General features: G+C 71.6%; 205 protein-coding genes, 2 tRNA genes and 1 pseudogene (2 of these 208 only partly in view). 127 read left to right on the forward strand and 81 right to left on the reverse strand.

Features of this window, described 5'->3' with window-relative positions; genetic code table 11:
• On the reverse strand, positions 1-379 hold the 5' portion of the coding sequence (locus HNR57_RS12345; protein WP_184559736.1) for an SCO4983 family protein. It extends 38 nt beyond the left edge of the window; only the first 379 of its 417 coding nucleotides appear in the window; it begins with the start codon at positions 377-379; its stop codon lies beyond the left edge, outside the window.
• Between the two features lie 132 nt (positions 380-511).
• Complete coding sequence (locus HNR57_RS12350; RefSeq protein ID WP_184559738.1) at positions 512-1,723, reverse strand: pyridoxal phosphate-dependent aminotransferase; 1,212 nt, start codon at positions 1,721-1,723, stop codon at positions 512-514.
• Between the two features lie 126 nt (positions 1,724-1,849).
• On the opposite strand from HNR57_RS12350, the gene HNR57_RS12355 reads away from it, so the two are divergent.
• Entirely contained in the window at positions 1,850-2,821 is a 972-nt protein-coding gene (locus HNR57_RS12355; protein WP_184559740.1) for a hypothetical protein, read from the forward strand.
• Positions 2,822-2,982: 161 nt separating this feature from the next.
• The gene (locus HNR57_RS12360; protein WP_184559742.1) at positions 2,983-3,909 is read left to right on the forward strand and encodes a S1 family peptidase; all 927 of its coding nucleotides are present in this window, start codon (positions 2,983-2,985) and stop codon (positions 3,907-3,909) included.
• Between the two features lie 207 nt (positions 3,910-4,116).
• On the opposite strand, the gene HNR57_RS12365 is transcribed toward HNR57_RS12360, so the two are convergent.
• Positions 4,117-5,730, reverse strand: coding sequence for an N-acyl-D-amino-acid deacylase family protein (locus tag HNR57_RS12365; RefSeq protein WP_184559744.1), 1,614 nt, complete (start codon positions 5,728-5,730; stop codon positions 4,117-4,119).
• A gap of 14 nt (positions 5,731-5,744) precedes the next feature.
• Positions 5,745-7,022 carry an amino acid deaminase gene (locus HNR57_RS12370; RefSeq protein ID WP_184559746.1) on the reverse strand — a complete coding sequence of 426 codons (1,278 nt, stop codon included), beginning with the start codon at positions 7,020-7,022 and terminating at the stop codon, positions 5,745-5,747.
• A gap of 135 nt (positions 7,023-7,157) precedes the next feature.
• Here HNR57_RS12370 and HNR57_RS12375 point away from each other — a divergent pair, with 135 nt between their 5' ends.
• The 5 genes from HNR57_RS12375 to HNR57_RS12395 all read left to right on the forward strand — a co-directional run bounded on the left by HNR57_RS12375 (position 7,158) and on the right by HNR57_RS12395 (position 11,573).
• Positions 7,158-8,192, forward strand: a complete 1,035-nt coding sequence (locus tag HNR57_RS12375) for a sugar kinase (protein WP_184559748.1) — start codon at positions 7,158-7,160, stop codon at positions 8,190-8,192.
• The gene (locus HNR57_RS12380) at positions 8,189-8,950 is read left to right on the forward strand and encodes an IclR family transcriptional regulator (RefSeq protein ID WP_184559750.1); all 762 of its coding nucleotides are present in this window, start codon (positions 8,189-8,191) and stop codon (positions 8,948-8,950) included. The genes HNR57_RS12375 and HNR57_RS12380 overlap by 4 nt, the downstream gene beginning before the upstream one ends.
• Entirely contained in the window at positions 8,947-9,357 is a 411-nt protein-coding gene (locus HNR57_RS12385; RefSeq protein WP_184559752.1) for a RidA family protein, read from the forward strand. Before HNR57_RS12380 ends, HNR57_RS12385 begins: the two co-directional genes overlap by 4 nt.
• Before the next feature lie 102 nt (positions 9,358-9,459).
• Positions 9,460-10,980, forward strand: a complete 1,521-nt coding sequence (locus HNR57_RS12390) for a GntP family permease (protein WP_184559754.1) — start codon at positions 9,460-9,462, stop codon at positions 10,978-10,980.
• A gap of 65 nt (positions 10,981-11,045) precedes the next feature.
• On the forward strand, positions 11,046-11,573 hold the full coding sequence (locus HNR57_RS12395; RefSeq protein WP_184559756.1) for a hypothetical protein: 528 nt from the start codon (positions 11,046-11,048) through the stop codon (positions 11,571-11,573).
• Here HNR57_RS12395 and HNR57_RS12400 read toward each other — a convergent pair.
• A complete protein-coding gene (locus tag HNR57_RS12400; protein ID WP_184559758.1) occupies positions 11,570-12,922 on the reverse strand; it encodes a M14 family metallopeptidase in 1,353 nt (450 codons plus the stop codon). The two genes, HNR57_RS12395 and HNR57_RS12400, sit on opposite strands and share 4 nt — an antisense overlap.
• 267 nt (positions 12,923-13,189) lie before the next feature.
• Between HNR57_RS12400 and HNR57_RS12405 the strand changes: the two genes are divergently transcribed.
• The 4 genes from HNR57_RS12405 (at position 13,190) to HNR57_RS12420 (ending at position 18,599) form a co-directional block, all read left to right on the forward strand.
• Positions 13,190-15,682, forward strand: coding sequence for an ATP-binding protein (locus HNR57_RS12405; RefSeq protein ID WP_184559760.1), 2,493 nt, complete (start codon positions 13,190-13,192; stop codon positions 15,680-15,682).
• Positions 15,683-15,718: 36 nt separating this feature from the next.
• Entirely contained in the window at positions 15,719-16,618 is a 900-nt protein-coding gene (locus HNR57_RS12410; protein WP_184559762.1) for an anti-sigma factor RsbA family regulatory protein, read from the forward strand.
• A gap of 82 nt (positions 16,619-16,700) precedes the next feature.
• Positions 16,701-17,183, forward strand: coding sequence for an ATP-binding protein (locus HNR57_RS12415; protein WP_246554474.1), 483 nt, complete (start codon positions 16,701-16,703; stop codon positions 17,181-17,183).
• Between the two features lie 102 nt (positions 17,184-17,285).
• Complete coding sequence (locus tag HNR57_RS12420; protein WP_184559764.1) at positions 17,286-18,599, forward strand: Nramp family divalent metal transporter; 1,314 nt, start codon at positions 17,286-17,288, stop codon at positions 18,597-18,599.
• 18 nt (positions 18,600-18,617) lie between these two features.
• Here HNR57_RS12420 and HNR57_RS12425 read toward each other — a convergent pair whose 3' ends face one another.
• From HNR57_RS12425 to HNR57_RS12445, 5 genes are read right to left on the reverse strand one after another with little or no spacing between them, the layout of a single operon-like run.
• A complete protein-coding gene (locus tag HNR57_RS12425) occupies positions 18,618-20,306 on the reverse strand; it encodes a chitinase (protein ID WP_184559766.1) in 1,689 nt (562 codons plus the stop codon).
• Positions 20,307-20,337: 31 nt separating this feature from the next.
• A complete protein-coding gene (locus tag HNR57_RS12430; RefSeq protein ID WP_184559768.1) occupies positions 20,338-20,727 on the reverse strand; it encodes a hypothetical protein in 390 nt (129 codons plus the stop codon).
• Positions 20,724-21,158 (reverse strand): DUF3592 domain-containing protein, encoded by a 435-nt coding sequence (locus HNR57_RS12435; RefSeq protein ID WP_184559770.1) that lies wholly within the window; start codon positions 21,156-21,158, stop codon positions 20,724-20,726. The genes HNR57_RS12430 and HNR57_RS12435 overlap by 4 nt, the downstream gene beginning before the upstream one ends.
• Before the next feature lie 2 nt (positions 21,159-21,160).
• Complete coding sequence (locus HNR57_RS12440) at positions 21,161-21,721, reverse strand: hypothetical protein (RefSeq protein ID WP_184559772.1); 561 nt, start codon at positions 21,719-21,721, stop codon at positions 21,161-21,163.
• Positions 21,722-21,741: 20 nt separating this feature from the next.
• On the reverse strand, positions 21,742-23,301 hold the full coding sequence (locus tag HNR57_RS12445) for a hypothetical protein (RefSeq protein ID WP_184559774.1): 1,560 nt from the start codon (positions 23,299-23,301) through the stop codon (positions 21,742-21,744).
• A 384-nt stretch (positions 23,302-23,685) separates the two neighbouring features.
• Here HNR57_RS12445 and HNR57_RS12450 point away from each other — a divergent pair, with 384 nt between their 5' ends.
• The 15 genes from HNR57_RS12450 (at position 23,686) to HNR57_RS12525 (ending at position 38,151) form a co-directional block, all read left to right on the forward strand.
• On the forward strand, positions 23,686-24,519 hold the full coding sequence (locus HNR57_RS12450) for a hypothetical protein (RefSeq protein ID WP_184560395.1): 834 nt from the start codon (positions 23,686-23,688) through the stop codon (positions 24,517-24,519).
• Between the two features lie 70 nt (positions 24,520-24,589).
• Positions 24,590-25,297: a Flp pilus assembly protein CpaB gene (gene cpaB, locus HNR57_RS12455; protein WP_184559776.1), complete on the forward strand. Its 708-nt coding sequence runs from the start codon at positions 24,590-24,592 to the stop codon at positions 25,295-25,297.
• A 9-nt stretch (positions 25,298-25,306) separates the two neighbouring features.
• A complete protein-coding gene (locus HNR57_RS12460) occupies positions 25,307-26,539 on the forward strand; it encodes a CpaE/TadZ family protein (protein ID WP_184559779.1) in 1,233 nt (410 codons plus the stop codon).
• Positions 26,536-26,937, forward strand: coding sequence for a pilus assembly protein (locus HNR57_RS12465; RefSeq protein WP_184559781.1), 402 nt, complete (start codon positions 26,536-26,538; stop codon positions 26,935-26,937). Before HNR57_RS12460 ends, HNR57_RS12465 begins: the two co-directional genes overlap by 4 nt.
• Position 26,938: 1 nt before the next feature.
• Positions 26,939-27,295: a TadE/TadG family type IV pilus assembly protein gene (locus HNR57_RS12470; RefSeq protein WP_184559783.1), complete on the forward strand. Its 357-nt coding sequence runs from the start codon at positions 26,939-26,941 to the stop codon at positions 27,293-27,295.
• 25 nt (positions 27,296-27,320) lie between these two features.
• Positions 27,321-28,658, forward strand: a complete 1,338-nt coding sequence (locus HNR57_RS12475) for a TadA family conjugal transfer-associated ATPase (protein WP_031106653.1) — start codon at positions 27,321-27,323, stop codon at positions 28,656-28,658.
• A 9-nt stretch (positions 28,659-28,667) separates the two neighbouring features.
• Complete coding sequence (locus HNR57_RS12480; RefSeq protein WP_184559785.1) at positions 28,668-29,612, forward strand: type II secretion system F family protein; 945 nt, start codon at positions 28,668-28,670, stop codon at positions 29,610-29,612.
• A gap of 16 nt (positions 29,613-29,628) precedes the next feature.
• Positions 29,629-30,516 carry a DUF5936 domain-containing protein gene (locus tag HNR57_RS12485; RefSeq protein ID WP_184559787.1) on the forward strand — a complete coding sequence of 296 codons (888 nt, stop codon included), beginning with the start codon at positions 29,629-29,631 and terminating at the stop codon, positions 30,514-30,516.
• A gap of 16 nt (positions 30,517-30,532) precedes the next feature.
• A complete protein-coding gene (locus tag HNR57_RS12495; RefSeq protein WP_246554475.1) occupies positions 30,533-32,233 on the forward strand; it encodes a sensor histidine kinase in 1,701 nt (566 codons plus the stop codon).
• A 26-nt stretch (positions 32,234-32,259) separates the two neighbouring features.
• Positions 32,260-33,210 carry a response regulator transcription factor gene (locus HNR57_RS12500; RefSeq protein WP_184559790.1) on the forward strand — a complete coding sequence of 317 codons (951 nt, stop codon included), beginning with the start codon at positions 32,260-32,262 and terminating at the stop codon, positions 33,208-33,210.
• Between the two features lie 145 nt (positions 33,211-33,355).
• Entirely contained in the window at positions 33,356-33,589 is a 234-nt protein-coding gene (locus tag HNR57_RS12505; RefSeq protein WP_184559792.1) for a hypothetical protein, read from the forward strand.
• Positions 33,586-34,209, forward strand: coding sequence for a pilus assembly protein TadG-related protein (locus HNR57_RS12510; protein WP_184559794.1), 624 nt, complete (start codon positions 33,586-33,588; stop codon positions 34,207-34,209). Before HNR57_RS12505 ends, HNR57_RS12510 begins: the two co-directional genes overlap by 4 nt.
• Before the next feature lie 16 nt (positions 34,210-34,225).
• Complete coding sequence (locus tag HNR57_RS12515; protein WP_184559796.1) at positions 34,226-34,807, forward strand: hypothetical protein; 582 nt, start codon at positions 34,226-34,228, stop codon at positions 34,805-34,807.
• 8 nt (positions 34,808-34,815) lie between these two features.
• Entirely contained in the window at positions 34,816-35,472 is a 657-nt protein-coding gene (locus HNR57_RS12520; protein ID WP_184559798.1) for an OmpA family protein, read from the forward strand.
• Positions 35,473-35,817: 345 nt separating this feature from the next.
• The gene (locus HNR57_RS12525) at positions 35,818-38,151 is read left to right on the forward strand and encodes a hypothetical protein (RefSeq protein ID WP_184559800.1); all 2,334 of its coding nucleotides are present in this window, start codon (positions 35,818-35,820) and stop codon (positions 38,149-38,151) included.
• Between the two features lie 87 nt (positions 38,152-38,238).
• Here the strand turns inward: HNR57_RS12525 and HNR57_RS12530 are convergent, their stop codons facing one another.
• Positions 38,239-38,664, reverse strand: coding sequence for a hypothetical protein (locus HNR57_RS12530; protein WP_184559802.1), 426 nt, complete (start codon positions 38,662-38,664; stop codon positions 38,239-38,241).
• Between the two features lie 307 nt (positions 38,665-38,971).
• Between HNR57_RS12530 and HNR57_RS12535 the strand changes: the two genes are divergently transcribed.
• Entirely contained in the window at positions 38,972-39,307 is a 336-nt protein-coding gene (locus HNR57_RS12535) for a hypothetical protein (protein WP_184559804.1), read from the forward strand.
• Positions 39,308-39,340: 33 nt separating this feature from the next.
• Here the strand turns inward: HNR57_RS12535 and HNR57_RS12540 are convergent, their stop codons facing one another.
• Positions 39,341-39,724 carry a DUF192 domain-containing protein gene (locus tag HNR57_RS12540; RefSeq protein ID WP_184559806.1) on the reverse strand — a complete coding sequence of 128 codons (384 nt, stop codon included), beginning with the start codon at positions 39,722-39,724 and terminating at the stop codon, positions 39,341-39,343.
• A gap of 285 nt (positions 39,725-40,009) precedes the next feature.
• Between HNR57_RS12540 and HNR57_RS12545 the strand changes: the two genes are divergently transcribed.
• From HNR57_RS12545 to HNR57_RS12565, 5 genes are all read left to right on the forward strand, one after another.
• On the forward strand, positions 40,010-40,669 hold the full coding sequence (locus HNR57_RS12545) for a hypothetical protein (protein WP_184559807.1): 660 nt from the start codon (positions 40,010-40,012) through the stop codon (positions 40,667-40,669).
• Between the two features lie 53 nt (positions 40,670-40,722).
• Positions 40,723-41,682: a hypothetical protein gene (locus tag HNR57_RS12550; RefSeq protein ID WP_184560399.1), complete on the forward strand. Its 960-nt coding sequence runs from the start codon at positions 40,723-40,725 to the stop codon at positions 41,680-41,682.
• Between the two features lie 109 nt (positions 41,683-41,791).
• Complete coding sequence (locus HNR57_RS12555; RefSeq protein ID WP_184559809.1) at positions 41,792-42,670, forward strand: LLM class flavin-dependent oxidoreductase; 879 nt, start codon at positions 41,792-41,794, stop codon at positions 42,668-42,670.
• A gap of 36 nt (positions 42,671-42,706) precedes the next feature.
• On the forward strand, positions 42,707-43,183 hold the full coding sequence (locus tag HNR57_RS12560; RefSeq protein WP_184559811.1) for a GNAT family N-acetyltransferase: 477 nt from the start codon (positions 42,707-42,709) through the stop codon (positions 43,181-43,183).
• 32 nt (positions 43,184-43,215) lie between these two features.
• Positions 43,216-44,016, forward strand: coding sequence for a class I SAM-dependent methyltransferase (locus HNR57_RS12565; RefSeq protein WP_184559813.1), 801 nt, complete (start codon positions 43,216-43,218; stop codon positions 44,014-44,016).
• 18 nt (positions 44,017-44,034) lie between these two features.
• Here the strand turns inward: HNR57_RS12565 and HNR57_RS12570 are convergent, their stop codons facing one another.
• Positions 44,035-45,201 (reverse strand): winged helix DNA-binding domain-containing protein, encoded by a 1,167-nt coding sequence (locus tag HNR57_RS12570; protein WP_184559815.1) that lies wholly within the window; start codon positions 45,199-45,201, stop codon positions 44,035-44,037.
• A gap of 808 nt (positions 45,202-46,009) precedes the next feature.
• Between HNR57_RS12570 and HNR57_RS12575 the strand changes: the two genes are divergently transcribed.
• The 4 genes from HNR57_RS12575 to HNR57_RS12590 all read left to right on the forward strand — a co-directional run bounded on the left by HNR57_RS12575 (position 46,010) and on the right by HNR57_RS12590 (position 51,026).
• On the forward strand, positions 46,010-46,783 hold the full coding sequence (locus tag HNR57_RS12575; RefSeq protein ID WP_184559817.1) for an isoprenyl transferase: 774 nt from the start codon (positions 46,010-46,012) through the stop codon (positions 46,781-46,783).
• 354 nt (positions 46,784-47,137) lie between these two features.
• The gene (phoH2, locus tag HNR57_RS12580; RefSeq protein WP_062928844.1) at positions 47,138-48,463 is read left to right on the forward strand and encodes an RNA 5'-3' helicase PhoH2; all 1,326 of its coding nucleotides are present in this window, start codon (positions 47,138-47,140) and stop codon (positions 48,461-48,463) included.
• A gap of 420 nt (positions 48,464-48,883) precedes the next feature.
• Positions 48,884-49,576: an aggregation-promoting factor C-terminal-like domain-containing protein gene (locus HNR57_RS12585; protein WP_446696900.1), complete on the forward strand. Its 693-nt coding sequence runs from the start codon at positions 48,884-48,886 to the stop codon at positions 49,574-49,576.
• A 136-nt stretch (positions 49,577-49,712) separates the two neighbouring features.
• Positions 49,713-51,026 carry an AI-2E family transporter gene (locus tag HNR57_RS12590; protein WP_184559821.1) on the forward strand — a complete coding sequence of 438 codons (1,314 nt, stop codon included), beginning with the start codon at positions 49,713-49,715 and terminating at the stop codon, positions 51,024-51,026.
• 82 nt (positions 51,027-51,108) lie between these two features.
• Here the strand turns inward: HNR57_RS12590 and HNR57_RS12595 are convergent, their stop codons facing one another.
• On the reverse strand, positions 51,109-51,642 hold the full coding sequence (locus HNR57_RS12595; RefSeq protein ID WP_184559823.1) for an alkyl hydroperoxide reductase: 534 nt from the start codon (positions 51,640-51,642) through the stop codon (positions 51,109-51,111).
• Between the two features lie 6 nt (positions 51,643-51,648).
• A complete protein-coding gene (locus tag HNR57_RS12600) occupies positions 51,649-52,203 on the reverse strand; it encodes a peroxiredoxin (RefSeq protein ID WP_031132607.1) in 555 nt (184 codons plus the stop codon).
• 133 nt (positions 52,204-52,336) lie between these two features.
• Between HNR57_RS12600 and HNR57_RS12605 the strand changes: the two genes are divergently transcribed.
• Positions 52,337-53,287, forward strand: coding sequence for a LysR substrate-binding domain-containing protein (locus tag HNR57_RS12605; protein ID WP_184559826.1), 951 nt, complete (start codon positions 52,337-52,339; stop codon positions 53,285-53,287).
• A 16-nt stretch (positions 53,288-53,303) separates the two neighbouring features.
• Here HNR57_RS12605 and HNR57_RS12610 read toward each other — a convergent pair whose 3' ends face one another.
• From HNR57_RS12610 to HNR57_RS12630, 5 genes are all read right to left on the reverse strand, one after another.
• A complete protein-coding gene (locus tag HNR57_RS12610) occupies positions 53,304-55,634 on the reverse strand; it encodes an ABC transporter permease (RefSeq protein WP_184559828.1) in 2,331 nt (776 codons plus the stop codon).
• A complete protein-coding gene (locus HNR57_RS12615) occupies positions 55,631-56,320 on the reverse strand; it encodes an ABC transporter ATP-binding protein (RefSeq protein WP_107455658.1) in 690 nt (229 codons plus the stop codon). Before HNR57_RS12615 ends, HNR57_RS12610 begins: the two co-directional genes overlap by 4 nt.
• On the reverse strand, positions 56,317-56,841 hold the full coding sequence (locus HNR57_RS12620; protein ID WP_184559830.1) for a PadR family transcriptional regulator: 525 nt from the start codon (positions 56,839-56,841) through the stop codon (positions 56,317-56,319). Before HNR57_RS12620 ends, HNR57_RS12615 begins: the two co-directional genes overlap by 4 nt.
• A 130-nt stretch (positions 56,842-56,971) precedes the next feature.
• Complete coding sequence (locus HNR57_RS12625) at positions 56,972-57,232, reverse strand: type II toxin-antitoxin system antitoxin (RefSeq protein WP_184559832.1); 261 nt, start codon at positions 57,230-57,232, stop codon at positions 56,972-56,974.
• A complete protein-coding gene (locus HNR57_RS12630; RefSeq protein WP_184559834.1) occupies positions 57,229-58,164 on the reverse strand; it encodes an SPFH domain-containing protein in 936 nt (311 codons plus the stop codon). The genes HNR57_RS12625 and HNR57_RS12630 overlap by 4 nt, the downstream gene beginning before the upstream one ends.
• 261 nt (positions 58,165-58,425) lie before the next feature.
• Between HNR57_RS12630 and HNR57_RS12635 the strand changes: the two genes are divergently transcribed.
• Complete coding sequence (locus HNR57_RS12635; RefSeq protein ID WP_184559835.1) at positions 58,426-60,711, forward strand: transglycosylase domain-containing protein; 2,286 nt, start codon at positions 58,426-58,428, stop codon at positions 60,709-60,711.
• A gap of 56 nt (positions 60,712-60,767) precedes the next feature.
• Here the strand turns inward: HNR57_RS12635 and HNR57_RS12640 are convergent, their stop codons facing one another.
• The 4 genes from HNR57_RS12640 to HNR57_RS12655 form a co-directional block, all read right to left on the reverse strand.
• The gene (locus HNR57_RS12640) at positions 60,768-62,897 is read right to left on the reverse strand and encodes a SpoIIE family protein phosphatase (RefSeq protein WP_184559838.1); all 2,130 of its coding nucleotides are present in this window, start codon (positions 62,895-62,897) and stop codon (positions 60,768-60,770) included.
• A gap of 322 nt (positions 62,898-63,219) precedes the next feature.
• Positions 63,220-63,912: a cytidylyl-2-hydroxypropylphosphonate hydrolase gene (gene fomD, locus HNR57_RS12645; RefSeq protein ID WP_184559840.1), complete on the reverse strand. Its 693-nt coding sequence runs from the start codon at positions 63,910-63,912 to the stop codon at positions 63,220-63,222.
• A gap of 83 nt (positions 63,913-63,995) precedes the next feature.
• Entirely contained in the window at positions 63,996-65,399 is a 1,404-nt protein-coding gene (locus HNR57_RS12650; protein WP_184559842.1) for a class II fumarate hydratase, read from the reverse strand.
• A gap of 77 nt (positions 65,400-65,476) precedes the next feature.
• Complete coding sequence (locus tag HNR57_RS12655; RefSeq protein WP_281403880.1) at positions 65,477-67,153, reverse strand: fumarate hydratase; 1,677 nt, start codon at positions 67,151-67,153, stop codon at positions 65,477-65,479.
• Between the two features lie 169 nt (positions 67,154-67,322).
• On the opposite strand from HNR57_RS12655, the gene HNR57_RS12660 reads away from it, so the two are divergent.
• Positions 67,323-68,024 (forward strand): DUF1707 SHOCT-like domain-containing protein, encoded by a 702-nt coding sequence (locus HNR57_RS12660; protein ID WP_184559846.1) that lies wholly within the window; start codon positions 67,323-67,325, stop codon positions 68,022-68,024.
• A 114-nt stretch (positions 68,025-68,138) separates the two neighbouring features.
• On the forward strand, positions 68,139-68,516 hold the full coding sequence (locus HNR57_RS12665; protein WP_031132581.1) for a WhiB family transcriptional regulator: 378 nt from the start codon (positions 68,139-68,141) through the stop codon (positions 68,514-68,516).
• 100 nt (positions 68,517-68,616) lie between these two features.
• Here the strand turns inward: HNR57_RS12665 and glpX are convergent, their stop codons facing one another.
• Complete coding sequence (gene glpX, locus HNR57_RS12670) at positions 68,617-69,651, reverse strand: class II fructose-bisphosphatase (protein ID WP_033311180.1); 1,035 nt, start codon at positions 69,649-69,651, stop codon at positions 68,617-68,619.
• Between the two features lie 127 nt (positions 69,652-69,778).
• Between glpX and HNR57_RS12675 the strand changes: the two genes are divergently transcribed.
• Positions 69,779-70,303: a DUF4245 domain-containing protein gene (locus tag HNR57_RS12675; RefSeq protein ID WP_184559848.1), complete on the forward strand. Its 525-nt coding sequence runs from the start codon at positions 69,779-69,781 to the stop codon at positions 70,301-70,303.
• Between the two features lie 55 nt (positions 70,304-70,358).
• On the opposite strand, the gene HNR57_RS12680 is transcribed toward HNR57_RS12675, so the two are convergent.
• From HNR57_RS12680 to xseA, 3 genes are all read right to left on the reverse strand, one after another.
• On the reverse strand, positions 70,359-70,949 hold the full coding sequence (locus tag HNR57_RS12680) for a malonic semialdehyde reductase (protein WP_184559850.1): 591 nt from the start codon (positions 70,947-70,949) through the stop codon (positions 70,359-70,361).
• Between the two features lie 120 nt (positions 70,950-71,069).
• A complete protein-coding gene (locus tag HNR57_RS12685) occupies positions 71,070-71,315 on the reverse strand; it encodes an exodeoxyribonuclease VII small subunit (RefSeq protein WP_184559852.1) in 246 nt (81 codons plus the stop codon).
• Positions 71,316-71,324: 9 nt separating this feature from the next.
• Positions 71,325-72,533, reverse strand: coding sequence for an exodeoxyribonuclease VII large subunit (xseA, locus tag HNR57_RS12690; RefSeq protein WP_184559854.1), 1,209 nt, complete (start codon positions 72,531-72,533; stop codon positions 71,325-71,327).
• Positions 72,534-72,670: 137 nt separating this feature from the next.
• Here xseA and HNR57_RS12695 point away from each other — a divergent pair, with 137 nt between their 5' ends.
• Positions 72,671-73,708, forward strand: coding sequence for a 4-hydroxy-3-methylbut-2-enyl diphosphate reductase (locus HNR57_RS12695; protein WP_184559856.1), 1,038 nt, complete (start codon positions 72,671-72,673; stop codon positions 73,706-73,708).
• A 68-nt stretch (positions 73,709-73,776) separates the two neighbouring features.
• On the forward strand, positions 73,777-74,523 hold the full coding sequence (gene ppgK, locus HNR57_RS12700; protein WP_184559857.1) for a polyphosphate--glucose phosphotransferase: 747 nt from the start codon (positions 73,777-73,779) through the stop codon (positions 74,521-74,523).
• Positions 74,524-74,541: 18 nt separating this feature from the next.
• Here the strand turns inward: ppgK and HNR57_RS12705 are convergent, their stop codons facing one another.
• The gene (locus HNR57_RS12705) at positions 74,542-75,159 is read right to left on the reverse strand and encodes a DUF6542 domain-containing protein (RefSeq protein ID WP_184559859.1); all 618 of its coding nucleotides are present in this window, start codon (positions 75,157-75,159) and stop codon (positions 74,542-74,544) included.
• 168 nt (positions 75,160-75,327) lie between these two features.
• Between HNR57_RS12705 and ychF the strand changes: the two genes are divergently transcribed.
• The gene (gene ychF, locus HNR57_RS12710; RefSeq protein WP_030842729.1) at positions 75,328-76,416 is read left to right on the forward strand and encodes a redox-regulated ATPase YchF; all 1,089 of its coding nucleotides are present in this window, start codon (positions 75,328-75,330) and stop codon (positions 76,414-76,416) included.
• A gap of 85 nt (positions 76,417-76,501) precedes the next feature.
• On the opposite strand, the gene HNR57_RS12715 is transcribed toward ychF, so the two are convergent.
• From HNR57_RS12715 to HNR57_RS12740, 6 genes are all read right to left on the reverse strand, one after another.
• Entirely contained in the window at positions 76,502-76,765 is a 264-nt protein-coding gene (locus HNR57_RS12715) for a type II toxin-antitoxin system RelE family toxin (protein ID WP_184559861.1), read from the reverse strand.
• A complete protein-coding gene (locus HNR57_RS12720; RefSeq protein ID WP_184559863.1) occupies positions 76,758-77,027 on the reverse strand; it encodes a type II toxin-antitoxin system Phd/YefM family antitoxin in 270 nt (89 codons plus the stop codon). Before HNR57_RS12720 ends, HNR57_RS12715 begins: the two co-directional genes overlap by 8 nt.
• 110 nt (positions 77,028-77,137) lie before the next feature.
• The gene (locus HNR57_RS12725) at positions 77,138-77,521 is read right to left on the reverse strand and encodes a hypothetical protein (RefSeq protein WP_184559865.1); all 384 of its coding nucleotides are present in this window, start codon (positions 77,519-77,521) and stop codon (positions 77,138-77,140) included.
• Positions 77,509-77,976, reverse strand: coding sequence for a class F sortase (locus HNR57_RS12730; RefSeq protein WP_313673504.1), 468 nt, complete (start codon positions 77,974-77,976; stop codon positions 77,509-77,511). The genes HNR57_RS12725 and HNR57_RS12730 overlap by 13 nt, the downstream gene beginning before the upstream one ends.
• A gap of 187 nt (positions 77,977-78,163) precedes the next feature.
• The gene (locus tag HNR57_RS12735; protein ID WP_184559867.1) at positions 78,164-78,994 is read right to left on the reverse strand and encodes a DUF4397 domain-containing protein; all 831 of its coding nucleotides are present in this window, start codon (positions 78,992-78,994) and stop codon (positions 78,164-78,166) included.
• Positions 78,995-79,088: 94 nt separating this feature from the next.
• Positions 79,089-79,694, reverse strand: coding sequence for a sigma-70 family RNA polymerase sigma factor (locus HNR57_RS12740; protein ID WP_184559869.1), 606 nt, complete (start codon positions 79,692-79,694; stop codon positions 79,089-79,091).
• A gap of 161 nt (positions 79,695-79,855) precedes the next feature.
• Here HNR57_RS12740 and HNR57_RS12745 point away from each other — a divergent pair, with 161 nt between their 5' ends.
• From HNR57_RS12745 to HNR57_RS12760, 4 genes are all read left to right on the forward strand, one after another.
• Positions 79,856-80,938 carry a MerR family transcriptional regulator gene (locus HNR57_RS12745; protein ID WP_184559870.1) on the forward strand — a complete coding sequence of 361 codons (1,083 nt, stop codon included), beginning with the start codon at positions 79,856-79,858 and terminating at the stop codon, positions 80,936-80,938.
• Between the two features lie 142 nt (positions 80,939-81,080).
• Positions 81,081-82,295 (forward strand): FAD-dependent oxidoreductase, encoded by a 1,215-nt coding sequence (locus HNR57_RS12750; protein ID WP_313673507.1) that lies wholly within the window; start codon positions 81,081-81,083, stop codon positions 82,293-82,295.
• Positions 82,292-83,008, forward strand: coding sequence for a class I SAM-dependent methyltransferase (locus HNR57_RS12755; RefSeq protein ID WP_184559872.1), 717 nt, complete (start codon positions 82,292-82,294; stop codon positions 83,006-83,008). The genes HNR57_RS12750 and HNR57_RS12755 overlap by 4 nt, the downstream gene beginning before the upstream one ends.
• Positions 83,005-84,579, forward strand: coding sequence for an FAD-dependent oxidoreductase (locus tag HNR57_RS12760; RefSeq protein ID WP_184559874.1), 1,575 nt, complete (start codon positions 83,005-83,007; stop codon positions 84,577-84,579). The genes HNR57_RS12755 and HNR57_RS12760 overlap by 4 nt, the downstream gene beginning before the upstream one ends.
• Positions 84,580-84,637: 58 nt before the next feature.
• Here the strand turns inward: HNR57_RS12760 and HNR57_RS12765 are convergent, their stop codons facing one another.
• The 7 genes from HNR57_RS12765 to HNR57_RS12795 all read right to left on the reverse strand — a co-directional run bounded on the left by HNR57_RS12765 (position 84,638) and on the right by HNR57_RS12795 (position 94,591).
• The gene (locus HNR57_RS12765) at positions 84,638-85,654 is read right to left on the reverse strand and encodes a Rieske (2Fe-2S) protein (protein WP_313673509.1); all 1,017 of its coding nucleotides are present in this window, start codon (positions 85,652-85,654) and stop codon (positions 84,638-84,640) included.
• Complete coding sequence (locus HNR57_RS12770) at positions 85,651-86,628, reverse strand: phytoene/squalene synthase family protein (RefSeq protein ID WP_184559876.1); 978 nt, start codon at positions 86,626-86,628, stop codon at positions 85,651-85,653. The genes HNR57_RS12765 and HNR57_RS12770 overlap by 4 nt, the downstream gene beginning before the upstream one ends.
• Positions 86,615-88,177 carry a phytoene desaturase gene (locus HNR57_RS12775; RefSeq protein ID WP_184559877.1) on the reverse strand — a complete coding sequence of 521 codons (1,563 nt, stop codon included), beginning with the start codon at positions 88,175-88,177 and terminating at the stop codon, positions 86,615-86,617. The genes HNR57_RS12770 and HNR57_RS12775 overlap by 14 nt, the downstream gene beginning before the upstream one ends.
• Positions 88,174-89,316, reverse strand: coding sequence for a polyprenyl synthetase family protein (locus HNR57_RS12780; RefSeq protein ID WP_184559878.1), 1,143 nt, complete (start codon positions 89,314-89,316; stop codon positions 88,174-88,176). Before HNR57_RS12780 ends, HNR57_RS12775 begins: the two co-directional genes overlap by 4 nt.
• Positions 89,317-89,400: 84 nt before the next feature.
• Positions 89,401-90,774, reverse strand: a complete 1,374-nt coding sequence (locus HNR57_RS12785; RefSeq protein WP_184559880.1) for a cryptochrome/photolyase family protein — start codon at positions 90,772-90,774, stop codon at positions 89,401-89,403.
• Between the two features lie 4 nt (positions 90,775-90,778).
• Positions 90,779-92,362, reverse strand: coding sequence for an SDR family oxidoreductase (locus HNR57_RS12790; RefSeq protein ID WP_184559882.1), 1,584 nt, complete (start codon positions 92,360-92,362; stop codon positions 90,779-90,781).
• Between the two features lie 117 nt (positions 92,363-92,479).
• The gene (locus tag HNR57_RS12795) at positions 92,480-94,591 is read right to left on the reverse strand and encodes an MMPL family transporter (protein WP_184559883.1); all 2,112 of its coding nucleotides are present in this window, start codon (positions 94,589-94,591) and stop codon (positions 92,480-92,482) included.
• 89 nt (positions 94,592-94,680) lie between these two features.
• On the opposite strand from HNR57_RS12795, the gene HNR57_RS12800 reads away from it, so the two are divergent.
• A complete protein-coding gene (locus HNR57_RS12800) occupies positions 94,681-95,190 on the forward strand; it encodes a MarR family winged helix-turn-helix transcriptional regulator (protein ID WP_246554476.1) in 510 nt (169 codons plus the stop codon).
• Between the two features lie 67 nt (positions 95,191-95,257).
• On the opposite strand, the gene HNR57_RS12805 is transcribed toward HNR57_RS12800, so the two are convergent.
• The 3 genes from HNR57_RS12805 to HNR57_RS12815 form a co-directional block, all read right to left on the reverse strand.
• Positions 95,258-96,838, reverse strand: coding sequence for a S8 family peptidase (locus HNR57_RS12805; RefSeq protein WP_184559885.1), 1,581 nt, complete (start codon positions 96,836-96,838; stop codon positions 95,258-95,260).
• Positions 96,839-97,128: 290 nt separating this feature from the next.
• Complete coding sequence (locus HNR57_RS12810) at positions 97,129-97,350, reverse strand: DUF2283 domain-containing protein (RefSeq protein WP_184559886.1); 222 nt, start codon at positions 97,348-97,350, stop codon at positions 97,129-97,131.
• Between the two features lie 22 nt (positions 97,351-97,372).
• Positions 97,373-98,329, reverse strand: a complete 957-nt coding sequence (locus HNR57_RS12815; protein ID WP_184559887.1) for a DUF4258 domain-containing protein — start codon at positions 98,327-98,329, stop codon at positions 97,373-97,375.
• A 234-nt stretch (positions 98,330-98,563) separates the two neighbouring features.
• On the opposite strand from HNR57_RS12815, the gene HNR57_RS12820 reads away from it, so the two are divergent.
• From HNR57_RS12820 to HNR57_RS12865, 10 genes are all read left to right on the forward strand, one after another.
• Positions 98,564-99,223 carry a response regulator gene (locus HNR57_RS12820; protein ID WP_184559888.1) on the forward strand — a complete coding sequence of 220 codons (660 nt, stop codon included), beginning with the start codon at positions 98,564-98,566 and terminating at the stop codon, positions 99,221-99,223.
• Positions 99,220-100,353, forward strand: a complete 1,134-nt coding sequence (locus HNR57_RS12825) for a sensor histidine kinase (RefSeq protein ID WP_184559889.1) — start codon at positions 99,220-99,222, stop codon at positions 100,351-100,353. Before HNR57_RS12820 ends, HNR57_RS12825 begins: the two co-directional genes overlap by 4 nt.
• 211 nt (positions 100,354-100,564) lie before the next feature.
• On the forward strand, positions 100,565-101,689 hold the full coding sequence (locus HNR57_RS12830; protein WP_184559890.1) for a DUF4190 domain-containing protein: 1,125 nt from the start codon (positions 100,565-100,567) through the stop codon (positions 101,687-101,689).
• A gap of 147 nt (positions 101,690-101,836) precedes the next feature.
• Positions 101,837-102,589 carry a GntR family transcriptional regulator gene (locus HNR57_RS12835; RefSeq protein ID WP_184559892.1) on the forward strand — a complete coding sequence of 251 codons (753 nt, stop codon included), beginning with the start codon at positions 101,837-101,839 and terminating at the stop codon, positions 102,587-102,589.
• Positions 102,590-102,929: 340 nt separating this feature from the next.
• Positions 102,930-103,124, forward strand: a complete 195-nt coding sequence (locus HNR57_RS12840) for an SPOR domain-containing protein (RefSeq protein WP_031132511.1) — start codon at positions 102,930-102,932, stop codon at positions 103,122-103,124.
• A 61-nt stretch (positions 103,125-103,185) separates the two neighbouring features.
• Positions 103,186-103,641 carry a (deoxy)nucleoside triphosphate pyrophosphohydrolase gene (locus HNR57_RS12845; protein WP_184559894.1) on the forward strand — a complete coding sequence of 152 codons (456 nt, stop codon included), beginning with the start codon at positions 103,186-103,188 and terminating at the stop codon, positions 103,639-103,641.
• Between the two features lie 135 nt (positions 103,642-103,776).
• Complete coding sequence (locus HNR57_RS12850; protein WP_184559896.1) at positions 103,777-104,208, forward strand: ATP-binding protein; 432 nt, start codon at positions 103,777-103,779, stop codon at positions 104,206-104,208.
• A 252-nt stretch (positions 104,209-104,460) separates the two neighbouring features.
• Positions 104,461-107,151 (forward strand): SpoIIE family protein phosphatase, encoded by a 2,691-nt coding sequence (locus tag HNR57_RS12855; RefSeq protein ID WP_184559898.1) that lies wholly within the window; start codon positions 104,461-104,463, stop codon positions 107,149-107,151.
• A gap of 66 nt (positions 107,152-107,217) precedes the next feature.
• The gene (locus HNR57_RS12860; protein ID WP_184559900.1) at positions 107,218-108,309 is read left to right on the forward strand and encodes a glycoside hydrolase family 18 protein; all 1,092 of its coding nucleotides are present in this window, start codon (positions 107,218-107,220) and stop codon (positions 108,307-108,309) included.
• Entirely contained in the window at positions 108,306-109,301 is a 996-nt protein-coding gene (locus HNR57_RS12865) for a phosphotransferase family protein (RefSeq protein ID WP_184559901.1), read from the forward strand. The genes HNR57_RS12860 and HNR57_RS12865 overlap by 4 nt, the downstream gene beginning before the upstream one ends.
• Here HNR57_RS12865 and HNR57_RS12870 read toward each other — a convergent pair.
• Genes HNR57_RS12870 through HNR57_RS12885 form a run of 4 tightly spaced genes read right to left on the reverse strand, consistent with a single transcriptional unit; the run spans position 109,276 to position 113,192 of the window.
• Positions 109,276-110,052 (reverse strand): succinate dehydrogenase/fumarate reductase iron-sulfur subunit, encoded by a 777-nt coding sequence (locus tag HNR57_RS12870; protein ID WP_184559903.1) that lies wholly within the window; start codon positions 110,050-110,052, stop codon positions 109,276-109,278. The two genes, HNR57_RS12865 and HNR57_RS12870, sit on opposite strands and share 26 nt — an antisense overlap.
• Complete coding sequence (locus HNR57_RS12875; protein ID WP_184559904.1) at positions 110,049-111,989, reverse strand: fumarate reductase/succinate dehydrogenase flavoprotein subunit; 1,941 nt, start codon at positions 111,987-111,989, stop codon at positions 110,049-110,051. The genes HNR57_RS12870 and HNR57_RS12875 overlap by 4 nt, the downstream gene beginning before the upstream one ends.
• Before the next feature lie 18 nt (positions 111,990-112,007).
• On the reverse strand, positions 112,008-112,844 hold the full coding sequence (gene sdhC, locus HNR57_RS12880; RefSeq protein WP_184559906.1) for a succinate dehydrogenase subunit SdhC: 837 nt from the start codon (positions 112,842-112,844) through the stop codon (positions 112,008-112,010).
• Positions 112,845-112,901: 57 nt separating this feature from the next.
• Entirely contained in the window at positions 112,902-113,192 is a 291-nt protein-coding gene (locus HNR57_RS12885) for an Rv0250c family protein (RefSeq protein WP_031103292.1), read from the reverse strand.
• Positions 113,193-113,480: 288 nt separating this feature from the next.
• Between HNR57_RS12885 and HNR57_RS12890 the strand changes: the two genes are divergently transcribed.
• From HNR57_RS12890 to HNR57_RS12925, 8 genes are all read left to right on the forward strand, one after another.
• Positions 113,481-115,625 carry an ABC transporter family substrate-binding protein gene (locus HNR57_RS12890; RefSeq protein WP_184559907.1) on the forward strand — a complete coding sequence of 715 codons (2,145 nt, stop codon included), beginning with the start codon at positions 113,481-113,483 and terminating at the stop codon, positions 115,623-115,625.
• A gap of 112 nt (positions 115,626-115,737) precedes the next feature.
• Positions 115,738-116,361: a hypothetical protein gene (locus HNR57_RS12895; protein WP_184559908.1), complete on the forward strand. Its 624-nt coding sequence runs from the start codon at positions 115,738-115,740 to the stop codon at positions 116,359-116,361.
• A gap of 143 nt (positions 116,362-116,504) precedes the next feature.
• Entirely contained in the window at positions 116,505-118,412 is a 1,908-nt protein-coding gene (typA, locus tag HNR57_RS12900; RefSeq protein WP_031103289.1) for a translational GTPase TypA, read from the forward strand.
• Positions 118,413-119,022: 610 nt separating this feature from the next.
• Entirely contained in the window at positions 119,023-120,636 is a 1,614-nt protein-coding gene (locus HNR57_RS12905; protein ID WP_184559910.1) for a peptide ABC transporter substrate-binding protein, read from the forward strand.
• A gap of 132 nt (positions 120,637-120,768) precedes the next feature.
• The gene (locus HNR57_RS12910; RefSeq protein ID WP_184559912.1) at positions 120,769-121,698 is read left to right on the forward strand and encodes an ABC transporter permease; all 930 of its coding nucleotides are present in this window, start codon (positions 120,769-120,771) and stop codon (positions 121,696-121,698) included.
• On the forward strand, positions 121,691-122,650 hold the full coding sequence (locus HNR57_RS12915) for an ABC transporter permease (RefSeq protein ID WP_184559913.1): 960 nt from the start codon (positions 121,691-121,693) through the stop codon (positions 122,648-122,650). Before HNR57_RS12910 ends, HNR57_RS12915 begins: the two co-directional genes overlap by 8 nt.
• An 11-nt stretch (positions 122,651-122,661) precedes the next feature.
• Positions 122,662-123,720 (forward strand): ABC transporter ATP-binding protein, encoded by a 1,059-nt coding sequence (locus HNR57_RS12920; RefSeq protein ID WP_107455615.1) that lies wholly within the window; start codon positions 122,662-122,664, stop codon positions 123,718-123,720.
• Entirely contained in the window at positions 123,713-124,861 is a 1,149-nt protein-coding gene (locus HNR57_RS12925; protein WP_184559915.1) for an ABC transporter ATP-binding protein, read from the forward strand. The genes HNR57_RS12920 and HNR57_RS12925 overlap by 8 nt, the downstream gene beginning before the upstream one ends.
• 226 nt (positions 124,862-125,087) lie before the next feature.
• Here the strand turns inward: HNR57_RS12925 and HNR57_RS12930 are convergent, their stop codons facing one another.
• On the reverse strand, positions 125,088-127,214 hold the full coding sequence (locus HNR57_RS12930) for a S9 family peptidase (RefSeq protein ID WP_184559917.1): 2,127 nt from the start codon (positions 127,212-127,214) through the stop codon (positions 125,088-125,090).
• A 177-nt stretch (positions 127,215-127,391) separates the two neighbouring features.
• Here HNR57_RS12930 and HNR57_RS12935 point away from each other — a divergent pair, with 177 nt between their 5' ends.
• The 5 genes and pseudogenes from HNR57_RS12935 to HNR57_RS12955 form a co-directional block, all read left to right on the forward strand.
• Positions 127,392-127,586, forward strand: a complete 195-nt coding sequence (locus HNR57_RS12935) for a hypothetical protein (protein WP_031103282.1) — start codon at positions 127,392-127,394, stop codon at positions 127,584-127,586.
• 28 nt (positions 127,587-127,614) lie between these two features.
• Positions 127,615-128,517: an N-acetyl-1-D-myo-inositol-2-amino-2-deoxy-alpha-D-glucopyranoside deacetylase gene (gene mshB, locus HNR57_RS12940; RefSeq protein ID WP_184559918.1), complete on the forward strand. Its 903-nt coding sequence runs from the start codon at positions 127,615-127,617 to the stop codon at positions 128,515-128,517.
• Complete coding sequence (locus tag HNR57_RS12945; protein WP_184559919.1) at positions 128,514-128,924, forward strand: DUF6113 family protein; 411 nt, start codon at positions 128,514-128,516, stop codon at positions 128,922-128,924. Before mshB ends, HNR57_RS12945 begins: the two co-directional genes overlap by 4 nt.
• Before the next feature lie 156 nt (positions 128,925-129,080).
• A complete protein-coding gene (locus tag HNR57_RS12950; RefSeq protein WP_184559920.1) occupies positions 129,081-131,627 on the forward strand; it encodes a hypothetical protein in 2,547 nt (848 codons plus the stop codon).
• A 143-nt stretch (positions 131,628-131,770) separates the two neighbouring features.
• Positions 131,771-132,286 (forward strand): annotated as a pseudogene (locus tag HNR57_RS12955) (ATP-binding cassette domain-containing protein); the annotation flags it as partial.
• Positions 132,287-132,338: 52 nt separating this feature from the next.
• On the opposite strand, the gene HNR57_RS12960 reads toward HNR57_RS12955, so the two are convergent.
• On the reverse strand, positions 132,339-133,190 hold the full coding sequence (locus HNR57_RS12960; protein WP_184559921.1) for a transglutaminase family protein: 852 nt from the start codon (positions 133,188-133,190) through the stop codon (positions 132,339-132,341).
• Positions 133,191-133,207: 17 nt separating this feature from the next.
• A complete protein-coding gene (locus tag HNR57_RS12965; protein ID WP_184559922.1) occupies positions 133,208-134,236 on the reverse strand; it encodes a GNAT family N-acetyltransferase in 1,029 nt (342 codons plus the stop codon).
• 140 nt (positions 134,237-134,376) lie between these two features.
• On the opposite strand from HNR57_RS12965, the gene fdxA reads away from it, so the two are divergent.
• Both fdxA and HNR57_RS12975 read left to right on the forward strand, forming a co-directional pair.
• Positions 134,377-134,697, forward strand: a complete 321-nt coding sequence (fdxA, locus tag HNR57_RS12970; RefSeq protein ID WP_003973842.1) for a ferredoxin — start codon at positions 134,377-134,379, stop codon at positions 134,695-134,697.
• A gap of 121 nt (positions 134,698-134,818) precedes the next feature.
• Positions 134,819-135,910, forward strand: coding sequence for a bifunctional succinyldiaminopimelate transaminase/glutamate-prephenate aminotransferase (locus HNR57_RS12975; RefSeq protein ID WP_184559923.1), 1,092 nt, complete (start codon positions 134,819-134,821; stop codon positions 135,908-135,910).
• A gap of 72 nt (positions 135,911-135,982) precedes the next feature.
• Here HNR57_RS12975 and HNR57_RS12980 read toward each other — a convergent pair whose 3' ends face one another.
• A complete protein-coding gene (locus tag HNR57_RS12980) occupies positions 135,983-136,429 on the reverse strand; it encodes an ATP-binding protein (protein WP_184559924.1) in 447 nt (148 codons plus the stop codon).
• 346 nt (positions 136,430-136,775) lie between these two features.
• Entirely contained in the window at positions 136,776-137,756 is a 981-nt protein-coding gene (locus HNR57_RS12985; protein ID WP_184559925.1) for a VldE C-terminal domain-containing protein, read from the reverse strand.
• Between the two features lie 85 nt (positions 137,757-137,841).
• On the opposite strand from HNR57_RS12985, the gene dapE reads away from it, so the two are divergent.
• Positions 137,842-138,921, forward strand: a complete 1,080-nt coding sequence (dapE, locus tag HNR57_RS12990; protein ID WP_184559926.1) for a succinyl-diaminopimelate desuccinylase — start codon at positions 137,842-137,844, stop codon at positions 138,919-138,921.
• A 119-nt stretch (positions 138,922-139,040) separates the two neighbouring features.
• Positions 139,041-139,799: an LOG family protein gene (locus HNR57_RS12995; RefSeq protein WP_184559927.1), complete on the forward strand. Its 759-nt coding sequence runs from the start codon at positions 139,041-139,043 to the stop codon at positions 139,797-139,799.
• A 95-nt stretch (positions 139,800-139,894) separates the two neighbouring features.
• On the opposite strand, the gene folP is transcribed toward HNR57_RS12995, so the two are convergent.
• Positions 139,895-140,755 (reverse strand): dihydropteroate synthase, encoded by an 861-nt coding sequence (folP, locus tag HNR57_RS13000; protein WP_184559928.1) that lies wholly within the window; start codon positions 140,753-140,755, stop codon positions 139,895-139,897.
• A 144-nt stretch (positions 140,756-140,899) separates the two neighbouring features.
• Between folP and HNR57_RS13005 the strand changes: the two genes are divergently transcribed.
• Entirely contained in the window at positions 140,900-141,289 is a 390-nt protein-coding gene (locus HNR57_RS13005) for a DivIVA domain-containing protein (RefSeq protein WP_184559929.1), read from the forward strand.
• Complete coding sequence (locus HNR57_RS13010; RefSeq protein WP_184559930.1) at positions 141,286-141,873, forward strand: DNA-3-methyladenine glycosylase I; 588 nt, start codon at positions 141,286-141,288, stop codon at positions 141,871-141,873. The genes HNR57_RS13005 and HNR57_RS13010 overlap by 4 nt, the downstream gene beginning before the upstream one ends.
• A 69-nt stretch (positions 141,874-141,942) precedes the next feature.
• Here the strand turns inward: HNR57_RS13010 and chcB are convergent, their stop codons facing one another.
• Complete coding sequence (gene chcB, locus HNR57_RS13015) at positions 141,943-142,752, reverse strand: 2-cyclohexenylcarbonyl CoA isomerase (protein ID WP_446696902.1); 810 nt, start codon at positions 142,750-142,752, stop codon at positions 141,943-141,945.
• A 379-nt stretch (positions 142,753-143,131) separates the two neighbouring features.
• Between chcB and HNR57_RS13020 the strand changes: the two genes are divergently transcribed.
• A complete protein-coding gene (locus HNR57_RS13020) occupies positions 143,132-143,299 on the forward strand; it encodes a DUF3117 domain-containing protein (protein WP_003966491.1) in 168 nt (55 codons plus the stop codon).
• Positions 143,300-143,418: 119 nt separating this feature from the next.
• On the opposite strand, the gene HNR57_RS13025 is transcribed toward HNR57_RS13020, so the two are convergent.
• A complete protein-coding gene (locus HNR57_RS13025; RefSeq protein WP_313673688.1) occupies positions 143,419-144,117 on the reverse strand; it encodes an O-methyltransferase in 699 nt (232 codons plus the stop codon).
• Positions 144,118-144,351: 234 nt separating this feature from the next.
• Here HNR57_RS13025 and sigE point away from each other — a divergent pair, with 234 nt between their 5' ends.
• The 5 genes from sigE to HNR57_RS13050 all read left to right on the forward strand — a co-directional run bounded on the left by sigE (position 144,352) and on the right by HNR57_RS13050 (position 149,778).
• Positions 144,352-145,053, forward strand: coding sequence for an RNA polymerase sigma factor SigE (gene sigE, locus HNR57_RS13030; RefSeq protein ID WP_033311073.1), 702 nt, complete (start codon positions 144,352-144,354; stop codon positions 145,051-145,053).
• Positions 145,050-146,090: an anti-sigma factor family protein gene (locus tag HNR57_RS13035; protein ID WP_184559933.1), complete on the forward strand. Its 1,041-nt coding sequence runs from the start codon at positions 145,050-145,052 to the stop codon at positions 146,088-146,090. The genes sigE and HNR57_RS13035 overlap by 4 nt, the downstream gene beginning before the upstream one ends.
• Before the next feature lie 131 nt (positions 146,091-146,221).
• Entirely contained in the window at positions 146,222-148,219 is a 1,998-nt protein-coding gene (locus HNR57_RS13040; RefSeq protein WP_184559934.1) for a trypsin-like peptidase domain-containing protein, read from the forward strand.
• Between the two features lie 217 nt (positions 148,220-148,436).
• The gene (locus HNR57_RS13045) at positions 148,437-148,886 is read left to right on the forward strand and encodes a sec-independent translocase (protein ID WP_184559936.1); all 450 of its coding nucleotides are present in this window, start codon (positions 148,437-148,439) and stop codon (positions 148,884-148,886) included.
• A 220-nt stretch (positions 148,887-149,106) separates the two neighbouring features.
• A complete protein-coding gene (locus tag HNR57_RS13050) occupies positions 149,107-149,778 on the forward strand; it encodes a hypothetical protein (protein WP_184559938.1) in 672 nt (223 codons plus the stop codon).
• Positions 149,779-149,912: 134 nt separating this feature from the next.
• On the opposite strand, the gene HNR57_RS13055 is transcribed toward HNR57_RS13050, so the two are convergent.
• The 3 genes from HNR57_RS13055 to HNR57_RS13065 are packed head-to-tail and all read right to left on the reverse strand — an operon-like array spanning position 149,913 to position 152,961.
• Positions 149,913-151,046, reverse strand: coding sequence for an Mrp/NBP35 family ATP-binding protein (locus HNR57_RS13055; protein ID WP_184559939.1), 1,134 nt, complete (start codon positions 151,044-151,046; stop codon positions 149,913-149,915).
• A 42-nt stretch (positions 151,047-151,088) separates the two neighbouring features.
• Positions 151,089-151,688 (reverse strand): DUF1003 domain-containing protein, encoded by a 600-nt coding sequence (locus HNR57_RS13060; protein WP_184559941.1) that lies wholly within the window; start codon positions 151,686-151,688, stop codon positions 151,089-151,091.
• On the reverse strand, positions 151,678-152,961 hold the full coding sequence (locus HNR57_RS13065; RefSeq protein ID WP_184559943.1) for a magnesium transporter MgtE N-terminal domain-containing protein: 1,284 nt from the start codon (positions 152,959-152,961) through the stop codon (positions 151,678-151,680). Before HNR57_RS13065 ends, HNR57_RS13060 begins: the two co-directional genes overlap by 11 nt.
• 225 nt (positions 152,962-153,186) lie before the next feature.
• Between HNR57_RS13065 and HNR57_RS13070 the strand changes: the two genes are divergently transcribed.
• Positions 153,187-153,942 (forward strand): hypothetical protein, encoded by a 756-nt coding sequence (locus HNR57_RS13070; RefSeq protein ID WP_184559945.1) that lies wholly within the window; start codon positions 153,187-153,189, stop codon positions 153,940-153,942.
• A 1-nt stretch (position 153,943) separates the two neighbouring features.
• Here the strand turns inward: HNR57_RS13070 and HNR57_RS13075 are convergent, their stop codons facing one another.
• Both HNR57_RS13075 and HNR57_RS13080 read right to left on the reverse strand, forming a co-directional pair.
• Positions 153,944-154,456, reverse strand: coding sequence for a hypothetical protein (locus HNR57_RS13075; RefSeq protein ID WP_184559947.1), 513 nt, complete (start codon positions 154,454-154,456; stop codon positions 153,944-153,946).
• Between the two features lie 23 nt (positions 154,457-154,479).
• The gene (locus tag HNR57_RS13080; RefSeq protein WP_184559948.1) at positions 154,480-155,598 is read right to left on the reverse strand and encodes a magnesium and cobalt transport protein CorA; all 1,119 of its coding nucleotides are present in this window, start codon (positions 155,596-155,598) and stop codon (positions 154,480-154,482) included.
• A gap of 457 nt (positions 155,599-156,055) precedes the next feature.
• On the opposite strand from HNR57_RS13080, the gene HNR57_RS13085 reads away from it, so the two are divergent.
• On the forward strand, positions 156,056-156,640 hold the full coding sequence (locus HNR57_RS13085; RefSeq protein ID WP_033311061.1) for a suppressor of fused domain protein: 585 nt from the start codon (positions 156,056-156,058) through the stop codon (positions 156,638-156,640).
• Between the two features lie 30 nt (positions 156,641-156,670).
• On the opposite strand, the gene HNR57_RS13090 is transcribed toward HNR57_RS13085, so the two are convergent.
• On the reverse strand, positions 156,671-157,894 hold the full coding sequence (locus HNR57_RS13090) for an MFS transporter (RefSeq protein ID WP_184559949.1): 1,224 nt from the start codon (positions 157,892-157,894) through the stop codon (positions 156,671-156,673).
• Between the two features lie 160 nt (positions 157,895-158,054).
• Here HNR57_RS13090 and HNR57_RS13095 point away from each other — a divergent pair, with 160 nt between their 5' ends.
• The 3 genes from HNR57_RS13095 to HNR57_RS13105 all read left to right on the forward strand — a co-directional run bounded on the left by HNR57_RS13095 (position 158,055) and on the right by HNR57_RS13105 (position 160,411).
• Positions 158,055-158,696: a DUF6758 family protein gene (locus HNR57_RS13095; RefSeq protein ID WP_184559950.1), complete on the forward strand. Its 642-nt coding sequence runs from the start codon at positions 158,055-158,057 to the stop codon at positions 158,694-158,696.
• 116 nt (positions 158,697-158,812) lie between these two features.
• Positions 158,813-159,673, forward strand: a complete 861-nt coding sequence (locus HNR57_RS13100; RefSeq protein WP_184559951.1) for a PHP domain-containing protein — start codon at positions 158,813-158,815, stop codon at positions 159,671-159,673.
• Positions 159,674-159,805: 132 nt separating this feature from the next.
• Entirely contained in the window at positions 159,806-160,411 is a 606-nt protein-coding gene (locus HNR57_RS13105; protein ID WP_033311053.1) for a MarC family protein, read from the forward strand.
• Positions 160,412-160,420: 9 nt separating this feature from the next.
• On the opposite strand, the gene HNR57_RS13110 is transcribed toward HNR57_RS13105, so the two are convergent.
• Positions 160,421-162,511 carry a trypsin-like serine peptidase gene (locus tag HNR57_RS13110; RefSeq protein ID WP_184559952.1) on the reverse strand — a complete coding sequence of 697 codons (2,091 nt, stop codon included), beginning with the start codon at positions 162,509-162,511 and terminating at the stop codon, positions 160,421-160,423.
• 134 nt (positions 162,512-162,645) lie between these two features.
• Complete coding sequence (locus HNR57_RS13115) at positions 162,646-162,798, reverse strand: DUF8834 family protein (protein WP_097223186.1); 153 nt, start codon at positions 162,796-162,798, stop codon at positions 162,646-162,648.
• Between the two features lie 228 nt (positions 162,799-163,026).
• On the opposite strand from HNR57_RS13115, the gene HNR57_RS13120 reads away from it, so the two are divergent.
• Positions 163,027-163,920, forward strand: a complete 894-nt coding sequence (locus HNR57_RS13120) for an NYN domain-containing protein (RefSeq protein WP_184559953.1) — start codon at positions 163,027-163,029, stop codon at positions 163,918-163,920.
• Here the strand turns inward: HNR57_RS13120 and HNR57_RS13125 are convergent.
• A complete protein-coding gene (locus HNR57_RS13125) occupies positions 163,917-164,816 on the reverse strand; it encodes an alpha/beta fold hydrolase (RefSeq protein WP_184559954.1) in 900 nt (299 codons plus the stop codon). The genes HNR57_RS13120 and HNR57_RS13125 overlap by 4 nt on opposite strands.
• A gap of 97 nt (positions 164,817-164,913) precedes the next feature.
• On the reverse strand, positions 164,914-167,511 hold the full coding sequence (locus HNR57_RS13130; RefSeq protein WP_184559956.1) for a DEAD/DEAH box helicase: 2,598 nt from the start codon (positions 167,509-167,511) through the stop codon (positions 164,914-164,916).
• A gap of 475 nt (positions 167,512-167,986) precedes the next feature.
• On the opposite strand from HNR57_RS13130, the gene HNR57_RS13135 reads away from it, so the two are divergent.
• The gene (locus HNR57_RS13135) at positions 167,987-168,736 is read left to right on the forward strand and encodes a ferritin-like fold-containing protein (RefSeq protein ID WP_184559957.1); all 750 of its coding nucleotides are present in this window, start codon (positions 167,987-167,989) and stop codon (positions 168,734-168,736) included.
• 54 nt (positions 168,737-168,790) lie between these two features.
• Here HNR57_RS13135 and HNR57_RS13140 read toward each other — a convergent pair whose 3' ends face one another.
• The 4 genes from HNR57_RS13140 to HNR57_RS13155 all read right to left on the reverse strand — a co-directional run bounded on the left by HNR57_RS13140 (position 168,791) and on the right by HNR57_RS13155 (position 170,784).
• Complete coding sequence (locus HNR57_RS13140; RefSeq protein WP_184559958.1) at positions 168,791-169,060, reverse strand: hypothetical protein; 270 nt, start codon at positions 169,058-169,060, stop codon at positions 168,791-168,793.
• A gap of 281 nt (positions 169,061-169,341) precedes the next feature.
• Positions 169,342-169,569: a DUF3107 domain-containing protein gene (locus tag HNR57_RS39500; protein WP_030854792.1), complete on the reverse strand. Its 228-nt coding sequence runs from the start codon at positions 169,567-169,569 to the stop codon at positions 169,342-169,344.
• 135 nt (positions 169,570-169,704) lie between these two features.
• On the reverse strand, positions 169,705-170,352 hold the full coding sequence (locus HNR57_RS13150; protein ID WP_184559960.1) for a TetR/AcrR family transcriptional regulator: 648 nt from the start codon (positions 170,350-170,352) through the stop codon (positions 169,705-169,707).
• 207 nt (positions 170,353-170,559) lie between these two features.
• Complete coding sequence (locus tag HNR57_RS13155) at positions 170,560-170,784, reverse strand: Rv3202a family protein (protein WP_184559962.1); 225 nt, start codon at positions 170,782-170,784, stop codon at positions 170,560-170,562.
• Between the two features lie 255 nt (positions 170,785-171,039).
• Between HNR57_RS13155 and HNR57_RS13160 the strand changes: the two genes are divergently transcribed.
• From HNR57_RS13160 to moeZ, 12 genes are all read left to right on the forward strand, one after another.
• Entirely contained in the window at positions 171,040-172,086 is a 1,047-nt protein-coding gene (locus HNR57_RS13160) for an alpha/beta fold hydrolase (protein ID WP_184559963.1), read from the forward strand.
• Positions 172,087-172,475: 389 nt separating this feature from the next.
• Positions 172,476-173,867, forward strand: a complete 1,392-nt coding sequence (locus HNR57_RS13165) for a DUF3152 domain-containing protein (protein WP_246554575.1) — start codon at positions 172,476-172,478, stop codon at positions 173,865-173,867.
• Positions 173,868-173,935: 68 nt separating this feature from the next.
• On the forward strand, positions 173,936-174,028 hold the full coding sequence (locus HNR57_RS40575) for an Ms4533A family Cys-rich leader peptide (RefSeq protein WP_313673544.1): 93 nt from the start codon (positions 173,936-173,938) through the stop codon (positions 174,026-174,028).
• A gap of 168 nt (positions 174,029-174,196) precedes the next feature.
• Positions 174,197-175,915 (forward strand): ABC transporter substrate-binding protein, encoded by a 1,719-nt coding sequence (locus tag HNR57_RS13170; RefSeq protein WP_184559966.1) that lies wholly within the window; start codon positions 174,197-174,199, stop codon positions 175,913-175,915.
• A 4-nt stretch (positions 175,916-175,919) separates the two neighbouring features.
• Positions 175,920-176,930 (forward strand): ABC transporter permease, encoded by a 1,011-nt coding sequence (locus HNR57_RS13175; protein WP_184559968.1) that lies wholly within the window; start codon positions 175,920-175,922, stop codon positions 176,928-176,930.
• The gene (locus tag HNR57_RS13180; protein ID WP_184559970.1) at positions 176,927-177,925 is read left to right on the forward strand and encodes an ABC transporter permease; all 999 of its coding nucleotides are present in this window, start codon (positions 176,927-176,929) and stop codon (positions 177,923-177,925) included. The genes HNR57_RS13175 and HNR57_RS13180 overlap by 4 nt, the downstream gene beginning before the upstream one ends.
• Positions 177,922-179,514 carry a dipeptide ABC transporter ATP-binding protein gene (locus HNR57_RS13185; protein ID WP_184559972.1) on the forward strand — a complete coding sequence of 531 codons (1,593 nt, stop codon included), beginning with the start codon at positions 177,922-177,924 and terminating at the stop codon, positions 179,512-179,514. The genes HNR57_RS13180 and HNR57_RS13185 overlap by 4 nt, the downstream gene beginning before the upstream one ends.
• A 258-nt stretch (positions 179,515-179,772) precedes the next feature.
• Positions 179,773-181,464 (forward strand): DUF3492 domain-containing protein, encoded by a 1,692-nt coding sequence (locus tag HNR57_RS13190; protein WP_184559974.1) that lies wholly within the window; start codon positions 179,773-179,775, stop codon positions 181,462-181,464.
• Positions 181,461-182,930, forward strand: coding sequence for a flagellar motor protein MotB (locus HNR57_RS13195; RefSeq protein ID WP_184559976.1), 1,470 nt, complete (start codon positions 181,461-181,463; stop codon positions 182,928-182,930). The genes HNR57_RS13190 and HNR57_RS13195 overlap by 4 nt, the downstream gene beginning before the upstream one ends.
• Before the next feature lie 135 nt (positions 182,931-183,065).
• Positions 183,066-184,025: an NAD-dependent epimerase/dehydratase family protein gene (locus tag HNR57_RS13200; protein ID WP_010047687.1), complete on the forward strand. Its 960-nt coding sequence runs from the start codon at positions 183,066-183,068 to the stop codon at positions 184,023-184,025.
• Positions 184,013-184,762 carry a spherulation-specific family 4 protein gene (locus HNR57_RS13205; RefSeq protein ID WP_184559977.1) on the forward strand — a complete coding sequence of 250 codons (750 nt, stop codon included), beginning with the start codon at positions 184,013-184,015 and terminating at the stop codon, positions 184,760-184,762. The genes HNR57_RS13200 and HNR57_RS13205 overlap by 13 nt, the downstream gene beginning before the upstream one ends.
• Positions 184,763-184,825: 63 nt before the next feature.
• Positions 184,826-186,004, forward strand: a complete 1,179-nt coding sequence (gene moeZ / locus HNR57_RS13210) for an adenylyltransferase/sulfurtransferase MoeZ (RefSeq protein WP_107455569.1) — start codon at positions 184,826-184,828, stop codon at positions 186,002-186,004.
• Positions 186,005-186,075: 71 nt separating this feature from the next.
• On the opposite strand, the gene HNR57_RS13215 is transcribed toward moeZ, so the two are convergent.
• The 3 genes from HNR57_RS13215 to HNR57_RS13225 all read right to left on the reverse strand — a co-directional run bounded on the left by HNR57_RS13215 (position 186,076) and on the right by HNR57_RS13225 (position 192,082).
• Positions 186,076-187,545, reverse strand: coding sequence for an alpha/beta hydrolase (locus HNR57_RS13215; protein WP_184559979.1), 1,470 nt, complete (start codon positions 187,543-187,545; stop codon positions 186,076-186,078).
• A gap of 132 nt (positions 187,546-187,677) precedes the next feature.
• Positions 187,678-189,225 (reverse strand): alpha/beta hydrolase, encoded by a 1,548-nt coding sequence (locus HNR57_RS13220; RefSeq protein WP_184559980.1) that lies wholly within the window; start codon positions 189,223-189,225, stop codon positions 187,678-187,680.
• Between the two features lie 127 nt (positions 189,226-189,352).
• A complete protein-coding gene (locus tag HNR57_RS13225) occupies positions 189,353-192,082 on the reverse strand; it encodes a lysylphosphatidylglycerol synthase domain-containing protein (protein WP_184559982.1) in 2,730 nt (909 codons plus the stop codon).
• A gap of 186 nt (positions 192,083-192,268) precedes the next feature.
• On the opposite strand from HNR57_RS13225, the gene HNR57_RS13230 reads away from it, so the two are divergent.
• The 6 genes from HNR57_RS13230 to HNR57_RS39505 all read left to right on the forward strand — a co-directional run bounded on the left by HNR57_RS13230 (position 192,269) and on the right by HNR57_RS39505 (position 202,726).
• A complete protein-coding gene (locus HNR57_RS13230) occupies positions 192,269-192,658 on the forward strand; it encodes an MGMT family protein (protein WP_246554478.1) in 390 nt (129 codons plus the stop codon).
• 266 nt (positions 192,659-192,924) lie between these two features.
• Positions 192,925-196,254 (forward strand): ATP-dependent helicase, encoded by a 3,330-nt coding sequence (locus tag HNR57_RS13235; protein ID WP_184559986.1) that lies wholly within the window; start codon positions 192,925-192,927, stop codon positions 196,252-196,254.
• A 90-nt stretch (positions 196,255-196,344) separates the two neighbouring features.
• Positions 196,345-199,923, forward strand: coding sequence for an ATP-dependent DNA helicase (locus tag HNR57_RS13240; protein ID WP_184559988.1), 3,579 nt, complete (start codon positions 196,345-196,347; stop codon positions 199,921-199,923).
• A gap of 10 nt (positions 199,924-199,933) precedes the next feature.
• Positions 199,934-201,337, forward strand: a complete 1,404-nt coding sequence (locus tag HNR57_RS13245) for a dipeptidase (RefSeq protein ID WP_184559990.1) — start codon at positions 199,934-199,936, stop codon at positions 201,335-201,337.
• Positions 201,338-201,492: 155 nt separating this feature from the next.
• Entirely contained in the window at positions 201,493-202,437 is a 945-nt protein-coding gene (nudC, locus tag HNR57_RS13250) for an NAD(+) diphosphatase (RefSeq protein ID WP_184559992.1), read from the forward strand.
• Positions 202,438-202,450: 13 nt separating this feature from the next.
• Positions 202,451-202,726 (forward strand): class I SAM-dependent methyltransferase, encoded by a 276-nt coding sequence (locus HNR57_RS39505; RefSeq protein ID WP_246554482.1) that lies wholly within the window; start codon positions 202,451-202,453, stop codon positions 202,724-202,726.
• Between the two features lie 260 nt (positions 202,727-202,986).
• On the opposite strand, the gene HNR57_RS13260 is transcribed toward HNR57_RS39505, so the two are convergent.
• Entirely contained in the window at positions 202,987-203,229 is a 243-nt protein-coding gene (locus HNR57_RS13260) for a mycoredoxin (protein WP_003992805.1), read from the reverse strand.
• Between the two features lie 125 nt (positions 203,230-203,354).
• On the opposite strand from HNR57_RS13260, the gene HNR57_RS13265 reads away from it, so the two are divergent.
• The 5 genes from HNR57_RS13265 to HNR57_RS13285 all read left to right on the forward strand — a co-directional run bounded on the left by HNR57_RS13265 (position 203,355) and on the right by HNR57_RS13285 (position 207,451).
• Positions 203,355-205,607 (forward strand): ATP-dependent DNA helicase UvrD2, encoded by a 2,253-nt coding sequence (locus tag HNR57_RS13265; RefSeq protein ID WP_313673552.1) that lies wholly within the window; start codon positions 203,355-203,357, stop codon positions 205,605-205,607.
• Positions 205,608-205,771: 164 nt separating this feature from the next.
• On the forward strand, positions 205,772-206,098 hold the full coding sequence (locus HNR57_RS13270) for a hypothetical protein (RefSeq protein WP_184559996.1): 327 nt from the start codon (positions 205,772-205,774) through the stop codon (positions 206,096-206,098).
• A 173-nt stretch (positions 206,099-206,271) separates the two neighbouring features.
• Complete coding sequence (locus HNR57_RS13275; protein WP_033313877.1) at positions 206,272-206,640, forward strand: WhiB family transcriptional regulator; 369 nt, start codon at positions 206,272-206,274, stop codon at positions 206,638-206,640.
• Positions 206,637-206,960: a putative WhiB-interacting protein gene (locus HNR57_RS13280; RefSeq protein WP_184559998.1), complete on the forward strand. Its 324-nt coding sequence runs from the start codon at positions 206,637-206,639 to the stop codon at positions 206,958-206,960. Before HNR57_RS13275 ends, HNR57_RS13280 begins: the two co-directional genes overlap by 4 nt.
• Positions 206,961-207,232: 272 nt before the next feature.
• Positions 207,233-207,451, forward strand: coding sequence for a hypothetical protein (locus HNR57_RS13285; RefSeq protein ID WP_184560000.1), 219 nt, complete (start codon positions 207,233-207,235; stop codon positions 207,449-207,451).
• Between the two features lie 16 nt (positions 207,452-207,467).
• Here the strand turns inward: HNR57_RS13285 and HNR57_RS13290 are convergent, their stop codons facing one another.
• Complete coding sequence (locus tag HNR57_RS13290; protein WP_184560002.1) at positions 207,468-208,838, reverse strand: ABC1 kinase family protein; 1,371 nt, start codon at positions 208,836-208,838, stop codon at positions 207,468-207,470.
• On the reverse strand, positions 208,831-210,045 hold the full coding sequence (locus tag HNR57_RS13295; protein WP_184560004.1) for a ThiF family adenylyltransferase: 1,215 nt from the start codon (positions 210,043-210,045) through the stop codon (positions 208,831-208,833). The genes HNR57_RS13290 and HNR57_RS13295 overlap by 8 nt, the downstream gene beginning before the upstream one ends.
• A gap of 325 nt (positions 210,046-210,370) precedes the next feature.
• Here HNR57_RS13295 and HNR57_RS13300 point away from each other — a divergent pair, with 325 nt between their 5' ends.
• The 4 genes from HNR57_RS13300 (at position 210,371) to HNR57_RS13315 (ending at position 214,304) form a co-directional block, all read left to right on the forward strand.
• Positions 210,371-210,979, forward strand: coding sequence for a M48 metallopeptidase family protein (locus HNR57_RS13300; protein WP_184560006.1), 609 nt, complete (start codon positions 210,371-210,373; stop codon positions 210,977-210,979).
• 142 nt (positions 210,980-211,121) lie between these two features.
• Entirely contained in the window at positions 211,122-212,840 is a 1,719-nt protein-coding gene (locus HNR57_RS13305) for a TerD family protein (protein WP_184560008.1), read from the forward strand.
• Positions 212,841-212,851: 11 nt separating this feature from the next.
• The gene (locus HNR57_RS13310) at positions 212,852-213,532 is read left to right on the forward strand and encodes an AIM24 family protein (RefSeq protein ID WP_030854889.1); all 681 of its coding nucleotides are present in this window, start codon (positions 212,852-212,854) and stop codon (positions 213,530-213,532) included.
• A 16-nt stretch (positions 213,533-213,548) separates the two neighbouring features.
• On the forward strand, positions 213,549-214,304 hold the full coding sequence (locus HNR57_RS13315) for an AIM24 family protein (RefSeq protein ID WP_184560010.1): 756 nt from the start codon (positions 213,549-213,551) through the stop codon (positions 214,302-214,304).
• Between the two features lie 157 nt (positions 214,305-214,461).
• On the opposite strand, the gene HNR57_RS13320 is transcribed toward HNR57_RS13315, so the two are convergent.
• Positions 214,462-214,989, reverse strand: a complete 528-nt coding sequence (locus HNR57_RS13320) for an NUDIX hydrolase (RefSeq protein WP_184560012.1) — start codon at positions 214,987-214,989, stop codon at positions 214,462-214,464.
• Positions 214,986-216,446 (reverse strand): zinc-dependent metalloprotease, encoded by a 1,461-nt coding sequence (locus HNR57_RS13325; RefSeq protein ID WP_184560014.1) that lies wholly within the window; start codon positions 216,444-216,446, stop codon positions 214,986-214,988. The genes HNR57_RS13320 and HNR57_RS13325 overlap by 4 nt, the downstream gene beginning before the upstream one ends.
• Before the next feature lie 192 nt (positions 216,447-216,638).
• On the opposite strand from HNR57_RS13325, the gene HNR57_RS13330 reads away from it, so the two are divergent.
• The 4 genes from HNR57_RS13330 (at position 216,639) to HNR57_RS13345 (ending at position 219,821) form a co-directional block, all read left to right on the forward strand.
• Positions 216,639-217,763 (forward strand): SDR family oxidoreductase, encoded by a 1,125-nt coding sequence (locus HNR57_RS13330; RefSeq protein ID WP_184560016.1) that lies wholly within the window; start codon positions 216,639-216,641, stop codon positions 217,761-217,763.
• A 121-nt stretch (positions 217,764-217,884) separates the two neighbouring features.
• Positions 217,885-218,346, forward strand: coding sequence for a molybdenum cofactor biosynthesis protein MoaE (locus HNR57_RS13335; RefSeq protein WP_184560018.1), 462 nt, complete (start codon positions 217,885-217,887; stop codon positions 218,344-218,346).
• A gap of 116 nt (positions 218,347-218,462) precedes the next feature.
• Complete coding sequence (locus HNR57_RS13340; protein WP_184560020.1) at positions 218,463-218,627, forward strand: hypothetical protein; 165 nt, start codon at positions 218,463-218,465, stop codon at positions 218,625-218,627.
• Positions 218,628-218,729: 102 nt separating this feature from the next.
• On the forward strand, positions 218,730-219,821 hold the full coding sequence (locus HNR57_RS13345; RefSeq protein ID WP_184560022.1) for a YlbL family protein: 1,092 nt from the start codon (positions 218,730-218,732) through the stop codon (positions 219,819-219,821).
• Positions 219,822-219,866: 45 nt separating this feature from the next.
• On the opposite strand, the gene HNR57_RS13350 is transcribed toward HNR57_RS13345, so the two are convergent.
• Positions 219,867-220,409, reverse strand: coding sequence for a PPA1309 family protein (locus HNR57_RS13350; protein WP_184560023.1), 543 nt, complete (start codon positions 220,407-220,409; stop codon positions 219,867-219,869).
• A 163-nt stretch (positions 220,410-220,572) separates the two neighbouring features.
• On the opposite strand from HNR57_RS13350, the gene HNR57_RS13355 reads away from it, so the two are divergent.
• From HNR57_RS13355 to HNR57_RS13370, 4 genes are all read left to right on the forward strand, one after another.
• Positions 220,573-223,512: a UPF0182 family membrane protein gene (locus HNR57_RS13355; RefSeq protein WP_184560408.1), complete on the forward strand. Its 2,940-nt coding sequence runs from the start codon at positions 220,573-220,575 to the stop codon at positions 223,510-223,512.
• 57 nt (positions 223,513-223,569) lie between these two features.
• A tRNA-Met gene (locus tag HNR57_RS13360) sits at positions 223,570-223,643 on the forward strand.
• A gap of 234 nt (positions 223,644-223,877) precedes the next feature.
• Positions 223,878-225,701, forward strand: coding sequence for a tetratricopeptide repeat protein (locus HNR57_RS13365; RefSeq protein WP_184560025.1), 1,824 nt, complete (start codon positions 223,878-223,880; stop codon positions 225,699-225,701).
• Positions 225,702-225,820: 119 nt separating this feature from the next.
• Positions 225,821-225,894: transfer RNA gene (locus tag HNR57_RS13370), tRNA-Met, on the forward strand.
• 127 nt (positions 225,895-226,021) lie between these two features.
• On the opposite strand, the gene HNR57_RS13375 is transcribed toward HNR57_RS13370, so the two are convergent.
• Positions 226,022-226,438 (reverse strand): Fur family transcriptional regulator, encoded by a 417-nt coding sequence (locus HNR57_RS13375; protein ID WP_184560027.1) that lies wholly within the window; start codon positions 226,436-226,438, stop codon positions 226,022-226,024.
• A gap of 144 nt (positions 226,439-226,582) precedes the next feature.
• Between HNR57_RS13375 and HNR57_RS13380 the strand changes: the two genes are divergently transcribed.
• On the forward strand, positions 226,583-227,530 hold the 5' portion of the coding sequence (locus HNR57_RS13380; RefSeq protein ID WP_313673563.1) for a catalase. It continues 504 nt past the right edge of the window; only the first 948 of its 1,452 coding nucleotides appear in the window; it begins with the start codon at positions 226,583-226,585; its stop codon lies beyond the right edge, outside the window.

Below are 227,530 nucleotides of genomic sequence, written 5' to 3' on the forward strand. Positions count from 1 at the left end.
TGTGGGCGTCCATCCGCTCGGCGGCCAGGATCGCGGCCGCCGTGTCGGCGCGGGAGGCGGCGACGACCAGCGCGCGTCCGGCCAGGGCGTGCGCCCGCCGGTGCAGGGCCGCGGCGCTCCGCTCGCGCCGGGTGCCCGCCACCCGGGCCGGGGCGTGGCCACCCCTCAGCCGGCCCACCTGCTCGGCGAGCCGCTCCGCCGCCGTGTCCAGGTCGGCCGAGGTCTGCGTCGCGCGCAGCTCGTCCGTGACGGCGAGCAGGGCGGCGAGGTGGCCCGCGAGCTGGATGTCCAGCTCTTCCTCGCGGGAACGGTGGGGGAAGTCGGGGTTGGGGCCGTCCACCGTGCTGTGGACCGACTTGGTGCGGATCGGTTCGTACATGGGAGGGCCTCCTGAGTGCTTACAGGAAACCATCCTAGCTTAGATTTCGTCTAAAGTTGAGTTGTTCACAAAACAGGACTGCCCGCGCACATAGCGTGAGCGGGCAGTCGGGTCAGGCGGGGCCGGGCGGGATCAGGCCTGGCTGTAGCCGTCCAGGAAGTGACCGATCCGCCCTATGGCATCGGTCAGGTCCCCGACCGTCGGCAGGGTCACCACCCGGAAGTGGTCCGGCTCCGGCCAGTTGAAGCCCGTGCCCTGGACGACCATGATCTTCTCGCGCCGGAGCAGGTCCAGGACCATGCGGCGGTCGTCCTTGATCTTGAAGACCTTGGGGTCGAGGCGAGGGAAGAGGTAGAGCGCGCCCTTGGGCTTCACGCAGCTCACGCCGGGGATCTGGGTCAGCAGCTCGTACGCCGTGTCCCGCTGCTCGCGCAGCCGCCCGCCCGGAAGTACCAGGTCGTTGATCGTCTGGCGCCCGCTGAGCGCCGCGACGACTCCGTGCTGCCCGGGCATGTTCGCGCACAGGCGCATGTTCGCCAGGATCGTCAGGCCCTCGATGTAGGAGTCGGCGTGGGCGCGCGGGCCGGAGATCGACATCCAGCCGACCCGGTAGCCGGCCACCCGGTAGGCCTTCGACATGCCGTTGAAGGTGAGGGTGAGCAGGTCCGGGGCGACGGAGGCGGTCGGGGTGTGCGTGACCCCGTCGTAGAGGATCTTGTCGTATATCTCGTCGGAGCAGACGAGCAGGTTGTGCCGGCGGGCGATGTCGGTCAGGCCCTTGATCATCGCCTCGTCGTAGACGGCCCCGGTCGGGTTGTTGGGGTTGATGATCACGAGCGCCTTGGTGCGGTCGGTGACCTTGCGCTCGATGTCGGCGAGGTCCGGCATCCAGTCGGCCTGCTCGTCGCAGCGGTAGTGCACGGCGGTGCCGCCGGACAGGGAGACGGCGGCGGTCCACAGCGGGTAGTCGGGCGCGGGCACGAGGACCTCGTCGCCGTCGTCCAGCAGGCCCTGCATCGCCATCACGATCAGCTCGGAGACCCCGTTGCCGATGAAGACGTGCTCGACGTCCGTCTCGATGCCGAGGGTCTGGTTGTGCATGACGACCGCCCGGCGCGCGGCCAGCAGGCCCTTGGCGTCGCCGTAGCCGTGTGCCGACGACACGTTCCGGAGGATGTCCTCCAGGATCTCCGGCGGGCACTCGAAGCCGAACGCGGCCGGATTGCCGGTGTTCAGCTTGAGGATCCGATGCCCGGCAGCTTCCAGTCGCATCGCCTCCTCGAGCACCGGGCCCCGGATCTCGTAACAGACGTTGGCGAGCTTGGTCGACTGGATCACCTGCATGTGTGGGAGCTTACGGCCCGGTAATGGCTCCCGGGTCGTGTTTTCCGCCACGTGAGACGCGGCGATTTGGGTCGATATCGCCGTCCGCTGTCCCACCAGCACCTTCGGTCCCTAGAATTCGCCGCCATGTCCAAGCCATTCGATTACGCCGATGGAGCGACGGGCGGCGAGCCGCAGAGGCCGCCGAACGTGTACCTGCCGCAGGGTGCCTCCCCTCCGGCGTACGACGCGTACGCGGATCCGGCGGCGGCGCACGGCTGGCAGGACGTGTACGACCGGATGGACCCGGCGGCCGCGCCGCGTCCGGGCGCCGGCGCGACGGGCGCGGACGGCGCGGACCACACCGGCGCCCACGCGTACCCCGGCGATGCCGCGGACGGCTCCCGGGCCGGGCAGGTGTACCCCGGCGGCGGTGGGGAGGGTTCCGGCAGGGGTCACGCGTACCCCGGCGATGCGGTGGACGGTTCCGGAACCGGCCATGCGTACCCCGGCGACGGTATGGACGGCTCCCACAGCGCGTCCGCGCACCCCGGCGACGCACTCGCCCGCCCGTACCCCGGTGGCTCGGACGGCGTCGGTGAGACCCGTGAGCTGCCCGTGGTGCCGGGGCCGGGAGGGCGGGTCGGTGCCGGGCATCGTGCCCGGCGCAAGCCCCCCGCTTGGTGGTCGCGCCGCGTGGCGGTCGCCGCCGGCGCCGTGGGTGTCGTGTCGGCGGCCGTCCTCGTCGCCGGGTTCTCCTTCTCCGGTGCGTCTTCCGGCGGGACGCGCGGCGGCGAGGGCGGCCGCTCGGATCCGGCGGGGGAGCAACCGGCGGTGTCGCCCACGGACACCGGTCCGGCGGCGAGCCCCGACGCCCCGCTCGCGGGGCGGCCGGAGCGGTCTGACGGGTCGTCGGGCGCCACCTCCGCGAGCCCGTCGCCCTCGGTCAGCCTGACCCCGTCCGCGTCCGGTACGGACGGTGCCCGGCCCCCGGCCGGCGACGCCACCACCACCGCCCCGGCGGAATCCGCCCCCAGCCCGACCGCCACGGCCTCGGCCCCCGGCAGGCCCGACGGGAAACCCGGGCGCGGCCCCGGCGGCACCAAGGGACCCAAGTGACCGACCCGTAAGGGCGGTTGAGTAGGGTCGGGCAGGACGCCGGGATTCCGGTTGTGGAACAGGTTCTTGTGCCACCCCCTCGCGACGATCACAATGCACATGACAACAGTGCAGGCGGCCGGAGGATTTCCGGTCGCCTCCGTCGCAAGAGGGGACCCCCCATGAGAAAACCTCTCGCCGCCGCGTTCTGCGCCCTGGCGATAGCCGGGGCCGGCGCGGCCCCCGCGACCGCTGCCGATGCCGCCCCCACGGGCGTCGGCAAGGCCGCGGACACGGGCTCGGCCACGTCCGCCGTCTCCGGCGTGGTCACGTCCGTGGAGCAGACGCTGTCCGGCCTCCGCGGTCCGCAGACCAAGGCCGTGAACTTCGCCGGCACCGTCGCGCTCAGCAACTGCTCCGGCTCCGTCGTCCGCATGCCGGACGCCGAGGACAACGACCCGGCGCTCGTGATGACCAACGGCCACTGTCTGGAGTCCGGATTCCCCGGCCCCGGGCAGGTCCTCGTCGACAAGGCCTCCAGCCGTACCTTCAGTCTGCTCAACGCCTCCGGCTCGCGCGTCGCAACCCTGCGCGCCGCCAAGCTCTCCTACGGCACGATGACCGACACGGACGTCGCGCTGTACCAGCTCACCACCACCTACGGGCAGATCAAGAGCTCGTACAACATCAACGCGCTGACGCTGAGCGACAGTCACCCGGTCGCCGGCACCGCCATCGGCATCCCCTCCGGCTACTGGAAGCGGATCTACAGCTGCAACATCGACGGGTTCGTGCCCACCCTGAAGGAGGGCGACTGGACCTGGAAGGACTCGGTCCGCTACACCTCCGCCTGCAACACCATCGGCGGCACGTCCGGCTCGCCCGTCGTCGACCAGGCCACCAACAAGGTCGTCGCCGTCAACAACACCGGCAACGAGGACGGTGAGCGCTGCACGGTGAACAACCCCTGCGAGGTCGACGCCAACGGCACCGTGACCGTGCGCAAGGGCATCAACTACGCCCAGCAGACCTACGGGATCCCGGCCTGCTTCGGGATCGACAGCAAGCTCGACCTGAGCGCGAGCGGCTGCACGCTGCCCAAGCCGTAGGGCCTGTCGTTTGGATCAGGTCGGCCGAGAGGGACAGCGCCTCTCGGCCGACCTGAGCGAGGCGTGGTGCGTGCAGATGCAAGGCGGAGGAGGGCGTCAACGCGGAGCGTTGACAACCGACGACAACGCGGCAGATGTGCGTGCCACGCCCCGCGACGCCGGCATGATCCAAACGACAGGCCCTGGGGCAGGGTGCCGGCCGGGCGGTCACGCGGGAGGAGTCCTGCGGACCGCCCGGCCCGCCAGCACGTCCGTGCGCCGGCCGTCCTCGATCACGAACCGGCCGTCGACCAGGACATGGGGGATGCCCGTCGGGAGCGTGCGCGGCTGCGCGAAGGTGGAGCCCGCCGCGACCGTCGCCGGGTCGAACAGCACCAGGTCGGCCTTGTAGCCCTCGCGGACCAGGCCCCGGTCGGGCAGCCGGAGCCGCGCCGCCGGGCGGGACGTGAGGTGCGCGACGCACTCCTCCAGCGACAGCACCCCCAACTCCCTGACGTAGTGCCCGAGGTAGTGCGGGAAGGTGCCATAGGCGCGCGGGTGCGGCTTCGCGCCCTGGAGGATGCCGTCCGAGCCGCCGGTGTGCACCCGGTGGCGCATGATCTCCCGGACGTTCTCCTCGTGGCCCACGTGCTGGAGGATCGTCGGGGCCAGCCGGTCGGCCAGCAGCAGCCCGCGCGCGGTCTCCCAGGGAGCCTCGCCCCGCCGGTCCGCCGACTCCTGGACCGTCCGGCCGACGAAATCGGCCAGGGCCGGGTCGTTCACACCCGAGATCTCGATCGTGTCCCACTCGACGGGCACACCGTGGCAGCCGTCCGAGCCGGTGACCTCCAGGTCGTGGCGGATGCGCTCCGCCGTGCCGTTCTCCGCCAGCCGCCGCAGGATCTCCTCCGGGCCGCCCTCGCTCGCCCAGCTCGGCAGCACGGCCGCCAGCGTCGTACAGCCCGGTGTGTACGGGTACGTGTCGAGGCTGATGTCGGACCCGGCCGCGAGCGCCTCGTCCAGCAGGGCCAGCAGTTCGGGCGCCCGGCCCTTGTTCACGCCGAAGTTCATGGTGGCGTGCGCGAGATGGAGGGAGCAGCCGGCCTCCCGGGTCAGCGCGACCATCTCCTCGTACGCCTCAAGGGCTCCGGCCCCGTAGGAGCGGTGGTGCGGGCAGTAGTAGCCGCCGTACGACGCCACCACCCGGCACAGCTCCGTCAGTTCGGCGTCCTGCGCGTACATGCCGGGCGTGTACGTCAGTCCCGACGACATGCCGACGGCGCCCTGCTCCATGCCTTCCGCGACCAGCTGCCGCATCCGGTCGAGCTCCTGGTCGGTGGCCTCGCGGTCCTCCCAGCCGACGGCGAGCGCCCGGACGGTGCCCTGCGGGATGAGGTAGGCCGCGTTCACGGCGATCCCCCGGTCCAGCCGGTCCAGGTACTCGCCGACCGACCGCCAGTCGAAGTCGATGTCGTCACCCGGGCCGTTCCACCCGGCGATCGCCCGCCGTACCTCGCCGAGCGTGCGGTCGTCGACCGGCGCGTACGACAGGCCGTCCTGGCCGATGACCTCCAGGGTGACGCCCTGCGCGGCCTTGGCGCTGTGGTCGGCATCGCGCAGCAGCGCCAGGTCGCTGTGGGCGTGCATGTCCACGAAGCCGGGGGAGAGGACCAGCCCTTCGGCGTCCAGCTCCCGGCGCGCCTTCGGCCGCTGGCAGCCGGCCGCGGCGGCCTCCTTGACGATCGACACGATCCGGCCGCCGTCGACGACGACATCGGCCCGGTAGGAGTCCGAGCCGGAGCCGTCGACGACGTCGGCGTCCCGGATGACGAGCTCTTCCATCGCTGACGGCCCTTCTAGAAGAACGTGCGGACGTAGTCGACGACCGTGCCGTCCGCCTCGGCGACGGGGATCAGCTGCCACTTGTCGAACGAGGTGCACGGGTGGGACAGCCCGAGCCCGACCCAGTCGCCGACCTCCAGATCCGCCTCCGGCGTGGTGGCGAGCCAGGCGTGCTGGTCGGACAGGGCCGTCACGGACACCCCGGTGGCCGGGCGCTCGACGCCGTCCCGGCGGATCACCTGGGCGAAGGGCAGGTCGAGGTCGTAGGCCGCGTCCCGCTTGCCCGCGTTGACGAAGGCCTGCTCGGCCGATGGCCGCGACACGACCTGGGTCCACAGCCGGAACGCCGGCTCCAGCGCGCCCTCCTCGGGCACCCGGTTGAACGGGGTCAGCTTGCGGTAGTGGCCGTCGTCGTGCGAGACGTACGCGCCCGAACGCAGCAACTTCAGTACGGGAAGCGACAATTCGGGGATCTCCGCGAAGACCTCGGCGACCGCGTCGAACCAGGCGCTGCCGCCCGCGCTGATCACGATCCCGTCCAGCCCGGTGAAGCGCCCGGCCTTGTCGAAGTCGGCCGCGAGGGCGACCAGCCGCCGCAGCCACGCCGTCACCCGCTCGGTGTCGGCCGTCGGCACCTCACCCTCGTAACCCGCGACACCGACGAGCCGCAGGGTGCGGGTGCCCGCCACCGCGTCCGCGACCGCCGCGCACTCCGCCTCCGTACGCACACCGGTCCGGGCGCCCTCCCCGGCGGCGAGCTCGACCACCACGTCCACGGGGCGGGTGGCGTCCCGGAGCGCGGCGTCCATCAGCTCGACGCCCCGCACGGAGTCGACGTAGCAGATCAGCTCGAAGTCCGGGTCGGCGTCCAGCTCGGCCGCGATCCAGCGCAGGGCCGCCGCGTCGACCAGCTCGTTGGCCAGGAACACACGCCGTGTCCCGAACGCGCGCGCCACCCGCACCTGGTGCGGCACGGCCAGCGTGATGCCCCACGCCCCGTGCTCGATCTGCCGCTGGAACAGCTGCGGGGCCATCGATGTCTTGCCGTGGGGCGCGAAGGCCAGCTCGTGCCGGGCGGCGTACGTCTCCATGAGCTTCAGGTTGTGCTCCAGGCGCTCGGCGGACAGCGCGAGCACGGGGGTGGCGAAGCCGCCGGTGAACAGGTTGCGGCGTTGCGCGGCCAGCTCGCCGACCGTCAGTGCGTCGGCGTCCGGCGGGAGGCCCTTGAAGCGGTGGTCGACGCGCTCTGCGGCGAGCCGGGCGAGGGACTCGGCTGCGGTGTCGCCTGTCATGGAGAACTCCTGATCAGCGGTGTTGCATTTCTTGCAACATTCATTGCGTATATCGCTCAACGCTGTCTAACATCTCGGCCACCCCCGGTCAATGGAACCGGCACCCACCGAAGCCGCCGAGGAGCTACGAGCATCGTGACCCCCACCGGACCCTGCAACGCCCCCGACGTCGTGGACGTCGTCGCGCTCGGCGAGTCCATGGTCACGTTCCTGCCTTCCCGGCCGGGGCGCCTCGCCGATGTGCCGTCGTTCGAGCGGGGGATCGGCGGGGCGGAGTCGAACGTGGCGTGCGCACTGGCGGCGGCGGGGCACTCCGTGCGGTGGATCAGCGCCGTGGGCGCGGACGGCTTCGGCGACCATCTCCTGGAGGAGATCGGGTCCTACGGCGTCGACGTCGCGTCCGTACGGCGCGATCCGGCGCGTCCGACCGGGATCTACTTCCGCACGGCGGGGGACCGGGCCGGTGACGCGCACGAGGTGGCCTACTACCGGGCCGGATCGGCGGCCTCGGCGATGTCCGCCGACACGGTGGACCTGGCCGCGGTGCGCGCCGGGCGCGTGCTGCACCTCTCGGGGATCACCGCCGCGCTCTCCCCCGCCTGCCTCGGCCTGATGCGCGAGCTGACCGCCCGCCGCCCCGGCCGGCCCCTGGTCTCCTTCGACGTCAACCACCGTCCCGGGCTGTGGAGCGCCCCGGACGCCCCGATGGTGCTGCGCGACCTCGCCCGGGGCGCGGACCTCGTGTTCGTCGGCCAGGACGAGGCCTGGGGGCTGCACAGCGCCGAGGCCGTCCGCGCCGCCCTCCCCGAACCCGGCGTGCTGGTCGTCAAGCAGGGCGCCGCGGGAGCCACCGTCTTCGAGGAGCGGGACGTCACCTTCGTGCCCGCCCCACGGGTCGACGTCGTCGCCGCCGTCGGTGCCGGCGACGCCTTCGCCGCCGGTTTCCTCTCCGCCACCCTGCGCGGTCTGCCCGTCCGGGACCGGCTGCGGCACGGGCACCTCACGGCCGCCGCCGCGCTCACCGCGCCGGGCGACCTCGCCGTCCCGCCCGCCCGGGAGCACGCCGACCGGCTCGCCGCCCTGGACGACGCGGCATGGGGGAGACTGCGACTCGGCCCGGGCTGGACCGAGGACACCCAGCGGGCCGACGAGGAGGTACGTACGCCATGAGCCAGACCGTCGACCGCGCGCTCAGCATCCTGCCGCTGCTCGCCGAGGGCCCCGCCGACCTGGGGCAGGTCGCCGACCGCCTCGGCGTCCACAAGTCCACCGCCCTGCGCCTGCTGCGCACCCTGCACGAGCACGGGCTCGTCTACCGCCAGTCCGACCAGCGCTACCGCCTCGGCGCCCGGCTCTTCGCGCTCGCCCAGGAGGCGATGGAGAACCTCGACGTCCGCGAGATCGCCCATCCCCACCTGGTCCGCCTCAACGAGAGCTGCGGGCACACCGTGCACCTCGCCGTGTACGAGGAGAACGAGGTCCTCTACATCGACAAGGTCGAGAGCCGCTACCCCGTGCGGATGTACTCCCGCATCGGCAAGCCCGTCGCCATCACCGTCGCCGCGGTCGCCAAGCTGCTCCTGGCCGACCTGCCCGAGCACGAGCGGCGGGCCATCGCGGAGAAGCTCGACTACCCCACGTACACGTCCCGTTCGACACCCAACGCCGGCGCGTTCCTGCGCGAGCTGGAGAAGGTGCGCGAGCAGGGCTGGGCCACCGACCTCGGCGGCCACGAGGAGTCCATCAACTGCGTCGCGGCGCCCGTCCGCGGCGCCGACGGCCGGGTCGTCGCCGCGATGTCGGTCTCCGCGCCGAACGTCGTCGTCACCGCCGACGAACTCCTCACCCTCCTGCCGCTGGTGCGCCGTACGGCGGACGCCATCAGCGGCGAGTACTCCGGCAGGACACCAGTGAAGGGCACCGAATGACGGACAAGACGGCACTCACCCCGAAGACCCACACCACCCCGCCGGCGAAGTTCTCGCACGGTGTGAAGAAGGGCAACATCCTCCAGGTCGCCGGCCAGGTCGGCTTCCTGCCCGCCGAGGAGGGCAAGGCGCCCACGCCCGCCGGGCCGACCCTGCGCGAGCAGACCCTCCAGACCCTGGCCAACGTCAAGGCCATCCTGGAGGAGGGCGGCGCCTCCTGGGACGACGTGATGATGATCCGCGTCTACCTCACGGACGTCGACCACTTCGCCGAGATGAACGCCCTCTACAACGCGTACTTCGAGGAGCAGGGCCTGACCCAGCCGCCCGCCGCGCGCACGACGGTCTACGTCGGCCTTCCCGCGGATCTCCTCATCGAGATCGACGCGCTGGCCGTCCTCGGCTGACCCACCTCCACCCCGCCTTTCCCGGGCGCGGCGCCGTTCGATGCGCCGCGCCGCGCTCCCCCCTACCCCGAAACCGCATGCATTTACCCAGAGGACCCCCGAATGTCCCCTTCGCTCGCCGCGTCCGCCCCCGTCGAGACCCCACCCCACACGGGAGGGCTGCTCCTCCTCGTCGACGGCACGGCCGGACTCCTGCTCACCGCGGCGCTCGGCATCGTGCTGTTGCTCTTCCTCATCATCAGGACGAGACTCCAGCCGTTCGTCGCCCTGCTCGCGGTCTCCATAGCCGTCGGCCTCGCCGCCGGACTGTCGGTCACCGAACTCTTCGGCACGGTCCAGAAGTCGGACGCCGTCTCCACCATCGAGTCCGGCATGGGCGGCATCCTCGGCCACGTCGCGATCATCATCGGCCTGGGCACCATGCTCGGCGCGATCCTCGAAGTCAGCGGCGGCGCCGAGGTGCTGGCGAGGCGTCTGCTCGGCCTGTTCGGCGAGAAGCGCGCCCCGCTCGCCATGGGCCTCACCGGCCTGATCTTCGGCATCCCCGTCTTCTTCGACGTCGGCATCTTCGTCCTGGCCCCGATCGTCTACGCCGCCGCCAAACGCCCCCAAGGGCCTCCGACAAGCTCCGGTCCAGGGGGGACCCCCACCGGCAAGTCGATCCTGCTCTACTGCCTGCCGCTGCTCGCTGGCCTGTCCGTGACGCACGCCTTCCTGCCGCCGCACCCGGGCCCGGTCGCCGCGGCCGGTCTCCTCCACGTCGACCTCGGCTGGGTCATCCTCATGGGCATCGTCTGCGGTCTGCCGGCCGTGGTGGCCGCGTGGGCCTACTCGGCGTGGATCGGCCGCCGCATCTTCGTCCCCGTGCCGCAGGACATGGTCGAGGCGGCCGAGGAGGCCAGGCAGGCCGTCGTCGACGAGCAGCGGGCCGCCGGGGTCGCGCCCAGCGAGCAGCCGGTGTCCCTCGGCACGGTCCTCGCCATCATCGGCACGCCCCTGGTGCTCATCCTCGCCGCCACCTTCTCCTCGATCGCCCTCGACCCCTCCACGCTGCGCTCGGTGATCGAGTTCTTCGGCAACCCCTTCGTGGCGCTGACGATCGCCCTGTTCCTCGCGTACTACCTGCTGGGCATCCGCCGCGGCTGGTCCCGCAAGTCCCTGGAGACGGTGTCCACGGCGTCCCTCAAGCCGGTCGGCAACATCCTGCTCGTGGTCGGCGCGGGCGGCGTCTTCGGCGCCGTCCTCAAGGCCAGCGGCGTCGCCCAGGCCCTCTCGGACACCTTCCACGACGTCGGCCTGCCGGTGCTCGTGCTCTCCTACCTGATCTCGGTGGTCCTGCGCGTGGCCCAGGGCTCGGCGACGGTCGCCATCGTCACGACGGCCGGCATCGTCGCCCCCCTGCTCGCCGAGGGCGACCACTCCCAGGCCTTCGTCGCCCTGGTCATCATGGCCATCTCCGCGGGCTCCATCTTCGCCTCGCACGTCAACGACGGAGGCTTCTGGATGGTCGCCAAGTACTTCGGCATCAGCGAGCGGGACACCCTCAAGACCTGGACGGTGCTGGAAAGCGTGCTGTCGGTGGCGGGGTTCGCGGTGGCGGCCGTGCTGAGCCTGTTCGTGTAGGCGTCTGATAACGAAGTCGGGGTCGACTGTGTGCCGCACAGGTTTCTCGACCATACTTCTGCGCTGTGGAGCAGCGCATAGGTTCGAGCAGCCAGCCCCTGGAAGGCGCCGGATTCGACCCGGCCTTCATCCCCGGGCTCACGTCACCCGCGTCCGGACGGACGGAGGGGGACGGGCCGGAGAAGGAGCCTGAGGCCGCGGACGCCGAGGAGGCCGAAGAGGCCCCCGCCGAGTCGGAGGAGACGGCAAAGGCGTCCCCCTCCGAACCGGAGGAGGACACCGAAGCCGACCCCGACGGACCCGTCTTCGAGGCGTCCGACCGCCGCGCCAGGATGGTCGCCGACCGCAGAGGCGTCCGCATGTCCCTGGACGACCAGGAGTGCGAGTTCCGCTGGGACGAGATCGGCGCGGTCGAGACGGAGACGGCCCGCTTCGGCAAGCGGTACACCGTCACCGTCCACACCCCTGACCGGCGCTGGTACCCGATCGAGATCGAGGCACCGGCCAGGAGCCACTTCAAGGAGTGGGACGCGCGGTTGGACGCGGTGCTGGACGCCTACTTCGAGGAAGAGGAAGAGGAAGTCGCGGGCTAACCGCAGTACTGCGCTTCCTTTCCGATCGACCGGTACATGCAGTCCGCGTTCTCCAGCAGTTGCAGCACCGCGTCGCGGTTACGGGAGGTCTCCCGCTCGATCACCTCGTCGGGCGGGTAGAACCCACCCCCGCCGGAGCGCGGGTACATCTCGAAGGTGTAGCCGAAGATCTTGTGCGCACCCCAGAGGTAGTCGTCGATCGACCCGTCCGTGATGTACAGGTCGCTGGACTGCTCCGCCGTGTACCCGTTGCTCGCGGCCATCTTCTGGCCCACGGTCTTGAACGCCGCGTGGTCGTCCGCGGTCATCCCGGTCGTCGTGTCGGAGTACGTGTAGCCGAACGGCCACAGCACCAGCTCGCTGTAAGTGTGGAAGTCCACGCCGGCCCTGATCTGCTGCTTGCCGCCCACGACCCGGCTGCGCACGAAGTCGGCCACGACCTTCACCTCGGGCGCGGACTCCGCCGAGGTCCCCCGGTAGGTGTCCGAGGACGTCGACCCGGAGGAGCCGCCGCAGCAGCCCCAGCGGTAGTTCCAGTTGCGGTTCAGGTCCGTACCGACGTACGACGAACCGGAGTTGGGCTGCCGGTTCTTGCGCCAGGAGCGGTACGAGCCGGTGGCGATGTCGTACTCGCCGCCGTCCGGGTTGATGTCCGGGACGATCCAGATCTCGCGGTTGTTCACCATGTTCGTGACGCGTGAGTCGGAGCCGTAGTCGGAGGTCAGCTCGCGCAGCAGGTAGAGCGCCATCTCGACGGTCAGATGCTCGCGGGCGTGCTGGTGGTGCGTGAACAGCACCTCCGGCTCGGACTCGTCGGCGCCGACGTTGTCGCTGATCTTGATGGCGACGATGTTCCGGCCCTGGTACGACTTGCCGATCACGCGCTGGCTCGCGATGGACGGGTTGGCCGAGACGATCGAGTTGATCTCGCTCGTCATCTCCGCGTAGTTGTGGTACTTCGAGTCGGCCGACGGGAAGTCGAGGAGCCGGACGTCGTCCTCGCCGGCGGACCGGTCGGGCACCGCGCCGAGCGGTGCTACCTCGTAGCCCAGCGTGCGCAGCTTCTTGATCTGGTCCGCGCGGCCGGAGACCACGACGCCGTGTCCGTGGACCTCGTCCACGGTCACGCCCGCGCGCTGAAGTGCCGTACGGTCCTTTGCCGTCGAATGCAGATGGATCTCGTACTGCCGGACGTCGTCGGCCGAAGCGGCCGGCTTGCGGGCGCTGTCGGCGGTGGCGTCGCCCGTCGTCGCGGACAGGGGCGCCGCGAGGGCGAGGGCGAGGAGGCCGGCGAGGGCGGCGGTGCGTCTGCCGGTGCGGGCACCGGAGCCTCGTATGCGAAGTCGCATGAAATCTCCTTGTGGGAGGTGGGGTTGTTCAGTGCGACGTACGTGGTGCGGGTGGCGCATATCGTTCTGCCAATGGCATGAGCAGGTCAAGACCGAAAGTGGCCGCGCAGTGTACGCGTGCGGCACCACGGCCGAGGTGTCCCGGCGGAAGTACACCCACAGGTGTGGCCCCGGCGTGCCTGGATGTACGCACCGGGGGAGAGTGAGGGTCCGCGCAACGGGAGCCGGAGTGCCGGATCCCCGGACCCCCCGAAGGACTGGCTGATCATGGGCGGATCAGCGCCACGACGGGACCACCACCTGCCGGCCGAGACGACCAGCTTCGTCGACCGGCGTGGCGAACTGACCCAGGGCCGCGAACTGCTGGCCCGCGCACGGCTGGTGACGCTGACCGGACCGGGCGGCGTGGGCAAGACCCGGCTCGCCGCACGCATCGCGGCCCGGGTGCGGCGTGCCTTCCCGGACGGCGTGCGGTTCGTGCACCTGTCCGGACTGCACGACCCGGCACTCGTCCCGCTCGCCGCCGCCGACGCCCTGGGCCTCCACGACCGCTCCGCCCAACCGCCCCTGGACGCCCTCGTCGAACAGGTGCGGGACCGGCGGCTGCTCCTCGTCGTCGACAACTGCGAGCACCTGGCCGGTGCCTGCGTCCGGCTCGCCGCGGCCCTGCTGCACGGCACCGAGGGCGTCCGGATCCTCGCCACCAGCCGGCACCGGCTCGGCCTCACCGAGGAACACCTCCTGGAGGTACGGCCGCTGCCGGTGCCCGACCCGGACGGCGACCTGTCCGCCGCCGAGGGCTACCCGGCCCTCACCCTCTTCGCCGACCGGGCCGCCGCCGTCGTCCCCGGCTTCCGCCTCACCCCCGCCAACCGTGCCTCCGTCGCCCGGCTGTGCCACCGCCTGGACGGTCTGCCCCTCGCCATCGAACTCGCCGCCGTCCGCATGCGCGTTCTCGACGTCGACCAGCTCCTGGACCGCCTCGACGACCGCTACCGCTTCCTCACCACCGGCAGTCCCGCCGCCCTGCCCCGCCACCAGACCCTGCGGGCGGCGGTCGCCTGGAGCCACGACCTGTGCACCCTCCCCGAGCAGACGGTGTGGGCCCGGCTGTCGGTCCTGGCGGGCAGCTTCGACCTGGAGACGGCGGAAGCGGTCTGCGCGGACACCGGCCCGGGCGGCGACGCCCGGATCCCGGAGGGCGCGGCGCGACTCCTAGCGCTCCCGCACGCCGCCCCGCCCGCGCTGCCGGCCCGGCCCACGGCCGGGTCCGGTGCACACGCCCCGCCCGCGGCGGCCCCCACCGGCACCCTCACCCTGCTCCCGCCCGCCGGCCTGCGCAGGGACGACGTCCTGGAAGCCGTCGCCGGACTCGTGGACAAGTCCGTGCTCTGCCGTGAGACCGGGCCCGGCGGCGTGCGGTACCGGCTGCTCGACACCCTGCGGCAGTACGGTCTCGAACAGTTACGCCGGGGCACCGGGCAGGAGGAGGCCGCACGGCGGCGGCAGCGGGACTGGATGGCGCTGCGGGCCGAGGAGTGCGAGCGCGGCTGGTTCGGCCCCGGGCAGCCGGAGACCGCCGCCCTGCTGCGCGCCGACCAGGACAATCTGCGCGCCGCCCTCGACTTCAGCCTCACCGCCCCCGGAGAGGCCCTCGCCGGGCTGCGCCTCGCCGGCACGCTCTGGTTCCACTGGCACGCCTGCGGCGCCTCCCGCGAGGGCCTGTACTGGCTCGACCGGGCCCTGGCCGCCGCCCCCGAACCGACCCGGGAGCGGGCCCGCGGCCTCTGGGTCGCCGGCCTGCTGGCCGCCGCCACCCGGGACTTCCCCCGGGGCCGCCGCCACGCCACCGACGCCCTCGCCCTCGCCCGCGCCCTCGGCGACACCGCCGAGGCCGCGCACGCCGAGTACGTCATCGGCGTCATCCGGCTGTTCGGCGACGACCTGCCCGGAGCGCTGCGGCACTTCGAGGCCACCGTCGCCCGCGGCCCCGTGCCCGGCCAGCACCTCAGTCTCGTCGGCCTCGACCAGGTCGAACTCGCCTGCGCGCTCGGCTTCCTGGGAGAGGCCGAGCGGGCCGTCGAGGTCTGCGAGCAGGCCCTGCGGCTGTGCGAGCGGCACGGCGAGCAGTGGGTCCGCTCCTACGTGCTGCGCATGCTCGCCCTCGCCCACACCGTGCGCGGCGACCTGCCCCGGGCGCAGCGGCACGCCCGTGAGGCGCTGCGGCTGAAACTCGCCGTCCACGACGTCATCGGCATCGCCCTCACCCTCGACCTGCTCGCGTCGATCGCGGCCCAGCGCGGCGCCGCCGAGCACGCCGCGGTGCTGCTGGGCGGCGCCGACCGCGTCTGGGCCGACATCGACACCGGCCGCTGGGGCTCCCACACCCTCAACTCCGTACGCCGGGACAGCGAGGAGCTGGCGGGCCGGGTCCTCGGCCGCGAGGCGTTCGAACGGGCCCACCGGCGGGGCGGGGCACTCGGACTGCGGGAGCTGGCCGGCCACGCGCTCCAGGAGCCGGGCCGCCCGCCCGGCGCGGAGGCCGCCGACCCGCCGCCGTACGGGGACACCACGGCCCGGCTGACCCGCCGCGAGACCGAAGTGGCCCGGCTCGTCGCCGAAGGGCTCGCCAACCAGCAGATCGCCGACCGCCTGGTGATCTCCCGCCGCACCGCCGAAGGCCATGTGGAACGCATCCTCGGCAAGCTCGGCTTCAGCAACCGCAGCCAGATCGCGGCCTGGATGACGGCACAGCGCTGACCGCCCCACCCGCACCCACCCACCCGAGGGGATCACGTGACCACCGGACAACTCACCCCGTTCGACCACCGCATGGCCGTCTTCGACTCCGACGACGGCTTCGTGGCCGCCGCCCTGCCCTTCCTCGGCGAAGGCCTCGGCGCCTCCGGCGAACCGCCACCGGTGGCCATCGCCGCCCCGCGCAACCTGGACCTCCTGCGGGACGCCCTCGGCTCCGGCGCGAAGGACGTCACCTGCATCCCGCACACCGACTGGTACACCGGCTCCGCCGCCAACGCCGTCGCCCAGGCCGCCGCGTACCTGGGGGCGCACGCCGGACCCGGCGGCCGCATGCACCTCGTCATGGAGCCCGTCTGGAGCGGCCGGGCCGGCCGCTCGGCCCGCGAGACCACCGAGTGGATCCGCTACGAGGCCCTCGCCAACGTCCTCTTCGCTCCCATGGCCACGACCGCTCTGTGCGCGTACGACACCCGCACCGCCGGGCCCGCCGTCATCGCCGCGGCCCGCCGTACCCACCCCGACACCGAGGTCTACCAGGATCCGCTGCGGCTCGCGGCCGAACTCGACGCCGTGCCGCTGCCGTTGCCCCCGGCCGGGGCGCGGCCCCTCGCCGAGCCGCACGCCGCGGCCGTGCAGAGCTGGGCGGTGGGCCGGGGACTGCCCGCCGCCGACGCCGAGCTGTTCGCCGCCGCCGTGGCGGAGACCGCGGCGGCCCTCGCACCCCTCGGCGGTGCGGCCCTGCTGTGGGGCGAGGCCCCGGCCTGCGTCTGCGAACTGCGCTCGGCCCGGCGCCTCGACGACCCGCTCGCCGGCTTCGTCCCACCGGCCGCCGGCCCGGAACCGGGCCCGGGGCTGTGGTACGCGCGTCAGGTCTGCGCCTACGTGGACATCCGCGACGACGCCGACGGAGCGACGGTCCGACTCCAGTACGCATAGCCCTCCCACCTGCACAAGCAGGTAGGGGATCAGGTAGTCCTCCCCCTGCGCCGGGCCGCTCCCGGGGACCACCCTGGACCCCATGCTGCAACTCTCCGGGCGGCACCTCCCCGATCCCGACGCCCGCTACGGCCCGTTCCCGCAACCGCCCCTGGGAGCAGGCCATCTGCGTGTCGAGTACGCACCCCGGCCCTCCGCCGTGCGCGAGGCACGCGCGGAGGTCCGCAGGCAGCTGGAGGGATGGGGGCTCGCCGAGCGCGGTGAGGTCGCGGACGTGGCCGAACTGCTCGTCGGTGAACTGGCCACCAACGCCCTGGTGCACGCCGGGAGCCGCTTCCGGCTCACGCTCTTCGCCGCACACGGCGTACTGCGCTGCGAGGTCGCCGACGGCGAGCGTCGCGTGCCACGGGTCCTGGACGCGGGCGCCGGGGAGAGCGGCCGTGGAATGTTCCTGGTGGACGCGCTCGCCCAGCGCTGGGGCTGCCACCGGGACGGGCCGGGCAAGACCGTGTGGTTCGAGCTCGGCACGTGCGGGGCGGACGGCTGTGGTCGGCGACGGCCGTAGTGCTCCGCCGGGCCTGACCGGGCAGGGTGCCCTACGGGCATCGCGTGAAGATCCGGTCAGGCCCTCTTGTCCCGCGGGCGCCTTTGGGCTTTCTTGACCTGCATGGCGGACACCACGGGAAACACCACGGACCAGGCTCCCCAACAACCCCCGATGCGCAAGGCGAGCTGGAAGTACATCGGCCCGGGCATCGTCGTCGCGGCGACCGGTGTCGGCGCCGGTGACCTGGTCGCCACGCTCATCGCGGGCAGCAACTTCGGCTACACGCTGCTGTGGGCCGCGATCATCGGCTGCCTGGTGAAGATCTCCCTGGCCGAGGCGGCCGGCCGCTGGCACCTGTCCACGGGCCGCACCCTGTTCGACGGCTGGGCCAGCCTCGGCCGCTGGACGACGTGGTTCTTCGCGGTCTACGTCGTGGTCTGGGGCTTCGTCTACGGCGCCGCGGCGATGTCGTCGAGCGCGCTGCCGCTGCAGGCGCTGTTCCCCGACGTGATGGACCTCAAGTGGTGGGGCATCGCCTGCGGTCTGGTCGGTCTGGTCTTCGTCTGGTTCAACAAGTACGCGGTGTTCGAGAAGGTCATGACGGTCCTGGTGGGCGTCATGTTCGTGGTGACGGTGTACCTGGCGATCCGGGTCACGCCGAACATCCCCGACGCCTTCGCCGGGCTGCTGCCGGTCCTCCCGGACGAGAAGGACTCGATCCTCAACACGCTGGGTCTCATCGGCGGCGTGGGCGGCACGATCACGCTCGCGGCGTACGGCTACTGGGTCAACGCCAAGGGCTGGACCGACACCGGCTGGATGAAGGTCATGCGGCTGGACAACCGCGTCGCCTACGCCACGACCGGCATCTTCGTCATCGCCATGCTGTTCGTCGGCGCGGAGCTGCTCCACTCGGCGAACGTCGCCATCGCGAGCGGCGACAAGGGCCTGATCCAGCTGGGCGACATCCTGGAGGAGGAGTACGGCTCGGCCACGGCGAAGTTCTTCCTGATCGGCTTCTTCGCCACGTCCTTCACCTCGCTGATCGGGGTCTGGCACGGCGTGAGCCTGATGTTCGCCGACTTCGTGGCCCGTTTGTCGGGCCGGGGCCAGGCCAAGGGCGAGGAGGTCGCCTCGGGCACACGCGAGCGTTCCTGGCCGTTCCGCGCCTACCTGCTCTGGCTGACCTTCCCGCCGATGATCCTGCTCTTCGAGGGCCAGCCCTTCCGCCTGATCATCATCTACGGCGTCCTCGGCGCGGCCTTCCTGCCCTTCCTCGCCGGCACGCTCATCTGGCTCCTGAACTCCCCCCGCACGCCCCGCGAGTGGCGCAACGGCCCGGTGAGCAACGTGATGCTCGCCGTTGCGGGGCTGCTCTTCCTGATCCTGTGTGTGAAGCAGATCTGGGACCAGCCGTGGGGGGAGTTCTTCTAGGAGGCGCCGGGACACCGGTTACGGCAGCGCGTCCACGTGCGGTCCCACGGCGTTGGACCACGCGTTGCCGGACGTGGCGTCCCAGTTGGTCGACCAGGTCATCGCGCCCCGCAGGGCCGGGTAGGTCCGCGGCGGCTTGAAGCTGCCGCAGTTGGTGGCCTTGGTGAGGCAGTCCAGGGCGTTGTTGACCACGGTCGGCGACACGTAGCCGCCCCCTGCCGCGCGGGTGGAGGCGGGCAGGCCGAGCCCGACCTGGGACGGGGCGAGGCCGTTCTCCAGCTGGATGCAGGCCAGGGCCGTCAGGAAGTCGACCGTGCCCTGGCTGTAGACCTTGCCGTCGCAGCCGAGCATGGAACCGCTGTTGTAGTACTGCATGTTGACGACGGTGAGGATGTCCTTGATGTTCAGCGCGGTCTGGAAGTAGGAGTTCGACGTCGACTGCATGTCGATGGTCTGCGGCGCCATCGTGATGATCAGGGACGGGCCCGCCTTCGCGGACAGGGCGCGCAGCGCCTGCGTCATGTAGGTGGCGTTGAGGCCGTTCTCCAGGTCGATGTCGACGCCGTCGAAGCCGTACTCCTGCATCACGGACCAGAGGCTGTTGGCGAAGTTCGTCGCCGATGCCGCATCGTTGACGGTGACCGTGCCGCGCTCGCCGCCGACCGAGATGACGACCTTCTTGCCGGCCGCCTGCTTGGCCTTCACGTCGGCCTTGAACTGGTCGACGGTGTAACCGTTCAGCCCGGCCGAGTCGAGGGTGAACGACACCGCGCCCGGCGTGCCCGTGGCGTCCGCGAAGGCCACCGCGATGATGTCGTAGTGGGCCGGCACCTCCGAGATCTTCTGGACGGCCGCGCCGTTGTCGAAGTTCTGCCAGTAGCCGGTCACCGCGTGCTTGGGGAGGGCGGGGCCGGGGCCGGACGTGTTGTTCGTGGTCCCCGTGACCGCCGCCGACTTCGGCGACTCACCGGCCGCGTTCGTCGCCGTGACCTGGAAGGAGTACGACGTCGAGGCGGCGAGTCCCGTCACTGTCGCCGAGGTGCCGGAGACCGCCGTGACCTTCGTGCCGTCGCGATGGACGGTGTAACCCGTGGCGCCGGAGACGGTGTTCCAGGCGAGCGACACCGACGAGGACGTCGTGCCGGAGACGCGCAGGCCGCTCGGCGCGGCCGGAACCGTGGGGCCCGGGTCGGTGCCGCCGCCCCCGTCGGGGCCGAACACCGACACGTCGTCGGCGTAGTAGGCGGCCTGGCCGTACCAGCCGTGCGTGTACACCGTCACCGAGGTCGTCGACGCGCCCGTGGTGAAGGTCGTCGACAGCTGCTTCCAGGAGGCGGAGTCCGGGGTCCAGGTGGACACGTCGGTCGTGCCGGTGCCCGTCACGCCCAGGTAGGCGTAACCGCCCCGCACCCAGGCGCCCAGGCTGTACGTCGCGTTGGGCTTCACCCGCACGGTCTGGGTACACCGGGCGTTGTCCTGACCGGCGGGGGTCGCCCGCAGCGCGGACGTGCCGCTGCGCACCGGGGAGGAGACCGTCGCACCGCTGCCCGCCGAGCAGGTCCAGTCGCTCAGGCCCGACTCGAAGCCGGCGTTCCTGGCGTTGTTGACGTCGGCGGCGTTCGCCTGGCCGACGGTCGTGACAGTGAGGGCCAGGGCAGCCGTGACGGCGCCCGACCACAGCCGCAGGGATCGTCTGTGTCTGGACATGACAAGAAAATGGTCCAGACCAGAGGCGGTGTCAAGAGGTCCAGACCAACCTGTCGAGCAGCAGCCCCACGGCGCATCCCGCCAGCAGCACGCCCGTGGACATCCAGAACGCCGCACCCGCCAGGTCCAGCACGTCCGGCCGCAAGGCCAGCAGCAGCACCTGCGCCGCCGCCGGAACCGCGCACGCCGCCGCCAGGTGCCGCACCGGCATCTCCCGCCACGGCTCCGGATGCACCCGCGCCGCCGCCCAGGTCGCCAGCACGACACACACCAGGTTCGGCAGGTGCACCAGCGCCAGCGCGGCACCGAAGGAGCCGACCCCGTCCGGGCCGGCCAACGGGTCGTGGATCAACGTCATCTGGACGTACTCGGTGAGGACCAGCACCACGATGCCGACGGCCCAGCAGCGGACGAGAGTCATCGATTGCCCCCGGTGATCTCGAAGAAGAGCAGGATCGCGAAACCGGCCGTGGCCATGCCGCAGCCCGCGGCCAGGGCCAGCGACTGGAGCACCGGGGACCAGCTGCCCCGGCCCGCAACCGTCGCCGTGCCCTCGGGATCGCGAGGGTCGTAGGTGACGGTGACCGCGCTGCCCTCCGTCGTCGGCCGGCCGGCCAGGTCCTCGAACTCGACCCGGGCGCCGTCGGCCGTGCGGAAGGCGAAGAAGTGCCGCCGGGCGTCGGAGCGGTCGTACGGCTCGGTCTCCACCCGGACGCACTCGCCCTCCGCCCGGACACCGCGCCGCAGCACCCGCGCCACCGTCACCAGCCGCCGGGCGTACGTCCACGACAGCGCGCCGAACAGCGCGACGAGCAGCGCGAGGACGACGTATCCGGCGCCCGGCACCTCCACGGCTAGTGCACCTCGACCGAGTCGATGATCCGGTCCAGGTCCCCGTCCGGCAGGGCCCCCCGCTGTGCGTCGATCCGGATCGCGAAGGCCGTGTCGGCGGAGTCCAGGCCCGCCAGGATCACACCCTCGACCGGGGTGCCCTTGGCCGGTCCGCCGTCCTCGCCGGTCGCCTCGAAGGAGAAGTCGATCCGCTTCGCCTCGTCGGTGCCGGTCAGTTCCACGTCCTTCTGGCCCTCGACCTTCGCGCCCATCTGGATGCCCGCCTCCGCCGCGATCGCGGCCTGCTCGGCCGAATTCGCCTCGGTGAACCCGAGTTGCACCGTGATGACCGAGACCTTCTTCCCGCCCTCCGTGCGCACCGCCGCCGCGGCGTTGTGCTTGCCGCGTTCGGCGGCGCTCTGCTCCTCGTAGCCCTTGGGGTACGAGACGTCGACGCCCTTGGTCTTCAGCGTCCCCCAGCCGTCCGGCACGGAGCCCCCGCCGGAGTCTGTGCCCCCACAGCCGGTCAGGGCCACGGCGGTCGTCAGCAGGGCGGCGGCCAGGCAGGCACGGCGGGTCTTCATCGGCAGGGGCTCCCGTCTCGTCAGTTCGCACAGTAGCTGTAGGGAAGATAGGAGCGACCGTCCCCGCGGGGCGCCCCCAGGAACCGGGCGTCGGTCAGGGTCTCCGACTTCTTCTCCGTGGTGATCGTCATGCCCAGACTGAGCCCCAGATTCAACTCGAAGCCGTACTCGGCCGCGTTCACATCGCCCGTGTATGTCATCCGGCTCGACTTGCCCTGGTCGAACATCAGCTGCCCGAAGGGGTCGTCGGCGCCCGGCCGGGAGGTCGGCGCGTGGTCGGAGAACATGTACTGGAAGGGCGTGGCGACCTGCTCGTTGCTGCTGTCCAGCCACCGCTCGGCGACCGCCCGGTCCCGGTCACCGGCCGGGCCGGGGTCGAAGGTGAGCGTGTTCGTGACGATCTCGATGCCGGTCTGCGAGTCGGTGCCCTTCACCCCGGCGTTCCCGCCCCGCTTCTCGTCGTCCTTCTTGCCGTTGTCGCCGCCCGCCTTGGCGCCGTCCTTCTGGCCGCCCTCCTCGACGGTGCGGGTCATGTCGACGCGGACCAGCTTGCCGGTCTTCTTGTCGTAGGTGACCGTGATGGTGCCGGTCTGCGTCGTGTTCGCCGCGTACTCGCCGCTGAGCGGGCCCGCCTCGTAGCCCACCTTGGAGCCGTACTCGATCGACGAGGAGTACGTGTACGACTTGGTGTTCTTGTAGGAGTTGTCGGTCCAGGTGACCTCGGGGGAGTACTTGAAGGTGCCGCCGAGGGCGGCGCTCAGCTTCTTCTCGTCGCCCGCCGAGATCTTCAGGCCCGCCGACGCCGAGGCCTCAAGGCCCACCTTGCCGTAGGTGATCTTCCGGTTGTCGCCGAGGTTCGCCTTGATCCGGTTCTGGGTGTCCTCCTCGTCCTTGAGGGGGCCCGTGCCGAAGAGGTAGAGGATGCTGTCGCCGACGCTCGCCTCCGCGCCGCCCGGCATGGTACGCCGCATCTCGTACATCTGGAGCTTCTCCACGTCGTCCCGGAACCGCTGGGCCTCCTCCGGGCTCTGGAACACCCAGGTGTCGCCGTTGGTGACCTTGATGCCGAGTCCGAGCTCCACCTTGTCGGCGCCGAACCGGCCCACCTTCATGCCCGGTTTGAAGTCCTTCTTCGCTGCGACGGACGCGGCGTCCGTGAAGGTCAGATAGACCAGCTGGTCGCTGTCGTCGACCTTGCCGTCCCCGTTGACGTCCGTCTTCGCCTTCAGGTGCTGCTCCTGGAAGCCGTACTCCTTGCCGATCTCCCAGAAGAAGACCTTCGCCTTGGAACCCGCCTTGTCGGTGACGGACGAGACCTGGCACAGCGCCGGCTCGAAGTCCGCGTCGGTGAGCGGCTCGCCCTGACCGGTGCCGCCCGTCCCGCAGTCGCCGCCGCCGGCGACCCGGCAGACCTGCGCGGCGATCTTGTCGTAGACCAGCTGCCCGACTCCGGTCGCCGAGACGGCCAGGACGATCGCCGCGCTGACGACGACCATCCCCAGGTATTCGGTGCCGGTCGCACCCCGGTCGTCGAAGACCCGTCTGTGCCCGTACGCCCGTATGCCGCCCCCGACCGCCATACGGCATCCCTCCTCGCCCGGTCCACGTGCCTGTGGGACGGCGAGCGTAGGAAGGCGACGCCGCGTCAGGCGTGGGCCTCAGGGCCCAAACGAAGGCCCACCGTCAACACTGGGCCCGCTGGGCCCACCGCCCAGGACCTCCCCAGGCCGCCCCCGCGACCGGCAAGATGCTCAACCTGCCCCGTTTTGACGCATCTTGTGCAACGGCAGTTGCTCCCCAGGTACACAAACGCTGTTCTCCGGTCACAGAGCCGTGGTTACAGTGCTGAGGTAGTCACGCAGTGAAGTCGACACGGTGCGCCGGAGTGACACCCGGCGTTCCGACGGGCATGGGGAAACGGGGAGCTGCGCGTGCCAACTGCCATTGCCGTGACCAGCGCCGACATGGCGCTGCCACCGAACGACGACCGCACCCTGCCCGCCGTCGTGCTGCGGGACGTCGAACGACGCCCGCTGGAGCAGGTCCTGGCCGAGATGCAGGCCCTGGTCGAGCACCACGGCCATGTGATCGTGGTCTGCTCACAGGCCGCGCCCACCGCGGTGCAGCGACGGCTGCACACCCTGCGCTCCCTCATGGAGAGCGACCGGATCGCCCTGTTCCGGCCGGATCTCCCGCCCCTCGGACTGGCCGTCCTGGCCCGCCAGTTACGGCAGCTCGCCTCCTGCGACATCAGCCCCGGCGTGCTCGCCTCGGCCGGCCGGCTGCTCGTCCACTACATTCACGCCGGCGCGCTGCTCGGCTCCGTCGCCCGCCTCGACCGCGTCCCCGTCGGCCTGAAGTCACACGCCAAGTCCTGGGTGCCCGGCAGCCAGTTCGGCGTCCTGGCCCACCCCGAACCGCACCTCGTCCGGATCACTCCCGAAGCCGGGCTCCCCGGCCCCGAGTTCGGCACCTGGATGCTTCTCGCCAAGGGCCAGCTCCAGTCCGACTGGGTCACCGCCACCCTCGCCCCCTCCTGGAAGGTGCAGGGGCTGCGCGAGACCCAGCTGCCGGCCGAGTCGCCCGGCTGGTGGGGCACCGGCAAGCTCGTCGAGTTCTGCAGCTACCTGCCCGACCTGTCCGTCCTCTACCAGCTGGTCACCTCCGTGCGGCGCAGCCGGTGCCACTGGTGCGGCATCGACGTCATCGGCGACCGCTGCGTGTTCTGCTCGGCCACGCCACCCGACCACGACAGCCCGCCCCGCAAGCAGCTGGAGAACCGAACGGCCGTCGGGTGAGGCCTGACACCGCTCATCAGCACTGTCCCGATCCCGCCCGACCGATATCCCCAACGAGGTTGTCCGGTTCATGAACTCCCGTCAGCGCCGCGGCGTGATTCTCCTGCTCCTGTCGATCGTCTGCGCCCTCGGCGCCTTCGCCGGCGTGCTCTCCGTCATCAGTGACGTGAAGTCGAAGGTCGGCCCCGAGGTCACCGCCTACCGGCTCACCTCCGACGTGCCGCCCTACACCACCCTCAGCACGGGCCAGTTCGAGAAGATCAAGATGCCCGAACGGTGGCTGTCCGACAACGCGGTCACCGATCTGCGGGAGATCCAGGGCAAGATCGCCGTGACCACGCTGCGCGCGGGCTCCCTGCTCCAGTCCGACATGATCGTCCGCCAGCCGGCCCTCCAGCCCGGCCAGCAGGAGGTCGCCATCATGATCGACTCGGCGACCGGCGTGGCCGGCAAGATCACGCCCGGCGCCTCGGTCAACGTCTACGCCACCTTCGAGGGCGCGCGGGAGGGCGACCCCGACCAGTCGAAGATCATCGTCACCAACGCCAAGGTCCTCGACGTCGGCGAACTGACCGCGCTCAAGCCCGACGAGGGCAACCGCACCCAGCAGCCCACCGACGCCGTCCCCATCACGTTCGCGCTGTCCGCCCTCGACGCCCAGCGCATCACCTACGCCGAGTCGTTCGCCAAGCGGGTCCGGCTCGCCCTCGTCGCGCCCGGCAGCGACACCACCGTTCCCGAGCGGGACCGGACGTACGAACTCGCGAAGGACAAGTGAGAGGCTGCCATGCCCACGAGGATCCTCCCGGCAGTCGGTGACACGGACGCGGTCCGGTCCGTCACGACCCTGCTCAGCCAGCTCCCGGACGCCGAGCCCGTCGCGCCCGTGGTCGACTCCACCCAGCTCATCGACACCCTCGCGCGGCTGGCCACCGAGTCGGTCGACGAGCTGCCGGAGGTCGTGATCGTCCACGAGCGGATCGGCCCCGTCCCCGCGCTGGAACTGATCCGCGAAGTCGCCCTGCGCTTCCCGGCCGTCGGCGTCATCCTCGTCACCTCCGACGCGAGCCCCGGCCTCTTTCAGGCCGCCATGGACTACGGCGCCCGCGGCCTGGTCGCCCTCCCGCTCAGCTACGAGGAACTCGCCAGCCGCGTCCAGGCGGTCGCCCAGTGGTCCGTCGGCGTACGACGCCATCTGGGCGCCGGCGGTGACGTGTTCACCGGCGTCGGCGGCACCGTCGTCACGGTCAGCGGCGCGAAGGGCGGCGCGGGCACCACCCTGACCGCCATCCAGCTGGCCCTGGCCGCCCAGGCCTCCGGCCGCAGCACCGCCTTGGTCGACATGGACCTCCAGACCGGCGACATCGCCTCCTACCTGGACGTCCAGTTCCGCCGCTCGGTCGTCGACCTGGCCGCCATCACCGACATCTCCCCGCGCGTCCTGGCCGACGCGGTCTTCCGGCACGACACCGGCCTCGCCCTGCTGCTCGCCCCCGCCGAAGGGGAACGCGGCGAGGACGTCACCGACCGCGCCGCCCGGCAGATCGTCAGCGCCCTGCGCTCCCGCTACGAGGTCGTCGTCATCGACTGCGGCGCCCAGCTCGGCGGCGCCGGCGCGGCGGCCGTGGAGATGGCCGACCGGGCCCTGCTGGTCACCACCCCGGACGTGGTCGCCGTACGGGGCGCCAAACGGGCCGTGCGGATGTGGGACCGGCTGCAGATCCGCAAGGCCGAGGAGACGACCGTCGTCGTCAACCGGCACAGCCGCGCCACGGAGATCCAGCCGCCCCTGATCCAGAAGATCACCGGCACGGCGGTCGCGGCCACCGTCGTCCCCGCCAACTTCAAGGAGCTCCAGAGCGTCGTGGACGCGGGCCGGATTCACGAACTGGAGAACAAGAGCTCGGTGAAACAGGCGCTGTGGGGACTGGCGGGGGAGCTGGGACTGGTCAAGGCGGCGGACGGCGGCCACAAGGCGGGCCGCGGGCCGGTGAGCTTCCGGCGCAGGAGGGAGTCATGAGCATGCGCTCCGCTCTCGCGCCGTCGGCCTTACGGGACCGGGGCCAGGTCACCATCGAGTTCCTCGGCATGACCCCGACGATCATCGTGACGCTGATCGCGCTGTGGCAGATCGTCCTCGTCGGCTACACCTTCACGCTCGCCGGCAACGCCGCGGACGAGGCCGTACGGCAGGCGACGGCGGCGGAGCCCGGGGCGCGGCAGGGCGCGTGCGAGGCGGCCGGGCTCAAGCACCTGTCGGAGGCGTGGCGGTCCGGCGCAAGTGTGACCTGCGGGGGCTCGGGCTCCGGCTTCATCACGGCCGATGTCCGCCTGGAGGTCCCGATCCTCTTCCCGGGCACGCTGTCCTTCCCGTTCCCGGTCCGGGGCCACGCCGGGGCCGTCGAGGAGGCGGACTGAGATGACCCGTATCCGCAGGGGCCGTGACCGCGGCCAGGTCGCCATCGAGTACATCGGCTTCCTGCCGATCCTGCTGATCGTCGCCCTGGGGGCGGTGCAGCTCGGCCTGATCGCCTACACGGCCCAGCAGGCGGGCACGGCGGCCCGGGCGGGGGCACGCAGTGCGTCGCTGGAGAGGCCGCACGAGGCGGACTGCCGGGCCGCGGTCAGCAGTTGGCTGGCCGACGGCACCAGCTGCCCGGCGTCGACCGGCGCGGACGAGGTCACGGTCACGGCCACCGTGCAGATCCCGTCCCTCGTGCCGGGCTGGAAGTTCGACCCGGCCGTCAAGACCGCGACGATGCCGCTCGACCACTGAGCGACGAGCTAGGAGCCCCCCACTCATGAGCCTGCGAGCACGTATCAACACCCCCGAGGAGAACGGCAACCGGGGCGAGGACGGCCACATGGTCGCCTCCTACCGGGCCAAGCTCCTGGAGGAGATCGACCTCGCGGAGATGAGTTCGCTGGCCGCCGCCGAGCGCCGGGCACGGCTAGAGCGCGTGCTCGGGCACATCATCAGCCGTGAGGGCCCGGTCCTGTCGACGGTGGAGCGCGCGCAGCTGATCCGCAGGGTGGTCGACGAGGCGCTGGGCCTCGGCATCCTGGAGCCGCTGCTGGAGGACGCGTCCATCACCGAGATCATGGTCAACGGCCCGGACGCGATCTTCGTGGAGCGCGGGGGACGGGTCGAGCAGCTGCCGTTGCGCTTCGCCTCCAACGACCAGCTGATGCAGACCATCGAGCGGATCGTCTCGACGGTCAACCGCCGCGTCGACGAGTCGAACCCGATGGTGGACGCCCGCCTCCCCTCCGGGGAGCGCGTCAACGTCATCATCCCGCCGCTGTCCCTGACCGGCGCCACCCTCACCATCCGCCGCTTCCCGCGCTCCTTCACGCTCCAGGAGCTGATCGGACTCGGCTCGCTCGACGAGCACATGCTGTACCTGCTGGCGGGCCTGGTGCAGGCGAAGTTCAACGTCATCGTCTCGGGCGCGACGGGCACGGGAAAGACGACCCTGCTCAACGCGCTCTCCGGGCTCATCCCCGACGGCGAACGCATCATCACCATCGAGGACTCCGCCGAACTCCAGCTCCAACAGGCCCACGTCATCCGCCTGGAGTCGCGCCCGGCGAACGTCGAAGGCAAGGGCCAGATCAGCATCCGCGACCTCGTCCGCAACTCCCTGCGCATGCGCCCCGACCGGATCGTCGTCGGTGAGGTCCGTGGCGGCGAGTCCCTCGACATGCTCCAGGCGATGTCGACGGGCCACGACGGCTCGCTGGCCACCGTCCACGCCAACAGCGCCGAGGACGCGCTGATGCGGCTGCAGACCCTGGCCTCCATGTCGGACGTGGAGATCCCCTTCGTGGCGCTGCACGACCAGATCAACAGCGCGGTCGACGTCATCGTGCAGCTGACCCGGTTCGCGGACGGCGCCCGCCGCATCACCGAGATCGCGCTGATGGACAGCCACGGCAGCGACCCCTACCGGCTGGTCACGGTCGCCCGCTTCAACGCACAGCCGATGAGCTCCGACGGCCGTATCCACGGCGCCTTCGAGTACTACCCCCTCCCACGCCGTACCGCCGACCGCCTCTACATGGCGAACCAACCCCTCCCGCAGGCGTTCGGCATCGCCCGGTCCGCGGACCAGCTAGCCACCCGAGAAGCCAGGTAGGACCGACCGATGGAACTGCAATCGCTCATCACGCTCACCACCGGCGTCACGCTGCTGACCTGCGTCCTGGTGGTCGTCGGCCTGCACTCCTACGCCACGGGCAAGGCACAGCGGCAGGCCCTGGTCGACCGCCTGTCCGCCACCGGCCAGGTCCCGGAGGGCGGCCGGCGCCGCAACTTCCGCGGGATCGACCGCCGTCTGCGGCGCACCAGGCTCGGCAAGAAGCTGGAACTGCGGCTCGCGGCGACCGGCCTGGACATCACCCCGGGTGAGTTCTTCGTCTACATGCTCGCCACGGTCGCGAGCCTGTGGCTGATCGGCCAGGCGGCCCTGGCCCCGTTCTTCGGGCCGTTGGCGGGCCTCCTGGGCATCGGGGTGGCGGTCCAGTTCCTCAACTGGCAACGCCAGAAGCGCATCGAGAAGTTCATCAACCAGCTCCCCGAGATGGCCCGGATCCTGGCCAACGCGACCCAGGCGGGTCTGGCCCTGCGTACGGCGATCGGGATGGCGGCGGAGGAGATGGAGGCCCCGGCGGGCGAGGAGCTCGGCAAGGTCTCCGCCCAGCTGGCCGTCGGCGCCTCGATGGACGACGCGCTGGGCGAGATGGCCGACCGCCTCCCCTCCCGCGAACTGGTCGTCCTCGTCACCACCCTGGTCCTGTCGAACCGGGCCGGCGGCCAGGTCGTCAGCGCGCTGCGCAACCTGACGGAGACGCTGGAGGAACGCAAGGAGACCCGGCGCGAGGTCCGCACCCAGCTCTCCCAGGTCACCATGACGTCGTACGCCGTCCCGGTCCTGGGCGTCGGTTCCCTGTTCCTGATGAACGGGGTGAAGGACGGCGCCCTGGACCGCATGACCGGCTCCCCCTTCGGCCAGGCGGCGGTCATCATCGCCTTCGCTCTCTACGCCGTCGGCTTCGTCCTCATCCGCCGCCTGTCCCGCATCGACGTCTGAGAGCCAGGAGGCAACCATGGGACTGCTTCTCGCCCTGCTGATGGGCCTAAGCGTCTGGGGCGTCTTCGCCGGCATCCGCATGTACCGCGCGGAGGCCAAACTGCCCGGCGACCTCGCACTGGCCCTGGAGGTCGGCTCCACCCGCACCGGCGCGGTCGACTCGCTCATCGACCGCATGGGCATGCGCTACGCGCCCGCCGTGCTGCGCCTGATGGGCCCGAAACAGGTGGCGAAATACCGCCGCAAGATCGACCTCGCGGGCAACCCCGGCGGCCTGACGATCGACAGGTACGCCGCGCGCCGGGCGGTCTACGGCTTCCTGGGAGCCGTGGGCTTCCTGGTCTTCCTCATGCGGGGCCAGCTGCTGGTCGCCCTGCTCCTGCTGGCCTTCGGCGCGTTCTGGACGGAGGTCGGCATCTGGTCGGCGATCCGCATCCGCAAGGACGTCATCGAACGGACCCTCCCGGACTTCCTCGACGTCCTCGCGGTCGTGGTGAGCGCGGGCCTCGGATTCCGCCAGGCGCTGGACCGGGTCTCGTCCCGGTACGAGGGCCCCTGGGCGGACGAACTGCGCATCACCCTGCGCCAGATGGACCTCGGCATGAGCCGCCGCCAGGCCTTCGCGGAACTGCGCCGCCGCAACGACTCCGAGCAGGTGGCGATGTTCGTGACGGCGCTGCAGCAGGGTGAGGAACTGGGCGCGCCGATCGTCGACACGCTGGTGTCCCTCGCCAAGGACATGCGCCGTACGGACGCGCAGAACGCCCGCCGCAAGGCGGCCCGGGCCGTCCCCAAGGCCACGATGATGATCACGACCTTCATGGTCCCCGCCACGATGCTCCTGCTCGGCGCGGGCCTGATCCTCGGCTCGGGCACGGACTTCGGCTCGGTGACGGGCAAGTAGGGGAGGGGGCGACGTCATGTCGATGACAGGGGAACGGACCGGGGAGCGGACCGGGCTGCGGACCGGGCTGCTGGGGCGTCGCCGTCGCCGCGCCGAGCGGACACCGGAGATCACGACACCTCCCGCGGGGACGGTGCTGCCGGCACACGTCCGCACGGGCGCGCCGGACGTACCGGTGACGTCCGTGACGCCCGCGCTGCCACCCGGGTGGGAGGCCGCGATCGGCGGTGAGCCGACGCTGCGGATCAAGGGGGGCGGACGTCGGGAAGGGGCGTTGCCCCGGGTGGCGGCGGTGGATGCCCCTGCCCAGGGGGCGATGCCGACGGCACACGGTCCACAGGGACATGCACAGGCACATGCGCACGGTCGCTCTGCCTCCCCCGACGCCGCGCTCCCACAGGAGCCGGCCGCGCCCGAAGACGACGGCCGCACGAGCGGTCCGTTCGAAGCCCCGATCCCCGCCGCAGGCCCGGCCGTCGCCGCGAACCCCGCGATCGACATCCAGGTCAACGCCCTGCAGGCCATGTGCCGACAGGTCTTCGGCTTTCGCCTGGCCATGATCGCCCTCGCCACCCCCACCGCCCTCGTCAACGCCAACGACGGCCTCCCCACCCGGCTCGTCGGCGCGGCCGTGGTCGTCACGTTCATGACCTCCTACGTCCTCTTCAGGGACTGGGAGCGCTTCGGTCCCCTCCTCCTGCGCCACCCCTCCCTCCTCGCTGCGGACACCCTCTTCGGCGCCCTGCTCCTCATCGCGGCCGGCCCCGACAGCACCCTCGCCTACGTCAGCGTCTGCACCCCCCTCCTGGCAGGCCTGGTCTACGGCTGGCGCGGGGCAGCGGTCTTCGCATCGCTCCAGGCGCTCCTCCTGCTCCTCATCCACGCGGCACAGGAGGACCCGGCCCCCGGCATCACCGAGTCCGCCATCCTGCCCGGCCTGTGCGTCATCGCCGGTGCCGTCGGCTCCAGCCTCCGCAGCCTCATGCTCCGCTTCGGCGCGGCCACCCAGGCCCTCACCACCGTCCAGGCCCGTCTCGCCGTGACGGAGGCGGTCAGCGCCGAACGCGCCCGGCTGGCCCGCGAGATGCACGATTCCGTCGCCAAGACCCTGCACGGCGTGGCCCTGGCCGCGGACGGCCTGACCACCTCGGCGAACGCCGACCGGATGGACCCGGCCCTGGTGCGACAGCAGGCGGCACTGGTCGCCCGCTCGGCCCGCCGCGCCGCCGCCGAATCCCGCGAGCTCCTGGCCGACCTGCGCCGCGAATCGGACCCCGACCAGGCCACGGACGTCCTGGTGGAACTCGCCGCCCGCACCCGCGACTTCAGCTCCCGCACCGGCCTGACGGCGGTCTACCGCCCCACCGGCGCCCACGCCGTGCCCCCCGTCCCACCGGCGGTGGCGCGCCAGCTTCTCACGATCGCCTCGGAAGCCATGGAGAACGCCCACCGCCACGCCCACCCCACCCGCGTCGATGTCAGCGCGGGGGTCCACGGCGACCTGCTCCGCATCAGCGTCCACGACGACGGCCGCGGCCTCCCGCCCGGCACCACCCTCGAACAACTGCGCCGCGCGGGCCACTTCGGCCTGGTCGGCATGGTCGAACGCGCCGCCTCGGTGGGCGCCCGCATCCGCATCGGCCGCGGCGGCCACCCCCAGGGCACGGAGGTCCGCCTGGAACTCCCCCTGGCCGCCCTGACGACACCCACCGCCTGACCCCCACGACCCGAGAGGAGGCCCCCATGCCGGACCCCACCACTCCACACCCCGGCGCAACCCAGCCGCCGCCCCCACAGAACCCCTTCGCCGCACCACCGACCCACCGCCTCCGGGTCGTCGTGGCGGACGACAACCCGGTGGTCCGCGCCGGCCTCACCGCACTGCTCTCAGGCCGCCCGGACATCGAGGTCGTGGCGGAGGCCGCCGACGGCCGCCAGGCCTACGAGGCCGCCCACCAGCACCGCCCGGACGTCGTCCTCCTCGACGTCCGCATGCCCGGAGTGGACGGCATCTCGGCGCTCCCGTACCTGGTGCAGATCGCTCCCGTGGTGATGCTGACCTACAGCAGGGAGTCGGAGATCGTCCAGGAGGCCCTGCGCCGGGGAGCGGGCGGTTACCTGGTCCACGGCGAGTTCACGGCCGACCAGTTGGTCGACGCCGTACGGGACATCAAGGAGGGCAGGGCCCACTTCACCCCCACGGCGGCGGGTGCCCTGCTGGCCCAACTCCGCCAGGACCGGGCATCGACGCCGCCCCTGCCGGAGGGTCTGGGCCGGACGTCAAGTGCGACTGCATACGGAATTCCCACTTCCGTCCAGTCGTATACACAAAGTCAACCTGCCGTGCCATCAGCGCCGTTCAGTCCATCGACTGCTTCACCCGCACCCACTTCTCCGGAAAACCTTTCGCAAGTGCAACCGCATGTGGGACAGTCTTCGTCTGGGTGGACGAGTGGCCGTCCGGCCGCTCCCGACAGGTCGCGGTTCCAACTGAGCACGAGGGAGGCGGAGATCATGGACCTCATCGCGTCCGGCATGAACAACCAGCAGATCGCCGCCACGTGCTTCATCAGCGAGAAGACCGTCAAGAACCACATCAACCGCATCTTCGCCAAGCTCCACAGCACGAGCCGCTCCGAGGCCGCCGCGAAATGGATCGGCACGGCACCGGACACACACCGAGGGCTGGGGTGACGTCCGGTGACGGTATGGGGGGAGAACCGGTTGGGCCCGTGCGATTGGGTCCGGGATTGGGCCCACGGGCCCTCTGACGGACAGCCCGTCGCGCCGTACGTTCCTCGTGTCGAAGGCGACACAGCCGCAATCGGAGGGGAACACCATGAGCGACCTGATGCTGAAGACCGCCGTCGCGACCAAGGTCCGCGTGAACGGCTGGAAGAACACGACGGCCGAGGCGATGCGCCGCCGCGCCGGCGACAAGGGGCAGACGGCGGTCGAGTACCTGGGCATCATCGCGGTGGTGGTGGCGATTGTGCTGGCGATCACCGGGACGAACATCGGTCAGACGATCCTCACCAAGATTCAGGCGCAGATCGCCAAGGTCGCTCCTTGACGCGACCCAGCCGGTACGGCGACGCAGGGCAGGCTTTCCCCATCTACATCACCGTGGTGGGGGGCCTGCTCTTTCTCGCGTTCGCGTACTTCGCGGTCGGCCAGGCCGCGGCGAACAGGAACGGCGCCCAGACGGCTGCCGACGCGGCGGCTCTCGCGGCCGCGCAGGACAGGCGGGACCAACTCGCCGACGCTTGGGTGAAAGACGTGTTGAACCCTGCCAAATGGCGGGCCATCTTCGAAGGCGTCGCCGAGGGCGTTACCCCTTCGTGCTGGCGCGCATATGAACTCGCCGCGCAGAACGACGCCCAGGTGAAAGAGTGCGGATCGCCCGGGGGTCCCCTGAGCTTCGAAGTCGTCGTCGAGACGAACAAGTCCGTCGGCGAGTCCATCGTGCCCGGCAGTGAGAAGCACAAGTCCGACGCGTCCGCCACGGCCGTTATCGAGCCGCGCTGCGACTTCGATCCGCCGGCCGAGGATGCCGGTCCCGACATACTGCCCAAGCTCGTCTGCGACGACGGCGTCAACTGGGAGCTGGACCCGGACGATCTCGATGTGCTGCCGGAACCCGAGGACCTCTTCGACGTCCACCTGGCCGACCCACTAGCGAACGACGAGTGATGAAGGAAGCAGAGAGATGAGCATCAGGTTCACTGCGAAGGCTGGCAGGGGAATGGTCGCGCTGACCGTTGCGGCCGGACTGGCCCTCGGTGTGGCCGGCTGTGGCGGCGGTAGCGGTGGCGATGACAAGTCGTCCCCGTCGGCATCCGCGCCCAAGGACAGTGGATCCCAACCGAGTGCTCAGGAAGGTCAGGCGGATACGCCGCTGGCCGAGCTCAAGGGGACTGATGGACTTCTCCTGCGAGTCACTTCCGCCCAGCGCGACGCCGGAGGCTTCGTCACGGTGAGCGGCAGCCTGAAGAACGACGGAGCGGAGTCGGTGGCCATCCCAGCTCAGACGAGCGGCGACGAGACCGAGGTCATCAAGCACGGTCAGTCGCTGGGCGGTGCCACTCTCGTGGACTCCAAGGGGAAGAAGCGCTACTACGTACTGCGCGACACCGACGGGCGTCCTCTGACCACTACGGGTCTCACCACCCTTGAGGGCGGGCAGGAGCTCCCCGTGTTCATGCAGTTCCCCGCTCCGCCGGCCGGCACCGCTGACGTCGCCCTGCAACTCCCGACGTTCTCCAGCGGCACCATCAAGATCTCCGGGTGAGGCAGGCCATGACGACCCGCACACGCACCCGAACCCGACCGGCGACTCCACGCCTCGCCCTCGTCCTCACCGCCGCAGGCCTCATGGTCGCCACGAACATCTACGGCGCCGTCTCGGCCCACGCCGACGAAACCCCCGGCGTCCCGCCCGGTACCGAGGCCTCCGCCTCCGCCCCCGTCGAAGTCGATGCCAACGACCCCGACCTGAAGCTCCCCGAAGGCGGCACCCTCGCCGAACCCAAGGTCCTCGACATCAAACAGGTCGTCGAAGACCAGAGCGGCGACGAACGACGCGAAGACACCAACGCCGACGTCAAGTTCGCCCTCCAGGCCGAGGTCCTCTTCGGCAAGGACAGCGCGAAACTCGGCGCCGAGGCGAAGGCCCGGATCTCCGCCATCGCCGAGGAGATCAAGACGCAGAACGCGACGAAGATCCGCGTCTTCGGCTTCACGGACAACCTCGGCTCCTCCGCCCACGGAGATGTCCTGTCCAGGAAACGGGCAGACGCCGTCCAGAACGTCCTGGACCAGGAACTGACCGACTCCAACGTCACCTACGAGGTCCGCGGCTACGGCGAGCAGTACCCGATCGCCGACAACTCCTCGGAAACGGGCCGCAAGAAGAACCGCCGGGTCGAGGTTTCCTTCCCGCGCACAGAAAGTTGAGCCACCGAAGGTGGGCCCAGGTTTGGGGCCACGGGCCCATGCCTGAGTGATCGACGTTCCTTAGCCTCGGCTCGGTATCCGTTTTGAACGGCCGCATATCGAGCTGAGCTGAGGTCGCGCATGCCCCCTGCCGGTGACCGGATACCCCCGCTCGGGATGGGGGGTGCACAGAACAGTCCGTCCTGGGACCGGCATTCACCGTTGCCGAGAGAACTGGGCTGGGCGCAGGTACTGCTGTGGGTGCAGTTCGCGCTGACAGTGCTCTACGTGGTCACCGTGCTGTCGGTGGCGACGTACCACTCCGGGGAGATCTTCGGGATCCTGGCGTACGACTCGCTGCCCAGCGTGGCCGGGATCTACCTGGCCCGGCGCCTGTGGCGGGGCGGGGTGTGGACGAGCCGCGCACTGATCGCCGTACAGGCGTGGATCGTGTGGCTGTCGTTCGGCACGCTGTTGCACGGTGACCTGCGGGGCATCACGCAGGCGGCGATGCCGGTGGCGGTCATCGTGCTGTTGCGCCGGGCCCGGTCGCGTGAGTGGTTCGAGAGCGCTCCCCAGGACAGGGAGGAGCGGCGGGCATTCAGCCTGGGGAGAATGATCCGCTGGCGACGCGACGAGGGCCAGACCGCGGTGGAGTACGCGGGGCTCATCGCGGTGGTCGCGGCGATCATCGTCGCGCTGTCGTTGGGCGGCCTCGGCGGGCGTATCGCCGACGGCATCCAGTCGGCGGTCTGCTCGGTGACGGGCACGGCCTGCCCCCCTCCGCAGGGCGATGGTACGGAGACGGGTGCGGCCGGGGACAACGACGGTGCGCGGCATGATGATTCATCCGCCGGCACCGACGGCGGCAATGGCGCGGACCCGGACGGCGGCGCAAGGGCAGACGGTGGTCCGGGCGCGGATGGCGAGGCGGGTGCCGAAGGTGACTCGGGCACTCAGAGTGGTGCAGGTGGCCAGGGGGACACCGGTGCCGGCGACGGTACGGGCGGCAGCGGCGGTGGTCCCGCGTGGTCGACTCGGATCATCACCTATGAGGGCGCCGGGACGAACGACACGGTTCCCCTCGCTCCGGGGCCCTTCGACGAAAGGTCGCTCTGGGACGACGTACATGACCAGGAGCGCCACGACAGGACGTTCATGGACCATGTCCGGGGCTTCTTCGTGGCCCCGGCCAAGAGCTTCCTGGCCGACACCATGGACGTCGTCAGCGACCCGGTCGGCTCGATCAAGGACACCTGGAACGGCCTGAAGGGCTACACCACGAACTGGTGGGGTGAAAAGGCCGACGAGCTGGGCGAGGAGTGGGACAAGGGAAACTACGTCTCCTCCGTATGGGGCTGGGTCAACTCGCCCGAGGACTTCGTGTCCGACCTGGCGATCGACACGTTCGTCGACAAGGAGAACTGGGAGAAGGGCAACTACGGCGCCTCCATCGGCAACACCGTGGTCAACGTCGTCGGCATCTTCAGCCCGAAGACCATCACGAAATTCACCAAGTTCAACGAGCTGGCCGAGGTCGGTGAATCCCTCGACAAGGCGGCGGACGCGGCGGGGAAGGCCCGCAAGGCCGCCGAGGCGGGCGATGCCGAGGGCGCTCGGAAGGCGGCGAAGGATGCCGACGAGGCGGCGGACGCGGCAGAGAAGCAGGCCCGCGAGTCGGGCTGCACCATCGCCGCGCCGGCTCGCCGGATCCCGTACGGCGACAGCCCAGCCGAAACCGCCCCTGGTCTCCTCACCGGATCCTCCGGCACAGGCACCACGATCCTCGCCGCCGGCCCGTCCGGCTCCCCGTACGTCATCCTCGCCGAGGGCGGCTGCGACGAGGAGGCCAAGGAGGGGGCCCAGGATGCCCGGGAGAAGGCGGACGAGGCACAGCAACTGGCGCTGGAAGCCCAGGCGGAGGCGGCGAAGGCAGCCATCAGGCTGGGCAAGCTCAGTATTGACGAGCGCAACATTGACGACTTCGTCAGGAACGCCAAGAAGAACCCTGGCAAGAAGGAGATCGGCAAGGACCAGGCGGCGGCCGCGCTCGACGAGCTCACTGATCTCGCACGACGCACAAACGTCGACCGGGCGGGCGCGAGCAAGCTCGGCTCCGAAGTGACCAACGCGCGTACCGCCAGCAGGCTCGAGGAGATGCTTGCCGAGGTGCGGGGTGTGCGGCGCGCCTCGGAGGACGCGGCACCCGACAGCACCGTGCACACCGCGGTCGGCTCGGAACACAACCGACGCCAGGTCGAGGTCGCGCCCGGAGAATCCGTGGATGTGTCGAACGTGCCGGACGCCGATGTGCTGTACAAGGGGCGGGACGGCAGGGTGCACCTCGTCGAAGTGAAGAACACGGTGAACCCGACGCGTCAGCCGGAATTCGTCGGGAAGATCAACACACTCTCCGAGTGGAAGAAGGCGAACCCTGGCAGGACGACTCGAGTTGAGATCGAGAAGCCCGACAAGTGGACTGAGGTTTTCCGGCCCATCAAGGGTCAGAAGATCTCTCCTGCCCAGCTCATGAACGAGAAGGGAGTCGACGCTCGTATCGGTGATGCGAGCTTCACGGCCGAGCAGCTGGGAGACATGCAGCGGGCCCTGGAGGCGAAGTACAGCCGCGGTGAGGAAATCGACTGGAATCGGTTGAACGACAACCCCAAGGGGGCGTTGGAGTACCTGGGTCTGGAATGACAGCAGGCCGGGGGGAAGACGAGAAGGAGGGTGACGGCTCAGAATCCGTCACCCCGTGATGCACGACTGATGCCCCCAGGTTTCCGTTCAGCCGCCGAACCAGACGACGAGGCGGACGTTGTCCTCACCATGGAGTTCGGCCAGCGTGCCCATCACGTTCCACACGGGTTGCCATGGTCCGTCGGCCGGTACCAGGTCGCGATAGGCAGGGACGACAGGCCGGTACACCTCGTTGCCGAGTTGGAGCTCTCCGTCGGCGGGCCACCGGGAGGGAGCGATGTTGCCTTCTCCGAACTTGGCGGCGGCCGAGTCGTACAGCTCATCCGGGAGTGCGGCCAATCCGTCGGGCGCGAGGGATCCTTCATGGGCACGGGACCAGCGGCGGACCCAGTGCCGAGACGGGCCGTCGGTGCAGGATGCGTTCCAGTCGACAGCCGACAGTTCACGCCACGAGAACCACGAATGACTGTGGCCCTCGAATTCGTCCGCATCCCTTCGTGCGGCGTCCGACATGTCTACGGGGGCTCCGCGGTCAGGGAAGAGCGCTCTGACAGGCTCCACACTCCGGACGTCAAAGAGCGCTGACCACGACATGTAATCACGGGCCCAATGAAGGTGCCGGAGTTCGGAGAAGGGCTCCCACAGAGCGTGTTCAGTGCCAAAGCGCCCAGGCCTGGGCCTGCATTCCAGCCATCCAGACAAGTCGGTACTCATATATGTGACTCTATCCAATGCGGCACAAGCACGCTCTTCACCCTTTGAAGCGAAGGAACGAGCCACTGACAGCACCACTCGGGCCCGAGAACGGCGGAACTGACCGATGAACTACGACCTGCTGCTGGTCGGGCCGCCGGTTCCGCCCGCATCACTCGCCGAGGCTCTGCTGAAGGCGGTGCGGACAGAAGGCGCCGACGTGGACGTGGCCGACCAGGACGACGACCAGAGCCGTCGCGACTGGAGCGCACCCGTGCTGTGCGGCTACATCAGGCTGCGCGGCGACCTGTCGATGTCCCTGGAGATCTACGTGGCGGACGCCCTGGTCAACGAGGCGCCCACGGAACCGGAACTCGCGCGCCGCCTGGCCAGGTCACTGGGCATTCCCGTCCTGTTCCCTGCCGAGGCGGAACTGCCTCCCTCGGACCGTACGTGCGGGTGAGCGACCTGCCGTGAAGCTCCCTGAAGTGAGGCCCTAACCTCCCTCCGTGGGCACGACCACCTCCACTCGAACCCCTACCCGCACCCCCCACCCACCCATGACCCCGGCCTCCGCCTCCACCACATGCCGGGCCCGCAGCCGGGGCATTCCCAGCCGCCCCGGTCGCATGGTCCGCACGGCGATGACCCGCAGGTGCCGGTCCAGATAGGCGACGTCGATCGGAATGCGCATCCGGAAGGTGTGCACGCTGTTGGCGGGGGAGAGCAGGATCGCCCCGTCGACGGAGTCCCGCCCCAACAGCCCCTTCGTACGGGCCCGATAGGAGGTTGCGATCTCCAGCGGCACCGAGACGGACGGCCCCCCGCCACCCCCGAGCACGACCAGATCCCCACGCCCGTCCCGCCAACGCCGCCCCATCCGGACCACCTCCGACCCCGAACGTATCCGCAGAGAACAGCCCTCCACATGGGCCCACGGACCCAAGCTCTTTGCTCGTTCCTGACTGAAACGCCCCCGAACGCACCGGCGTTGGCCCCCGGCATTGGCGCGTTACGCAACCGTTACGGCCCGAAGGTGACGGCGAATCACCGATTTCTCCCCATACGCCGCGCGAGTTGACAACCTTCACCCTGGTGCCGCCGCACCCCGCTGTATAGCTTTGGTTCGCTCAAGAGAAGCCTCGCCACCTCCCAGGAGCCGACCGTGAACCGCCGCCCCACCCTCCTCGCAGCGCTCACGCTGACCGCCGCTGCGGCCTTGACGCTGTCCGCGTGCGGGAGCGACGACAGCTCCGCGGGCAAGGGCAACGACAAGATCGCGGGCGCGGACACCGGTGACAAGGCGTCGCCCTCGGCCGGCCCGAGCGAGCCAGGTGCGAGCGGACGGCCGAAGATCGAGCTGCCGTCGGACGTGACCTACGAGTTCGAATGGAAGAAGACCGGCGACGCCCAGAAGGACGCCGTGTTCCACGATGCCGAGCAGCGCATCAGGGCCGTCGACATGGCGATCGCCAAGCAGGACCCTCTCGACAAGGCCTACCGCTTCTACTCGGAGGGCACGGCCGCCGCCGAAAGCCAGAAGTACATCCAGGAGTTCGTCGACCACAAAGCACGTACGACTGGTCTGACCCGGTACTACAACGAGAGCCTGACCATCAAGGACGACGGCACGGCCGCACTCGTGTACTGCGAGGACCAGAGCAAGGCGTTCAACAAGTTCCTGAAGACCGGAAAGACCGATGTCACGCCGGTGACGAAGGACAGTTACGTCGTCTACGCCGGCACCCTGCGCAAGAACGACAAGGGCGTATGGGTGACCGAGCGACTGATCTCGCAGCGGGGGAGCGCGAAGTGTCAGCCTTGATCCGTACCGGACGCCTGCTCTTCACGTCGGGCCTCGTAGTGGTAGCCCTGGCCATGTCGGGCCCTGCCTATGCCGAGAAGGGGTTCGGCGGCACGGACGGCGAGACACAGAAAGCCGATGCAGGCAAAGACGGCACCGTCTCCGTAACCGTAGGCGGCGTCGTCTTCGACCGCTCCAAGAACGGCAGCGGCAACTCCGCCGGCGCGCTCACCTCCGCCACGTCCTGGACCCCGCCCCCCTGCTGGTACGCCCCGAAGTACACCCCGGAGCAGCTCCAGAAGACCATGGAGCCGGTCTGGGAGGCCGGTTCGACGGGCTACGAGTGGGACGCGAAGCAGCGCGACCGCTACGTCAACGGGAAGCCGTACAAGGACTTCAACAAGGACAAGACCGGCAAGGGCTACTTCTGGGACTCGTTCGTCGACGAGGACTTCCCCCCGGGCTGGGACGCCTGCACGGAAGAGCCCTTCTGGGTGGACCAGGGCGACCCGCCGCCCGCCGACATCCAGAACGCCGTCACGCCCGAGATCCTCGCCGAACTCGCCTACGCCGAGATCCGCGTCCCCAGCACCAAGGTCACCCTGGCACCCGCCGCGGCGACCAAGGTCAACCTCCCGACCTGGGCCTGGCTGGACGTCGCAGACTTCAAGCCGGTGTCCGTCACCGCGTCCGTACCCGTCATCGGCATCACGGCGACCGCGACCGCGAGACCGAAGTCGCTCAGGATCGAACCCGGCACCAAGGACGCCGTGACCTACCCGGCCTCCGGCGTCTGCCAAGCAGAGGGCGACCGCATCGGCGAGCCCTACGCCAAGGGCAAGGCCGACCGGACGCCGCCCTGCGGAGTGAGGTACCTGCGCTCCTCGGGCGACGGCACCTACCCCCTCCAGGCCACCGTCACCTGGGAGATCGACTGGACCGGCTCCGGCGGCGCGGGCGGCGACCTCCCCGACGGCACGTTCGGCGCCACCCAGGACGTGGTCGTGCAGGAGATCCAGGCCGTCAACCGCTGAGCGGGCACCGGTTCCGGCCGGGCGGGACGACCACCGTGAGGGGGATGGCCCGCCCGGCCGACGCGAATTGCGTTGTCCGTCGCGCCTCGGCCCGGGTAAGAACGGCAGCATGACCCCACTAGGCGCCGTATTCCGCCCCCAACTCGCCCCCGAGCGGCTCCGGGCCGTCGCCCGGCTGGCCGATGACGCCGGCCTCGAAGAACTCTGGCTCTGGGAGGACTGTTTCAGAGAAGGCGGAATCTCCACCGCCGCAGCCGCCCTCGCGTGGACCGAGCGTGTGCGGGTCGGGGTCGGGCTGTTGCCCGTGCCGTTGCGGAATGTCGCCATCACGGCCATGGAGGCCGCCTCGCTGCACCGGATGTTCCCGGGGCGGGCGATCCTCGGTGTGGGGCACGGCGTGCAGGACTGGATGGGGCAGGTCGGTGCTCGCGTGGAGTCACCGGTCACCCTGCTGCGCGAGCACCTCCTCGCGCTCAGGGCCTTGCTGCGCGGCGAGCGGGTCACCGTCGACGGGCGGTACGTCACGCTCGACGACGTCGCCCTGGACTGGCCGCCCGAGGGCCCCTACGGCGGGGTGCTCGCCGGGGCCACCGGGCCGCGGTCCCTGCGGCTCACCGGAGAGGCCGCCGACGGGACCATCCTCACCGCCTCCACGAACGCCGACGGCGTGCGCAAGGCCCGGCAGCTCGTCGAGGAGGGGCGCGCCGCGGCCGGCCGGGGGACAGGGCCCCACCCCCTCGTCGTCTATCTCCTCACCGCCACCGGGCCCGACGCCGCCGCCAGGCTGCGTGCGGAGCTCACGGCCGAGGGGGACGAAGCCGTTCCGGACCTCGGGGTCGCCGGGGACGCCCGGGCCGTCGCCGAAGCCGTCGCGCGACTGGTCGAGGCCGGGGCCGACAGCGTCGTCCTGCAGCCGACGGCGGACGAGCCCGACCCGGAGGGGTTCGTGCGCTTCGCCGCCGAGGAAGTGCGGCCCCTGGTTCCCTGAGGGCCCGATGTCAGTGGCGGCTGCCACACTCCGGGCATGAGCGATGACAGCGAGGACGTGCGTCTGCGGGATGTCGTGGAGGACGACCTGGAGTTCCTCCTGGCGTACGAGCACGACCCGGAAGCCGTTCGCCGGTCGAGGTTCACGCCTCGGCCGCGCGAGGCGTTCCTGCGGCACTGGACGACCAAGGTCCTCGGTGACGGCACCGTCTTCGTGCAGGCCGTGACCGTCGACGGTGAGGTCGCCGGCAGCGTCGTCGCCTGGTGGGAGGGGGACCGCCGCTTCCTCGGCTACTGGCTCGGACGCCCGTACTGGGGCCGCGGCATCGGCAGCCGGGCCCTCGCCCTCTTCCTGGAGCGGGAGCGGAACCGGCCCCTGCACGCGGACCCCGTCATCGACAACACCGGCTCCGTACGCCTCCTCGAGAAGCACGGCTTCCAGCGGACCGGCACCGTCCGGCACGGCGACAACGAGCACGTCATGCTCGTCCTCGCGGGAGCAGAAAGCGCGTGACGTCCCCGTCCTCCCCCTGCCACCATCCCTCCATGGCAGAGCACCCGAACCCGCACCCCGCCACCTTCGAAGACCTCCTCGCCGAAGCGGCCTCCGTCCCCACCGAGGGATGGGATTTCTCCTGGTTCGAAGGGCGGGCGACGGAAGCCCGTCCCTCCTGGGGATACGCCGTGTCGATGTCCGAGCGTCTCGGCCGGGCGAGTGCGGTGCTCGACGTGCAGACCGGGGGAGGAGAGGTGCTGGACTTCGCCCTCGCCAGGGTCGCCGCCCCGAACCCGCCCCTCCTCACCATCGCCACCGAAGGCTGGCCGCCCAACGTCGCCAAGGCCACCGCCCTGCTCCGTCCGCGCGGCGTCGCGGTCGTCGCCGCTGCCGAGGACGACCCGCTGCCCTTCGCCGACGGTGCCTTCGACCTGGTCGTCAGCCGTCATCCCGTCCGCCCGCACTGGGAGGAGATCGCCCGCGTCCTCCAGCCCGGCGGGACGTACTTCGCCCAGCACGTCGGCCCGAGCAGCGTCTTCGAACTCGTCGAGTACTTCCTCGGGCCCCAGCCGGACGCCGTGCGCGGTGCCCGTCATCCCGACCGTGAGCGTGCGGACGCCGAGGCCGCCGGGCTCGACGTCGTCGATCTGCGGGCGGAGCGGCTGCGCATGGAGTTCCATGACATCGGCGCGGTCGTGCACTTCCTGCGCAAGGTGGTCTGGATGGTCCCCGGCTTCACCGTCGAGGCGTACGAGCCGAAGCTGCGGGAGCTGCACGAGCGCATCCGCGCCGAGGGCCCCTTCGTCGCCCACAGCACCCGTCACCTCTTCGACGCGCGCAAGCCGGGCTGACCCGCCCCGGGCCCGTGCTCACGCGTGCGGGCCCACCGTCACCTCTCCCACCACCAGCTCGGGTGCCGCCTCCAGCACCTCGCCCACCCGCTCCACCTGCTCGCCCAGCTCCCGTTCCTGCCGTGCCGTCAGCGGGACGAGCGGCTCGACCGTGACGGTCGTACGACGGCCCCGGCGCCGCTGGTGCCACACCCCCGCCACGACACCGTCGACGAGCAGCACCGGGTAGTTGCCCGCCTGGCCGCCCCCGAGGGCGCGCTGGTAGGCCGTCCCGGGGAACAGCCGCTCGCGGGGCTGTCCGGCGACGACGTACGCGTCGAAGTAGGGGAGCAGGCGGACACCCCGCGCGGGGCCGTCCGGGAAGTCGGTGTCGCCCGCCACCACCCACGCCGGTGCTCCCTCGAAGCGGACCTCCTCGATACGACCCGCGGCGGCCAGTTCGCCGAACAGGGCCGTGGCCCAGCCGGGCGGCGCCGCCAGCCACCGCGCGAACTGCGCCGGGGTCGCCGGGCCGTACGCGCGCAGATAGCGGTCGACGAACGCGGGCACCGCGCCGCCCTCCCCGTGGCCCGCCTCCTGGCCCCTCCAGGCGGGGCGCGTGTACGTCGCCTTGCGGCCGCGGTCGGGGCCGAAGCACAGCGTGCCCGCCCAGCCGGCCCGGTGCATCACCTGGCGCCAGCGCGGCCACAGGTCCTGGAACGCCGGCATCACACGGTCACCGGCCCAGGGCCCCGTGCGGGCGACGACCTCCTCGGACAGCTCGTCGAGGGTCAGGAACCTGCCGTCGAGCGCTTCGCCGATCGCCGTCACGACCTGGGCGGCCTGCTCCTCGGTAAGGCGCACATCGGGAGGGAACGGACTCGGCCCGGTCGGCACCGCCGTCAATGCTGCGCAGAAGAGGGGGAGTTCACGGGCCGGGAGGAGATGGGCCGTGCCGCGCGGACCGTACGTCTTGACGAGGGACCGGTCTTCCCGGAGCGCGGACCGGACGTCCGCCCGGGTCGCGCCGTCCATCCGCATCCCCACCGACAGCTCGGCCGCGGAGAGCACCTGCGCGTGCACGCCCCGCATCGCGCCGGCCACCTCGGCGACCGGCGTGCCGGTCCCGGCCGGCCTGGCCAGGAACTGCCGCTCCGCCCGGCGCGCGCTCGCCGCGTCCCACGTGATGCTCACCATCGTCGTCATGATGCGACGCTAGACGGCAATGAGGTCAGTTCCTGTCCTCTACGCCGCCCGAGGCGTGCCGGACGTGGGTCACCCCTTTCGCTCACTGCACTTGCGCATCATCCGCCGAGGGTTTTCACATCGTTATCGCCCGCAGCTCGCCTCCGCGACGCCACTCGCGTAGATTCGACCCAGGCAATTCGCGTGAGCAAAGCTGCGCGGGCGGTACCGCGCAGTGGAGGGGGCTGCGCGGTGCCAGGCCTCTCGCCGGCCCTCGCGCGGTGGCGATGTCGAGGCGGCAAAGCGGCGAATCGGCGACGGTCCGTGGATGCCTCCGGGTCAAGCGGACGTTCGCCGCCGGGTCACCCGTCGGGGGGATGCCGGGACATGTCACCCATGCGGGCCCCAAGGTGCGGCAAATCCTCCGGATCCTGCCCCAGGGCGCCCGATTCCCCTGCGTATGCGCCATGTTTCGGCCAGAAGCGAGCCCTGAACGAGAGGCTCCGCGGTCATCGCCGCGTCGCCGGGCGGCTCCGGAGAGTAGTTGTGGCACGCCGATGCGCGCAGCATCACTTACGAAGGGTTATGGTGGAAACCCCCCCTCGGGCCGGTCCGTCTCCCCCCCACGGACCGGCCCGTTTTTCGTGGGTCCGCCGGGCGGCTCGAACCACCGGCCGGAACCATTCGTTCCGCCCCGGTTGGCGGCCCACCGGCGCAGCGGGGGTAGGCTTCGCCTCCGGGGACTGCCACACGGGCAGGGACCGCCCGCGGCCACGACCGGGCCGCACATCGCGGCCTGTCCGATCCTTACGGAGGGGCTGACGATCACGTGAACCTGCGCGACAAGCTGCGCGGCCTGCTGGTCAGGCTGTACGCACGCCGGGTGGAAGGTCACCTGGACCACGCTCAGGTGCCCAAGCACATCGGCGTCATCATGGACGGCAACCGGCGCTGGGCGAAGGCCGCCGGTTCCAGCACCGTCGACGGCCACCGGGCCGGTGCCGGGAAGATCGAGGAGTTCCTCGGCTGGTGCACCGAGACCGATGTCGAGGTCGTCACGCTCTGGCTGCTCTCCACGGACAACTTCGACCGGCCGCAGGAGGAGCTCGTCCCCCTGCTCGGCATCATCGAGGACGTCGTGCGCACCCTGGCCGCCGACGGCCGCTGGCGCGTGCACCACGTGGGCACGCCCGACCTGCTGCCCGCGGGGATGCAGACGGTCCTCAAGGAGGCCGAGGAGACCACCGCGCACGTCGACGGCATAGTGGTCAACGTCGCCATCGGGTACGGCGGCCGGCAGGAGATCGCCGACGCCGTGCGTTCGATGCTGCTCGACGCCAAGGACCGGGGCACCTCGATGGAGGAGCTCGCCGAGGCCGTCGACACCGACATGATCGGGCGTCACCTCTACACCAGCGACCAGCCCGACCCCGACCTGGTGATCCGCACCAGCGGCGAGCAGCGGCTGTCCGGATTCATGCTCTGGCAGACCGCTCACTCCGAGTACTACTTCTGTGACGTGTTCTGGCCGGCGTTCCGCAAGGTCGACTTCCTGCGCGCCATGCGCGACTACGCCATCCGGCACCGGCGCTACGGCGGCTGACGTACCGCCGCCGGGCACCGCGGACGCAGGACGTCCCACGTCACGGCACCTCCCGGTACCCCCTTGAGGACGCGCGTAACACGGAGTTCACCGGCTCGCCGTCATATGCCGTGGCATGGCGACGCTCGTTCGAGGGCATAACCCAGACAGGTCGACGCCCGAACCACGGGTGTCGTATCTCAGCGGGCGGCACGGGGCCGTCCGCCCGGGAGGCCCTTTGCACCAGCCCGATCGTGCGGTCACAGCACGGACGAAGAGGCGGAGGGCCGGTTTTCGGCCCGCGCAGGGCGGCCGACGACCGGTCCAGCTCCATACCGTCGCTCCCCGACCTCATCCGAGGGGGTACGTCCTTCCGTGGTGACCAGCACAAAGCGCCACAAGCCCGACCGGCGCACCTATGTTCTCGACACCAGCGTCCTGCTGGCCGACCCGAACGCCCTGAACCGCTTCGACGAGCACGAGGTCGTGCTCCCCATCGTCGTGGTCACGGAGCTGGAGGCCAAGCGGCACCATCCCGAACTCGGCTACTTCGCCCGGCAGGCCCTGCGCCTGCTCGACGAGTTCCGGGTCCGGCACGGTCGCCTCGACGCCCCCATCCCGATCGGGGATCTGGGCGGGACCGTCCGTGTCGAGCTCAACCACTCGGACCCCAGCGTGCTGCCCAGCGGCTACCGCCTGGGGGACAACGACTCCCGCATCCTCGCGGTCGCCCGCAACCTGCAGGCCGAGGGGTTCGACGTCACCGTCGTGTCCAAGGACCTCCCGCTCAGGATCAAGGCGTCCTCCGTCGGACTCCTCGCCGAGGAGTACCGCGCGGAGCTCGCCATCACGGACTCCTCCGGCTGGACCGGAATGTCCGAACTGACCCTGCCCGGCGAGCAGGTGGACATCCTCTTCGAGGAGGGGCACGTCTACGTCCCCGAGGCCGCCGAACTGCCGGTGCACACGGGCCTGATGATCCAGTCGGAGCGCGGCAAGGCACTCGGGCGGGTCACGCCCGAGGGCAACATCCGTGTCGTGCGCGGGGATCGTGAGGCGTTCGGCATCAAGGGCCGCAGTGCCGAGCAGCGGATCGCGCTCGACCTGCTGCTCGACCCGGACGTGGGAATCGTGTCGATGGGCGGCCGGGCCGGCACCGGCAAGTCGGCGCTGGCGCTGTGCGCGGGGTTGGAGGCGGTCCTGGAGCGCCGTCAGCACCAGAAGGTGATGGTCTTCCGTCCGCTGTACGCGGTGGGCGGGCAGGAGCTGGGCTATCTGCCGGGTTCCGAGGCCGAGAAGATGAGCCCCTGGGCGCAGGCGGTGTTCGACACGCTGTCGGCGGTCACGTCCCGCGAGGTCATCGAGGAGGTCACCGCGCGCGGGATGCTGGAGGTCCTGCCGCTCACCCACATCCGCGGCCGCTCGCTGCACGACGCGTTCGTGATCGTGGACGAGGCCCAGTCGCTGGAACGGAACGTACTTCTTACCGTTCTGTCCCGGATCGGGGCCAATTCACGGGTGGTTCTCACCCATGACGTGGCCCAGCGGGACAACCTCAGGGTCGGCCGCTACGACGGTGTCGTCGCCGTCGTGGAGAAGCTGAAGGGGCATCCGCTCTTCGCGCACGTGACCCTGACGCGGTCCGAGAGGTCCCAGATCGCGGCCCTTGTGACCGAAATGCTCGAAGACGGGCACATCTGACCGCACCGAGCCAAATAGTGGCGCTTATGCGATAGTTGGCGCCGTCCGGAAAAGGTCAAGAGCCTAGCCGGGCGGCGCCTTCGCGTGTGGCCGTTCCGTGGAATTTCCTACGTCAAACGGGATGTGAGCTTTCACACGCAACTCGGAATTGCCTTGCCCCGTCGGGTTACGGCAGAGTCTCACTCCTGTCAGGCCCCGCATACGACACACCTGTACCCCCAGCGGTACGGCACCACAAAAGCATCAGCATCAACTGCATAGCGATGTCGTATGCCGCCCGAGCAACACGCGGCGCTCCCCTCCGGGGAGTTGCCCACCGGGCCCGCGCCTCCCGTGACCCCGCAGTTGGGGAGGCCAGTGCCAGGGGCACGATTGCGTCCGCGAGGGTCACCGAAGCGGGCGATGCTGGAAGGAAACCGTGTGAGCCGGATCTCGGTCCGGGGATTCGCAGTGGCTTCGGCCACGGCGGTCACCGCTGTCGGAAGCGTCGTCGGCGTTGCCTCGGGCAGCACCGCGCAGAACAACGACGCGGAGGCGACGGCAACCGGCGCCACGCTGCTCGCGGACATCCCCGCGGGCCAGCAGGCCCAGGTACAGACCGCGTCGCTGACGCAGCAGGCCGACGCACAGGCCATTCAGGCGGACGCGAGCGCGAAGAAGGACGCCGAGGAGGCCGCCCGCAAGGCCGCCGCCGAGACGGCCATCGCGAAGAAGGAAGCCGCCGAGAAGGCGGCCAAGGAGGCCAAGGAGCGCGCGGAGGCCAAGGAAGCCGCCGCCAGCCGCTCCAAGGACATCTCCGACTTCCCCGTCGCGACTTCCTACAGCATCGCGCAGCTCCAGGCGATGGCACGGCAGATCGTGCCGGCTGGTCAGTTCCAGTGCTTCAGCAACATCGTGGACCACGAGTCCGACTGGAACTACAAGGCGGTCAACCCCTCCTCGGGGGCCTACGGCATGTTCCAGGCGCTGCCCGGTTCCAAGATGTCGTCCGTGGGCGCCGACTGGCGGACCAACCCGGCCACGCAGATCAAGTGGGGCCTGAACTACATGAACGACCGCTACGGCAGCCCCTGTGAGGCCTGGTCGTTCTGGCAGGCCAACAACTGGTACTGAGCCGGCCGGCCCACGGCCGAACCCGTCCTTCGCGCGAGCCCCGCACCGTCGTCCGGTGCGGGGCTCGCGCCATGTACGGTCGGACGGACGGCTCCCCGGGGGAGTGGTGCGCCAAGACGGGGGAAAAGGACGGATCATGTCGCGAGTGCCAGGGTGGCTCGGCCGGCTCGGTGCCGGGCTGACCGAGATCAGCGAGCGGTACAACGAACGCCGCGCCGAGGCCGAACGGGAGCAGGACGACCCCGAGCCCGGGACGCTCGCCGGTGACCAGGTGCCGCCGCCCCCGGACTACGCCCCCGATGTCGCCGCCCGCCCCGACCCCGCGCTGGCCGTGCCGTGGGGGGTGAGGGTCGCGGCCGAGGCCGGCTGGCGGCTCCTCGTCCTCGCGGGCACCCTCTGGGTGCTGATGCGGGTCATCAGCGCCGTCCAGCTCGTGGTGCTCTCGTTCGTCATCGCGCTGCTCATCACGGCGATGCTGCAGCCGACGGTGGCGCGGCTGCGGCGCCACGGTGTGCCGCGCGGGCCGGCGACCGCGCTGACGGCGATGTTCGGCTTCGTCGTCATCGGCCTCATCGGCTGGTTCGTGACCTGGCAGGTCATGGAGAACATCGACGACCTCTCGGGCCAGATCCAGGACGGCATCGACGAGTTGCGGAACTGGCTGCTGAACAGCCCCTTCCACGTCACGGACAAGCAGATCAACGAGATCGCCACGAACCTGCGCGAGGCGGTCGGGGCGAACACCGACCAGATCACCTCCGCGGGTCTGGAGGGCGTGACGGTCGTCGTCGAGGCGCTCACCGGGATCCTGCTGTCGGTCTTCTCGACGCTGTTCCTGCTCTACGACGGCAAGCGCATCTGGGAGTGGACGCTGAAGCTGGTGCCGGCGGCGGCGCGGCCCGGGGTGGCCGGGGCCGGGCCGGCGGCGTGGCGGACGCTGACGGCGTATGTGCGGGGCACGGTGATCGTGGCGCTGATCGACGCCATCTTCATCGGGCTGGGCATCTACTTCCTCGATGTGCCGATGGCCGTGCCGCTGGCGGTGTTCATCTTCCTGTTCGCGTTCATCCCGCTGGTGGGTGCGGTGGTGTCCGGGGCGCTGGCGGTGGTCGTCGCGCTGGTCACCCAGGGGGTGTTCACGGCCGTCATGACGCTGGTGGTGGTGCTGGCGGTGCAGCAGATCGAGGGCCACATCCTGCAGCCGTTCATCCTGGGGCGTGCCGTGCGGGTGCACCCGCTGGCGGTGGTGCTGTCGGTGGCGTGCGGGGGAATGGTGGCCGGGATCGGCGGTGCGGTGGTCGCCGTGCCGCTGGTGGCGGTGACGAACACGGTCGCCGGGTATCTGCGGTCGTACTCGCAGAAGTCGGCGCTCCGGCACTCGGTGCGGCCGCGCGGGGCCACGGCGGTGAGCGCGGAGCCGGCCCCGCAGACGCCCCCCGCCGCGGAGTAGGCGAGGAGCCCGGCACACCGGAAGGGCCCCGTCCACCGGTCAGGTGGACGGGGCCCTGCGCTGTGAGGCGTGCGGCCGGGGGTTACCCGGCCAGGACCGCCTCGGCGTCGAGCGTGACGCCGACCGCCTGGATCACGGAGGCGATCTTGAACGCCTCCTGGACGACCTCGCGGTCGAGACCGGCCTTGCGCAGCACCTGCTCGTGGGAGTCCAGGCACATGCCGCAGCCGTTGATGGCCGAGACGGCGAAGGACCACAGCTCGAAGTCGACCTTGTCGACGCCCGGGTTGCCGATGACGTTCATCCGCAGGCCCGCGCGCAGGGTGCCGTACTCGTGGTCCGACAGGAGGTGACGGGTGCGGTAGAAGACGTTGTTCATCGCCATCACCGCGGCGGCGGCCTTGGCGGCCGTGTACGCCTCCGGCGACAGGTTCGCCTTCGCCTCCGGCTCCAGCTCGCGCAGCACGATCGGGGAGCGCGAGGCGATCGCCGTCGCGAGGACCGTGCCCCACAGCTGCTGGGCCGGCAGGTCGGAGTTGCCGATGACCGAGCCCAGGTTGAGCTTCAGGTCCTTGGCGTAGTCCGGTATGGCGGACTTCAGGGCATCCAGCGACATGTCAGATCACTCCCCGGAGAGCAGCGCGACCGGGTCGAGGGTCTCGTCGCCCTTCGACCAGTTGCAGGGGCACAGCTCGTCCGTCTGGAGCGCGTCCAGGACCCGGAGGACCTCCTTCGGGTTACGGCCGACCGAGCCCGCGGTCACCATCGAGAACTGGATCTCGTTGTTCTGGTCCACGATGAACACGGCGCGCTTGGCGAAGCCGTCCTCGCCCTCGATGCCGAGGTCGCGCATCAGCTCGTGCTTGGAGTCGGCCATCATCGGGAACGGCAGGTCGCGCAGGTCGTCGTGGTCCTTGCGCCAGGCGTGGTGGACGAACTCGGAGTCACCGGAGAAGCCGAGGACCTGAGCGTCGCGGTCGGCGAACTCCTCGTTCAGCTTGCCGAAGGCGGCGATCTCGGTCGGGCACACGAAGGTGAAGTCCTTGGGCCACGCGAAGATGACCTTCCACTGACCCTCGTAGGTCTTGTGGTTGATCTGCTGGAACTCCTTGCCCTTCTCCAGCGAGACGCAGGCGGTCAGGTCGAACTCGGGGAACTTGTCACCGACGGTGAGCACACACTCTCCTTGCAGCGAAGAAACTCCCGGATCGCGGGGGTTTCCCATGGGTTGGACTGTGTTGATGTTGGCACAGGCTCGATTGATTACGGAAATAGCTACACTCGGTCGAGTTGATCGGAGGTAGTTATCAGTGACTGTCGGTAATAAGCGCAGGCAGCCCAGTCTCGCCCAGCTCCGTGCCTTCGCGGCGGTCGCCGAGCACCTTCATTTCCGGGACGCGGCCGCGGCGATCGGCATGAGCCAGCCCGCCCTCTCGGGCGCCGTGTCGGCCCTGGAGGAAACACTCGGAGTGACGCTCCTCGAGCGTACGACGCGCAAGGTGCTGCTCTCACCGGAGGGCGAGCGGATCGCCGTACGGGCCAAGGCGGTTCTGGGGGAGGTGGGCGCGCTCATGGAGGAGGCCGAGGCGGCCCGGGCGCCCTTCACCGGGGTGCTGCGGCTCGGGGTGATCCCGACGGTCGCGCCCTATCTGCTGCCGACGGTCCTGCGGCTCGTCCACGAGCGGTACCCGCACCTCGACCTCCAGGTGCACGAGGAGCAGACCGCCACCCTCCTCGACGGCCTGGCCGGCGGCCGGCTCGACCTCCTGCTGCTCGCCGTGCCCCTGGGCGTACCGGGCGTCACCGAACTGCCGCTGTTCGACGAGGACTTCGTACTCGTCACCCCGCTCGACCACTGGCTCGGCGGCCGGGAGGGCATCCCGCGTCAGGCGCTGCGCGAGCTGAACCTGCTCCTGCTGGACGAGGGCCACTGCCTGCGCGACCAGGCCCTCGACATCTGCCGGGAGGCCGGCCGCGACGACGTGCCGGTCACCACGACCGCCGCCGGGCTGTCCACGCTGGTCCAGCTCGTCGCGGGCGGGCTCGGCGTCACCCTGCTGCCGCGCACCGCCCTCAAGGTCGAGACCTCCCGCAGCAACCAGCTCCTCACCGGGTACTTCGCCGACCCGGCCCCCACCCGCCGGATCGCGCTGGCGATGCGTGCGGGGGCCGCGCGCGGCGGGGAGTACGAGGAGCTGGCGGCCGCCCTGCGCCAGGCGCTGCGGCCGCTGCCCGTACGGGTCGTCGACCGCGACGCCTGACGCCCCGTACGAGCACCTACTCGGTCCGCAGTCCGTCCGGCCGCATCAGTTTCAGCAGCGGCGGCAGGCTCAGCAGCGTCACCACGAGGACGATGCCCGCGCCGATGCCGGTCATCGACAGCACGCTCGGCCAGTCCACCCGGACCGACGTGTTGGTCATCCGCAGCAGGACCGCGCCCAGGGCCATGCCCACCGTCGCGGCGAGCAGCAGGCCGAGACCGATCGGGATCGCCGTCTGCCACAGCACCGACAGGCCCAGGGTGCGGCGCCTGGTGCCGAAGGCGACCAGGGACGACAGCAGCTTGCGGCGTTCGCGCAACTGCTCCAGCTGCGAGACCAGCAGGCTCGCCCCGATCAGGGCCAGCACACACGCGGCTCCGACGGACAGGCCGGTGCGGATGGCGGCGTAGCGGTCGTTGCTCTCGATGCTGTGCCAGGTCATCGGCTGGGACGTCGGGTCGAGCCGCGCGGCCGTGTTGCGCACGTGGTCGTAGGCGTCCGGCACCGAGGGGTCCACGCTCAGGAAGAGCCGCGTGGAGATGAGCGCTGCGAGCTTCTCGGGCAGCGCGCCGGGGGTGATCAGGATGCCGCCGCGCATGTACCCGGTGGGGTCCTCGCGGGACTCGGCCTCCCGGATGTCCCGCGGTACCGTCCAGGAGACCGCGCGGTCGCCGGAGTCGTCCGACGCGGCCCACAGGGTGGTGCCGGGCTTGGCCAGGCGCTCGCTGTCGCTGTCGTACTCCGAGCCCTTCGCCACGAAGATGTCACCGTCGCGGCAGGAGGGGAACGTGGCCACCTCGCGCAGCGAAGCGCAGTCGGCCACGGTGATCTGGATGATGGACCCCGCCTCGCCGCGCCGGTCGCCCAGATGCATGTCCGACAGGACGGTCACCTTGCGCATGCCCTCGGTGTCGCGGTACTTCGCGACGGTGGCCGCGGTGTCGCTGCCGTCCGGCACGTCCACGCTCATCTGGGCCCGGGAGATGTCGTACTGCGACGCCCTGGTGTAGTTGCCCTCCACTCCGGCGAACAGCATCTGCAGCGCGATCGCCCCGGCCACCGCCACGGCGATGCCGTTGACCATGCGAGCTGCCACACCGCTGCTCAACTGGAGCCTGCGCACGGCCAGTTGCCAGGCGACCCCGCCCGAGCCGAGCCGGGCGACGACCGTCTCCACGACCCAGGGCAGCAACGCCGTGACACCGATCAGGAGCAGCATCACGCCGCCGACGACCAGGTACTGGTTGAAGTTCCCGCCGTCGTCGCCCTGCCCGATCATCGGGTAGAGCAGCGCCAGTCCGCCCAGCGGCAGCAGCAGCCGCCACCACAGCCTGCGCCGCGTGGGCCTGGCCGTGCGCACCACGCCGAGGGGCTCGATGACCACGCCCCGCAGGGCGAGGATGGTCACCAGGACCGCGGCCGCCGGCACCGCCAGTGCGACCAGCACGGCCAGCAGGGGGGAGGGGTTCAGGTAGCTCGGGAACACGCTGACGCGGAACACCTCGACGGACGCCGCCAGTTGCCGGCCGAGCAGGAAGAACACGGTGCCGAGGACGAGTCCGAGCACGGAACCGGCGAGTGCCTCCCCGGCGGCGATCCGCCGGGTCATCCGGCTGTCGGAGCCGACCAGCCGCAGCGCCGCGAGCCTGCGGTCGCGCCGCTCGCCGCCGAATCGCACGGCCGCGGCGATGAACACGGCGACCGGCATCAGCAGCACCACGAAGACGACCAGGACCAGCAGGAGCAGCACCGGGTCCCACGGGTCGGACGACCCCAGGTCCGGGTTGCCGAAGCTGTCGATCCGGGCTCCGCTGGCGGAGCCCTTCAGCCGTTCCGCGAGCCCTGTGCCGCCCGCGAAGTAGGCGAGTTCCTGCGAGCCGACCAGCCCCTGCTCGCCGATCGTTCCCGTGATCCGGTAGTCCAAGCGCTCCCGCAGCAGCTTGCCGTCGCCGGAGGCGAGCAGCTCCTTCAGCGCGGGGGAGACGACCATCTCGCCGTCCGCGGGGAACGCCGACACCCCCGGGGGCAGCGGAGCCTTCGGACCTTCGGCCTCCAGCATGCGCCCGCGCACGTCCTGGTCCCGGAAAATGGTGTCCGAGTCCACGACGATCAGGGTGTTGTCGGCCTTCGGTATCTCCTGCTGGCCGAAGGTGTGGTCGCTGCGTGCCTCCTCGCGCCGGTCCCGTTCCGCCAGCGCGCCCGGGATGGCGGTGGTGAGCAGCAGCAGCGCCACTCCGAGCCCGACGCCGACGGCCGTGAGCAGCGCCCGGGTCCACCCCTCGCGTCCGCCGGCGAGGGCGAACCGGGCCCCCATGCCCAGGTCCCGGCTCCACTGCCTGACGCTCATACGACGCGCTCCATGTCACGGGACTTGCCGTCCCGGACGACGATCTCGCGGTCGGAGTACGCGGCCACCCGTGCCTCGTGGGTGACGAGCACCACGGCCGTGTTGGCCGACCGGGCGGCGTCCGTGAGCAGCTCCATCACGCGCTCGCCGTTGAACGAGTCGAGCGCGCCGGTCGGCTCGTCGGCGAAGACCACCCGCGGGTTCGTCACCAGCGAGCGGGCGACGGCGACCCGCTGCCCCTGACCGCCGGAGACCTCGCCCGGCCGCTTCTTGCGGAGGTCGTCGACCTCCAGCCGTTCCATCCACGCCAGCGCGGTCCGCTCGGCCTCCTTGCGGGAGGAGCCGTTCAGCCGCAGCGGCAGCGCGACGTTCTCCACGCAGGTGAGTTCCGGTACGAGCTGCCCGAACTGGAACACGAACCCGAACTCCGAGCGCCGCAGCGCACTGCGCTCGGCGTCGCTCATCGCGGTCACCTCGCGCCCGTTGTACGTGATCGAGCCCGAGTCGGGCATGACGATCCCGGCCAGGCAGTGCAGCAGGGTCGACTTGCCCGACCCGGACGGGCCCATCACGGCGACGACCTCGCCCGGGTGGATGGAGAACCCGGCGCCGTCGAGCGCGGTCGTCGGCCCGTACACCTTGCGCAGGTCCTGGGCGGTGAGGAGCGAACCAGCGGGAATCGTCACCGGGTCACCGCCTCACGGAGCTTGTCCAGACGGGCCGCGGCCAGCTCCAGCCAGCGCAGGTCCGCCTCCAGGTGGAACAGCGCGTGGTCGCAGATGAGCTGGTCGGCCAGATCGCCCTTGCGCTTGCGGTCGGTCAGGATCCGCATGCTGCGCAGGTGCTCCGAGCGCTGGGTGTCGAGGATGTCACCGGCGTCGCGGTGGGTGAGCAGCGCGAGGACGACCTTCGTGTAGAGGGTCGACTGGAGGTACGGCTCCGGCTTCTCGGGCGTGGCGAGCCAGCGCGCGACGTCCGTGACCCCGGCCTCGGTGATCGCGTACCGCTTGCGCTCGGGCCCGCCGCCCGCCTCGATGCCGTCGACCTCGACGAGCCCGTTCTTCAGCAGGCGGGACATCGTCGAGTAGACCTGGCCGTAGTGGAGCGGCCGGTCGTGACCGAACTTCTCGTCGAAGGCCCGTTTCAGGTCGTAACCGTGACGCGGGCCGGACTCCAGGAGTCCCAGGAGAGTGTGACCGATGGACATGGTCAGGACTGTACACGGGGTGTATACGCGGCATGTATACGCCGAGTGTGCAGTTCCTGGCGTGGGGTGCGGCCGTGCAGGTCGGAGTGTGTTGTCACGCTTTCGTAACAGCCGCGGGCGGTCCGGGTGTTCAGGCCGGCGGGGGGCCGGAAGGGGACCCCCCTGGCGGACGCCCCCGGCGGGGCAGCGGCCCGGTCTCCCGCGGCAGCCGCCCCGCCTCGGCCAGCGCCTTCCGCAGCAGGAACTCGATCTGCGCGTTGGCCGACCGCAGCTCGTCCCCGGCCCACCGCGCGAGCGCCTCGTACACCGCCGGGTCCAGCCGCAGCAGCACCTGCTTGCGCTGCTGCTGCGGCCGGCGCTGCGGGCCCTGGCCTTCGGGAGGGACCGTCACTGGTAGAGGGACCCGGTGTTGAGGACCGGCTGCGCGGCCCGGTCGCCGCACAGCACCACCATCAGGTTGGAGACCATCGCCGCCTTCCGTTCGGAGTCCAGCTCCACGATGTCGCGCTCGGTGATCCGGGCGATCGCAGCCTCCACCATGCCCACCGCGCCGTCCACGATCTGCCGCCGCGCCGCGACCACCGCCCCGGCCTGCTGCCGCTGGAGCATCGCCGAGGCGATCTCGGGGGCGTACGCGAGGTGCGTGAAGCGGGACTCGATGATCTGCACGCCGGCCGCCTCCACGCGCGCGTGCAGCTCGACCGCGAGCTTCTCGGTGATCTCCTCGGCGTTGCCGCGCAGTGAGAGGCCGTCCTCCTCGTGGGCGTCGTAGGGGTACTCGATGGCGATGTGCCGGACGGCCGCCTCGGTCTGGGTGGAGACGAACTCGATGTAGTCGTCGACCTCGAAGGTGGCCTGGGCGGTGTCCTCGACGCGCCACACCACGACCGCGGCGAGTTCGATGGGGTTGCCGTAGGCGTCGTTGACCTTGAGGACGGCGGTCTCGTGGTTGCGCACACGCGTCGAGATCTTCGTGCGGGAGGTGAAGGGGTTCACCCAGCGCAGGCCGTCCTGCCGGATCGTGCCGCGGTAGCGGCCGAAGAGCTGGACGACCCGGGCCTCGCCCGGCGCCACCATGTTCAGCCCGCACATCGCGAGGAACGCCGCGAGCGCGACCAGGATGCCGCCGATGATCAGCCCGGCCTTGGCGCCGCTCGAGTCCACCGAGGGGGCGAGCGCGATCAGCCCCGCGCCGGCCAGCAGCCCGAGCAGACCGAGCAGCAGGGCCAGCCCGCCGCCGATGCTGTGCGCGGTGAACTCCCGCACCCGTGGCGCCGGCATCTCGGGCACGTCTGCGGTGACCTGCGTGTCGTGTGTGGACATGGGTGGTCCCCCGTTCTTCTGTCGAAGCCACTCCTGCATAGCTTCTGTCTAGCTAAGTGATATCACTTTATCGCGTCCTGGCAACCCTTCGCGTGTCTCGTACGTCGGTTCCGTTGGGATGGGTGCTGATTGTCACGTCCGCAAAGGGCCGGATCGGCAGCCCTATCTCTTATCTCCCGGTGTTAGCTTTCTGAGCTGACCTGAGCGGCGAACCTGTGTGACGCGTGAGCACACATGAACGAAGCGGAGCGGATCGGACCCATGGGACGAGCGGAAGAGAGACGCGCCAGACAGCGCGGTGGGCGCCGGGCGGCACCCAAGCGCCGTTCGTCGGGGGCGGCCGGGAAGAGCGGCATACGCAGGCTCTTCACCTGGAAGAAGATCCTCGGAACCTTCCTCGGCCTGTGCCTGCTGGGTATGGGCGCCTTCATCGTGCTGTACATGGTGATCGACATCCCCGAGGGGAACGCCGACGCCAAGCGCCAGAGCAACATCTACAAGTACAGCGACGGCTCGGTCATGGCCCGCGACGGCAAGGTCAACCGCGAGGTCGTCGACCTGTCCAGGGTCCCCAAGGGCGTGCGGCTCACCTTCGTCGCGGCGGAGAACAAGACCTTCTACAAGGACGCCGGCGTCGACCTCAAGGGCACCGCCCGCGGCCTGCTCAACACGCTGTCCGGCCGGGGCGCGCAGGGCGGTTCGACGATCACCCAGCAGTACGTCAAGAACTACTACCTGACGCAGGAACAGACCGTCTCGCGCAAGCTGAAGGAAATGGTCATCTCGCTGAAGCTGGACCGGGAGAAGTCCAAGGACTACATCCTCGCCGGCTACATCAACACCAGCTACTACGGCCGCAACGCCTACGGCATCCAGGCCGCCGCCCAGGCCTACTACCGCGAGGACGCCGAGGACCTCGACGTCGCGCAGGGCGCCTACCTCGCCGCGCTCCTCCAGGCCCCGAGCCAGTACGACTGGGCCGTCGCCTCGGAGGACGGTAAGAAGCTGGTGAAGGCGCGCTGGAACTACGTCCTGGACAACATGGTCGACGAGGGCTGGCTGAGCGCGTCCGAGCGGGCCGGCATGAAGTTCCCGGTGCCGAAGGAGCCCAAGCCCGCCCCCGGCATGGAGGGCCAGAAGGGCTATCTGGTCAACGCGGCCAACGCGGCTCTGGAGAAGCGGCTCGTCGCCGAGGGCACCGCCGACAGCGCCAAGGAAGCCGAGGCGCTGGTCAACGCCGGCGGCTGGACCCTCACGCTCAACATCGACAAGAAGAAGCAGGCCGCGCTGGAGAAGTCCGTCCGGCAGCAGCTGACCAGCAAGCTCGACCCCGACAAGCGCAAGGTCGACGCGGACGTCCAGGCCGGAGCCGCGTCCGTGAACCCCAAGACCGGCGCGGTGGTCGCGATGTACGGCGGCGAGGACTACTTCAAGCACTACACGAACAACGCCACCCGCTCCGACTACCAGCCGGCCTCCACCTTCAAGCCCGTCATCCTGGCCGCGGCCCTGGAGGAGCAGGCGAAGACGCAGAGCGGCAAGCCGATCACGGCCGACACGATCTACGACGGCACCAGCAAGCGCCAGGTCGTGGAGGACGGCACCAAGGTCGGTTTCGCCCCCGAGAACGAGGACGACCGGAGCTACGGGCCGATCTCCGTCCAGACGGCGATGAACAAGTCCGTCAACTCCGTCTTCGCGCAGATGGGCGTCGACGTGGGCATGTCCGAGGTGGTGAAGGTCGCCGGCGAACTCGGCATGGACACCGAGAACATGGAGGCCGTCCCCGCGCAGACCCTGGGCAGCATGGGCGCCAGCCCCCTGCAGATGGCCGGTGTCTACGCGACCCTCGACAACCACGGCAGGAAGGTCACCCCGGCCCTCCTGAAGTCGGCGGAGCACCTCAACCAGAACGTCACCATGCCCGACCCGGTCGGCGCCCAGGTCATCAGCCGCGAGGCCGCCGACTCGGTCACCTCGGTGCTGACCGGCGTGGTGGACGACGGAACCGCCCAGGAAGCCGTGGCCAACAACCCCCGCCGCGACGGCCAGCCGGTCGCGGGCAAGACGGGTACCTCCGACAACAACAAGTCGGCCTGGTTCACCGGCTACACGCCGAACCTGGTCACCTCGGTGGGCCTGTTCGGCGAGGACGCCAAGACCCACGCCCAGGTCCCGATGTACAAGGCGGGCGGCGAACCCCGGGTCAACGGCGGTGGCTTCCCGGCGCAGATCTGGGCGGCGTACACCTTCGGTGTGACGGGCGACGTCAGCAAGTTCGACCTGGAGACCCAGCAGGGCGCGGCCGTCCAGCCGACCTGGACGCCGACACCCACGCAGGAGCCGACCAAGGAGCCCACGCAGGAGCCGACGACCGAGGCGCCGTCGTCGTCCCCGCCGCCGACGACGGAGCAGCCCTCGTCGTCCCCGCCGCCGAGTCCGTCGACGGCACCGCCCACCCTCACCCCGCCCACGTCCCCGCAGACGACACCGCCGGGCGACGGCCGTGACCCGTTCGACCCGGTCAAGCCGGGCGAAGACGAGTAGGAGACGCCGAAGGGCGCCCGGTGAACACCGGGCGCCCTTCGCTCGTCCCCGCGGGCTCAGCCGCGGTTGAGCTCGAACCAGACCACCTTGCCGGTGCTGAGCCGGGTCGCGCCCCAGCGCCGGGCCATCCGGTTCACCAGGTACAGCCCGCGGCCGCCCTCGTCGGTGGCCCGGGCCTGGCGCAGCCGCGGCAGTTGCGGCACGTCGTCGCCGACCTCGCAGCGCAGCACGTCCGTACGCAGCAGGCGCAGCGTCACCGGCCGCGTGGCGTACCGCACGGCGTTGGTGACGACCTCGCTGACGAGCAGCTCCACGGAGTCGCTGAGCTCCTCCAGGCCCCAGCGCGACAGTGCGCGCCGGGCCAGCCGGCGGGCCCGCCCGGGGGCGGCGTCCTCCGGCTCCAGGAACCAGTAGGCCACGTCGCTGGGGGCGATCCCGTCGAAGCGGGCGGCGAGCAGCGCGATGTCGTCGTCCCGGTCGCCCGGGCCGAGCATGTCGAGCACCTCGTCGCACAGCGCTTCCAGGGGCGGCGGGTGATCCGGCCCGGTGAGCTGCGCGACCGCGGCGAGCTTCTCCCGCAGCTGCTCGATGCCCGTCCACACATCGCGCAGGCGCGACTCGACCAAGCCGTCGGTGTAGAGCAGCAGGGTCGCCCCGGCGGGCGCGTCCAGCTCCACGGCCTCGAAGTCCACGCCGCCGACGCCGATCGGGGCACCGGCCGGCACCCGCAGCACCTCGGCGCGGCCGCCCAGGTGGAGCAGGACGGGCGGCGGATGGCCGGCGTTGGCGATGGTGATGCGGTGCGATACCGGGTCGTACACGGCGTAGAGGCAGGTCGCCATGCGGTCCACGCCGAGGCGCTGGGCCTGTTCGTCGAGATGGTGCAGGACCTCCTGCGGCGGCAGGTCCAGTCCGGCGAGGGTCTGCGCCGTGGTGCGCAGCTGGCCCATGATGGCCGCCGAGGTCATGGAGTGGCCCATGACATCACCGACGACCAGGGCGACCCGGCTGCCGGGCAGCGGGATCGCGTCGTACCAGTCGCCGCCCACCCGGGCCGTCTCCGCCGCCGGCAGGTAGCGGGAGGCCAGCCGCACACCCGTCGGACGGGGCAGCGTCTCGGGCAGCATGGTGCGCTGCAGCTCGTCCGCGATGTACGCCTCGCGGCCGTACAGCACCGCCTTGTCGATGCCGAGGGCGCTGTGCGTGGCGAGCTGGGCGGCCACCAGGAGGTCGTCCGGCTCGAACGCCATGCGCTCGGGCCGGCGCAGGAACAGCGCCGCACCGATGACCCGGCGCCGGCCGCGCAGCGGGGCGAGGATCGCGCGCTGCCCGTCCGGCACACCGAACTCGCCGCCTTCACCGAGCAGTTCGGGCAGGGCGGCCTGGGCCGCCGGGGCGTCCGTGAACACCGGGCGCACACCCCGCAGGACCTCGGCGAGCGCGCTGCCGGGCCGCACCTCGCACAGCTCGGCGCCGACCGTGTCCAGCTCGTTCGGCTCGGGCTGCGCGGCCGGCAGGAAGCCGTTCTCCGTGTCGCGCTCCGCCGGTATCCGGTCGGTGCGGCGCAGCCGCAGCACCAGCGGGCCGGTGGGCCGCTCGTCGCCGACCGGCAGCGGATCACGCAGATAGACCAGGATCGCGTCGGAGAAGGTGGGCACGGTCGCCCGGCACAGCCCCATCACGATCTCGTCCAGGTCGATGCCGCGGGCGATCCGCCGGGTGGCGGCCCCCACGAACCTGAGCCGGTCGCCGTCCCGCCGCATGGGCGTGGGGCGGCCCGGCGGCAGGCTCTGGCCGCTGCGCCGGTCCTGCCCGTCGGTGGTCACCGGCGGCCGGTCCTGTTCGTCGGCCGGCTGGACCGGAATGCCCTCGGGGGCGGGACGCGGCCGGGGCGTCTCGCGCTCGGCGGTCTGCTCGGCACCCGGCTGGGAGTGCTCGGAGGCGGGGTCGCTCACAGTGTCCTTGCCCTTGCCGAACGGCGTGGAAGTGCCCGGCGTGCTGTGTGCCGTCGTGACCGGAACGGCGACGTCGCCGCCGGGGCGGCCCTGTACCGGTAAGGCGCCCGCGGCGGGCGCACGCGCCGGTGTCGGGGTATGCACGAACGCCCCGCGGGGATCCGCGGGGTCGACGCCCGTCTGGGGGCGTTCGAACGAGGTCGGCTGCTCCGTCACGCGTGTCGAATCCATCCGTCCGGGGCTGCGCACCGCGCGCGCAGATGGTCCCGCCGAAACTCCGATACCCGGAATACGTGCCCCAGGAACGGAATTCCCGCGTGGTCAGAGGTTGTTTCTGTGCCACCGGCGGACCGTCTGCGGCCCGCAGGGGCCGTCCGACGGCCCCTGGGGCCCGTGGCGCAGGCCCTTCCGGTGTTGCCCTCGTACCCCTCGCTCACGTCCTGCCGCCCCTCGGTGACGATCGGTCAAGCCCAGCGCGTGCTCCGGTAGTTGCCGCCGCGCGCCCTTGCGGAGGACGATCCTACGTTTCTTGCCCGGGGGCGCATCAAGGGTCTCATGTGGACACATGCGCGGGCGTACGATCCCAGTCCTCCGGCAGTGACGGTACCGTCCAGGACGGATCCGGGCGCCAGTGCTGCCAGCCTTCCGAGAACGGCGGCCCCCAGGCGCGGATCACCTCCACCGCGTCCCGCCCCGCCTCGCGTACCTTTTCCGCCTGTTGGTCGTCCATCAGCCCGTCTCGCAGGGCCTGGGCGAACTCGTCCTCGTCCCGCCAGTGCCAACTGCGGTCGGGATGGACGGAGATGTCCAGGAAATGGTCGACGGAGTCGACGCCGCCCGCCCAACGGGCCAGCGGCTCCTCCAGGTTCACGTACCAGTTCTTGAACTGCCAGCCCGGCTCCCAGAACAGCCACACCGACCAGGGTTCGCCGGGCCGGGCCAGCTTCAGCACACCCGTGCCGAACCACCGGTCGCGCTGCACGGTGCGCGGCTTGGTGTAGCGCGACTCCAGCGGTTCCAGGTGCACGGGCGTGCCGTCGGCGAGCACGGGCTTCACACATTCGGTGCCGGGCGCCAGCCACACGGCGAGCAGGTCCGCGTCGTCCCGGACGACGGTGACGGGACGCGCGATGTGCACGTGCGTGCCGCCGTTCTCCCGGTACCGCCACAGGATCCGGCTCCCGGGCGCCCAGAAGCCTGCCGCACCACCCGTTTCCACGCGTCTCATCGCTCCACCGTCCGCCATGAACAGATATTAGGTGCCGTAGGCATACGACGCTGCGGCGCGTGTCACGGTTCACGCGCCGGGCACACGTCTGCGTCCCGTCGTCACGGGCGGGTCATCCGCAGGACATCCAGTGCCTCGTCGAGCTGCTCCGCGGTCAGGTCACCGCGCTCCACGTACCCGCCGTCCAGCACGACCTGACGGATCGTCTTCCGTTCGGCCAGCGCCTTCTTGGCGACCTTGGCGGCCTCCTCGTAGCCGATGTACTTGTTGAGCGGTGTGACGACCGAGGGGGAGGACTCGGCGTACTCCCGCGCCCGCTCGCGGTTCGCGGTGATCCCGTCCACGGTGCGGTCGGCCAGCAGCCGCGTCACGTTGGCGAGCAGCCGGACCGACTCCAGCACGTTCTTCGCGATGACCGGCAGCATCACGTTCAGCTCGAAGTTGCCGGCGGCGCCGGCCGTCGCGACGGTGGCGTCGTTGCCGGCGACCTGCGCGGCGACCATCAGCACGGCCTCGGGAATGACCGGATTCACCTTGCCCGGCATGATCGAGGAGCCGGGCTGGAGGTCGGGCAGGGCGATCTCGGCGAGGCCGGTGCGCGGCCCGGAGGACATCCAGCGCAGATCGTTGGCGATCTTCGTCAGCCCGACCGCGATGGTCCGCAGCTGCCCGCTGGTCTCGACGATGCCGTCCCGGGCGCCCTGCGCCTCGAAGTGGTTCCGGGCCTCGGTGAGGGGCAGCCCGGTGGCGCGGGCGACCTCCTCGATGACGGCCGCGGAGAAGCCGGGCGGGGTATTGATGCCGGTGCCGACGGCCGTGCCGCCGAGGGGCAGCTCGGCGAGCCGGGGCAGGGAGGCCTGAAGCCGCTCGACGCCGTACCGCACCTGGGCCGCGTACCCGCCGAATTCCTGGCCCAGCGTCACGGGCGTGGCGTCCATCAGGTGCGTACGACCGGACTTCACGACGTCGGCGAACTCCTCGGCCTTGCGCTCAAGGGAGGCCGCCAGGTGCTCCAGGGCGGGGACCAGATCGCGCGTCACCGCGGCGGTGGCGGCGATGTGGATCGAGGAGGGGAAGACGTCGTTGGACGACTGGGAGGCGTTGACGTGGTCGTTCGGGTGCACGGCGCTGCCCAGCCGCTCGCTCGCGAGGGTGGCGATGACCTCGTTGGTGTTCATGTTGGACGAGGTCCCGGACCCGGTCTGGAACACGTCGACCGGGAAGTGCGCGTCCCACTTCCCCTCGGCGACCTCATCGGCCGCCTCCTGGATCGCCCCGGCGATGTCCTTGTCCAGGACCCCCAGCTCGGCGTTGACCTTGGCCGCCGCCCCCTTGATGCGGGCCAGCGCCTCGATGTGCGCGCGCTCGATGCGCTGCCCGGAAACCGGGAAGTTCTCGACCGCCCGCTGGGTCTGCGCCCGCCACTTTGCGTGGGCGGGCACCCGCACCTCGCCCATGGAGTCGTGCTCGGTGCGGTACTCGGTCCTGTCCTGCTCGTCGGTCATCGACGATCACCTCCACGTGTCACAGCGTCAGCGCCGCGACCACTGTTCCCCGTGGAGGCGAATCGTCACCGCCCTTCTCAGGCGAGTCCGGGACCGCGTACCGGAATGGAGGTGAACGTCGGCGCCGGTGCCGGGTCCTGGAAGAAGTCGTTGCCCTTGTCGTCGACGACGATGAACGCCGGGAAGTCCTCGACCTCGATCTTCCAGACGGCCTCCATGCCGAGCTCCTCGTACTCGACGACCTCGACCTTCTTGATGCAGTCCTGGGCCAGGCGCGCGGCCGGGCCGCCGATGGAGCCGAGGTAGAAGCCGCCGTGCGTGCCGCACGCGTCCGTGACCTGCTTGCTGCGGTTGCCCTTGGCCAGCATCACCTTGGAGCCGCCCGCCGCCTGGAACTGCTCCACGTAGGAGTCCATCCGGCCGGCCGTCGTCGGGCCGAAGGAGCCGGACGCGTAGCCCTCGGGGGTCTTGGCCGGACCGGCGTAGTACACCGGGTGGTCCTTGAGGTACTGCGGCATCTCCTCGCCCGCGTCCAGCCGCTCCTTGATCTTGGCGTGCGCGATGTCGCGGGCCACGACCAGCGGGCCGGTCAGGGACAGGCGGGTCTTCACCGGGTACTTGGTGAGCTCCGCGAGGATCGTCTCCATCGGCTGGTTCAGGTCGATCCTGACGACGTCGCTCTCGTCGAGGTGCTCGTCCGTCGTCTCCGGCAGGAACCGGGCCGGGTCCGTCTCCAGCTGCTCCAGGAAGACGCCCTCGGCGGTGATCTTCGCGACGGCCTGGCGGTCGGCGGAGCAGGACACCGCGATGGCGACCGGGCAGGAGGCGCCGTGCCGCGGCAGGCGCACCACGCGCACGTCGTGGCAGAAGTACTTGCCGCCGAACTGCGCGCCGATGCCGATCTTCTGCGTCAGCTCGAAGACCTTCTGCTCCAGCTCCTTGTCCCGGAAGCCGTGCCCGAGCTCCGAGCCCTCCGCCGGGATCTCGTCCAGGTAGTGCGCGGAGGCGTACTTCGCCGTCTTCAGCGCGTACTCGGCGGACGTGCCGCCGACCACGATCGCCAGGTGGTACGGCGGGCAGGCAGCGGTGCCCAGCGAGCGGATCTTCTCCTCCAGGAACTTCATCATGGAGGACTCGTTCAGGACGGCCTTCGTCTCCTGGTACAGGAACGACTTGTTGGCCGAGCCGCCGCCCTTCGCCATGAAGAGGAACTTGTAGGCGCCGCCGTCGGCCGCGTACAGCTCGATCTGCGCGGGCAGGTTGGAGCCGGTGTTCTTCTCCTCCCACATGGTGAGCGGAGCCATCTGCGAGTAGCGCAGGTTCAGGTTCTTGTACGCGTCGTAGATGCCGCGGCTCAGGGCCTCCTCGTCGCGGCCGGCCGTCAGCACGTTCTGCCCGCGCTTGCCCATCACGATCGCCGTGCCCGTGTCCTGGCACATCGGCAGCACACCGGCCGCCGCGATGTTCGCGTTCTTCAGCAGGTCCAGCGCGACGAACTTGTCGTTGCCGGAGGCCTCGGGGTCGTCGATGATGCGGCGCAACTGCGCGAGGTGGGCCGGGCGCAGGTAGTGCTGGATGTCGTGGATGGCCTCCTCGGCGAGCTTGCGCAGCGCCTCCGGCTCCACCTGGAGGAAGGTCCGCCCGTCCGGCCCCTCGACCGTGGAGACACCCTCGGAGGTCACCAGCCGGTACGGGGTGGTGTCCTCTCCCTGGGGGAGCAGATCGGTGTACGCGAACTCAGGCATCTCGCCCATTCCTCACTCGACAGACGCGGCCCGCCTCCTTTGGCGGGCGCCAACCAGCGTAGAACCTGCCGCTGACGGCGAGCTTGTGAGGTAAGGCTCAGTTCGTCACATCCGGCCGCGACCCAAGGGGCGCCGCCGAGGGGTGTCGCGATCTATCGTGTTTCGGTACGCTGCTGCCGTGGACCTTCAGAAGCAGGACCTCCAGCAGCAGAGCGCGCCCGCCGTCTCCGAGCTCCGCGCCTCCGACGCCGAGCGCGACCGCATCGCCGACATCCTGCACGACGCCCTGGCCGAAGGCCGTCTCACCGCGGACGAGCATGCCGAGCGCGTCGAGGGGGTGCTGCGCGCCAAGACCGTCGGCGAGCTGGAGGTCTTCATACAGGACCTGCCCGCCGCCCACCGCCAGGGCCCCGGCTCCTCCCCGGCTCCCGCCCCGCACCGCCCCACCGCCGGCGCCCTCCCGATCGACCCGGACGACAACGTCGTCGCGGTCTTCAGCGGCGCCGTCCGCAAGGGCCGCTGGCGCGCGGGCCGCCGTATCCACGCGTACGCGGTCTTCGGCAGTGTCGAGATAGACCTCAGCGAGGCCCTCTTCGACCATCAGCAGGTCGTCGTCAAGTCGTTCGCGATCTTCGGCAGCGTCGACATCCGCGTCCCGGAGAACGTGTCGCTGCGCGGCACGGGCAGCGGCGTCCTCGGCAGCTTCGAGGTGGACACCCTCGACTCGGGTGACCCGCAGGCCCCCATCGTGTACGTCGACGGCTGGGCCGTCCTGGGCAGCGTCGAGGCGCGGCCCAAGCGGGGCAAGATCGTCGCGGACATCCTGGACCGGGTGCAGCGCAAGGTCGACCGGAGTTTGCGCAAACACCTGGGGCATTGACAGGCGCGAATCCCCCGAATCCGGCGGTTCGGAACTCAGTGCATAGGCGCGCGTACAGCGGGTAGGCCTTGCTGCATCGTCTCTCGCTCGCGAAGCCGTCGTCAGGAGTAGACCGTGCTGCAACCGCCGCATTCGTCTCTGCAGGTAGCTGCCGTTCCGGCCCCGCGGGTGCCAGCGCGAGACAGGGACCAGGACGCCCCGTGGCACACCGAGGCGGTGTGCCGGCGTGACGAAGCGGGGCTGTTCTTCGCCCCCTCCAAGGAGCCGACCGCCGCGAGACTGTCCCGGGAGGAAGCGGCGAAGCGGGTCTGCGCCCGGTGTCCGGTGATGGTCGAGTGCCGCGAACACGCCCTGCTCCAGCCCGAGCCGTACGGCGTGTGGGGCGGCCTCACCGCCGCGGAGCGCCGCGTGGTCCTGGCCCGGCGCCGCCGCCGTGACATGGAGCTGAAGAAGGCGGCCCGCCCGGCGAACCAGATAGCGGCGGCGGGCTGACGGCCGAGGGCGCGAACAGCGTGCACTAACAGGGCGTACGAAACGGGCGTCCCCACCGCACCGGGGACGCCCTTTCGCTGCGCCGGTCTTCTTCTCGGGGCTACTTCCCCTTGTCGAAGTCGATCGCGCTGTAGGCCCGCAGCTTGCTCAGCCGGTGCTCGGAGGAGATCCGGCGGACCGTGCCCGACCGCGACCGCATCACGATCGAGTCGGTCGTGGCGTTCTCCGCCCGGTAGCGAACCCCCCGCAGCAGCTCCCCGTCGGTGATGCCCGTGGCCACGAAGAACACGTTCTCGCCGGTGACGAGGTCCTCGGTCGTCAGTACCCGGTCGAGGTCGTGCCCCGCGTCGATCGCCCGCTGCCGCTCCTCGTCGTCCTTGGGCCACAGCTTGCCCTGGATCGTGCCGCCGAGGCACTTCACCGCGCAGGCCGAGATGATCCCCTCCGGCGTACCGCCGATGCCGAGCAGCAGATCGACGCCCGTGCCCTCGCGCAGCGCCAGGATCGAGCCGGCCACGTCGCCGTCGGAGATCAGCTTGATGCGGGCCCCGGTCTCCCGGATCTCCTTGATGATGCCCTCGTGCCGCGGGCGGTCCAGGATCACCACGGTCACGTCCTCCGGCGCGGACCGCTTCGCCTTGGCGACGCGCCGGATGTTCACCGACACCGGGGCGTTGATGTCGACGAAGTCGGCCGCCTCCGGCCCGGTGACGAGCTTGTCCATGTAGAAGACGGCGGACGGGTCGAACATGGACCCGCGCTCGGCGGCGGCAAGCACCGCGATCGCGTTGGTCATGCCCTTCGCGGTCAGCGTGGTGCCGTCGATCGGGTCGACGGCGATGTCGCACTCGGGTCCGGTCCCGTCGCCCACGCGCTCCCCGTTGAACAGCATGGGGGCTTCGTCCTTCTCGCCCTCGCCGATGACGACGACGCCGTTCATCGACACGGTGGAGACGAGGGTGCGCATGGCGCGCACCGCAGCGCCGTCGGCGCCGTTCTTGTCACCGCGGCCGACCCAGCGGCCCGCGGCCATCGCCGCTGCCTCGGTGACCCGGACCAGTTCCAGGGCGAGGTTGCGGTCGGGGGCCTCGGAGGGCACATCAAGTTCGGACGGCAAGTGATGATGCTCGGTCATCGGAGCGCACCTTTCTGTACGACGACGGCCGGATGAGGGCTTTGTCGCCCGACTCTATCGCCGAGGCCCCAAAATGAGCAGGGGCCCCCACGGATGAGCGCGGCAGGGACCTGCGACGATAGGGGGCGTGGCAGGCAAGAACGGCAAGCAGAAGACGGCACGGGACATGATCCTCTCCATGGGAGTCATCGTCCTCGTGGCGGGCTTCGTGTACCTCTTCATCCCGCACGACGACAGCGCGCCCGACGTCAAGGCCGTCGACTACCGGGTCGAACTGCTCACGGCACGCCGTGCCGCCTCCTACCCGGTGGCCGCGCCCCAGGGCCTGCCCGACACATGGAAGGCCACCTCCGTCCGCTTCCAGGGCGACGAGTTCGACGCCTGGCACCTCGGCTTCCACGATCCCGAGGGGGAGTACGTGGCGGTCGAGCAGTCCACTCAGCGGCGCCCCGTCTTCCTCGACGAGGCGACCCAGGGCGCCCGGGAGACCGGGAAGACCGAGAAGATCGCCGGCGAGACCTGGACCCGGTACGAGGGCGGCCGGTACGACGCGCTGGTCCTGGAAGGCACCAAGGGTTCGACGACGGTCGTGACCGGCACCGCCTCGTTCGCGCAGCTGACGAAGATGGCCGAGGCGCTGCATACGAAGTGAACGCGCACGAGGAAGGCCCCCGGCGGATGCCGGGGGCCTTCCTCGTGCGCGTCGCTCAGACGGTCGTGACGACCTGGTCGAAGTCCAGGCGCGGGGAGCGCGGGTGCCAGGCGTCCGGCCCCGGGCGGCCGATGTTGACGACCATCAGCGGGGTGTGGTCGTCGTCCAGGAACTCCTTGCGCACACCCTCGAAGTCGAAGCCGGTCATCGGTCCGGCGGCAAGGCCGGCGGCGCGGACGCCGACGATGAAGTACGCGGCCTGGAGGGCGGCGTTCAGCGCGGCGGCGTTCTCGCGGACCGGGCGCTCGGTGAAGAAGACGTCCTTGATCTGAGGGGCGGCCGGGAACAGGTGCGGCAGCTCCTCGTGGAACTCGTTGTCCGCGGAGAGGATCGCCACCAGCGGTGCGCTCGCGGTCTTGGGCCGGTTGCCCTCGGCCATGTGCGCCACCAGACGCTCGCGGGCCTCGGGGGAGCGGACCAGGGTGATGCGCAGCGGGGTCTGGTTGAAGGCGGTCGGACCGTACTTGACCAGGTCGTAGATCGCCTGCACCTGCTCATCGGTCACCGGTTCGTCGGTGAAGGTGTTGGCGCTGCGGGCCTCACGGAACAGAAGGTCCTGGGCTGCGGGGTCAAGAACGAGGGACATGGATGCACTTTCTCGCGACTGTCGATCCGGATGACCGGCTGACGTCTCGACCGTACGCGAATGAAGTTCAACGTTCAATCAATGTGGGGGTGTCGCGTATCACGAACCGAACGCCCCAGGTCACTCCGCGTCCTCGTCCTCCGCGGTCTCCTCCGCCAGCGCCGCGTCCAGCCGCGCCCGGGCCCCCTCCAGCCACTGCCGGCACACCTTGGCCAGCTCCTCGCCCCGCTCCCAGAGCGCGAGGGACTCCTCCAGCGTCGTACCGCCCGCCTCCAGGCGCCGGACGACCTCGATCAGCTCGTCCCGCGCCTGCTCGTACCCGAGCGCCTCGCCGGTGCCCGGTGTCTCGTCAACCTCGCTGGTCATCCACCCACCCTATGTGTCCACTCGTACGGAGAACTCACCCTCGGAGACCCGCGCGCGCAGGGTCTCCCCGGCCGTCACCTCGCCCGGGTCGCGGACCGCGTGCCCGTCCGCCTTCTGCAGCACCGCGTACCCGCGCTTCAGGGTCGCGGCGGGGGAGAGGGCCACCACGCGCGCGTGCGTGTGCGACAGCTCCGACTCGGCGCGGTCGAGCTGGTGCCGCAGACAGCGCCGGGCCCGGTCCAGCAGGTCCGCCACCTGGTCGGCGCGCACCTCGATCATCCGGTGCGGGTCCTGTATCGACGGCCGCGCCAGCGCGTGCGCCAGCCCCCGCTCCTCCCGGTCCACCAGCGCCGCCACGCACCGCCGCGCCCGGTCCCGCAGCAGCCGCACCCGCTCGTACTCCTCGCCGACGTCCGGCACGACCTTCTTGGCCGCGTCGGTCGGGGTCGAGGCGCGCAGATCGGCGACGTGGTCCAGCAGCGGGTTGTCCGGCTCGTGCCCGATGGCGGACACCACGGGCGTACGGCACTGCGCGACCGTGCGGATCAGCTGCTCGTCGGAGAACGGCAGCAGGTCCTCCACGCTGCCGCCGCCCCGGGCGACGATGATCACGTCCACATCGTCGATCGCGTCGAGCTCCTTCACGGCCTGCACGACCTGCGGCACGGCGTGCACGCCCTGCACGGCGACGTTGCGCACCTCGAAGCGGACGGCGGGCCAGCGGTGCCGGGCGTTCTCCAGGACGTCCCGCTCGGCGGCCGAGGCCCGCCCGCAGACCAGCCCGACCAGCTGCGGCAGGAACGGCAGCGGCTTCTTGCGCTCCGGCGCGAACAGCCCCTCCCGGGCCAGGGCCTTCTTCAGCTGCTCCAGGCGCGCGAGCAGCTCACCGACCCCGACGGGCCGTATCTCGGCGGCCCGCAGCGACAGCTGCCCCCGCGGGGCGTACCACTCGGGCTTGGCGAGGACGACGACCCGGGCGCCCTCGCTCACCACGTCCGCGACGGCGTCGAACACCTGCCGGTAGCAGGTGACGCTCACCGAGATGTCGTACGACGGGTCCCGCAGCGTCAGGAACACCACACCCGCGCCCGGCCGCCGCGACAGCTGGGTGATCTGCCCCTCTACCCACACCGCCCCGAGCCGGTCGATCCAGCCCCCGATGAGCCGCGACACCTCGCCGACGGGCAGCGGGGCTTCCGGAGTCGTGTTCACAGCCATGTCCGCGAGGGTAGTGGTCACCGCCGACAACACCGCCCACCCGCGGGCGCGGCCGGACGTGCGCCACGTCAGTCTCCCCAGTCTTCGCGGGGACTCCACCAGCGTGCGATCTTCGACCCGCCGAACGCGGCCTTACGATGGGACGCATGTCTGCTTCGCCTGGCCGCCGTGTCCTGCTCGCCGCCCCCCGTGGCTACTGCGCGGGTGTGGACCGCGCCGTGATCGCCGTCGAGAAAGCCCTGGAGCAGTACGGCGCTCCGGTGTACGTCCGGCACGAGATCGTCCACAACAAGTACGTCGTGCAGACCCTGGAGAAGAAGGGCGCGATCTTCGTCGAGCAGACGGAGGAAGTGCCCCCGGGGAACATCGTCATGTTCTCCGCGCACGGCGTGGCCCCCGTCGTCCACGAGGAGGCCGAGCGCGGCAAGCTCGCCACCATCGACGCCACCTGCCCCCTGGTCACCAAGGTCCACAAGGAAGCCGTCCGCTTCGCGAACGAGGACTACGACATCCTCCTGATCGGCCACGAGGGCCACGAAGAGGTCATCGGCACCTCCGGCGAGGCCCCCGACCACATCCAGCTCGTCGACGGGCCGGGCGACGTGGCGAAGGTCGAGGTCCGTGACCCGTCCAAAGTCGTCTGGCTCTCCCAGACCACGCTGTCCGTCGACGAGACCATGGAGACCGTCGACGCCCTGAAGGACAAGTTCCCGCAGCTCATCTCCCCGCCCAGCGACGACATCTGCTACGCCACGCAGAACCGCCAGCTGGCCGTGAAGCAGATGGGCGCCGAGTCGGACCTGGTCATCGTGGTCGGCTCGCGCAACTCCTCCAACTCCAAGCGGCTCGTCGAGGTCGCCAAGATCGCGGGCGCCCGTGAGGCGTACCTGGTGGACTTCGCCGACGAGATCGACGAGGCCTGGCTGGAGGGCGTGACCACGGTCGGCGTCACCTCGGGCGCCTCCGTCCCGGAGATCCTGGTCGAGCAGGTCCTGGAGTACCTCTCCCAGCGCGGCTTCGAGGACGTGGAGATCGTCAAGGCGGCCGAGGAGTCCATCACGTTCTCCCTGCCCAAGGAGCTGCGGCGCAACCTGCGCGAGGAGGCCGCGACCCTGGTCGCCGAGCGCGGTGGCGCCGGCACCTCGACGACAGCCGGTGAAAATTCCGGGGAGTGATCGGGGACAGGCCGGGCAGCCCCGCTGCCCGGCCTGTGACCGTCAGTCGTTCGTCGTAACGTAGGGCCATGCAGATCTTCGGAGTGGACATCGGCGGATCCGGGATCAAGGGCGCGCCGGTGGACCTGGACCAGGGCGACCTGGCGCAGGAGCGCCACAAGGTCCTCACCCCCCACCCGGCCACGCCCGAGGCGGTGGCCGACGGCGTCAGGCAGGTGGTCGGCCACTTCGGCTGGACGGGCCCCGTCGGGGTCACGTTCCCGGGCGTGGTCACCGACGGAGCCACGATCCGCACGGCGGCGAACGTCGACGACAGCTGGATCGACACCGACGCCCGCGCGTTGCTCGGCGAGCGGCTGGGCGGACTGCCGGTGACGGTGGTCAACGACGCGGACGCGGCGGGTGTCGCCGAGATGCACTTCGGCGCCGGCCGCGACCGCCGGGGCACGGTGATCCTTCTGACCCTCGGCACGGGCATCGGCAGCGCGGTCTTCGTCGACGGCGTCCTTGTCCCGAACACCGAGCTGGGCCACCTGGAGCTCGACGGGCACGACGCGGAGAAGCGGGCCTCCAGCAAGGCCCGTGAGGACCACGACATGACGTGGGAGCACTGGGCGGTGCACCGCGTGAGCAAGTACCTCGCCCACGTCGAGATGCTGTTCTCGCCGGAGCTGTTCATCATCGGCGGCGGTGTCAGCCGCAAATCCCACAAGTTCCTGCCCCACATCGAGGGCATCAAGGCCGAGATCGTGCCGGCGCAGCTGCAGAACAACGCGGGGATCGTGGGCGCGGCGATGCGGGCGGCCGGTCGCTGAGGCCTGATCCGCCGCGTGTCACACCGGCGGCCGGGCCCCGGCCGTCCGCCGCCGGTGCACCAGCCTGATCCGCCGGACGATCACGATCAGCCCGGCGATCAGCGTCCCTCCGTACAGCCAGCCGGCCTGCGTGGCGAGCGCCGTCAGCAGGCCCATCAGCATGCTGCCGGTCCCTTCCTCGCCGTCGGCCAGCGGCAGCAGTCCCACGGCGAACGCGATCGGCACGACGACGGGCGGGGTCATCAGGTCCACCCGGCGCACCCAGAGGGCGGTCAGCGCGCACACGGGCAGGAACAGCACGCCGTACGCCGTCAGGGACGCCCCGAAAAGCGCCGAGCAGAGCGCGCCCAGCAGGAACATCACCACCGCGCAGAACAGCCCGCTGCCCAGGCCGGTCAGCCGGGGGTTCGGCAGGCCGCCCGCGGTGGGGACCGGTGCGGGCGCGGGCCGTCGTACCGGCGCGGGGCGGCGCTGCGGCCCGGGCGGCCGGGCCGCGCGCACCGGCTCGCCCCCCGCTCCCCGTCCCGCCTGGGACGGCACGGGCTGCCGGGGCGGCCTGGGAGGCCTGGGCCGGTCCCGTCGCGGTCCGTGCTGTCGCGTTCCGTACTGAGGAGATCGCGTCCTGTATTGCTCCACAACACCAACTTAGGTCGTTCTATATGCCGAATAGCCCCTCAGACACGCCGTCAGCCGCGGCTTGGCCAAGCGTTCGACTGTCCGCCCGGGCGGTTCCGGACACGCCGTAGACTGGTGGATCGGCCGGTCCCCTGGCCTCCTGGCCCTCCACTCACGGGAAGTCGCAACGTGTCGCTCACGATCGGAATCGTCGGTCTGCCGAATGTCGGCAAATCGACCCTGTTCAACGCCCTGACCAAGAACGACGTGCTGGCGGCCAACTACCCGTTCGCCACGATCGAGCCCAACGTCGGCGTCGTCGGCGTGCCCGACCCCCGCCTGACGAAGCTGGCGGAGATCTTCTCCTCGCAGCGGGTCCTTCCGGCCACCGTCGACTTCGTCGACATCGCCGGCATCGTCCGCGGCGCCTCCGAGGGGGAGGGCCTGGGCAACAAGTTCCTCGCGAACATCCGAGAGTCGGACGCGATCTGCCAGGTCATCCGTGCCTTCAAGGACGAGAACGTCGTGCACGTGGACGGCAAGGTCTCGCCGAAGGACGACATCGAGACGATCAACACCGAGCTGATCCTCGCGGACCTGCAGACCATCGAGAAGGTCCTGCCGCGCCTCCAGAAGGAGTCGCGCATCAAGAAGGACATCGCGCCGAAGGTCAAGGCCGTCGAGGAGGCCAAGGAGATCCTGGAGAAGGGCGACACGCTGTTCTCCGCGGGCATCGTCCAGGGCTCCGGGAACGAGGAGCTCCTGCACGACCTGCATTTGCTCACCACCAAGCCGTTCCTCTACGTCTTCAACGTCGACGAGGACGAGCTGACCGACGAGGACTTCAAGAACGAGCAGCGGGCCCTGGTCGCCCCCGCCGAGGCGATCTTCCTCAACGCCAAGCTGGAGGCGGACCTCGCCGAGCTCGACGAGGACGAGGCGCTGGAACTCCTCCAGTCCGTCGGCCAGGAGGAGCCGGGCCTGGCGACCCTGGCCCACGTCGGCTTCCGCACGCTGGGTCTCCAGACGTACCTGACCGCCGGCCCCAAGGAATCCCGCGCCTGGACCATCAAGAAGGGCGCGACGGCCCCCGAGGCGGCCGGCGTCATCCACACCGACTTCCAGAAGGGCTTCATCAAGGCGGAGGTCATCTCCTTCGACGACCTGGTGGAGACGGGCTCGGTGGCGGAGGCCCGTGCGAAGGGGAAGGCGCGGATGGAGGGCAAGGAGTATGTGATGCAGGACGGGGATGTGGTGGAGTTTCGGTTCAACGTCTGATCTCGACGTCGACAAACGGCCTGACCTGCGAGAAAGCAGGTCAGGCCGTTGTGCTGTCCGCAACGGTTCGCAGAACCTGGAGCAGCTACGTGTCGTAGACCGCGGAGCGATGCCCGACGTGCACGACCCACACCACCAGCTCACCGTTGTCGAGCGTGTAGATCACGCGGTAGTCGCCTACCCGTAGGCGGCGCCGGTCGGGCTGGGAGACCAGGGCCGTGGTGTTGAACCCCAGCGGGTCGCTCTCCAGCTCGGTCAGCTTGGCCAGAATGCGGAGGGCCATGTCCCGTGGGACCTTGCGGAGCTCAGCCTGAGCCTCCGGTCGGAAGACGGTGCGGTACTCACTCACTGCGCGCCAGCGTCTCCCGCATGATGTCCTCGATCGGGATGCCGTGTGCCGGGTTGGCCATGCGCTCGTCGATGATGCGGTTGATCTCGCGCTCTTCCCACTCCTGGTACTTCCGGAGCACTTCGATGGACACCACGGCGGCCACCTGCTTGCCTCGGCGCGTGATCACCGTGGGCACGTCGTCGCGGTCAGCCCGCTCCACGACCTCGGCCAGGTGTGCCCGGACATCGCGGATGGACTCAATGGGCAGCGGCTGTGTCATGCGCTCAAGCGTACCGAGTGTCGCAGGTGTACACAACGACGAAAGGCTCGTAGGGTTCGAAGTCGACACATGCAGGCCTGGTTGCACACGGAGTCTGTGGCGCGGTCCGATCAGAGGTCGGGCGGATCCGGCTGTCCAGCGGCTCCTTGCCGCAGGTACCGGTGGGCGAAGGCGATGCCGGCGGCGGCTGCGAGGGCCAGTAGGGCCAGGAGTACTCGTTTTCCGGGGTCCGGGGCGGGGGCGGGCGGCCGGGGTGGGGCCGGGGGGCCGGAGACGTCTCGGCTGATCCGTTGCCAGACGCGTTCCGGGGGCGCCGTCGGCAGGTCCACGAGTTGCGCGGTGCGGGCCGCCGCGACCACGCGGGTCAGCATGCGGAACTCGTCACGGCAGCGGGCGCACTGTTCGACGTGACGCAGTGCCTCGGCGTCGGCGTCGGTCGGGGTGGCGTTGCGCAGCGCCAGTTCCACCAGGTGCGCGGGCTCTACGTGGGCCACTTCGCCCTCCCGTTCCCCGCTGGGCGGGACTCGACGGGCTCCGCCGTGACGACGAGGTTGGACACGTAGCCCCCTCGCTCGGGGTCGTACGGAGGCGCACAGGTGATGAGGGTGAGGACGGGGGCGCCGCTGCGCCGGAACGCCGAGGGCGGCAGGTCGTCCTTCGGCACGGTGACCCGTGAGACGACCCGATAGCGCACCGGCTCGGCGCCCGCCCGCCGCACCTCGACACGGTCTCCGCGCCGCACGTCGTACAGCGCCAGGAACTCGCCGAGGTCACCGGTTTCGGTGTCGACGTGCCCGACGAGCACGGCCGAGCCCCGGGCACTGCCCGGCGCGGGGCCGTAGCGGTACCAGCCCGCCCCGGAAGGGTCGTCGGGGACGGCCATGTCCCCCCGGTCCGTCACGCCCACCGGACCGACCCGGGCGTCGAGACCGGCGCTGGGTACGAGCACCCGCCGGGGCGGTGGATCCTGCGCCGTGCCGGGCGCCGCCTCGGGCGCCGCCGCGCTCCTGGGTTCCGACGGTGCTGCCGCCACGCCGGGCGGCGGCGCGGCCGGCTGCGACGGCGTGGCCGGAAAACCGAGGACGGCTGCCAGAGCGGCAGCCGTCGCAATCGGTCCCGTCAGCCGCCGCGTGCCGTCAGCCACGCCGGCGGGCGACCCGGCGGGCCACCAGCAGGCCCGCCACCGCGACCGCTCCGGCCCCGGCGGCCCAGGCCGGCCCCAGGTCGGAGGAGTTCGGCGTGACGGCGGCACCGCTGCCGCCCGCGGGGACGCCCTTGGGCGAGGACTCCATGCCGCTGAACGTCTGGGTCGCCAGGGCCAGGTTCTTGTCCTCGGCGCTGCCCCAGGCGTAGACGACGTTGCTGGTGCCCTCGCCGAGCTTCAGGTCGGCCGGGCCTATGGCCACGGTGTCCGTACCGGCGAGCACCACGTCCGCGTTGACCGTGCCGGCGTCGACCTCGGCGGTGTCCTCCTTCGGGTTGGTCAGGTTGCTGAAGACCGGCTGTCCGCCGGCCCGGACGTCGACGGCGGGCGCGGCCGCGACATGGCGGACCGTCAGACGCGACTTGCCGGCGTCGACCTGGGAGACGTCGTTGGTGAAGGCCGTCAGCTCGGGATCGCCGTCGGCGGTGAGGTGGGCGGCGACCGTGGCGTTCGCGCCCTCCGGCACCTCGATCTTCTTCTCCAGGGCCGGAGTTCCGCCGGGATCCTTGCCCGCTTCGAAGATCTGGATGTCGTAACTCCCGGCGTCGAGGGACAGGGGGTCCGTCACGGTGCCGGGCTTGAAGTCGCCGATCAGTTCATCGCCGTTGGCGTACACGTCCACGGTCATACCGGGGATGCCGTGGAAGACGGACACCATGGCCTTGTCCTGCTGCTCGGCGGCCAGGGCCGGCGCGGAGACGCCGAGGGCCAGGGCGCAGGCACCGGTCGAGGCGGCGATGGCGAGGCGGGTGCGTGAAATCATGGGAATCATCCCTTCGAACGGAGGCTCCGTACGGTGCGGAGTCTCGGTCCTGTTTCGGGTGTGGGGGCCGCCGCGGATGCGCGTACGACAGGCCCTAGAGGTCCGTGCCGGGGGCCGGGGGCTGTTCGATCGCCTGGCGGAGCCGGTGCAGGCCGCGGCGGGCATGGCTCTTGACGGTTCCCAGCGGCATGCCGGTCCGTTCCGCGATCTGCGCCTGGGTCAGGTCCTCGTAGAAGGCCATGCACAGCACTTCCCTTTGCGGGCGCGGCAGTTGGGCCAGGGCGTCGATGAGCAGCACCCGGTCCAGGACCCGGTCCGGTGCCGCCTGGGCGGGCCCGGTGGTGTCTGCGTCGCGGCCGGCCGAGTCGATGAGCGTCAGGCGCCTCGTCCTGGCCGCCAGCGCGTCGACGATCTTGCGGCGTGTGATGCCGACCAGCCATGCGCCGAGCGGACCCCGTTCGGGGCGGAACCCCGCCCGGCCGTGCCAGGCGCCGAGGAAGACCTGCTGGGTCACGTCCTCCGCCTCGTAGGTGTCGCCGAGCAGTCGGGTGGCCATGGTGTGGACGAGCGAGCCCCATCGCCGGTAGATCGCGGCGAACGCCTCCTCGTCGGCGGCGACGAGGCCACGGGCCAGTTCCTCCTCGTACCGCGTTTCCTCCGCGGGTGCGGTGGGGGCGGTGAGTCGCGTGTTCGTGATCATGGCCTGGTTCCTCCTGCAGTGCGTCGTGCGGGGACGGAAGGCCGTCTGCCGACCGCACCGGTCGCGCTGTGCCGAGCCGCGACCATGCGCTGGAAGCCAGTGTTCGGCGCACAAACGACGCATCTCAACGTGCGTCGTTTGTGCGTCGTACAGTCGGGGGTATGGGTGTACACGAACGGGACAGCCGCGACCGCGGACCCGGGAGCGCGCCGGCCGGTGTCGGACTGACCACCGGGGAGGTGGCCAGGCGGCTGGGGGTCGCTCCCACCACGGTCCGCACGTGGGACCGGCGCTACGGCCTCGGGCCCGACGCGCACACGGGGGGCCGGCACCGGCGGTGGACCCCGGTGGACGTGGCCCGGCTGGAGCGGATGTGCGCCCTGACGGCGACCGGGATACCGCCCGCCGAGGCCGCGCGCACGGTCCTCGGCGAAGCGACGCAGGAACCGGCCCCGGCCCCGCAGGCCGCCCCGGCACCCCCGGGGGCGGCCGGGGAAGCGACGCAGGAACCGGCGGGGGAGGCGGCCCCGGGCCGCGGGCACGCCGACGTGCCACCGCGGCCGTCCGTCCGCACCCGCAGCCGGGCGGGCAGCGGGCTGCGCCTCGGTGACGTGCGTCAGGAGTGCAAGGGCATCGCCCGCGCCGCGCTGCGCCTCGACGCCTCCGCACTCGACGAGCTCCTGGAGACCGCGATCGCCGAGCACGGGCTGGTCGCCGCCTGGACCGAGGTGATCATGCCGACCCTCCAGGCCGTCGGCCGCAAGTGGGAGAGCTCCGGCGAGAAGTACGTCGAGGTCGAGCACTTCCTGTCCTGGCACGTCTCCGGCGCGCTGCGGCGCGGCGCCCCGCCCACGGCCGCCGACCGCCCGGGCGCGACCGTCGTGCTCGCCTGCGTACCGGGGGAGAACCACACGCTGCCCCTGGAGGTGCTGGCCGCCGCGCTGGCCGAACGGGGCCTGCCGGTGCGCATGTTCGGCGGCGCCCTGCCCGTGGAGTCCCTCGTGACGGCCGTCCGCCGAACCGGGCCGGCGGCGGTGGCACTGTGGGCGCAGTCCCGGACGACCGCCAGCCGCCCGCTGGCCCAGCACGTGGCCGCGATGGAGTGGGGCGTGCGGGGCGCCCGCCGCAAGCCGGTCGTCCTGACGATCGGGCCCGGCTGGTCCGGCCGGACCGTCCCGGGCCTGCCGCGTCCCACGGGGCTGGCCGAGGCCGTCGCGGTTCTGGAGACGGTCGTGTCGCGATAGCCCCGGCTGACTGCATCCGAACAGGGGCACCCGCCCGAAGCGGTGAACGGACAGAACACGACGGACACACCACGGCGGACGGGCACAGCCGACCGGGTGGCCGGGAGCGGAGTGCGGACATGAGCGGCGCGTGGTGGGCCCGGTGAGCCAGGGACCCGTCGGCACGTCGGACGTGGTGGTCGTCGGGGGCGGAGCCGCCGGCCTCAGCCTCGCGTACCGGCTGGTCGAGACCGGCGTAGCGACCGTGACCGTGGTGGAACCGCCGGACGGTCCCGCACGTCCGGCGGAGCGGACCTGGTGCTACTGGGACCAGGGCGACGACGACTTCGGCGAAGCGGTCACCGCCACCTGGCCCCTGCTGCGGGTGCACGGCCCCGACGGCAGCCCGCTCACCGTCGATCCGGCCCCCTCGCGCTACCGCATGGTGCGCTCCTCGGCCTTCGAACGACTCGTGCACGCACGGCTTGCGCGTGCGCCCGGCGGGCGGCTGCTGCGCGCCACGGCCGACACCGTGCGCGACGTACCCGGCGGCGCGGAGGTCCGCTGCACGGCACCCGACGGCCGGACCCTGACGCTGCGCTCCCGCCACGTGTTCGACTCGCGGCCCCTGCGCGCCCTGCCCCCCGCCCGGACGCAGCTGCTGCAGCACTTCCGCGGCTGGTTCGTGCGCACCCGCGGCGACCGCTTCGACCCGGCGGTCGCCGACCTCATGGACTTCCGGGTGCCCCAGCCGCGGCACGGACTCGCCTTCGGGTACGTCCTGCCGCTGGCCCCGGACCGTGCGCTCGTCGAGTACACCGAGTTCTCGCGGGCCTCGCTGACCACCGAGGCCTACGAGGCGGCGCTCGGCCACTACGCCCGCGAGGTGCTGCGCCTGGGCGAGTTCGGCGTGGAGACGGCCGAGCAGGGCGTCATCCCCATGACCGACGCCCGCTTCCCCCGGCGGGCCGGGGCGGCCGTCTTCCGCATCGGGACGGCGGGCGGCGCGACCCGCCCCGCCACCGGCTACACCTTCGCGGCGGTACAGCGGCACAGCCGGGCCATCGCCGCCGCTCTGCAACGCGGCCGCGTCACCGTGCCCGCACCGCACGGGAGGCGGGCGCTCGCCATGGACGCGGTGCTGCTGCGGGCCCTGGACACCGGGCGGATCGACGGCCCCGAGTTCTTCACCGGCCTGTTCCGCCGGACGCCGGCACAGCGCCTGCTGCGCTTCCTCGACGGCGCCACCTCGCTCCGGGAGGAGTGGGGCATCGGACTGCGCACCCCGGTGGGCCCGATGCTCCGCACCGCGCTCGAAGTGCCCTTCCTTCCCCGCCGCACCCACCCCGCCCCAGGAACCGGAGAGAGCCACCCATGACCCTGCTGCGCGACCACGACCTGGCACGCGCCTTCGACCACGCGTCCCGCACCTACGACCGCCTCACCGGCCTCAACCCGGGATACCGCGCCGATCTGCTGCGCTCGGCCCGCCGGCTGAAGCTCCCCGGGGACGGGGCCGGCCTGCACCTGCTCGATCTCGGCTGCGGCACCGGCGCCTCCACCCGGGCCCTGCTGCGGGCCGCGCCCCGGGCGCGGATCACCGCGGTGGACGCCTCCGCGGGCATGCTGCGCCGGGCGCTGGCCAAGCCGTGGCCCGACGGCGTGCGCTTCCTGCACCTGAGCGCCGAGGAACTCGACGCGGCCGGTGAAGGGCCCTTCGACGCGGTCTTCGCCGCCTACCTGTTCCGCAACGTCTCCGACCCGGACGCCGTCCTCGGCACGGTGCGCCGACTGCTGCGGCCGGGCGGGAGGCTCGCCGTCCACGAGTACAGCCTCGGCGGCTCGCCCGCGCACCGGGCGCTGTGGACGGCCGTGTGCCAGGGGGTGATCATCCCGGCGGGCACGCTCACCGGTGACCGGGCCCTGTACCGGCACCTGTGGCACAGCGTCCTCGACTTCGACACCGCCTCCGGCTTCACCGGGCGGCTGACGCGCGCCGGATTCACGGGCGCCCGGGCCCTGCCCCTCGCCGGATGGCAGACCGGCATCACGCACACCTTCGTCGCCGCGGCGGGGCAGGCCAACCGATGAGCCGCCCGACGAGCACCCGTCCGGCCGCCCGCCGCGGCCGGGACCGCAAGGCCGAGGTCCTCATGCCGGTGCCCGGCCGGGACCGGTTCGCGCGCGAGGACGCGCCGTCCGTCGCCGTCGTGGGCGGCGGGATCGCCGGTCTCGCCGCCGCCACCGGACTGGCCGAACGCGGCGCCCGCGTGACCCTCTACGAACGCGAGGACTCGCTGGGCGGCCGCCTGGCCGGCCACCGCACCCGGCTGGCCGACGGCTCCGAGGTGACCATGAGCCGCGGCTTCCACGCCTTCTTCCGCCAGTACTACAACCTGCGCGGCCTGCTGCGGCGCACCGACCCGGCCCTCGCCCGCCTCACCCCGCTGCCCGACTACCCCCTGCGGCACAGCGGCGGGCTGACCGACAGCTTCGCCCGCGTCCCGCGCACCCCGCCCCTCAGCGCCCTCGGGTTCGTCGCCCTCAGCCCCACCTTCGGCCTGCGCGACCTCGCCGCCCTGGACGCCCGGGCGGCGCTGCCGCTGATGGACGTGCGGGTGCCCGACGTGTACGCACGCTTCGACCGGGTCGGCGCGACCGCCTTCCTGGAACGCGTCCGCTTCCCGGAGGCCGCGCACCACCTGGCGTTCGAGGTGTTCTCCCGCAGCTTCTTCGCCGACCCGCGCGAACTCTCCGCCGCCGAGCTGATGCTGATGTTCCACATCTACTTCCTCGGCTCCTCGGAGGGGCTGCTCTTCGACGTGCCCGACGAGCCCTTCCCGCAGGCCCTGTGGGAGCCGCTCGCCGACTACCTCCAGCGCCTCGGCACGACCGTCCGCACCGGCACCCCCGTGCACCGCGTGGAGCCCGCCGGCAGCGGGGGAGCCGAGCTGCGCACCGGCACCGGCACCGAGCGGCACGACGCGGTGGTGCTCGCCCTCGACACCGCGGGGCTGCGCCAGGTCGTCGCCGACTCGCCCCGCCTCGGCACCGCCCCCTGGCGCGAGGACATCGCCGCCCTGCGCACCGCCCCGCCGTTCCTCGTCTCGCGGCTCTGGCTCGACCGCCCGGTCCGCGCCGACCGCCCCGGCTTCCTCGGCACCAGCGGCTACGACGGCCTCGACAACATCAGCGTCCTGGAACGCTACGAGGGCGAGGCCGCCCGCCGGGCCGCGAAACACGGGGGTTCCGTGGTCGAACTGCACGCCTACGCCGTCGACCCCGGCGCGGACCGGGAGACCGTGCAGGACGCGCTGCTCGGGCAGCTGCGGCGGGTGTACCCGGAGACCCGTCAGGCGCGTGTCGTGGACGTCCGGCACGAGTGGCGTTCGGACTGCCCGCTCTTCCCGGCCGGCACCCACCACCGGCGCCCCACCGTACGGACCCCGCACCCGTGGCTGACGCTGGCCGGCGACGGGCTGCGCTGCGACCTGCCCGTGGCCCTGATGGAACGCGCCGCCACCACCGGCTTCCTGGCGTCCAACGCCCTGCTCGCCGGGTGGGGCGTCCGCGGCCAGGTGCTGTGGACCGTGCCACGGGCGGGCCGCTCGCCGGTGCTGCGGGCGCTCGGCGCGCTCGCGGAACGTCCGGCGCGCCGGTGACGCCCGGCCGCCGGACGGGCCCGGGACGACCCGCACAGGCCCGTCCGGCGGGGTCACCTCACCCGGGGAACCGCCCGGTGCTGCGCAGCTCCCAGCGCCTCTCGGCGTAGGCGAGGTCATCGCGCCACAGGCGCCCGGCCGTACTGCGCATCAGGGGGCGCAGCACGGGGGCGGCGGCCCGGGCCAGGGCGAAGCCGCGCCGGTCCGAGGCTGCGACGACCGCCTCGATCACGGCCGTCCGCGGCCGGTCCGCGTCCGCGGCGGTCAGCGGCGTGGCATGGGTCTCCACCACGGACGTGGCGCCCTCGCCCTCGGTGATGCGCATGACGACGGTGCGCGGCTCCGGCGCGGTGAACTCGGCCCGCACGGGCACCACCAGACGGCCCGCCACCCGGAAGGCGACGTCGACCACGAAGGCGTCGTCCTCGTCGGCCCCCTCGTCGCCGGGCGGTTCCCTCACGACCGTCAGGTCGACGAAGGAGTACGGGTGGAACCAGGACCCGTGCCACGGGTCGAGCCGGTTGGCCACCACGTCCTGCGGCTCGCAGCGCCCGACCCCGGTGAACACCGCGTCCACCCCGGCGCCCGGTGCGGGACGGGCCGGAACCACGGGCCGCTCCGACGGCTCCTCGCCCCCGACCGCGTCCAGCCGCACCCACACCAGCACCCCGTCGTCGTGGACGGGGTACGGCTGCCAGCCGGCGAACGCGGCACCGTCCAGGGCCAGCCCGTGCCAGTGGCACACCAGCGTGCCGCACACCACCCGGCTGTCCCGCAGCGGAGCACCGAGGTGCGGGCAGGCGCCGTGGCCCGCCCGCAGGTCGCCCGACTCCGACCGCCACAGCACCACCTCGACGCCGCCGACGGTCCTGCCGTAGGGGCGGCCGGGGCGCACGTCACGGGAGGCACCGGCCACGAACCAGTTGCCGGAGGGCCGGGCGGACGCGCGTTTGAGAGTGTCCGCGATCAGGGCGGGGCGGGCCGCGCGCCAGGTCGGCGTCTGCTCCGCCCAGCCGGGACCGCGGCGCCGCCGCAGCGGTGAGGTCCAGCGTGCCTTGTCCGCTCGGTCGGTCACGACCCGGTCCTTTCCGTTCCAGCGCGGCGCTCCGCCGCGGGCGCCGCGTGCCACCGCGCGCCGGCCACCTTCAGGACACCGGCCGCGGCGGTGGCCGCCCGCCGGCGGCGGGACACCACCGCCCGGCGGTGCAGCACGGTGTAGTCGTGGCGCGCGATCGCGTCGAGGATGCCGCCGTACAGCGTGAAAGCGGTGCGGATGCACGGGCGTACCCGCGGGTCGAGCATCGCGATGCCCGGTTCCGCCGTCCGGTACACGTCCCTGGTCAGGGCCTCGGCCGCGACGAGCGCCGCCCGGATGCGCGGGTCGCGGCGGCCGCTGCGCCGGCTCCACTCCAGCAGCGGCCGGTCCACGCCGTGGGCGGCGAGCAGGTCCGCCGGCAGGTAGACGCGACCGCGGTCCAGGTCCTCGCCCACGTCCCGCAGGAAGTTGGTCAGCTGGAACGCCACCCCGAGGGCCGCCGCGTGCGGTGCCGCCTCCTCGCGCGGGACGACCGTGCCGAGCACGGGCAGCATCTGCAGGCCGATCACCGCGGCCGAGCCGTGCATGTAGGCCCGCAGATCGGCGTAGGTCGGGTAGTCGGTGACCTTCAGGTCGGCGCGCATCGAGACGAGGAAGTCGGCGAACAGCGTCACGTCGATGCCGTACCGGTCGGCGGTGTCGGCCACGGCCCGGACCACCGGTTCGGTCCCGCCGCCGGTACGCAGCGCGTGGGCGAGCTCGCCCTCCAGCCGCGTCAGCAGCAGGCCGGGCTCGTCGGGGGTCCGGTGCCGGTCCAGGTCGTCGACGATGTCGTCGGCCCAGCGGGCGAAGCCGTACAGCGCGTGCACCGCGGACCGGCGTTCCAGCGGCAGCAGGCGGGTGGCCAGGAAGTAGGTCCGGCCGTGGCGCGCGTTGAGCTGCCGGCATCGGGTGTATGCGGCACGCAGGCCGGGGTCGGTGATCCCGGCGGCGTCCAGTTCACGACGGGTCATGGGCACCTGCTCCGGTCGGGGCGGACGGGCGGCGGTCGGGCAACCGGCCCGCCCGGGTCGCCCGGGTGCGGCCCCCGGTGACGCGGGCGGCGGCGAGTTTGCCGCTGATGAGCACGGTCGGTACGCCGACCCCGGGCGTGGTCCCGCAACCGGCGAGCACCACGTTGTCCAGCCCGCGGACGAGGTTGCGCGGCCGGAAGGGCCCGGTCTGGGCGAAGGTGTGGGAGACGGAGAAGGGACTGCCCGCCGCGTGGCCCTGGGCCGCCCAGTCGAGCGGCGTCACCAGCAGTTCCTCCTCCACGCTGTCCGCGAACCCGTCCAGGCCGCGGCGTTCCAGCTCGGCGACCAGGCTGTCGCGGTACCGCGGGCCCAGGTCCCGCCAGGCGGCGGCGGAGGGGCCGACGGCGGTGTTGGGGCAGGGCGCCAGGACGTAGTGCAGGTGGTGGCCCGGCGGTGCCAGGGAGGCGTCGTGCGTGGTCGGACGGGTGATCAGCAGCGACGGGTCGCTCATCAGCGTGCCCGAGCGGGTCAGTTCGTCGAAGGTGCGCTCCCAGGCGGCGCCGAAGGACAGCGTGTGGTGGGCGAGATGGGACCAGGTGCGGTCGGTCCCCGCGTGCAGGACCACCGCGGACGGCGAGTGCCGCAGCGGCACCGGGCGCCGGGGCGTCCGGCCCAGCAGCCGGTGCGCGGCGGGAAGTTCGCAGGTCAGCACCACCGCGTCGCACGGGATGCGCTCACCCGAGGCGAGCCGGACCGCCCGCACCCGGCCGGCGGAGCGTTCCAGCGCGCTCACCTCGGCCGACCACCGCAGTTCGGCACCGGCACCGGCCGCCACGTCCGCCATCGCGCGGGGCAGCGCGTGCATGCCGCCCTTGGGGAACCAGACACCGGCCACCGTGTCCATGTAGGCGATCACCGCGTAGGCCGCGAGTGCCCGGGCCGGTGCCACCCCGGCGTACAGGGCCTGGAAGGAGAAGACCCGGCGCAGGCGGGCGTCGGAGAGGAAGCGGCCGATCCGGCCGTCGAGACGCCCGAAGCCGCCGAGCGCCGCCAGCCGGGCCAGATCCGGGTGCGCGAGCTGGAACGGCGAGTCGAAGTTGGTGTCGATGAAACGGCGCATCTGCGCCCGGTACAGCCGCTCCAGCCACGCCCGCAGCCTGCGGTAGCCGGCCGCCTCCGCCGGTCCGGCGAAGCGCCGCACCTCCGCCTCCATGGCCTCGGCGTCGGTGTGCACGTCGAGCGAGGTCCCGTCCGCGAATCCGGCCCGGTAGGCGGGGTGCAGGGGCATCAGCTCGACGTGCCGGGCGAGGCTCTCGCCGACCGCCGCGAACGCCTCGTCGGCCAGGTGCGGCATCGTCAGCACCGTCGGCCCTGTGTCCACCAGGTAGTCGCCGAGCCGGGCCCGCCCGGCCCTCCCGCCCGGGCCGGCGTCCCGTTCGACGAGCGTCACGCGGCGGCCGGCGCCCAGCAGATGCAGCGCGCACGCCAGCCCGGACAGGCCGGCGCCCACCACGACGACATGGTCCGTCGGTCCCGTCACCGTTCTCATACGAGTTCCTCCGCGGGGCGCGGGGCGAGGCCGGAGGCCCGCTCGACCAGGGCGGCGAACTCCCGCCGCACTCCGGGGGCGGCGCCGGTCGCTTCGAAGTGCCGCAGACCCGTGGCCGCCAGGTCCGCGATCCTCGCCTCCACCTCGGCCCGGGCGCCCGTCCGCTCCAGTGCCGCCCGCATCCGGTCGACGGTGTGCCCCGGCCGGGCGTCCGCGCCCGGCGCGAGCACGGCGGCGGCGTCCCGGTCGCCGGTGGCCTCCGCGAGCCGGACGGCGGCGGCGAGGAGAGGCGTGAGCTTGCGGGAGCGCAGATCCTCGTCGGCCGGTTTGCCGGTCAGCGCCGGATCGCCGAACGCCCCGAGGAGGTCGTCGCGCAGCTGGAAGGCCAGCCCCGCGCACCGGCCCGCGGCCCGCAGGGCGCCCACGGTGCGGGCGTCCGCGCCGGCCAGGGCCGCGCCCAGCGCCAGGGGCCGCGCGACCGTGTACCGGGCGCTCTTCAGGACCGCGATGGTCAGGGCCTCCTCCGCGCCGGACGAGCCGCTCGCCTGCGCGCGCAGGTCGCGGTACTGCCCGGCGACCATCTCGGTGCGCATGGCCCGCCACTCCTCGTGCAGCCGCGCGCCGTACGGCGAGGTGAGGGCCGTCTCCGTCAGCAGGTCGTCCGCCCACGCCAGCGCCAGGTCGCCCGCGAGCACGGCGGCCGACGTCCCGAACGACTCGGTGGACCCGCCGGTCCGGCCGGCCGGGTGGTCCCGGGCGAAGTCCACGTGCAGGGCGGGGGCGCCCCGGCGCAGCGGTGACCCGTCCATCACGTCGTCGTGGATGAGGGCGCATGCCTGGAGCAGTTCGAGGGCCGCACCCGTGCGCAGGACCGCGCCGGTGTCTCCCGAGCCGCCCGCGGCCCGCCAGCCGCACCACACGAACGCCGTCCGCAGCCGCTTGCCGCCCCGCCGGACGAACGCGGCGAGGCGATCGGCCGTCTCGCGGGCGAACACCGCGTCGGTCTCGCGGGCCTGCCGCAGCCGGTCCTCCAGCACCCGCTCCAGAACCGCCTCCATGGCGCGCGTGGCCCCCGGAGCGGTGAGCGGGGAGTGATTCGTCTCCGCCGGTCCGGCCACCGTCGGCCGCGGTCCAAGCATGCCCAACCCCTTCTCGCTTCCGGTCGTTCGCACTTCTGTGCTTCCGCCGGGAGTGGTGTTCCGGATGCGTCGGGTGCCCGATTCTCAGCCGCGCCCACGGGCCTGCCGGAAGCGGGCCAGGCCCTCGCCGAGATCGAGGAGCGGCGCCGGATAGCGCAGCCGGGCCCGTTCGTCCGCCGGCAGCCGCCAGGGCTCGTGCACCGCGGCGCCGCCGACGTCCGCCAGTTCGGGCACCCAACGGCGTACGTACGTGCCGTCCGGGTCGTAGCGCCTGCCCTGGAGGACGGGGTTGAGGACGCGGTGGGGGCGGGTGTCGGTGCCGGTGCCGGCGACCCACTGCCAGTTCAGCTGGTTGTTGACGAGATCGCCGTCCACCAGGAACCGGAGGAAGTGCCGGGCGCCGATCCGCCAGTCCACGTACAGCGTCTTGGTCAGGAAGCTCGCCACCAGCAGCCGGGCCCGATTGTGCATCCAGCCCTCGTGACGCAGCTGGCGCATGCCCGCGTCGACCACCGGGTAGCCGGTGCGGCCCTCCCGCCAGGCGGCGATGTCCTCGGCGGCCTCCTCCTCGCCGCGCCACCGGTCGCCCCGGGTGCGGTAGTCCCGGACGGACGCCTCGGGCCGGGCGGCGAGGACCTGGTGGTGGAAGTCGCGCCAGCACAGCTGACGGACGAAAGCGTCCGCCCCGGCGCCGCCCTTCTCGCGGGCCCGCCGGACGACCTCCACCGGCGAGAGCGCCCCGAAGTGGAGGTACGGCGACAGGCGTGAGGTCGCGTCACCGGCCAGGTCGTCGTGCCGGTCCTCGTAGCGGGACAGGCCGGCATCGGCCCACCTGGCGAACCGGTCGCGCCCCGCGCTCTCCCCGCCGGCCGGAAGATCCGGCGACAGCTCCGCCACCTTCGCGCGGGTGGGCGGCTCCTCGCCGCGCACCGCGTCGGGGACCCGCACCGCGCGCGGCGCGGGCAGCAGGTCGCGCAGCGGCTCCTTGGACCAGCGGCGCAGGTACGGGGTGAACACGGCGAAGTGGTCCGAGCCGGCCGGTGTCACCGCCCCTGGCGCGAGGGCGGTGACCACGCTGTCGTGCACCCGCAGCGCGACCCCGCCGGCGCCGAGTTCCGCGCGCAGCCGCTCCTCGCGGCGGTGGGCGTAGCCGGTGACCCCCGCGGCCATGTGCACCTCCGTGGCGCCGCACTCGGCGGCGACCGCCCGGACCTCCCGGGTGACCGGGCCGGAGCGCACCACCAGCCGTCCGCCGCGCCGCCGCAGCGAGGAGTCGAGGTCGCCCAGGCAGTCGGCGAGGAAGGCGGCGCGGTTGGGCACGTCGAATCCGGCGGCGCGGACGGCCGGGTCGCGGACGAACAGGGGCACGACCTCGTCCGCCGAGTTCAGCGCCGCGCGCAGGGGCGGATGGTCGTGCAGGCGCAGGTCCGAGGTGAACAGGACGACCGCCACGGTCATGGTGTCACTCCTGGTGCGGTGGTGCGGGTTCCGGGCGTTGCTCCCGAACACTTCGCCGCTCGCGGGCCCGCCGGATGCGCGCGGCGCTCCGGCGCCCGCCGGTGCCCTCGGACGCGGCCCGCGCGATGTTGCGCGCCATGCCGCCGAACACGACGGAGTGGAACGGGGCGACGCTCCACCAGTAGGCGTGGCCCAGCAGGCCACGGGGATGGAACAGGGCCCGCTGCCGGTAGCGGGTGCGGCCCTGATCGTCGGTCTCGGCGTACATCTCCAGCCAGGCGAGCCCGGGCAGCCGCATCTCGGCCCGCAGCCGCAGCAGATGACCGGGTTCGATCTCCTCGACCCGCCAGAAGTCCAGCGAGTCGCCGACCCTCAGCCGCTCGGTGTCCCGCCGTCCGCGGCGCAGCCCGACCCCGCCCGCGAACCGGTCCAGCCAGCCCCGCACCGCCCAGGCCAGCGGCGAGGAGTACCAGCCGTTGTCGCCGCCGATGCCCTCGATCACCCGCCACAGCGCCGCCCGGGACGCCTCGACGGGCCGCTGCCGTTCGTCCTGGTAGAGGCTGCCGCCCGCCCAGTCCGGGTCGGTGGGCAGCGGGTCGCTGGGCGCCCCGGGCACCGACGCCGAGGACCAGCGCGTGGAGACCTGCGCCTCTCGCACCCTGCGCAGCGCCAGGGTCAGTGCCTCGTCGAACGGCAGCGGCCGGCCCGGGGCGTCCGGCACGTACCGGGCGATGTCGTGTTCGCCGCAGACGACCTCGTGCCGCAGCGACTCGGTCAGCGGCCGGGCGAGGGAGGCGGGCACGGGGGTGACGAGGCCCACCCAGTGGCTGGACAGCCGCGGGGTGAGGACCGGGACCGGCACGATGAACCGCCGCGGCAGGCCGGCGACGGCGGCGTAGCGCAGCATCATGTCCCGGTAGGTGAGGACGTCCGGCCCGCCGATGTCGAAGGCCCGGTCGACGTCGTCAGGCATGGTGGCCGACCCGACGAGGTAGCGCAGCACGTCCCGCACCCCGATGGGCTGGGTGCGGGTGTGCACCCAGCTTGGGGTGACCATGACGGGCAGGCGTTCGGTGAGGTAGCGCAGCATCTCGAACGACGCGGAGCCCGAGCCGATGACGATGGCGGCCCGCAGCACCGTCGCGGGCACGGGCGAGTCGAGGAAGATCTCCCCCACCTCGGCCCGGGACCGCAGATGCGGGGAGAGCGACCTTTGGGGGACGCCGCGTGGCGTGAGCCCGCCGAGGTAGACGATCCGCCGCACACCGGCGGCCCGGGCCTGCTCGGCGAAGATCCGGGCGGCGGCGCGGTCGGTGTCCTCGAACCGGGAGCCGGAGGCGAGGGCGTGCACCAGGTAGTAGGCGACGTCGATGCCGCGCATCGCGGACGCCAGCGAATCCGGGTCGGTGACGTCCCCCCGGACGGTCTCGGCGTGCGCCGCCCAGGGGTGGTCGCGGAGCTTGCCGGGGGAGCGGGCGAGGCACCGGACGCGGTGGCCTTCCTGCAGCAGTTCCGGCACCAGGCGCCCGCCGATGTAGCCGGACGCCCCGGTGACCAGGCAGTGCAGCCGCCGCCCGTCCGTCGTCATGGTGTGCCTCCGTCCTCTGGAACCCGTAGCCGCGCTGCCGGAGCGCGCCCGGCCCCGACGCGAACCTTTCCCGCTCGGGGCGCCCGGCGGATGCACGACACGGGTGACGCGGACGGTTCAGCCGGAGGGAGTACCGTCGCCGGCCTCCACCGGCTTCCGGCGGGCGAGGGCGCTCGGCCACCACGCCCGGGGCCCGATGTCGATCACCAGCGCGGTGACCAGCAGCGAGCGCACCACGAGCGTGTCGAGCAGCACCCCGAAGGCGACGATGAACGCGATCTGCACCAGGAACGCCAGGGGGATCACCATCAGCGCCGCGAACGTCGCCGCCAGCACCACACCCGCCGAGGTGATCACCCCGCCGGTGGTGGTCAGGCCGCGCAGCACCCCCTGCCGGTTGCCGTGTTCGAGCGCCTCCTCCCGGACCCGGGACATCAGGAAGATGTTGTAGTCGACGCCGAGCGCCACCAGGAACACGAAGCCGTACAGCGGCACCGAGGCGTCCGTGCCGCTGAACCCGAGGAGGTGCTGGAAGACCAGCGCCGAAACGCCCAGCGTCGCCAGGAAGTTGAGCCCCACGGTCGCGACCAGCAGCACCGGCACGAGCAGCGAGCGCAGCAGCAGCATCAGGATCAGCAGGATGACGGCGAGCACGATCGGCACGATGACCGTCCGGTCCCGGGCGGCGGTCCGCTGGGTGTCGTACTGCTGCGCCGTGTACCCGCCGACCAGTGCGTCGGCCCCCGGGACCGCGTGCACCCGCGCGCGCAGCCGCTCGACGGTCTCCTTGGCCGCGTCGCTGTCCGCGGCGGCCTCCAGGGTGGCGTCGATGCGCACCCGCCCGTCGACGGCGAGCGGCTCGCCCGCCCCGGGCCGTCCGGAGGCGGAGACGGCGCCGGCGGAGGCCACGCCCTCGGTGCTCCGCGCGGCGGCCGTCACCTCTGCGGCCCGGCCGGCGTCGGCGATGATGACGGCCGGGTTGCCGGACCCGCCGGGGAAATGCTCGCCGAGCGTCTCCTGCGCGGCCACCGAGGGCGCGTCGTTCACGAAGATCTCGTCGAGCGGCACGCCCTTGGAGGACAGGGACGGCGAGAAGGCCGCGAAGACGGCGAGGACGAGCGCCGTCACCACCCAGGTCCGCCGCGGCCGGGCGTCCACCGCCGTGGCGACCCGGCGCCACACGCCGCTGCCCTGCGCGGACTGCTGCGGTGGCTTGGGCCGGGACGGCCAGTAGGCGGCGCGGCCCAGCAGCGCCAGCGCGGCCGGCAGGAAGGTGAGCGTGGCCAGCACGGCGCAGCCGATGCCGATGGCGCCGACCGGCCCGAGGGCGCGGTTGTTGGTGAGGTCGCTCGCGAGCAGGGCCAGCAGCCCGAGGGCCACGGTGGCGGCGCTGGCGGTGATGGCGCCGAAGGAACGGCGTACGGCTGCCGTCGCGGCCCCGAAGCGGTCGGCGCGCAGGGCGAGTTCCTCCCGGAACCGTGCGGCGAGCAGCAGGGCGTAGTCGGTGGCGGCGCCGATCACCAGGATCGACAGGATGCCCTGCACCTGCCCGTCGACCCGGACGCCGTCCCGCTCCGCCAGCACGTAGACCACCGCGCAGGCCAGGCCCAGGGCGAAGACCGACCCCAGGATGATCAGGAACGGCAGCAGGACGCTCCGGTAGACCAGCAGCAGGATCAGCAGTACGGCGCCCAGGGCCACGGCGAGCAGCAGCCCGTCGATGCCGGCGAACGCGTCCGACAGATCGGCCTGGCCGGCCGCAGGCCCGGCGATCCGGGCCGTGGTGCCCGGCACGGACCCGGCCGCCTCACGCACCGCGTCGAGGACCGTCGGCAGTTCATCGCCCAGGTCGGGCTTGAGCGGGACGACGGCCTGTATCGCCTCCCGGTCGCCGGAGAGCAGGGCGGGCGACGGGCGGCCGGCGACGCCGGGCTTCCCGGCGAGCGCGGCGACGGCGCGGCCCGCCTCGGCCTGCCGCTCCTTGGTGAACCGCTCCCCGTCCGCCGTCCAGACCACGATGGCCGGCACGGTCTCGGACCGGTCGAAGGCCGCGCGGGCTTCGAGCACCCGGGTGGACTCGGCGCTTCGCGGCAGGAAGGCGGCCTGGTCGTTGGTGGCCACCTCGCCGAGCTTGCCCGCGTAGGGACCGAGCGTGCCGCCCACCCCCAGCCAGACGAGCAGCAGAACGAGCGGTACGAGCCGCCGGGCCCGACGCTGTGCGGTACTCATGCGCATCCCAAGCCGTAGGAAGTGAGTCGTGGAAAGAAGTAACTCACTCATAAAGTATCTCAATCATTGAGAGATACTAGGCTGGGGGGATGAGCGGCTCCGGTGTACCCACGGCATCTCTTCCGGCGGACGACCCCACGGGGTTGCAGGCCTTCGCCGTTTTGCTGCGCCGGATGAACAGCGAGTTCAACCGCATCGCCCAGGAGTTCGCCCAGGCGCAGGGGCTGCACCTCACCGACATGCAGGCCCTGATCGCGATCCTGGACGCCGACTCCGACCCGGAGGAGGGGGGCGAGCCCATGACGCCGGGCCGTCTGCGGGGGCAGCTCAACCTCACGTCCGGCGCGGTGACCGCGTGCCTCGACCGGCTGGAGCGGGCCGGACACATCCGCCGCGTCCGGGACGCCGGCGACCGCCGCGTGGTGCACCTGCACTACGCCGACGCGGCCAGGGGCCTGGCCCGGGACTACTTCCGCCCCCTGGCGCGGAGCACCGACGCGGCCCGGGGGCGTTTCAGCCCCGAGGAGCTGGAGGTGGTCGTGCGGTTCCTCGCCGAGATGAACGCGGAACTGGTCTCGCTGCGCCGGGACCACGGCTGAGGGCTCGTCACGTACCGGTCGGGGCCGGGCTCGCGAGAGCCCGGCCCCTGTGCTCAGGTCATTCGGGTCAGAACTGGAGCGCCCAGGCGTCGATCCGCCCGGTGTCGTAGCGGGCGTTGTCGCTCACCCGCAGCTTCCACGTGCCGTTCGCGGCCTCCGAGGAGGCGTTCACGGTGTACGTGGTGTCGATGTTGTCCGCACTGCCGCCGGTGCCGTACGACTTCAGCGTGTACGCCGTGCCGTCGGGGGCGACCAGCTGGACCTGGAGGTCACCGATGTAGGTGTGGACGATGTGCACCTCGACGGCCAGGGCCGAGGGGGCGTTGCCGGAGACGCCGGAGACCGTCACCGGGGACTCGGCGGTGGCGTTGTCGGCGATGGCCTGGTCGGCGGTGTTCTCGAAGCGCGGGCCGGGCGGGGTGGTCGTACCGCCGCCGACGTACAGGAGCCGGTTGGGTGATCCGGTGCCGGGGCTGGTGACGACGCCGGTGGTCGCGGCGGACGTCAGCGCGGCGGAGACCTGCGCGGGCGTGGCCGTGGGGTTGGCGGCCAGGTGCAGGGCGGCGGCGCCGGCGACGTGCGGGCTCGCCATCGACGTGCCGGAGATGGTGTTGGTCGCCGAGTCGCTCGTGCTCCAGGCCGAGGTGATGGACGAGCCCGGTGCGAACAGGTCGAGGACGGTGCCGTAGTTGGAGTAGCTCGCCTTGGCGTCGCTCGATGTCGTCGCGCCGACCGTGACGGCCTCGGTGACGCGCGCGGGGGACCGGGTGGAGGCGTTGGTGGACTCGTTGCCGGCCGCGACCACGAAGGTGACGCCGGAGGTGATGGCGTTGCGGACGGCCGTGTCGATGGCCGTGTCGCCGGGGCCGCCGAGGGACATGTTGGCGACGGCGGGCTTGACCGCGTTGCGGGCGACCCAGTCGATGCCGGCGACGACCTGGGCGGTGGTGCCCTGGCCGGAGTTGTTCAGCACCCGGACGCCGACGACCTTGGCCTTCTTGGCGACGCCGTAGGCGTTTCCGGCGACCGTGCCGGCGACATGCGTGCCGTGGCCGTGGCCGTCCTGGGCGGTGTTGTCGTTGTCGACGGCGTCGTAGCCGTAGGAGGCGCGGCCGCCGAAGTCGCCGTGCGTGATGCGGACGCCGGTGTCGATGACGTACGCGGTGACGCCCTCGCCCGCCGAATCCGGGTAGCTGTACGAGCTGTTCAGCGGCAGGCTCTTCTGGTCGATGCGGTCCAGGCCCCAGGAGGGCGGGCTGGGCTGTGTCCCGGTGATGGAGAACGTCCGGTTCTGCACGACGGAGGCGACGGCCGGGTCGGCGGCGAGACGTTTCGCCTCGGACTCGGACGCCTCGACCTCGTAGCCGTTCAGGGCCTTGGTGTACGTCCGCTCGATGTCGGCGCCGTACTTGCGGGCGAGCGCGCGGCCCTCGGCGGACGCGGCCTTCCCGGTCTTCAGGGTGACGACGTAGCTGCCGGCGACGGCGTTCGCGGCGCCCTCGTACTGGATGCGCCCTTCGGCCGCGGCCGGGGCCGCGCCGGCGGGGAGGGTGGAGACGAGGCTCGCGACGAGCGCCGCGGTGGCCGTCGCGCCGAGCGCGGCCAGTCTTCGCCGGGAGGATCTGCGGGGAGTACGCATCACTGCCATCTGAGGGGTCCTCCTCAATCGGTGGTGCGCGGTGGGGTGTTGGTGCACGCCCGTCGGTCGCCGCCGATGAGGCCAGTGGGTCATGACCATGTCAAGCCAGCGGCTACTCCTGTGCGTCAGCGAAAGATTGAGGCCTCCACAGGAATTGCACAAGGGCCCTGCACGGACCGGCAGGACCCTCGTGACACCCCATCAGCCACCGGGACCGCTCCGCGAGAGGCGGTCCGAGGCGTCGCCCCGGACCGCCGGTGGCATCTCGGGCCGGGCTACCGGCCCGGCGCCCCCGCGCCTCAGCCCGTGGCGGACTGCTCCAGTACCTCCGCCGGCAGCGCGCCGCCCGCACCGATCACCTCGATGCCGAGCAGCCGCCCCGACGCGTCCACGTCGAGGAACACCTCGGCGTCCGCCCCCACCCCGTCGACGGGGATCTGCCGGACGGCCGCGCCGTCCGCGATGTGCTCGACGAGAGAGACATACGCGGTGTCGTTCTCGCGGTCGTACTCGATGTGCATGCTTCGCCTCTCGGGAACGGGCTCAGTTGCGGCCGACGGACACGACGTTGCCGGCCTTGTTGATCACGACCCAGACCTTGCCGGTGGTGTACTTCCACGTGCCCGGCGACTTGCCCTTGGTCTTCTTGCCGGTCTTCACCGTACGCGCGACCATCTCCTGGCTGATGCCGCGCTGGGCCATGCGCTGGGCCGCGTGCTTGGAGATGCTCTTGACGCCCTGGGAGAGCAACAGCCGCCCGGCGACGATCGCGAGCGGGATGAACCACGCCGGGTCCGCCACCACCGGGAAGGCCGTGCCCGGCCCCGGCCGCACGGTCTGCACGAGGGCGCCGCCCTCGACGCGGTACTCGGTGGGCACGGCCTCGCCGCGGGCGTCCTTCGCCCAGGGCGCGTCGAACGTACCGAGGTACTCCTCACCGCGGGTGACCAGGACGGAACCGTCCTCCAGGGTCTCGGTGGCCGCGTCCGCCGGCAGGCCGAGCGGGAAGCGGAACTCGGTCGGGGCGTCCGCGTCCTTGAGCGTGATCAGGGCGCGTACACCGTCCCGGTTGGGCTGCACCGCCAGGTCGACGTCCTCGCCCGCGCCCGGGTAGACGACCGTGCCGTTGGCACTGGTCGTGGCCTGCGCGTCGGCGCTGCCCGGCAGGGTCAGGCGCAGCACGTCGGAGCCGTAGGCGAACTCCACGGCGCCGTCGGCGGTGGCCGGGGCGGTGATGCGGGCGGCGGACGTCTCGTCGCCGACCTCCGCGTGGGTGGCCCCGCCGGCGACGGGCGTGCCGGGGACGAGGTCGGACGTCCCGGTCACGCGCTCGACCGTCTCGGCCGCCTGGACCGCCAGGGACGAGCGGGAGCCGGCGTCGCCGGTCCCGGCGTGCGCGCCCGCGGCGGTCAGCAGCACCGCTCCTGCGGTGCAGCACGCCACCAGGATGCGGGCGTGGGTGCGTCGGCGGCGGGCGGGGCGGTCCTGGGTGTGGTGCATGTGCGTCCTCGCGTTGTGCTGACGGCCCGTTCGACGGGCCGGTCGTGATCGGCGTCCCGACGGATCGTGGCAGCGCGGAAGGGGCCGGCGGCATCCGCCCGGGGGCGGGAACCGACCCCGCCGACCGGCGGGGTCCGGGCCGCCGTGTGGCAGGTGGCACACGGCTGCGGTGCAACGCCGTACGGGGGAGGACCGTCGTAACGAACGGTGATCGCGCTGCGTGGGGGGACGGAAGTGATACGAGTCGCGGTGGTGGACGACGAGCCACTGGTGCGCACCGGACTGCGCGTGATCCTCGGTTCGGCACCGGACATCACCGTCGTCGCCGACTGCGCCGGCGTGGGCGCGGCGGAGGCCGTGCGGGACGGGCGGGTGGACGTCCTGCTGCTCGACATCCGGATGCCGGTCGTAGACGGTCCGACCGTGCTGCGGCAGGTCGCCGCCCTCCCGCGCCCCCCGGCGGTGGCGATGCTGACCACCTTCGACGCCCGTGAGCATCTGGACGAGGCGCTGCGCCTGGGCGCGGCCGGGTTCCTGATGAAGAACACCGCACCGGAGCAACTGATCGACGCCGTACGGGCACTGGCCGCCGGACGCCGGGTGCTGGCGCCCGAGGCGGTGGGGCAGGTGATCGACGGCTACCTGCTCTCCGGCCGCGACGAGGACGCCGTACGGCGGGTGCGGGCGCTCACCGACCGCGAGCGGCAGGTGCTCGCCCTGGTGGGGGCCGGGCTCAGCAACCGGGCCATCGCGAGCCGGCTGCACCTGGCGCACGGCACGGTCAAGGACCACGTGAGCGCCGTGCTGGCGAAGCTGGGCGGGCTCAACCGGGTGCAGGCGGCGGTCGTGGCGGACCGGGCGAACCTGGTCGGCACGGGTCCGGGGCGGCGATGAGCGGGACGCCGGCACCCGGTGCCGTACGGCGGATCGCCTCCGGCGCGCTTCCGGTGCTGGTCGCGCTGGTCGACGGACTGGTGGTCAACGGCCTCACCTCCGGGCACGGGACGTGGCTCGCGCTGGTCGCCGCCGGCGCGCTGCTGCTGCGGCGCCGGGCCCCCGAGGCGGCCGTGCTCGCCGGCCTGCCGGGGCTGTACCTCGGGCACATCGCCTTCGCCCCGCTGATCGCGCTCTACTGCGTCGCCGTCCGGCGCGGGCCTGTCCTCGTCGGCGTGGCGGGCGCGGCGGCGGTCGCGGTGGCGTGGTTCCTGCCCCACCCGGCGGCCGGTACCTCCTCCCTCGCCCTCGACCGGGAGACGGCGCTGCTGGCCCTGGACTGCTGTGGGGTGGCGGCGGGCGTCGTCGTCCTCGGCCGGTCCGTCCGCTCACGCCAGGAGCGCCTGCGGGCGGCCACGGCCCGGCGGGCCTGGGAGAACCAGGTCCTGACCGAGCGGGTCCTGGCCACCGAACGCAACCGGCTGGCCCGCGAGATGCACGACGTCGTCGCCCACAAGGTGAGCCTCATCAGCCTCCAGGCCGGGGCGCTGCAGGTGGGCAGGCCCGGGGACACGGACGTGCGGGCGACGGCCCGCACGATCCACGAAATGTCGGCCCAGACCCTCACCGAACTGCGCCACCTCGTGGGGGTGTTGCGCACGGCGGGAGACCCCGACGCGCAGGACACCCCGGGAGCCGGACTGGCCGACCTCACGGCCCTGGTCCGCGACAGCGGCCTCACGGTGGACCTCGACGTGTCGGTCCCCCCGGTCCCGGTGCCCGAGCCGGTCGAACGCGCCGCGTACCGCACGGTGCAGGAGGCGCTGACCAACATCAGCAAGCACGCCCCGGGTGCGCGGGCGCGGGTACGGGTGCGCTGCGCGGCCGGCCTGCACGTCGAGGTGCACAACACCGCCCCCGGCCGCGCCGCCGCCCGGCCGCCGATCCCCGGCGGCGGCCACGGCCTGGTCGGCCTGCGCGAACGGGCCCACCTGCTGGGCGGCGACTTCCACGCGGCCCCGGCGCCCGACGGCGGCTTCACGGTGAGGGCGGTCTTCCCGGTGGGGTGGACGGGCACGCGTCAGCCCTAGGGGGCTTCGTCCTCCGCCGGCAGCGGCCAGACCCCCGCCGCCGAGAACACCGTCCCCGCACTGACTCCCGACGCCCAGCGGGCCGTCAACCGGTTCGCCGTCCGTACCGCCGTGTCCGTCGACCGCGTTCCGCCCCCGTCACCCCGCCGCCTACGATGCGCCCAGCCGTACGACGGACCCGCCCACCGCCTCAGCCAGGAGCACCGTACCCGTGTCGACACCCCCGCCCCCCGGGAGCCCGTACGGCCCGCCCTCCGCCAACCGGCCGCAGGCATACGGCCCGTACGGCCCCGCCGGGCGTCCGTACGGCACCCCGGTCTCCGTCAACGCCCTCGCCGTCGCCGCCCTCGTGCTCGGCGTGCTCTGCTTCCTGCCCGCCGCCGGTCTCGTGCTGGGGCTGATCGCGCTGTGGCAGATCCGGCGGTCCGGGCAGAGCGGACGGGGCCTGGCCATCGCCGGGTCGGTGCTGTCGTCCGCCGGGATCGTGCTGTGGGCGCTCGTGCTGTCCACGGGAGCCGCGTCCGAGGTCTGGGAGGGCGTCAAGGACGGCGCGCCGGGCAACGAGATCCTCTCGCTTGCCAAGGGCGACTGCTTCGACGCGCCCGGCGGGCTGGACGGCGACACCTTCGACGTCGACCGCGTGCCGTGCGAGGGCCGGCACGACGGCGAGGTGTTCGCGGTCGTCACGCTGCCGGGCGGCGCCTTCCCGGGCGACACGAAGATCACCGGCATCGCCGACGAGAAGTGCTACGCCCTCCAGGACCAGTACGCGATGGACACCTGGGCCGTGCCGGCCGATGTCGACGTGTACTACCTGCTGCCGTCCCGGGTGAGCTGGCGCCTCGGCGACCGCGCCATCACCTGCCTCTTCGGCAACACCGAGGCCGGGATCAAGCTGACCGGCTCCCTGCGCGGCGACCCCACCACCCTCGGCACCGACCAGGTCGTCTTCCTGTCGACGGCCAACGCCCTCGACACGGCGCTCTACGAGGAGCCCGAGAAGACCCCCGACGACGACCTCACCGCCCACCGGGCCTGGGCGGCCCGGGTCCACGACGTGCTCGGCGAGCAGATCGAGGCCCTGCGCGGGCACCCCTGGCCGGCCGGTGCCCGCAAGCCCGTCGCCGGCCTGGTCGAGGACCTGGAGGACGCCCGGGAGGAGTGGCGGAAGGCGAGCACCGCCGGTGACGCCGGCACGTACTACACGCACTACGACAAGGCGTACGGGTTCGTGGACGGCCCGGCGACCGTCACGGCGCGCAAGGCCCTCGGGCTGGCGGCGACCCCGCCGGGTCCCGGGGAGGACGAGAGCCGGGACTCCGAAGCGGAGGTGTGACGGCTGCCATAGCGGGGAGAAACCGCCTGCGTAAAGCCCTCAGGGCCACCATGTCATCACATCGAGTGATTCTCTGGCCTTTGCTTGCACCGCGGAACCTACGGTTGCCACGCTGTTGCTGTCTGTACAACCTGATGGGAGCGGCCAGTGACATTCGGTGAGCAGCCGGCGTACCTGCGCGTCGCGGGTGATCTCCGCCAGAAGATCGTCGACGGTCAGCTGCCACCGCACACCCGCCTGCCCTCCCAGGCCAGAATCCGCCAGGAGTACGGGGTCTCGGACACCGTCGCGCTGGAGGCCCGCAAGGTGCTCATGGCGGAAGGCCTGGTCGAGGGCCGCTCCGGCTCGGGGACGTATGTGCGCGAGCGGCCCGTGCCCCGGCGCATCTCTCGCTCCGGCTACCGCCCGACGGGCGGGGCCACCCCGTTCCGTCAGGAGCAGGCCGACGGTGAGGGCCGCGGCACCTGGGAGTCCAGCAGCGAGCAGTCCGAGGCGAGTGTCGCGGTCGCCGAGCGGCTGGACATCGAGCCGGGTGAGCGGGTCATGTGCACGCGGTACCTCTACCGCGAGGGCGGTGAGGCGATGATGCTCTCCACGTCCTGGGAGCCCCTCGCCGTGACGGGCAGGACACCCGTGATGCTGCCGGAGGAGGGGCCGGTCGGCGGCATGGGCGTCGTCGAGCGCATGCGCGCCATCGACGTGATCGTGGACAACGTCACGGAGGAGGTCGGCGCCCGGCCCGGCCTGGCCGAGGAACTGCTCGTCCTGGGCGGCGTCCCGGGGCATGTGGTCCTGGTCGTCCAGCGCACGTTCTACGCCTCCGGCCGCCCGGTCGAGACGGCCGACGTGGTCATCCCGGCCGATCGGTACCGGGTCGCCTATCACCTTCCGGTCAAGTAGCCGGCGCCCACATCCGCCCCGCGGTGCGCTCCCCGCGCGCCCCGCTCACACCGTCGCCGTGCGGACCGTCGCAGGGCGGGGTGGTGCCTGTCCCGGGGCGGTTCGTCATGTACGCAGGTCGACGGGCGTGGATGCGGTATGCCTCCGGCTGGATGCGCCGAGGTGCGCGGACGGCGCGTTCGTCGCTGTGCGCCCCTGGGTTCTGGCTGGTTGCGTACCTCTTTGTGAAAAGCCGTATTCGCTCCGTGAAGGTTAGGCGTAGGGTCGGGCATATGCGCATTGCGGTTTCCTTAGCGGGTGGGGTACGGCACAGGCCGCGGGTGGGAAGTGGAGGGGAGCGATGAACGACAGCACGGTCACTCTTCCCTGGCTCGTGATACGAGAGGACGACAACGGCAACCGCTACCGGGTGGGCCGGTACGCGACCCGGGCCGAGGCCCAGAAGATCGCGGACAGCCTCGACGGTCGCGGCCACAAGCAGCTGTACTGGGTCGAGCGGCTCGGCCAGAACGGATCGGCCGTGGCGCACGACTGACCACCGGGGGAGCGCCCGGGGAGTGCCCCGGAGACCGGCGGGGCTCCCGTAGGCTCCCCGCATGAGTGAGCGGATCGTCGTAGGGGCCGCACTGGTCGAGGACGGGCGGCTGCTGGCCGCCCGGCGCAGCGCGCCCGCCGAGCTGGCCGGACGCTGGGAGCTGCCCGGCGGCAAGGTCGAGCCCGGGGAGACGGCCGACGCGGCGCTCGCGCGGGAGCTGCGCGAGGAACTCGGCGTCGACGCCGAGGTGGACGGCCGCGTCCCGGGGGAGTGGCCCCTCAGGGCGCCGTACGTCCTTCAGGTGTGGACCGCCCGGCTGCGACCCGGCTCCGCATCCCCCGAGCCCCTCCAGGACCACGACGAACTGCGCTGGCTCGGCCCCGGCGAGATCTGGGACGTGCCCTGGCTCGACCAGGACGTCCCGGCCGTCCGGCAGACGCTCGCCCACCTGGGAACCGTCGAAGGCCTCGTCTCCCGCGGCCCTGGCCCGGGTGGGCCGGAAGGGGCCGGCACCTGAAGCCCGCCGGGGGCGTACGGACCCATCGCACGGTCAAGGGGGCGCCCCCATGCCTTTCGTGTCACTGTGCGCCGCCCCGCGCGGTACTCCGCCCCGGATATCGGGTATGTGCCCATTAACCCCATGAATTCGGACATGGGCGGGGTTCCTGCCTGGGAAGTGATCGGCGTGATCGACACCGAAGGTGACTGCGCCGAGTGGGCTTTTCCCGCCGAACCGGGCGCGGTGCGCACTGCCCGTCAGGCCGTGCGCGGCCAGCTCCGCCGCTGGGGACTCGACAACCTCGCGGACCTCGCGGCACTGCTGGTCAGCGAGTTGGTCACCAACGCCCTGCGGCACGCCACGGGCCCCATCGGGGTCCGCCTGGTCCGGCCCTCCGGTCTGGGCGCCGTCCTCCTGGTCGAGGTCTCCGACCCGCTGCCGGACCCACCCCGTGAGCGGGCCGCCCGGCTTGAGGACGAGAGCGGCCGCGGACTGCATCTGGTGGCCTCCTCCTCCCGTCGGTGGGGAACCCGGCCCGGCGTCTCGGGCAAGACGGTGTGGTTCGAACTCGCGGTGCCGGAGTGAAAATCCGGTGTACGTGCGTCTTACCGCTGTAGAGCGATTGGTTCAGGCCAGTGGCGGTTGCCGGCGGACGGGGTTCGACGGCGTGTCCCCTGGTTAGAAGACTGGAAGTGTTGTCACGGTCCGGACCGAAAACCATCGGGACCGTGCTGTGATCGTGAACACCGTGTTGTGCGGCACCGTAGTGCTGGATACTGCGGGCAGCCGCCCCCGGTGACCGGTGCCGGACGCGGTGAGCTGGAGGGGACGGTTCGCGTGAGCGAGATACCAGCGAAGGCCACGGAGTCCGAGGACCCGTCGGAGGGCGCGAGGGCGAGGGCTGCCGACGGCCTGGCCTCCGCGGTGGGAGGTGCGCTCGCGGCCGACGGGGTCCCGCAGGGGGACGCCATGTGGCAGAGCAGTCCCCCGGGATCCATCTACGACTACATCAAGGTCGCGTCCTTCTCCATCGGCCCCGACGGGCTGGTCGAGCAGTGGAGCCTGCGCGCCGAGCACCTCTTCGGCATCCCCGCCGACCGCGCCGTCGGCATGGACCCCATCGAGGCGTTCATCGATCCGCGCCACCGCGAGCGCGGCATGCGCAAGATGGCCGAGATCCTCGACGGCCGCGAGTGGACCGGCGTGGTGCCCTTCCGGATGCCGAGGGGCGTCGAGGGGGAGTGCGGCAACGAGGGGCTGGCCGAGGTGTACGTCATGCCGACGCGCACCGAGGAGGGCGACAAGGCGGCCGTCTGCATCGTCGTCGACGTGCGCACGCTGCGCAGCATCGAGACCGACCTCGCCGCCTCGCAGGCCATTTTCAGTCAATCCCCGTTCGGTTTCCTGCTGATCGACCCCGATCTGCGGGTCCGCCGCGTCAACCAGCGGTTCGCGTCCATCTTCGGCGGCGCGCCCGACGACCACCGCGGCAAGGGCGTCCACGACTACCTCCAGCGCGGCGAGGCCGACCGGGTCGCCGCCACGCTGCGCCGGGTGTTGGAGACCGGCAGCTCCATCACCGACATGCACGTCACGGGCTTCGTACCGGGTTCCGACGAGCGCCGTCACTGGTCCGTCAACCTCTACCGGGTGCACAGCGGTTCGGGCCGTCCCATCGGGATCGCCTGGCTCGGCATCGACATCACCGCCCGTCGCGCCGCCGCCCGCGAGGCCGCCGCCGCCCGGCGCAACCTCGCCCTGCTGAACGAGGCGGGCGCCCGCATCGGCAACTCCCTCGACCTGGAGACCACGGCCCGGGAACTCCTCGACGTCGTCGTCCCCGGCTTCTGCGACCTGGCCACGGTCGACCTCTACCAGGGCCTGCTGGCCGGCGACGAGACCCCGCCCGGGCTCGCCGACGGCAGCGCCGAACTGCGCCGGGTCGCCTTCGCCAGCGCCGTCTCCGACGCGCCCTTCGCCGGCACCGGCGTGCCCGTCGCCGTGGGCGCCGTCCACCACTACCCGTTCAACTCGCCCTGCGCGGACGCCCTGCGCACGGCCCGCCCGCAGACCGTCCCGGGCGAGGACGGCGGGCTGGTGCAGTCCACGCTCGCGGTGCCGATGGTCGCCCACGACACCGTCGTCGGGCTCGTGCAGTTCGCCCGGACGAAGGGCAGCGAACCGTTCGGTGACCGGGACCGCGACCTCGCCGTGGAACTGGCCGCGAGGGCCGCCGTCTGCATCGACAACGCCCGCCTCTACCGCCGCGAGCACGAACGCGCGTTGATACTCCAGCGGTCCCTGCTCCCGCCCGGCGACCCGGAGGCCTCCGGCCTCGACATCGCCTGCCGCTATCTGCCCGGCAACGTCAACACCGGCCGGCCCAGCGAGGTCGGCGGCGACTGGTTCGACGTCATCGAACTGCCCGGGCACCGCACCGCGCTGGTCGTGGGCGACGTCATGGGCCGCGGCCTGCGCGCCGCCGTCGCCATGGGCGAACTCCGTACGGCGGTCCGGACCCTGGCCCAGCTCGACCTCGAACCGGCCGAGGTGCTCTCCCAGTTGGACGAGATCGCCCGCGGCCTCGGCGCCCCCGGGGGTGTCACGCAGGCGACCCGGGCGGCCCGCCGCCCCCGCGAGGCGGACCTGTCCGAGGTGTACCTCGCCACCTGCGTCTACGCCGTCTACGACTCCGTCACCCGGCGCTGCACGTTCGCCAACGCGGGCCATCTGCCGCCGGTGCTGGTCGAGCCGGGCGAGGCGGCGCTGATGCTGGACGTGCCGCCGGGCATGCCGCTCGGTGTCGGCGGGGAGCCCTTCGAGGAGGTCGAGGTCGAACTGCCCGAAGGCGCCCTGCTCGCGCTCTACACGGATGGACTGGTCGAAAGCCGCGACCATCCCCTGGACGAGGGCCTCCAGGCCTTCGTCAGCGCCCTCTCCGACCCCGCCCACCCGTCGCCCGGCCGCCACCCCTCGACGACGGCGCTGCGCGCCGACTCCTCTCAGTACCTGGAGGACGTCTGCGACCACGTCCTCAACACCCTCGACACCCATCACGGCGAGGACGACATCGCCCTGCTGATGGCACGTGTACAGGGACTGCCCACGGAATCCGTCGGCGACTGGACCCTGCCGCGGGAGCCGCGCAGCGTGGGCCGGGCCCGCGAGTACGCCCGGGCCCAGCTGCTCGCCTGGGACATGGAACCCCTCGTCGACACCACGGAGCTGCTGGTCAGCGAACTGGTCACCAACGCCCTGCGCTACGGCGAGGGCGAGATCCGCCTGCGCCTGCTGCTCGACCGCACCCTGGTCTGCGAGGTCTGGGACTCCGGTCTGGTCCAGCCCCGCCGGCGCCGCGCCCGTGACACCGACGAGGGCGGCCGTGGCCTCCAGCTCGTCGGCCTCCTCAGCGCCGCGTGGGGCTCACGGCGCACACCCCGGGGCAAGACGGTGTGGTTCGAACTGCCCCTGCCCGGAGGCGATACCAGCCTGACGGATCCGGCGGAGGCCCTGCTGAGCCTGTTCTGACGGCAACCGAACGTCCGTACTGATCGTCATCCCCGGCAACACCATCCGCATCACCGGGGAGACGGCATGGACCGCACGGAAGGCACCACCCGGACCGAGGCGGCCGCCGATGACGCCGCGCAGGACGCTCCCGCACCCAGGGGAGAGGGCAAGCGGCGCCGACGCTGGATCAGACGCACGGCGCTCGCCGTGGTCCTGCTCCTGCTGGTGCCCCTCCTCTCCGTTCTCACAGCCCTCCGCATCAACTACACGGGCGACCCGGCGGACGGCACCCAGACCCGCGACCGCGACGCCCTCTGGCTCGGCCACGCCTGGGTCGACGGCCGTAAGAAGGACGCCGACGTCGATGCCCTGGCCCGGCGACTGAAGGACACCGGCATCCGGGACCTGTACGTCCACTCGGGCCCGCTGGAGCACGACGGGTCACTCCCGAAGTCGGTGTATCCGAAGGCCCGTTGGTTCATCGAGGCCGTCCACGACAAGATCCCCGGCGTCCGCGTCCAGGCCTTCCTGGGCGACGTCCTGGCCGATGAGAACTCCGAGGGCATGCTCCTGGCGGACCCGGGCACCCGCTCCGCCGTCGTCCGCTCCGCCCGTCAGGTCCTGGACACCGGCTACGAGGGCATCCACCTCGACCTGGAGCCGATGCCGTCCGGTGACCGCGACTTCCTCGCCCTCCTCGACGCCCTGCGCCGCGAGACCCGCTCCCGGGACGCGCAACTCTCCGTCGCCGCCCACCAGATCGACCCGCTCCCGGCCCTGCACACCGTGTTCGGCCTGTTCACCGAACACCCCAAGTGGTGGTCGCAGGAGTTCTTCGGCCAGGTCGCCCGCCGCGTCGACCAGATCGCCGTGATGTCGTACGACACCGCGCAGCCGCTGGAGAGCACCTACGGCGGCTACGTCGCCCAGCAGACCTCCCTCGCCCTGGAGGTCACCCCGCCCTCCACCGACCTGCTGATGGGCCTGCCCTTCTACTACGAGAGCAACTTCGACCACTGGGGCCACGCCGAAACCGTGCCGGCAGCCGTCCGGGGCGTCCGGCTCGGGCTGTCCCGCACCGACGCCGACCGGGCCAACTTCGGCGTCGCGCTGTACATCGACTTCGCCGCGACCGAGGCGGACTGGCGTGCGTACAAGGAAGACTGGGTGCGGTGACCACGACCCGACGCCCCCTCACCACGACCGACCTGGCCCCCCTGGCCCGCGCCGCCCTCGGCCCGAGCCGCACCCTCACCGGCGTGGAACGCCTGCGCGGCGGCACCAAGAAGGGCGTCTACCGGCTGATCCTCGACGACGACTCCACCGCCGTCGCCTACGTCTGGTCCGCCGACGAGGACTACTGGGACCAGCCCGACGCCGACCCCCGGGACGTCTTCTCCCACGGCACCGGCCTCGGCCTCTTCACGGCGGCACACGACCGGCTGGCCGCCGCCGGAGTCCGCACGCCCCGGCTCCGGTACGCCGACGCCACGCACACCCACCTCCCGGCGGACGCGGCCGTCGTCGAGGACCTGACCGGCGGCAGCCTGGAAGACGCCCTGGCCCGCGACCCGGAGCAGGCCCCGCAGGCCATGGAGCGGATGGCCGAGCTGCTCGCCACCCTGCACAGCCACACCGGCCCCCGGTTCGGGAAGGTCGCCGTCGTCGACAAGGGCGGTTCCCCGTACGGCGTATCCTCCGAGCAGCGCGTCACCGAGGGCGCCCTGCGGTGCCTCGCGGAAGCGACCCGGCGCGATCCCCGGGCCGCCGCCGTACGCCGCGAGCTGGAGGAGGAGATCCACGCTCTGGCCGCAGGCATCCGGCTCCGCGACCGCCACACCCTCATCCACGGCGAACTCGGTGCGGACCACGTCCTGCTCACGCCCGGCGGGCAGCCCGCGCTCATCGACATCGAAGGCCTGATGTACTTCGACGTGGAGCACGAGCACGTCTTCCTCCGGCTCCGCTTCGGCCCCCACTACGGCGCCCTGCGCGCCCCGGGCCTGGACGAGGCACGCCTGCGCCTGTACCGGATGGCGATGCACATCGGCCTGGTCTCGGGTCCGCTGACCCTCATCGAGGGCGACTTCCCGGACCCGGGACGCATGCGGGAGATAGCGGAGCACAACCTCCACGAGGCGCTCAGTCTGCTGAAGAGCGCCTCCTGATCTTCGAGCCGAGCCACACCAGCGGGTCGTACTTGCGGTCCACCGCCCGCTCCTTCAGCGGGATCAGCGCATTGTCCGTGATCTTGATGCCCTCGGGGCAGACCTCCGTGCAGCACTTGGTGATGTTGCAGTAGCCCAGGCCGTGTTCGTCCTGGGCGGTGGTCTTGCGGTCCAGGCCCGACTCCGCCGCAGCGTCCAGCGGGTGCATGTCCAGCTCCGCCACCCGCATCAGGAAACGGGGACCCGCGAACGCCTGCTTGTTCTCCTCGTGGTCACGGACCACATGGCAGGTGTCCTGGCACAGGAAGCACTCGATGCACTTGCGGAACTCCTGGGAGCGGTCCACGTCCTCCTGCATCATCCGGTACTCGCCCGGGGCGACACCGGCCGGCGGCACGAAGGCCGGGACCTCCCTGGCCTTGGTGTAGTTGAATCCGACGTCGGTGACCAGGTCACGGACGACCGGGAACGCCCGCAGCGGCGTCACCGTGATCGTCTCCTCCCGGTCGAACACCGACATACGCGTCATGCACATCAGCCGCGGCCGGCCGTTGATCTCCGCCGAGCAGGAACCGCACTTGCCCGCCTTGCAGTTCCAGCGCACGGCGAGGTCGGGCGTCTGGGTGGCCTGGAGGCGGTGGATGATGTCGAGCACCACCTCGCCCTCGTTGACCTCGACCTTGAAGTCCTCCAGGCCGCCGCCGCTCACGTCCCCGCGCCACACCTTGAAGTGGGCCGTATAGCCGCTCATTCGTAGAGCTCCTCTTCGGCGAGGTACTTGACCAGCTCCTCCTTGTCGAACAGGGCGAGCAGGTCGGCACGGACGGGTTCGGTGGTCTCCCGGGTGAGCTCGATCTGGCCGCGGACCGGATCCGTGGCCGCCAGACCGCCCGTCGGGTCGGTGAGCGCGCACAGCAGGTTGATTCGCCGCCACGCCCGGTCCATCCCCGGATGGTCCTCGCGCGTGTGTCCGCCGCGCGACTCGGTACGCTCCAGCGCGGCCCGCGCCACGCACTCGCTGACCAGCAGCATGTTCCTGAGGTCCAGGGCGAGGTGCCAGCCCGGGTTGAACTGGCGGTGTCCCTCGACCCCGGCCCGGCGCGCCCGGACCCGCAGTTCGACGAGCTTCTCCAGGGCCTGCTCCATCTCCGGCTCCCGGCGGATGATGCCCACCAGGTCGTTCATCGTCTGCTGGAGTTCCTGGTGCAGGGTGTACGGGTTCTCCGGCGGGCCCCCGGCCGGCTCCTCGGTCTCCGCCTCGGCCGAGAAGGGCCGCAGGGCCTCGGCGGCGGCCGCGTCGATCTGGACGTCGTCCACGACGGGCCGCGCCCCGGACAGCCCCGCCGCGTACTCGGCCGCGTGCCGGCCCGCCCGGCGGCCGAACACGAGCAGGTCGGACAGCGAGTTGCCGCCGAGCCGGTTGGAGCCGTGCATGCCGCCGGCCACCTCACCGGCCGCGTACAGCCCGGGCACCCCGCGCGCCGCCGCCGTGTCGGACTCGACCGCGACCCCGCCCATCACGTAGTGGCAGGTGGGCCCGACCTCCATCGCCTCCGCGGTGATGTCGACGTCCGCCAGCTCCTTGAACTGGTGGTACATCGACGGCAGCCGGCGCCTGATGACCTCGGCGGGCATCCGCGTCGACACGTCGAGGAACACGCCCCCGTGCGGCGAGCCGCGCCCCTCCTTCACCTCGGCGTTGATCGCCCGCGCCACCTCGTCGCGGGGGAGCAGCTCGGGCGGGCGCCGGTTGTGGTCCGGGTCGTCGTACCAGCGGTCGCCCTCCTCCTCCGTCTCGGCGTACTTGTCCTTGAAGACATCGGGGATGTAGTCGAACATGAACCGCTTGCCGTCGGAGTTGCGCAGCACACCGCCGTCGCCGCGCACCGACTCGGTGACGAGGATGCCCTTCACCGACGGCGGCCAGACCATGCCGGTCGGGTGGAACTGCACGAACTCCATGTTCAGCAGGGGAGCGCCCGCGAGGAGGGCCAGCGCGTGGCCGTCGCCGGTGTACTCCCACGAGTTCGACGTCACCTTGAAGGACTTGCCGATGCCGCCGGTGGCGATCACCACGGCCGGTGCCTCCAGCACGAAGAAGCGGCCCGACTCGCGCTCGTAGGCGAACACCCCGCAGACCCGGCCGTCCTCTTTCAGCACGCGCGTGACGGTGCACTCCTGGAAGACCTTCAGCCGCGACTCGTAGTCGCCGGTCTCCTTGAAGTCCTCCTGCTGCAGGGAGACGATCTTCTGCTGGAGGGTGCGGATCAGCTCCAGGCCCGTGCGGTCACCGACGTGGGCCAGGCGCGGGTACTCGTGGCCGCCGAAGTTGCGCTGGGAGATCCGGCCGTCCTTGGTGCGGTCGAACAGCGCCCCCCAGGTCTCCAGCTCCCACACCCGCTGCGGCGCCTCCTGGGCGTGCAGCTCGGCCATCCGCCACTGGTTGAGGAACTTGCCGCCGCGCATGGTGTCGCGGAAGTGCACCTGCCAGGTGTCGTTCTCGTTGGCGTTGGCCATCGCCGCGGCGATGCCGCCCTCGGCCATCACCGTGTGCGCCTTGCCGAACAGCGACTTGCAGATCACGGCCGTACGGGCGCCCCGCTCACGGGCCTCGATGGCGGCGCGCAGGCCCGCGCCGCCCGCGCCCACCACGACGACGTCCCACTCCTGCCGGTCGACCACGGACATCAGTAAGGCCTCATCCCTCTAGAAGAAAGGCGGATCGTCGAAGGCACCCGAGGCGACCAGGTAGACGTAGAAGTCGGCGAGTGCCACGCTCACCAGCGACGCCCAGGCGAGCTGCATGTGCCGGGCGTTGAGCTTTCCGGCCCACTGCCACATCCGGTAGCGCACGGGATGCTTGGAGAAATGCTTGAGCTTGCCGCCGACGATGTGCCGGCAGGAGTGGCAGGAGATCGTGTACGCCCAGATCAGCACGATGTTGACCAGGAACACGAGGGTCCCGAGACCCATGTGGCCCCAGGCGTAGGTCTCGTCGCGGAAGGCGAGCACGGTGTCGTAGGTCAGGATTCCGGCGACCACGATCGCGGCGTAGAAGAAGTACCGGTGGATGTTCTGCAGGACCAGTGGGAAGCGGGTCTCACCGCTGTACTTCTTGTGCGGCTCGGCCACCGCGCAGGCCGGCGGGGACGCCCAGAAGCCGCGGTAGTAGGCCTTGCGGTAGTAGTAGCAGGTCAGGCGGAAGCCCAGCGGGAAGATCAGGATGATGATCGCGGGCGAGATGCCCCACCAGCTCCCGAAGATCTCCCAGTTCGGGCCGGCCTTCATCGGCTCGCAGTTCTCCGCCAGGCACGGGGAGTAGAAGGGCGAGACGTACGGCGCCGCGTAGTAGTCGGCGTTCGCGAAGGCCCGCCAGGTCGAGTACACGATGAACGCGAGCAGACCGGCCGCGGTGCCGGCCGGGGCCAGCCACCAGCGGTCGGTCCGAAGATGCGGGGCGGCGATCGCGGCGCGCGTACCGCCCCGCACACCGCCGCTCTCAGGTCTGGGTTCGGTGGCGGGGGGTTCCGTACCAGTGGCCACGTGACGACTCCGGTCGGGTTCGGGGGAGGTGCCGGTCGCGCTCGACTCCGCCCCGGGTCAGGGAGCGCGCCGGTCCCGGGCGCCGAGCCCCTCGTCGTCCGAGTCGCTCCACAGGGCGGAGTCGTACGGCGTGTCCGAGATGGTGACCAGCTCGGGGCGCTTCGGTGCGGCCGGTGACGCGGCGGCGTCGCGCAGCAGGGCGACGCTCTCGCGCAGGTGGTTGGCGTCGGCACGGACGCGGCGCATCTCCAGGCCGCCGGTGCCGAGCTGCTTCTCCAGGCGTCCCAGCGAACGGAACACTTCGTCGAGACTGCGCTGGACTGACGTCAGTTCGTCGTGAACGGACATGACTTGCCCTCACTTCCACGGGTCCTTCGCGGCCCAAGGCGGCAACGTTCATGCGCCTGCGAGTGTTGCGCGTCACACCTTGTGCTGTGAAGGGATGTGCATCGATTGGCCGAGGCGCGTGGGTGCACTGTGCGGCGCGTTGCGCCGCACGGGTGGCTTCCCGCCCGTGACCGCCGTGTCGCCCTGTGTTGCCGAACCCTTTCCTCTTCAGTGGCCGCATACATCAGATGAACTCCAAATACCGCCAAAAGTGATCATAACGCCCGCGGCTTCCCGGAGGTAGCACAGATGTCCCAGCACGGCGTCGGCCCGCGCGCGGTCACGCGTTCGGTCGCCTTCCTCACCGCGGGAGTGCTCGCGGTGCCCGCGCTCGCCGGATGCGGCTCCGAGGACCCGTCCGGCAAGCCGCTCGCCGGGCAGGACATCCGGCCCGCCCCACGCGACCGGATCGCCGACGGCGGCACCCTGCGCTGGGCCGTCGACTCCGTGCCCGACACGCTGAACACCTTCCAGTCGGACGCCGACGCCACCACCACCCGCGTCGCCCAGGCCGTCCTGCCGTCGATGTTCCGCATGGACGCCTCCGGCCGCCCGGAGCGCAACCCCGCCTACCTGGAGTCCGCCGAGGTCGTCGAGACCGAGCCCAAGCAGGTCGTCCTGTACAAGCTCAACCAGGAGGCCGTCTGGAGCGACGGCCGGGAGATCGGCGCCGCCGACTTCGCCGCCCAGTGGCGCGCCCTGTCCGGCAAGGACACCGCCTACTGGACCGCCCGCAACGCCGGCTACGACCGCATCCAGAAGATCGAGCGCGGCGACAGCGCCCTGGAGGTCCGGGTCACCTTCAGCCGTCCCTACGCCGACTGGCGCTCGCTGTTCTCGCCGCTGTACCCGAAGGACGTCATGGGCACCCCGGACTCCTTCAACGACGGGGCCCGCAAGAAGCTCAAGGTCACCGCCGGTCCCTTCACGGTGAAGAAGGTCGACACGGAGGACGAGAAGATCACCCTGGCCCGCAACCCGCGCTGGTGGGGCGAGCCGGCGAAGCTGTCCGAGATCGAGCTGCGCACCGTCCCGCGCGACAAGCGGGCCTCCGAGCTGGCCGCCGGCACCCTCGACCTGGCCGACATCGACCCCGCCGCGGCCCGCCGCATCACCCTGGCCGCCCGCCCCCACAGCTCCAGCAGCCCCCTGATGGGGCCGGGCGCCGACCGGTCCGCCGCGGACTCCCTGCGCTCCGGGGCCGTGGCCGACGGCTCCGACGAGGACGCCGACGACGAGGAGACCGTCGCCCGCAAGAAGCTGCGCAAGGCGGCCGTCAAGTACGCCCGGCAGCAGCGGGCCCTCAGCGGCTTCGAGGTCCGCAAATCCCTGGAGCCCGCCTACACCCAGCTCGCTCTGCACGGCGCCGAGGGCCCGCTCGCCGACGAACGCGTCCGCAGGGCCGTCGCCCGCGCCCTGGACCGCGAGGAACTCGCCCAGGCCGTCCTCAAGCCCCTCGGCCTGCCCGCCGTCCCGGTCGGCAGCCACCTCGCGCTGTCCGGGCAGGCCCACTACGCCGACAACAGCGGCGCCCTCGGCGGCCAGGACACCAAGGAGGCCCAGGCGCTGCTCGCGGACGCCGGGTGGGTACGCGGCGGCCCGGTCAAGGAGCAGGACAAGGAGAAGGCGGCCGGCCCCGAGGGCGAGAAGGCCGACGACACCGGCGGGGACGACAAGGCCCAGCACGGGCCGGACCCGGCCGGCCACCTCGCCCAGGACGGCAAGCGGCACCAGCACCCGCACCAGGGCGGCGCCCCCGGCGCGTACGCCCCCCGGGGCACCGCCGCCCCGGCGAACCAGGAGGCCGCGCGGCTCGCCAAGAACGGCAAGCCCCTCACGCTCCGCTTCGTGCTCCCCTCCGGGCCGGGCTCGCAGACGCTGCGCACGGTCGCGGACCGCATCTCCCGCATGCTGGAGCGCGTAGGCATCGGCACGGAGATCTCCAAGGTCTCCGACGAGTCCTACTTCAAGGACCACATCGCCTCCGGTCAGTACGACCTCGCCCTGTACTCCTGGCCCGCCACGGCGTACCCCGCCACCGACGCCCGCCCCGTCTTCGCCAAGCCGGTCCCGGCCGCCGACGGCTCGCTGAACGTCGAGCAGAACTACACCCGCGTCGGCACCGACCAGGTCGACCAGCTCTTCGACGAGGCCGCGGCCACGCTCGACGAGGGCGAGTCCCGCTCCCTGATCCGCAAGGCCGACTCCCGTATCTGGGCGGCGGCCGGCTCGATCCCCCTCTTCCAGCGCCCCCAGCTCCTCGCGGCCCGCAAGAACCTCGTCAACACCGGCGCCTTCGGCTTCGGCACGCCGGTCTACGAGGACATGGGCTTCCTGAAGAAGGGCGCGAAGCCGGCGTCCGGCCCCTCGGCGAAGGCCTCGGCCGCCCGGTAGCTCTGGGAACGCTCAAACGCCTTGCCGTCCCCGCCCGGCGTCCGCACCATGAGGAGCAGTGATCATGGTGCGGACGCCGGGCGTCCGTACTCGGGGGGACGGGAGCCGGCGGATGCGCGGCAGGGTGGGACGGGCCTGCACGGCCGGGCTGGTCATCGGGGTGCTGGTGACGGGGCTGACGGGCTGCACGGGGGACGCGGGTGACGACGGGGACGGCAAGGCCGGGGCCTGCGCGGACGGGACGTACACCTGGTCGGATGTCCGGCGGGAGCAGCGGCTGACCGCGCTGTCCGACCCGATCAGGTTCAAGAAGAAGACCGGCGCCTACACCTCCCGTCTCAAGCCCCTCGGCGACACGGTGTACCGGCCCTCGGTGACCGGTGCGCCCGAGGGCGTCGGCGCGACCGGCGTGATCAAGGCCCTGGGCAGGCACCTGAAGGTCGAGGAACCGCTGGCGGGCCCGTCCGAGACGGAGAGGCCGGAGGACGACCACTTCTTCGAGTCGGCGACCGGCGCCCATGAGGGCGCGTACTACGCGTGGGCGGCGATCGACCTGGTCGACGCCGACTTCACCCACACCTGCGGTGACGGGAAGCCCGTCAAGGGACATGTGCGTACCTGGGAAGGCGCCGGCGCCGGCTTCCTGCCGTGTTCCGTGCCCTCGGGCGAGACGGCCGGCCGTCTCGCCGCCCAACGGACCTGCCCCGCCGGATCCGAGGCCGCGAAGGGCTCCTGACCTGCACCGACGTAGCCCGGCTAACCCCTGCGGCCGCAGCCCCGTACCATGGGGTGTGGCCGTGGCATGTTGAGCCCGGCAGGGCCCGCGCACCGCAGACGTCCGCGCAGGGCATTCCTCACACTCCGGGAGAACGCCGCAATATGGCCACGCGCCACGACATCCGCAACGTCGCTATCGTCGCCCACGTCGACCACGGCAAGACCACCATCGTCGACGGCATGCTGAAGCAGGCCGGCGCCTTCGCCGCGCACCAGCTCGAAGGCGTCGACGACCGCATGATGGACTCGAACGACCTGGAGCGTGAGAAGGGCATCACGATCCTGGCCAAGAACACGGCGGTGAAGTACCACCCGAAGGACGGGGGGGACGTCATCACCATCAACATCATCGACACCCCCGGTCACGCCGACTTCGGCGGCGAGGTCGAGCGCGGTCTGTCGATGGTCGACGGTGTCGTCCTGCTCGTGGACGCCTCCGAGGGCCCCCTCCCGCAGACCCGCTTCGTGCTGCGCAAGGCGCTCCAGCAGCGGCTGCCCGTCATCCTCTGCATCAACAAGACGGACCGCCCGGACTCCCGGATCGACGAGGTTGTCAACGAGACGTACGACCTCTTCCTCGACCTGGACGCCGACGAGGAGCAGATCGAGTTCCCGATCGTCTACGCCTGCGGCCGCGACGGCATCGCCTCGCTGACCAAGCCGGACAACGGCACGGTCCCCGCCGACTCCACCAGCCTGGAGCCGTTCTTCTCCACGATCCTGGAGCACATCCCGGCCCCGACCTACGACGAGGCCGCCCCGCTCCAGGCCCACGTCACCAACCTGGACGCCGACAACTTCCTCGGCCGTATCGCGCTGCTCCGTGTCGAGCAGGGCGAGCTCCGCAAGGGCCAGACGGTCGCGTGGATGAAGCGCGACGGGTCCGTCAGCAACGTCCGCATCTCCGAGCTGATGATGACCGAGGCGCTCACCCGCAAGCCTGCGGAGATGGCCGGCCCCGGTGACATCTGCGCGGTCGCCGGTATCCCGGACATCATGATCGGCGAGACGCTGGCCGACCCGGAGAACCCGGTCGCGCTGCCGCTGATCACGGTCGACGAGCCCGCGATCTCCATGGTCATCGGTACCAACACCTCCCCGCTGGTCGGCCGAGGCGCCACCGGCAAGGGCGCCGACAACAAGGCGGCCGTCAAGGACCGCAAGGTCACCGCCCGCCAGGTCAAGGACCGCCTCGACCGCGAGCTGATCGGTAACGTCAGCCTCCGCGTGCTCGACACCGAGCGCCCCGACGCCTGGGAGGTGCAGGGCCGTGGTGAGCTGGCGCTGGCCATCCTGGTCGAGCAGATGCGCCGCGAGGGCTTCGAGCTGACCATCGGCAAGCCGCAGGTCGTCACCAAGGAGGTCGACGGCAAGACGTACGAGCCGGTCGAGCGCATGACGATCGACGTGCCCGAGGAGCACATGGGCGCGGTCACGCAGCTCATGGGCGTCCGCAAGGGCCGTATGGACAACATGTCGAACCACGGTTCCGGCTGGGTCCGCATGGAGTTCGTGGTGCCGTCCCGCGGTCTCATCGGGTTCCGGACCGAGTTCCTGACCCAGACCCGCGGCACCGGCATCGGCCACTCCATCCACGAGGGCTTCGAGCCCTGGTTCGGCACCCTGCAGACCCGTAACAACGGTTCGCTGGTCGCCGACCGCTCCGGTGCCGTCACCGCCTTCGCGATGACGAACCTCCAGGAGCGCGGTGTGCTGTTCGTGGACCCGGGCACCGAGGTGTACGAGGGCATGATCGTCGGCGAGAACTCGCGCTCCGACGACATGGACGTGAACATCACCAAGGAGAAGAAGCTCACGAACATGCGGTCGTCCTCGGCCGACTCGTTCGAGGCGATCGTCCCGCCGCGCAAGCTGTCGCTGGAGCAGTCCCTGGAGTTCTGCCGGGACGACGAGTGCGTCGAGGTCACCCCGGAGGCCGTGCGCATCCGCAAGGTGAACCTGGACGCCCGCGAGCGCGCCCGCGCCGCGAGCCGCGCCAAGCACGGCTGACGCCTGCCGCAGTACGACAGCACCGGGCACTCCGCGTGAGCGGGGTGCCCGGTGCCGTTGTCTGAAGGGGAGGTAACGCGAAAGCAAGGGGTAGGGAAAACCCTCGACTTGCCGGTGACAGCCGTCAGGGGCGGTTTTCTCCCACTACCCTGCTGCGGAAGTGCCCTGCCTCCCCGGCCTCGGGGAACGCACAACGGCCTTGCCGCACAAGCCTCTTGAGCGCGCGACAGACTCCCGCGGCACCCTGCACGGGACCCACGGTATGTCGCAAGCGGTTTTTTTCACTCTCGCGTCCGGAATGCGGACAGTCTTTACCGATAGATGTGTAACAAGTCCGTTTCGCAGGGATCTCTCACCAAACCCTTTGTCCGGATTTTGGAAGATGTATACGCGAGCTGTGATCGAACCGAGACCTCGTGGGTGTGGTTCGGCCCTGGCGTTTGGCAGATAGTTAGGCGCGTAGAGCTCGGATGAAGGGTCACCCGCTGGCAGCGGCGCCGACTCACGAGCGCGGGGGCACCTGACGATTTCCGGCACCGGCGACGGGCGGTGGCGGTGGTCTGTCTGTGCTCCCTTCGCGGTGAACCAATGACTTCTTTAGGAGGAACCCATGCGCGGTGCCAAGAGCGCCAAGTGGGTCGCGGGGGCGATAGTCGTCGCCCTGGCCGCCACCGCCTGCGGCGGCAACGGTGATGGTGAGGGTAAGAGCAAGGGTTCCGGACCTGCCGGCTACGTCTCGATCGACGTCGGCGAGCCCCAGAAGCCCCTGATCCCGGCTGACACCAACGAGTCCAACGGCTCGTACGTCATCCAGTCCATCTTCACCCAGCTGCTGGACTTCGACTCCAAGGGCGACATCGTCTACACGAACGCGGAGTCGGTCACCACCGACGACTCCAAGACGTGGACGGTCAAGCTCAAGAAGGGCTGGAAGTTCCACAACGGCGAAGAAGTCACCTCCAAGTCGTACATCGACGCTTGGAACTGGTACGCCAACATCAAGAACAACCAGCAGAACTCCTTCTGGTTCCAGGACATCAAGGGCTACGACGATGTCCACCCGGAGAAGGGTGACCCGAAGGCCGAGACCATGTCCGGTCTGAAGGCCGTGGACGACCACACCTTCACCATCGAGCTGAAGTACACGATGCCGTACTTCAACTACAAGCTCGGCTACACCACGTGGGCCCCGCTGCCCAAGGTCTTCTACGACGACCCGAAGGCCTTCGGCCAGAAGCCGGTCGGCAACGGTCCCTACACCTTCGAGAAGTGGGACCACAAGAAGCTCATCCAGGTCAAGGCCTGGGATGACTACCAGGGCCCGAACAAGGCGAAGAACAAGGGCGTCCAGTTCAAGGCCTACACGACGCTCGAGGCCGCCTACAAGGACGTCGTCTCCGGCAACCTGGACATGATCCGCCAGGTCGGCCCGACGGACCTGCCGAAGTACAAGCAGGACCTCGGCGACGGCGCCATCGAGCAGCCGTACGCGGCCATCCAGACGCTGACCCCGGCGTTCTACTCCAAGACCTTCAAGGACATCGACCCGAAGGTCCTGCAGGGTCTGTCGATGGCGATCGACCGTGACACGATCACCAAGACGGTTCTGAACAACACCCGTACGCCGGCGAAGTCCTTCACGCCGCCCGGTGTCAAGGGCAACCAGAACCTGGACACCGACGTGTTCACGTACAACCCGGAGAAGGCCAAGAAGCTCGTCCAGGAGGGCGGCGGCGTCCCGGGCAACAAGTTCACCGTTCAGTACAACACCGACGGTGGGCACAAGGAGTGGGTGACCGCGGTCTGCGAGTCCATCCGCAAGGCCACCGGTGTCGACTGCGTCGGCGACCCCAAGCCGGACTTCGCCACGGACCTCGAGGCCCGTGACAACGACCAGGTGAAGGGCATGTACCGCGGTGGCTGGGTCGCCGACTACCCGGTCAACGCCAACTTCATGAAGGAGCTGTACCACACCACCGCCGAGGCCAACAACGGTCGCTTCTCCAACAAGGAGATCGACGGGCTGATGAACAAGGCCGACAAGGCCAAGTCGCTCGACGAGTCGGTGAAGGCCTTCCAGGAGGTCGAGAAGAAGCTGGTCGACCACATGCCGGCCATCCCGCTCTGGTACTACCGCATCAACGGCGGCCACGGTAAGAACGTCGACAACGTCAACGTCGACTTCCACGGTGACCTCGAAGTGTGGGCCGTCACCACCAAGTAAGAGGAGCCCTCCGGGCTTTTCCCACTCGGCCGTAAGCCCACCGCCGATTCAGGCGGCGGTGGGAGGTGCGTGGGGCCGTCTCGTCACAGGAGACGGCCCCCGCACCTGCGTTAACCCCTCACGGAGGCACCTATGGGGCGCTATGTCGCACGACGACTGCTCCAGATGATCCCGGTGTTCATCGGGTCAACCCTGCTCATCTTCTGCATGATGTACGCCCTGCCCGGCGACCCCGTCCGGGCGATGATGGGGGATCAGGCGTACGACCCGACGGTGGTCGCGAGCATCAAGAAGGAGCTCGGCCTCGACCAGCCGCTCCTTCAGCAGTACGTGAACTACATGGCCGGGCTGTTCCAGGGCGACTTCGGTACCCAGATCGCCAGCCAGCGGCCCATCGCGGACGTCATCGCCGACGCGTTCCCGGTGACGATCAGACTGACGCTCTTCGCCTTCACCTTCGTCACGCTCGTGGGTATCGGCCTCGGTGTGGTCGCCGGTCTGCGCCCCGACACGCTGCGGGACCGCGGCCTGCTGACGCTGACGCTGATCCTCGTCTCGATGCCGTCCTTCGTGCTGGGCTTCCTGCTGCAGTACCTGCTCGCCTTCCAGTGGTCGGTCACCACGCCCACCGTGACGGACTCGACCGACTTCTCCCAGCTCATGCTTCCCGCCATCGTGCTGGCGTCCCTCTCACTCGCCTACGTCGCCCGGCTGACCCGCACGTCGATCGCGGAGAACCTGCGGTCCGACTACATGCGCACCGCCGTGGCCAAGGGGCTGCCGCGCCGCCGTGTCATCGGTGTCCACCTGATGCGCAACTCGCTGATCCCCGTGGTCACCTTCCTCGGTATCGAGCTCGGCAACCTGATGACCGGCGCCATCGTGACCGAGGGCATCTTCAACGTACGGGGCATTGGCATCGAGATCTACGATGCGCTCAGCCGCCGCGAAGGCGCCACGGTCGTGGGAATCGCCTCGCTGATGGTGCTCATCTACCTCGCCGCCAGCCTGATCGTCGACCTGCTTTACGCGGTCCTGGACCCGAGGATCCGGTATGCCTGACAAGACCGTCGAGAAGGTCGAAGCCCTTCCCGGTGACACCGCGAGCACCGCGGGCGTCATCGTGACCGACGCCGGCCCGGCTCCCGAGAAGGCCCGCAGCCTGTGGTCCGACGCGTGGCACGACCTGCGGCGCAACCCGCTGTTCCTGATATCGGCCGTGCTGATCGTGTTCCTGCTCGTGATGTCGCTCTGGCCGGGCCTGTTCACCAGCGCCTCGCCGCGCGACGCCGACCTGGCCAAGCACTACCTGGGCAAGCCGAACTGGAGCCACTTCTTCGCCCCGGACTGGCTCGGCTACGACGTCCAGGGCCGCTCGATCTACGCCCGTGTCGTCTACGGCGCCCGCGCCTCGATCACCGTCGGTGTGGGTGTCACCGTCGCCGTCACCGTGCTCGGCACGGTCATCGGCATGATCGCCGGCTACTTCGGCGGCTGGACCGACACCCTGCTCTCGCGGCTGACCGACATCTTCCTCGGCATCCCGTTCCTGCTCGGCGCCCTGGTGGTCCTCAACTCCTTCGACGACCGCACCGTCTGGGTCGTCATCATGGCCCTCGCGTTCCTCGGCTGGACCCAGATCGCCCGAGTCGCCCGCGGTGCCGTGATCACCATCAAGCAGGCGGACTACGTGGTGGCCGCCAAGGCGCTCGGCGCCTCGACGTCCCGGATCCTGTTCCGGCACATCCTGCCCAACGCTCTCGCGCCGATCATCGTCGTGGCGACCATCGCACTCGGCGGTTACATCGCGGCCGAAGCCACCCTGTCCTTCCTGGGCGTGGGTCTCGGTGACACGGCCGTGTCCTGGGGCGGCGACGTGGCACGAGGACGTGAGCAGCTCCGTATCGCCCCCCACACCCTGATCATCCCCTCGGTGATGGTCTCGATCACGGTGCTCTCGTTCCTGATGTTCGGCGATGCGGTACGCAACGCCCTCGACCCCAAGCTGCGCTGAGGGAGGCGTACGTGACCATCATCGATGAAACGGCCGAGAGCCCCTCGGCCGACGGCTCACAGGGCGCGGGCCGCCCGCTGCTCGAAGTCCGCGACCTGCACGTGGAGTTCCGCACCCGCGACGGTGTCGCCAAGGCCGTCAACGGCGTCAACTACTCCGTCGCCGCGGGCGAGACGCTCGCCGTGCTCGGCGAGTCCGGCTCCGGCAAGTCCGTCACCGCCCAGGCCATCATGGGCATCCTCGACATGCCGCCCGGCCGCATCCCCAAGGGAGAGATCCTCTTCCGCGGCCAGGACATGCTGACGATGTCCGCCGAAGAGCGCCGGAAGATCCGCGGCAACAAGATCGCGATGATCTTCCAGGACGCGCTCTCCTCGCTGAACCCGGTGCTCTCGGTGGGCTACCAGCTCGGCGAGATGTTCCGCGTGCACCAGGGCATGTCCAAGAAGGACGCCAAGGCCAAGGCGATCGAGCTGATGGACCGGGTGAAGATCCCGGCCGCCAAGGAGCGCGTCGGGGACTACCCGCACCAGTTCTCCGGCGGTATGCGCCAGCGCATCATGATCGCCATGGCGCTCGCGCTGGAGCCGGACCTGATCATCGCCGACGAGCCGACCACGGCCCTCGACGTGACGGTCCAGGCCCAGGTGATGGACCTGCTCGCGGAGCTGCAGCGCGAGTACAACATGGGCCTGATCCTGATCACCCACGACCTCGGCGTGGTCGCCGACGTCGCGGACAAGATCGCGGTGATGTACGCCGGCCGGATCGTGGAGACCGCCCCGGTGCACGAGCTGTACAAGCGGCCCGCGCACCCCTACACCAAGGGTCTGCTGGAGTCGATCCCGCGCCTGGACCAGAAGGGCCAGGACCTGTACGCGATCAAGGGCCTGCCGCCCAACCTGACGCGTATTCCGTCCGGCTGCGCCTTCAACCCGCGGTGTCCGCAGGCGCAGGACATCTGCCGTACGGACATCCCGCCGCTGCATCCCGTCACCGAGCGGGACGGCGGCGAGCTGACCGGCCGCGGCAGCGCGTGCCACTTCTGGAAGGAGACGATCCATGGCTGAGCTGGGCAAGAAGGACGAGTCCATGGACGCCACCCCCAACGTCACCGAGGTCGAGACGGTCGACGCCGCGACCGAGGAGGCGGCGGTGGCCGCGCTCGACGCGCCGGTGGAGCGCGGAGAGCCGATCCTCCAGGTGCGCAACCTGGTCAAGCACTTCCCGCTGACCCAGGGCATCCTGTTCAAGCGTCAGGTCGGCGCGGTCAAGGCCGTGGACGGGATCTCCTTCGACCTCTACCAGGGTGAGACGCTCGGCATCGTGGGCGAGTCCGGCTGTGGCAAGTCCACGGTCGCCAAGCTGCTGATGATGCTGGAGAAGGCGACCGCGGGCGAGATCTTCTACAAGGGCCAGGACATCACCAAGCTGTCCGGGCGTGCGCTGAAGGCGGTCCGCCGGAACATCCAGATGGTGTTCCAGGACCCGTACACCTCGCTCAACCCCCGTATGACGGTGGGCGACATCATCGGGGAGACCTTCGAGATCCACCCCGAGGTGGCGCCGAAGGGCGACCGCCGCCGCAAGGTCCAGGACCTCCTGGACGTCGTCGGCCTCAATCCCGAGTACATCAACCGCTACCCGCACCAGTTCTCGGGCGGTCAGCGCCAGCGCATCGGCATCGCCCGCGGCCTGGCCCTGAACCCCGAGATCATCGTCTGCGACGAGCCGGTCTCCGCGCTGGACGTGTCCGTCCAGGCGCAGGTCATCAACCTGATGGAGAAGCTGCAGAACGAGTTCAACCTCTCGTACCTCTTCATCGCGCACGACCTGTCGATCGTCCGGCACATCTCGGACCGCGTGGGTGTGATGTACCTCGGCAAGATGGCCGAGATCGGCACGGACACGGAGATCTACGACCACCCGACGCACCCCTACACCCAGGCGCTGCTGTCGGCCGTCCCGGTCCCCGACCCGGAGTCCCGTGAGGGCCGCGAGCGGATCATCCTCACCGGCGACGTCCCGTCCCCGGCCAACCCGCCTTCGGGCTGCCGCTTCCGCACCCGCTGCTGGAAGGCCGAGGACAAGTGCGCCCAGGAGGTCCCGCTCCTGGCGGTCCCCGAGCGCTTCAAGGGCGTGGACACCCCGGCGGCGCACGAGTCCGCCTGCCACTTCGCGGAGGAGAAGGACGTGGTCCACGCGGCCTGACCGGCCGCAGGGCGCCCCACCGTTTCCCGGCATCTCACAGAGGCGCCGGGAATCGGTGTCTCCGGTCCATTGGGGCGGCCCCGGAACCCCCGCCAACTGCGTTAACACACAGGCAACTTCGCTGACCCGGTTCCGATATACGGACACGTCAGGCTGGTCAGCGTACGGCCGTGCGGGTGCCGTAGACGGGCCGGGCGCCGGCAGGCGTCCCGGCCCGTTGCCGTGTTCAGGCGGTCGTCATGCCCAGGGAGCGCTTCAGGAAGTCGACCTGGAGGAGCAGCAGGTTCTCGGCGACCTGTTCCTGGGGGGTGATGTGGGTGACGCCGGACAGCGGCAGCACCTCGTGGGGGCGGCCGGCGGCCAGCAGCGCCGAGGACAGGCGCAGGGCGTGGGCGACCACCACGTTGTCGTCGGCGAGACCGTGCACGATCATCAGCGGGCGGTGCGGCCCGGCGGGGGAGGACAGCCCGTCGGCGGTGACCAGGGAGCTCTTCGCGTACGACTCCGGGTGCTCCGCCGGCATGCCCAGGTAGCGCTCCGTGTAGTGGGTGTCGTACAGGGCCCAGTCCGTCACCGGCGCACCCGCGATGCCCGCGTGGAAGACGTCCGGGCGGCGCAGCACCGCCAGACCCGCCAGCCAGCCGCCGTACGACCAGCCGCGGATCGCCACCCGGGACAGGTCCAGGGGGTGCCGCTTCGCGAGGTCCTCCAGCGCCTCCACCTGGTCGTCCAGGGACAGCGTGAAGTCGTGGTGGACCGCCTTCTCCCAGGCGGGGGAGCGGCCCGGCGTGCCGCGGCCGTCCGCGACCACCACCGCGAAGCCCTGGTCCGCGAACCACTGCGACGTGAGGTGGGCGTTGTGGGCGGCGACCACCCGCTGCCCGTGCGGCCCTCCGTACGGGTCCATGAGCACCGGCAGGGGGGTGTCACCGTCGTAGTCCCGAGGCATAAGTACGGCGCACGGGACGCGGCGTGCGCCCCCCTCGGTGAGTGTCACGCGGGGGGACATACCAGGATCTTCCGCGTATGAAGGGACAGTCCTGGTCGGTTTTCCGTCGCGCAGGACCTGTGCGAGTGAACCTGGCCGGTTCAGTGTCGCCGAGACCAGAACCGTCACCTCCCCGGCCCGCACCGCCGCGTGCACGCCCGGCTCCTGCGACACCCGCTCCACGCCCAGCTCGTTCACCCGGTACACGTGCACCTGGCCCGTCTCCGGCTCACCGGCGGCCTCCGCACCCGCCGACGCCGAGATCAGCACGTCGTGTTCGGAGACGTCCAGCACGGCCCGGACGTGCAGCTGCGCGCCCGTGAGCGGCCGGTCCCCGACCGCCAGCACCCGCGCACCGCCCTCGTCGGCGATCCGCACCAGCTGCCCGGACGGGCTCCAGCAGGGCACCCCGGGGAAAAGATCAAGCCATGTTCGATCTTCGTCGGCGTGCACCATCCGCGTCGCGCCGGAATCCGGATCCACGGCCAGGATCAGCTGACTGCGCTGGTCGCGCGCCTGTACGAGCAGCAGGGGCGCGCCCGCCGCTGACCAGTGGACATGTGCCAGGTACGGATAGCGCGCCCGGTCCCAGGCGACCTCCGTGCGCAGCCCGTCCAGGCCGATCACGAACAGCCGCACCTCCGCGTTGCCGGTGCCCGCCGCCGGGTACGGCACCCGCTGCGGCTCCCGCTCCGGATGCGCCGGGTCGGCGATCCACCACCGCTCCACCGGCGTGTCGTCCACCCGCGCCATGAGCAGCCGGTCCGACTCCGGAGCCCACCAGTAGCCCCGCGAACGCCCCATCTCCTCGGCCGCGATGAACTCGGCCAGCCCGTACGAGACGTTCTCCGCCTCCGGCTCGGCGAGCGCCCGGTCGCCCTCCCCCTCGGCGCCCACCACCCGCAGGGCGCCTTGCGCGACATAGGCGACATGCCGCCCGTCGGGCGACGGACGCGGGTCGATCACGGGCCCCGGCGCGGGCAGCTCACGTGCCGTCCCGGCCCGCAGCTCGGCCGCGAAAAGCCGCCCTGACAAGGCGAAAGAGGCCAACTCGACGGCCGAGTCGGTGGCGTACCCGACGATGCCGGCACCGCCCTCGCGGCTGCGTTCGCGCCGGGCCCGCTCCTCCGGCGAGAGGTTCTCCGAAGCACCGCCCAGCAGGGCGCGCGGGTCGGCGGCCACGCGCTCCCCGCCCTCCTCGACGTCGAGGACCCAGAGCGAATTCGCCCGGTCCGTACCGGAACCGGAGCGCAGGAACACGACACGCGAACCGTCGGGCGCCACGGTGAACGAACGCGGCGCGCCGAGCGTGAAGCGCTGGGTACGGGCGTGCCGTCGGGGGAAGGAGTGAGGCTCGGTCGTCATGCCCTGACCATATTGGCCATGCGCCCCCTTGTGCGGCCGTGCGCCGATCGATGCGCGCAGACGGATAGTTATGATCAATGTCGCATAGTGGGTATGAACCTGCTGGCTGCTGTACGGATTTGATGCCCCCATAGTCCGACCCCCCGCGTCCTCGTGGATCTTTGGAGGTGAGCCGCCGTGGCACTCTCGATTTCGGCGGTGGTGCTGCTGGCGATCATCGTCTTCCTGCTCGTCAAGAAGTCGGGGCTGAAGGCGGGGCATGCGATCGTCTGCATGCTGCTCGGCTTCTACCTCGCCTCCTCGACCGTCGCTCCCACGATCAACGAGCTGACGACGAACATCGCGGGCATGATCGGCAGCATCAAGTTCTGACCGTCCGGGGACCTCGTAGGCTGGCCCCATGACGGAACTGCCCTCCCCCAAGCTCTCCGAGCAGGGGGGACCCCCACCTCGCTCCGCGAGGCGTCTGCTGCTGGTGCACGCGCACCCGGACGACGAGTCGATCAACAACGGGGCGACCATGGCCAGGTACGCGGCCGAGGGTGCCCACGTCACCCTGGTCACGTGCACCCTCGGCGAACGCGGCGAGGTCATCCCGCCCGGGCTCGCGCACCTGACGGGCGCCGCCCTGGGCCAGCACCGCCGCAGTGAGCTCACCGCCGCCATGGCCGAGCTCGGCGTCCGGGACGTCCGCCTGCTCGGCGGCGCCGGCCGCTACAGCGACTCCGGGATGATGGGCCTGCCCGACAACGAGGACCCCGCCTGTTTCTGGCAGGCCGACGTCGACGAGGCCGCCGCGCACCTCGTCGAGGTGATCCGCGAGGTACGCCCCCAGGTCCTCGTGACCTACGACGACAACGGCGGCTACGGCCACCCCGACCACATCCAGGCCCACCGCGTCGCGATGCGCGCCGTGGACCTGTGCGCCGATGCCGGCCTGCCGGTCCCCAAGGTCTACTGGAACCGGGTCCCCCGGCCGGTTGTGGAGGAGGCCTTCGCGCGGCTCCGCAAGGACCTGCCCGGCACGCCCTTCACCAAGGCCGCCGACGTCGACGACGTCCCGGGCGTCGTGCCGGGGGAGCGGATCACCACCGTGATCGACGGCACCGCCCACGCCGGAGCCAAGGCCGCCGCCATGCGTGCCCACGCCACCCAGATCACCGTGTCCGGACCGTACTTCGTGCTCTCCAACGAACTCGCCCAGCCGATCCTCACCACCGAGTACTACGAGCTGGTGCGAGGCGAGCGGGGCCCGGGCGAGCGGGAGACGGACCTGTTCGCCGGTGTCGGGGAGGCCTCATGAGCGACCGCACGCCGATGCTCGCCCAGCCGATGCGGCCGCCCACCGCCGGACGCGCCGCCGCCTGCCTCGGGTTCTTCGTGCTCGGCGCCGTGGTCGGCGTGGCCGGGGCGCTGGTGCAGCCCGGGTGGTTCCCGGGCGGGCTGCTGCTCGCCCTGGCCGGTGAGGCCGGAGCCGTCCTGGGCGCCACCCGCGTCCTCGGCGGCCGGGCCGGGGGCGTCGCGGTAGCCGCGGGCTGGATGCTCGCCGTCGTCCTGCTCACCGCCAGCCGCACCGAGGGCGACTTCCTCTTCGCCGCCGGGAGCGGCTCCTATCTCTTCCTGCTCGGGGGCATCGCCGTGGCTGTGATCTGCGCCACCCTCGCCCCGGGGCGGCAACCGGACGGCGATCCCGTCCGACTTGCCAAGTGACGTACCACTTCGCCAGGACGTGGCCGTGGGGGTCCGGTGTGGGTTTCCAAGGCGGTCACGGGATACGGGCGAGAAGTGGCCAGTATGGTGGTGCGCGCCGCCGAGCTGCCCGCGTGAGGTCGTGTCGGGCGGCGGAGCCAACCGGGAGAACCTGCCTTGAGTCGTGAAACTGACACTCCGTCCTCCGGGCCCAACGGGCGCGGCGGAGCCGCCTACCCGTCGGGTACGCCGCCGTACGGGACCCCGACGGTCTCCGACGCCGGTACGGACGCTGGCCGTTCCGCCACGCGGCCGGAGGAACGCAAGACCGAGACCACGCTGACGACCCGGATCCGGATCAACATCCCCGGGTCGCGGCCGATTCCGCCCGTGGTGGTGCGCAAGCCCGTCGCCGAGGCGGAGAGTCCGGCCGACACCGACACGCGCGGTGAGGAGCCGACGGCGCCGGGCGCCGCCCCGTCCGCGGGCACGGTCGAGTCTCCCGCCGATCCCGCGCAGCCGGGCGACGACAAGCCGGCCAGCGACTGGTTCGCGCCGCGCAAGTCCGGCGGAGGCAAGGGCGGTCCGGGCAGCGGCTCCACCAACGGGGCCGGGCTGCCGGGCGGTTCGGGCCCCGCGGCGGGCGGCTCCGGCGCGGGCGGTCCCGCCGCCGGTGCGTCCGGTGGTGCCCGGCCGGGTGCCGGGCGGCCCGGAGGCGTGGTCGGGTCCATGGGCGCGCCGGGCGGCTCCCGCTCCGGCGGCACGAACGGTGCCGGGCTCCCGGGCGGCGCGACCGGCGGCCCCGTCGCGCCCGGGCACGGCGGCGGCACCGGCTCCTTCGACGTCACCGAGGCCCTGGCGGCGGGCCCGCTGGGCAACGGCTCGCGTCCCGCCCCCGGCGGCGGCGAACCGCGCCGCGACGACCTGCCGTACTTCTCCGAGAACGGTCAGGGCGGTTACGACGGCCAGAACGGCGGCCCGGGCGCTGCCAACGGCTTCGGCGAGACGGGCACGCCCGGAGCGCAGGGCCCGGCCGGCCCGACCGGCGGACCGGTCACCGGCGACGGCCCGATGGCGTCCCCCGGCGTCAACGCACCCGGCGGCCCGGGCGGCCCCGGCGGCTTCGGCAACGAGCCGGGCGGCCCCGGCGGCCAGGCCGGCCCGGGTGCCTTCGACGCCCCCGGCGGTCCTGGTGCCCCCGGCGGGCCCGGCGGCTTCGGCGACCCGGCCCGGCCCGGCGCCCCCGAGGCCTTCAACGATCCCGGCCGCTCCGGCGCTCCTGGCGGCCCCGGTGCCCCCGGCGGCTTCGGTGACCCGGGCCGGCCCGGCGCCCGCGAGGCTTTCAACAACCCCGGCCGCCCGGGAGGCCCCGGCGCGCCCGCCGGGCCGGGAGCCATAGGCGGCGGCCCCGGCGGCCCGGGAGGTCCCGCCGGTGCGGGCGTAGCCGGCGCCCCTGGCGGCCCCGGTGGGCCGGGCGCCCAGGGCGGCACCCCCGTTCCCGGCGCCGCGGGCCCCGGCCCCGGCGGGGGCATGAGCGACGACACCGCCATCCTCACCCCGCAGAAGCCGGCCCCCGAACCCGCGGACGGCCCGGGCTACGGCCCCCGGCACGACAACGTCTCCGGGCACACGGTCACCAGCGGCATCCCCGTCGTGCCGTCCGGCGCGGCCTCGCCGTTCGGCCCGGGCGCACCCGGTGACGGCCCGGCGCCCCACACGGCCCCGAAGCTGCCCGAGCCGGTCTCCCCGCCCCCGGCGAGCTCCTCCAAGGCGCCGAAGAAGAAGGGCCGCAACAAGCTCGTACTGCTCGCGGTCGGCGTGGTCGTGGCCGCCGGTGGCGTCTACGGCGCCGGGCTGCTGATGAACCGCACCGACGTGCCCAAGGGCACCACCGTGCTCGGCGTCGACATCGGCGGCACCACCCGCGACGGCGCGGTCAGGAAGCTCGACGAGGCCTTCGACGACCGCGTCGGCAAGGAGCTGAAGCTGTCGGTGGGCGGCAAGACCGTCGCCCTCGACCCGGACAACGCGGGCCTGCAGTTCGACATGGACGCCACGGCCGACGCGGCGGCCAAGAGCGACTACAACCCGGTCTCCGTGATCGCCTCGCTCTTCGGCAGCCACCGCGTCGTCACGCCGGTCATGCCCGTCGACGAAGAGAAGCTGCACGCCTCCCTGGAGGACGCCGCCGGCGGCTCCGGCGCGTCGGCCGACGGCACGATCGAGTTCAAGGGCGGCAAGGCCGTCCCTGTGTACGGCAAGGTGGGCAAGGGCATCGACCTCGCCAAGGCGACGACGACGGTGGAGGAGGCGTACCGCACCCAGGTGGAGACCGGCTCGGGCGGCACGGTGAACCTCCCGACCACCACCCGGCAGCCGACGGTCTCGAACGCCGAGGTCGACCGGATGCTGAAGGAGTTCGCGCGGCCCGCGATGTCCGACCTCGTCACCATCCGCACCGACGCGGCCCACAGCATCGACTTCGGCAAGGTCTCGCTGCCGAAGATCCTGAGCTTCAAGGCCGTCGACGGCAAGCTCGTGGACACGTACAACCTCAAGGCGCTCCAGGAGGCGTACGGCACGACCTTCGAGGGCGTGCAGATCGAGGGCGCGAGCGGCAAGCGGGACGTCCTCCCGCAGGACGTCGTCACGGCGCTGCGCAAGGCCCTGCGCGGCAAGACGCCCGCGGAGCGCGTCGGAGTCATCGACACCAAGCCGAACTGACCTCCGGCCATCCGCCGCACGAGAGCCCCCGCCCCGTGAGGGCGGGGGCTCTCGTCGTCACCCCGGGCGCATGACACCTGTCATGCGGCACTCCGGACGCCCGGCACTGCCCCCGTCCGCACCCCCGGCGCCACGATGGCCGGATGACAACGACAGCCCCGGTGGTCGAGTTCGACCAGGTGAGCAAGGCATACGACGCCGTCCGGGCCGTGGACGGACTGACTCTCGGTCTCAGCCCCGGCCGGACCGTGGCGCTGCTCGGCCCCAACGGTGCCGGCAAGTCCACCACCCTCGATCTGCTGCTCGGCCACAAGAGGCCCGACAGCGGCACGGTCCGTCTCTTCGGCACCAGCCCCCGGGCCGCCATCGTCGCCGGGCGCGTGGGCGCCATGCTGCAGAGCAGCGGCCTCATGGACGAGGTCACCGTCGCCGAACTCGTACGGCTCGCCTGCGATTTGCACCCGAAGCCGTACCGGCCCTCCGAGGTCCTGGCGCGCGCGGGCGTCGCGCAGATCGCCGTCCGCAAGGTCGACAAGCTCTCCGGCGGCCAGGCCCAGCGTGTCCGCTTCGCCCTGGCCACCGCGGGCGACAGCGACCTCATCGTCCTGGACGAGCCCACCACCGGCATGGACGCCACCACCCGCCAGGCCTTCTGGGCCAAGAGGCCGACGCCGTCGCCCGCGACCACGGAACACCTATGGCGAGAAGGCGTCAGTTGAGCATCGCCCTGGCCGCCAAAGCCTCCCCCCGCACCCGCTCCGCGGCCCCCTCGTCCACCGCCGAGACGACCTCCGCATAGGCCTCCAACTCCAGGGCCCCGCCCACGAACTCCCCCCGCTGCACGAGCAACTGCGCCCGCTCGTACCGCAACCGAGCCGGATGCGACGGCAGCAGCAACGACAACTCCACCGCCCACAACGCCACGTCCGACCGCTCGGGACGGGCCGCGGCCCACGCCCGCACGTTGTTCAGGATCCGCAGCACCACATCCAGCGGATCGGCCGGCCGCAGCATCGACGGATCGACCCCCGCCCCCGTGGCCCCGACGACCAGCAACTCGGCGTCCGCCCCCGTGAGCACCCGCCCGCCGTCGAACGGATCCGCCAGCACCTGCCCCTCGTCGGGCCCGAACCCGACCACGAAATGCCCCGGCAGGGCCACTCCGTACACCGGCGCCCCGGCCCGCCGGGCCACCTCCATCCACACCACGGACAGCAGGATCGGCAGCCCCCTGCGCCGCACCAGCACCTCGTGCAGCAGTGAGGACTCCAGGCGCTGGTAGTCGCCGGGGGTGCCGTGGAACCCCATCCGCTCACCGAGCAGCTCGCGCAGGGCCACCGCCCACGCCCGCGGCCCCCCGGGCCGGAACGGCAGCAGCCCGGCCAGCCGGTCCAGCTCGACCTGCGCGGCATCCAGGCCCGCCTCGTCCAGCTCCCCGTCCGCCGCCGCGCCCACCAGCAGGCACAGCGCCGACAGATCGGGACGCTCGGACCGGGCCTCTTCGGCGAACCGCCGCCGCAGCTCGGCGGACCGTTCGGGGGGCGGGGGGTACGGGGGACGCATATCTGGCTCGTGCCCTCTCACGACGATCGGTTACCGGCCGTGCCGCGGTCTTCCGGCGACCGGTAGTGGTGGTAGGCGTGGTGCGCGGTGAAGCCCATTCCGGCGTAGAGCGCCCGCGCTCCCGCGTTGTCGGCCTCGACCTGGAGCCACGCGGCCGACGCGCCCTCGTCGAGCGCCTGCCGGGCGAGCGCGGCCATCACGGCCGTGCCGAGCCCCTGCCGCCGCAGCGCCGGATCGACCTCGACGGCGGCGAACCCGGCCCACCGACCGTCGACGACACACCGCCCGATGGCGGCCGGAGGCGCCCCCTCGGCCGCCCCGGGAACGGTCGCGAACCACACCGACGGCCCGCTCCGGAGCACCCGCAGCGCCACCTCGCTCACGCCCTTGCGCTGATACCGGGCCAGCCAGCCCTCGCCGGCCTCCCGGGACAGCGCGACCCCCGCCGGGTCACCCCGGTCGGCGATCGGCGCCAGCGGCCCGATCCACAGTTCGGCGGTCACCTCCCGCACCCAGCCCCGCCGCTCCAGCTCGGCGCAGAGCAGCTCCTGCGTGCCCTCGGCGCCGGTCGCGGTCTGGACGTAGGCGGGCAGTCCGCGCTCGCCGTACCAGCGCCGCACGGCGTCCAGGGCCTCGTCGAGCGGCAGGTCCGGCGCGCCCAGCGGCAGCACCGAGTTGGCCCGCCGCGTGAACCCGGACGCGGCCCGCAGCTCCCACCCGCCGAGCCGCTCGCTCTCCACGGGCCGCCAGGCCCGCGCGGCGACCCGGGCCAGCTCCTCGTAGGAGGCGGCCGGACCGCGGCGACGCGCCGGAGCGGCGGGCACGATCTTGCCCGCGACCAGCGCGGATTCCGCGATGCGGACGCTCTCGCCGCTCTTCCGTGTGATCAGCAGCACACCGTTGTCCCATGATGTGAGAACACCGACCGTGTCGGTGAACTTCTCACCCGGAGCCTCATGTTCGATCAAGCTCCGTACGGAGACCCGTTTGCCCACGTCAGCAGCGGTGATACGGACCTCGAGTCGCCCGGCGGCAGAGATTTCCACAGGTCAGTTCACCCCTCCTGTTCGGATCATGCCCAGGAACGGAGATACTAGGGGCGGGCATCGACGACGCCGCGCTCCCGCGCGCCAGGCGGCGGAGCCTGAGGAGGCCCGCCAGCGCCCTATCGAGGAGGAACGACAGCGTGACCTACGTCATCGCGCAGCCTTGTGTCGACGTCAAGGACAAGGCGTGCATCGAGGAGTGCCCGGTCGACTGCATCTACGAGGGCCAGCGGTCCTTGTACATCCACCCGGACGAATGCGTCGACTGTGGTGCCTGTGAGCCGGTCTGCCCGGTCGAGGCGATCTTCTACGAGGACGACACTCCAGAGGAGTGGAAGGACTACTACAAGGCGAACGTCGAGTTCTTCGACGAGCTCGGTTCGCCCGGCGGAGCCAGCAAGCTGGGGCTGATCGAGCGCGACCACCCCTTCGTCGCCGCGCTGCCGCCGCAGAACCAGTAAGAGCGGCCCGCATTCCGTGCCGCCTCGGTCCCGTACGGCCCGATCAGCCCGCTGATCGCCGTACGGGGCCGAGGCGTTTGCCGTGACCGGCTCGTACGTACCAGAAAGTGAGCCAGAACCCGTGTCCGCAGTCTCCGACCGCCTCCCCACCTTCCCCTGGGACAAGCTGACTCCGTACAAGGCCACGGCCGCCGCCCATCCGGACGGCATCGTCGACCTGTCCGTCGGCACCCCGGTCGACCCGGTGCCCGAGCTGATCCAGAAAGCGCTGGTGGCCGCGGCCGACTCGCCGGGCTATCCGACCGTCTGGGGCACGCCCGAACTGCGCGACGCGATCACCGGCTGGGTCGAGCGCCGCCTCGGCGCCCGGGACGTCACCCACCGCCACGTGCTGCCGATCGTCGGCTCCAAGGAGCTCGTCGCCTGGCTCCCGACCCAGCTGGGCCTCGGCCCCGGCGACCGGGTGGCCTACCCGCGCCTGGCCTACCCGACGTACGAGGTCGGCGCCCGGCTGGCGCGTGCCGAGTACGAGGCCTACGACGACCCGACGGAGCTGGACCCCGACGGCCTGAAGCTCCTCTGGCTGAACTCCCCGTCGAACCCCACGGGCAAGGTCCTCTCCAAGGAGGAGCTGACCCGGATCGTCGCCTGGGCCCGCTCGCACGGCATCCTGCTCTTCTCCGACGAGTGCTACCTGGAGCTGGGCTGGGAGGCCGACCCGGTCTCCGTCCTGCACCCGGACGTCAACGGCGGCTCGTACGACGGCATCGTCTGCGTGCACTCCCTCTCCAAGCGCTCGAACCTCGCCGGCTACCGCGCGGCCTTCCTGGCCGGCGACCCGGCGGTCCTCGGGCCGCTGCTGGAGATCCGCAAGCACGGCGGCATGATGACGTCGGCTCCGACGCAGGCGGCGGTGGTCGCGGCCCTCGGCGACGACGACCACGTCCGAGTCCAGCGCGAGCGCTACGCGTCCCGCCGTGAGCTGCTGCGCGAGGCCCTCGTCACCCACGGCTTCCGGATCGAGCACAGCGAGGCCAGCCTCTACCTGTGGGCCACCAGGGGCGAATCCTGCTGGGACACGGTCGACCACCTCGCCAAGCGCGGCATCCTCGTGGCGCCCGGAGACTTCTACGGCCCCGCGGGCGCGGAGTTCGTCCGCGTGGCGCTGACGGCGACGGACGAACGGGTCGCGGCGGCCGTACAGCGTCTGTGACCGCCGCCGGGCACACGGCGAAGGGGTCCGGGGGAGTTCCCCGGACCCCTTCGCGGTCACGACGCCGACGCGTCAGCCGACCGGCAGGCTCTTCCCCGGCAGGGTGTCCGCGGACGGCACGCCACCCTTGGTCAGGGAGTCCGTGGGCCGGCCGCCCTTGGCCGAACCGGCCGTGTCGCCGACGAGCTGCCCGGCGGAGCCCGCCGCGTCACCGGCCGCCTTCTGCGCCACGGGGGTGGTCTCCTTGACAGTCTTGCCACCGGTCTTGCCCGCGGCCGGCACCGCCTTCTTGAGGGTCTTGCCGCCGGTGTCACCCGCGGACTCGGTGACGTTCTGAGCCGCACCGTCGGCGGTGTTGCCGGCGTTGGCCCCGTCCACGGCGGTCAGGCCCCCGAGGTTCGGGGTGGCGGGCAGCTCGGGGGCCGCGCTGGCGGAGCCGGCCGCGCCGACCCCGGCAGCCGCTCCCGCAGCGACGATCAGCGCGGCACGGGCGATCCGGCGGGTCAGGGGGAGGGACATGGTGCTCCTTCGACGGGAGAGAACAGTGACCTTCGTGAACTGTCCGACCGGGTCCGGCAGTTGATCGACTGGCTGTGGATCACCCCGGCTCGGACGCAGTGACTACCGCTCGAAGCCCGCGAAGGTTGCGGCGGCGCAACGTAAAGAGTTGGTAATGCGTCGCATTATCGGCTGCGGACGAAAACGGTCAAAGAGGCCTTCGCGAGAACCCCGCCGAATCCTTCCAGCCCTGTGCTCCCAAGGGTTCTCCCGGTGGCCCGGGTGAGGGTGCGAAAACCTGCGCACTCCGTCGCCGCCGGGCCGCGCGGGTAACCCCCCGGGGTGAGTCCCCGCACCCCTGCGCGATCTAGCGCATCGTGACGATTCGGACCGCGTCGGCGTTCCGTTCCGCACCCGCGGTGCCCTCCGCCGAGGGCTCCCGCCACTGGCTCGCGGTGTTCCCGGCGACCCACTCCCGCCCCGCGTAGGTGACCCGGGCGATGTGCAGCTCGGAGGCGTTGGCGACGGCCCAGTGCGCCAGCTGCCAGCCGCGCTGGTCCAGGCTCCGCCCGCCGCCGGAGGGCGTGTCGGCGTCCACCGGAAGCGTGACGGTGCGCCCGCCGGAACCGTCCGCCGCGCTCGCGGAGGGGGTCGGCGTGGCCGCCGAGGAGCCGTTGACCGCGGCACCGGCCGGCTCCAGCACATCCCGCCCGAAGTCCCGCACGAGCGCGGCACGCACCCCGTCCGGGCCCGAGGCCCGCGTCGCGGCCGGGCGGCCCTCGCAGGTCAGCGTGGCCGCGGACTGTCCGGTGAGGGCGGCGGCGAGCAACGCGGCGTCCGGCTCGTGCTTGGCGTAGGCCTGCGGGAAGCCGCTGCGCTGCACGCGCTGCGCGGCGACGGTGAGCGGCAGCCGGGTGTAGCCGGGCACCTTGACCAGGTGGTCGTAGAACTCACCGGCCGAGTACGACGGGTCCATGATCTCCTTCGGCGTGCCCCAGCCCTGCGAGGGCCGCTGCTGGAACAGGCCGAGGGAGTCCCGGTCGCCGTGGCTGATGTTGCGCAGGGCGGACTCCTGGAGCGCGGTCGCCAGCGCGATGGTCACGGCCCGCTCGGGCAGACCGCGCGCGGTCCCCACGGCGGTGATGGTGGCCGCGTTGACCGCCTGCTCGGGCGTGAACTCGTACGACGCCCCGTCGCCCTTGCCGGAGACGACCTTGCAGCCCGGTCCGCCCGAGCCCCCGGTGACGTACTGCACGACGAGGTACCCGGCGACCGCGAGCAGGGCCACGAGGGCGGCTCCGCATCGGAAGAGGCGGCCACGGCGCTTGGGAGAGGACTGCTCTGGCACGCGGTACAAGGTACTGGAGAGTACGGAGTGGCATGTGCCGGGTGTGGAGAGTGAGGCCGGGGCCTGGCGCGTTAGGGTCGACGGCATGGCCGACACCTCGCTTGACCTCACGCTGGACGCCGCGGAGCTCACCGCCCGGCTCGTCGACTTCCGTTCCGAGAGCGGCACCGAGAAGCCCCTCGCCGACGCGATCGAGACCGCGCTGCGCGCCCTGCCCCACCTGACGGTCGACCGGTACGGCAACAACGTCGTCGCCCGCACGAACCTCGGGCGCTCCGAGCGGGTGATCCTGGCCGGGCACATCGACACCGTCCCGATCGCGGACAACGTCCCCTCCCGCCTCGACGAGGACGGCGTCCTGTGGGGCTGCGGCACCTGCGACATGAAGTCGGGCGTCGCGGTCCAGCTGCGCATCGCGGCCACGGTCCCGGCCCCCAACCGCGACCTGACCTTCGTCTTCTACGACAACGAGGAGGTCGCCGCGGAGCTGAACGGCCTCAAGCACGTCTCCGAGACGCACCCCGAGTGGCTGGAGGGCGACTTCGCGGTGCTGCTGGAGCCGTCGGACGGCCAGGTCGAGGGCGGCTGCCAGGGCACGCTGCGGGTGCTGCTGAAGACCACCGGAGAGCGGGCCCACTCGGCGCGCGGCTGGATGGGCTCCAACGCCATCCACGCGGCCGCCCCGATCCTCGCCCGCCTGGCCTCCTACGAACCCCGCTGGCCGGTCATCGACGGCCTGGAGTACCGCGAGGGCCTGAACGCGGTCGGCATCGCCGGGGGAGTGGCCGGCAACGTCATCCCCGACGAGTGCGTCGTCACCGTCAACTTCCGCTACGCGCCCGACCGCACCCCCGAGGAGGCCGTCGCCCACGTCCGGGAGGTCTTCGCGGACTGCGGGGTCACCGGGTTCGAGGTCGTCGACCACAGCGGCGCGGCGATGCCCGGTCTGTCCCACCCGGCGGCGAAGGCGTTCATCGAGGCGGTCGGCGGCACCCCGATGCCGAAGTACGGCTGGACGGACGTCTCCCGCTTCTCGGCGCTCGGCGTCCCGGCGGTCAACTACGGCCCCGGCAACCCCCACCTGGCGCACAAGCGGGACGAGCGCGTGGAGATCGCCAAGATCCTCGCGGGCGAGGAGCGCCTGCGGAACTGGCTGACCGCCTGACCCCACCGGGGCGCCGTCGTGTTTACGGCGCTTCATCGCGGACATGCTCACGTCCCTCGTTCGTAACCCGCGTAGATCTACGCTGAGGTGGAAAGACAGGCACGACGGAGGGAGCGCACATGGCGACCGGCAACCCCGAGGGGAAGAAGCAGCCGCCGGAGGAAAAGCGCCTGGGGCCGGTCCTCCAGAGGCGGGACCAGGTGCAGGCCAGCACCACCGACCAGCGGCTGCTGGACGAGCGGGCCCCCTCCGACTGGGTCCACACCGACCCCTGGCGCGTGCTGCGCATCCAGTCGGAGTTCATCGAGGGCTTCGGCACGCTCGCCGAACTGCCGCCCGCGATCAGCGTGTTCGGATCGGCCCGGACGCCTGCCGACTCACCCGAGTACGAGGCGGGGGTCCGGCTGGGGCGGGGCCTGGTGGACGCCGGCTTCGCGGTCATCACGGGCGGCGGCCCGGGCGCGATGGAGGCGGCCAACAAGGGCGCTCTGGAGGCGAAGGGCGTCTCGGTCGGCCTCGGCATCGAGCTGCCGTTCGAGCAGGGGCTGAACCCGTACGTCGACATCGGCCTGAACTTCCGCTACTTCTTCGTCCGGAAGATGATGTTCGTCAAGTACGCCCAGGGCTTCGTCGTCCTGCCCGGCGGCCTCGGAACCCTCGACGAACTCTTCGAGGCCCTCACCCTCGTCCAGACCCAGAAGGTCACGCGCTTCCCGATCGTCCTGTTCGGCAGCGACTACTGGGGCGGCCTGGTCGACTGGCTCCGCAACACGGTGATCGCCCAGGGCAAGGCGGCGGAGAAGGACCTGCTGCTGTTCCACGTGACGGACGACGTGGACGAGGCGGTGGCGTTGGTGTCGAAGGAGGCGGGCAGGTAGGGGTCTTTTCGAGCCCGGCCTCCTGTCCGACCGTGTCGGGCGGCGGGTGGGCATAGATCCGGGGGGCCAGGGGGCGGAGCCCCCTGGTACCTCGGTCAGGCCAACCCGCGCCGGGCAACGGCAGGGGCCCGATGCCCCGCGATCGTCGCCACCATCTCCAGCACCTGCCGCGTCTCGGCGACCTCGTGCACCCGGTACACCTGCGCCCCCAGCCACGCGGACACCGCCGTCGTGGCCAGCGTCCCCACGACCCGTTCCTTCACGGGCCGGTCCAGCGTCTCGCCCACGAAGTCCTTGTTGGACAGCGACACCAGCACCGGCCACCCCGTGGCGACCATCTCGTCCAGCCGCCGCGTCGCCTCCAGGCTGTGCCGGGTGTTCTTCCCGAAGTCATGGCCGGGATCGATCATGATCGACTCCCGCGGCACCCCCAGCGCGAGCGCCCGCTCGGCCAGCCCGACCGTCACGTCCAGGATGTCCGCCATGACGTCGTCGTACTCGATCCGGTGCGGCCGGGTCCGCGGCTCGGCCCCGCCCGCGTGCGTGCACACCAGGCCCACCCGGTACCGCGCGGCGACCTCCGCCAGCCCCGGATCGACCCCGCCCCACGCGTCGTTCAGCAGATCGGCGCCGGCCTCGCAGACGGCCTCGCCGACCTCGGCCCGCCAGGTGTCCACGCTGATGATCACGTCCGGGAACCGCCGCCGCACCTCCGCGACGAACCCGACCGTCCGGCGGGCCTCCTCCTCGGCCGTGACCTCCTCGCCCGGCCCGGCCTTGACCCCGCCGATGTCGATGATCGCGGCGCCCTCGGCGACGGCCTGCTCCACGCGCGCGAGGGCCGGCTCGTCACGGAAGGTGGCGCCCTGGTCGTAGAAGGAGTCAGGGGTGCGGTTCACGATCGCCATGATCACCGGCTCGTGCGTCCCGAATTCCCGCCTGCCCAGCCTGAGCATCCGCTGTGACCTTTCCTGGTACGTCCCGTCTTCCGCCGCCTGCGACCCTAACTGTCGGACTCGCATGGCACGATCGGAGCCTGACAACATCCGACTCGGCGGACTCCCGGGGAGTCCGATCCATCCGACCGTGGGGGCCCCGCGATGGTTATGTTCCTGTTCCTGGTCGTCGCGCTCGCCGTCGTGGTCGGCGCGGTGACGCTCGCCGTGGTGGGCGGCGGCGAGAACGGCCCGCTGCCCGAGGCCGCCCCCGAGCGGCTGCGGGACCCGCTGCCCCCGGACCGCCCCGTCGACCGCGCGGACGTGGAGGGCCTGCGCTTCCCGCTCGCCGCCCGCGGCTACCGCATGGCGGACGTGGACGACGCCCTCAGCCGCCTGGGCGCCGAGCTCGCCGAGCGCGACGCCCGCATCGCCGACCTGGAGTCGGCCCTGGCCGGAGCCCGGTCGGGCCCCGCCCACGGGCCGGTGCACCCGTCCGGGGAGAACCACGTGTCCATGGACAAGCCCGCCCCCGGGAAGGAGGACCGGCCGTGAGCGACGGCGCCGCCCTGGCCGGCCCGGACGGCGGGCTGCGCTGCCCCTGGGCCCTGTCCGCCCCGGAGTACGTGGCGTACCACGACGAGGAGTGGGGCCGCCCGGTCCACGGCGACGACGCGCTCTTCGAGCGCCTCAGCCTGGAGGCCTTCCAGTCCGGCCTGTCCTGGATCACGATCCTGCGCCGCCGTCCCGGCTTCCGCGCCGCCTTCGCCGACTTCAAGATCGCCTCGGTCGCCGCCTTCACCGACGACGACCGCGAGCGCCTCCTGGCCGACGCCGGCATCATCCGCAACCGCGCCAAGATCGACGCGACCCTCGCCAACGCGCGTGCGCTGACGGAGTGGTCCCCGGGCGAACTGGACGCGCTCATCTGGTCCCACGCCCCCGACCCGGCCGGCCGTCCGGCCCCGAGGACCCTCTCCGACGTCCCGCCCGTCACCCCCGAGTCGACGGCCCTGTCCAAGGCCCTGAAGAAGCGGGGCCTGCGCTTCGTGGGCCCGACGACGGCGTACGCCCTGATGCAGGCGTGCGGCCTGGTCGACGATCACCTGGAGACCTGCGTCGCCAGAAGCGCCACATAGGGGGCGCGGGGAACTGCGCGACGAGCCCCCCACGCGCCCGCTGCCGGCAGCGGCGCTGCCGCCCCGGGCTCACCGGCCCAGATACTTCGGCTTCTCCTTGTTGACGAAGGCCTGCACCGCGATCGCATGGTCCTCGGAGGAGCCGGCCCGGGTCTGGAGCTCGTCCTCCTTCTCCAGGGCCTCCTCCAGGGAGTGCGTCAGCCCGAACGCCACCGACTCCTTCAGCGCCGCGTACGCCACCGTGGGGCCCTCGGCCAGCGCCCGCGCCACCTTCTCGGCCTCCGCCCGCAGGTCACCGGCCGGCACCAGCCGGTTGGCGATGCCCAGCTCGTACGCCTCCTGCGCGCTGATGCTCCGCGGGAAGAGCAGCAGGTCGGCGGCCCGGCCCGGGCCGATCACCCGCGGCAGCGTCCAGGAGATCCCCGAGTCGGCGGTCAGCGCCACCCCGGCGAAGGAGGTGTTGAACGCCGCCGTGTCCGCCACGATCCGGTAGTCAGCGGCGAGGGCGAAGCCGAAGCCCGCTCCGGCCGCCACCCCGTTCACCGCGGCGACGACCGGCTTGGCCGCCCCGGCCAGCGCCCGCACGATCGGGTTGTAGTGGTCCCGGACCGTGTTCATGGTCTGCCGGGAGCCCGTCTCCCGGTCCTTGACCAGCAGCCCGATGTGCTCCTTGAGGTCCTGCCCGACGCAGAACGCCCGGTCACCGGCGGCGGTCAGCAGCACCGCCCGTACGGCGCCGTCGCCCGCCGCCGACTCGACCGCCTCCCGCAGGGCGACCTTGGCCGCCACGTTCAGCGCGTTCATCGCCTCCGGGCGGTTCAGCGTGATCGTCGCGAGTCCGTCGCTCACCTCGTAGAGCACGGTGTCGGTCATGCGTATCCCCTCCGGGTCGCGGATCGGGGACGTACCGGCCGGTACGTCCCGGGTCTGCAGGACAGCATGACGGAGATCGCGGGCGGGGAACCGGACCGGACGTGTGACCTGCGTCAAAGAAATGTCGTCCGGATCGGTTCACCGGAGGTGTGAACGGTGGCGGAGTATCGCAGTCTCATCGCCGAATTGAGTGGTTTTGCTCGCGTGCGTTGCCCAAGCGATGCCTACTGATGTTGGTCATCGGGTCCTGGGATGCGGGATAATGGCTTGGAAGCAATGTGTTCGATGCCGGTGTCGCGTGTCCTGCCACAAGGAACCGCACGTGTGCCCTTCTCAGGGGCCGTCGGCTTTGACGATGAGCTGGGTTTCAGGAAGGGGAACGAGCATGGCGGCCATGAAGCCGCGGACGGGTGATGGCCCGCTCGAGGTGACCAAGGAGGGGCGGGGCATCGTCATGCGCGTTCCGCTCGAAGGCGGCGGTCGGCTCGTCGTCGAGCTGACCCCGGACGAGGCCGACGCGCTCGGCGACGCCCTCAAGAAGGTCGTCGGCTGACGCGCAAGCGACCATACCCTTTCAGTTGCCCCGGCATCACCTGTGATGCCGGGGCGGCTGTTTTCTCACCGATGGCACTCGCCTGCCCCGGCTTCGGCTCCGCTAACGTGCCGCCCGGTTCAGCGTTTCACCGCGCACAGCAGCCCGTCGCCCACCGGCAGCAGGGACGGCACCAGCTCCTGGCTCTCGCGCACCGCGCGCAGCAGCTCGCGCAGCCGCAGCACCTCCGTGGGCTGCGGACCCGAGTCCACGGTCCGGCCGTTCGCGAAGGCGCCCTCGAAGACGACCAGCCCGCCGGTGCGCAGCAGCCGCAACGATTCAGCGAGGTACTCCATGACCTCCAGGCGGTCACCGTCGCAGAAGACCAGGTCGTAACCGGCGTCCGCGAGGCGGGGCAGCACGTCCAGGGCCCGGCCCGGGATGAAGCGGGCCCGGTTGCTGGCGAAGCCGCAGGCGCGGAAGGCCTGGCGGGCGAACTGCTGGTGCTCCGGCTCCGGGTCCACGGTCGTCAGAACACCGTCCGGCCGCATACCGTGCAGGAGGTGGATCCCGGAGACACCGCAACCGGTCCCGATCTCCGCGACGGCCTTCGCGTCGACGGACGCGGCCAGCAACCGCAGCGCGGCGCCCGTGCCGGGCGTCACCGAGCGCAGCCCTGCCTCACGGGCCCGGTCCCGGGCCCAGTGCAGCGCTTCGTCCTCGGCGACATAGGCGTCGGCGAACGCCCAGCTCGTCTGCCGGTTGCCGGTAATGACCCTCTCCTGTCCCCGTGAATGCCTGGGCGTGACTGTATCCGTTGGGCACGGGAACCCGCAGATGGGACCGGTCGTTTAAAGGGATGAGCAAGTGGCGCGGGCCGGGACGGGGGGCGAGCGGTGGACCAGGACACCGAGCAAGTGCCGACGCAGCAGTACGAGGCGTATCAGCCCAGATCAAATTCTCGTAAAACCGCTTATCCGGTCCTAACGGGCGAGGTGGCTATGGTAGGGGCTCCACTGGACACCACCAGAGCTGACAGGGGAGGTGCGGCTGCGCCTGTGGATCGCGGAGGAGTGCTCCGGCGCTTCCTCGGATCGGCGGGCAGGCCGACATCCGTGAACGACACCGCTGCTGACCACAGTCACGCCGCTGACTTCGCCCAGACCGCGACCTTCACCACCGACGCGGACGGGCAGGCGTGGACTCCGCCCACGTGGGAGGAGATCGTCAGCACGCACAGCGGCCGGGTCTACCGGCTCGCCTACCGCCTCACCGGCAACCAGCACGACGCGGAGGACCTCACGCAGGAGGTCTTCGTCCGCGTCTTCCGCTCCCTGTCGACCTACACGCCCGGCACCTTCGAGGGCTGGCTGCACCGCATCACCACCAACCTGTTCCTGGACATGGTCCGCCGCAAGCAGCGCATCCGCTTCGACGCCCTCGGCGAGGACGCGGCCGAGCGGCTGCCCAGCAAGGAACCCACGCCGCAGCAGGTCTTCAACGACGCGCACTTCGACGCGGACGTCCAGCAGGCCCTCGACACCCTCGCCCCCGAGTTCCGCGCCGCGGTGGTCCTGTGCGACATCGAAGGACTGTCGTACGAGGAGATCGCTGCGACCCTCGGCGTGAAGCTCGGCACGGTCCGCTCGCGGATCCACCGGGGCCGCTCCCAGCTGCGCAAGGCCCTCGCGCACCGCTCTCCGGAGGCGCGTGCCGAGCGCCGCTCCTTCGTGCCCCGTGTACCGGCCCTGGGAGGAGGGGGCGCGAGCGCGTGAGCGGATCTCGGCCGAAAGCTTCCGAGGGTCACCTCGCAGAGCAGCATCTGGGAGACCGACTCTCCGCCCTGGTGGACGGAGAGCTCGGTCATGACGCGCGTGAGCGCGTACTGGCGCACGTGGCCACCTGCCCGAAGTGCAAGGCGGAGGTGGACGCCCAGCGCCGGCTGAAGAACGTGTTCGCGGAGGCGGCCCCGCCGCCCCCCTCCGAGAGTTTCCTGGCCCGCCTGCAGGGACTACCCGCGGGCGGCGGCCCGGACGGTGACCTCACACCGCCGGGCGGAGGAGGGCTGCCCGGAGGACTGTCCGGACGGTTCGGATCGTCCGGGGCGTTCGGGGTGAAGCGCGGCGAGCGGTTCGAGTTCGGGTACGCCCCGGCCCGGCCGCACCTGCCCGTGCTGCCCGTCCCCCCGGGAAGCCCGAGCCTGCCCTCCGACACCGGCGCCCTGCCCTCGGACCACCGGGGCCTGCCGTCGGGGAGGGGCTTCCGTATCCACGACGTAGGCCGGCCCGACACCGACCGGTCCTCATCGCGGCTGCGGTTCGCGTTCGTGGCCGCCGGTGCCGTGTCCCTGGCCGCGATCGCGCTGGGCGGGGTCACCACCGTCACCCCGGCCGACACGGAGGCCCGCGGCGGCCAGGGCTCGGGGAGCAACGTGACCCCGGTGCGCACCCAGGGCACCGGTCCCGCGGCACCGCCCGAATCCCAGCGCCGCCGGACGGCGCCGCTGCTCGGGCAGGTGCACGGCCAGAACACGCTCGGCCACGGCCCGGTCGCCCCGACCGAGGTGTCCGCGCCGCTGCTGCCCGGGGTGCCCTCCGCCGCCCGGCATCACGCGCTGCACGCGCTGACCGCCCCGGTGGTGGCCGGTGCGGCCGTCATGTCCCCGTTGATACGTCCGCTCGAAGCGGCCACGCCGGCTGCCCTGACCTCGTGGTCCACGGTCCCCGAGATCACGGCCCCCTTGTTCGCCGAGCCCCTCCCGGGCCCGGCCTCGTCCCCCTCTTCCCGCGCCTCCTCCCGTACGGCTCGCTGACCGGGCTCTGCGCACCGGCCCGCGAACCTGATTGAATCCGGGGGTTGTCGCCCGCTGCCGAGGTGTGGCCGGGCGCCGATTCGACGAACCGCGGCCACCGCGACGAGCCGTGCCGCGGCTGTGGGGAGAGCATGAACGAGGGGAAGCCCACGAAAGCGAAGTGGTGGAGCCGTCCACGGCTGCAGGACCTTGCGGAAGAGCCGGAGGGTACGGACGGCGCCGTGGCGGGGGACCAGGGCGCGCACGAGCCGGTGACGACCCCCGCGGAGCCGGCCGGCACCGACGGGGACTTCGAGCTGGCGCGTCCGGCGGCCCGGCCTGCCGAAGACGGCGACTACGAGTTGAGGCGTCCCGAGGTGGTTGCGTCCGGGGGGCCGAGCGGGGCCTCGGAGGAGCCCGTTGCATCGGCACCCGGCGGGGTGGGGGAGGCTGACCCCGGCCAGGCCGCCGCCGAGGTCGTTGCCGCGATCCCCGCGGCCCGCGAGCCCGGCGGCCAGGACGCCCCTGCCGGTCCGGCCGAGGGCGCTCCCAAGCCGCTGCACGACCCCGACCCCTACAGCACCCCGCCCTACGGCGAACCCGGCCCCTGGGCGCCCGCGCCGCCCGTGCAGCACCCGGCGACGACACCCGCGCAGGGCGTGGCGATACCGGGGCAGCAGCCCACCGTGCCGGGTGCCCCCGCCGCACCGCCGGGGCACGGCACCACCCCGCCCGCCCCGGCCTCCGGCGTTCACGGGCCTACGCCTCACGCGCCGGCCGAGATGCCGACGGCTTCCGGCGTCTCCGCGCCCGGCGCGCACGTGCCCGCTCCTGCGGCCCCGGCCGAGATGCCGGCGCCCGGCGCCCCTGTGCCCATGCCGGCCGTACCGGTCCCCGCCGATGCGTCGGCACCGGCGCCGGGACCTGCTCCCGCCCCCGGCCCCTGGCAGCGCTACGACCCCTGGGCGGCTCCCTCGGGCGCCTGGGGAGACGGGCCTCTCCAGCAGAACGGCGCCGCCGTGCTCAGCACGGAGCAGCGGCGCAGGCGGGGCAAGAAGTCCCTGGTCCTCGGTGCGGTGCTGCTCGCGCTCGTGTCCGGAGGCATCGGCGGCGCCGTGGGGACGTATCTGGAGCGGAACGGGGGTGTCGGGACCGTCGAGCTGCCGCAGGCCGGGGAAGAGGCCACCGCGCGGGACGCCGGCAGTGTGGCCGGGATCGCCGGGCGGGCCCTGCCCAGCGTGGTCACGCTGCATGTCAGCGGCGCGGGCGAGCAGGGCACGGGCACCGGCTTCGTGCTCGACACCCGCGGGCACATCCTCACCAACAACCACGTCGTGCAGCCCGCCGGGTCGGGCGGCGAGATCACCGTGACCTTCAACGGCGGGCAGACCGCCCAGGCCGAGGTCGTCGGCCGGGACAGCGGCTACGACCTCGCCGTCGTGAAGGTGAAGGGCGTCAGCGGACTCATCCCGCTGCCCCTCGGCAACTCGGACAACGTGCAGGTCGGCGACCCGGTCGTGGCCATCGGCGCCCCCTTCGACCTGGCCGGCACGGTCACCTCCGGCATCATCAGCGCCAAGCAGCGGCCCATCACGGCCGGGGGCGAGAAGGGCGACGGCAGCGACGTGTCGTACGTCGACGCGCTGCAGACCGACGCGCCCATCAACCCCGGCAACTCCGGCGGGCCCCTGCTCGACGCGCGGGCCCGGGTCATTGGCATCAACTCGGCCATCCGCTCGGCCGACAGCGGCTCCACGCAGGACAGTGGCCGGTCCGGTTCCATAGGCCTCGGCTTCGCCATACCCATCAACCAGGGCAAACGCGTCGCCGAAGAGCTGATCAACACCGGGAAGGCGACCCACCCGGTCATCGGCATCACCCTGGACATGGACTACACGGGCGACGGCGCCCGCGTCGCCACCGAGGGCAGCGAGGGCGGAGCACCGGTCACCGCGGGCGGCCCGGGCGCCAAGGCCGGGATCAAGTCGGGTGACGTCATCACGGAGGTCGACGGCCAGCGAGTGCACTCCGGCGAGGAACTGATCGTGAAGACCAGGGCGCACCGCCCCGGCGACCGCCTGGAGCTGACCGTCGAACGCGGCGGCAAGGAGCGGAAGGTCTCGCTCGTCCTCGGATCGTCAGGTGGCTGAGGCATGAGATCCGGGATCCGCAGAGACGCCACAACAGGCCCCATGAGGGACCAAGCGGACAAACAATCGGGAAAGCGCTCCCACCTCCCGCACTCGGAGGTCCCGGGACAGTACCGGTCGGACAGGATCGCCGGGTACCGTGGATCCGGCCCGGACCACGGCAAGACCCGCACTGACCACGAGGGCCGAGGACCGAGGACATCGCTAGGAGCTTCAGGTGTTCAATGACATAGGACCACTCGAGCTGGTGACGCTCATCGTCCTCGCCGTGCTCGTCTTCGGTCCGGACAAGCTCCCCAAGGTCATCCAGGACGTGACACGCACGATCCGGAAGATCCGTGAGTTCTCGGAGAGCGCCAAGAACGACATCCGGGAGGAACTGGGCCCGGAGTTCAAGGACTTCGAGTTCGAGGACCTCAACCCCAAGACGTTCATCCGCAAGCAGCTGGACAACGAGGACCTGGGGCTCAAGGAGATCCGCAACGGCTTCGACCTGAAGAAGGAGATGGCCGAGGTCACCGACGCCGTCCACAGCCGTGAGTCCGACACCTCCTCCGCGTCGTCCGCCGGCGCCGCCGGTTCGTCCGGTGGCCGCATCGACATGACGAAGAAGCCGGAGACGCCCGGCCCGGACGACCGGCCGCCCTTCGACGCGGACGCCACCTGAGCGATACGCCCGCACGCCCCTGGGCACGTGACGTGTTTCATACTCCGGTCGGGCTGTCTGCGGCCTGAACCGGGCGCCCGTGCGGCCCACGCGCCGGGCGGTTTCCCTGCTGCTCGCAGCGGTGTGGCTATGCTGCCGAGTTGTTGTGCGGACCATGCGAGTACGCCCGAAGGGGGGCGGGCCGTTCCGGTCCGACTAGAACGAGGAGGCGTCCGGGCACATGGAGACGACGAGTCGGGCAGGCGCGCAGCCGCCGGCCGCGGAGGGTGGGCAACAGTTCCCCTCCGCCCGGCGTACGGTCGACGGCTTCCTGCGTGCGCCCTTCCCGTGGTACGGCCTCGACGAGGCCTTCACGGGACCGCGCTGGCTGATGCAGGTCGGTACGACGGCCGACGGGGCCGTGGAACACGGGTCGATCGGGCACGGGGACGAACCCACGGTGCGCAACGAGCATGCCGCCGGGGGCGATCAGGATCCCAAGGAGAAGTTCGCGGTCGTCGTGACCGTGGCGGCGCATCCCTCACGGCCCACGGCGGACGGCACGGGGCTGCTGGAGGCCACGTCGGTTTCCTCCGCGGCGTGGCTCGCGGGCGTGGGGCTGCTGTCGTTCACCTGGCCCGGGCAGATGGACCACGCGCTGCGGGACGACTGGCTGGAGCAGCAGACGGAAACGGCGTGGGTGCTGGCGGACGACCTCGACGGGGACGACTGGTCGACGCTGTCGTTGCCCGTGGACGGGGTGCCGACGGCGTTCCACTACCGGGAGTCGGAGTTCGGCTGGGTGCTGGCCGGGTCCACGTCGGCCGGGGTGCATGTCGGGGCGTACGGCAGGGGTATGAGCGCGTACGGGCTTGGCTTCGCCGTGGTGAAGGACATCGCCGCGTACGCGTGAGTTCCCTGGGGCGCCGGGTTTTCGGCGCCCCTTCGCCGTGATGACTCGGTCCTCTGGGCGACTGCGGGTACGTCGTGGCTTGTTTTGCGCAGTTCCCCGCGCCCCTGAGGGGGCTGCCCCAAGGGCGTTTCGATCTAGAACTTGTTCCTCGGGGTGATCCCCAGCGACAGGCCCGACAGGCCGCGCTGACGTCCTCCCAGCTTGCCTGCGATCGCGCGCAGGGCCGAGCCCGCCGGGGAGTCCGGGTCCGTGAGGACGACCGGCTTGCCGTCGTCGCCGCCCTCGCGGAGGCGGACGTCGATGGGGATGCTGCCGAGGACCGGGACGTTCGCGCCGGTCGTGCGGGTCAGGCCGTCGGCGACCACCTGGCCGCCGCCCGTGCCGAAGACGTCGACCATCTCGTCGCAGTGCGGGCACGGCAGGCCCGACATGTTCTCGACCACGCCGACGATCTTCTGGTGGGTCTGCACGGCGATGGAGCCCGCGCGCTCGGCGACCTCGGCCGCCGCCTGCTGCGGGGTCGTCACGACCAGGATCTCGGCGTTCGGGACCAGCTGTGCCACGGAGATCGCGATGTCGCCGGTGCCGGGCGGCAGGTCCAGGAGCAGGACGTCCAGGTCGCCCCAGTACACGTCCGCCAGGAACTGCTGGAGGGCGCGGTGGAGCATCGGGCCGCGCCAGACGACCGGGGCGTTGCCCGGCGTGAACATGCCGATGGAGATGACCTTCACGCCGTTCGCCGACGGCGGCATGATCATGTTCTCGACCTGGGTGGGACGGCCGTCGGCGCCCAGCATGCGCGGCACGGAGTGGCCGTAGATGTCGGCGTCGACGACACCGACCTTGAGACCGTCGGCCGCCATCGCCGCGGCCAGGTTGACCGTCACCGAGGACTTGCCGACGCCGCCCTTGCCGGAGGCGACCGCGTAGACGCGGGTGAGGCTGCCGGGCTTGGCGAAGGGGACCTCGCGCTCGGTCTGGCCGCCGCGCAGGGCGGACGCCAGCTCCTTGCGCTGCTCGTCGCTCATCACGTCGAGCGTGACGTCGACGCGGGTGACGCCCTCGACCGCGGAGACCGCGTCGGTCACGCGCTGCGTGATCGTGTCCCGCATCGGGCAGCCCGAGACCGTGAGGTACACGGTGACCGCGACCGCCCCGTCCGCGCCGATCTCCACCGACTTGACCATCCCGAGTTCGGTGATGGGCTTGTGGATCTCGGGGTCGTTCACCGTCGCCAGTGCCTCGCGCACCGCGTCTTCCATAGCCATAGGACGATGGTACGGCGCTGTACCGGTGCGTAGGAAAGCGTCTCAGCGGTCGTCTGCGTCACGTCCCCGTGACCGTTCCGCCGGGAATACGACGGGGTCGTGACGGTGGCCGTTCTGCCGTTCCTCCATCTCCTTGACCATGTCCTGCAGCTCCGAGCGGATCCAGTCCCGGGTGGCGACCTCGCCCAGGCCGATGCGCAGGGCGGCGATCTCGCGGGTCAGGTACTCGGTGTCCGCGATCGACCGCTCGTTCTGCTTGCGGTCCTGCTCCAGGTTGACCCGGTCGCGGTCGTCCTGCCGGTTCTGCGCGAGCAGGATCAGCGGGGCGGCGTAGGAGGCCTGGAGGGACAGCATCAGGGTCAGGAAGATGAACGGGTACTCGTCGAAGCGCAGGCCGCTCGGCGCGAAGACGTTCCACACGACCCACAGGATGATGGCGACCGTCATCCAGACGATGAACCGCCCGGTGCCCAGGAAGCGCGCGATGCGCTCCGACAGCCGCCCGAAGGCCTCCGGGTCGTACTCGGGCAGGAACCGGCGCCGGCGCGGGAGCGGCTGGTCGAGACGGGTGGTGCGCGGCCGGGAGGCGGCCGTGGCGCCCGCAGGGGTGCGCTCGCGCAGGCTCTCGCGCTCAGGAACCATCGGTGGCCACCTCCTCGTCCAGGTGGAACTCCGTCTCCCGCCAGTCCTCCGGCAGCATGTGGTCGAGCACGTCGTCCACGGTCACCGCGCCCAGCAGCGATCCGGCCTCGTCGACGACGGGCGCCGCGACCATGTCGTACGTGGCGAAGAAGCCCGCGATGGCTGGCAGATCCGCCTCCGGGTCGAGCGGCTGGAGGTCGTTGTCCAGGATGGAGCTGACCAGGGACGGCGGTGGTTCGCGCAGCAGGCGCTGGAAGTGGACCGTGCCCAGGTACTTGCCGGTCGGCGTATCGTCCGGGGGCCGGCAGACGTAGACCTGGGCGGCCAGGGCGGGGGAGAGGTCGGCGTTGCGGACGCGGGCCAGGGCGTCGGCGACGGTGGCGTCCGGGCGCAGCACGATCGGCTCGGTGGTCATCAGACCGCCCGCCGTGCGGTCCTCGTACGACATCAGGCGGCGCATGTCGGCCGCGTCGCCGGGCTGCATCAGGCTCAGCAGCCGCTCCTGATCGTCCGTGGGCAGCTCGCCCAGCAGGTCGGCAGCGTCGTCCGGGTCCATGGCTTCCAGGACGTCGGCGGCGCGCTCCTCCTTCAGCTTGCCGAGGATCTCGATCTGGTCGTCCTCCGGCAGCTCCTCCAGGACGTCGGCGAGCCGGTCGTCGTCGAGGGCGGCGGCGACCTCGGCCCGGCGCTTGGGGGAGAGGTGGTGCAGGACGTTGGCCAGGTCGGCCGGGCGCAGCTGCTCGAAGGTGGCGAGGAGGCTCTCCGCGCCCTGCCCCTGCTCCTCCAGGGAGAAGCCGGTCACGGCGGTCCACTCGACGGTCAGCGCCTCGCCCTTGGCCCGCCGGAACGCCCCGCCCTTCCTGCCCTTGCGGACGAAGACCCGGTCGATCTCCCACTCCCGGCGGGCCGGCAGCTGATGCACCGACAGGTCGAGGACGGTGACCTCCTCGCCGGTCTCGGTGAGCGTCACGCGCCGGTCCAGCAGCTCCCCGAAGACCAGCCGCTCGGTGGGCCGCTGCTCGAAGCGCCTCACGTTGAGCACGCCGGTGGTGATGATCTGGCCGGACTGGATGGCGGTGACCCGGGTCATCGGCAGGAAGATACGGCGGCGGGTGGCGAGTTCGACGACGAGGCCGAGCAGCCTCGGGGGTCGCTGCCCCACCCGCAGCATGACGACCAGATCGCGCACCCGCCCCACCTGGTCACCGGCTGGGTCGAAGACGGCGACACCTTGGAGGTGCGATACGAAGATCCGGGGGGCGCCCGCTGCCATGGCCGCGGCTCCTTTTCGTGCGGGGTGGTTCGTGGTGGCTGTGTGGATGGCTTTCTTTGTGCCTGTGTCTTCCGAATTGCCCGCTCGGGTGGGCTTCAGGCTAGCCCGTCCCGATCGGTGACGCGTCGGCGGGCGGTCCGGACGGACTGGCTCCGATCCGCCCACACGACCCCGGTACCCTGCGGTACGCCGTTCAGGTCTCCCGTCAGAGAGGCAGCCCCACCTGTGACTCCGATTCGCCAGAGCCGCGGCCGACGTGCCGCACTCACGAGTGCGACGTGCGCCCTGCTCGTGACGGGCACGGTGCTCACCGGCTGCGCGGAGGATCCGAACGAGGGCACCAACGGGGTCGGCAGACTCCCCGCCGCCAAGATCCAGGGCAAGACCCGGTCGGCCGCCGAGTCCGCCGGTGCGGTCCGGGTGCACGGCAACGTCGTCAGCGGCGGACGGACGTACGCGCTCGACATGCGGCTGAACGACGACGGCGGTGACGGCTCGGTCACCTCCAAGGGCGCGACGTTCAAGCTGCTGCGCATCGGCGAGCAGCTCTACGTCAAGGCGGACGCCGAGTTCTGGACTCACGGCAGTGGCCAGGGCGGGGGCGGCAAGGCGGACGCGGCGGCGGCCTCCAAGCTCGACGGCAAGTTCGTGAAGGTGCCGCAGGGCGACCCCTCGTACAAGAAGTTCAGCGGTTTCACGGACAAGGGTCTCCTCCTCGACGGTCTGCTGACCCTGCACGGGACGCTCGCGACGGACGGCCACGACGAGGAGGCGGGCGTCCGCACCATCCGCGTCACCGGTGACAAGGGCTCCGGCGGCACCCTGGAGGTGTCCCTGGAGGGCAAGCCGTACCCGCTGCGCCTGGAGCGGGCCGGCGGGGCGGGCACCCTCACGTTCTCCGGCTGGGGTGAGGACTTCTCCCTCAGGGAGCCGGAGAAGAACGAGACGGTGGACTACGGCCGGCAGCTGCCGACGTCGTAGGTCACCCCCGTTTGCGCTTCCTCAGCAGCAGGCGGGGCAGGCCCGCCGGGACGGGACGGCGGGTGAGCGCCGGGGACGGCAGGGGCGGCTCGGACAGGGACCCGTCGGGCAGCGGCGCCGTCGCCCCGGTCGGCTCCAGGCGCAGCACCCGGCACTCGCGGGCCCAGCGCTCGGGCACGGCCTCGCCGTCGGGCGCGTTCAGCCGTTTGCCCTTCAGCTCGGCGACCGCCGCGTCCCACGCCTCGGAGCCCGGCGCGAGCTGGGTGATCCGCGCCGTCCAGGTGACCAGCCGGCCGCCCTTGTCCTTGCTGCGGACCGTCACCCGCGCCTCGGCGCCGTCGGCCAGCCCCGGCAGCGGCTGCTCGCCGGGCCCGTCGCCGACCAGGCACGCGGCGCCCTCGTGCCACACGTGCCACAGCGCGCGCGCCGGGCCGTCGGGACCCTGGACCCAGACGAGGCCGGACTTCTTCGTGGCCTCCTCGACGAGGGCCTGGTCGAGCAGCTCGCTTGTCATGGTGCCCAGCCTAACCAGGCTGCTCACAGCCATCCGTTCCGCTTCAGCGTGCGGTGGATTCCGAGACAGATGACCACCGTGATGCCCATGATCACCGGGTAGCCGTAGCGCCAGTGCAGCTCCGGCATGTGGTCGAAGTTCATGCCGTACACGCCGCACACCATCGTCGGCACGGCGATGATCGCGGCCCAGGAGGTGATCTTGCGCATGTCCTCGTTCTGGGCGACGGACGCCTGCGCGAGGTTGGCCTGGAGGATGGAGTTGAGCAGTTCGTCGAAGCCGAGGACCTGCTCCTGGACCCGGGCCAGGTGGTCGGCGACGTCCCGGAAGTACTTCTGGATGTCGGGGTCGATCAGCCGCATCGGCCGCTCGCTCAGCAGCTGCATCGGCCGCAGCAGCGGCGACACGGCCCGCTTGAACTCCAGCACCTCGCGCTTGAGTTGGTAGATCCGGCCGGCGTCCGAACCGCGCGGTGAGCCCTTGCGGCCCGGGGAGAACACCTCGGTCTCGACCTCGTCGATGTCGTCCTGCACCGCGTCGGCGACGGCGATGTACCCGTCGACGACGTGGTCGGCGATGGCGTGCAGCACGGCCGAGGGGCCCTTGGCGAGCAGCTCGGGGTCGTCCTGGAGGCGGTGCCGCAGAGCCCGCAGGGAGCCCTGCCCGCCGTGCCGGACGGTGATGAAGAAGTCCCGTCCGGTGAAGCACATGACCTCGCCGGACTCGACGACCTCGCTGTTGGCGTCGAGCTGGTCGTGCTCGACGTAGTGGATGGTCTTGAAGACCGTGAAGAGCGAGTCGTCGTAGCGCTCCAGCTTGGGCCGCTGGTGGGCCTGGACGGCGTCCTCCACGGCGAGCGGGTGCAGCCCGAACTCGCCGGCGATGCCGGAGAATTCGGCCTCCGTCGGCTCGTGCAGGCCGATCCACACGAAGCCCCCGTCGCGGCGCACCAGGCGCACCGCCTCGTGCGGGGTCAGGGCGGTCTCGGTCTCGATGCGGCGGCCGTCGCGGTAGACGGCGCAGTCGACGACGGCCGTGGCCGCGCCGGGGCTGCGGGTGGCGTCGTACGTCCCGCCGTCCTTGCGCAGCGACACACGGGACGGACGGACGACTGCTGCGCGCAGGTCGCGGATCATCGACATGGCGGGCTCCTTCGCGGGCGGGCAACGAAACGCCGGCCGGCAACGGGTGGAACTACCCGGAATGGGGACGTAGGGACTACGGATGTTTGGCACGTCCACAAAGCGGGGAGCACCGCACCGTCGCGGTGGTCGGTTTCGTCACTGATTCAGCTACTGAGGCAGATCAGGCAAAGCGAAACGAAGCGCTCTTCCGCGGTGAAGCGAGTGCGAGAGGTGGCAGCCGGAGACAGAAGCAGCTACATCGGCGGCGCGAAGAGCGTGGTGCTACTGCACGGTCGACTTCGATCCATTGCAGCCCCACCTCCTCCGGCCGGTCCCTCGTAAGGGAGTTCCTTCGGCGTCGGGGCTTGATCGCGACGCTTCTGCGTGCTGCCCCGAACCACCGGGCCAGAGTAGCAGCCGACACAACTGTCAAGGTGCTGCTTTGCCCGCTACTGGCGAGTTCTATGCTCGCCGCATGGCAGATGTTCTTCCTCTGGTCGAGGCCCGGTTGCGCAGCGCGCTGGGCGAACCGGACGCGCGCGCGGCGGTCACCTTCCTGGGCACGGACCGCATCGAGGTGCTCCGCTTCCAGGAGGCCGGCATCGTCCGCTACGCCTCGCTCGGCATGTCCGCGCACCCCATGACGGACCCCACGGCGGTGGTCGCCGACCCGGTCAAGGGACCGCGCGCCGAGCTGGTCCTCTCCGTCCGCGCCGGGCTCGCCGAGACCGACAAGGTGCTCCGGCCGCTCGCCGTGCTCGCTGCGTCTCCGCAGGTGGAGGGCTTGGTCGTGGCTCCCGGCGCGTCCCTGGACGTCGGTGAGCCGCTGTGGCCCGGCGCCCCGTTCACCTCGGTCCTGGTCGCCGAGCCGGGCGGTCTGGTGGAGGACCTGGAGCTCGACGAGCCACTGGACCCGGTGCGGTTCCTGCCGCTGCTGCCGATGACCCCGAACGAGGCCGCCTGGAAGCGCGTGCACGGCGCACAGGCGCTCCAGGAGAAGTGGCTCAACTCGGGGACGGACCTCCGGGATCCGTCCCGGAAGTCCGTCCCGCTGGAGTGAGGAAGCTCACCAACCCCAGGCTGTACGGCGTCAGTTGGCGAACACGGTGACACTGTCCTCGGTCGCGTGCTTCGGCTCCGGCTCCTCGGCTTCGTGCATGAGGGCCTTGCGCCGTACGGCGACCACGACCGCGCCCGCGACCGCGGTGAGCGCCGCCACCACGAACGGGATGTGGACGTCGGTCCACTCCTCGATCTTCGGGGCGAAGAACGGGGCGGCAGCCGCCGCGAACCAGCGCACGAAGTTGTAGCCCGCGCTCGCCACCGGCCGGGGCGCGTCCGAGACGCCGAGGGCCAGCTCGGTGTAGACGGTGTTGTTCACGCCGATGAAGGCGCCGGACAGGATCGTGCAGACGACGGCGGTGGTGTGGGAGCCGTAGCCGAGCACGAGCACGTCGGCCGCGAGCAGCACCAGCGAACCGCCGAGCACCTTCAGCGAACCGAACCGCTTCTGGAGCCGGGGCGCCACGATCACCGAGAAGACGGCGAGCAGCACGCCCCAGGCGAAGAACACCGCACCCGACCGGTACGGGCTCATGTTCAGCACGAACGGCGTGAAGGCCAGCACGGTGAAGAACGTGTAGTTGTAGAAGAACGCCGAGACGGCCGCGGAGGCCAGGCCGCCGTGGCCGAGGGCCTTGAGCGGGTCCAGCAGCGAGGTCCTGCGGGCCGGCCTGGGCTGTTCCTTCAGGAACACCGTGATGCACAGGAAGCCGACGGCCATCAGGAACGCCGTGCCGAAGAAGGGGTAGCGCCAGCTGGCGTCGCCGAGCAGGGCGCCCAGCAGCGGGCCGCAGGCCATACCGAGGCCGAGGGCCGACTCGTACAGCAGGATCGCCGCGGCGCTGCCGCCGGCCGCCGCGCCGACGATGACCGCGAGGGCGGTCGAGACGAACAGCGCGTTGCCGAGGCCCCATCCGGCCCGGAACCCGACCAGTTCGCCGACGGATCCGGAGGTGCCCGCGAGCCCGGCGAACACCACGACGAACGCGAGGCCGAGCAGCAGTGTCTTCTTCCCGCCGATCCGGCTGGAGACGAAGCCGGTCACCAGCATCGCTACGGCGGTGATGAGGAAGTACGAGGTGAAGAGCAGGGAGACCTGGCTCGCCGTGGCGTCGAGGCCCTGGGCGATGGACGGCAGGATCGGGTCGACGAGCCCGATGCCCATGAAGGCGACGACCGACGCCCCGGCGGTCGCCCACACGGACTTGGGCTGCTTCAGCAGGCCGCCCGCTCCGGAGTCGAAGGCATCCATGGCGTGCTCCCTTTCCGAGACGGAGGTAGTTGGTATATACACACACTAAGTTAGAGAGGCTAATTAATGCAAGATGCATCTAGTGCGGCTGGTGAAGGGTTCCGTCCGGATGGGTGATCGTCCTTGACGCGGCGGGGCGGGGGTAGGACCGTGGGGCCCTATGAGGGGCGAACCCAGTTGCCCGAAGTGCGGTGGCCGGGTCAGGGCTCCCGGCCTCTTCTCCGACTCGTGGCAGTGCGATGTGCACGGCACCGTCCATCCGGTGCAGCCTGTGATACCGCCCAGCGTCGAGGCCCTCAACGTCGTGGTGCACCGCACCCAGGTGCCGCTGTGGATGCCGTGGCCCTTGCCGGTGGGGTGGCTGTTCACGGGAGTGGCCTGCGCGGGGGACGACCGGACGGGCGGCCGGGCGACCGCCGTCGCCTGCACGGGGCCCGGCCCGCTCGGCGGGATGGGCGAGCTGATCCTGGTGGCCGAGGAACTCGGCGTCGGACTCGGCGCGCGGTACGCCGGCATGGACGGGCCCGACCCCGGTCCGCACATGAACGTCGAGAAGCCGCCTCAGGCGAAGGTGCTGGCCGCCGGGCGCCCGACGCCGTTGTGGCACGTGGCCGGGGCGCCGGACGACCGGGCGGTGTTCGCGGGGGAGGCGCTCGGGATGTGGCTGTGGGCGGTGGTGTGGCCCGAGCAGTCCGGACTGCTGATGTACGACGAGCTGGTGCTGACGGATCTGCGGGATGCCGGCGCCGAGGTCGAGCTGGTGCCGTGCGGTGCCTTGTCGCCGCGCTTGCTGGGGCCCTGAGGTATGGGTGCCGGGGTGTAGGGGGCGCTTGCCGGGTTCGGGTGTGACATGGGGCGTTGAAAAGCTGGTTATCCTTGAGCGGTCCCGTCGTCCCACCCGTGTCTGGAGTCCGTGTCGTGCGTGTCGACCTGCACACCCACTCCACCGCTTCCGACGGGACCGACTCGCCCGCCGAGCTGGTGCGGAAGGCCGCTGTCGCCGGGCTGGACGTCGTCGCGCTCACCGATCACGACACCACCCGCGGGCATGCCGAGGCGATCGCCGCGCTGCCCGAGGGAGTCACGCTGGTCACCGGGGCCGAGCTCTCCTGCCGGATCGACGGGATCAGCATGCACATGCTTGCCTATCTCTTCGACGCCGAGGAGCCGGCACTGCTCGCCGAGCGGGAGCTCGTCCGGGACGACCGGGTGCCGCGCGCCCAGGGCATGATCACCAAGCTTCAGGAACTGGGCGTCCCCGTGACGTGGGAGCAGGTGGCACGGATCGCCGGTGACGGGTCCGTCGGGCGCCCGCATGTGGCGAGCGCGCTCGTCGAGCTCGGTGTCGTCCCGACCGTGAACGACGCCTTCACGCCGGACTGGCTGGCCGACGGCGGCCGGGTGTTCGTGGAGAAGCACGAGACCGACCCCTTCGAGGCGATCCGGCTGATCAAGGGCGCGGGCGGGGTCGCGGTGTTCGCGCATCCCGGCGCGAGCAAGCGGGGGCTCACGGTGCCCGAGGCCGCCATCGTCGAGATGGCCGCGGCCGGGCTGGACGGCGTCGAGGTGGACCACATGGACCACGACGCGGACACCCGGGCGCGGCTGCGGGGTCTGGCCAAGGAGCTCGGTCTTCTCGTGACCGGGTCGTCGGACTACCACGGCAGCCGGAAGACCTGCGTGCTCGGGGAGTACACGACGGACCCCGAGGTGTACGGGGAGATCACGCGGCGGGCCTTCGGCGCGTTTCCCGTGCCGGGGGCCGGCGGAGCCGTCTGAGGTCTCTCTCCCGTAGGTCCGTCCCTTTTTCTTTTCGCCCTTCTTTCTCCCCCGGCGCTGCCCGCTGCGCTCAGGCGTTCCGCCCCGCGCACCGCCTGTCCGCGGCGGCTGCCCCCTGCACGAGGCTCACTCATGTTCGACGTCGCCGTCTTCGGCTCCCTGTTCCTCACCCTCTTCGTCATCATGGATCCCCCGGGGATCACACCGATATTCCTCGCGCTCACCGCCGGCCGGCCCGGCAAGGTGCAGAAGCGGATGGCCTTCCAGGCCGTCTGCGTCGCCGGCGGTGTGATCACCGTGTTCGGTCTCCTCGGGCACCAGATCCTGAACTACCTGCACGTCTCCGTCCCCGCGCTGATGATCGCCGGCGGGCTGCTGCTCCTGCTGATCGCGCTGGACCTGCTCACCGGTAAGACCGACGAGCCGAAGCAGACCAAGGACGTCAACGTCGCCCTCGTACCGCTGGGCATGCCGCTGCTGGCCGGGCCCGGTGCGATCGTGTCGGTCATCCTCGCCGTGCAGAAGGCCCACAGCGTCGCCACCCAGGTGTCGGTCTGGGCGGCGATCCTCGCCATCCACGTGGTGCTGTGGCTGGTGATGCGCTACTCCCTGGTGATCATCCGGATCATCAAGGACGGCGGTGTGGTCCTGGTGACCCGCCTCGCCGGCATGATGCTCTCCGCGATCGCCGTGCAGCAGATCATCAACGGCGTCACACAGGTGATCCAGGGGAGCTGACGATTCCCGTCAGGCCCGGAGGGCGCCGCGGATCTCCTGGGCCGCCTTGGGGTGGCCGAGGTACTCCTCCATCTTGTGCGCGCGGTCGCGGCCGTTGGAGACGGCCAGCTGGGTGAGCTTCCCCCACCGTTCGTCCTCCAGGGGGCAGCCGATGGCCACCGCGTCGGTGGGGCACCAGACGTTCACCCAGCCGCGCACCCTGGGCGGCTGGTGCGGGCCTCGGGTGAGGAGCCGTTCGTTGACGCCGTCCAGGCCGAGCGGACTGCCCGCGGTGACCAGCAGGACGGGGTCGAGGCCCTCCGGGAGCCGGGTCAGAAGGTCCATGCCCACGACCGTGCCCAGGCTGTGCGTGACCAGCACCAGCTCGCCGCTGGTCGGCATCGTCTCCATGACGCTGTCCAGCACCGCCTGCCGCACGGCGCTGTCGCCGAGGTACAGGTCGACGTCCCGCAGGAACGTGGCGATGGTCCATTCGTCCAGGTCGGACCGGGCGGCCAGCCAGCTCAGCGGCCGGTGCAGCACCCCGACCAGGCCCGAACCGAACCCCTCCGTGGTCGCCGGCCCGTTCTGGGGCATGCCGGCCCGGACGGCCGCCTCGTGGAGCAGCTGCTCGTAGGATCCGGTGGGCGACTGTGCGGCGAACACCTCGGCGGCAGCGGCGGCGCTCAGCTGGTCGAGGCCGATGGGCGCCGCCGTGCTCTCCCTGCCGCTCAGGGCGTGCAGTCTCGTGCCGTAGAACGGGAACCAGACGTCCTCGGGGTCGAGCGTGGGCAGGGACGCGAGGGTGAGGCCGTGGTTCAGGCCGGCCGTCCAGCTGCGGCGGAGGACGTCGGGGAAGTTGTCCTGCTGGTCCCTGCCGTGCAGGAAGACCAGGTGCTGACGGCCGCCGAAGGCGTTACCGCGGGCCCGAAGTCCGACCTGGGGTCCGCGTGCCGCCGTCCCGCTCTCGGCCGGGGAAACCGTCACGGGGGGCGACGGGGCCGTGACGCCCGGTACCGTCGCCCTCTCGGGCTGGGCCACGGGGGCCGGCGTGGGAAGGGCCGGCGCGGTGGTCATGGCCTGGCCCAGGCCGGTGTCCGGGCCCATCTCGGCCAGCAGGGCACGCCGCCCCGGGTCGAGGTCCAGCCCGGCCAGGTGCTTGAGGACCGAGCTGATCCGGACGCCCTCGTTGGCGACCCAGTCGATGGCGTCATCGCCGTCGCCCTGCTGCCAGGGCCGGCCGTCCTTGCGCAGGACGCGGCCCTGGGCGTCCTTCTTGGGCACGCCGCTGTGGTGCAGCGCCACGACCTCCCACTGGTCGTTGAAGACGGGGGAGCCGGAGTTCCCCGGCTCGGTGTCGGTCGTGTAGTGCACGAAGTCGTCGAGGCGGACCAGCACCGCGTTGTCGCGCAGGGCGATCTCCTTCAGCCGCCCCGAGGGATGGCCGATGATGTTCACCTTCTCGCCGAGCACCAGCTTGCCGATCTGCACGCTCAGCCGGTTCCAGCCGAAGATCTCGCCCGGGGGCGGGCCGCCCGGAGCGGGCGCGACCGCCACGAGGGCGAAGTCGAGCCGCCGGTCCGCCGCGAAGAAGGTCCCGGGGTCGAGCTCCATCCGGACGACGGTGTCGGGCAGGTTGTCCGCCGTGACCTGGGCGTTGAACTCCGCGAAGCAGCGGCGCGCGAAGCTCTCGTCGGGCAGGACGTGGTGGTTGGTCATCATCAGCCGCGGCGAGACCAGGAAGCCGGTGCCGTGCGGCAGCTCGCGGCCGTCGCGCCGCAGCGTGATCCGGGCGACCGTGGCCCCGGCCCTGACCCCGCGCGGCAGGAAGCTCCAGGCCTGGAGCTCGTTGGACAGGTTGATGATCCGCTCGTTGGCGTCGGGCAGGTCCATGGCCTCGCGGTGGATGTCCGCCACCACCGCCGAGGGCGACAGGCCGCCCCGGTCGAGGATCCGGTCGGCGCGCACCGCGAGCGCGTCCGGGGAGTCGGGGAACCGCACACCGGCCGCCAGCCGGCCCTCCACGCGCTCGCGCTCCGCGGTGGAGTCCTCGTAGCGCCGCGCGGCCTCGGCGGCAGCCTGCTCGTGCAGTTCCTGGTGCGACCGGTCCGTCACCGACATGCTCCACCGTCCTGTTCTGGTTCGCGCTGGCCCCTCAGCCAGTACGCCCCCGACCAGGGAGGTCCGCAACAGCGGAAGCCCCCGCACGGCCGATGCCGGGCGGGGGCTTCCGAAGTGTGGGAGAGCTGCGCGCGTTATGAGGCCGTGGTCTCGGCCGGGCGGATCCAGAGGCGCTGCCCTATGGCGGCCGCCTGCTGAACGATGCGGTTGACGGAGGCGGCGTCCACAACGGTCGAGTCCACAGCTGTGCCGTCGACGTCGTCGAGTCGCATGATTTCGAAGCGCAAGGGCTTCTCCCTTCGTCTGGTCATCCTCCTGAGGAGAACTACTCGGTGTGCGGCCCACCGGGCCTTGGTGCCCGGTGTTCCGTATGGGTCAACAGGGATGTACGGGTCAAACATTCCCTACGCTAAGGAAATTTTTCGAACGGCTAATTACTGAGCCGTAAGAGTGTCGTTACGGGACCGACCGGGACCGGTTGTGTTCACAGCGTGACCGCCGGGACAATGGGGGTGATGAACGACGACCTCGCGGCCCTCAGCGCCCGCATCGACCACACCAACGAGCTGCTCCAGCGCATGCTGGCCGAGGTGGCGAAGACGCCCTCGACCCACGCGATCTTCGTCGATGCCGGGTACCTGTACGCGGCCGCGGGGCGGCTCGTCGCCGGCACGGAGGACCGCCGCGCCTTCGACCTGGACGCCGAGGGCCTGATCGACGCGCTCATCGACCGGGCCCGCACGATCTTCGCGGACAGCCGGCTGCTGCGGGTCTACTGGTACGACGGCGCCCGGCGCCGCATCCACACGGCCGAGCAGCAGACCGTCGCGGAACTGCCGGACGTCAAGGTGCGCCTCGGCAACCTCAACGCCAACAACCAGCAGAAGGGCGTCGATTCGCTCATCCGCTCCGACCTGGAGTCCCTCGCCCGGCACCGAGCCATCAGCGACGCGGCCCTGCTCGGCGGCGACGAGGACCTGGTGTCGGCGGTGGAGGCGGCCCAGGGGTACGGCGCCCGGGTGCACCTGTGGGGCATCGAGGCCCCGGAGGGCCGCAACCAGGCGGAGCCCCTCCTGTGGGAGGTTGACAGCCAGCGCACCTTCGACCTCGACTTCTTCAAGCCGTACGTCTCCCGCCGCACGGCCCCCGTCCACGACACGGCCGCCGGCCGGCCCACTCGCGAGGACGTGCGGTTCGTGGGCGCGCAGATCGCGGCGAAGTGGCTGGCGGCACGCGGCCGGGACACCCTGGTCGAGCTGCTGCCGGGCCACCCGTACCTGCCCGGTTCGGTGGACCAGGACCTGCTCGTCGAGGCGGAGGGTCTCCTGCAGTACTCACTGCGCGGCCAGGCGGACCTGCGGCGGGCGCTGCGGGACGGCTTCTGGGATCACCTGCGGACGCAGTACTAGGCCGTCCCGGAAGCCGCCGGGGACCGGCCCGGCCCGATGCCGTCCCAGAAGTCGGCGAGGGCGTGGGCCGTCGGGAGCGGGCGGTCGGCGTTGGGGGAGTGCTCCGCGCCCGCGATGACAGTGCGGCGCGCGTCCAGCCGCAGGGCCATGTCGTCGAGGATCGCCACCGGCCAGGTGTCGTCGTGCGCGCCCGACAGGACGTGGAACGGCAGCGGGAGCGCGGCCAGTTCGGCCACGCGGTCCGGCTCGGTGCACAACTGACGTCCCGTCGCGAGCAGTTGGGCGGGACTGTGGCCGAGCCAGCGGCGCCGCAACTGGTCCTGGTCACCGAGACCGCGGGCGGGCCCGCCGACTTCCTCCGGCGGCCCCATGGCCTGGATGGCCTCCCACACCTCCTCCATCGACAGTACGGCGAGGGCGTCCCGCAGCAGCTTCACGCGCTGCTGCTGGGAGACGGAGATCTCCGCCGGCCCGGACGAGACCAGGGTGAAGGAGACGAAGGGGGAATGGTCGAGCAGCACGGCCGCACGGGCGATCTGCCCGCCGAGCGAGTGCCCGACGAGGTGGACGGGCCCGCCCAGCGCCTCGGCCTGCGCGAGCACGTCCCGCGCCAGTTCCCGCTGGGCGTAGGCGGATTCGTCGTCCCGAGGGCCGTCCGACTCGTGCTGGCCCCGCCCGTCCACGGCGACGACCCGGTACCCCCGCTGTGCGAGCGGCTCGTGGAGCAACCGGAAGTCCTCCTTGCTCCCGGTGAACCCGGGCAGCATCAGGACGACTCCCCTGCCCTCCTCACCCGCCTCCGGCGACGAGTCGACGACGGCGAACTCACCGCGCGCGGTGCGCAGCGGGTAGGCGCGGGCGCCCGGGGGCGTGGGGAAGGCGGGGTGGCTGGTCACGGGGCGAGGGTAGCGGGCGGGAGCCGCTCCCGAGTCCCGGGCGAATGCCGACGGCCCGGCTCCCCGTGAGGGGGCCGGGCCGTCAAAGAGGGGTGCGTCAGCCCTCCGTGGACTCCGCGGCGGCCGTGGCCTTGCGGGTGCGGCGGGCCCTGGGCTTCGCCTCCGCCGCGTCCTCCGGAGCGGCGGCCGTGGCGGCCGTCGTCGCCTTGCGCGCACGGCGCGGCTTGGCGGCCTCCGGCTCCTGATCCGCCTGTGCGGGGATCTCGGTGGGCTCGGCGGCCTTACGGGTCCGGCGGCGCGGCTTGGCCTCCGTGCCCTCGGCCGTGTCGACGGCGGCCTCGGCCGCGGCGGCGGTCTTCCGCGTCCGGCGCGGCTTGGCCTCGGCGGCCTCCCCGTCCGGGGCGGCGGCGGCCGTCTTCCGCGTGCGGCGCGGCTTGGCCTCGGCGGTCTCCGGCTCCTGAGCCGTCTGGGCCGGGATCTCGGCGACGGCCGCGACGGGCTCGGCGGCCTTACGGGTCCGGCGGCGCGGCTTGGCCTCCACGCCCTCGGCCGTGTCGACGGCGTCCTCCGCCGGGGCGGCGGCCTTGCGGGTGCGGCGCGGCTTGCTCTCCACGGCCTCGGGAGCCGTGGCCGCGGTCTCGGCGGCTTCGGCGGTCTTGCGGGTGCGGCGGCGCGGCTTGGCCTCCACGCCCTCGGCCGTGTCGACGGCGGCCTCGGCCGCCGCTGCCGTCGCCTTGCGCGTACGCCTGGGCTTCGCCTCAGCCGTCTCGGCGGTGTCCTCCGCCGCTGCGGCCGTCTTGCGGGTGCGGCGCGGCTTGGCCTCGGTCGCCTCGGCCGTGTCGACGCTCGCCTCGGCCTTCGCGGCCGTCTTGCGGGTACGACGCGGCTTCGTCTCCACCGGCTCCGTAGCGGACTCGGTGGTCCCCTCGGCCGTGTCGACCGCCGACTCGGCCGCGGACGCCGCCGTGGCCTTGCGGGTGCGGCGGCGCGGCGCAGCGGCGGCAGCCTCGGGCAGCGCGGCCTCCGCGGCGGCCGGGGCCTCGGCGACGATCGCCGGCTCCGGGGCCGACGGCGTCACCGCGGCCTCGGTCTCCACCGCGGGCGTCTCCGACCGGCGCGTACGGCGCCGGCGCGGCTTCGCGGCCGCCTCCGGGGCATCGGCAGCCGTGCCCTCCGCCGTCGCGACGGCGGTCTCCGCCTGCTCGGACGCGGGGGACTCGACCGCCGTGACCGGGGCCGCCTCGGACTGCGCCCCGCGGGTGCGGCGACGGCGGCGCGGGGTGCGCGGCGCCGTGACGGCATCCGCCTCGGCGGCGCCGCCGATGGCCGTGATGTCCGGCGTGGTGGTGCCGGCGGACTCGGGCGCCCCGTCCACCGCGGCCCCGCCGCGGGTACGGCGGCGGCGACGCGGCGTACGCGACGAGCGCTCGCGGTCGGCCGAACGGGACTCGTCCCGGTCGCCGCGGCCACCCCGGCCGCCGCGACCGCGCGGCCCCCGGCCGCCGGTCTCGCCCAGATCCTCCAGCTCCTCCGCGTCCAGCCCGGCGCGCTTGCGCTCCGAGCGCGGCAGGACGCCCTTCGTGCCCTCGGGGATGCCGAGGTCGGTGAAGAGGTGCGGGGAGGTGGAGTACGTCTCCGGCGGGTCGTTGAAGCCCAGGTCCAGCGCCTTGTTGATCAGCTGCCAGCGCGGGATGTCGTCCCAGTCGACGAGCGTGATCGCGATGCCCTTGGCGCCCGCGCGGCCCGTACGGCCGATGCGGTGCAGGTACGTCTTCTCCTCTTCCGGCGACTGGTAGTTGATGACGTGCGTGACGCCCTCGACGTCGATGCCGCGCGCGGCGACGTCGGTGCAGACGAGCACGTCCACCTTGCCGTTGCGGAAGGCGCGCAGGGCCTGCTCGCGGGCGCCCTGGCCCAGGTCGCCGTGGACCGCGCCGGAGGCGAAGCCGCGCTGCTTGAGCTGGTCGGCGAGGTCGGCCGCTGTGCGTTTGGTGCGGCAGAAGACCATGACCAGCCCGCGGCCCTCGGCCTGAAGGATGCGCGCGACCATCTCGGGCTTGTCCATGTTGTGCGCGCGGTAGATGAACTGCTTGGTGTTCGCGACCGTCTTGCCCGCGTCGTCCGGCGCCGTGGCGCTGATGTGCGTGGGCTGCGACATGTAGCGGCGGGCGAGGCCGATGACCGCGCCCGGCATGGTCGCCGAGAACAGCATCGTCTGGCGCCGCACGGGCAGCATGTTGATGATCTTCTCGACGTCGGGCAGGAAGCCCAGGTCGAGCATCTCGTCGGCCTCGTCGAGAACCAGGCACTTGACGTGCTTCAGGTTCAGCTTCTTCTGCCCGGCGAGGTCGAGGAGCCGGCCCGGGGTGCCGACGACCACGTCGACGCCCTTCTTCAGGGCCTCGACCTGGGGCTCGTAGGCACGGCCGCCGTAGATGGCGAGGACGCGCACGTTGCGCACCTTGCCCGCGGTCAGCAGGTCGTTGGTGACCTGCGTGCACAGCTCGCGCGTGGGGACGACGACGAGCGCCTGCGGGGCCTCGGTGAGGGCTTCGGGCTCGGCGCGTCCGGCCTCGACGTCGGCGGGGACGGTGACGCGCTCCACGAGCGGGAGGCCGAAGCCGAGCGTCTTGCCGGTGCCGGTCTTGGCCTGGCCGATGACGTCCGTGCCCGAGAGGGCGACGGGGAGCGTCATCTCCTGGATGGGGAAGGGGGTGATGATGCCGACGGCTTCAAGGGCCTCGGCGGTCTCGGGGAGGATTCCGAGCTCTCGGAACGTAGTCAGGGTGCTGCCTCTTCTGTGTGGGCGGCGCGAGGCGAGCGCGGGGTCGTGTCAGACCGTGCCGGGGACGTCGGCTGCCTACGGGCGGGCCGTAGAGCACGGGACCGCGCCGACGCTCTAGCGCTCGTGCCGCTGAGGGTGTCCCCCTCCGGGACTCGTACGCACTGGGGCGGACGGCCGGGGAGGGCTGTCGGGTCGGAGCCGATCGGGCCACCGACCGGGCATCCTCATACGTGCGGCCTGTCGAGGTACGTCGACGTACCAGCAGGCGCATTACCACCATACCCCGGAATCCCGCACATGCGATGGCCGATTCGGTCACGTAGTCGTCGTCACAGTGATTGACCAGGGCCTTACGACCCCCGGCGGGCGGGCTATTGTGCGCTTCATGACGAGCTCTGACAAGCCTGAGAACGCCTCGGACACCGCCGCCGCCGAACCGACCTCGGTCGCCGCCCGGGACTGGGCGACGGCCTCCGCCGACCCGCAGTACCGCGCCGCGGTCGTGGACCTGCTCGGTGCGCTCGCGTACGGGGAGCTGGCGGCGTTCGAGCGGCTCGCGGAGGACGCCAAGCTGGCGCCGACACTGGAGGACAAGGCGGAGCTGGCGAAGATGGCGTCGGCGGAGTTCCACCACTTCGAGAGGCTGCGCGACCGGCTCGCCGAGATCGGGGAGGAGCCGACGCGGGCGATGGAGCCGTTCGTCGCCGCGTACGACGGGTTCCACAAGCAGACGGCCCCCTCGGACTGGCTGGAGGGCCTCGTCAAGGCCTACGTCGGCGACTCCATCGCCAGCGACTTCTACCGGGAGGTCGCCGCCCGGCTGGACTCCGACTCCCGCAACCTGGTGCTGGCCGTCCTCGACGACACGGGGCACGGCGGCTTCGCCGTGGAGAAGGTGCGGGCCGCGATCGAAGCCGACCCGCGCGTGGGCGGGCGGCTCGCGCTGTGGGCGCGGCGGCTGATGGGCGAGGCCCTGTCGCAGTCCCAGCGGGTGGTCGCCGACCGGGACGCCCTGTCGACCATGCTGGTGGGCGGGGTCGCGGACGGCTTCGACCTCGCCGAGGTCGGCAAGATGTTCTCCCGGATCACCGAGGCCCACACCAAGCGGATGGCCGCGCTGGGGCTGGCCGCCTAGTCCATCGCCGAGCGGCCGGGCCACGTCGTCAGCGCCGCCTCTGTCGGCGACTGCTCAGGCGGTCGCCGACCGGCGGCGCAGTCTTCCCGCGGGGCGCAGCAGGAGCGACAGCGAGGCGACGGAGACGATCACCGCGCCGAGCAGGACGAGCAGCACGTGCCCGGCGTCCAGCGCGCTGTGCATGACGAAGGCCCCGAAGAGGGCACCGGCGACACCGGTCGACAGCACCATGGGGCGGGCCGGGAGACGGTGCGACAGGCGGTGCGCGGCCGCCCATGCCAGAGCCAGGCCGAGGATCGCGGAGCTCAGCACTTCCAGGAGCATGTCGGGGTCCCTCCCACACGGCCGGCTGCCCACATCGGTCGTAGCCCGTCTTACCCCTGACCTGCGGAATCCAATCCACCCCTGTGGGCGACTTGTGCTCCATCCGTGGCGGAAGCGGTGTGCCGCAAGGGGAAAGTGTGGGCCACGCGGAAGGGGTGTCCGAGGGAGGGCGACGTAAACGGGGGGCGGCTACGCAAACGGGGGGCAGATACGCGAGCGGGGGGCGGATACGCGAGCGGGGCGGGCCGGCCGTAGCCGTCCCGCCCCGCTCGCTCATGCGCCTACAGCGCGCCGAAGCCCACCTTGCGCGGGGCCGGCTCACCGATCTCGACGTACGCGAGACGGTCGGCCGGGACGAGGAGCTTGCGGCCGTGCTCGTCCACGAGGCTCAGCAGCTGCGACTTGCCGGCCAGTGCCTCGGCGACCACGCGCTCGACCTCCTCGGCAGTCTGACCGCTCTCCAGAACGATCTCGCGGGGCGCGTGCTGCACGCCGATCTTGACCTCCACGGCTATGTCCCTCCGACGGTCAGTGATGTGCGCGACCTTCCGCGCCGTACGCAGCACACATTAGCCCGGTGAGGGGACGTACATGCTCCGCCCGAGAACGCCACGAGCGAACACCGGGCGGGAACAAAGCGCCCGTCAGTGGTGCGGCTGGTCCATGCCGTGCAGCGGGAAGCCCGCGATACCGCGCCACGCCAGCGAGGTGAGCAGCTGTACGGCCTGGTCGCGCGGCACGCTGCGGTCGCTGTGCAGCCAGGACCGCGCGACCACCTGGGCCAGGCCGCCCATGCCCGAGGCGAGCAGCATGGACTCCGCGCGCGACAGGCCGGTGTCTTCGGCGATGACGTCGCAGATCGCCTCCGCGCACTCGTTCGTGACCTTGTCGACGCGCTCGCGCACGGCGGGCTCGTTCGTCAGGTCCGACTCGAAGACCAGGCGGAAGGCGCCGCCGTCGTCCTCGACGTAGGCGAAGTAGGCGTCCATCGTCGCCCGGACGCGCTGCTTGTTGTCGGTCGTCGACGCGAGCGCGTTGCGCACGGCCTGGATGAGCGACTCGCAGTGCTGGTCCAGCAGCGCGAGATAGAGGTCGAGCTTGCCCGGGAAGTGCTGGTAGAGCACCGGCTTGCTGACGCCCGCACGCTCCGCGATGTCGTCCATCGCGGCCGCGTGGTAGCCCTGGGCCACGAAGACCTCCTGGGCGGCGCCCAGGAGCTGGTTGCGTCGGGCACGGCGCGGCAGGCGTGTGCCCCGCGGGCGAACCGCCTCTGTCTGCTCTATGGCTGTCACGCCGCCTCCCATGTTCGTCCATGTGCGGATCTGGCCGCGTCGCCATCGTACTTTTCGGTAACCGTGGTGTGCGCGGTGAGAACGCAGAATTTCACGGACCGGACGGATGCGAAAGCGGTTGCGAAGGTTTCAAACAGGGTCAGAGCGGGCAAAATCCTGCCCCTTTCCTGTCCGTAGGAGCTGCTCGGCGCCCGTCAGCGGCGAGCGTCACCGGTAGTCGTCCTCGTCGAGCGAGACGATCCGGGCCTGCTCCACCAAATCGGCCTCGTTGGCCCGGCCGGGGTCGACACCGGTCAGCGGGTCGTCGCGGTCCGGCGCGATGTCCGCCTGCTGCTCGGCCGCGTCGACCTCGGGGGCCTCGACATCGAACTCCTGCGCCTCCGGTGCGTCCTCGGCCTCGAACGTCTCGGGGTCGGTGGGGTCTACGGCCATGCTGGGCTCCCTTCCTACGAACGTCCCTGGGGATGCAGGGGCCACACGCGGGTGCCCTCTGTACGAGCCTAGGAGACACCCGATCCGGACGCTATGCGATCCGCGTCCGGGACGTGACACAGTGCGCATCCCGTTGACTGCTACCCCCGTGTGCCCGGGTGCCTCCTCTTCCGCCCGCGCAACGGGCCGAATCCTGTGACGGCGAACACAGGCGAACACATGAGTCACTGCGTGATCGTCTCGTAACATTGCCGCATGTCTTCGACCGAGCTGCCGTTCGTGCCGCCCGCCAATGTGCTGCCGAAGGTGGGGACCGTCCGGGTCGCGGAGGGTGAGCGCCTGCGGTCGGTCGAGCTGCCGGGCGTCACGCTGACGATCCGGTCGAGGCCTCCCGCGCGCGAAGGGCTGCCGCCCGCGCTGTTCGTGCACGGGCTCGGCGGTTCCTCGCAGAACTGGTCGGCGCTGATGGCGCTGCTGGACGGCGTCGTCGACGGCGAGGCCCTTGACCTGCCCGGCTTCGGCGACTCCCCGCCACCGGACGACGGCGACTACTCCGTCACGGGCCACGCGCGCGCGGTCATCCGCCACCTCGACGCCTCCGGGCGGGGCCCCGTGCACCTGTTCGGGAACTCGCTCGGCGGCGCCATCACCACACGTGTCGCCGCGGTCCGGCCCGATCTGGTCCGTACGCTCACGCTCGTGTCGCCCGCTCTGCCGGAAATCCGAGTGCAGCGCTCCGCCGTGCCCACGGGGCTGCTGGCGGTGCCCGGTGTCGCCCTGCTCTTCACCCGGCTCACCCGGGAGTGGACCGCGGAGCAGCGGGTCCGTGGCGTGATGGCGCTGTGTTACGGGGACCCCGGGCGGGTGACGCCGGAAGGATTCCGCAACGCCGTGCAGGAGATGGAACGGCGGCTGCGGCTGCCGTACTTCTGGGACGCGATGGCGCGTTCCGCGCGCGGGATCGTCAACGCGTACACGCTGGGCGGCCAGCAGGGGCTGTGGCGCCAGGCCGAACGGGTGCTCGCCCCCACCCTCCTCGTCTACGGCGGCCGCGACCAGCTCGTCGGCTTCCGCATGGCCCAGAAGGCGGCCCGGGCCTTCCGTGACTCCCGGCTGGTGACGTTGCCCGACGCGGGACATGTGGCGATGATGGAGTACCCGGAGACAGTGGCTCTGTCGGTTCGTGAACTCCTGGAAGAAGCAGGAGAGTTGGGCACGCAGCGAGCGAGACGGGCCGACCGGGCGGATGCCGGGGGCGACGCCGCCGACGAAGAAGGCACCGACGAGAGCATGGGGGGCTGAGGCGCGACGTGGGACGCCACAGCCGCCGCGGACCGGTCGTCAAGGGCGACAGCGCGGACACCACCGCAGTACGGGACGGCCGGGCCGGGGCCGCGCAGGGGCAGAGGCCGGGCCAGGGCCCGGGTCAGGCACCGGACGGCGGCCGTGGGGCCCGGAGCGCACCGCCCGGTGCCCCGCAGGGCGGCTGGCCGACGCAGGGCCCGCGCAGGGTGCCCGGGCCGAGGCCCGCACCGGCTGAGGGGACGCCGCCGCACGGCATGCCGCGCCTCCCCGACGGCTGGCACCCGGAGGGCACACCGCCCCAGGGCCTCCCGCGCCTGCCGGACGGCACCCCGGTGCGAGGGGTGCCGCGCCTTGCCGACGGGACTCCGGCGCGCGGTGTTCCGCGGATGCCCGACGGGACTCCTGCGCATGGTGTTCCGCGGTTGGCTGACGGGGCTCCGGGGCCGGGTGCGCCGAGGATGCAGGGCGGGACTCCGGCGCGGTTGCCCGATGGGACGCCTGCGCGTGGTGTGCCGAGGCCCGCTGACGGGGCCCCCGTGCAGGGTTCTTCGCGGCAGCCCGACGGCACTCCCGCTCACGGGATGCCCCGGGTTCCCGGTGGCACGCCGCCGCGCGGGGTGCCGCGGCTGCCCGACGGAACTCCCGCGCACGGCTTTCCGCAGGCCCGTGGCGGGCATCCCGAGCAGCGTGAAGCCGGGGGCGGCTGGGGTGAGTCGAGAGGGAGTGGCGGGGCACCCGCCGGAGTCGGTGCTCCCATACCGCGGCAGCGCCGGGCATCCGTGCCCGGGCCGCGGCAGGACTATCTCGATGCCTTCGTCGACGAGGAGGACGACGTCTTCGCGCCCCGTACGCCCGCCTCCGCGCACGCCGCGGACGCCTATGCCTCCGTCACGGACTGGAACGTCGGCACCGCTGCCGACTCCGGGTCCGGCGAGCATGACGACGCGAGGCCCACCGGCGCGCCCGCGCCGGGCAAGGGCGGCAAGGGCCGTGCCTTCACCGGCATCGCGGCGGCGGCCGTCACCACCGTGCTGGCCGTGGTCGTCGCCGGCCAGGTCGCCGACGACAACGGCGGCGCCGGCGTGCAGTCGCAGTCCGCCCCCGACCGGGCCCGCGACGTCCGGGACTCCGCGTCCCGCGCGGACGGCCGGGCACCCGCCCCCGAGGCCAAGCCGCTGTCGTACGACGAGAAGATGGGCCGGACGTACCCGCTCGGTGCCGAACTCAAGGGCTCCGGCAGGTTCGACGCCGTTCCCGGCATCGCCGAGGCGCCGGGCACCGGGCAGAAGTTCACCTACCGCGTCGACGTGGAGCAGGGGCTCGGGCTGGACGGCGCGCTGTTCGCCGAGGCCGTGCAGCAGACGCTCAACGACCAGCGCAGCTGGGCCCACAACGGCGCGCGCACCTTCGAGCGCATCTACTCCGGCAAGCCCGACTTCGTGATCACCCTCGCCAGCCCCGGCACGACCGCCGACTGGTGCGCCAAGTCGGGCCTGGACACCACTCAGGACAACGTCTCCTGCGACTCGGCCGCGACCGAGCGCGTGATGATCAACGCCTACCGGTGGGCCCAGGGTTCACCGACCTACGGTGACAGCAGGATCCACGCCTACCGGCAGATGCTGATCAACCACGAGGTCGGCCACCGCCTCGGCTACAACCACGTCACCTGCGACAAGGACGGCGACCTCGCGCCGGTCATGCAGCAGCAGACCAAGTTCCTCGACCACGACGGCATCCGCTGCCGCGCCAATCCCTGGGCCTACCCCGGGAATTGACAGGCGTCACAGGCGGTGTGGCGCGGCTCGCGTTGACATGCTCGGAAAGTTCGTTCATATTTCTGGGCATGTCGCCCCGTCACGTCTCCGCTCGCGCCGCCATCGAGCTGGCGCTCATCGGCGTGACCTCGCTCTGCGTGGCCGACATTCACTGTTGCTGACGCCCGCCCCAGGCGCGCGTCGCTCATCCTCTCCGTGACCCTGTCACGGCTTTCTCGACGACCCGGCGCCGGGCAGACGTCTGTCTCTTTTCGTCTCACCCTTCGTCTTTTCGTCTCGCGATCCGAGATTCCGTGATGCGAGGCGCCTTCTGAGAGGTCGTCATCGTGATGCGCCATCCGTCCGTCACAGCGCGCCGCGTGGCCGCGGCATCCGTCAGCCTGGTCCTGGCAGCGGGTGCCGCCGCCTGCGGGCCGAAGGACAACGATGCCAAGGGCGCAGGCGGCGACTCCACGCCCCACAAGGGCGGCACGCTCACCGTGCTGAACGCCAACCCGCAGCAGGACTTCGACCCGGCCCGCCTCTACACCTCCGGCGGCGGCAACGTCCCGTCCCTGGTCTTCCGTACGCTCACCACCCGCAACCGCGAGAACGGCGCCGCCGGAGCGAAGGTCGTCCCCGACCTCGCCACCGACACCGGGCGTCCCAACAAGGACGCGACCGTGTGGACGTACACCCTGAAGAAGGGCCTGAAGTACGAGGACGGCACGCCCGTCACCTCGGCCGACATCAAGTACGGCATCGAGCGCTCCTTCGCCCCCGAACTGTCCGGCGGCGCCCCCTACCTGCGGGACTGGCTCGTCGGAGCCGCCGGCTACCAGGGGCCGTACAAGGACAAGAAGGGCCTCGACGCGATCGAGACGCCGGACGAGCGGACCATCGTCTTCCATCTGAACAAGCCCGAGGGCGAGTTCCCCTACCTCGCCACGCAGACGCAGTTCGCGCCCGTCCCCAAGAGCAAGGACACGGGCACCAAGTACGAGGAGCACCCGGTCTCCTCCGGGCCGTACAAGGTCGTTCGCAACGAGAACGACGGCGAGCGGCTGGTGCTGGAGCGCAACCCGCAGTGGTCCGCCGCGACCGACGCCGAGCGCAAGGCCTACCCGGACAGGATCGACGTACGGTCCGGGCTCGACTCGTCCGTGATCAACCAGCGGCTGTCCGCGTCGCAGGGAGCGGACGCCGCCGCGGTCACCACGGACACCAACCTCGGCCCGGCCGAACTGGCCAGGGTCACCGGGGACAAGGACCTCGCCTCGCGGGTCGGCACCGGGCACTTCGGCTACACCAACTACATCGCGTTCAACCCGTCCATCAAGCCGTTCGACAACGCCAAGGTGCGGCAGGCGATCTCGTACGCCATCGACAGGTCTTCCGTGGTCAACGCCGCGGGCGGGTCCGCGCTGGCCGAGCCCGCCACCACCTTCCTGCCGGACCAGAAGTCCTTCGGGTACACGCCCTACGACCACTTCCCGGCGAGCAAGGCCGGCGACCCGGCCAAGGCAAGGGAGCTGCTGAAGGAGGCCGGATACGCGAAGGGCCTCACCGTCACGCTGACGCACTCCAACGCCAAGGACTTCGAGACCAGCCCCGAGATCGCCACCGCCATCCAGGACGCCCTCAAGAAGGCCGGTATCACCGTCAAGCTCCAGGGCCTGGAGGAGAACGACTACTCCGACAAGATCCACGACGTGAAGACCGAGCCCGGCTTCTTCCTCGCCCACTGGGGTGCCGACTGGCCCTCCGGAGGGCCGTTCCTCGCGCCCATCTTCGACGGCCGTCAGATCGTCAAGGACGGCGCGAACTTCAACACGGGCCTGCTGAACGACAAGTCGGTCAATGCCGAGATCGACGCGATCAACACGTTGACGGATCTTGACCAGGCCGCCAAGAGGTGGGGTGCACTGGACAAGAAGATCGGCGAGAAGGCCCTGACCGTCCCGCTGTTCCACCCCGTCTACAAGCGCCTGTACGGCGAGGACGTCAAGAACGTCGTGATCAGCGACTGGACCGGCGTGCTGGACATCTCGCAGGTCGCGGTGAAGTGACGCCGTGAGTGAGGCACTTCTCGCCGCCCGGGCGGCCGGGACGGACACCACCGTCCCGGCCGGGTCGGGGGCCCGTCAGTTCTGGCGGCGGCTGCGCACGCAGCACGCCGCCCTCGTCGCGGCCGCAGTCGTCGCGCTGCTCGTCCTGGTCGCGCTCGCCGCGCCGCTGCTCACCGCCCTGGAGGGCCAGGACCCGACCACCTACCACCCGTCCCTCGTGGACTCCGCGCGCGGCGGCGTGCCCGTCGGGCCGCTCGGCGGAGCGAGCGCCGACCACTGGCTCGGCGTCGAACCGCAGACCGGCCGGGACCTGTTCGCGCGGCTGGTGTACGGCGCGCGCGTGTCACTGGGTGTCGCGCTGGCCGCGACCGTCGTACAGGTCGCCATCGGGATCACTCTTGGCGTCGCGGCCGCGCTCGGGAAGCGATGGGTTGATCAACTGTTGAGCCGGTTCACGGACATCATCGTCGCCATGCCGCTCATGATCATGTCGCTGGCGCTGCTCGCGATCGTGCCGTCCAGCTTCCCGCGGCCGGTGCTCGTCGCGCTCGTCATCGGTCTGATCGGCTGGGGCAACATCGCCCGGATCGTGCGGGCCCAGACGCTCACCCTCAAGGAGCTCGACCACGTCTCCGCGGCCCGGCTCAGCGGCTGGGGCACCTGGAGCATCGCCCGCCGCGAACTGCTGCCCGGGATCGCCGCCCCCGTCATCACCTACGCCGCCCTGCTCGTCCCGTCGAACATCACCGTCGAGGCCGCGCTGTCCTTCCTCGGCGTGGGCGTGAAACCGCCGACGCCCTCCTGGGGACAGATGCTCACGGCCGCCGACGTCTGGTACCAGGCCGCCCCGCAGTACCTGCTGCTGCCCGCGGGCGCCCTGTTCATCACGGTGCTCGCCCTCACGGTCCTCGGCGACGGCGTCCGCACCGCCCTCGACCCGCGCGCGGCCTCCCGGCTGCGCGTCGGGACCGGACGCAGGCGGGAGTCGAAGGCGGCCGGGGGAGGCACGGCATGAACGGGTTCACCGGATTCGTCCTGCGCCGCGCCGTCGGCGCCGCCGTCACCCTGCTCGCCATCTCGGTGATCGTCTACATCGTCTTCTACGCCACCCCCGGCAACGTCGCCCAGATCACCTGCGGCCCGCGCTGCTCACCGGAACAGGTGCACCAGGTGGCCCGGCAACTGAACCTGGACGACCCGCTGTTCGTCCGGTACGGGCACTTCCTCCAGGGCCTCGTAGCCGGCCAGGACTACTCCACCGGCACGTCCGTGCAGCACTGCTCCGCGCCCTGCCTCGGCCTGTCGTACCAGAGCGACCAGCAGGTCACGCAGCTGATCTGGGCGAAGCTGCCCGTCAGCCTGTCGCTGGTGGCCGGCGCGATGGTGCTCTGGCTGATCCTCGGGGTCGGCACCGGCGTGCTCTCCGCCTGGCGGCGCGGCCGGTTCTCCGAGCGGGTGCTGACCGGCATCACCCTCGCCGGCACGGCCACGCCGGTCTTCGTGATCGGCCTGGTCCTGATGATCGTCGTCTGCGGGGAGCTGCGGCTGCTGCCCTTCCCGCAGTACGTCGCCCTCACCGACGACCCCGAACAGTGGGCGTGGAACCTGCTGCTGCCCTGGCTGTCGCTCGCCCTCATCGAGGCCGCCGCGTTCGCCCGGCTCACCCGGGCCTCGATGCTGGAGACGCTGGCCGAGGACCACATCCGCACCTTCCGCGCGTACGGCGTCGGCGAACGGTCGGTCGTCGGGCGGCACGCCCTGCGCGGTGCGTTCGCGCCGGTCATCGCGCTGAACGCCAACAACGTCGGGTCGGCCGTCGGGGGTGCCGTCCTCACCGAGACGCTGTTCGGCCTGCCCGGCATCGGACAGGAACTCGTCCATGCCGTCAACGTCGTCGACCTGCCGGTCGTGGTCGGCATGGTCCTGGTCATCGGATTCTTCGTGGTCCTCGCCAACGCCGTCGCGGACGTCCTGTACGCGGTGGCCGACCGACGGGTGGTGCTGACATGAGCCTGGTCGACGTGACCGGTCTGCGGGTGGACTTCGGCGCGCTGCGGGCCGTCGACGGACTCTCCTTCCGCCTGGAGGAGGGTGCCGCCCTGGCCCTGGTCGGCGAGTCCGGCTCCGGCAAGTCGACCGTGGCGTCCGCGCTGCTCGGCCTGCACCGCGGCACGGGCGCACGGGTCGAGGGCTCGATCGAGGTGGCCGGCACCGATGTGCAGCGCGCCTCCGAGGAGGAACTGCGGCGGCTGCGCGGCGGGCCGGCCGCCATGGTCTTCCAGGATCCGCTGTCCTCCCTCGACCCGTACTACGCGATCGGCGACCAGATCGCCGAGGTGTACCGCGTGCACGCGCGCGTGTCCCGGCGGGCGGCACGCACGCGTGCCGTCGAGGTCCTCGACCGGGTGGGCATCCCGGACGCGGCCCGGCGGTCCCGGTCCCGGCCGCACGAGTTCAGCGGTGGCATGCGCCAGCGCGCCCTGATCGCCATGGCGCTGTCGTGCGAACCCCGGCTGCTCATCGCCGACGAGCCGACGACCGCCCTCGATGTGACGGTCCAGGCGCAGGTCCTGGACCTGCTGCACACGCTGCGCGAGGAGACCGGCATGGGCCTGCTGCTGGTCACGCACGACGTGGGCGTCGCCGCCGAGAGCGTCGACGAGGTGCTGGTGATGCGGCACGGCAAGGCGGTCGAGCACGGCCCGGTCGCCGGCGTGCTGGGCGCACCGGCCCAGCCCTACACCAGGGAACTGCTGGCCGCGGTCCCCCGGCTGGACGCGCCGCGCAAGACCTCGACGGCACCCGAGGAGGTCGTCCTGGAGGCGGCCGGCCTCAGGCGGGAGTTCGGGCGCGGGAAGCGGGCGTTCACCGCCGTGGACGACGTGTCCCTGACCCTGCGCCGCGGAGAGACCCTCGGGATCGTCGGCGAGAGCGGCAGCGGCAAGACGACCCTCGGGCGCATGCTCGTCGGGCTGCTGGAGCCGACGGCGGGAACGCTGACCTTCGAGGGCCGCGCGCACACCGGGGTGAACCCGGCCGTGCAGATGGTCTTCCAGGACCCCGTCTCGTCCCTCAACCCGCGCCGCAGCGTGGGCGAGTCCATCGCCGACCCGCTGCGGGCCCGGGGTGAGCGGCAGGAAGGGCGCATCCGGGAGCGCGTGGGCGAACTGCTGGAGCGCGTGGGACTCGAAGCGGCTCACTACGACCGCTACCCCCATGAGTTCAGCGGCGGGCAGCGCCAGCGCGTCGGCATCGCCCGGGCGCTCGCGGCCGGCCCGCGCGTCATCGTCTGCGACGAGCCGGTCTCGGCCCTCGACGTCACCACCCAGGCGCATGTGGTCGGCCTGCTCGGGGAGTTGCAGCGCGAACTCGGGCTCGCGCTGGTCTTCGTCGCGCACGACCTGGCCGTCGTGCGCCAGGTCAGCGACCGGGTCGCGGTGATGCGGCGGGGCAGGGTCGTCGAGGAAGGGCCCGTCGAGGAGGTGTACGAGTCGCCGCGCGACCCGTACACCCGGCAACTCCTGGCCGCCGTGCCGGCACTGGACCCGGAGGCCGCCGCGCGACGGCGGGCGCAGCGACGGGAGTTGGCCGCGGCGTGACCGGGGCGCGGGACGGCAGTCGGCCGCTGCGTGGCGGGGGCGCGGCGACGGCAGTGGGTCGCGACATGACGATCCGTGTCCGCTTGATCTCCTAGCGCGACAGAACGCGACCTGCACGGGAAAGTTACGACCGTTCACCCCTTTTGGTGGTGGGACGGACAACCGTCCGTCGCACCACCGCCTTGTCCGCATACGTTCGTCCCGCTGCGAGCCGCCGGGCAACGGCGGCTCCTCATACGGGAGATCGGGGGTGCACTCGTGCGCATCGGACTGCTTACGGAAGGTGGCTATCCGTATGTGAGCGGTGACGCCAGGCTCTGGTGCGACCGGCTGGTCCACGGACTCGCCCAGCACGAGTTCGACGTCTACGCGCTCAGCCGCAGCCAGCACCAGGAGGACGAGGGCTGGATCCCGCTGCCCCGGAACGTCCGCAGGGTGCGCACCGCACCGCTGTGGATGGCCGAGGACGACGAGGTGGTGCTCGGGCGCCGCGCACGCCGGCGGTTCACCGAGTGCTTCGGGGAGTTGGCTGCGGTGCTGTGCGGGGCGCCGGGGGCTGCCACCGGAGGTGCGCCGACCTCGGAGGCGGACCGTTTCGCCAACGCTCTGTACGGGCTGGCCGAACTCGCCCGCGAGGAGGGCGGGCTGACGGGGGCTCTCCGGTCGGAGGCCGCCGTGCGCTCCCTGGAGCGCGCCTGTCGCGCGCCCGGCGCCCATCGCACGGCGCGTGAGGCGCGCGTACCGGATCTGCTCACCGTCGCCGCGCACCTGGAGCGCGCCCTGCGCCCCCTCTCGCTCGACTGGTACGAGGACGACGGGCTCGGTGCGGTCGACCTCTGCCACGCCGCGTCCGGCGGCACGGCCGCCCTGCCCGGACTGCTGGCCCGGCACTTCACCGGCGTGCCCTTGGTGGTGACCGAGTACGGCGTGCGTCTGCGGACGCACTACCTCACCGCCCCGGACGCCCCACCCGCCGTACGGCACCTGCTGGCGGCCTTCCAGGGCCGACTCGCCGCCGAGGCCTACGGGCGGGCCGAGGTCGTCACCGCCGGCAACACACACGCCCGCCGCTGGCAGGAGCGCTGCGGCGCCGGGCGCGAGAAGCTCCGCACGGTCTACCCCGGCATGGACGCCCGCCCCTTTGCCGAGGTGGGTGAGTCCCCGGACTGCGCGGACCCGGACACACTCGTCTGGGTCGGCCGCATCGAGCCCGCCAAGGACCTGGTCTCGCTGCTGCACGCCTTTACGGAGGTCCGCAAGCAGTCACCGAGGACCCGCCTGCGCATCGTCGGCGCCCCCGCCGGCCCCGAGGGCGCGGCCTACCTCGGCCACTGCAGGACGCTGGCCGCCCAGCTCTTCCCCGACGAGGCCGAGGGCCCGCACGCCGCCGGAGACAATCCGGTGTCCTTCGAGGAGACCGGCGGCCCCGAACTCCCGGCCGCCGCCGACGCCTACGCCTCGGGCGCCGTGACCGTCCTCTCCAGCGTCGTCGAGGGTTTCCCCGTCGGCCTCGTGGAGGCCATGCTCTGCGGGCGCGCGACGGTGTCGACGGACGTCGGAGCGGTCGTGGAGATCATCGGTGGCACGGGGCTCGTCGTACCGCCGCGCAATCCGCGGGCGCTCGCCGAGGCGTGCGTGGCACTGCTGCGCGACCCCGAGCGGCGTGCGCGCCTGGGAGCCGCCGCTCGCGCCCGGGCCCTCGAACTGTTCACGGTCGAGCAGAACATCGAGGCATTTCACGGCATTTACCTGGAGATCGTCTCGCGGGCTCCCGTACGCCGGGTCCTCGACGGGGAGCCGTTGCCGTTCGCGGTTCCCGCCGAAGCCCATGTGCCCGTCCGCTGGACGGCAGCGTCCCCCAGCCTCGCCGCCCGCAGCGGCCCCGGCTGGGTTGCGGGCAGGCCCGTGCGCGCGACCACTCCCCTCCCCGCTCCGGAGGGCGCGCGATGAGCGACTTGGGCGAACTGGACCGTCCGGGAACCCCGGTCGGCCCCGGGGCGGGGGATATCCGCCCGGAGAAGGAACCGGACGCTACGGCGACTGACCCGGCCGCTCCGGAGCCGGCCGTCGACCTCAAGGTGTCCGGGGCCCGGGAGCCGGTTGCCGACGGCAAGGCGCCCGGAAGCCAGGAGCCGGCCGCCGACTCCGAGGCGCCTGAGAACCGGGAGCAGGTAGCCGACGGCAAGTCGCCCGGGAGCCGGGAGCAGGCGGCCGATCGCACGGCGCCAGAGAACCGGGAGCAGGCCGCCGCCCTCAAGGTGCCCGGGGCCCGGGAGCCGGCCGCCGAGCGCCAGGCGTCCGCCCCGCGCCGGGGCGCTGCCGACCCGGTGAAGGCGCTGATGCACCGTCACCAGGAGCTCTGCGAGCGCTCGGTGGATCCCCTCGAGATCGCCGCCGGACTGGAGGCGCACGGCATCACCGACCGGACCGCCGCCCGCTTCCGGCACCGGGACGTCTTCTCCCTCGCCGAGGAGATGTACGCGCGCGTCTCCCGTGACGGAGACACACCCCTGCCCGCTCCACCGGTCACTCCCCGGGTGCGCGCCGGCTGGGCCCTTCTGACCCTGCTGCCCGGTGCGCTGTGCGCCGCCGCCGTGACCGCCGTGCACCTCACCCATGGCCAGTCACGTCTGCTCGCGGCCGTAGCCGGAGCCCTCGCCGTGGCCCTGGCCCTCCGCGCGGCCCTGCGCCGAGGCCCGCTCAGCAGGACCGATACGGACCGGCCCGGACCACGGCCCGGCGCGGCGTCCGGCAGGACCACCCCCTGGACCGTGTGGCTCGTCGCCTACTCCCTCCTGGGCAACGGCCTGCTCGACAGCACCCTCGCCGGAGGCCCCGACGCCCTGCCCACCGGCACGGCCGACGGCCCCTGGCCCCTCACCGCCGCCCCGGTCCTGGCCCTCGCCCTGGCCTGCGCGCCCGCCGCCTGGACCGCGCATTTGTTCACCGTGCGCACCCGTCGCCGACTCGGTTCCAGCCGCGGCCTGGAGGACTTCGCCGCCGCCGTACGCCCCCTCCTGCTCGGCACGTTCGTCCTGTTCCTGGGCGCCCTGGCGAGCCTGCTTTCCCTCTGCGCGGCAGTCCTCGACGAGCCCGCGGCCCTCGCGCAGGTCCTGGCCCTGGGCTCCCTCCTGTTCCTGGCCCGCCTCCTCACCACGCACGGCTTCACCTACGCCCCCGCCGTGGTCCTCACCGCGGCGGCCATGGTCGAGGCGGCCGCCCTCGCCATGGTCTTCGCCTCCCGCCTCCCCGGCCTGGGCTTCATCGCCACCCCCGTCGAAACCCTCGTCATCACCTGGGGTGCCGGCAGCGTTCCCGCGCTCGCCTGCGGAGCGGCGGCCCTGACCCTCCTGGTCCACGCGACCCGCAAGCTGACCCGGGCCTCGGCCCACGCAGCACCGGAGCCCGCGCCGTGACCGCCCCGGACACCGGCCCCGCCGCCGCGTGCGGCACCCGCCCCGTCCTTTCCTTTCCGCTCCCTTCCTTTCCGCCCCGAGGAGAAACCGCATGATCACCCACCCAGGAACCCCGGCGACTCGGGGAGCCGCGCGATGAGAGTCCTGCTGATCGGAGCCAACGGCTACATCGGGCGCTTCGTCGCCGACCGTCTGCTCGCCGACCCGGCCGTGCAACTCACCGCCCTCGGCCGCGGTGACGACGCCGACGTCCGCTTCGACCTCGCCTCCGGCAGTCCCGGCGCCCTCACCCGCTTCCTCGACGCGGTCCACCCCGGTGTCGTCGTCAACTGCGCCGGCGCCACCCGCGGCGGGGCCCGTGAGCTGACCCGCCACAACACCGTCGCCGTCGCCACCGTCTGCGAGGCCCTGCGCCGCAGCGGCTGCGGTGCCCGGCTGGTGCAGATCGGCTGCAGCGCGGAGTACGGCCCGAGCCAGCCCGGCTCCTCCACCGCCGAGGACGCCGTGCCCCGGCCCGGCGGCCCGTACGGGGTCAGCAAACTCGCCGCCACCGAACTGGTCCTCGGCTCCGGTCTGGACGCCGTCGTCCTGCGCGTCTTCTCACCGGCCGGACCAGGCACTCCCGCCGGCTCCCCGCTGGGCCGTCTCGCCGAGGCCATGCGCCGCGCCATGCAGTCCGGCGACGGCGAGCTGAAACTCGGCGGCCTCGGCGCGCAGCGCGACTTCGTCGACGTACGCGATGTGGCCCGTGCCGTCCACGCCGCCTCGCTCTCCGCCGCGCAGGGCGTCATCAACATCGGCTCCGGCCGCGCCGTGCGCCTGCGGGACGCAGCCGCGGTCCTCGCCCGGGTCGCCGGATACGGCGGAGCCCTCCACGAACTCGACGGCCCGCCCGGCGCCCTGCGCACGGCCATCGGCCACCCCCGCCCCGACCCGGACCACGCGCCTCCCGTCGCGTACCCGTACCCCGACGGCTGCGGCAGCTGGCAGCAGGCCGACGTGCGCACCGCTCGCGACCGGCTCGGCTGGCGCCCCCGGATCGGCCTGGAGGAGTCCCTCGCCGACATCTGGATGGAGGCGGCATGCCGCATCTGACCAGATCCCGGTCGCACACTTCGGGCACGGAACTGCGCCCCGGCGTCGGCGTCCCCGGGTACGCGCATCCCCTCCTCGCCCCTACCGAGTGGGGCGAGCTGACCCGTCCCGGCACCCCGCTGCACTGGGTCGTCCTCAACGTGTCCGACGGCCCCGGTGCCCGCCCCGACCCGCACTGCCTGGAGGCGGCCGGCCGCCTGCGCAACGCGGGCATCCGCGTCCTCGGCCACCTCGACACCCGGTACGGCACCCGCAACTTCGGCGAGCTGGTCTCGGACGCCCACCGGTTCGTCGACTGGTACCAGGTCGACGGCTTCCTCCTGGAGCGCTGCCCGGCGGACCACGCCGGGCTGCCCGAGGTCCGGCGCACGGTCGCCACGCTCCGCGTGATCCGTGACGCTGCCCACATCGTCCTCGGCCACGGCATCCACCCGCACCCCGGCTACGTCGAGCTCGCCGACCAGCTGGTCACCTTCTCCGGACCCTGGAGCGACTACCGCTGGTCGCAGGTGGCCGAGTGGACCGCCGGCCATTCGCCGGAGCGCTTCTGCCACTTCGTCCACGGCGTGCCCCGCCCCCACCTGACCGAGGCGCTGCGCATCGCCCGCTGGCAGGGAGCCGCGACGGTCTGGATCACGGACCACACGGACGGCGGCGGGGGCGCCGACCCCTGGGAGGCCATGCCCGGCTACTGGGACGAATTCGTCTCGCGTATCGGAACAGGTGTCTCGGAATGAAAAAGGGCATGGCACTGTTACGGGGAGAACAACCGTAGTGATTGACCGACCAACGGAGTCCCCGTGTCGCTGCCACCCCTGGTCGAGCCGGCTTCCGAGCTCACCGTAGACGAGGTCCGCAGGTACTCCCGCCACCTGATCATCCCCGACGTCGGGATGGACGGGCAGAAGCGGCTGAAGAACGCCAAGGTGCTGTGTGTGGGCGCCGGCGGCCTGGGCTCGCCGGCGCTGATGTACCTGGCCGCCGCGGGCGTCGGCACCCTCGGCATCGTGGAGTTCGACGAGGTCGACGAGTCGAACCTGCAGCGCCAGATCATCCACAGCCAGGCCGACATCGGCCGCCCCAAGGCCGAGTCCGCCCGCGACAGCGTCAAGGGCATCAACCCGTACGTGAACGTGATCCTTCACGAGGAGCGGCTCGAGGCCGACAACGTGATGGAGATCTTCAGCCAGTACGACCTGATCGTCGACGGCACGGACAACTTCGCGACCCGCTACCTGGTCAACGACGCCTGCGTGCTGCTGAACAAGCCGTACGTCTGGGGCTCGATCTACCGCTTCGACGGACAGGCGTCCGTCTTCTGGTCCGAGCACGGCCCCTGCTACCGCTGCCTGTACCCGGAGCCCCCGCCCCCCGGCATGGTCCCCTCCTGCGCCGAGGGCGGCGTCCTGGGCGTGCTGTGCGCGTCCATCGGCTCCATCCAGGTCAACGAGGCCATCAAGCTGCTCGCCGGCATCGGCGACCCGCTGGTCGGCCGACTGATGATCTACGACGCCCTGGAGATGCAGTACCGCCAGGTCAAGGTCCGCAAGGACCCGAACTGCGCGGTCTGCGGTGAGAACCCGACCGTCACCGAGCTCATCGACTACGAGGCCTTCTGCGGCGTCGTCTCCGAGGAGGCCCAGGCGGCGGCCGCCGACTCCACGATCACTCCCAAGCAGCTCAAGGAGTGGATCGACGACGGCGAGAGCATCGACATCATCGACGTCCGCGAGCCGAACGAGTACGAGATCGTCTCCATCCCGGGCGCCCGGCTGATCCCGAAGAACGAGTTCCTCATGGGCACCGCCCTGGAGAGCCTCCCGCAGGACAAGAAGATCGTCCTGCATTGCAAGACGGGTGTCCGCAGTGCGGAAGTCCTCGCGGTCCTCAAGTCCGCGGGCTTCTCGGACGCGGTGCACGTCGGCGGCGGCGTGATCGGCTGGGTCAACCAGATCGAGCCGGCCAAGCCGGTGTACTGAGCCGCACCGGTCCTCCCTCTCCGAGCGGCGGGGGCTTCGCGCACCACGGGTGCGGGGAGCCCCCGCCGTCGTCATGAGCAGACCTTGCCGTCCTTCGGCACCGCGCCGTCCAGGAGGTACGCGTCCACCGTGGAGTCGACGCAGTCGCTCCCGCTGCCATAGGCGCCATGTCCCTCGCCCCGCCAGGTGAGCATCACCCCGACACCCTTGCCCAATTCGTCGGCCATCCTCCGCGCGCCCTCGTACGGGGTGGCAGGGTCGCCGGTGTTGCCGACCACCAGGACCGGTGCCGCGCCGGGGGCGCTCACCTCCGGAGTGTCGTGCTGCCCGGGCACCGGCCAGTCGTGGCACCAGCCGGCCGTGTCCCAGCCGAGGAAGGCGCCGAAGACGGGGGAGATCTTCTCGAACCGGGGCAGCAGCCGCTTCGTCTCGGCCATCGTCGGCCGCTGCCTGTCGTCCAGGCACGATATGACCCGCTGGGAGTGGGTCGTCGTGCCGTAGCGTCCCGACGGATCACGTTCGTTGTAGCGGTCGGCGAGGGCCAGCAGCTCCGAGCCGTCGCCCTGCTCGGCCGCTTCGAGGGCGCTGGTCAGCGTCGGCCAGCTGTCCTTGCTGTACAGCGGAAGGATGATGCCCGTGACCGCCAGGGTCTGGGTCAGCTTCCGCCCGGGCGTGCCCGCAGCCAGGGGCCGGGCGTCGATCCGCCGCAGCAGGTCCGCGATCTTGCGTGTGCCCTCCTCGGGGTCCTGGCCCGTGGACTCGAGGTAGCCGTTCAGTGCCCGCTGGAAGCCCCTGGCCTGGTTCTCCGCGTGGCCCACGGTGTCGGCGCCGGGGTCGACGACCGCGTCCAGCGTCATGCGGCCCACCTTCTTCGGGAAGAGGTGGGCATAGGTGCCGCCCAGTTCGGTGCCGTAGGAGATGCCGAAGTAGTTCATCCTGGCGTCGCCGAGGGCTTCCCGGATGCGGTCCATGTCGCGGGCCGAGTCGGCGGTCGAGACGTGCGCCATCAGCTTCCCGGCGTCCTTCCGGCAGCCCTGGCCGAAGTCGGCGGCGTCCTCGAAGTACGCCTTCTCCTCGGCGGGGGTGTCCGGGGAGACGTCCACCGACTCGGCGGCCTGGATCTCCTTGTCGCCCCGGCACCGCACGCCCTCGCTGGCGCCCACGCCGCGCGGGTCCCAGCTGACCAGGTCGTACCGCTCGCGGAGCGAGGAGACGGCCGGGGCGTACGACGGCATCATGGACAGGCCCGAGGCGCCCGGGCCGCCGAAGTTGAACAGCAGCGACCCGACGCGGTCTTCGCCGCGCGCCTTGGCTCGGATCAGTCCCAGGCCGATCGTCTCGCCGTCCGGCTCCGACCAGTCCAGCGGCACCTTCAGCGTCGCGCACTGCCAGTCGCTGCTCGGCGCGGGGCCTTCGGCGGTGGCCTTGCAACGGCCCCACGAGAGCCCGCCCTTGTCGTCGTCGGACGAACCGGCGCTGCAGCCCGCGGCCAGCAGGGCCGAGGCGGCCGCCAGAGCGGTCCACCGAACGAAGCGCGTCATTGTCCATCCCCCCTCGCAGGCCGTCCGCTCTGTGCCGCGGATGGCGGTCAGGCCATGGTAGGCAGATCCCGCGCCGACCGTTTCAGCCTGTGGATAACTCTCTGACCTGCAAGTATTCGGATCGCTGGGGTGTCAGGTGCAGACGGTGCCCGCCGGCGGCACCTTCCCGTCCAGCAGATAGCCGTTCACCGCGCTCTGCACGCACTTGTTCTTGCTGTCGTACGCGCCGTGCCCCTGCCCCCGGTAGGTCAGCTCGACCCCGACGCCCTTGCCCAGCGCGTTCACCATGGCCCGGGCGCCCTCGTACGGTGTGGCCGGGTCACCCGTGTTGCCGACGACCAGAATGGGCGCCGCGCCCGGGGCGCTCACGTCCGGGTGGTCGGCGGCGCCCGCCACGGCCCAGTCGGTGCAGCCGATCATGCCCCAGGCCAGGGAGTCGCCGAACAGGGGTGAGGCGGCCCGGAACTCCGGCAGCCGCCGCTCGACGTAGGCGGCGTCGTAGCGAGGTTTGGAGTCGGCGCAGCTGATGGCGGTGAAGGCGGCGGTCGAGTTGTCGTACTCGCCGTTCTCGCTGCGCCCGTTCATCGAGTCGGAGAGCAGCATCAGGGTGCTGCCGTTGCCGTCGTAGGCCTCCTCCAGGCCGTCGGTGAGGAACTCCCAGAGGTCCTTCGAGTACAGGGCCTGCAGAATGCCGCTGGTCGCGGCGGTCTGGGTCAGCTGGCGCGGGAAGATGCCCTCGATCGGCCGGCGGTCGAGGTCGTCCAGCAGTCTGGCGATGCGGTCCTTCACGTCCTGCGCGCTGTCGCCGATCGGGCACTCCTCGGTCTTCGACACGCAGTCCTCGGCGAAGTTGTCGAGTGCGAGCTGGAAACCCTTGGCCTGCCCCAACGACCCCTGTTCGGGGTTCAGGGTGGGGTCGACGACGGCGTCGAACACGGCACGGCCGACCCGCTCGGGGAACAGGTGGGCGTAGACGCCGCCCAGCTCGGTGCCGTAGGAGATGCCGAAGTAGTGCAGCTTGTCGTCGCCGAGGACCTGGCGCATCAGGTCCAGGTCGCGGGCCGCGTCGGTGGTGCGCACGTGCGGCAGGATCTTCTCCGAGTTCTGCTCGCAGGCGTCGTTGAACTCCGTGGTGCTGTCCAGCAGCTGAGTGCGTTCGGCGGCGTCGTCGGGGGTGCCGTCCTGCTGGAAGTAGGCGTCGAGCTGCTGGTCGTTCTCGCAGATCACGGGGTCGCTGCGGCCGACCCCGCGGGGGTCGAAACTGACCAGGTCGTAGCGGGTGCGCAAGGTCTCGTAGCCCTCCGCGAAGGCGGGCAGAGAGGTGACGCCCGAGCCGCCGGGGCCGCCGAAGTTGAAGATGAGCGAACCGATGCGCTCGTTCGTGGCGCCGGTCGTTCTGACCCGGATCAGTTCGAGGCCGATCGTGTCGCCCTTCGGGTCGCCCCAGTCGAGCGGGGCCTTCATCGTGGCGCACTGCCACTCACCGTCGTCCGGCAGGGGAGAGGGCGAGGCGCCTCCGCCCTGCGCCTCGTCCGGGGCCGGGCAGGCCTTCCAGCTCAGTTCCTGCCGCGTCACGTCCTCGTTGTTCTGGGCGTCGTCGCCGCAGGCCGCCAGCACGGTGGACAGCAGCAGGGCGGAGACGGTCAGGACGGCGGCCCGCGGCCGGAGGAGGGATGGCATGGTTCCATCCTGCGGCGGTAGCGGACGGGGCGCGCGGGACGCGTGCCGTACGAGGTAAGAGGGGCAAGAGGGTCAGGTGAGGCCGGAGGGCCTGCTCAACGGGGTGGCGGGCTTCGGCCCGGTCGGGTCAGAGGGCCTGCTTGCGCGTGAGGTGGTTGAAGGCCAGCCAGCCCGGCAGCACGGGCAGCCACAGCGTCAGCAGGCGGAACAGCAGGACCGCCGGTGCCGCGACCTCCTTCGGGAGCCCGACGGCGATCAGACCCACAGTCAGCGTCGCCTCGACCGCGCCGACACCGCCCGGTGTCGGCGCCGCCGAGCCCAGGGCGTTGCCCGCCAGGAAGACGACGGCGACGCTGGCGAGGCTGATCGACGTGGACTCGTCGCCGAACGCGCGGATCGACGCGTCCAGGCACATCACGAAGCAGGCGGTCAGCAGCAGCATGCCGCCGATGCCGGTGACCAGCTTCTGCGGCCGCTGCAGCACGTCCAGCATGCGCGGCACGACGCCCGCGAACAGCGACCGCACGCGCGTGGACACGAACTTGCGCAGGAACGGCACCGACGTCACCACGAGCACGAGCACCGCGACCGTCAGCAGACCCGCGATGACCGTCCGGGACGGCGACAGCGACGGCGTCTTCTCGGTGCCGGTCAGATAGCCGAAGGACAGCAGCATCAGGATGTGGCAGCCGAGCCCGAACAACTGCGACGCGCCGACACTCGCCACCGCGAGCCCCGGCCGCACGCCCGCGCGCTGGAGGAAACGGGTGTTCAGGGCGACACCGCCCACCGCCGCCGGGGCGACGATCTTCACGAACGATCCGGCGACCTGCGCCGCCACAGTCCGCACGAACGGCACCCGCTCGGGCACGAATCCCAGCAGCGCCATCGCCGCCGCCACGTAGCTGCACATCGAGAACAGCACGGCCGCGGCGACCCAGCCCCACTCGGCGTTCGCGATGAGCGGCCCGAACTCGATGTGCGTGAGCTGCGTCAGCAGGAAGTACGCGCCGATCGCGCCGGCCATGAAGCTGATCAGCGTGCGTGGCCGCACCCGCTCCAGCCGGGCCGGCTCGACGGGTGCCTGTGGCCTGATCCGCAGCACCGCGTGCCGGATCTGCGTGAGCAGGTCCTCCTCGCGCGCCTCCTCCACGGCCTCGTCGATCGCCCGCTTCTCGGCCCGCTGCTCCGCCCGTACGGCCTTCTTGTCGGGCTTCTCCAGGGCGGGCCCGGACTCGTCCGCGTCTCCCTCAAGACGGGCCTGCTTGGCCTGCCGTGACGCTTCCAGGACCGCGTCGCGTTCGCGCTGTGCCCGTTCCCGGGCCAGTCTGCGCAGCGTCGCGCGCGTGGAGCGGCTGAGCGCGATGGGCTGGAGCATCGGCAGGCAGTCCGCCACCGCGTCCGGGCCGAGCACGCCCACCGCCGAGGCGACCGCCCGCTCGGCGCCGACCCGGAGGCCGAGCGTCACCAGCAGCTGGGAGGTGTCCATGCGCAGCAGCAGGTCACCGGCCGCGATCTCGCCGACGCGCAGGTCGGTGAGGATCACCGTGCCGGAACGATCCACCAGGATCGCGTCGCCCACCAGCCTGCGATGCGCGATGCGCCGCGACTGCAGCGCCTTCACCTGGTGCCAGGTGTCGCGCAGCAGGTCGTCGGTGATCTCCTCGTCCGACAGCGAGTCGAGGGTGCGTCCGCCGCTGTGCTCGTAGACGAGCATCACCGCGTCGGGCCCCAGCTCGGAGGTGGCGATCAGCTTGGGCGCGTTGGCGCCGGCCGCGATCGCCGCGTACGCCAGCAGGGCCTCCTGCTCCAGGGCCTGCCGCAGCGACTGCAGGCTGCTGCGGGTGGCGAAGCCGCGCAGGGTGAGGTTGCGCCAGGCGCGGTAGAAGAAGCCCTGGGCCTGCTGCTCCCGGTCGACCACCGTTACGTCCAGGGGCCGGCCGTCCTCGAGCGTGACGAAGTAGCGGCGACCCCGGTCCCCGGTGTCCGGGTTGTCCGAGGTGTCCTCGCGGGACGCGCTGACGGGGCGGAAACCGACGGTCCGCAGACCCGCCATCAGCGTCTGCCCGGTGGGCCGGACGTTGGGGGAGCCGACCGCGTACAGCGTGCCGTAGGCCACGGTCCAGCCGATCAGCACGGTCAGGATGATCGAGAACGGGGTCGTGTACCCGGTGACGAGCATCGAGAAGGCGTCGAGGAGCAGCACGACCCACAGCACCGCGCGCCACCGCGGTCTGCGCGACATGCCGACGGCCGTCATGTAGGCGATGACCGGGGCCAGATAGCCGTGTACGGGATCGGTCAGCGCGTGGATGTCGCCGGGGGAGGGCTGGGTGAGCGCCTCCTGGATCGAGTCGGGGGCGGCCCGGGCGACCCACAGGTCGGTGGCGAGGGTCACACCGTGTGCGAGGACCGCCGCGAGCACGCCGTCGGCGATGCGCAGTCCGTCCCGTTTGATCAGCCGCTCGATGGCGAAGGCGACCGGTACCAGCAGGATCGCGATGCTGGAGGCCAGCCCGGCGATCTTGATGAGCAGGTCGGGCGCCTGCCCGGTGCCCTTGTTGATGTCCTGTTCGAGGCCCGAGGTGGTGCCGTGCGCGAACGCGGCGATCCCGATCAGGATCGCGACGGCGAGCACGCCCACCAGCAGGCGCATCAGGTCGGACGGACGGTGCACGCGCGCGGGGAGCAGCGGTTCGTCGCCCTCCACCTCGTCGATGTGGGCGAACTCGGGCTCCTCGGCGGAGGCCCGGTTCTTCTTCGCGGCCCCCTTCGTACCGTCGTCCGCAGTGCCCGGGCGCGACGAAGCGTCAGTGGTGCCTTCCGTGTCCTCGGGGTGCGCACCCTGCTGCTTCATCGTCTCTTCTTGGTCTCGTATCACCGGTCACCGCCCGCACGATGGTGGCATGCCGCACCGGCACACGGGGCAATCAGGGTGCACATGCGGGGGCGGACAGTCTGCCCGACGCGCTCCTGCCGGGCGAGGAAGACGCCCGGGAGCACGCCCGGCCCGTTGTCGGTGGGGTGGGGCAGGATGGGGCGGATGAGTGAGCAGAGCCCTGAGGGGGGCCGGTACGAGGAGGGGCCCGCGCAAGCGCTGCCCGAGTACGCCGAGCGGGTCCTCGACGTGGCCGAACTGATTCCGCCCGGTCGTGTCATGACCTACGGGGACGTCGCCGAGTGGCTGGAGCAGGGCGGTCCGCGGCAGGTCGGCCGGGTGATGGCGCTCTACGGGGGAGCCGTCCCGTGGTGGCGGGTCGTCCGCGCGGACGGCGTCCTGCTGCCGGGGCACGAACAGCGGGCGCTCGGCCACTACCGAACGGAGGGCACGCCCCTGAAGGAGGCGAGCCGCGCCGCCGAGGGCCACCTGCCGCGTATCGACATGAGACGGGCGCGGTGGGACGGCGGTGATCGCGCGGGGGGTCACACCTGACAGCTTCCGCCATCGGACGGCCTCCCGTGTGACCCGTGATCCGTACGGGGGAATCGGGGCACACCGGCGGCATGACGTACGTTCGTGAGTCGAGGGGCATGAGTGCCGCGAGTGTCGCGAGTGGCCGGTGGGAAGAAGGGGAAGCCCTGCTTCCGCCTCACTCGTCGGCGTAGCGTCGGCTGCGCGCGCCCCCGTCACCCCGCGGTCACCGCCCGCCACCCGCGGTGGCCCGCCAACCAGCACTTCCACCAGAACCGGCGAACCACGTGAGCTCCTCTTCCTCCACCAGCGGCCTGTCGCACCCCCGGGTGCGGCGGGGGAATCGTGGCGCTTACCGACTGGTACGTACCCCCCCTGTCCGCATGGACCCCCCTCTTTTGGACGCCTCGCAGCGCTCCGTGGTTGACCACACGGCGGGCCCGCTCCTCGTCCTCGCAGGTCCGGGCACCGGCAAGACCACCACCCTCGTCGAGTCCGTGGCCGAGCGGGTCGCCCGGGGCGGGGACCCCGAGCGCGTCCTGGTGCTCACCTTCAGCCGCCGGGCGGCCGTCGAGCTGCGCGACCGCATGGCCCAGCGGGCCGGGACCGCCCGCGCTCCCCAGGCGACCACCTTCCACTCGTTCTGCTACGCCCTGGTCCGGGCTCACCAGGACAGCGCCCTGTTCGTGGAGCCGCTGCGGCTGCTGTCCGGTCCCGAGCAGGACGTCTCGGTGCGCGAGCTGCTCGCGGGCCAGGTGGATCTGGAACGGCTCGGGCTCGCGCACGTGCGCTGGCCCGACGAACTGCGCGCCTGCCTGACCACCCGCGGTTTCGCCGACGAGGTCCGCGCGGTCCTCGCCCGCAGCCGTGAACTGGGCCTCGGGCCCGACGCCCTGGACGCCTTCGCCCGCCGCACGGGACGGCCCGACTGGCGAGCCGCGGCCGCCTTCCTCGCCGAGTACCTCGACGTGCTCGACCTGCAGGGCGTGATCGACTACGCGGAACTCGTCCACCGCGCGGTCCTCCTCGCCCGCCGCCCCGAGGTCGCGGCCTGGCTCGCCGCCCGGTACGACGCCGTCTACGTCGACGAGTACCAGGACACGGACCCCGCTCAGGTACGGCTGCTGGACGCCCTGGCAGGCGGCGGCCGCACGCTCGTGGCCTTCGGCGATCCCGACCAGTCGATCTACGCGTTCCGCGGGGCCGACGTGAACAACATCCTGGACTTCCCGCACGCCTTCCCGCGCGCGGACGGCCGCCCGGCCCCCGTCACCGTGCTGCGCACGTCCCGCCGCTCCGGGGCCGGCCTGCTGGCCGCCACCCGGCTGCTCACCCAGCGCATGCCACTGACCAGACTCCCCGCCGAGAAGGTGCGCGCCCATCGCGAGCTCGCCGCCGTACGGGACGGCGGCCGCGTCGAGGCATACACCTACCCGACGTCCGGGACGGAGCTGGACAACATCGCCGACATCCTCCGCAGGGCCCACCTGGAGGACGGCGTCCCGTGGAGTGACATGGCCGTCCTGGTTCGCGCCGGCTCCCGCACCATCCCCACGGTCCGCCGTGCCCTCACGGCGGCGGGCGTCCCCGTCGACGGGGACGGGGACGACGTGCCGCTGCGGCACGAACCGGCCGTGGCACCGCTGCTGACGGCGTTGCGGGCGGTGGCCCTGGCAGAGGCCGCCGGGGCCGCCGAGAGGGACCCTGCGTCCGACGGCGCTCCCGACGCGGAGCCGACCGCCCCCTGGCTCGACACCGAGACCGCCCTCACCCTCCTGACCTCCCCCCTCGCGAGCATGGACGCGGCCGACCTGCGCCGCCTCGGCCGCGCCCTGCGCGACGAGGAACGGGCCGCCGGCAACCCCCTGCCGCCCCCCTCCGACGAACTGCTCGCACAGGCGCTCGCCGAGCCCGAGCGTCTGGCCGTGCACGACCCCGCGTACGCGCGCGGCGCCCAGCGCCTCGGCGCACTGCTGCGCAAGGCCCGCGAGCGCCTCGCCGGCGGCGGTACGGCCGAGGAGGCGCTGTGGGACCTCTGGGCGGGCACACCGTGGCCCACACGGCTGGAGCGGGCCGCCCGCCGGGGCGGCGCCGCCGGGCGCAACGCGGACCGCGACCTGGACGCCGTCTGCGCCCTGTTCGCCACCGCGGCCCGCGCCGAGGAACGCACCGGCGGCCGGGGCACCCTGAACTTCCTGGAGGAGATCGACGCCGAGGACATCGCCGCCGACACCCTCGCGCGGCGCACCGTGCGCCCCGAAGCCGTCCGCCTGATGACCGCGCACCGCTCCAAGGGCCTCCAGTGGCGCCTCGTGGTCGTGGCAGGGGTCCAGGAGGGCCTGTGGCCGGACCTGCGCCGGCGCGGTTCACTCCTGGAGGCGGACCGCATCGGCCGTGACGGCCTCGCCGAACCCCTCACCCCCGGCGCGCTGCTCGCCGAGGAGCGCCGCCTGTTCTACGTGGCCGCCACGCGCGCGAAGGAGCGTCTCGTCGTCACCGCGGTCAAGGCCCCCGCGGACGACGGTGACCAGCCCTCCCGCTTCCTGACCGAACTCGGCGTCGAACCCAAGGACGTCACCGGGCGCCCGCGCCGTCCCCTGTCCGTCGCGGCGCTCGTCGCCGAACTGCGGGCCACCACGGTCGACCCGCGCGTCTCCGACGCCCTCCGGGAGGCCGCCGCCCGTCGCCTGGCCCGGCTCGCCGCCCTCGCCGACGAGGACGGCCGCCCCCTGGTGCCGTCCGCGCATCCCTACCGCTGGTGGGGGATGTTCGAGCCGACCGAGTCCAAGATGCCGCTGCGCGACCGCGACCAGCCGGTCGTGCTCTCCGGCAGCGCCCTCGACCAGCTCGCCAACACCTGCGCCCTGCAGTGGTTCCTGGGCCGCGAGGTGAAGGCCGGCGCACCCGCCACGGCCGCCCAGGGCTTCGGCAACGTGGTGCACGTCCTCGCCGACGAGGTCGCCTCCGGGCACACCCCGGCCGACCTCGGCGTCCTCATGGAACGCCTCGACTCCGTGTGGAACGCGCTGGCCTTCGACGCGCCGTGGAAGTCGGCCCAGGAGAAGGACAACGCGCGCGTGGCGCTCGAACGGTTCCTGCAGTGGCACGTCATGAACCGCACCGGGCGCACCCCGGTGGCCAGCGAGCACGACTTCGACGTCACCCTCGAAGCGGGCGACTACCAGGTGCGCATCCGCGGCCAGATGGACCGGGTCGAGGCGGACGGCGACGGCCGCGCCTACGTGGTCGACTTCAAGACCGGCAAGCAGGCGCCCGGTTCCAAGGAAGTGGAGCGTCACCCGCAGCTCGCCGTCTACCAGCTGGCCGTCCGCGAGGGTGCCGTCGACGAGGCCTTCAACGGCGTGCGTCCCGAGCCGGGCGGCGCCGAACTCGTCCACCTCCGGCAGGGAGCGGCCAAACGCGACGGCGGCGAGACCCTGCCCAAGGTGCAGGCCCAGGAGCCGCTGGAGGGGGAGTGGGTCGGCGATCTGCTGGCCACCGCAGCCGGGAAGGTCCTCGACGAACGGTTCACCCCGACCGCCGGGCAGCACTGCACGCACTGCGCGTTCCGGACCTCGTGCAGCGCCCGGCAGGAGGGCCGTCACGTCGTCGAGTGAGCTATCGCACCACACGTGCTGACCTGCGCTTCCTCTGCCCCGGGGGCCCGTTCGGTCACCACTGTCAGTGGCCGCCGCTAGCCTTTCGATGTGCCCGCCCGACTCACCGATCCCGAACAGCTCAAGGAGCTCCTCGGCATCCCGTTCACCCCGGAGCAGACGGCCTGCATCACCGCGCCGCCCGCCCCGCAGGTGATCGTCGCCGGAGCCGGCTCGGGCAAGACGACGGTGATGGCGGCCCGCGTGGTCTGGCTGGTCGGCACCGGCCAGGTCGCCCCCGAGCAGGTGCTCGGCCTCACCTTCACCAACAAGGCCGCCGCCGAACTCGCCGAGCGCGTGCGCAAGGCGCTCGTGAGGGCCGGCGTCACCGACCCGGACGCCATCGACCCGGACAACCCGCCCGGCGAGCCGGTGATCTCCACGTATCACGCCTTCGCGGGCCGCCTGCTGACCGACCACGGCCTGCGCATCGGTCTGGAGCCCACCTCCCGGCTGCTCGCCGACGCCACCCGTTTCCAGCTCGCCGCACGCGTCCTGCGCGAGGCCCCCGGGCCCTACCCGGCCCTGACCCGTTCCTTCCCGGACCTGGTCGGCGACCTCCTCGCCCTCGACTCCGAACTCGCCGAGCACCTCGTACGCCCGGAGGCACTGCGCGCGTACGACGCCGAACTGCTGCTGACCCTGCGGGGCGCCAAGCTCAGCAACGCCGACCTGCGCAAGGTCCCCGACGCGGCCGCCGCCCGGCGTGAACTCGCCGAGCTGGTCACCCGCTACCGCGCCGCCAAACGCGAGCGGGACTTGCTCGACTTCGGCGACCAGATCGCGCTGTCGGCCCGCCTCGCCGGCATCCCCGAGGTGGGCCGCGCCCTGCGCGACGAGTTCCGGGTGGTCCTGCTCGACGAGTACCAGGACACGTCGGTCGCCCAACGCGTCCTCCTGGCGGGCCTGTTCGGCGAGGGCACCGGACATCCCGTCACCGCCGTCGGCGACCCCTGCCAGGCGATCTACGGCTGGCGCGGTGCCTCCGTCGCCAACCTCGACGACTTCCCCGAGCACTTCGCCCACGCCGACGGCCGCCCCGCGACCCGCCAGGCCCTCAGCGAGAACCGCCGCAGCGGCGGCCGTCTCCTCGACCTCGCCAACGGCCTCGCGGAGCCCCTGCGTGCCCTGCACGCGGGCGTGGAGGCACTCCGCCCGGCCCCCGGTGCCGAACGCGACGGCATGGTCCGCTGCGCCCTGCTGCGCACCCACGCCGAGGAGATCGACTGGGCCGCCGACTCCGTCGCCCACCTCGTCCGGACCGGCACGGCACCGGGCGAGATCGCCGTCCTGTGCCGCACCGCGACCGACTTCGCCGAGATCCAGGGCGCCCTGGTCGCCCGGGACATCCCCGTCGAGGTCGTCGGCCTGTCCGGGCTGCTGCACCTGCCCGAGATCGCCGACCTCGTCGCCGTCTGCGAGGTCCTCCAGGACCCCGGCGCCAACGCCTCCCTGGTACGCCTGCTCACCGGCCCGCGCTGGCGCATCGGCCCGCGCGACCTCGCCCTCCTGGGGCGGCGCGCCCGGCTCCTCGTGGCCCACGCGCGCGTGGCGGACGACGACGACCAGGACCGCCGTCTCGCCGAGGCCGTCGAGGGGATCGACCCGTCCGAGGTGATCTCCCTCGCGGACGCCCTCGACACGTTCCTGGAGACCCCGCTGGACGGCCGCGGTGACGACGACGGACTGCCGTTCTCGCCCGACGCGCGCGTGCGCTTCGCCCGGCTGGCCACCGAACTGCGCGAGCTGCGCCGCTCCCTGGCCGACCCGTTGATGGACGTCCTGCACCGCGTCCTCGCCGTCACCGGCCTGGAGGTCGAGCTCTCGGCGTCCCCGCACGCCCTTGCGGCGCGCCGCCGCGAGACCCTGTCCAACTTCCTGGACGTCGCCGCCTCCTTCGCCGCCGGTGACAACGAGGCGACCCTGCTCGCCTTCCTCGGCTTCCTGCGCACCGCCGCCCAGTACGAGAAGGGGCTCGACAACGCCCTTCCGGGCGGCGAGAACACCGTCAAGGTGCTCACCGCCCACAAGTCCAAGGGCCTGGAGTGGGACGTCGTGGTCGTCCCCGGCCTGGTCACCGGCACCTTCCCCAGCAGCCAGGGCCGCGAGAAGTGGACCTCCCAGGGCAAGGTCCTGCCGCACGAGCTGCGCGGCGACGCCGACACCCTGCCCGATGTCACGTCCTGGGACGCCAGGGGCCTGAAGGCCTTCCACGAGGCGATGAAGGAGCACCAGCACACCGAGGAACTCCGTCTCGGCTACGTCACCTTCACCCGCCCCCGCTCCCTCCTCCTGGGCTCCGGCCACTGGTGGGGGCCCACCCAGAAGAAGCGCCGCGGGCCGTCCGCGTTCCTCCAGGCCCTGTACGAGCACTGCGAGGCCGGGCACGGCGAGATCGAGGCCTGGGCGGACGAACCCGCCGACGACGAGGAGAACCCGGCCCTGCACCAGGCGACGGCCGACCAGGTGTGGCCCCTGCCCCTGGACGCGGCCGCCCTGGCCCGCCGCCGCGCGGCAGCCGAGACCGTCCTGGCCCACCTGGAGAACCTCGCGTCCCACGGGGACGGGCACCCCGCGGCCACGCACGACCCGGACGCCCTCGACGACCCGGAGTGGCCGCCGCCGCCCGAGGACGACGAGCCCCCGTTCGACGAGCCGGACCCGTTCGACGAGCCCGACCTGTACGCCGAACCCGACCCGTTCGACGAGGCACCGTTCGATGATGCCCCCTTCGGCGAGAAGCCCTTCGAGGAGGCCGTCGGCGAAGACCCGTCGGACGGGGACGCCCCGCCCGCGATCCGCCCCACCGTCCCCCACCAGGCGGCCCCGCCCGAGCCCCCGGCCGCCCGCCCTCACCCCGGCTCCCCAGGCCGGGAACTTCCGCGCCTCACCCCGGAGGAGGCCCGCGCCGTCGCCTCCTGGGATCGCGACCTCGACGCCCTGGCCGGCGAGCTCCTGCGCGCCCGCGACAGCGTCACCGAGGTGCCCCTGCCGGCGTCCCTCACGGCCTCCCAGCTGATGCACCTGGCCGCCGACCCGGACGGCTTCGCCCAGGAGCTGGCCCGCCCCATGCCGCGCCCGCCCCAGCCCGCCGCGCGCCGCGGCACCCGCTTCCACGCCTGGGTCGAGGCCCGCTTCGAGGAACTCACGCTGCCCATGCTGGAGCCGGAGGAACTGCCCGGCAGTGACGCCGAGATCGCCGACGAGCGGGACCTGGAGGCGCTCAAGGAGGCCTTCGAGCGGACCGAGTACGCACGCCGCACGCCCCACCGGGTGGAGGCACCCTTCCAGCTCGAGATCGGCGGCCGGATCGTCCGGGGCCGCATCGACGCCGTCTACAAGGAGGGCGACGGGGAGGACGCGACGTACGAGATCGTCGACTGGAAGACCAGCCGTTCCCGCACCGCCGACCCTCTCCAGCTGGCCGTCTACCGGCTGGCCTGGGCCGAGCAGCAGGGCGTGCCCCCGGAGTCGGTCACAGCCGCGTTCCTGTACGTGCGCAGCGGGGAGGTCGTACGCCCGCGGGACCTGCCCGGCCGGGCCGCACTGGAGCGGCTGCTCCTGGACGAGCCGCCGGAAGGGGAGCTCGGTGAGGAACCGCACTCCGAGGACGTCCGTGCGGGCCGATAGGCTCGTGACCATGAGCCAGACCCCGGACAGCGTCGTCCGTACGTACATCCAGCAGCACCGCGCCGCCTTCCTCGACGACCTCGCCGAGTGGCTGCGCATCCCGTCGGTGTCCGCCCAGCCGGACCACGCGCCCGACGTACGACGCAGCGCCGACTGGCTCGCCGCCAAGCTGAAGGAGACCGGCTTCCCCACGGCCGAGGTCTGGCAGACCCCCGGTGCGCCCGCAGTCTTCGCCGAGTGGCCCTGTGAGGACCCGCAGGCCCCCACCGTGCTGGTCTACGGCCACCACGACGTGCAGCCCGCCGCCCGGGAGGACGGCTGGGACAGCGAGCCCTTCGAGCCGGTCGTGCGCGACAACCGCCTCTACGCGCGCGGGGCGGCCGACGACAAGGGCCAGGTGTTCTTCCACACCCTCGGCGTCCGCGCCCACCTCGCAGCCACCGGCCGCAGCACCCCGGCCGTGCACCTCAAGCTGATCGTCGAGGGCGAGGAGGAGTCCGGCTCGCCGCACTTCCGCGCCCTGGTCGAGCAGCACGCCCAGCGGCTCGCCGCCGACGCCGTGATCGTCTCCGACACCGGCATGTGGTCCGAGGACACCCCCACGGTGTGCACCGGCATGCGCGGCCTCGCCGAGTGCGAGATACGCCTGCACGGCCCCGACCAGGACATCCACTCCGGCTCCTTCGGCGGAGCCGTGCCCAACCCGGCGACTGCCGCCGCCCGCCTGGTCGCCGCCCTGCACGACGAACACGCGCGCGTGGCGATCCCGGGCTTCTACGACGGCGTGGTCGAACTCACCGACCGCGAGCGTGAACTCCTCGCCGAGCTGCCCTTCGACGAGCAGCAGTGGCTCCGCACGGCCAAGTCCTACGCCACCGAGGGGGAGGCCGGCTACACCACCCTGGAGCGGATCTGGGCCCGCCCCACCGCGGAGGTCAACGGCATCGGCGGTGGCTACCAGGGCCCCGGCAGCAAGACGATCGTCCCGTCCTCCGCTCTGGTGAAGCTGTCCTTCCGCCTGGTGGCCGGCCAGGACCCCGGGCAGGTGGAGAAGGCCGTCCGCGCCTGGGCAGAGCAGCAGGTGCCGCCGGGGATCCGCGTCGACATCACGTTCAGCGGGGCCACGCGCCCGTGCCTGACGCCGCTGGACCACCCGGCCCTCCGGTCGGTCACCCGCGCCATGGGCCGGGCCTTCGGGAAGCCGGTCCGCTTCACGCGCGAGGGCGGCTCCGGACCGGCGGCGGACCTCCAGGACGTCCTCGGCGCCCCGGTGCTGTTCCTCGGCATCTCCGTGCCCTCGGACGGCTGGCACGCCCCGAACGAGAAAGTCGAACTCGACCTGCTCCTCAAGGGCGTCGAGACCGCCGCGTACCTGTGGGGTGACCTCGCCGAGAACTGGCGCCATGCGCCCTGAGCGTCCTGTTCCGTCCGGACCGGGCACGCGCGCGGGGCACACTGGAAACGCCGCCCCGCACCGCCCGAACCCGCCGGACCCGGTCGCCTCCCGCCGTACGTCCCCCTGAACCGCCTGCCGAACCCGACCGTTCCACCGGGGAGTTGGAAGCACCCGTGACCACCTGGACCGACCACAACGCCGACCGTCCCATCTCGCTCACCGCTCCGAGCGGCATCGACCGTGCCGCCCACCACCGGCTCGACGAGGCCTGGCTCGCGGCGGCGTGGAGCCACCCCACGACGCGCTGCTTCGTGGTCTCCGGCGGACAGGTCCTCATCGACGAGACGGCGGACGGGCGCACCGAACTCGTCATGACCCCCTCCTTCGAGGCGCCCCTCACCGAGGCGCACCGCTACTTCCTCGGTATCGACGAGGACGGTGTCAGCTATTTCGCCCTCCAGAAGGACTCCCTGCCCGGGCGCATGGACCAGTCCGCGCGTCCGGCGGGCCTGCGGGAGGCGGGCGCGCTGCTGTCGGCCCGCGACGTGGGCCTGATGGTGCACGCGGTGGGCCTGGAGAACTGGCAGCGCACGCACCGCTTCTGCTCGCGCTGCGGCGAACGCACCGTCATCGCCGCCGCCGGACACATCCGCCGCTGCCAGGCCTGCGGCGCGGAGCACTACCCGCGCACCGACCCCGCCGTGATCATGGCCGTGACCGACGAGGACGACCGCATCCTGCTCGGCCGCCAGGTCCACTGGCCCGAGGGCCGCTTCTCCACGCTGGCCGGCTTCGTCGAGCCCGGCGAGTCCATCGAGCAGTCGGTGCGCCGCGAGGTCCACGAGGAGGTCGGCATCAGCGTCGGCCAGGTCGAGTACGTCGCCAGCCAGCCCTGGCCCTTCCCGTCCAGCCTCATGCTGGGCTTCATGGCCCGCGCCACCTCCACCGAGATCGAAGTCGACGGGGACGAGATCCACGAGGCCCGCTGGTTCTCCCGTGACGAGCTGCGCGCCGCCTTCGAGTCCGGCGAGGTGCTCCCGCCCTACGGCATCTCGATCGCGGCCCGCCTGATCGAGCTCTGGTACGGCAAGCCGCTCCCGACGCGGAGCGCCGCCTGACGGGACCGCCCGGATGACCGACCCCTACTGGAACCACAACGTCCATCACCATCCGGCGGTCCTGGCCGCCGTTCCGGACGGCGGCCGCACGGCCCTGGACGCCGGCTGCGGCGACGGGCTGCTCACGCGCAAGCCGGCGGCGCGGTCGGCCTCCGTCACGCGGGTGGACCGCTCCCCGGGAATGATCAAGCTCGCCCGTGAGCACGCGCACGTGCCCGGCAACGTGGTGTACCGGGAAGCGGACTGCCTTCGAACATGGCCGCCAACCGTACGGTTCTGGACTGGCTGATCAGTGCGTGCGGCGTGCCCGTGAGCCTGCTGAACGCCCGCCGGCACGGCACGGCGGCAAACGCGGCCGGCCGGCATGCCGCTGGAAGACGTGCACATGTCCTGGGCGGAGATCAGACGGGCCCTCCACCGTCTCCTGCCCGGCTGCGACGTTCTCCGCACGCTGCTGTGGCGGCGGTACGTCGTGGTGTGGGACAAACCGCGAGAAGGCGGCTCCTGAGCTGTCTCAGGAGCCGCCTTCCACGGACCAGCACACGGCGATTAGGCGCCGATCTTCTGCTTCACCTGCGCCAGCGACGGGTTCGTGAGCGTCGAGCCGTCCGGGAACAGGACGGTGGGCACCGTCTGGTTTCCGCCATTCGCCTTCTCCACGAACGCGGCGGACTCCGGGTCCTGCTCGATGTTGATCTCGGTGTACGCGATGCCCTCGCGGTCCATCTGGCTCTTCAGCCGGCGGCAGTAGCCGCACCACGTGGTGCTGTACATCGTCACAGTGCCCAGCATGTCTCTCGTGCTCCTTCGGTGGCTCGGGGCGGGAGGTCGCAGTGGAGGAACGTATGTGAAAGGTCCACCATTCCCGGTCCCCTGGCAGGCCCGACGTGACGCCTGCCGCATTAGTACGACTGTCAGTGCCTGCCTGTGGACAACCGGCGCAGCCGTCTCGCGCGACCTGGCAGCATGGCCGTGTGACAGCAGCAACGCACTCCACCCTGTTCCCGCAGGTACCGGACTCCGCGGACGCGGTGCTCGAAGGGCTGGACCCCGAGCAGCGCGAAGTGGCCACGGCCCTGCACGGTCCGGTGTGCGTCCTGGCGGGCGCGGGCACGGGCAAGACCCGGGCGATCACCCACCGCATCGCCTACGGGGTGCGGGCCGGCATTCTGCACCCCTCCAGCGTCCTCGCCGTCACCTTCACCAACCGTGCCGCCGGGGAGATGCGCGGCCGGCTGCGCCAGCTCGGTGCCGCGGGCGTCCAGGCGCGCACGTTCCACTCGGCCGCCCTGCGCCAGCTCCAGTACTTCTGGCCGAAAGCGATCGGCGGCGCCATGCCCCGGCTCGTGGACCGCAAGATCCAGCTCGTCGCCGACGCGGCGGCCGCCTGCCGCATCCGGCTCGACCGGGGCGAGCTGCGGGACGTCACCGCCGAGATCGAATGGTCCAAGGTCACCCAGACCGTCCCCGCCGACTACGCGCCCGCCGCCGCCAAGGCCGGTCGAGAGTCCCCCCGCGACCCCGCCGAGATCGCCCAGCTCTACGCCGCCTACGAGGACGTCAAGCGCGAGCGGTCCGTCATCGACTTCGAGGACGTGCTGCTGCTGACCGTGGCGGTCCTGCAGGACCGCCACGACATCGCCGAGCAGATCCGCGCCCAGTACCAGCACTTCGTGGTCGACGAGTACCAGGACGTCAGCCCTCTCCAGCAGCGCCTGCTCGAACTGTGGCTGGGGGAGCGGGACAGCCTGTGCGTGGTCGGGGACGCCAGCCAGACGATCTACTCGTTCACGGGGGCGACCCCGGACCATCTGCTCGACTTCCGCACCCGCCACCCCGGTGCCACCGTCGTCAAACTGGTCCGCGACTACCGCTCCACCCCCCAGGTCGTCCACCTCGCCAACGGCCTGCTCGCCCAGGCCCGGGGCCGGGCCGCCGACCACCGCCTGGAGCTCGTCTCCCAGCGCGCCGCCGGGCCCGAGCCGGTCTACGCCGAGTACACCGACGAGCCCGCCGAGGCGGAAGGCGCGGCCCGCCGGATCCGCGAACTCGTCGACTCGGGGGTCCCGGCCTCCGAGATCGCCGTCCTCTTCCGCACGAACGCGCAGTCCGAGACCTATGAGCAGGCCCTCGCCGACGCCGCAGTGCCCTACCAGCTGCGTGGCGCCGAGCGGTTCTTCGACCGCCCGGAGGTGCGCAAGGCGGGCATCGCCCTGCGCGGCGCGGCCCGCTTCGGTGGCAACGACTCCCTCCTGGACGACGTCGTCGACCTTCCCTCCCAGGTGCGCGCCGTGCTGTCGGGAGAGGGCTGGACGACGCAGCCACCGGCCGGCTCCGGTGCGGTGAGGGAGCGCTGGGAGTCCCTGGCCGCCCTGGTGAACCTCGCCCAGGACTTCGCCGCCGCCAGACCCGCCGCCACCCTGGCGGACCTCGTCGCCGAACTCGACGAACGGGCGAACGCCCAGCACGCCCCCACCGTGCAGGGCGTCACCCTCGCCTCCCTGCACTCGGCCAAGGGCCTGGAGTGGGACGTCGTCTTCCTGGTCGGCGTCGCCGAGGGCATGATGCCGATCACCTACGCCAAGACCGACGAACAGATCGAGGAGGAGCGCCGCCTCCTCTATGTCGGTGTCACCCGCGCGCGAGAACACCTCCATGTCTCCTGGGCGCTCTCCCGCTCGCCCGGAGGGCGCCCCAACCGCCGCCCCAGCCGCTTCCTCGACGGGCTGCGCCCCGGCTCGACGGCCACCGCGGGCCGTACCGCCGCCGGCGGAGCGGGCGGAATCGAGCGCGGAATCCCTGGAAGCAGGGGGTCCGCCCCGAAACGGGCGCAGCGAGTCCCCGCCCGCTGCCGAGTCTGCGGCCGCACGCTGACGGACCCGGGCGAAATGAAGCTGATGCGCTGCGACGGCTGCCCCTCCGACATGAACGAGGGGCTGTACGAGCGGCTGCGCGAGTGGCGCGCCGACCAGGCACGCAGCAGTGGCCAGCCCGCCTTCTGCGTGTTCACGGACAGGACCCTGATGGCGATCGCCGAGTCCGCCCCCGAGGACGAGCGCGAGCTCGCCCGAATCCCGGGCGTCGGGATGCGCAAGCTCACCCGTTACGGTGCCGACGTACTGGCCATCTGCGCAGGCCAGTCACCGGCGGAGAGCACAGATCAGGCCTGACACGAACTCGTCGAAAAAATAGTTTGCGCATGCCCCAGCAATCCCCATAGGTTCTTAGGCACGAGAGCAGCGGCCTTCTCCAAGGCCCTGATCCCGTGTTGTACTTGCATATCCGTCGGACTGGTTCACCCAGTCCCCCGATACGCCGAGAGGAGGCGAGTCCAGTGATCAGCATCTACACCAGCTCCTTCAGCACCGTGAAAATGACCGATCGCTCGGCCGTCTCCGCGTGCATGCTCGGCGTTTCGAACCTGGGCACCGGTCTGTCCGGCATTCGTGCCGTCCGTCCGGCGTCCTCCTCCGTTGCTCCCGCGGGTCTTCCCGTCCGAGAGCGCAATGAGCGACCGACCAAGGCACTGGAAGCAGCAGTAGCGGCACAGGCGCAGGCCTATGCCTTTACGGCGACCGGTGCCGGATTCCGGAAGCAGACGACGCAGCACCACCAGATGTGGGCCTTCCGTGGGCCAGAACCCTGGAGTGATCCAGCCTGATCGCCGATCAGGCCGGCGCCTTCAGGGCCGCGGAACCCCATCCGGGATCCGCGGCCCTTCTGTTTGTCCCTGAACAGGGATGACGGACCGAAGGAGCCTCGGGACAAGAAAAGAACCCGGTACCACCACCCCCCGGCCAACAGGCCGGAACGACCAGACGAGGAAGACGAACCGTGCAACTCGAAGCGCACGCCCCGTCCGTACCGCCTTCCGACACGATCCCCAAGCCCGGCTCCACGGAGGACCCCGCCTTGACCCCGCTCACCGCGCTCACCGCGCTCGACGACGCCATCGAGAACCTCGGCGTACCCGTCCCGTGCCGTTCCTACGACCCGGAGGTCTTCTTCGCCGAGTCGCCCGCGGACGTCGAGTACGCGAAGTCCCTCTGCCGCACCTGCCCGCTGGTCGAGGCCTGCCTCGCCGGCGCCAAGGAGCGGCGTGAGCCCTGGGGTGTCTGGGGTGGCGAGCTGTTCGTCCAGGGTGTCGTCGTCGCCCGGAAGCGGCCGCGTGGCCGCCCGCGCAAGAACCCGGTCACAGCATGAACATCGCAGGAACGATCGACCGCCCCATCACGCACGACCCCCAGAAGCAGGCCCCGATGAAGCCGTCCACTTACGAGCCCGCAGGCTCCGCGAACCAAGACTTCACCATCAGCGGCGCGAAGGACTCGCGTCAGAACAGGACCCGAGAGATGCAACTCATCCCAGAAGCCATGGCCCGTGCGCATATGCACGAGCGACTGCAGGAGGCGGAGCGGGATCGCCAGGCTGTGCGCCTGGCGGCCGCCCGCCGGATGCAGCGCAGGGCGGAGCGCGCGTCGATGCGCGCCCGTCGGGCGCTCGCCATGGCGGTCATGCAGTAACCCGCTGTACCTGAAGCGGGGGCCTCCCGGCCAGGGAGGCCGCGCTGCTGCCGCCGCAGAGCTCTCACCGTGGGGGCCGGTCCGTACCGAACGGGCCGGTCCCCACGGTGCGTTGGGCCCAACAGGAGGGAGCGGGGCGCCTCGCGGTGCCGGGTGCTTGGTGCCACGGGAGCTGATGCGTGGGGCTCACCCGGCCGACGCGCGGTGCTCGCCCCGGGCCGGTCGGGGCGCTATTTCCAGCGAAGCGTCCGGCGCGGAGATATCGTCGCCGGGTGGAGAGTCCTCCTGGAGGTGGCGACGAAGGCCCCGACGCCGAGCCGCGGCGCTTCGTCTGTGCTCGCTGCGGCACATCGGCCGATGTCCTGACCGAAGGCCCGCCCCTCACCTGGACGTACTCCGTGGAGAACGGTGTCCGGCACCACTACTGCGAGAGCTGCTCCAGGGAGAACCTCAGGTCCATCGAGGGACGTCTGGACTCGGACTGGTGGTGAACGCCGATGCCGGATCTCACGCCTCCGCCACCGCCTCTTCGCCGTCCGCCGGGCCCTCCGGGACGAACCCCGGCAGCCACTCCTCCAGCTCCTCGCGCAACCGCACCGCTGCCCCCAGCTGACACAGCACGCCGATCGTGCTCAGTGTCACCCGGTGGATCAGCAGATAGGACGGGGGCAGGTTGAGCTGCTTGGCGAGCTGGTAGGCGGGGGAGCGGGGGTCGGCGACCCGAGCCGCCTGGCTGCGCATCCAGCCCCGGGTGAAGGCGAACTCCTCGACCTGGGCCGGCTCGATGATCGGCAGCAGGTAGTCCAGCACGGCGTCCGGGTCCAGCTCTATGGTCTCCTTGACGAACCCTTCCGCGCACAGCAGCTCGTAGACCGCTTCGGCCTCCCCGTCGAGAGTCATCCGCAGGGACTCGCCGATCGTGGCCGGCAGTCCCCCCGGGAGACGGTCGACCGTGCCGAAGTCGAGGACGCCCAGACGCCAGTCGTCCTCACCCTCCGGGCCGCCGGGCAGAAGCCGGAAGTTGCCCGGGTGGGGATCGGCGTGCAACAGGCCCGTGCGGGCGGGGCCGGAGAACAGGAAGCGGGCCAGGAGCTGACCGGCACGGTCACGCTGCTCCTGGGTGCCGTCCGAGATGATCTCCGACAGCGGGATGCCGTCCATCCACTCCGTGACGAGGACCTGGTCGGACTGGTGCACCACCTGCGGCACGACCACGTCCGGATCGTCCGTGAACTCCTCCGCGTGGGCCTGCTGGGCCTGGGCCTCCAAGCCGTAGTCCAGCTCCTCCGAGACGCGGTCCTTCAGCTCCGCGATCAGCGGCTTGATGTCCATGCCGGGGATCAGCGGGCCGAGCAGACGCGAGAAGCGGCTCAGCTGGTTCAGATCCGACAGCAGGGCCTCACCGGCACCCGGGTACTGTACCTTGACCGCCACCTCGCGGCCGTCGTGCCACACGCCCCGGTGGACCTGGCCGATCGAGGCCGCCGCGGCGGGCTTGTCCTCGAACTCCAGGAACAGCTCGTGCCAGCCCTCTCCGAGCCGCTCCTCCAGCACCGCGTGCACGGTGCGGGTCGGCATGGGCGGCGCCGCCTCCTGGAGCTTGGTCAGCGCGGCACGGTAGGGGCCGGCCACCTCCTCGGGCAGCGCGGACTCGAAGACGGACAGGGCCTGGCCGAACTTCATCGCCCCGCCCTTGAGCTCGCCGAGCACCTTGAAGAGCTGCTCCGCCGTGCGCTGTTGGAGTTCCCGGCCGACGAGTTCGGCGGACTCGCCGACGATCCGCTTGCCGAATCCCCAGGTGGCCCGCCCGGCGATGCCGAGCGGGAGCGCGGCGAGCTTGGCGGTCCGGGTAACCGCCTTCCGGGGAAGATCAGACATGCGCCCTCCAAGTCCCAGCCGGCCGCTCCGCCTCTGCCTCGCGGCACTGCTCCGACGGCCGTTGCACCGCCATTGTCTCGTGCGACTCCCCGTCCTCCGAGAGGTGCTCCCCTTTTCCTCTCTCCGCTGCCGCACACGAGCATGCCGGATGTGCTTGGAGCGGCCGCGCTTGCCAGTGGAGAGCTGGGACGGAGACCTCCCAGCGGGCCCCGGCGCTGGACGGAACCCGGCCGTCCAGGAAAGCGAGCGCGTGGGCGGCCGCCAGTCCGGCCACGGTCGTGGCCAGCGTCAGGTCGCAGGGGCGCACCTGCCGCTGCCTGCCGGAGCGCCACTGGGCGATCAGGCGCGGCCAGGCCGGGTCCCGGTCGGCGCGGTCCTCTTGCAGACACCCCGCGCAGCCCGTCTCCCCGGGCAGGACGAGAGGGCCGACCACACCGGTGCCCTCCACGACACCGGCGTACAGATGGGGGGTTCCGGAGGTCATCAGCGGCTCGGCGGCGGCCGGGTCGGGCGCGTGCACGGCGACGTCGTCCCGTGGGGCCAGGATCACCAGTGAGAATCCCGGCTCACCGTCCTCCGGGGACGTCTGGGCGGGTGCCCGGCGCGGTGGCCGGTCCGGGGCCGCACGACGCACGGCACGGCGGGCCGACTCGTCCCTGCGGTCGCCGACGGATTCCGGGGGGAGCCCGCCGGGCGCGACGTCCCACGGCTCAACACGGCCGCCGTCCAGCACATCCACCTCGCCCACGCCGGCTCCGGCCAGGAGCGAGGCCAGTACGGCACCCACCCGGCCCGCGCCCCGTACCTGCACGCGCTGCGAGCGCCGGGCGGCCAGCTGCCCGATCGCATCACCGGGTGTCGAGGTCGTCAGAGAGAGGGAGGCAAGGTCGGGGCGCAGCCGGTCCAGCACTTCCTTCGTCTTCCGCAGGGCGTCGGCGGCCGGCCCGCCGCCCCGGGAGTCGTCCAGCAGTCCGGCTCTCGCGAGCCCCCGCACCAGTCGGTCGACATGACCGTCGGGCAGGTCCATACGGCGTCCCTCCTCGCGCAAGAGCTCCAGCCCGCGCGTGCCGTTCAGCAGGTCGAGGAAGCTGCCCGTTGCCAGGTCCATCGGACCGAGCGTCATCGCGTGCGCCGGTGTCATCCCGAACTGCACGGTCTTGAGGTCGCGCCAGCCGCGCCTGAGCGCGGGTTTCACCATCGGATGCATGACAGGCCCCCGTGTGTCGTAGATCGTCCCCATATGTCGACGGCCCGAGGATGCGGACCCTGGCCGGTCACGCCGGGGCCGGTCGTCGGCCCGGGCCCGAGCACAGTCCTGCTGACCGGCCCGACCGCGGGCACGGCCCCTGGTCCCGGACCGACCCGCCACCGCTTCGCCGACGAGATCCAGCATGCCCAAACCCGCCCTCGGCTGCCGAAAGTTGTCCACAGGTGCGAGCATTCGTCGTACAAATCCGGCGGCCGGTGGGAGCGGCGGCTCCGAACCGTCCCGGAGTCGGGACTTCCCCGTGTGCAGCGGGTAACGTCGGGGCGTGCCCGCCGACCCACTGCACCGCGCCGGAACCGCACAGCGCAGCACGACGAGCCAGCCGCCGAGCGGCTCGGGGGCGAGCGCGATCGAGGTCCGCAGGAGCGCCCGCCGACGCAGAACGGTCTCCGCGTACCGCGAGGGCGATCGCACCGTAGTGCTCATCCCTGCCCGGATGTCCGAGGCGGAGGAGCAGCGCTGGGTGAACGTCATGCTGGACAAGCTGGCCGCCCAGGAGAGCAAGCGGGCCCTCGGCGACGCCGAGCTGACCGAGCGCGCCCGGCGTCTTTCGGACCAGTACTTCGACGGACGGGCCCGGCCCGCGTCGGTGCGCTGGGTGACCAACCAGAACACGCGCTGGGGGTCCTGCACCCCCTCCGAGGGCAGCATCCGCCTCTCGCACCGCCTGCAGGGCATGCCCGAGTACGTCGTCGACTACGTCCTCCTCCACGAACTCGCCCATCTGCTCGTCCCCGGACACGGGCCTCGCTTCTGGGAACTCCTGGAGGCCTATCCGCGCACGGAGCGGGCCCGGGGTTATCTCGAAGGCGTGGTCGCCGCCGAGCGGTTGCCCCATGTACCCGGCGCCCGGGGTGAGAGCCCCGCGGAGTGACCGACCGCTTTCCGCGAGCGAACAGCCGATACGGCTGCGCGGGCGTTGTGTACCGGCTCTGTACCGACCTCGTCCGGTGTCCGAGTTTGCCGTTAGCCTGGCGCGACGCACTCACGCTCTGGATGGGGGACGGTCGTTACGCATGGCCAGGGAATTCCAACGCGGCCACAAGGCCAGGATCAGTGACCTCACCGCGGGCACGGATCTGTACGTAGGTGTACAGATCGCCGGCCCCGGGCTGAGCTTCGACATCAGCTGCTTCGGTCTCGACGCCGACGAACGGCTCTCGGACGACCGGTACTTCGTGTTCTTCAACCAGCCGAAGTCCCCCGAGGAGTCCATCCAGCTCCTCGGCGCCCAGGCGGGCGACACGGAGTCCTTCCGGGTGACGCTCGACCGGATCCCGTCGCAGATCCAGAAACTGTCCTTCACGGCGACCATCGACGGCGCCGGGCAGATGTCGCAGATCTCCTCCGGCTACATCCGGATCGTCGCGGGCGGCGAGGAGGTGGCGCGCTACTCCTTCAACGGCTCGGAGTTCTCCACCGAACGGGCCGTGATGCTGGGCGACTTCTACCTCAAGGACGTCTGGCGGTTCGCCGCCGTCGGGCAGGGCTTCGACGGCGGTCTGGATGCGCTGCTGAAGAACTTCGGCGGCGAGGTGGCCGAGGAGGAGACGCCCGCCCCCGCCCCGCAGCAGCCGCAGGCCGGCGCGGCCCCGGGCTTCGCGCCGCCCGCGTTCGGTGTCCCCGGAACCACGGAACCCGCCCCGGCGGCACCTCCGGCTCCCGCGCCCCAGCCCGCTGCGCAGGGCTTCGCGCCCCCGCCCGGCCCCACCCCGCCTCCGGCGCCGGCACCGGCGCCCGCGCCTCAGGTGCACGCCGCCCCGACCATCGTCGCGCCCTTGAACACCCCGCCTGGCGGCTCCCCGGTGCCGCCCCCGGCACCCGCGCCGTACGGCCAGCCGGGCCAGCAGCCGCCGCAGTACGGCCAGGTCCCCGGCCAGACGGCCCCGCCGCCTCCCGGCTACGGCCAGCCCCAGGCACCCCACGCCCCGGCCCCGCCGCCCGGTTACGGCCAGCCGACGCCGCCCCCGGGCTATGGCCAGCAGCAGCCGCCGTTCGGACAGGCCCCCTACGGAGCCCCGCAGGGTGTTCCTCACGGAGCCCCGCAGGGCGCTCCTCAAGGCGCGCCCCAGGGCCCCGGTGTGTCCGCCGCGCTCCAGCAGTTCAAGGAGACCCCGACGGGTCAGCGCTGGACGCAGCAGAACAAGAAGCTCGTCCGTGTCGACCTCGGCATCGGCGGGCAGCCCGTGCTGGCCCGGCAGGGCAGCATGGTGCTCTATCAGGGCAAGGTCGACTTCAGCTACAAGGGCGCCGGCTTCTCCGGCCGCATCGTGGGCAACGCGACCGGCCAGGAGATGCAGCTGATGCGCTGCACGGGTCAGGGCCAGGTGTTCCTCGCCGAGAACTCGACCATGCTGCACCCCCTCGAACTGCAGGGCGACGCCGTCTGCGTCTCCGCCGAGAACGTCCTCGCCTTCGACGAGAGCCTCCAGTACGAGGTCCGTCGTATCGAGGGCCACGGCATCCCCGGCGGCGCGCTGTTCACCATGCAGTTCCAGGGCACCGGCACGATCGTCGTGAAGACGCACGGCACGCCCGTCGTGCTGCCCGTCACGCCCACCACGTTCGCCGACTGCAACGCCGTGGTCGCCTGGTCGGCCGCCGCCCAGGTCGTCGTCTCCAGCCAGGTGCGGATGCGCCGCAACGCCTACCCCGGTGACACGGGGGAGAGCGTCAACCTCCAGTTCCGGGGAGCGCCCGGCAACTTCATCGTCGTCCAGCCGTACGAGGTCTGAGGGAGCCCGTCATGACACAGCAGCTCGCGGGCCATGCCCCCGCACCCGTCACCGCCCGCATGGAGAACCACGGCAACCACATGCTGAAGGTCGCCATGCAGACCGGGAACGACCTCCTCGCGCGCGTGGGGTCGATGGTCGCCTACGAAGGGTTCGTGCAGTACGAGCCCAACCCGCCGGCCGTGCGCCAGATCGCCAAGGACTGGCTCACCGGCGAGGGCGCGCCCCTGATGAAGTGCTCCGGCGACGGCCTGCTCTACCTCGCCGACTACGGGGCGAACGTCGTCGTCATCAACCTCAACGGCGACGGCATCTCCGTCAACGCCACCAACCTGCTCGCCTTCGACGCCCACCTGACGTGGGGCGTGGAGCGGGTCAAGGGCCTGGCGAAGTTCGCCGGGCAGGGCCTGTGGAACACCAAGATCTCCGGGCAGGGCTGGGTCGCGCTGACCTCCCGGGGCAAGCCCATCGTCGTCGACTGCGGAGGCGGCGAGGACGAGACCTACGTCGATCCCGACGCGCTCGTCGCCTGGTCCCCGAACCTCAAGGTGAAGGGCAAGCGCAGCTTCCGGGCCCAGTCGCTGATCGGCCGCGGCAGCGGCGAGGCCTACCAGATGGCCTTCTCCGGTCAGGGCATCGTCGTCGTCCAGCCCAGCGAGGACAGCACCGACCGTCTCCGGGTCCGGGGCTGAGGGGGAACCACACGCCATGCAGAGCCCGATTTTCGCCTACAACGAGCAGCAGACCCAGGAACGCTGGAGTCTCCAGAACAAGCAGATGCTGCGCGTCGCCCTGGAGGGCCACGACGACATCCTGGCCCGCAAGGGCACCATGGTCGCCTATCAGGGCCTCGTCGAGTTCGACGCCGAGTACCAGAGCAACGACCAGTCACGCGCGCGTGCGCACACCGGTGAGGGACTCGACCTGATGCGCTGCCACGGGCAGGGCACGGTCTACCTCGCCAACCTCAAGCAGCATGTGCACGTCATGGAGGTGGACCAGGACGGCATGACCGTCGACAGCAGCTACGTGCTGGCGATGGACTCCTCCCTGCACCACGAGGTCATCGCAGTGGACAGCCTCTACGGCATCTCCGGCTCCGGGAAGTACCAGCTCAACATCACGGGCCGGGGCAAGGTCGCCCTGATGACCTCCGGGATGCCGCTGCTGCTGCAGGTGACGCCCGACAAGTACGTCAACTGCGACGCCGACGCGATCGTCGCCTGGTCCACGAGCCTGCGCGTGCAGATGCAGGCACAGACGCACTCCTCCGGAGTGTGGCGGCGGCGCGGCAGCACCGGCGAGGGCTGGGAGCTGAGCTTCATGGGCACCGGCTTCGCGCTCGTCCAGCCGAGCGAGCTGCTGCCGCCGCAGGGCGCGCAGATCGGCTCGGGTCTGGCCGCGCAGTACGGCATGGGCCAGCAGGGGGCACGCGGGCAGAACCAGGGCAACGTCTGGAGCTGAGCGCTCCGCGGGTTCGGCCGGAAGGTTCGGGGGCGTGCCGTCTCGCCTCGACCGCGGGCCGTCCGTGCCTGGTCGCGCAGTTCCCCGCGCCCCTGAGCAGCCTGCTGGACCGGATGTAAGGGGCGGCTCCGCTCAGGAGCCGCCCCTTACACATGCCTCAGGACGCGAGCCTCGCGCGCGTCGCCTCCAGCAGCCGTACGACCGACTCGTCCGCCACCTTCGGAACCTCGTCGTAGCCGAACCAGCGCACGTCGAGCGACTCGTCGCTGATCGTGTGCTCGGCGTCCGGGGGTGCCAGGGCCGCGTACTGGACGTCGAAGTGGCGATGGCACGGCGGCGGGATGGGATGGCGGTCCAGGCGCACCGGGCCGCCGGGCAGCAGGGAGAGCCCCGGGACGCCGGACTCCTCCGTCGCCTCACGCAGGGCGGCATCCGCGAGGGAGGCGTCGCCCGGCTCGCAGTGGCCGCCCATCTGCAGCCACATCTGCAGCTTCTTGTGGAGGGTCAGCAGCACCCGGCCGCCCTCGGGGTCGATCACCAGCGCGCTCGCCGTGATGTGCCCCGCGTGGCAGGCCTTCCACAAACCGTCCGGGTGCTCCGCCAGATGGTCGAGATACGCCTGGCGGAGGTCCGTCTGGTCCTCGTAACCCTTCAGCACGAGGACCGCGTCGTCGTACAGGCTCACCCGGCGTCGTCGCCCTTGTTCTTGTCCTCGCCCTCGTCCTTCTTCTTGAGGTCGGGCTTGTCCGCCGCTTCGCCGAGCATCTTGTCCAGCTCGGAGAAGTCGATCTGCTCGCGGTGCACGAAGCCGTCCGGGTCGTCCAGGTCGGACGCCGTCGGCAGCATGTCCGGGTGGTGCCAGAGGTCGTCCCGGCCGTCGACACCGCGCGCGTCCGTGAGCGAGGCCCACAGACGGGAGGCGTCCCGCAGGCGGCGCGGGCGCAGCTCCAGGCCGATCAGCGTGGCGAACGTCTGCTCGGCGGGACCGCCCGAGGCGCGGCGCCGGCGCAACGTCTCGCGCAGGGCGTCGGCGGACGCCAGGCGGGGTTTCGCGGCGGCATGGACCACGGCGTCCACCCAGCCCTCCACGAGCGCCAGAGCCGTCTCCAGACGGGCCAGGGCGGCCTTCTGCTCGGGCGTGTCCTCCGGCTGGAACATGCCCTGCTGGAGGGCCTCCTGCAGCTGCTCCGGGTTCTGCGGGTCGAACTGGCCGACCACGTCCTCCAGCTTGGCCGTGTCGACCTTGATCCCGCGCGCGTAGCCGTCGACCGCGCCGAACAGGTGCGAGCGCAGCCACGGCACGTGCGCGAAGAGGCGCTGGTGGGCGGCCTCGCGCAGGGCGAGATACAGCCGCACCTCCTCCTGGGGGACGCTCAGGTCCTTGCCGAACGTCTCCATGTTCACCGGCAGCAGCGCGGCCTTGCCGGCCGGGCCGAGCGGCAGGCCGATGTCGGACGAGCCGACGACCTCGCCGGCGAGCACGCCCACGGCCTGCCCGATCTGCGTACCGAACATGGCGCCGCCCATCGAGCGCATCATGCCGATCAGCGGGCCGGCCATGGCCTGCATCTCCTCCGGCAGGACGTCGCCCATGGCGTTGCCGACGCGCTCGGCGACCGGGTCGACGAGCTCCTTCCAGGCGGGCAGGGTCGCCTCGACCCACTCCGCGCGGCTCCAGGCCACCGCGGAGGCGGCGCCGGAGGGCAGGGACGTGGCATCGTCGAGCCACAGGTCGGCCAGGCGGACGGCTTCCTCGACGCCCTTGCGGTCGGCGGGGCCGACACTGGCGTCCTTGGTGCCGTCAGGACTGCCCTGGGAGACCGTCTGGCGGGCGATCTGCTTGGCCATGTCCCAGTTCACCGGGCCGCCCTCGTAGGAGAGCATCTGGCCCAGCTGCTGGAACGCGGCGCCCAGGTCGGTGGGATTCAGCGACCCGAACATGGCTGCGAACGGATTGTCCGCACCGGGGCCGCCGGGGCCGCCAGGACCTCCGCCGAAGCCTCCGGCTCCGGGCAGGCCGCCGAAACCGAACGGGTTGGCCGGTCCCTGACCACCACCGCTCTGCTGGTCCTTCTTCTTGCCCTCGTCGCCGTCGTCCGGCTCCTCCGGCGGAAGGCCGAATCCGAATGGGGTGTCACTCACGGGATTCCTCGGCTGGTAGGGCCGCCGGTTCTTTCCGGCGGCACGGCTGCCCGACAACACCACCCAGCGTAGACACCTGGGGCGGATCGGGCCTCGGTGCTTCGCCGACTGACGGCCTGCGGCAGGATGGATGCCACCTGGTACGCACGCGTCGGACGCGCTCGTACTGAAGACAACCGCTGGAGACGCCCGGTGAGTTCCCCAGATCCGCAGGTTCGCGCAGCGCGAAACCAGTCAACCAGTTCCGCGAGTCCCGCGGCACGCGGACCCGTCGTCGCGGTCACCGGCGCCGCGTACGGCGTGGGAGCCCTGCTCACCGAGCAGCTCGCCGCGTCCGACGAGGTCAGGCAGGTCGTGGCCATCGACGAGCGGCGCGGCGAGTGCGCGGCGGCCCAGTGGCACATCCTGGACGTACGGGATCCGGCCATCGCGGACAAGCTGCGCGGCGCCGACGTGGTGGTGCACCTGACGCTGGATCTGGATCTGGAAACCGACGCGGCCGCCCGAACGGCCTACAACGTACGGGGGACGCAGACCGTCCTGACGGCCGCCGCGGCGGCCGGAGTGCACCGGGTCGTGCTCTGCACCTCGGCGATGGTCTACGGGGCGCTGCCCGACAACGAGCTGCCGCTGTCCGAGGACGCCGAGCTGCGCGCCACGGCCGAGGCGACCGGCGTCGGCGACCTGCTGGAGATCGAACGGCTGGCGAGGCGCGCGCCCCGGGCGCACCCGGGGCTCAACGTCACCGTGGTACGGCCCGCCGTGCTGGTGGGCGGCGGCACGGACACCGCGCTGACCAGGTACTTCGAGTCTCCCAGGCTCCTCGTCGTCGCCGGGTCGCGGCCCGCGTGGCAGTTCTGCCACGTGGAGGACCTGTGCAGCGCGCTGGAGTACGCCGTCCTGGAGAAGGTCGACGGGGAACTGACCGTCGGGTGCGACGGCTGGCTGGAGCAGGAGGAGGTCGAGGAGCTCAGCGGGATCCGGCGGATGGAGCTGCCGTCGGCGGTCGCGCTGGGTGCGGCGGCGCGGCTGCACCGGATCGGGCTCACGCCCTCCCCGGCCGGGGACCTTGCGTACACGATGTACCCCTGGGTGGTGAGTGGCAGCCGGCTGCACGAGGCCGGGTGGCGGCCGCAGTACACCAACGAGGAGGTGCTGGCGGAACTCCTGGAGGAGGTCGCCGGGCGGCACACGGTCGCGGGGCGTCGACTGGGCCGCAAGGACGCGACGGCCGCGGGTGCCGCGGGCGCGACGGTGGCGCTGCTGGGTGCGGCCGCGGTGGTACGGCGGGCGCGCAAGGCCAGGCGGCGGATCTGAGGAACCCGCTGCCGGAACCGCCGAAGGCGGCTGCCCCTGTAGGAGACTCCGAACGCGTACGCGCGCGTGCCGGTCGATGGCTCTATTCCGCGCTGTCGGTCGCATGCGGCACGATGGGGCCATGGCAACCACGAACGATCACCCCGGTGAGCAGGCCGCGCAGGACCCGATCAAGCTGATCGGGATCCGGGACTCGGCACTCTCCCTGGACGAGGTGTTCCGGGCCGTCGGGGACGACGCGGCCGGGGGCACCGCGCTCTTCGTGGGAACCGTGCGGAACCACGACGGGGGCGCCGACGTCGAGCAGCTGGGGTATTCGTGCCACCCCAGCGCCGAGGCCGAGATGCGGCGCGTCGCCGAGAAGGTCGCCGCCGAGTTCCCGGTGCGGGCCCTGGCGGCCGTGCACCGCGTGGGGGACCTCCGGGTCGGGGACCTGGCCGTGGTCGTCGCGGTCTCCTGCCCGCACCGCGGGGAGGCCTTCGAGGCCTGCCGGAAGCTGATCGATGACCTCAAGCACGAAGTGCCCATCTGGAAGCACCAGAAGTTCTCCGACGGCACGGAGGAATGGGTCGGCGCCTGCTGATCCCGGCAGGCCGCCTTCCGGTTGCGTAACCGCACCCCTGGCGTGAGCGTTGTCACTGCGGATCGTTAATCTGCTGATCAGTCAGTTGCGGACGTTCAAAGGGGTTGGAGGTCGGCATGGCGGCGCTCGCCTGGTTGCTGATTCCGCTTGTGGCTGCCATCGGCGCGGGGCTCTGGGGCAGTTGGGCCAACCGGGCCCGCAACGTCCGGAACGACGGCCCGGAGCTCACCGGCTACGCTCGCTTCCGCGAGGCCATGGAGAAGCCCCGGCCGGGTGCCTGACGGCCGAAGAAACAGCAGGTCAGAGACGTTATAGAACGCAGGGTCGCCCCGGACGGGCGGCCCTGACGGTGCGCTGACAGGACCGTCCCGTACTGTCGAGTCATGCCACGCCGCACCGCGACGATGCTCGCCTCCACCCTGATGCTGATCGCGCTCCTGTGCGCGGGAGTGTTCATCCCCGTGCCCTACGCGGAGATGTCCCCGGGGCCGACGGTGAACACGCTGGGCGATCACGACGGTGAGCCGGTGCTGCAGATCGCCGGGAAGAAGACCTACGCGACCAGTGGCCACCTGAACATGACCACGGTCCGGGTCACGAGCGCCGACTACCGGATGAACCTGGTCGAAGCCGTCTACGGCTGGCTCGCACACGACAACAAGGTCGTGCCGCACGAGACGCTCTATCCGGACGGCAAGACCGAGGAGCAGTCCACCCAGGAGAACGCCGAGGAGTTCAGCCAGTCCCAGGAGAGCGCCAAGGTCGCCGCCCTGAAGCAGCTGGACGTGCCCGTGAAGTCCTGGGTGATCGTCTCCACCGTCGTCAAGGGTTCCCCGGCCCAGGGCAAGCTGCACGCGGGGGACGTGATCAAGGCCGTCGACGGTACGGCGGTGAAGGAGCCGGCCGACGTCGCGAAGCTCGTCACCAAGCACAAGCCGGGCCGGGAGGTCCGCTTCACGATCGTTCCGGCCAAGGAGCAGGCCGCGGCCGAGAAGGAAAAGCGGACGCCGACCAGGACGCAGGACATCAGCATGACCACCACAACGTCCGACGACACCGGTGAGAAGCGCGCCATCGTCGGGATCTCCGCGGGCACCGACCACACGTTCCCGTTCACCATCGACATCAAGCTCGCCGATGTGGGCGGGCCGAGCGCCGGGCTGATGTTCGCTCTCGGCATCTACGACAAGCTGACCCCGGGCAGCCTGACCGGCGGCAAGTTCGTGGCGGGCACCGGCACCATCGACGACGCCGGCAAGGTCGGGCCGATCGGCGGCATCGAGATGAAGACCGTGGGCGCGCGGGCCAAGGGCGCGCAGTACTTCCTGACGCCCGCCGACAACTGCACGGCCGCCGCCAAGGACACCCCCGACGGCCTCACCCTCATCAAGGTGGGCACCATCCAGGACGCCCTCGGCGCTCTCAAGGACATCCGCAGCGGCGACACCGCGGACCTGCCGAAGTGCGGTAAGTAGATCGGGGACCGGGGCCCGGCGCGCCGGGCCCCACGGCCTTCGGGGCTACTCCTCGAACGTCGCCGCCAGCGCCTCCGCCAGCCCCGGGACCAGATCGGAGCCGGTCAGGACCTCGGTGGGGGAGTCCTTCTCGCGCAGCCGCAGGGCCGACTCACGCGTGCCGTCGCGCAGGACCGCGACCGTCATGCGGACCTCCTGGCGGTCCGGGTGGTCCGCCACCCACTTCGTGAGCGCGGCCTCGCTCAGGCCCTTCGGAACCTGGGCCTCCGCGGACGGCGGCAGCATCAGGCGCTCCACCGCGAGGGCGCAGCCGGCCACCGCGTCGGGCCAGGCGATCGTGGCGAGGAACTCGTCGAGCGGCTTGCCCGTTGGCACTTCGTCCTGCTCGATCGGGGTGAGGCCGGAGGTCTCCGACTCGTCGCCCAGACCGAGCCGGTCCGCGAGCGAGGGTTGTTCGGCCCGCAGCCGTGCGGTGTCGACGAGGGCGAAAAGGCGGGCTGACTGGTCCCAGCCGAGGCCGGAGACGTACTCGTCGATCTCGAGGACGGCCCGGGTGAGCGGGTTCGCAGCCATGGGAGTGTTGGACATGGTCACAATCCTGCCTCGTTCCCGGCCGGAATCGGGAACCGAGTAAACGGTGAGTAAGTTGCATAGGTGGGGGCCCACGATCACGGGGGCCACGCACGGTCCGTGAAGACGCGGGCCTGACGGATCAACAGCGAACTTCGAGGTGCGCACCTTGGCTTTCCAGATGCCGGACCGCGGCGGAGGCCCTTCGGGGCCGCGGATCAGAGTGGGCCGCCCGTCCCGGCGTGTCCGGACCCTGCTCATGACGCTGGGCGTCCTGGCCGTTCTCGGCATGGCGTTCACCATGTTCGCGGGCTTTTGGACGGACTGGCTCTGGTACCGCTCGGTCAACTACTCCTCGGTCTTCACCACCACCCTGTGGACCAAGATCGGGCTCTTCTTCGTCTTCGGCCTGCTCATGGCCCTCGCCGTCGGGTTCAACATCTGGCTGGCGCACCGGCTGCGGCCGCCGCTGAGCGCCATGTCGATGGAGCAGCAGAACCTCGACCGCTACCGGATGGGCATCGCGCCCTACAAGAAGTGGCTGCTGTTCGGGATCACCGCCCTGGTGGGCCTGATCGCCGGCGCCTCCGCCTCCGGCCAGTGGCGCACGTGGCTGATGTGGGTCAACGGCGTGCCCTTCGGTGAGAAGGACCCCCAGTTCAAGCTGGACGTCGCCTTCTACGCCTTCGACCTGCCCTGGTACAGGTTCCTGCTCGGCTTCGGCTTCGCCGCCGCGATCCTGTCCGTGATCGCCGCCGCACTCACCCACTACCTCTACGGCGGGCTGCGCGTCACCAGCCCGGGCGCCCGCGCCACGGCGGCGGCCACCGGGCACCTGTCGGTGCTCATCGGCATCTTCGTCGCCCTCAAGGCGGTCGCGTACTGGCTCGACCGGTACGGACTCGCGGTGAAGTCCAGCGACTTCCGGGCGACCGACAACTGGACGGGCCTGAGGTACGTCGACGCCAACGCCTACCTGCCGGCCAAGACGATCCTCTTCTGCATCGCCGTGATCTGCGCGCTGCTGTTCTTCGCCACTATCTGGCGGCGCACCTGGCAGCTGCCCGTGATCGGCTTCGGCCTGATGGTGCTCTCCGCGATCCTCATCGGCGGCCTGTACCCGGCGATCGTGCAGAAGTTCCAGGTCCAGCCGAACGAGCAGGCCAAGGAAGCGCCGTACGTCGAGAAGAACCTGGAGGCCACGCGCAAGGCCTACGGCATCGACGGCACCAAGGTCACCGACTACTCGGGCACCAGCAAGACCGAGGACAAGAGCACGCTGCGCGACGACGTTCCCTCCACGGCCAGCATCCGGATCATGGACCCGAACATCGTCTCGCCGACGTTCCAGCAGCTCCAGCAGATCAGGAACTACTACGCGTTCCCGAACAACCTGGACGTCGACCGCTACGCCAAGGACGGCAAGGACCAGGACACGGTCATCGGCCTGCGTGAGCTTAACCTCGCGGGCATCCCGAAGAAGAACTGGATCAACAACCACTTCCGTTACACCCACGGATACGGAGTGGTCGCCGCCGAGGGCACCAGCGCCGACGCCCAGGGCCGTCCGAACTTCACGGAGTCCGACCTGCCCTCCGAGGGCGACCTCGGCACGTACGAGCAGCGGATCTACTACGGCGAGAAGACCACCACGTACTCGATCGTCGGCGGTCCCCAGAAGGAGATCGACTACTCCGACGACAACGGCGAGAAGACCACCAGCTACAAGGGCGACAGCGGGGTCAGCCTCTCCAACCCGGTCAACCGGGCCGCTTACGCAGTGGCGTTCGGCGAGCCGCAGATCCTGTACTCCGGTGCCATCGGCGACGGTTCGCGGGTCCTGTACAACCGCACCCCCAAGGAGCGCGTCGAGGCGGTCGCCCCCTGGCTGACCATCGACGGCGACGCCTACCCGGCGGTCGTGGACGGCCGGATCCAGTGGATCGTCGACGCGTACACGACGACGAACGGCTACCCGTACTCCTCGCGTACGACCCTCGGTGACACCACCGCCGACTCGCTGACCGCCACCAACGACAACCGTGCGGTGGTGGCCCAGCAGAACCAGGTCAACTACATCCGCAACTCGGTGAAGGCCACCGTCGACGCCTACACCGGCAAGGTCAAGCTCTTCCAGTGGGACACCGAGGACCCCGTCCTGAAGACCTGGATGAAGGCCTTCCCGGACACGGTGGAGCCCAAGAGCGACATCTCCAAGTCGCTGATGGACCACCTTCGTTACCCCCAGGACCTGTTCAAGGTCCAGCGGGAACTGCTCACCCGCTACCACGTGAAGGACGCCACGACGTTCCTCAGCGGCAGCGAGGTGTGGCAGGTCCCGGACGACCCGACGAACCGGTCGGGCAGCGCGGTGCCGCCGTACTACCTGAGCATGAAGATGCCCGACCAGAAGGCGCAGGCGTTCTCGCTGACGACGACCTTCACGCCCAACGGCCGGGACAACCTCAGCGCGTTCATGGCGGTCGACGCCGAGGCGGGCACCGGTGACTACGGCAAGATCAGAATCCTGAAACTGCCGACGAACACCACGGTCAACGGACCCAAGCAGGTCCAGAGCCAGTTCAACTCCCAAGAGGACATCGCCGAGTCCATCAGGCTCCTGAGAGGCGGCGACTCCGAAGTCGAGTACGGCAACCTGCTGACGGTGCCGCTCGACGGTGGACTGCTCTACGTGGAGCCGGTCTACGTCCGCGGTGGCGGACTGAAGTACCCGCTGCTGCGCAAGGTGCTGGTCACCTACGGAGGCCAGACCGCCTTCGAGAACACCCTCGACGAGGCCCTCAACAAGGTCTTCGGAGCGGACGGCCCGGTCACCGAGCCACCGGACGAGGGCGACACGACGACGCCACCGCCGGCGTCCGACAACCCGACGGTCCAACAGGCCCTGGAGGACGCCCAGAAGGCGTTCGACGCCGGCCAGGAGGCCCTGAAGAAGAACGACTGGGAGGCCTACGGCAAGGCGCAGAAGGACCTCGAGGACGCCCTGCGGCGGGCCGAGGACGCGCAGGCCGAGGCGAGCCGGGCGGGCGGTTCCGGGGGCGGCGAGAGCAAGCCCAGCGGGAAGCCGAGCGGCAGCCCGAGTCCGAAGCCGAGCAGTTAGGGCCCTGGCCTGGTCAAATGCCCACCCCGCGCCGTGATACGGTTGTGAACACAACGGCGCGGGGTGGAGCAGCTCGGTAGCTCGCTGGGCTCATAACCCAGAGGTCGCAGGTTCAAATCCTGTCCCCGCTACTGAAGTCGCGATGTCCGAGTGACGGAGCGGCCACGAAGGCCCGGATTCCACAAAGGAATCCGGGCCTTCGTGATGTGTGAACGCATGTGCTGGCGCAGGCTGTGGCCGCGCCGCCGGGGGGAGTTGGGCAATCTGTGTTTGACTTGTCTCTCTGTGGGCATGTCGACAAAACGCTGAAGTGACCTCACTGGCTGCGGTATACCAGGTGTACCCAGGTTGCAGGTGGTGCGACGATGGACGTTATGGGGGACAAGGCAACTCTGTTCGAGACAGGGCGTTTTGTGCAGCCTTCCAGCCGGGAGGACACCGAGACCCCGGACGAGACCGGGGAGATCGCCGACGAGGCGGCCGAGGAGCTGCGTCAGCGGCTCGCGGCCGAGGCTGGCGACGTCGAGGCGATGAGTGTCCTCGGGGCCATGCTGCTGCGCCGTGGTGACCTCGACGGTGCCGAGCCTCATCTGCGTGCCGCCACCGCCGCTGGCGACCGGGCGGCCGCCAACAACCTGGGGGTCCTCCTCCACCAGCGGGGGTACGCCGACGAGGCCGCCGGGTGGTGGCGGATCGCCGCCGTCGCCGGATCCACGGCGGCCGCGCACGCCCTCGGCCGGCACCACCGCGAGCGCGGCGACGAACCCGCCGCCGAGTACTGGCTGCGCCAGTCCGCCGAACAGGGGCACACGCTGGGCGCGTACGCGCTCGCCGACCTGCTGGAGCACCGCGGTGACGCCGGGGCCGAGCAGTGGATGCGGGTCGCGGCCGAGCGCGGGCACCGGGAGGCGGCGTACCGGCTGGCGCGGGCGCTGGACCGGAACGCGGCGCGGGAAGCCGACGGCGACAACGGTGTCCAGGTGCCCGAGGAGGCCGAGCAGTGGTACCGGCAGGCCGCCGCGCGCGGCCACCGGCGGGCCGCCCTGCACCTCGGGACGATCCTGGAGAGGCGCGGCGAGCTCAAGGAGGCCGGACGCTGGTACCTGACGTCCGCCAAGGACGGCGAGGCGCGTGCCGCCTGCGCGCTCGGCTTCCTGCTGCGCGACGCGGGTGACACCGAGAACGCCGCCGTGTGGTGGCTGCGGGCCGCCCAGGACGGCGACGGCAACGCGGCGAACGCGCTGGGCGCGCTGCACGCCGAGCGGGGCGAGACCCAGACCGCCGAGCGGTGGTACCGGGCCGCGATGGACGCGGGCGACGTGAACGGCGCGTACAACCTCGGCCTGCTCTGCGCCGAGCAGGGTCGCACTCCGCAGGCCGAGCAGTGGTACCGGCGCGCGGCCTACGCCGGACACCGGGAGGCCGCGAACGCGCTGGCGATCCTGCTGCTGCGGGGCGGTGACGAGACGGGCGCGGAGCCGTGGTTCTCCAAGGCCGCGGAGGCCGGGAGCGTCGACGCCGCCTTCAACCTCGGCATCCTGCATGCCGGGCGGGGTGAGGAGCAGGCCGCGCTGCGCTGGTACGAGCGGGCCGCCGCCGCCGGGCACACCGAGGCGGCGCTCCAGGTCGGCATGGCCAGGCTGCGGGAGGGCGACGAGCAGGAGGCCGAGCGGCACCTGCGGTGTGCGGCCGGCGGCGGGAGCGCCGAGGCCGCGTACCGGCTGGCCACGGTCCTCGACGCTCGGCGGCCGCCGGAGCCCGCGCATGAGCTCGGGGAGCCGGTGCACCGTCGGAGCGAGTGCGAGGAGTGGTACGAGCGGGCGGCGCACCAGGGGCACAGGCGGGCACAGGTGCGGGTCGGCATGCTCGCGGCGGCCCGGGGCGATGTCGTCGAGGCGGCTCGGTGGTACCGGGAGGCGGCCGAGGCCGGGTCCCGCAACGGCGCGTTCAATCTCGGGCTGCTCCTGGCCCGGGAGGGCAGCGAGCCCGAGGCGGCCGTGTGGTGGAAGCGGGCCGCCGACGCCGGGCACGGGCGGGCGGCGTTGCGGCTGGCCCTGGTCTACGCGCGTCGGGGTGAGCTGGCGGAAGGGCAGCGCTGGGCCGACCGGGCCGTGTCGCTGGGACCGGCGTCCGTCGCCGAGCGGGCGGAGCGGCTGAGGGACGCGCTGCGGCAGGAGCTCTCCGCGTGAGGCGTCGCTGCCGGGGCCGGGCGGGTGCAGTCCCTGGGGTGCCGGCGCCGGGTGGGGCGTGGCCCCGGCCAATGGATTTGCATCCGTCCTCTGCGGTGACGTAACGTTGCATTCACCGACGCGGGGTGGAGCAGCTCGGTAGCTCGCTGGGCTCATAACCCAGAGGTCGCAGGTTCAAATCCTGTCCCCGCTACTGAAGGCCGAGGGCCGGAATCCGAAAGGGTTCCGGCCCTCGGTGTGTATGGCGTCCATGCGGCCCGGCACATACGAAAGCCCCGGCACCACCGATGGGTGCCGGGGCTTTCGTATGTGCGAGCGGGCTAGGCGGCCGCGCAGTTCGGGCAGACGCCGCGATACGTCACCTCGACGTCCGAGACCGTGAAGCCGAAGCGCTCGGTGACCGGGAGATCCGCCAGCGGGTTGCCGGTCGGGTGCACGTCCCGGATCGCGCCGCACTGGGCGCAGACCAGGTGGTGGTGCGGCTGGTGGGCGTTCGGGTCGTACCGCTTGGCGCGCTGGTCGGTGGAGACCTCCAGCACCTCGCCGAGGGTCACGAGCTCACCCAGCGTGTTGTAGACGGTCGCTCGGGAGATCTCGGGCAGTTTGGCGACGGCCCGGGCGTGGACCTCGTCGGCCGTCAGATGGACGTGTTCGCCGTCGAGGACCTCGGCCACGACGCGCCGCTGCGCGGTCATCCGCCATCCGCGTCCGCGCAGGCGTTCCAGAAGGTCACTCATGGACACCAGCCTAACAGCTAAGTGGACCAGGTCCCGAACAGGTGTGAGATTAGATCCTCACTTGCTTTAGACAATGTCTATGTAGGATCGAGAACGGCTTAGGCCAGGGAACAGGACTGGTCGGGAATGGTGCAGGAGGCGCACGTGACGCAGGGACCGCTTACGACGGAGGCCGGGGCTCCGGTCGCCGACAACCAGAACAGCGAGACTGCCGGCGTCGGCGGCCCGGTGCTCGTCCAGGACCAGCTCCTGCTGGAGAAGCTGGCCCACTTCAACCGCGAGCGCATCCCGGAGCGCGTGGTGCACGCCCGCGGCGCGGGTGCCTACGGCACCTTCACGGTGACCGCCGATGTCACCCCGCACACGCGGGCCGCCTTCCTCTCCGCCGTCGGCAAGCAGACCGAGGTCTTCCTGCGCTTCTCGACGGTGGCCGGCAACCTGGGCGCTGCGGACGCGGTGCGCGACCCGCGGGGCTTCGCGCTGAAGTTCTACACCGAGGAGGGCAACTACGACCTCGTCGGCAACAACACCCCGGTGTTCTTCATCAAGGACGCCATCAAGTTCCCGGACTTCATCCACACCCAGAAGCGCGACCCGTACACCGGCTCGACCGAGGCGGACAACGTCTGGGACTTCTGGAGCCTGTCGCCCGAGTCCACTCACCAGGTGACCTGGCTGTTCGGTGACCGGGGCATCCCCGCCTCGTACCGCCACATGGACGGCTTCGGCTCGCACACCTTCCAGTGGAGCAACGAGGCCGGCGAGGCCTTCTGGGTGAAGTACCACTTCAAGACCGACCAGGGCATCGAGAACCTGACCGCCGAGGCGGCGGCCCGGCTCGCCGGTGAGGACCCCGACTCCCATCAGCGCGACCTGCGTGAGGCCATCGAGCGGGGCGAGTACCCGACCTGGACGGTCGGGGTGCAGATCATGCCGGTGGCCGAGGCGGCGACGTACCGCTTCAACCCGTTCGACCTGACCAAGGTCTGGCCGCACGCGGACTACCCGGTCGTCGAGATCGGCAAGCTGGAGCTCAACCGCAACCCGGAGAACATCTTCGCCGAGGTCGAGCAGTCGATCTTCAGCCCCGCC

Origin of the sequence: Streptomyces paradoxus, from assembly GCF_014202475.1 — a bacterium.
Lineage (GTDB): Bacteria > Actinomycetota > Actinomycetes > Streptomycetales > Streptomycetaceae > Streptomyces > Streptomyces paradoxus.

What these genes read in the sequence shown, in the direction of transcription:
- HNR57_RS12780 (WP_184559878.1), bottom strand. Translation starts at nt 89,316, where the DNA reads ATGCTTGGACCGCGGCCGACGGTGGCCGGACCGGCGGAGACGAATCAC.
- HNR57_RS12850 (WP_184559896.1), top strand. Translation starts at nt 103,777, where the DNA reads ATGGGCGGGGTTCCTGCCTGGGAAGTGATCGGCGTGATCGACACCGAA.
- fomD (WP_184559840.1), bottom strand. Translation starts at nt 63,912, where the DNA reads ATGGCGGACGGTGGAGCGATGAGACGCGTGGAAACGGGTGGTGCGGCA.
- HNR57_RS12555 (WP_184559809.1), top strand. Translation starts at nt 41,792, where the DNA reads ATGACCCCACTAGGCGCCGTATTCCGCCCCCAACTCGCCCCCGAGCGG.
- HNR57_RS13055 (WP_184559939.1), bottom strand. Translation starts at nt 151,046, where the DNA reads ATGGCTATGGAAGACGCGGTGCGCGAGGCACTGGCGACGGTGAACGAC.
- HNR57_RS13345 (WP_184560022.1), top strand. Translation starts at nt 218,730, where the DNA reads ATGCCACGCCGCACCGCGACGATGCTCGCCTCCACCCTGATGCTGATC.
- HNR57_RS12910 (WP_184559912.1), top strand. Translation starts at nt 120,769, where the DNA reads ATGGGGCGCTATGTCGCACGACGACTGCTCCAGATGATCCCGGTGTTC.
- xseA (WP_184559854.1), bottom strand. Translation starts at nt 72,533, where the DNA reads ATGGCTGTGAACACGACTCCGGAAGCCCCGCTGCCCGTCGGCGAGGTG.
- HNR57_RS12760 (WP_184559874.1), top strand. Translation starts at nt 83,005, where the DNA reads ATGAGCCGCCCGACGAGCACCCGTCCGGCCGCCCGCCGCGGCCGGGAC.
- HNR57_RS13260 (WP_003992805.1), bottom strand. Translation starts at nt 203,229, where the DNA reads ATGCTGGGCACTGTGACGATGTACAGCACCACGTGGTGCGGCTACTGC.
- HNR57_RS12875 (WP_184559904.1), bottom strand. Translation starts at nt 111,989, where the DNA reads ATGTCCGTGGTCGACCGGCAGGAGTGGGACGTCGTCGTGGTGGGCGCG.
- HNR57_RS12860 (WP_184559900.1), top strand. Translation starts at nt 107,218, where the DNA reads ATGGACCGCACGGAAGGCACCACCCGGACCGAGGCGGCCGCCGATGAC.
- HNR57_RS13165 (WP_246554575.1), top strand. Translation starts at nt 172,476, where the DNA reads ATGCCCGACGGGACTCCTGCGCATGGTGTTCCGCGGTTGGCTGACGGG.
- HNR57_RS12475 (WP_031106653.1), top strand. Translation starts at nt 27,321, where the DNA reads ATGAGCCTGCGAGCACGTATCAACACCCCCGAGGAGAACGGCAACCGG.
- HNR57_RS13195 (WP_184559976.1), top strand. Translation starts at nt 181,461, where the DNA reads ATGAGCGACTTGGGCGAACTGGACCGTCCGGGAACCCCGGTCGGCCCC.
- HNR57_RS12980 (WP_184559924.1), bottom strand. Translation starts at nt 136,429, where the DNA reads ATGTCCCTCCCCCTGACCCGCCGGATCGCCCGTGCCGCGCTGATCGTC.
- HNR57_RS12630 (WP_184559834.1), bottom strand. Translation starts at nt 58,164, where the DNA reads ATGTCCACACACGACACGCAGGTCACCGCAGACGTGCCCGAGATGCCG.
- HNR57_RS12590 (WP_184559821.1), top strand. Translation starts at nt 49,713, where the DNA reads ATGTCGCGAGTGCCAGGGTGGCTCGGCCGGCTCGGTGCCGGGCTGACC.
- HNR57_RS12930 (WP_184559917.1), bottom strand. Translation starts at nt 127,214, where the DNA reads ATGACGACCGAGCCTCACTCCTTCCCCCGACGGCACGCCCGTACCCAG.
- HNR57_RS40575 (WP_313673544.1), top strand. Translation starts at nt 173,936, where the DNA reads ATGTCGCCCCGTCACGTCTCCGCTCGCGCCGCCATCGAGCTGGCGCTC.
- HNR57_RS12540 (WP_184559806.1), bottom strand. Translation starts at nt 39,724, where the DNA reads ATGGGGCGGCGTTGGCGGGACGGGCGTGGGGATCTGGTCGTGCTCGGG.
- HNR57_RS13180 (WP_184559970.1), top strand. Translation starts at nt 176,927, where the DNA reads ATGAACGGGTTCACCGGATTCGTCCTGCGCCGCGCCGTCGGCGCCGCC.
- HNR57_RS12995 (WP_184559927.1), top strand. Translation starts at nt 139,041, where the DNA reads ATGGCGACCGGCAACCCCGAGGGGAAGAAGCAGCCGCCGGAGGAAAAG.
- ppgK (WP_184559857.1), top strand. Translation starts at nt 73,777, where the DNA reads ATGCAGATCTTCGGAGTGGACATCGGCGGATCCGGGATCAAGGGCGCG.
- HNR57_RS12400 (WP_184559758.1), bottom strand. Translation starts at nt 12,922, where the DNA reads ATGCGACTTCGCATACGAGGCTCCGGTGCCCGCACCGGCAGACGCACC.
- HNR57_RS12805 (WP_184559885.1), bottom strand. Translation starts at nt 96,838, where the DNA reads ATGGCAGTGATGCGTACTCCCCGCAGATCCTCCCGGCGAAGACTGGCC.
- HNR57_RS12595 (WP_184559823.1), bottom strand. Translation starts at nt 51,642, where the DNA reads ATGTCGCTGGATGCCCTGAAGTCCGCCATACCGGACTACGCCAAGGAC.
- HNR57_RS13075 (WP_184559947.1), bottom strand. Translation starts at nt 154,456, where the DNA reads ATGACAAGCGAGCTGCTCGACCAGGCCCTCGTCGAGGAGGCCACGAAG.
- HNR57_RS12515 (WP_184559796.1), top strand. Translation starts at nt 34,226, where the DNA reads ATGAGCATCAGGTTCACTGCGAAGGCTGGCAGGGGAATGGTCGCGCTG.
- HNR57_RS12885 (WP_031103292.1), bottom strand. Translation starts at nt 113,192, where the DNA reads ATGTCCGTTCACGACGAACTGACGTCAGTCCAGCGCAGTCTCGACGAA.
- HNR57_RS12695 (WP_184559856.1), top strand. Translation starts at nt 72,671, where the DNA reads ATGGGACGCATGTCTGCTTCGCCTGGCCGCCGTGTCCTGCTCGCCGCC.
- HNR57_RS12815 (WP_184559887.1), bottom strand. Translation starts at nt 98,329, where the DNA reads ATGCACCACACCCAGGACCGCCCCGCCCGCCGCCGACGCACCCACGCC.
- HNR57_RS12460 (WP_184559779.1), top strand. Translation starts at nt 25,307, where the DNA reads ATGCCCACGAGGATCCTCCCGGCAGTCGGTGACACGGACGCGGTCCGG.
- HNR57_RS13120 (WP_184559953.1), top strand. Translation starts at nt 163,027, where the DNA reads ATGAACGACGACCTCGCGGCCCTCAGCGCCCGCATCGACCACACCAAC.
- HNR57_RS12445 (WP_184559774.1), bottom strand. Translation starts at nt 23,301, where the DNA reads ATGGCGGTCGGGGGCGGCATACGGGCGTACGGGCACAGACGGGTCTTC.
- HNR57_RS12565 (WP_184559813.1), top strand. Translation starts at nt 43,216, where the DNA reads ATGGCAGAGCACCCGAACCCGCACCCCGCCACCTTCGAAGACCTCCTC.
- HNR57_RS12390 (WP_184559754.1), top strand. Translation starts at nt 9,460, where the DNA reads ATGTCCCCTTCGCTCGCCGCGTCCGCCCCCGTCGAGACCCCACCCCAC.
- HNR57_RS12570 (WP_184559815.1), bottom strand. Translation starts at nt 45,201, where the DNA reads ATGACGACGATGGTGAGCATCACGTGGGACGCGGCGAGCGCGCGCCGG.
- HNR57_RS13105 (WP_033311053.1), top strand. Translation starts at nt 159,806, where the DNA reads ATGTTCGACGTCGCCGTCTTCGGCTCCCTGTTCCTCACCCTCTTCGTC.
- HNR57_RS12440 (WP_184559772.1), bottom strand. Translation starts at nt 21,721, where the DNA reads ATGAAGACCCGCCGTGCCTGCCTGGCCGCCGCCCTGCTGACGACCGCC.
- HNR57_RS13090 (WP_184559949.1), bottom strand. Translation starts at nt 157,894, where the DNA reads ATGGATGCCTTCGACTCCGGAGCGGGCGGCCTGCTGAAGCAGCCCAAG.
- HNR57_RS13310 (WP_030854889.1), top strand. Translation starts at nt 212,852, where the DNA reads ATGACACAGCAGCTCGCGGGCCATGCCCCCGCACCCGTCACCGCCCGC.
- glpX (WP_033311180.1), bottom strand. Translation starts at nt 69,651, where the DNA reads ATGACCGAGCATCATCACTTGCCGTCCGAACTTGATGTGCCCTCCGAG.
- HNR57_RS12785 (WP_184559880.1), bottom strand. Translation starts at nt 90,774, where the DNA reads ATGACCGTGGCGGTCGTCCTGTTCACCTCGGACCTGCGCCTGCACGAC.
- HNR57_RS13355 (WP_184560408.1), top strand. Translation starts at nt 220,573, where the DNA reads ATGCCGGACCGCGGCGGAGGCCCTTCGGGGCCGCGGATCAGAGTGGGC.
- HNR57_RS12650 (WP_184559842.1), bottom strand. Translation starts at nt 65,399, where the DNA reads ATGACCGACGAGCAGGACAGGACCGAGTACCGCACCGAGCACGACTCC.
- HNR57_RS13140 (WP_184559958.1), bottom strand. Translation starts at nt 169,060, where the DNA reads ATGCTCCTGGAAGTGCTGAGCTCCGCGATCCTCGGCCTGGCTCTGGCA.
- HNR57_RS12430 (WP_184559768.1), bottom strand. Translation starts at nt 20,727, where the DNA reads ATGACTCTCGTCCGCTGCTGGGCCGTCGGCATCGTGGTGCTGGTCCTC.
- HNR57_RS12735 (WP_184559867.1), bottom strand. Translation starts at nt 78,994, where the DNA reads ATGATTTCACGCACCCGCCTCGCCATCGCCGCCTCGACCGGTGCCTGC.
- dapE (WP_184559926.1), top strand. Translation starts at nt 137,842, where the DNA reads ATGGCCGACACCTCGCTTGACCTCACGCTGGACGCCGCGGAGCTCACC.
- HNR57_RS12610 (WP_184559828.1), bottom strand. Translation starts at nt 55,634, where the DNA reads ATGAGCGTCAGGCAGTGGAGCCGGGACCTGGGCATGGGGGCCCGGTTC.
- HNR57_RS12415 (WP_246554474.1), top strand. Translation starts at nt 16,701, where the DNA reads ATGCTGCAACTCTCCGGGCGGCACCTCCCCGATCCCGACGCCCGCTAC.
- HNR57_RS12425 (WP_184559766.1), bottom strand. Translation starts at nt 20,306, where the DNA reads ATGTCCAGACACAGACGATCCCTGCGGCTGTGGTCGGGCGCCGTCACG.
- HNR57_RS12795 (WP_184559883.1), bottom strand. Translation starts at nt 94,591, where the DNA reads ATGAGTACCGCACAGCGTCGGGCCCGGCGGCTCGTACCGCTCGTTCTG.
- HNR57_RS13110 (WP_184559952.1), bottom strand. Translation starts at nt 162,511, where the DNA reads ATGTCGGTGACGGACCGGTCGCACCAGGAACTGCACGAGCAGGCTGCC.
- HNR57_RS39505 (WP_246554482.1), top strand. Translation starts at nt 202,451, where the DNA reads ATGACCGACCCCTACTGGAACCACAACGTCCATCACCATCCGGCGGTC.
- HNR57_RS13225 (WP_184559982.1), bottom strand. Translation starts at nt 192,082, where the DNA reads ATGAAGCAGCAGGGTGCGCACCCCGAGGACACGGAAGGCACCACTGAC.
- HNR57_RS12420 (WP_184559764.1), top strand. Translation starts at nt 17,286, where the DNA reads ATGGCGGACACCACGGGAAACACCACGGACCAGGCTCCCCAACAACCC.
- HNR57_RS12755 (WP_184559872.1), top strand. Translation starts at nt 82,292, where the DNA reads ATGACCCTGCTGCGCGACCACGACCTGGCACGCGCCTTCGACCACGCG.
- HNR57_RS13340 (WP_184560020.1), top strand. Translation starts at nt 218,463, where the DNA reads ATGGCGGCGCTCGCCTGGTTGCTGATTCCGCTTGTGGCTGCCATCGGC.
- HNR57_RS13375 (WP_184560027.1), bottom strand. Translation starts at nt 226,438, where the DNA reads ATGAGTGACCTTCTGGAACGCCTGCGCGGACGCGGATGGCGGATGACC.
- HNR57_RS12925 (WP_184559915.1), top strand. Translation starts at nt 123,713, where the DNA reads ATGGCTGAGCTGGGCAAGAAGGACGAGTCCATGGACGCCACCCCCAAC.
- HNR57_RS13160 (WP_184559963.1), top strand. Translation starts at nt 171,040, where the DNA reads ATGTCTTCGACCGAGCTGCCGTTCGTGCCGCCCGCCAATGTGCTGCCG.
- HNR57_RS13315 (WP_184560010.1), top strand. Translation starts at nt 213,549, where the DNA reads ATGCAGAGCCCGATTTTCGCCTACAACGAGCAGCAGACCCAGGAACGC.
- HNR57_RS12480 (WP_184559785.1), top strand. Translation starts at nt 28,668, where the DNA reads ATGGAACTGCAATCGCTCATCACGCTCACCACCGGCGTCACGCTGCTG.
- HNR57_RS13020 (WP_003966491.1), top strand. Translation starts at nt 143,132, where the DNA reads ATGGCGGCCATGAAGCCGCGGACGGGTGATGGCCCGCTCGAGGTGACC.
- HNR57_RS12770 (WP_184559876.1), bottom strand. Translation starts at nt 86,628, where the DNA reads ATGACCCGTCGTGAACTGGACGCCGCCGGGATCACCGACCCCGGCCTG.
- HNR57_RS12890 (WP_184559907.1), top strand. Translation starts at nt 113,481, where the DNA reads ATGTCCCAGCACGGCGTCGGCCCGCGCGCGGTCACGCGTTCGGTCGCC.
- HNR57_RS13295 (WP_184560004.1), bottom strand. Translation starts at nt 210,045, where the DNA reads ATGCATCCGATGGTGAAACCCGCGCTCAGGCGCGGCTGGCGCGACCTC.
- HNR57_RS13130 (WP_184559956.1), bottom strand. Translation starts at nt 167,511, where the DNA reads ATGACGCTCCCCGTCGCCCTCTCGGGCACGGACGTCATCGGCCAGGCC.
- HNR57_RS13085 (WP_033311061.1), top strand. Translation starts at nt 156,056, where the DNA reads ATGGCAGATGTTCTTCCTCTGGTCGAGGCCCGGTTGCGCAGCGCGCTG.
- typA (WP_031103289.1), top strand. Translation starts at nt 116,505, where the DNA reads ATGGCCACGCGCCACGACATCCGCAACGTCGCTATCGTCGCCCACGTC.
- HNR57_RS12350 (WP_184559738.1), bottom strand. Translation starts at nt 1,723, where the DNA reads ATGCAGGTGATCCAGTCGACCAAGCTCGCCAACGTCTGTTACGAGATC.
- HNR57_RS13335 (WP_184560018.1), top strand. Translation starts at nt 217,885, where the DNA reads ATGGCAACCACGAACGATCACCCCGGTGAGCAGGCCGCGCAGGACCCG.
- HNR57_RS12655 (WP_281403880.1), bottom strand. Translation starts at nt 67,153, where the DNA reads ATGGGCGAGATGCCTGAGTTCGCGTACACCGATCTGCTCCCCCAGGGA.
- HNR57_RS12505 (WP_184559792.1), top strand. Translation starts at nt 33,356, where the DNA reads ATGAGCGACCTGATGCTGAAGACCGCCGTCGCGACCAAGGTCCGCGTG.
- HNR57_RS12945 (WP_184559919.1), top strand. Translation starts at nt 128,514, where the DNA reads ATGAGCGACCGCACGCCGATGCTCGCCCAGCCGATGCGGCCGCCCACC.
- HNR57_RS12825 (WP_184559889.1), top strand. Translation starts at nt 99,220, where the DNA reads ATGAGCGGGACGCCGGCACCCGGTGCCGTACGGCGGATCGCCTCCGGC.
- HNR57_RS12500 (WP_184559790.1), top strand. Translation starts at nt 32,260, where the DNA reads ATGCCGGACCCCACCACTCCACACCCCGGCGCAACCCAGCCGCCGCCC.
- HNR57_RS12365 (WP_184559744.1), bottom strand. Translation starts at nt 5,730, where the DNA reads ATGGAAGAGCTCGTCATCCGGGACGCCGACGTCGTCGACGGCTCCGGC.
- HNR57_RS12845 (WP_184559894.1), top strand. Translation starts at nt 103,186, where the DNA reads ATGAGTGAGCGGATCGTCGTAGGGGCCGCACTGGTCGAGGACGGGCGG.
- HNR57_RS12895 (WP_184559908.1), top strand. Translation starts at nt 115,738, where the DNA reads ATGCGCGGCAGGGTGGGACGGGCCTGCACGGCCGGGCTGGTCATCGGG.
- HNR57_RS12870 (WP_184559903.1), bottom strand. Translation starts at nt 110,052, where the DNA reads ATGAGCGGCTATACGGCCCACTTCAAGGTGTGGCGCGGGGACGTGAGC.
- HNR57_RS13220 (WP_184559980.1), bottom strand. Translation starts at nt 189,225, where the DNA reads ATGCCATCCCTCCTCCGGCCGCGGGCCGCCGTCCTGACCGTCTCCGCC.
- HNR57_RS13170 (WP_184559966.1), top strand. Translation starts at nt 174,197, where the DNA reads ATGCGCCATCCGTCCGTCACAGCGCGCCGCGTGGCCGCGGCATCCGTC.
- HNR57_RS13135 (WP_184559957.1), top strand. Translation starts at nt 167,987, where the DNA reads ATGACGAGCTCTGACAAGCCTGAGAACGCCTCGGACACCGCCGCCGCC.
- HNR57_RS12620 (WP_184559830.1), bottom strand. Translation starts at nt 56,841, where the DNA reads ATGTCCATCGGTCACACTCTCCTGGGACTCCTGGAGTCCGGCCCGCGT.
- HNR57_RS12550 (WP_184560399.1), top strand. Translation starts at nt 40,723, where the DNA reads ATGTCGGGCCCTGCCTATGCCGAGAAGGGGTTCGGCGGCACGGACGGC.
- HNR57_RS13215 (WP_184559979.1), bottom strand. Translation starts at nt 187,545, where the DNA reads ATGACGCGCTTCGTTCGGTGGACCGCTCTGGCGGCCGCCTCGGCCCTG.
- HNR57_RS13205 (WP_184559977.1), top strand. Translation starts at nt 184,013, where the DNA reads ATGCCGCATCTGACCAGATCCCGGTCGCACACTTCGGGCACGGAACTG.
- HNR57_RS12635 (WP_184559835.1), top strand. Translation starts at nt 58,426, where the DNA reads ATGGGACGAGCGGAAGAGAGACGCGCCAGACAGCGCGGTGGGCGCCGG.
- HNR57_RS12775 (WP_184559877.1), bottom strand. Translation starts at nt 88,177, where the DNA reads ATGAGAACGGTGACGGGACCGACGGACCATGTCGTCGTGGTGGGCGCC.
- HNR57_RS12840 (WP_031132511.1), top strand. Translation starts at nt 102,930, where the DNA reads ATGAACGACAGCACGGTCACTCTTCCCTGGCTCGTGATACGAGAGGAC.
- HNR57_RS12745 (WP_184559870.1), top strand. Translation starts at nt 79,856, where the DNA reads ATGGGTGTACACGAACGGGACAGCCGCGACCGCGGACCCGGGAGCGCG.
- HNR57_RS12640 (WP_184559838.1), bottom strand. Translation starts at nt 62,897, where the DNA reads ATGGATTCGACACGCGTGACGGAGCAGCCGACCTCGTTCGAACGCCCC.
- HNR57_RS12560 (WP_184559811.1), top strand. Translation starts at nt 42,707, where the DNA reads ATGAGCGATGACAGCGAGGACGTGCGTCTGCGGGATGTCGTGGAGGAC.
- HNR57_RS12465 (WP_184559781.1), top strand. Translation starts at nt 26,536, where the DNA reads ATGAGCATGCGCTCCGCTCTCGCGCCGTCGGCCTTACGGGACCGGGGC.
- HNR57_RS12535 (WP_184559804.1), top strand. Translation starts at nt 38,972, where the DNA reads ATGAACTACGACCTGCTGCTGGTCGGGCCGCCGGTTCCGCCCGCATCA.
- HNR57_RS13155 (WP_184559962.1), bottom strand. Translation starts at nt 170,784, where the DNA reads ATGGCCGTAGACCCCACCGACCCCGAGACGTTCGAGGCCGAGGACGCA.
- HNR57_RS12370 (WP_184559746.1), bottom strand. Translation starts at nt 7,022, where the DNA reads ATGACAGGCGACACCGCAGCCGAGTCCCTCGCCCGGCTCGCCGCAGAG.
- HNR57_RS12495 (WP_246554475.1), top strand. Translation starts at nt 30,533, where the DNA reads ATGTCGATGACAGGGGAACGGACCGGGGAGCGGACCGGGCTGCGGACC.
- HNR57_RS12810 (WP_184559886.1), bottom strand. Translation starts at nt 97,350, where the DNA reads ATGCACATCGAGTACGACCGCGAGAACGACACCGCGTATGTCTCTCTC.
- HNR57_RS13040 (WP_184559934.1), top strand. Translation starts at nt 146,222, where the DNA reads ATGAACGAGGGGAAGCCCACGAAAGCGAAGTGGTGGAGCCGTCCACGG.
- HNR57_RS12405 (WP_184559760.1), top strand. Translation starts at nt 13,190, where the DNA reads ATGGGCGGATCAGCGCCACGACGGGACCACCACCTGCCGGCCGAGACG.
- HNR57_RS13065 (WP_184559943.1), bottom strand. Translation starts at nt 152,961, where the DNA reads ATGGCAGCGGGCGCCCCCCGGATCTTCGTATCGCACCTCCAAGGTGTC.
- HNR57_RS12530 (WP_184559802.1), bottom strand. Translation starts at nt 38,664, where the DNA reads ATGTCGGACGCCGCACGAAGGGATGCGGACGAATTCGAGGGCCACAGT.
- HNR57_RS13095 (WP_184559950.1), top strand. Translation starts at nt 158,055, where the DNA reads ATGAGGGGCGAACCCAGTTGCCCGAAGTGCGGTGGCCGGGTCAGGGCT.
- HNR57_RS13005 (WP_184559929.1), top strand. Translation starts at nt 140,900, where the DNA reads ATGGTTATGTTCCTGTTCCTGGTCGTCGCGCTCGCCGTCGTGGTCGGC.
- HNR57_RS13080 (WP_184559948.1), bottom strand. Translation starts at nt 155,598, where the DNA reads ATGTCGATGATCCGCGACCTGCGCGCAGCAGTCGTCCGTCCGTCCCGT.
- HNR57_RS13280 (WP_184559998.1), top strand. Translation starts at nt 206,637, where the DNA reads ATGAACATCGCAGGAACGATCGACCGCCCCATCACGCACGACCCCCAG.
- HNR57_RS12685 (WP_184559852.1), bottom strand. Translation starts at nt 71,315, where the DNA reads ATGACCAGCGAGGTTGACGAGACACCGGGCACCGGCGAGGCGCTCGGG.
- HNR57_RS12720 (WP_184559863.1), bottom strand. Translation starts at nt 77,027, where the DNA reads ATGACACAGCCGCTGCCCATTGAGTCCATCCGCGATGTCCGGGCACAC.
- HNR57_RS13200 (WP_010047687.1), top strand. Translation starts at nt 183,066, where the DNA reads ATGAGAGTCCTGCTGATCGGAGCCAACGGCTACATCGGGCGCTTCGTC.
- HNR57_RS12800 (WP_246554476.1), top strand. Translation starts at nt 94,681, where the DNA reads ATGAGCGGCTCCGGTGTACCCACGGCATCTCTTCCGGCGGACGACCCC.
- HNR57_RS12485 (WP_184559787.1), top strand. Translation starts at nt 29,629, where the DNA reads ATGGGACTGCTTCTCGCCCTGCTGATGGGCCTAAGCGTCTGGGGCGTC.
- HNR57_RS12360 (WP_184559742.1), top strand. Translation starts at nt 2,983, where the DNA reads ATGAGAAAACCTCTCGCCGCCGCGTTCTGCGCCCTGGCGATAGCCGGG.
- HNR57_RS13365 (WP_184560025.1), top strand. Translation starts at nt 223,878, where the DNA reads ATGGACGTTATGGGGGACAAGGCAACTCTGTTCGAGACAGGGCGTTTT.
- HNR57_RS12520 (WP_184559798.1), top strand. Translation starts at nt 34,816, where the DNA reads ATGACGACCCGCACACGCACCCGAACCCGACCGGCGACTCCACGCCTC.
- HNR57_RS13050 (WP_184559938.1), top strand. Translation starts at nt 149,107, where the DNA reads ATGGAGACGACGAGTCGGGCAGGCGCGCAGCCGCCGGCCGCGGAGGGT.
- HNR57_RS12450 (WP_184560395.1), top strand. Translation starts at nt 23,686, where the DNA reads ATGGCGCTGCCACCGAACGACGACCGCACCCTGCCCGCCGTCGTGCTG.
- HNR57_RS12680 (WP_184559850.1), bottom strand. Translation starts at nt 70,949, where the DNA reads ATGTCCCTCGTTCTTGACCCCGCAGCCCAGGACCTTCTGTTCCGTGAG.
- HNR57_RS12740 (WP_184559869.1), bottom strand. Translation starts at nt 79,694, where the DNA reads ATGATCACGAACACGCGACTCACCGCCCCCACCGCACCCGCGGAGGAA.
- HNR57_RS13230 (WP_246554478.1), top strand. Translation starts at nt 192,269, where the DNA reads ATGAGTGAGCAGAGCCCTGAGGGGGGCCGGTACGAGGAGGGGCCCGCG.
- HNR57_RS13060 (WP_184559941.1), bottom strand. Translation starts at nt 151,688, where the DNA reads ATGGTTCCTGAGCGCGAGAGCCTGCGCGAGCGCACCCCTGCGGGCGCC.
- HNR57_RS12380 (WP_184559750.1), top strand. Translation starts at nt 8,189, where the DNA reads ATGAGCCAGACCGTCGACCGCGCGCTCAGCATCCTGCCGCTGCTCGCC.
- cpaB (WP_184559776.1), top strand. Translation starts at nt 24,590, where the DNA reads ATGAACTCCCGTCAGCGCCGCGGCGTGATTCTCCTGCTCCTGTCGATC.
- HNR57_RS12790 (WP_184559882.1), bottom strand. Translation starts at nt 92,362, where the DNA reads ATGACGACGGACGGGCGGCGGCTGCACTGCCTGGTCACCGGGGCGTCC.
- HNR57_RS12355 (WP_184559740.1), top strand. Translation starts at nt 1,850, where the DNA reads ATGTCCAAGCCATTCGATTACGCCGATGGAGCGACGGGCGGCGAGCCG.
- HNR57_RS12915 (WP_184559913.1), top strand. Translation starts at nt 121,691, where the DNA reads ATGCCTGACAAGACCGTCGAGAAGGTCGAAGCCCTTCCCGGTGACACC.
- HNR57_RS13350 (WP_184560023.1), bottom strand. Translation starts at nt 220,409, where the DNA reads ATGTCCAACACTCCCATGGCTGCGAACCCGCTCACCCGGGCCGTCCTC.
- HNR57_RS13245 (WP_184559990.1), top strand. Translation starts at nt 199,934, where the DNA reads ATGAGCCAGACCCCGGACAGCGTCGTCCGTACGTACATCCAGCAGCAC.
- HNR57_RS13290 (WP_184560002.1), bottom strand. Translation starts at nt 208,838, where the DNA reads ATGTCTGATCTTCCCCGGAAGGCGGTTACCCGGACCGCCAAGCTCGCC.
- HNR57_RS12960 (WP_184559921.1), bottom strand. Translation starts at nt 133,190, where the DNA reads ATGCGTCCCCCGTACCCCCCGCCCCCCGAACGGTCCGCCGAGCTGCGG.
- folP (WP_184559928.1), bottom strand. Translation starts at nt 140,755, where the DNA reads ATGCTCAGGCTGGGCAGGCGGGAATTCGGGACGCACGAGCCGGTGATC.
- HNR57_RS13185 (WP_184559972.1), top strand. Translation starts at nt 177,922, where the DNA reads ATGAGCCTGGTCGACGTGACCGGTCTGCGGGTGGACTTCGGCGCGCTG.
- HNR57_RS13305 (WP_184560008.1), top strand. Translation starts at nt 211,122, where the DNA reads ATGGCCAGGGAATTCCAACGCGGCCACAAGGCCAGGATCAGTGACCTC.
- mshB (WP_184559918.1), top strand. Translation starts at nt 127,615, where the DNA reads ATGACGGAACTGCCCTCCCCCAAGCTCTCCGAGCAGGGGGGACCCCCA.
- HNR57_RS12470 (WP_184559783.1), top strand. Translation starts at nt 26,939, where the DNA reads ATGACCCGTATCCGCAGGGGCCGTGACCGCGGCCAGGTCGCCATCGAG.
- HNR57_RS12385 (WP_184559752.1), top strand. Translation starts at nt 8,947, where the DNA reads ATGACGGACAAGACGGCACTCACCCCGAAGACCCACACCACCCCGCCG.
- HNR57_RS12905 (WP_184559910.1), top strand. Translation starts at nt 119,023, where the DNA reads ATGCGCGGTGCCAAGAGCGCCAAGTGGGTCGCGGGGGCGATAGTCGTC.